General features: G+C 45.0%; 179 protein-coding genes, 4 tRNA genes and 2 pseudogenes (1 of these 185 cut by a window edge). 88 read left to right on the forward strand and 97 right to left on the reverse strand.

Features of this window, described 5'->3' with window-relative positions; all coding sequences use genetic code 11:
* The 4 genes in view from ONT18_RS11340 to ONT18_RS11355 are tightly spaced (at most 35 nt apart) and all read left to right on the forward strand, a layout consistent with a single transcriptional unit that may run on beyond the window.
* On the forward strand, positions 1-399 hold the 3' end of the coding sequence (locus ONT18_RS11340; RefSeq protein ID WP_217326224.1) for an acyltransferase family protein. The gene continues 747 nt to the left of window position 1, outside the view; 399 of the gene's 1146 nt are visible here — the last part of the coding sequence; its start codon lies beyond the left edge, outside the window; the stop codon is at positions 397-399.
* 9 nt (positions 400-408) lie between these two features.
* Positions 409-1413, forward strand: coding sequence for an acyltransferase family protein (locus ONT18_RS11345; RefSeq protein WP_119237660.1), 1005 nt, complete (start codon positions 409-411; stop codon positions 1411-1413).
* Between the two features lie 35 nt (positions 1414-1448).
* Entirely contained in the window at positions 1449-2354 is a 906-nt protein-coding gene (locus ONT18_RS11350) for a decaprenyl-phosphate phosphoribosyltransferase (protein WP_264905655.1), read from the forward strand.
* A 4-nt stretch (positions 2355-2358) separates the two neighbouring features.
* Complete coding sequence (locus tag ONT18_RS11355; protein ID WP_264905657.1) at positions 2359-3000, forward strand: HAD family hydrolase; 642 nt, start codon at positions 2359-2361, stop codon at positions 2998-3000.
* Between the two features lie 21 nt (positions 3001-3021).
* On the opposite strand, the gene ONT18_RS11360 is transcribed toward ONT18_RS11355, so the two are convergent.
* Positions 3022-4443 (reverse strand): ATP-binding protein, encoded by a 1422-nt coding sequence (locus ONT18_RS11360; RefSeq protein WP_264905659.1) that lies wholly within the window; start codon positions 4441-4443, stop codon positions 3022-3024.
* A 363-nt stretch (positions 4444-4806) separates the two neighbouring features.
* On the opposite strand from ONT18_RS11360, the gene ONT18_RS11365 reads away from it, so the two are divergent.
* The 3 genes from ONT18_RS11365 to ONT18_RS11375 are packed head-to-tail and all read left to right on the forward strand — an operon-like array spanning position 4807 to position 7748.
* Entirely contained in the window at positions 4807-5787 is a 981-nt protein-coding gene (locus ONT18_RS11365) for an acyltransferase family protein (protein WP_264905661.1), read from the forward strand.
* Positions 5788-5839: 52 nt separating this feature from the next.
* The gene (locus ONT18_RS11370) at positions 5840-6277 is read left to right on the forward strand and encodes a GtrA family protein (RefSeq protein ID WP_153080216.1); all 438 of its coding nucleotides are present in this window, start codon (positions 5840-5842) and stop codon (positions 6275-6277) included.
* Positions 6278-6308: 31 nt separating this feature from the next.
* Positions 6309-7748 (forward strand): DUF6080 domain-containing protein, encoded by a 1440-nt coding sequence (locus tag ONT18_RS11375; protein WP_264905663.1) that lies wholly within the window; start codon positions 6309-6311, stop codon positions 7746-7748.
* Between the two features lie 24 nt (positions 7749-7772).
* Here ONT18_RS11375 and ONT18_RS11380 read toward each other — a convergent pair whose 3' ends face one another.
* The gene (locus ONT18_RS11380; protein ID WP_264905665.1) at positions 7773-8645 is read right to left on the reverse strand and encodes a beta-1,6-N-acetylglucosaminyltransferase; all 873 of its coding nucleotides are present in this window, start codon (positions 8643-8645) and stop codon (positions 7773-7775) included.
* 229 nt (positions 8646-8874) lie between these two features.
* Here ONT18_RS11380 and ONT18_RS11385 point away from each other — a divergent pair, with 229 nt between their 5' ends.
* Both ONT18_RS11385 and ONT18_RS11390 read left to right on the forward strand, forming a co-directional pair.
* Positions 8875-10212 carry a DUF6080 domain-containing protein gene (locus tag ONT18_RS11385; protein ID WP_264905667.1) on the forward strand — a complete coding sequence of 446 codons (1338 nt, stop codon included), beginning with the start codon at positions 8875-8877 and terminating at the stop codon, positions 10210-10212.
* A gap of 56 nt (positions 10213-10268) precedes the next feature.
* The gene (locus ONT18_RS11390; RefSeq protein ID WP_264905669.1) at positions 10269-11243 is read left to right on the forward strand and encodes a glycosyltransferase family 2 protein; all 975 of its coding nucleotides are present in this window, start codon (positions 10269-10271) and stop codon (positions 11241-11243) included.
* Here ONT18_RS11390 and ONT18_RS11395 read toward each other — a convergent pair.
* Positions 11179-12615 (reverse strand): lipopolysaccharide biosynthesis protein, encoded by a 1437-nt coding sequence (locus tag ONT18_RS11395; protein ID WP_118139785.1) that lies wholly within the window; start codon positions 12613-12615, stop codon positions 11179-11181. The genes ONT18_RS11390 and ONT18_RS11395 overlap by 65 nt on opposite strands.
* Positions 12616-12737: 122 nt before the next feature.
* Between ONT18_RS11395 and ONT18_RS11400 the strand changes: the two genes are divergently transcribed.
* Positions 12738-13607: a LicD family protein gene (locus ONT18_RS11400; protein ID WP_264905671.1), complete on the forward strand. Its 870-nt coding sequence runs from the start codon at positions 12738-12740 to the stop codon at positions 13605-13607.
* Here the strand turns inward: ONT18_RS11400 and ONT18_RS11405 are convergent.
* Genes ONT18_RS11405 through ONT18_RS11415 form a run of 3 tightly spaced genes read right to left on the reverse strand, consistent with a single transcriptional unit; the run spans position 13604 to position 15973 of the window.
* A complete protein-coding gene (locus ONT18_RS11405) occupies positions 13604-14680 on the reverse strand; it encodes an NAD-dependent epimerase/dehydratase family protein (RefSeq protein ID WP_264905672.1) in 1077 nt (358 codons plus the stop codon). The genes ONT18_RS11400 and ONT18_RS11405 overlap by 4 nt on opposite strands.
* A gap of 7 nt (positions 14681-14687) precedes the next feature.
* Positions 14688-15404 (reverse strand): IspD/TarI family cytidylyltransferase, encoded by a 717-nt coding sequence (locus ONT18_RS11410; protein WP_022120364.1) that lies wholly within the window; start codon positions 15402-15404, stop codon positions 14688-14690.
* A 20-nt stretch (positions 15405-15424) separates the two neighbouring features.
* Entirely contained in the window at positions 15425-15973 is a 549-nt protein-coding gene (locus ONT18_RS11415) for a serine O-acetyltransferase (protein ID WP_264905673.1), read from the reverse strand.
* 237 nt (positions 15974-16210) lie between these two features.
* Between ONT18_RS11415 and ONT18_RS11420 the strand changes: the two genes are divergently transcribed.
* The 3 genes from ONT18_RS11420 to ONT18_RS11430 all read left to right on the forward strand — a co-directional run bounded on the left by ONT18_RS11420 (position 16211) and on the right by ONT18_RS11430 (position 20504).
* Positions 16211-17584, forward strand: a complete 1374-nt coding sequence (locus ONT18_RS11420) for a sigma-54-dependent transcriptional regulator (RefSeq protein ID WP_264905674.1) — start codon at positions 16211-16213, stop codon at positions 17582-17584.
* Positions 17585-17828: 244 nt separating this feature from the next.
* Complete coding sequence (locus ONT18_RS11425; RefSeq protein ID WP_264905675.1) at positions 17829-18014, forward strand: hypothetical protein; 186 nt, start codon at positions 17829-17831, stop codon at positions 18012-18014.
* 162 nt (positions 18015-18176) lie between these two features.
* Positions 18177-20504, forward strand: coding sequence for an ATP-binding protein (locus ONT18_RS11430; protein ID WP_264905676.1), 2328 nt, complete (start codon positions 18177-18179; stop codon positions 20502-20504).
* Here the strand turns inward: ONT18_RS11430 and ONT18_RS11435 are convergent.
* From ONT18_RS11435 to ONT18_RS11465, 7 genes are all read right to left on the reverse strand, one after another.
* Positions 20458-21423, reverse strand: a complete 966-nt coding sequence (locus ONT18_RS11435; protein WP_264905677.1) for a phage antirepressor — start codon at positions 21421-21423, stop codon at positions 20458-20460. The genes ONT18_RS11430 and ONT18_RS11435 overlap by 47 nt on opposite strands.
* A gap of 115 nt (positions 21424-21538) precedes the next feature.
* Positions 21539-22099, reverse strand: coding sequence for a DUF5675 family protein (locus tag ONT18_RS11440; RefSeq protein WP_264905678.1), 561 nt, complete (start codon positions 22097-22099; stop codon positions 21539-21541).
* A 13-nt stretch (positions 22100-22112) separates the two neighbouring features.
* Entirely contained in the window at positions 22113-24713 is a 2601-nt protein-coding gene (locus ONT18_RS11445; RefSeq protein WP_264905679.1) for a hypothetical protein, read from the reverse strand.
* 18 nt (positions 24714-24731) lie between these two features.
* A complete protein-coding gene (locus ONT18_RS11450; protein ID WP_264905680.1) occupies positions 24732-25244 on the reverse strand; it encodes a spore coat protein in 513 nt (170 codons plus the stop codon).
* A 165-nt stretch (positions 25245-25409) separates the two neighbouring features.
* Complete coding sequence (locus ONT18_RS11455) at positions 25410-25787, reverse strand: hypothetical protein (protein WP_264905681.1); 378 nt, start codon at positions 25785-25787, stop codon at positions 25410-25412.
* A gap of 618 nt (positions 25788-26405) precedes the next feature.
* Positions 26406-27080 (reverse strand): nuclease-related domain-containing protein, encoded by a 675-nt coding sequence (locus ONT18_RS11460; protein WP_118065795.1) that lies wholly within the window; start codon positions 27078-27080, stop codon positions 26406-26408.
* A gap of 297 nt (positions 27081-27377) precedes the next feature.
* The gene (locus ONT18_RS11465; RefSeq protein WP_118192117.1) at positions 27378-28361 is read right to left on the reverse strand and encodes an Rpn family recombination-promoting nuclease/putative transposase; all 984 of its coding nucleotides are present in this window, start codon (positions 28359-28361) and stop codon (positions 27378-27380) included.
* A gap of 748 nt (positions 28362-29109) precedes the next feature.
* Between ONT18_RS11465 and ONT18_RS11470 the strand changes: the two genes are divergently transcribed.
* From ONT18_RS11470 to ONT18_RS11490, 5 genes are all read left to right on the forward strand, one after another.
* Positions 29110-30342 (forward strand): site-specific integrase, encoded by a 1233-nt coding sequence (locus ONT18_RS11470; protein WP_153083897.1) that lies wholly within the window; start codon positions 29110-29112, stop codon positions 30340-30342.
* A gap of 64 nt (positions 30343-30406) precedes the next feature.
* Complete coding sequence (locus ONT18_RS11475) at positions 30407-31618, forward strand: site-specific integrase (RefSeq protein ID WP_118034277.1); 1212 nt, start codon at positions 30407-30409, stop codon at positions 31616-31618.
* The gene (locus ONT18_RS11480; RefSeq protein WP_264905686.1) at positions 31615-31977 is read left to right on the forward strand and encodes a hypothetical protein; all 363 of its coding nucleotides are present in this window, start codon (positions 31615-31617) and stop codon (positions 31975-31977) included. Before ONT18_RS11475 ends, ONT18_RS11480 begins: the two co-directional genes overlap by 4 nt.
* Positions 31978-32206: 229 nt before the next feature.
* Entirely contained in the window at positions 32207-33259 is a 1053-nt protein-coding gene (locus tag ONT18_RS11485) for an IS110 family transposase (RefSeq protein ID WP_007896891.1), read from the forward strand.
* A gap of 266 nt (positions 33260-33525) precedes the next feature.
* Positions 33526-34572, forward strand: coding sequence for an IS110 family transposase (locus ONT18_RS11490; RefSeq protein ID WP_007896893.1), 1047 nt, complete (start codon positions 33526-33528; stop codon positions 34570-34572).
* A gap of 394 nt (positions 34573-34966) precedes the next feature.
* Here the strand turns inward: ONT18_RS11490 and ONT18_RS11495 are convergent, their stop codons facing one another.
* Together ONT18_RS11495 and ONT18_RS11500 are read right to left on the reverse strand one after the other, a co-directional pair.
* Entirely contained in the window at positions 34967-35275 is a 309-nt protein-coding gene (locus ONT18_RS11495; protein WP_008145366.1) for a helix-turn-helix domain-containing protein, read from the reverse strand.
* Between the two features lie 82 nt (positions 35276-35357).
* The gene (locus ONT18_RS11500; RefSeq protein ID WP_008628599.1) at positions 35358-35669 is read right to left on the reverse strand and encodes a helix-turn-helix domain-containing protein; all 312 of its coding nucleotides are present in this window, start codon (positions 35667-35669) and stop codon (positions 35358-35360) included.
* Between the two features lie 397 nt (positions 35670-36066).
* Between ONT18_RS11500 and ONT18_RS11505 the strand changes: the two genes are divergently transcribed.
* The 10 genes and pseudogenes from ONT18_RS11505 to ONT18_RS11550 all read left to right on the forward strand — a co-directional run bounded on the left by ONT18_RS11505 (position 36067) and on the right by ONT18_RS11550 (position 47466).
* A complete protein-coding gene (locus tag ONT18_RS11505; RefSeq protein ID WP_153093595.1) occupies positions 36067-36546 on the forward strand; it encodes a DUF3408 domain-containing protein in 480 nt (159 codons plus the stop codon).
* 184 nt (positions 36547-36730) lie between these two features.
* The gene (locus ONT18_RS11510) at positions 36731-37144 is read left to right on the forward strand and encodes a MobC family plasmid mobilization relaxosome protein (protein WP_264905688.1); all 414 of its coding nucleotides are present in this window, start codon (positions 36731-36733) and stop codon (positions 37142-37144) included.
* On the forward strand, positions 37141-38091 hold the full coding sequence (locus tag ONT18_RS11515) for a relaxase/mobilization nuclease domain-containing protein (protein WP_264905690.1): 951 nt from the start codon (positions 37141-37143) through the stop codon (positions 38089-38091). Before ONT18_RS11510 ends, ONT18_RS11515 begins: the two co-directional genes overlap by 4 nt.
* A 32-nt stretch (positions 38092-38123) precedes the next feature.
* Positions 38124-38879, forward strand: a complete 756-nt coding sequence (locus ONT18_RS11520) for a hypothetical protein (RefSeq protein WP_264905691.1) — start codon at positions 38124-38126, stop codon at positions 38877-38879.
* Positions 38880-39059: 180 nt separating this feature from the next.
* The gene (locus ONT18_RS11525) at positions 39060-41153 is read left to right on the forward strand and encodes an outer membrane beta-barrel protein (RefSeq protein WP_264905692.1); all 2094 of its coding nucleotides are present in this window, start codon (positions 39060-39062) and stop codon (positions 41151-41153) included.
* Between the two features lie 267 nt (positions 41154-41420).
* Entirely contained in the window at positions 41421-43535 is a 2115-nt protein-coding gene (locus ONT18_RS11530) for a TonB-dependent receptor domain-containing protein (protein WP_264905694.1), read from the forward strand.
* 26 nt (positions 43536-43561) lie between these two features.
* A pseudogene (locus ONT18_RS11535) lies at positions 43562-45763 on the forward strand (peptidase domain-containing ABC transporter).
* Positions 45764-45775: 12 nt separating this feature from the next.
* On the forward strand, positions 45776-46246 hold the full coding sequence (locus tag ONT18_RS11540) for a hypothetical protein (protein WP_256624845.1): 471 nt from the start codon (positions 45776-45778) through the stop codon (positions 46244-46246).
* Between the two features lie 450 nt (positions 46247-46696).
* Positions 46697-47272, forward strand: coding sequence for an HU family DNA-binding protein (locus tag ONT18_RS11545; protein WP_264905697.1), 576 nt, complete (start codon positions 46697-46699; stop codon positions 47270-47272).
* A gap of 95 nt (positions 47273-47367) precedes the next feature.
* The gene (locus ONT18_RS11550) at positions 47368-47466 is read left to right on the forward strand and encodes a smalltalk protein (RefSeq protein ID WP_228112395.1); all 99 of its coding nucleotides are present in this window, start codon (positions 47368-47370) and stop codon (positions 47464-47466) included.
* A gap of 188 nt (positions 47467-47654) precedes the next feature.
* Here the strand turns inward: ONT18_RS11550 and ONT18_RS11555 are convergent, their stop codons facing one another.
* The 11 genes from ONT18_RS11555 to ONT18_RS11605 form a co-directional block, all read right to left on the reverse strand.
* Positions 47655-48431 (reverse strand): glycosyltransferase family 2 protein, encoded by a 777-nt coding sequence (locus ONT18_RS11555; RefSeq protein WP_264905699.1) that lies wholly within the window; start codon positions 48429-48431, stop codon positions 47655-47657.
* The gene (locus tag ONT18_RS11560; protein ID WP_264905701.1) at positions 48428-49696 is read right to left on the reverse strand and encodes a glycosyltransferase family 4 protein; all 1269 of its coding nucleotides are present in this window, start codon (positions 49694-49696) and stop codon (positions 48428-48430) included. The genes ONT18_RS11555 and ONT18_RS11560 overlap by 4 nt, the downstream gene beginning before the upstream one ends.
* Before the next feature lie 639 nt (positions 49697-50335).
* On the reverse strand, positions 50336-50815 hold the full coding sequence (ispF, locus tag ONT18_RS11565) for a 2-C-methyl-D-erythritol 2,4-cyclodiphosphate synthase (protein WP_118151411.1): 480 nt from the start codon (positions 50813-50815) through the stop codon (positions 50336-50338).
* A gap of 150 nt (positions 50816-50965) precedes the next feature.
* On the reverse strand, positions 50966-52144 hold the full coding sequence (gene porV, locus ONT18_RS11570) for a type IX secretion system outer membrane channel protein PorV (RefSeq protein WP_264906874.1): 1179 nt from the start codon (positions 52142-52144) through the stop codon (positions 50966-50968).
* Between the two features lie 20 nt (positions 52145-52164).
* On the reverse strand, positions 52165-55803 hold the full coding sequence (porU, locus tag ONT18_RS11575; protein ID WP_264905703.1) for a type IX secretion system sortase PorU: 3639 nt from the start codon (positions 55801-55803) through the stop codon (positions 52165-52167).
* Between the two features lie 25 nt (positions 55804-55828).
* Positions 55829-56446 (reverse strand): fumarylacetoacetate hydrolase family protein, encoded by a 618-nt coding sequence (locus ONT18_RS11580; protein ID WP_022120436.1) that lies wholly within the window; start codon positions 56444-56446, stop codon positions 55829-55831.
* 120 nt (positions 56447-56566) lie between these two features.
* Entirely contained in the window at positions 56567-57562 is a 996-nt protein-coding gene (tsf, locus tag ONT18_RS11585; RefSeq protein WP_006848004.1) for a translation elongation factor Ts, read from the reverse strand.
* Between the two features lie 108 nt (positions 57563-57670).
* On the reverse strand, positions 57671-58441 hold the full coding sequence (rpsB, locus tag ONT18_RS11590; RefSeq protein ID WP_022120437.1) for a 30S ribosomal protein S2: 771 nt from the start codon (positions 58439-58441) through the stop codon (positions 57671-57673).
* A gap of 158 nt (positions 58442-58599) precedes the next feature.
* Positions 58600-58986: a 30S ribosomal protein S9 gene (rpsI, locus tag ONT18_RS11595; protein ID WP_006848006.1), complete on the reverse strand. Its 387-nt coding sequence runs from the start codon at positions 58984-58986 to the stop codon at positions 58600-58602.
* Positions 58987-58996: 10 nt separating this feature from the next.
* A complete protein-coding gene (rplM, locus tag ONT18_RS11600; RefSeq protein ID WP_006848007.1) occupies positions 58997-59458 on the reverse strand; it encodes a 50S ribosomal protein L13 in 462 nt (153 codons plus the stop codon).
* 325 nt (positions 59459-59783) lie between these two features.
* Positions 59784-61973: a glutamine synthetase III family protein gene (locus ONT18_RS11605; RefSeq protein ID WP_117587885.1), complete on the reverse strand. Its 2190-nt coding sequence runs from the start codon at positions 61971-61973 to the stop codon at positions 59784-59786.
* A gap of 268 nt (positions 61974-62241) precedes the next feature.
* Here ONT18_RS11605 and ONT18_RS11610 point away from each other — a divergent pair, with 268 nt between their 5' ends.
* Complete coding sequence (locus ONT18_RS11610) at positions 62242-63615, forward strand: ATP-binding protein (protein WP_264905705.1); 1374 nt, start codon at positions 62242-62244, stop codon at positions 63613-63615.
* Positions 63616-63834: 219 nt separating this feature from the next.
* On the opposite strand, the gene ONT18_RS11615 is transcribed toward ONT18_RS11610, so the two are convergent.
* Together ONT18_RS11615 and ONT18_RS11620 are read right to left on the reverse strand one after the other, a co-directional pair.
* Positions 63835-65775: an alpha-L-arabinofuranosidase C-terminal domain-containing protein gene (locus ONT18_RS11615; RefSeq protein ID WP_264905707.1), complete on the reverse strand. Its 1941-nt coding sequence runs from the start codon at positions 65773-65775 to the stop codon at positions 63835-63837.
* A 140-nt stretch (positions 65776-65915) separates the two neighbouring features.
* Positions 65916-69185 (reverse strand): glycoside hydrolase family 2 TIM barrel-domain containing protein, encoded by a 3270-nt coding sequence (locus ONT18_RS11620; RefSeq protein ID WP_264905709.1) that lies wholly within the window; start codon positions 69183-69185, stop codon positions 65916-65918.
* 371 nt (positions 69186-69556) lie between these two features.
* On the opposite strand from ONT18_RS11620, the gene ONT18_RS11625 reads away from it, so the two are divergent.
* The 3 genes from ONT18_RS11625 (at position 69557) to ONT18_RS11635 (ending at position 72520) form a co-directional block, all read left to right on the forward strand.
* Positions 69557-69748, forward strand: coding sequence for a hypothetical protein (locus ONT18_RS11625; RefSeq protein WP_118065154.1), 192 nt, complete (start codon positions 69557-69559; stop codon positions 69746-69748).
* A 323-nt stretch (positions 69749-70071) separates the two neighbouring features.
* Positions 70072-71892 (forward strand): arginine--tRNA ligase, encoded by a 1821-nt coding sequence (gene argS, locus ONT18_RS11630; protein ID WP_117587889.1) that lies wholly within the window; start codon positions 70072-70074, stop codon positions 71890-71892.
* Between the two features lie 154 nt (positions 71893-72046).
* Entirely contained in the window at positions 72047-72520 is a 474-nt protein-coding gene (locus ONT18_RS11635; RefSeq protein ID WP_117691849.1) for an RNase H family protein, read from the forward strand.
* A gap of 345 nt (positions 72521-72865) precedes the next feature.
* On the opposite strand, the gene ONT18_RS11640 is transcribed toward ONT18_RS11635, so the two are convergent.
* Both ONT18_RS11640 and ONT18_RS11645 read right to left on the reverse strand, forming a co-directional pair.
* Positions 72866-73009, reverse strand: coding sequence for a hypothetical protein (locus ONT18_RS11640; RefSeq protein ID WP_217745473.1), 144 nt, complete (start codon positions 73007-73009; stop codon positions 72866-72868).
* 272 nt (positions 73010-73281) lie between these two features.
* Complete coding sequence (locus ONT18_RS11645; protein WP_367398932.1) at positions 73282-74817, reverse strand: AAA family ATPase; 1536 nt, start codon at positions 74815-74817, stop codon at positions 73282-73284.
* Between the two features lie 93 nt (positions 74818-74910).
* Here ONT18_RS11645 and ONT18_RS11650 point away from each other — a divergent pair, with 93 nt between their 5' ends.
* On the forward strand, positions 74911-76125 hold the full coding sequence (locus ONT18_RS11650) for an ATP-binding protein (protein WP_264905716.1): 1215 nt from the start codon (positions 74911-74913) through the stop codon (positions 76123-76125).
* A 113-nt stretch (positions 76126-76238) separates the two neighbouring features.
* Here the strand turns inward: ONT18_RS11650 and ONT18_RS11655 are convergent, their stop codons facing one another.
* From ONT18_RS11655 to ONT18_RS11700, 10 genes are all read right to left on the reverse strand, one after another.
* Complete coding sequence (locus ONT18_RS11655; RefSeq protein ID WP_264905718.1) at positions 76239-77480, reverse strand: peroxiredoxin family protein; 1242 nt, start codon at positions 77478-77480, stop codon at positions 76239-76241.
* The gene (locus ONT18_RS11660; RefSeq protein WP_264905720.1) at positions 77477-77974 is read right to left on the reverse strand and encodes a hypothetical protein; all 498 of its coding nucleotides are present in this window, start codon (positions 77972-77974) and stop codon (positions 77477-77479) included. Before ONT18_RS11660 ends, ONT18_RS11655 begins: the two co-directional genes overlap by 4 nt.
* A 12-nt stretch (positions 77975-77986) precedes the next feature.
* Complete coding sequence (locus tag ONT18_RS11665) at positions 77987-78238, reverse strand: hypothetical protein (RefSeq protein ID WP_264905722.1); 252 nt, start codon at positions 78236-78238, stop codon at positions 77987-77989.
* Between the two features lie 25 nt (positions 78239-78263).
* The gene (locus tag ONT18_RS11670) at positions 78264-80840 is read right to left on the reverse strand and encodes a C10 family peptidase (RefSeq protein WP_264905724.1); all 2577 of its coding nucleotides are present in this window, start codon (positions 80838-80840) and stop codon (positions 78264-78266) included.
* Positions 80841-80903: 63 nt separating this feature from the next.
* Complete coding sequence (locus tag ONT18_RS11675; protein ID WP_264905726.1) at positions 80904-81635, reverse strand: hypothetical protein; 732 nt, start codon at positions 81633-81635, stop codon at positions 80904-80906.
* 35 nt (positions 81636-81670) lie between these two features.
* Positions 81671-82891 (reverse strand): hypothetical protein, encoded by a 1221-nt coding sequence (locus tag ONT18_RS11680; protein ID WP_119229448.1) that lies wholly within the window; start codon positions 82889-82891, stop codon positions 81671-81673.
* 88 nt (positions 82892-82979) lie between these two features.
* Entirely contained in the window at positions 82980-83600 is a 621-nt protein-coding gene (locus tag ONT18_RS11685; RefSeq protein ID WP_264905729.1) for a hypothetical protein, read from the reverse strand.
* Positions 83601-83663: 63 nt separating this feature from the next.
* Positions 83664-86663, reverse strand: coding sequence for a C10 family peptidase (locus ONT18_RS11690; protein WP_264905731.1), 3000 nt, complete (start codon positions 86661-86663; stop codon positions 83664-83666).
* Positions 86664-86720: 57 nt separating this feature from the next.
* On the reverse strand, positions 86721-87455 hold the full coding sequence (locus ONT18_RS11695) for a UpxY family transcription antiterminator (protein WP_264905733.1): 735 nt from the start codon (positions 87453-87455) through the stop codon (positions 86721-86723).
* A 936-nt stretch (positions 87456-88391) separates the two neighbouring features.
* Positions 88392-90464, reverse strand: coding sequence for a glycoside hydrolase family 127 protein (locus tag ONT18_RS11700; protein WP_264905735.1), 2073 nt, complete (start codon positions 90462-90464; stop codon positions 88392-88394).
* Positions 90465-90678: 214 nt separating this feature from the next.
* Between ONT18_RS11700 and ONT18_RS11705 the strand changes: the two genes are divergently transcribed.
* Positions 90679-91503: a Cof-type HAD-IIB family hydrolase gene (locus ONT18_RS11705; protein ID WP_118200709.1), complete on the forward strand. Its 825-nt coding sequence runs from the start codon at positions 90679-90681 to the stop codon at positions 91501-91503.
* 90 nt (positions 91504-91593) lie between these two features.
* Here ONT18_RS11705 and ONT18_RS11710 read toward each other — a convergent pair whose 3' ends face one another.
* Positions 91594-93555, reverse strand: coding sequence for a glycoside hydrolase family 97 protein (locus tag ONT18_RS11710; protein ID WP_264905738.1), 1962 nt, complete (start codon positions 93553-93555; stop codon positions 91594-91596).
* A 156-nt stretch (positions 93556-93711) separates the two neighbouring features.
* Between ONT18_RS11710 and ilvA the strand changes: the two genes are divergently transcribed.
* On the forward strand, positions 93712-94911 hold the full coding sequence (gene ilvA, locus ONT18_RS11715) for a threonine ammonia-lyase (RefSeq protein ID WP_264905740.1): 1200 nt from the start codon (positions 93712-93714) through the stop codon (positions 94909-94911).
* A 139-nt stretch (positions 94912-95050) separates the two neighbouring features.
* Here the strand turns inward: ilvA and ONT18_RS11720 are convergent, their stop codons facing one another.
* The 6 genes and pseudogenes from ONT18_RS11720 to ONT18_RS11745 form a co-directional block, all read right to left on the reverse strand.
* Complete coding sequence (locus tag ONT18_RS11720; RefSeq protein ID WP_437183738.1) at positions 95051-97393, reverse strand: glycoside hydrolase family 3 C-terminal domain-containing protein; 2343 nt, start codon at positions 97391-97393, stop codon at positions 95051-95053.
* A 50-nt stretch (positions 97394-97443) separates the two neighbouring features.
* Positions 97444-98669, reverse strand: a pseudogene (locus tag ONT18_RS11725) (esterase).
* A 77-nt stretch (positions 98670-98746) separates the two neighbouring features.
* On the reverse strand, positions 98747-99946 hold the full coding sequence (locus ONT18_RS11730; protein ID WP_264905743.1) for an esterase: 1200 nt from the start codon (positions 99944-99946) through the stop codon (positions 98747-98749).
* 35 nt (positions 99947-99981) lie between these two features.
* Positions 99982-101616 carry an alpha/beta hydrolase gene (locus ONT18_RS11735; RefSeq protein WP_264905744.1) on the reverse strand — a complete coding sequence of 545 codons (1635 nt, stop codon included), beginning with the start codon at positions 101614-101616 and terminating at the stop codon, positions 99982-99984.
* Positions 101617-101639: 23 nt separating this feature from the next.
* A complete protein-coding gene (locus ONT18_RS11740; RefSeq protein WP_264905746.1) occupies positions 101640-103214 on the reverse strand; it encodes a RagB/SusD family nutrient uptake outer membrane protein in 1575 nt (524 codons plus the stop codon).
* Between the two features lie 39 nt (positions 103215-103253).
* Positions 103254-106319, reverse strand: coding sequence for a SusC/RagA family TonB-linked outer membrane protein (locus ONT18_RS11745; protein ID WP_264905747.1), 3066 nt, complete (start codon positions 106317-106319; stop codon positions 103254-103256).
* Between the two features lie 263 nt (positions 106320-106582).
* On the opposite strand from ONT18_RS11745, the gene ONT18_RS11750 reads away from it, so the two are divergent.
* The 4 genes from ONT18_RS11750 to ONT18_RS11765 all read left to right on the forward strand — a co-directional run bounded on the left by ONT18_RS11750 (position 106583) and on the right by ONT18_RS11765 (position 111906).
* Entirely contained in the window at positions 106583-107410 is an 828-nt protein-coding gene (locus ONT18_RS11750; RefSeq protein ID WP_264905748.1) for a ligand-binding sensor domain-containing protein, read from the forward strand.
* Positions 107361-110615 (forward strand): response regulator, encoded by a 3255-nt coding sequence (locus tag ONT18_RS11755; protein ID WP_264905750.1) that lies wholly within the window; start codon positions 107361-107363, stop codon positions 110613-110615. The genes ONT18_RS11750 and ONT18_RS11755 overlap by 50 nt, the downstream gene beginning before the upstream one ends.
* A gap of 86 nt (positions 110616-110701) precedes the next feature.
* A complete protein-coding gene (locus tag ONT18_RS11760) occupies positions 110702-111076 on the forward strand; it encodes a RidA family protein (protein ID WP_006848032.1) in 375 nt (124 codons plus the stop codon).
* 53 nt (positions 111077-111129) lie between these two features.
* On the forward strand, positions 111130-111906 hold the full coding sequence (locus ONT18_RS11765; protein WP_264905751.1) for an ABC transporter ATP-binding protein: 777 nt from the start codon (positions 111130-111132) through the stop codon (positions 111904-111906).
* A 461-nt stretch (positions 111907-112367) separates the two neighbouring features.
* Here the strand turns inward: ONT18_RS11765 and ONT18_RS11770 are convergent, their stop codons facing one another.
* Both ONT18_RS11770 and ONT18_RS11775 read right to left on the reverse strand, forming a co-directional pair.
* The gene (locus tag ONT18_RS11770) at positions 112368-114203 is read right to left on the reverse strand and encodes a VapE domain-containing protein (protein ID WP_264905752.1); all 1836 of its coding nucleotides are present in this window, start codon (positions 114201-114203) and stop codon (positions 112368-112370) included.
* Between the two features lie 152 nt (positions 114204-114355).
* The gene (locus tag ONT18_RS11775; protein WP_118081702.1) at positions 114356-114808 is read right to left on the reverse strand and encodes a DUF6078 family protein; all 453 of its coding nucleotides are present in this window, start codon (positions 114806-114808) and stop codon (positions 114356-114358) included.
* Between the two features lie 637 nt (positions 114809-115445).
* Here ONT18_RS11775 and ONT18_RS11780 point away from each other — a divergent pair.
* Entirely contained in the window at positions 115446-116795 is a 1350-nt protein-coding gene (locus ONT18_RS11780; protein ID WP_264905753.1) for an ATP-binding protein, read from the forward strand.
* A gap of 63 nt (positions 116796-116858) precedes the next feature.
* Here ONT18_RS11780 and ONT18_RS11785 read toward each other — a convergent pair whose 3' ends face one another.
* Together ONT18_RS11785 and ONT18_RS11790 are read right to left on the reverse strand one after the other, a co-directional pair.
* Entirely contained in the window at positions 116859-117698 is an 840-nt protein-coding gene (locus tag ONT18_RS11785) for a LytR/AlgR family response regulator transcription factor (protein ID WP_118065188.1), read from the reverse strand.
* A 33-nt stretch (positions 117699-117731) separates the two neighbouring features.
* Positions 117732-119795, reverse strand: coding sequence for a tetratricopeptide repeat protein (locus ONT18_RS11790; RefSeq protein ID WP_181992796.1), 2064 nt, complete (start codon positions 119793-119795; stop codon positions 117732-117734).
* A gap of 212 nt (positions 119796-120007) precedes the next feature.
* Here ONT18_RS11790 and ONT18_RS11795 point away from each other — a divergent pair, with 212 nt between their 5' ends.
* Positions 120008-121627 carry an RluA family pseudouridine synthase gene (locus tag ONT18_RS11795; RefSeq protein ID WP_264905755.1) on the forward strand — a complete coding sequence of 540 codons (1620 nt, stop codon included), beginning with the start codon at positions 120008-120010 and terminating at the stop codon, positions 121625-121627.
* A gap of 68 nt (positions 121628-121695) precedes the next feature.
* Here ONT18_RS11795 and ONT18_RS11800 read toward each other — a convergent pair whose 3' ends face one another.
* Positions 121696-123354, reverse strand: a complete 1659-nt coding sequence (locus ONT18_RS11800; RefSeq protein WP_264905757.1) for a putative transporter — start codon at positions 123352-123354, stop codon at positions 121696-121698.
* A gap of 154 nt (positions 123355-123508) precedes the next feature.
* On the opposite strand from ONT18_RS11800, the gene ONT18_RS11805 reads away from it, so the two are divergent.
* The 7 genes from ONT18_RS11805 (at position 123509) to ONT18_RS11835 (ending at position 132311) form a co-directional block, all read left to right on the forward strand.
* Complete coding sequence (locus ONT18_RS11805; RefSeq protein WP_264905759.1) at positions 123509-124378, forward strand: PfkB family carbohydrate kinase; 870 nt, start codon at positions 123509-123511, stop codon at positions 124376-124378.
* Positions 124379-124444: 66 nt separating this feature from the next.
* Positions 124445-126511 carry an AAA domain-containing protein gene (locus ONT18_RS11810; RefSeq protein ID WP_264905761.1) on the forward strand — a complete coding sequence of 689 codons (2067 nt, stop codon included), beginning with the start codon at positions 124445-124447 and terminating at the stop codon, positions 126509-126511.
* 15 nt (positions 126512-126526) lie between these two features.
* Positions 126527-126928, forward strand: coding sequence for a hypothetical protein (locus tag ONT18_RS11815; RefSeq protein ID WP_022121599.1), 402 nt, complete (start codon positions 126527-126529; stop codon positions 126926-126928).
* Positions 126929-126981: 53 nt separating this feature from the next.
* On the forward strand, positions 126982-128346 hold the full coding sequence (locus tag ONT18_RS11820; protein WP_264905764.1) for an MATE family efflux transporter: 1365 nt from the start codon (positions 126982-126984) through the stop codon (positions 128344-128346).
* 99 nt (positions 128347-128445) lie between these two features.
* On the forward strand, positions 128446-128997 hold the full coding sequence (locus ONT18_RS11825; protein ID WP_264905766.1) for a sigma-70 family RNA polymerase sigma factor: 552 nt from the start codon (positions 128446-128448) through the stop codon (positions 128995-128997).
* A gap of 10 nt (positions 128998-129007) precedes the next feature.
* Positions 129008-129658 carry a DUF4974 domain-containing protein gene (locus ONT18_RS11830; RefSeq protein ID WP_264905768.1) on the forward strand — a complete coding sequence of 217 codons (651 nt, stop codon included), beginning with the start codon at positions 129008-129010 and terminating at the stop codon, positions 129656-129658.
* Between the two features lie 82 nt (positions 129659-129740).
* Positions 129741-132311 carry a TonB-dependent receptor gene (locus ONT18_RS11835; protein ID WP_264905770.1) on the forward strand — a complete coding sequence of 857 codons (2571 nt, stop codon included), beginning with the start codon at positions 129741-129743 and terminating at the stop codon, positions 132309-132311.
* A gap of 82 nt (positions 132312-132393) precedes the next feature.
* Here ONT18_RS11835 and ONT18_RS11840 read toward each other — a convergent pair whose 3' ends face one another.
* Positions 132394-133266, reverse strand: coding sequence for a tetratricopeptide repeat protein (locus ONT18_RS11840; protein ID WP_264905771.1), 873 nt, complete (start codon positions 133264-133266; stop codon positions 132394-132396).
* Between the two features lie 946 nt (positions 133267-134212).
* Between ONT18_RS11840 and ONT18_RS11845 the strand changes: the two genes are divergently transcribed.
* The 5 genes from ONT18_RS11845 (at position 134213) to ONT18_RS11865 (ending at position 140531) form a co-directional block, all read left to right on the forward strand.
* Positions 134213-134578: a hypothetical protein gene (locus ONT18_RS11845; RefSeq protein WP_264905773.1), complete on the forward strand. Its 366-nt coding sequence runs from the start codon at positions 134213-134215 to the stop codon at positions 134576-134578.
* Positions 134579-134617: 39 nt separating this feature from the next.
* A complete protein-coding gene (locus ONT18_RS11850; protein WP_264905774.1) occupies positions 134618-136822 on the forward strand; it encodes a TonB-dependent receptor in 2205 nt (734 codons plus the stop codon).
* Between the two features lie 197 nt (positions 136823-137019).
* Entirely contained in the window at positions 137020-138384 is a 1365-nt protein-coding gene (locus ONT18_RS11855; RefSeq protein ID WP_264905775.1) for a sigma-54-dependent transcriptional regulator, read from the forward strand.
* A 79-nt stretch (positions 138385-138463) separates the two neighbouring features.
* On the forward strand, positions 138464-139660 hold the full coding sequence (locus ONT18_RS11860; protein WP_264905776.1) for a sensor histidine kinase: 1197 nt from the start codon (positions 138464-138466) through the stop codon (positions 139658-139660).
* A gap of 79 nt (positions 139661-139739) precedes the next feature.
* Entirely contained in the window at positions 139740-140531 is a 792-nt protein-coding gene (locus ONT18_RS11865) for a Fic family protein (RefSeq protein WP_118152689.1), read from the forward strand.
* Positions 140532-140569: 38 nt separating this feature from the next.
* On the opposite strand, the gene ONT18_RS11870 is transcribed toward ONT18_RS11865, so the two are convergent.
* From ONT18_RS11870 to ONT18_RS11895, 6 genes are all read right to left on the reverse strand, one after another.
* Entirely contained in the window at positions 140570-141247 is a 678-nt protein-coding gene (locus tag ONT18_RS11870) for an ABC transporter ATP-binding protein (protein WP_118117608.1), read from the reverse strand.
* Positions 141248-141287: 40 nt separating this feature from the next.
* Positions 141288-143672 (reverse strand): ABC transporter permease, encoded by a 2385-nt coding sequence (locus ONT18_RS11875; protein ID WP_264905777.1) that lies wholly within the window; start codon positions 143670-143672, stop codon positions 141288-141290.
* Between the two features lie 78 nt (positions 143673-143750).
* Entirely contained in the window at positions 143751-145004 is a 1254-nt protein-coding gene (locus ONT18_RS11880; protein ID WP_264905779.1) for an efflux RND transporter periplasmic adaptor subunit, read from the reverse strand.
* Between the two features lie 3 nt (positions 145005-145007).
* A complete protein-coding gene (locus tag ONT18_RS11885) occupies positions 145008-146408 on the reverse strand; it encodes a TolC family protein (protein WP_264905781.1) in 1401 nt (466 codons plus the stop codon).
* A 266-nt stretch (positions 146409-146674) separates the two neighbouring features.
* Entirely contained in the window at positions 146675-146818 is a 144-nt protein-coding gene (locus tag ONT18_RS11890) for a hypothetical protein (protein WP_264905782.1), read from the reverse strand.
* 356 nt (positions 146819-147174) lie between these two features.
* Positions 147175-148620: an AAA family ATPase gene (locus ONT18_RS11895; protein ID WP_264905784.1), complete on the reverse strand. Its 1446-nt coding sequence runs from the start codon at positions 148618-148620 to the stop codon at positions 147175-147177.
* A gap of 12 nt (positions 148621-148632) precedes the next feature.
* On the opposite strand from ONT18_RS11895, the gene ONT18_RS11900 reads away from it, so the two are divergent.
* Together ONT18_RS11900 and ONT18_RS11905 are read left to right on the forward strand one after the other, a co-directional pair.
* Positions 148633-149070: a transposase gene (locus tag ONT18_RS11900; protein WP_089543290.1), complete on the forward strand. Its 438-nt coding sequence runs from the start codon at positions 148633-148635 to the stop codon at positions 149068-149070.
* A 2-nt stretch (positions 149071-149072) separates the two neighbouring features.
* Positions 149073-149975 carry an IS3 family transposase gene (locus tag ONT18_RS11905; protein ID WP_264905033.1) on the forward strand — a complete coding sequence of 301 codons (903 nt, stop codon included), beginning with the start codon at positions 149073-149075 and terminating at the stop codon, positions 149973-149975.
* A 478-nt stretch (positions 149976-150453) separates the two neighbouring features.
* On the opposite strand, the gene ONT18_RS11910 is transcribed toward ONT18_RS11905, so the two are convergent.
* Both ONT18_RS11910 and ribD read right to left on the reverse strand, forming a co-directional pair.
* A complete protein-coding gene (locus tag ONT18_RS11910) occupies positions 150454-150612 on the reverse strand; it encodes a hypothetical protein (protein ID WP_022121547.1) in 159 nt (52 codons plus the stop codon).
* Between the two features lie 116 nt (positions 150613-150728).
* The gene (gene ribD, locus ONT18_RS11915; protein ID WP_264905785.1) at positions 150729-151766 is read right to left on the reverse strand and encodes a bifunctional diaminohydroxyphosphoribosylaminopyrimidine deaminase/5-amino-6-(5-phosphoribosylamino)uracil reductase RibD; all 1038 of its coding nucleotides are present in this window, start codon (positions 151764-151766) and stop codon (positions 150729-150731) included.
* Positions 151767-151854: 88 nt separating this feature from the next.
* Here ribD and prmC point away from each other — a divergent pair, with 88 nt between their 5' ends.
* The 12 genes from prmC (at position 151855) to metG (ending at position 163152) form a co-directional block, all read left to right on the forward strand.
* A complete protein-coding gene (gene prmC, locus ONT18_RS11920; protein WP_022121545.1) occupies positions 151855-152733 on the forward strand; it encodes a peptide chain release factor N(5)-glutamine methyltransferase in 879 nt (292 codons plus the stop codon).
* Positions 152734-152773: 40 nt separating this feature from the next.
* Positions 152774-153301 (forward strand): regulatory protein RecX, encoded by a 528-nt coding sequence (locus ONT18_RS11925; protein WP_264905788.1) that lies wholly within the window; start codon positions 152774-152776, stop codon positions 153299-153301.
* A gap of 138 nt (positions 153302-153439) precedes the next feature.
* Positions 153440-154081 (forward strand): ComF family protein, encoded by a 642-nt coding sequence (locus tag ONT18_RS11930; protein WP_264905789.1) that lies wholly within the window; start codon positions 153440-153442, stop codon positions 154079-154081.
* A 111-nt stretch (positions 154082-154192) separates the two neighbouring features.
* Complete coding sequence (gene pyrE, locus ONT18_RS11935) at positions 154193-154825, forward strand: orotate phosphoribosyltransferase (RefSeq protein WP_006848066.1); 633 nt, start codon at positions 154193-154195, stop codon at positions 154823-154825.
* A 19-nt stretch (positions 154826-154844) separates the two neighbouring features.
* Entirely contained in the window at positions 154845-155306 is a 462-nt protein-coding gene (locus ONT18_RS11940) for an SRPBCC family protein (RefSeq protein ID WP_117587246.1), read from the forward strand.
* A 14-nt stretch (positions 155307-155320) separates the two neighbouring features.
* A complete protein-coding gene (argH, locus tag ONT18_RS11945) occupies positions 155321-156658 on the forward strand; it encodes an argininosuccinate lyase (RefSeq protein WP_264905790.1) in 1338 nt (445 codons plus the stop codon).
* An 18-nt stretch (positions 156659-156676) separates the two neighbouring features.
* Positions 156677-157303, forward strand: coding sequence for a hypothetical protein (locus ONT18_RS11950; RefSeq protein WP_264905792.1), 627 nt, complete (start codon positions 156677-156679; stop codon positions 157301-157303).
* 103 nt (positions 157304-157406) lie between these two features.
* Positions 157407-157479 (forward strand) — tRNA-Gly (locus ONT18_RS11955).
* 20 nt (positions 157480-157499) lie between these two features.
* Positions 157500-157585 (forward strand) — tRNA-Leu (locus ONT18_RS11960).
* Between the two features lie 17 nt (positions 157586-157602).
* Positions 157603-158610, forward strand: a complete 1008-nt coding sequence (locus ONT18_RS11965; RefSeq protein WP_264905794.1) for a DUF4369 domain-containing protein — start codon at positions 157603-157605, stop codon at positions 158608-158610.
* 42 nt (positions 158611-158652) lie between these two features.
* Positions 158653-160203: a YifB family Mg chelatase-like AAA ATPase gene (locus ONT18_RS11970; protein ID WP_006848071.1), complete on the forward strand. Its 1551-nt coding sequence runs from the start codon at positions 158653-158655 to the stop codon at positions 160201-160203.
* A gap of 882 nt (positions 160204-161085) precedes the next feature.
* The gene (gene metG, locus ONT18_RS11975) at positions 161086-163152 is read left to right on the forward strand and encodes a methionine--tRNA ligase (RefSeq protein WP_006848073.1); all 2067 of its coding nucleotides are present in this window, start codon (positions 161086-161088) and stop codon (positions 163150-163152) included.
* Positions 163153-163244: 92 nt separating this feature from the next.
* Here metG and ONT18_RS11980 read toward each other — a convergent pair whose 3' ends face one another.
* Positions 163245-163949 carry a porin family protein gene (locus ONT18_RS11980; protein ID WP_264905796.1) on the reverse strand — a complete coding sequence of 235 codons (705 nt, stop codon included), beginning with the start codon at positions 163947-163949 and terminating at the stop codon, positions 163245-163247.
* Between the two features lie 480 nt (positions 163950-164429).
* Here ONT18_RS11980 and ONT18_RS11985 point away from each other — a divergent pair, with 480 nt between their 5' ends.
* Positions 164430-165767 (forward strand): ATP-binding protein, encoded by a 1338-nt coding sequence (locus ONT18_RS11985; protein WP_264905797.1) that lies wholly within the window; start codon positions 164430-164432, stop codon positions 165765-165767.
* Between the two features lie 161 nt (positions 165768-165928).
* On the opposite strand, the gene ONT18_RS11990 is transcribed toward ONT18_RS11985, so the two are convergent.
* Both ONT18_RS11990 and ONT18_RS11995 read right to left on the reverse strand, forming a co-directional pair.
* Positions 165929-167464, reverse strand: a complete 1536-nt coding sequence (locus ONT18_RS11990) for a RagB/SusD family nutrient uptake outer membrane protein (protein WP_264905798.1) — start codon at positions 167462-167464, stop codon at positions 165929-165931.
* A gap of 21 nt (positions 167465-167485) precedes the next feature.
* Positions 167486-170554 carry a SusC/RagA family TonB-linked outer membrane protein gene (locus ONT18_RS11995; RefSeq protein WP_264905799.1) on the reverse strand — a complete coding sequence of 1023 codons (3069 nt, stop codon included), beginning with the start codon at positions 170552-170554 and terminating at the stop codon, positions 167486-167488.
* 759 nt (positions 170555-171313) lie between these two features.
* Here ONT18_RS11995 and ONT18_RS12000 point away from each other — a divergent pair.
* Positions 171314-172171 carry an enoyl-ACP reductase FabI gene (locus tag ONT18_RS12000; RefSeq protein WP_006848080.1) on the forward strand — a complete coding sequence of 286 codons (858 nt, stop codon included), beginning with the start codon at positions 171314-171316 and terminating at the stop codon, positions 172169-172171.
* Positions 172172-172244: 73 nt separating this feature from the next.
* Here ONT18_RS12000 and ONT18_RS12005 read toward each other — a convergent pair whose 3' ends face one another.
* Positions 172245-173252 (reverse strand): endonuclease/exonuclease/phosphatase family protein, encoded by a 1008-nt coding sequence (locus tag ONT18_RS12005; protein ID WP_264905801.1) that lies wholly within the window; start codon positions 173250-173252, stop codon positions 172245-172247.
* A 56-nt stretch (positions 173253-173308) separates the two neighbouring features.
* Between ONT18_RS12005 and ONT18_RS12010 the strand changes: the two genes are divergently transcribed.
* Positions 173309-173380 (forward strand) — tRNA-Arg (locus ONT18_RS12010).
* Positions 173381-173526: 146 nt separating this feature from the next.
* Here the strand turns inward: ONT18_RS12010 and secDF are convergent.
* The 3 genes from secDF to ONT18_RS12025 form a co-directional block, all read right to left on the reverse strand.
* Positions 173527-176544: a protein translocase subunit SecDF gene (gene secDF, locus ONT18_RS12015; RefSeq protein WP_264905802.1), complete on the reverse strand. Its 3018-nt coding sequence runs from the start codon at positions 176542-176544 to the stop codon at positions 173527-173529.
* Between the two features lie 119 nt (positions 176545-176663).
* Positions 176664-177761, reverse strand: coding sequence for an endonuclease/exonuclease/phosphatase family protein (locus ONT18_RS12020; protein WP_006848083.1), 1098 nt, complete (start codon positions 177759-177761; stop codon positions 176664-176666).
* A gap of 6 nt (positions 177762-177767) precedes the next feature.
* Positions 177768-178706: a rhomboid family intramembrane serine protease gene (locus ONT18_RS12025; protein ID WP_264905804.1), complete on the reverse strand. Its 939-nt coding sequence runs from the start codon at positions 178704-178706 to the stop codon at positions 177768-177770.
* 228 nt (positions 178707-178934) lie between these two features.
* Between ONT18_RS12025 and ONT18_RS12030 the strand changes: the two genes are divergently transcribed.
* Entirely contained in the window at positions 178935-179210 is a 276-nt protein-coding gene (locus tag ONT18_RS12030) for an HU family DNA-binding protein (protein WP_006848085.1), read from the forward strand.
* A 107-nt stretch (positions 179211-179317) separates the two neighbouring features.
* On the opposite strand, the gene ONT18_RS12035 is transcribed toward ONT18_RS12030, so the two are convergent.
* From ONT18_RS12035 to xerA, 13 genes are all read right to left on the reverse strand, one after another.
* The gene (locus ONT18_RS12035; RefSeq protein ID WP_022121527.1) at positions 179318-180121 is read right to left on the reverse strand and encodes a gluconate 5-dehydrogenase; all 804 of its coding nucleotides are present in this window, start codon (positions 180119-180121) and stop codon (positions 179318-179320) included.
* 168 nt (positions 180122-180289) lie between these two features.
* Positions 180290-181105 (reverse strand): FecR family protein, encoded by an 816-nt coding sequence (locus tag ONT18_RS12040; protein ID WP_264905805.1) that lies wholly within the window; start codon positions 181103-181105, stop codon positions 180290-180292.
* Positions 181106-181216: 111 nt separating this feature from the next.
* Positions 181217-182434: a DUF4249 domain-containing protein gene (locus ONT18_RS12045; protein ID WP_264905807.1), complete on the reverse strand. Its 1218-nt coding sequence runs from the start codon at positions 182432-182434 to the stop codon at positions 181217-181219.
* Between the two features lie 22 nt (positions 182435-182456).
* Positions 182457-185216 carry a TonB-dependent receptor gene (locus ONT18_RS12050; RefSeq protein ID WP_264905808.1) on the reverse strand — a complete coding sequence of 920 codons (2760 nt, stop codon included), beginning with the start codon at positions 185214-185216 and terminating at the stop codon, positions 182457-182459.
* A gap of 24 nt (positions 185217-185240) precedes the next feature.
* A complete protein-coding gene (locus ONT18_RS12055) occupies positions 185241-185762 on the reverse strand; it encodes an RNA polymerase sigma-70 factor (RefSeq protein ID WP_264905810.1) in 522 nt (173 codons plus the stop codon).
* 84 nt (positions 185763-185846) lie between these two features.
* Positions 185847-185917: transfer RNA gene (locus ONT18_RS12060), tRNA-Gln, on the reverse strand.
* A gap of 66 nt (positions 185918-185983) precedes the next feature.
* Positions 185984-187285, reverse strand: coding sequence for a tyrosine--tRNA ligase (gene tyrS, locus ONT18_RS12065; protein WP_006848087.1), 1302 nt, complete (start codon positions 187283-187285; stop codon positions 185984-185986).
* A 63-nt stretch (positions 187286-187348) separates the two neighbouring features.
* Positions 187349-187600, reverse strand: a complete 252-nt coding sequence (yidD, locus tag ONT18_RS12070) for a membrane protein insertion efficiency factor YidD (RefSeq protein ID WP_040553354.1) — start codon at positions 187598-187600, stop codon at positions 187349-187351.
* Positions 187600-188043 (reverse strand): ribonuclease P protein component, encoded by a 444-nt coding sequence (rnpA, locus tag ONT18_RS12075; RefSeq protein ID WP_117693277.1) that lies wholly within the window; start codon positions 188041-188043, stop codon positions 187600-187602. Before rnpA ends, yidD begins: the two co-directional genes overlap by 1 nt.
* Positions 188044-188064: 21 nt before the next feature.
* Positions 188065-188814: a uroporphyrinogen-III synthase gene (locus ONT18_RS12080; RefSeq protein ID WP_117587228.1), complete on the reverse strand. Its 750-nt coding sequence runs from the start codon at positions 188812-188814 to the stop codon at positions 188065-188067.
* A gap of 6 nt (positions 188815-188820) precedes the next feature.
* On the reverse strand, positions 188821-189846 hold the full coding sequence (locus ONT18_RS12085; RefSeq protein WP_153114369.1) for a DUF4271 domain-containing protein: 1026 nt from the start codon (positions 189844-189846) through the stop codon (positions 188821-188823).
* A gap of 3 nt (positions 189847-189849) precedes the next feature.
* Positions 189850-191124: a methionine adenosyltransferase gene (gene metK, locus ONT18_RS12090; RefSeq protein ID WP_118079556.1), complete on the reverse strand. Its 1275-nt coding sequence runs from the start codon at positions 191122-191124 to the stop codon at positions 189850-189852.
* A 117-nt stretch (positions 191125-191241) separates the two neighbouring features.
* Entirely contained in the window at positions 191242-192198 is a 957-nt protein-coding gene (xerA, locus tag ONT18_RS12095; RefSeq protein WP_022121521.1) for a site-specific tyrosine recombinase/integron integrase, read from the reverse strand.
* A gap of 124 nt (positions 192199-192322) precedes the next feature.
* On the opposite strand from xerA, the gene aroQ reads away from it, so the two are divergent.
* Together aroQ and ONT18_RS12105 are read left to right on the forward strand one after the other, a co-directional pair.
* The gene (gene aroQ, locus ONT18_RS12100) at positions 192323-192757 is read left to right on the forward strand and encodes a type II 3-dehydroquinate dehydratase (protein ID WP_006848094.1); all 435 of its coding nucleotides are present in this window, start codon (positions 192323-192325) and stop codon (positions 192755-192757) included.
* Between the two features lie 29 nt (positions 192758-192786).
* Positions 192787-193425 (forward strand): O-methyltransferase, encoded by a 639-nt coding sequence (locus ONT18_RS12105; RefSeq protein WP_006848095.1) that lies wholly within the window; start codon positions 192787-192789, stop codon positions 193423-193425.
* A 97-nt stretch (positions 193426-193522) separates the two neighbouring features.
* On the opposite strand, the gene ONT18_RS12110 is transcribed toward ONT18_RS12105, so the two are convergent.
* From ONT18_RS12110 to pckA, 11 genes are all read right to left on the reverse strand, one after another.
* The gene (locus ONT18_RS12110) at positions 193523-194752 is read right to left on the reverse strand and encodes an FtsX-like permease family protein (RefSeq protein ID WP_006848096.1); all 1230 of its coding nucleotides are present in this window, start codon (positions 194750-194752) and stop codon (positions 193523-193525) included.
* Between the two features lie 86 nt (positions 194753-194838).
* Complete coding sequence (rbfA, locus tag ONT18_RS12115) at positions 194839-195174, reverse strand: 30S ribosome-binding factor RbfA (RefSeq protein WP_006848097.1); 336 nt, start codon at positions 195172-195174, stop codon at positions 194839-194841.
* 31 nt (positions 195175-195205) lie between these two features.
* Complete coding sequence (gene murI / locus ONT18_RS12120; protein WP_117693273.1) at positions 195206-196042, reverse strand: glutamate racemase; 837 nt, start codon at positions 196040-196042, stop codon at positions 195206-195208.
* Positions 196039-196593 carry an OmpH family outer membrane protein gene (locus ONT18_RS12125; protein ID WP_006848099.1) on the reverse strand — a complete coding sequence of 185 codons (555 nt, stop codon included), beginning with the start codon at positions 196591-196593 and terminating at the stop codon, positions 196039-196041. Before ONT18_RS12125 ends, murI begins: the two co-directional genes overlap by 4 nt.
* A 114-nt stretch (positions 196594-196707) precedes the next feature.
* The gene (locus tag ONT18_RS12130) at positions 196708-197193 is read right to left on the reverse strand and encodes an OmpH family outer membrane protein (protein ID WP_006848100.1); all 486 of its coding nucleotides are present in this window, start codon (positions 197191-197193) and stop codon (positions 196708-196710) included.
* A gap of 92 nt (positions 197194-197285) precedes the next feature.
* Positions 197286-197798 carry an OmpH family outer membrane protein gene (locus tag ONT18_RS12135; protein ID WP_022121518.1) on the reverse strand — a complete coding sequence of 171 codons (513 nt, stop codon included), beginning with the start codon at positions 197796-197798 and terminating at the stop codon, positions 197286-197288.
* Positions 197799-197809: 11 nt separating this feature from the next.
* Positions 197810-200446 (reverse strand): BamA/OMP85 family outer membrane protein, encoded by a 2637-nt coding sequence (locus ONT18_RS12140; protein ID WP_117693270.1) that lies wholly within the window; start codon positions 200444-200446, stop codon positions 197810-197812.
* Positions 200447-200497: 51 nt separating this feature from the next.
* On the reverse strand, positions 200498-201250 hold the full coding sequence (locus ONT18_RS12145) for an isoprenyl transferase (RefSeq protein WP_181976443.1): 753 nt from the start codon (positions 201248-201250) through the stop codon (positions 200498-200500).
* Positions 201247-201963, reverse strand: coding sequence for a DUF6089 family protein (locus ONT18_RS12150; protein ID WP_254949462.1), 717 nt, complete (start codon positions 201961-201963; stop codon positions 201247-201249). Before ONT18_RS12150 ends, ONT18_RS12145 begins: the two co-directional genes overlap by 4 nt.
* Positions 201918-203279 carry a DUF6242 domain-containing protein gene (locus ONT18_RS12155; RefSeq protein WP_264905816.1) on the reverse strand — a complete coding sequence of 454 codons (1362 nt, stop codon included), beginning with the start codon at positions 203277-203279 and terminating at the stop codon, positions 201918-201920. Before ONT18_RS12155 ends, ONT18_RS12150 begins: the two co-directional genes overlap by 46 nt.
* A 200-nt stretch (positions 203280-203479) precedes the next feature.
* Complete coding sequence (gene pckA / locus ONT18_RS12160) at positions 203480-205093, reverse strand: phosphoenolpyruvate carboxykinase (ATP) (RefSeq protein ID WP_022121513.1); 1614 nt, start codon at positions 205091-205093, stop codon at positions 203480-203482.
* Positions 205094-205488: 395 nt separating this feature from the next.
* Between pckA and upp the strand changes: the two genes are divergently transcribed.
* The 3 genes from upp to ONT18_RS12180 all read left to right on the forward strand — a co-directional run bounded on the left by upp (position 205489) and on the right by ONT18_RS12180 (position 209338).
* Positions 205489-206148 (forward strand): uracil phosphoribosyltransferase, encoded by a 660-nt coding sequence (upp, locus tag ONT18_RS12165; RefSeq protein WP_006848107.1) that lies wholly within the window; start codon positions 205489-205491, stop codon positions 206146-206148.
* 1128 nt (positions 206149-207276) lie between these two features.
* A complete protein-coding gene (locus ONT18_RS12175; RefSeq protein WP_022121297.1) occupies positions 207277-208866 on the forward strand; it encodes a S8 family peptidase in 1590 nt (529 codons plus the stop codon).
* 16 nt (positions 208867-208882) lie between these two features.
* A complete protein-coding gene (locus ONT18_RS12180) occupies positions 208883-209338 on the forward strand; it encodes a hypothetical protein (RefSeq protein WP_022121296.1) in 456 nt (151 codons plus the stop codon).
* 157 nt (positions 209339-209495) lie between these two features.
* Here ONT18_RS12180 and ONT18_RS12185 read toward each other — a convergent pair whose 3' ends face one another.
* Complete coding sequence (locus ONT18_RS12185; protein ID WP_119228984.1) at positions 209496-211157, reverse strand: nucleoside kinase; 1662 nt, start codon at positions 211155-211157, stop codon at positions 209496-209498.
* Positions 211158-211328: 171 nt separating this feature from the next.
* Between ONT18_RS12185 and ONT18_RS12190 the strand changes: the two genes are divergently transcribed.
* From ONT18_RS12190 to ONT18_RS12235, 10 genes are all read left to right on the forward strand, one after another.
* Positions 211329-213038, forward strand: coding sequence for a Na/Pi cotransporter family protein (locus tag ONT18_RS12190; RefSeq protein WP_022121509.1), 1710 nt, complete (start codon positions 211329-211331; stop codon positions 213036-213038).
* 258 nt (positions 213039-213296) lie between these two features.
* The gene (locus ONT18_RS12195) at positions 213297-214292 is read left to right on the forward strand and encodes an NAD-dependent epimerase/dehydratase family protein (protein WP_006848116.1); all 996 of its coding nucleotides are present in this window, start codon (positions 213297-213299) and stop codon (positions 214290-214292) included.
* Complete coding sequence (locus ONT18_RS12200) at positions 214283-215302, forward strand: phosphatase PAP2 family protein (protein ID WP_264905817.1); 1020 nt, start codon at positions 214283-214285, stop codon at positions 215300-215302. The genes ONT18_RS12195 and ONT18_RS12200 overlap by 10 nt, the downstream gene beginning before the upstream one ends.
* Positions 215303-215355: 53 nt before the next feature.
* Complete coding sequence (gene miaB / locus ONT18_RS12205; protein ID WP_006848118.1) at positions 215356-216690, forward strand: tRNA (N6-isopentenyl adenosine(37)-C2)-methylthiotransferase MiaB; 1335 nt, start codon at positions 215356-215358, stop codon at positions 216688-216690.
* Between the two features lie 124 nt (positions 216691-216814).
* Positions 216815-218668 carry an ABC transporter ATP-binding protein gene (locus tag ONT18_RS12210; RefSeq protein WP_264905818.1) on the forward strand — a complete coding sequence of 618 codons (1854 nt, stop codon included), beginning with the start codon at positions 216815-216817 and terminating at the stop codon, positions 218666-218668.
* A 41-nt stretch (positions 218669-218709) separates the two neighbouring features.
* On the forward strand, positions 218710-219636 hold the full coding sequence (locus tag ONT18_RS12215; RefSeq protein WP_264905819.1) for a lysophospholipid acyltransferase family protein: 927 nt from the start codon (positions 218710-218712) through the stop codon (positions 219634-219636).
* Positions 219633-220691: a CDP-glycerol glycerophosphotransferase family protein gene (locus ONT18_RS12220; RefSeq protein ID WP_264905820.1), complete on the forward strand. Its 1059-nt coding sequence runs from the start codon at positions 219633-219635 to the stop codon at positions 220689-220691. Before ONT18_RS12215 ends, ONT18_RS12220 begins: the two co-directional genes overlap by 4 nt.
* Before the next feature lie 4 nt (positions 220692-220695).
* Positions 220696-221769 (forward strand): pyridoxal-phosphate-dependent aminotransferase family protein, encoded by a 1074-nt coding sequence (locus ONT18_RS12225; protein WP_264905821.1) that lies wholly within the window; start codon positions 220696-220698, stop codon positions 221767-221769.
* A 57-nt stretch (positions 221770-221826) separates the two neighbouring features.
* Positions 221827-223173 (forward strand): Gfo/Idh/MocA family oxidoreductase, encoded by a 1347-nt coding sequence (locus ONT18_RS12230; RefSeq protein ID WP_154480427.1) that lies wholly within the window; start codon positions 221827-221829, stop codon positions 223171-223173.
* A gap of 147 nt (positions 223174-223320) precedes the next feature.
* Positions 223321-224886, forward strand: a complete 1566-nt coding sequence (locus tag ONT18_RS12235) for a DUF6056 family protein (protein WP_218459353.1) — start codon at positions 223321-223323, stop codon at positions 224884-224886.
* 53 nt (positions 224887-224939) lie between these two features.
* Here the strand turns inward: ONT18_RS12235 and ONT18_RS12240 are convergent, their stop codons facing one another.
* From ONT18_RS12240 to ONT18_RS12255, 4 genes are read right to left on the reverse strand one after another with little or no spacing between them, the layout of a single operon-like run.
* Positions 224940-225740: a glycosyltransferase family 2 protein gene (locus ONT18_RS12240; protein WP_117728781.1), complete on the reverse strand. Its 801-nt coding sequence runs from the start codon at positions 225738-225740 to the stop codon at positions 224940-224942.
* An 11-nt stretch (positions 225741-225751) separates the two neighbouring features.
* Entirely contained in the window at positions 225752-226540 is a 789-nt protein-coding gene (locus ONT18_RS12245) for a glycosyltransferase family 2 protein (protein WP_117728779.1), read from the reverse strand.
* Positions 226537-227310, reverse strand: coding sequence for a lipopolysaccharide kinase InaA family protein (locus ONT18_RS12250; RefSeq protein ID WP_264905822.1), 774 nt, complete (start codon positions 227308-227310; stop codon positions 226537-226539). Before ONT18_RS12250 ends, ONT18_RS12245 begins: the two co-directional genes overlap by 4 nt.
* Positions 227307-229211: an RNA-binding domain-containing protein gene (locus tag ONT18_RS12255; RefSeq protein WP_264905823.1), complete on the reverse strand. Its 1905-nt coding sequence runs from the start codon at positions 229209-229211 to the stop codon at positions 227307-227309. The genes ONT18_RS12250 and ONT18_RS12255 overlap by 4 nt, the downstream gene beginning before the upstream one ends.
* Positions 229212-229428: 217 nt before the next feature.
* On the opposite strand from ONT18_RS12255, the gene ONT18_RS12260 reads away from it, so the two are divergent.
* The gene (locus ONT18_RS12260; protein WP_153091956.1) at positions 229429-230415 is read left to right on the forward strand and encodes a glycosyl transferase family 90; all 987 of its coding nucleotides are present in this window, start codon (positions 229429-229431) and stop codon (positions 230413-230415) included.
* Positions 230416-230476: 61 nt separating this feature from the next.
* Positions 230477-230686, forward strand: coding sequence for a hypothetical protein (locus ONT18_RS12265; protein WP_147330147.1), 210 nt, complete (start codon positions 230477-230479; stop codon positions 230684-230686).

Below are 230686 nucleotides of genomic sequence, written 5' to 3' on the forward strand. Positions count from 1 at the left end.
ATTCTCTATGCCCGCTATGGCGAAAAGATTCTGATGACCTTCCATTCGCCTATCACCAATTTCTTTGGCTGCATCTTCTGCATCTCGCTGATTTACAGTTTGAGCGGCAGCATGGTTGGCTGGACCTTCGTGCCTTTCTTCTTCTGTCTGCTGAGCGTATTGGTAGCCGACCTGCTCCAGAACATCAGCTGGCTATCAGGTATTTATAAGGTATTAGAGTGGATGGGCAGCATCTCCGCCGCCCTCTTCGTATGCCACCCTATCACCCGCAAGATATTCATCCCTATCAGCCGTCAGGGCGACATCTATGCTGGCCTGCTCCTCTACATCATATCGAGCATCTGCCTGGCATGGCTCTTCACCCAACTGATGAAGAAGATTCCAAACCCGAAATATTAAAAGAAAATCATGAAGATAAAAGATATAGAACTGGCGAATATCAGCCGGTTTCGCGGCGAGTTGATGGGAGCAGCCATGCTGTTCATCATCCTCTTTCATGTGGCATTGCCTAGAGAAGATGCCTTTTTCGGGCTTCGCAGAATGGGCAATGTCGGTGTAGACATGTTCCTCTTTCTCAGCGGAATAGGTCTCTGGTTCTCGTGGATGAAGAATCCTTCTGCCAAGCATTTCTTCATCCGTCGTTATCTGCGCATCTACCCTACCTGGCTCATCATAGCCTGCCTCTTCTATATCCCTTCTTTCCAGGGCGGAAGCACCTGGAACTGGATCTATCTCTTTGGAGAGATAACCATCAACTGGGGGTTCTGGCTGCATGATGAACTCAACTTCTGGTACATCCCGGCTACGATGATGCTCTATCTCTTTGCCCCTGCCTACATGGAACTCATCAAGCGCCATCCTATCTACCGCTGGCTGCCGGTGGTGATGATCATGTGGTGCATCCTGGTACAATATGTTACCCCGATACATCAGGCTGTAGGACACCTGGAGATTTTCTGGAGCCGCGTGCCTATCTTCTTCATCGGCATCAACATGGGTGAGATGGTAAGACAGAAACAGACGCTCGACGGCGCTTCGATATGGATGATATGGCTCATGTTCCTAATGACGCTGCTGGCGAGCATCTTCCTGGAACAGGAGAAGCACGGCATGTTTCCGCTCTTCCTCGAACGCATGCTCTATATCCCGCTTACCATCACCAGCATCCTGCTGCTGAACCGCATCTTCCGCCGCACCCCGAGCTGGTTTAACAAGGGGTTCATGTTTGTGGGAGCGCTGAGTCTGGAGTGTTATCTGCTCCATATCCACTTCGTGCTGAAATACCTAGAACCGCATCACTTGGGCTATTGGCCTACCTTCTTCATCTGCATAGGCATCACCCTGCCTGCAGCATGGATTCTGAGCAAGATAGCCGGATGGATTTCTAAAGAGTTAGCTAAGTTTATCAAGTAAAAAGGAGTTTATTTATTAAGAAAAATAGGAGTTTTATGAACGAGAATAAATTGGAAGACAGTAAAGGGTTTGCAGCGCTGCTGCGACTGGTTCGCCCGAAGCAATGGATCAAGAATGGCTTTATCTTCTTACCGCTGTTCTTTGGCGGCGCCCTGTTGCATATAGATGCCCTACTGGCGGGTCTGATTACTTTCTTCGCCTACAGTTTTGCCGCATCGAGCATCTATTGTTTCAACGATATCTATGATGTGGAGGCCGACCGCCGCCACCCTGTCAAGTGCCATCGTCCGATAGCATCGGGAGCGGTCAGCATCAAACAGGCATACGGACTGATGTTCCTGATGTTTGCCCTCTCTATGGGTATATGCAGCCTGCTCGGATCATGGGAGACGATGGGAATCATCATCTTCTATTGGCTTCTGAATCTCGGCTACTGCGCCAAATTCAAGCAATATGCCATCATCGATGTGTGTATCGTGGCTTTCGGTTTCGTACTCCGTCTGCTGGCAGGTGGTGTAGCTACGGGCATCGTACTCAGTAAGTGGATTGTGCTGATGACCTTCCTCATCACCCTCTTCATGAGTTTTGCCAAGCGCCGCGATGATGTGCTGCGCATGGAGAAGACGGGCGAGGCTCCCCGCAAGAATACCATCCGCTACAACCTCACTTTCATCAACCAAGCTATCACGATTACGGCTTCCGTAACCCTGGTATGTTACATCATGTATACGGTGAGTCCGGAGGTTATCGAGAATTTCCATACCGAGAATCTCTATCTTACGAGTGTCTTTGTGCTGGTCGGTTTGCTGAGATACATCCAGATAGCCGTGGTAGACCAGAAGAGTGGTGACCCTACGAAGATTATCCTGCGCGACCGCATCACCCAGTTTATCGTGCTCGCCTGGTTGCTCTCCTTCCTGATCCTTATTTATATCGTATAAGAAAATGAAGAAAAAATTATATTGTTTCGATTTCGACGGAACGCTGACAACAAGCGATACCCTGCTGGAATTCATCAGATATGCCAAGGGTACCGGTCGGTTTCTGATGGTTTTCCTGATGTACAGTCCGCTCCTGGTACTGATGAAGCTGCATCTCTTTCCCAACTGGAAGGCGAAGCAACTCATCTTTGCCCATCTTTTTGCCGGCATGCGTATCGAGAAGTTTGATGCGCTCTGCCGCGATTTTGCCGAAGAATACCAACATCTGTTGCGCCCCAAAGGTGTTACGCTGGTACACGAAGCCCTGGTTGCAGGTGCTCAGGTTTTCATCGTGAGTGCCAGCATCGACAATTGGGTCCGCCCGTTCTTTAAAGTTCGCGGCCTGGATGGAGTCAAGGTTTTAGGCACCCAGATAGAAGTGATTGACGGCAGACTTACCGGCAAGTTCAAGAGCAACAACTGCTATGGCGAGGAAAAGGTGCATCGCATCTGCGAGGCACTGACCACCACTGCCGCCAATGCCTACGGTACCCCCTCATTATCTTTCGACCGCTCCCAATATGAGATAGAGGCATTTGGCGACAGCCGAGGCGACAAGGAGATGCTCGCCTATGCCGATAAAGGTCATTACAAGCCTTTTAGATAAAACGTGGTTATTAGCCCAAAATCAAGTGAACAGGTCGTCCATTGTAATTTGTACTTGAGCCAAGGCTGCATACTGTGTAAGGCGCACGCCAAAAGTAGTAATCATCGTTGGGATAATGCCACTTTTTATCCCTGTTTCTGCCACGAAATCAGCCATACGATTACGAATGCGCATATCCTCCTCCTTAGTGATCGTGTAAGGCATCTGCGAATACTTGATTTCACATAGATTCACGAGATTATCGGCACGTTCTATCAGTAAGTCGATTTGCGCAGCTGGCTTTGAAACCTTACTTCGCCAAGAATAATACTCGGTATGGATTTGGTCTATCCCCAAGAAATGCTTGATTTGAGGAATATGCAACATGCAAACTCGCTCAAAAGCCAAGCCATACCAAGTATTTTGACGAGGTTTTCCCATCAAGTGAGTCCAATATTCCGTGTCCGTCGTACCAGGATGGCAAAACGTCATATAAAATAATGTATAGAGGTCGGTGAGCTGAAAGATTTGATCTTTCTGCTTTATCTTCTTATCCCTGGTATTATACCCTCTTACAAAATCGCAATTTATCAATTCACTAAGAACCTTTGTCAAAGTTCCACCCGATTTCAACTTCAATTTCTCCATGATTTCCTTTCGGGTCATACCTTGTCTGCATGAGGCAAGTACCTCTATGACACGCATATAGGACTCAGAATTTCTAAACAAGGACGAATATAGTCTTCCATATTCTCGCTTCAGTTCAGCGTGGGATGAGAAAAACAATCTGTCGACATTCCCTTCCACACCTTGCTTTTTATCCAACAAACTGAGATAATAAGGCACCCCACCAAGGATGCTATATATCTGAAGGATAGAAATGCGAGTCCATGAGAATCCATAAGCTTGCAGCATCAGTTCCGTCTCACGAAGAGTAAAAGGAGCAAGATACATCTCGTGCGTTATCCTATTATGAAGCCCACCATGACTATCTATCAGATTGGCAATCATCCACGACGTGGCACTGCCACAAACGATAAGCATGATTTCACTTTGGTAAGCTGCCCATCCGTTCCAAAAGTGCTCAAAAGCCTGTTGGAAACCAGATTTCGGCGTATCCAAGCATGGTAGTTCATCGATAAAAACAACGAGTCGTTCTCCTTTCATTTTTGCCTTTAACAACTGTTTCAATGCCTCAAAAGCCTCTGTCCAATTCGTAGGAATAGGCTGTTTGGAATCTCCATATTCCCTCAGCGCAAACCCGAAATTAGAGAGTTGCGCCTCTGCTGGTGCCTCTATAGACCCAGACATATCAAAGGCAAACTTATCACGGAAGAGATTTCTCACAAGATAAGTCTTGCCGATACGACGCCTGCCATATACAGCCACAAACTCAGCTTTGCCAGAATGATAATATTCTGTCAACAGCTCGATTTCTTTCTTTCGGCCGATAATTTGCTCCATACCTTTTAAATCTAACTTTAATGATGGTGCAAATATAAGATAATTATCCGAGAAAAACAAGGATTCTATAGCCAAATCGATAAATTTTAACTCGATTTGGCTAAAGAATAGGTTATACTATAGCCAAATCGAGCAATTCTCCTTCGATTTGGCTATAGAATGCCTTGTAGATTGCTATTATCCCCCTGGGCTAAGAGCTTTTGAACTTTCAGCCCGTGCCGTACAGTTCTTTAAGACTTACACAGGCAAGATTTTGAGAATCTGGGGGAATTTTAGGCAAAAAGATTTTGAGGAAAAGAATATTTTATGTATATTTGCCCCCAATTGTAACATCAACAAGTAAAGATTTTGAATATATTCATTATGAAACAAAGGAATACAGACATCGACTGGATAAGAGCCATACTCATTATTCTCATGATATTGATTCATATCGTGAGTGTTGGCAACGCATACCCCCATCTCAAGGCAGGCATTCTCTCGTTCATGATGCCTACCTTCCTCATCATTACTGGCTATCTCGTGAATATTGAGAAAAACCCAAAGGAGATGGGAAGATACCTGATGTGTCTCGCTTTGCCTTACGTCATCATGGTAACCGGTTTCTCTGTCCTCTCCTATTTCATGCCGGTGAGAGATGGCATCACGGAACTGTCACTCTCTCAGATTTGTGAGAAGATATTCGTTACTTCCATCGGTCCCTATTGGTTCATTCAGACCATGATTATCTGCGGCATTCTCTATTACGTCAGTTTCAAGGGAGCAACCTGGGGAACCCTCAGACAGGGAAAAACGACGATGAGCACCACCACAAGCCTCTTTATCTTCGCCACCCTACTTCTGCTCCTGTCCAAGACACCCGCTCTTTCGCCCAGTGCCGCCACCTATTATTTCATCGGAGCGGTACTCAGACAATGCCATATCGGCTTTGACAGAATTTTCCGTCCTTCACCGGTTGCCCTGCTGCTCTGGATTAACTTGCTGGGCTTGGAAGAATGGTACGACTGGGGCACGCTCGCCATCGTCTTCTCCTGCTGGTGCTGCATTTCATCCCTGATGTGGATACACAGCCTCATCAAACGCCTACAGGATAATGCCTGCGTCCGAAAGACAGAAGACACCTTATTATATATAGGCCGCAACACGCTTCCTATCTATCTCTTCCACCCCATCTTTACGATGGCAGCCAAGTTTTATCATCCCCTCTTTAGTTGGGACAGGAGCGAAATCTGTTTCGCCCTCGTTACCATATTCATCGCTATAGCCGGAAGCATCGGCATCGCCAAGATGATGGAGAAGACCCATCTGGCTTATCTCTTCGGAAAAGGAAAGATGCTGAGATAAATAATACCAGGATATATTTGGTAATTTGGAGATTTTGAAGTACTTTTGCAACATGAATATCAAGAACAAGATAAATAATATGGATGATGCCAAGCGAGAGAAGCTGGGCGAAGTCATCAGATTCGGAATCGTAGGCGGACTGGCTACGGTGCTGCAATACGTCATCTACCTGGCTATGATGCCGGCGCTGACCCATTTCATCCCCAACATGGGCGACCACAGTCTGGCTACCACAGCCAATACCATCGCCTACATCGTAAGTTTCATCTTCAATTTCATCGCCAGCACCCGCTATACCTTCAAGGTAAAGGCGAATGCCAAGCGCGGAGCAGGATTCACCCTCTCCCACATCGTCAACTACTCGATGCAGACCCTCTGCCTCAACCTCTTTGTAGGCTTGGGTCTAGCCAAACAGCTGGCTATGATACCTACCCTCTGCATCTGCATCCCGGTAAACTTCCTCCTGGTAAGGTTCTTCCTGAAGAAATAAGGGGATTCCCAAAACACGATAAAAGAAAGATATGAAAAAGATATTCGATATTTTTAAAATCAAGAAAGAAGAAAGAGTTTCAGCACTCGTCGCACTCATCATAGCATGTGCCCTCAATGCCCTGACTGTCATCAAATACCACAGCCAGTTCTCGCAGATTACAGATAATTATCACAAACTCTTTGTCAAGACCTTCCATGTGGCAGGTTTCGACCCGCTTACCTATAGCATCGTATCTCACTGGGACACAGAATATAACGTATACCGCCACCCGCTGCTGGCGTTCTTCATGTATATCCCGAATCAGATAAATCAAGGATTGATGATGCTTACCGGCATCAACTGCGTTCAGTTTGTCGTGGGAGCTATCCTGGTGTTCTGCGCCTTCTATTCCTTCATTTTCCTTTACCGTATATTCAGAGAAGTGATTGGTACAGAGCGCTTTGATGCAAATCTGCTCTCTGCCTTCTATTTTTCTTTCGCCTATGTGATGGTTTCAGCGATGGTACCCGACCATTTCATCATGTCGATGATCATACTCCTCTGTACCCTGTATATCACAGGCGTATGCATGAAGAAAGGCAGACAGCTTACCATCTGGCAGACTATCCTGCTCTTTGTATTTACAGCGGGCGTATCGCTCAACAATGGTCTGAAGACCTATCTTGCCGCCCTTTTCACCAATGGCAGAAAGTTCTTCAGTATCAAATACTTCCTGATAGGAGTCATCCTTCCTGCCGCACTCATGTGGGCTTTCGCCAGATGGGAATACCGCACCTTCGTATGGCCTAAGGAAATGGCAAGACACGAGGCTAAGATGAAGAAAAACAAGGAAGCCACAGCCAAGATTTACCAGCAATACCGCGACAGCACTGGCGTGAAAGACTCGGCAAAGGTAGAAGCTGCCGTCAAGAAAATCATCAAGGATAAAGCGCATGCCAAATATGTTCGTGACCATAAACAGATATGGAACAAGAACACGGGCAAGCCTATCGCCAAGGGCGAATTCATGAACTGGACCGACAAGACGACCTCCCGCTCGCAAACTCTGGTCGAGAATTTCTTCGGTGAAAGCATCATGCTGCACCAGCAGAACCTTCTGGGCGATGTATTGCGCAACCGTCCGGTTATCGTGAAATACCAGTCTGCGGTCAATTATGTGGTAGAGGCATTCATCGTTGTGCTTTTCTTACTTGGCATCCTTGCCGGAAGAAAATCAAAGTTCCTCTGGCTCACCCTGACATTCTTCCTGATGGATGCTGCCCTCCATATCGGTTTGGGCTTCGGTATCAACGAGGTATATATCATGACTGCCCACTATATGTATGCCCTTCCTATCGCCATCGCCTTCCTGGCGCTCAAGGCAAAAGGAAAGAGCCTGAAATGGGGCTTCAGAGGATTGATGCTCGCCATCACCCTCTATCTGTGGATAAGCAACGGATATCTGCTGGCAGGCTACATGCTAGGATAAGAAGCCTTGAACCACAACAAGTTGCTAGCCAAAAGCTGCCTTGATCCAGCGGATGATATCCTCATGCTCCATATCAAACTTACGGGCAAAGAGGCGGTTGCTTTGTTCCAGCTCCTCTTTGTCTGCCAAAGTCCAGACGTATGGATTGCCCCGTTTCCAGTCAATGAGTCGCATGCAGCCCTCATATTCATCTTTTTCAGAATACAGGGCTGCCCGGAAATCGGGATGATTCCATACCAGGGTCTGCAGGAAGAACTCATCAGGGCAGAAGGTATAATTGAATCTTTTCAATACAAACGGCTTCTGGCTCACCACATACTCCACACATGCCTGCGTGATGCTCACCCAGTTGGCACCCTTGGCAAAATCCATCTTCTGGCGATGCAGGAACGGCATGAGCAGCATCGAAAGATATTTATTCAGTCGCCTGGTAATGGCATTCAAAACCCCATACTTCGAGCGGGTAAGACTGGTAAATAGCCAATAACGCATCATCTTCCGGCGGCAATCCCATTCAAATTCCTCACCATGATTGATGCCCACAAACTCCTTACCCTGATGCTCCTCAAAGAACTGATGGATGTAATCCTGCGATTTGATAGGTAAATCCTGACCACTCAGCAGATGGTAGTAGGCATAAGGTCCATGCTTCAAAGCCTCCTCGAAAAGCACATACTCCGCCTTAATCTGGCTCAGATTTCCCCAACGCACATCCACCCTCTGTTCCAATAAAAAGAGGCGTGCCTTGGAAAGAACCAGCGGTTCAGCACCATCCAGCATATCCGATTTCCGGTCGATATGCAGAAATATATCATTGCGCTCATCATCGAGCATCGACAGCAATACCCTGAGAAGCGGTAAACTGCCATGAGCCATTATCAAAAAAGCATGTTTCATTGTCATTATTTATCTTTATTATCCAACTGTCCGTCCTGATGACTTTTTCATAATCATTGCGACAAAGATACACCAAATAAAAGAGAATACAAAATAAAACTCCGTTTTTATCAGAAAAAAGACACAAAATAGAGCCTTTCTTTTTGAATATTCAGAAAAAACAATTACTTTTGCAGCGCTAAGAAGGAGATGCGGCATGCATCAGCCCAGCAAAAAAAATAATCAGAGAATGAACAATATATTTAGAATTAAAAAAGAAGAAAGGCTCTTTGCCTTGATTACACTCATCGTTATCATCGCCTTTAATGTGCTGATGATAACCTATCATTTTGATGATTTCGGCAAACCGAAAGCAGGATTCTGGACGCTCTTCACCAAGAACTTTCAGATTTCAGGTTTCGACCCCTACACCTACCTTACCCTCTCGAAGTGGAAGGTGTATTACACGGAGTATCGCCATCCCATGCTCCCTTTCTTCCTCTATCCTTTCTCGCTACCGAACGGCTGGCTGATAGAACTCACCTCCCGCAACTGGGCAACTACCATCGTGGCGGTGATGATGACATTCTTCTCCACCTACTCCATCCTCTTCTTCAGAAGAATCTTCAGAGAGGTGATGCAGCTGAAGGCTATAGACAGCAATGTGCTCACAGCGATGCTTTTTTCCTTTGCCTACGTGCTGCTCGTCACCTTTGTAGATGACCATTTCGGCATGTCGCTTTTCTTCCTGTCGATGACACTTTATCTGGCAGGCAAACAGCAGCAGGAACACCGCAGCATGCCTTGGTGGCAAACAGCCCTGCTCTTTTTCTTCACGGCAGGCATCACGCTGAGCAATGGCGCCAAGACCTTCCTTGCCGCCCTCTTTACCAATGGCAAAAAACTCTTCCGTCCGAAATATCTGGCATTGGGCATCATCTTGCCTACCCTCCTGATAGGTGCTGCAGGCATCTACCAGAACAAGGCATTCATTATTCCGAACCGCCTGGAAGGAGAACGGCTCGTGGCTCAGAAAGCTGCTAAAGACAGTACTTTTAGGGCAAAGATGGAACAGAAGCAAAAACACGATAAGGCCATTGCTGGCAAGAATATCCAGAAACGAGGCATGCTTTCATGGGCAGATATGTCTATCTCCCGTTCAGAATCATTGGTAGAAAACGTTTTTGGCGAATCGCTTATCCTGCACAGAGAACATCTGCTGGAAGATATCCACAGCCACCGCCCGATATTCGTGAAATACCAGACACCCGTTCCTTATATCATAGAGGGTATCATCGTGATTCTGCTGTGTATGGGCTTTTGGATGGGAAGAAGATCGGCCTTTCTCTGGCTCACTGCCTCATGGGTGGCATGCGATGCCTTCATTCATCTGGTCATGGGATTCGGACTGAACGAGGTTTATATCATGGCTGCCCATTGGGCGTTCATCATTCCGATCTGTATCGGATATATCATCAGAAACTGTAAGGAGAAATATCTGCCTTATCTTCGTGGTGGACTCGCCATCATCACCATCTTCCTGTTCTTCTATAACAGCACGCTGATATTCCAGTATCTGACAAGATAAAAACGAATATCCGGCAAGGTAATAGGTAATAACAAGTATCTTAGATTAAAACCATCATGCTGAAAATAAGTATCTTAACCCCTATCTATGGAGTAGAAAAATATATCGAACAGTGCGCCCGTTCACTGTTCGAGCAGTCGTATGCGTCTATCGAATACATCTTTGTAGATGACTGTACCCCCGATAAAAGCATCGGCATTCTGCAATCGCTCCTGAAAGAATATCCTGAAAGAGCACAACAGGTACGCATCATCCACCACGACAGAAACCGAGGCGTGGGAGCTGCAAGACAGACGGCACTGATGGCGGCTACAGGCGATTATCTTTTATTTGCCGATAGCGATGACATGCTGCCGAAAGATGCAGTTGAGAAGCTGGCAGGAAAAGCAGATAGTAGCCATGCCGACCTGATTGATGGCGGCTACCGGGAGTGGTGCGATGAAAAGGCAGGCAGACTCCAGAAACCTTTTGATGTTTCTGATGAGAAACTGCTCAAACTGCTTGTCTGCCAGAACATCATCACCAATCGTCTGTGGGGAAGAATCTACAAGCGTTCGCTCATCATAGAACACAGGATATTCTTTGAAGAGGGCATCAACTATGCGGAAGATCTTTTCTGGAATGCCCAGTTCATGTTCTACGGCAAAAAGGTGAACATTGATGATGCAGTATATTACTACCGCACCGACAATGAGAATTCCTACAATCACAACATCTCTGAAAAGAATCTTCTGTCATACTTCAAATCAACCCGCCGACTCATCGATTTCTTCGAGCAGAACGATAAGAAGCATCAGTACCTCAGAGCCACAGAGATAGGCATCGTCAATGCCTACCGCTGGGCGGCAAACGCTCATGTAGCCTTCGAAAAGGTGGATCAGACGCTCGACTACAAGCCTAAGAGCTGCCTCATCCGACTCATCATCAAACTCATCAAAAAGGGGGTACCTGTCAAGAGGGTGAATCTTATCTACCTCGCTTACAGAAGGCTATACACTCTTCTAATATCTGCACCTTCAGCAGTTTCATGATACAGAAGTAGATGGTGGCTGAAACCAGCAGACGAACCAGCAGCAGGAGATAGATGTTCTGCAGGCTGCGGGTCATGAAATAGGTAACTACCATCGTAGCTGCCGCACAGAGCATGAATGGCAGTATATCCTTTGCCACATCCAGGAACCGCAATCCGGCAACACGCTTCATCATCCACTGCCAGACCAGAAGCCAGGCGATGATAAACACGGTATAGGCTATCACCATGGTCTGGATGCCATATTGATGACAGAACAATACCAAGGCGAGCAAACCCACTACCTGACCGATGTTGCACCACATATACACATCAGAACGCCCCTTGCTGATGGCAAGGTTCTGATAGAGCGTATAAATCGGCATAAAGGCACCGCTCACACAGAGAATCTGCAACAGCGGCACACTGGCAATCCATTTCTCATGAATCGTAATCAGGATGAATTCGCGTGATACCAAAGTCAAGCCGAACATCAAAGGGAAAGAAAGGAATGCCGTAAAACGGAGCATTTTTCTAAACACCAGCAACTCGCGGTTCTTATCGTCCTGGATAGAAGCCAAGACGGGCTGAGCTATCTGTCCCACCGTATTGGCAACAAACGAATTAGCCTTGGTGTCCCAGTTGTATGCCTGACTATAGTTACCCACATCATTAATCGGATAGAACCTGCCGAAGACAAAGGTCAACACATTGTTGCTCACCGTATTGATAATGTTGGTAACCAGAAGTTTCACGCTGAATCCGAACATCTTCCTCACCGGTCCGAAATCGATATGAAAGTTCGGGCGCCATCCCGTATAATAATATCTTCCTATATTCAGCACGAGGATAAAGATAACCTGCTGCCAGGCAAGACTCCAGTAAGCCATGCCGTTGAATGCCAGTACCAGTCCCACGACATTCGAACTGATCAGAGCCATGAAATTAACGATGGTAATCTCCTTGTTCATCATGTTCTTCATCATATATCCGTTTTGGGCGATGCCAAACGAAGAGATGAAGAAACTCAGGAACACGAAGCGCGACAGGGAGGTGAGACAAGGCTGATGGAAGAAATCAGCTATCAGCGGCGCACAGAAAAAGAGCACCACATACATGGTAAGACTCACCAGGACATTAAACCAGAACACCGAGTTATAATCGTTGTCGGTGGGTTTCCTAATATTCACCAGTGCCTGGGTAAACCCGCTACTCTGCAGATTGCCCGCTATCAGGGTGAATATGGTGAGGATGCCGATGATACCATAATCGGCTGGCGACAACAAGCGCGCCAAGAAGATGCCAAAGAGGATATTGAGTACCTGGGTAGAGCCACTGTTCATCGCTCCCCAGAACAATCCCTTGGCGGTTTTTTCCTTTAATGATTCTGCCATCGTTTCTATCTGATAAATATGGAATATTACTTGTTTTTACTTTTTAGAATGCAAAAGTAGCATAAATAGTTTGAAGTTCAAAACTTTTTGCTTACTTTTGCAGCCGTAAAACAGAAAAAAGTATGGATATTAAGAACATCAAGAAGGAATGGAACGCCACAATACTCGATATATTGAAGGCTTTCATCGAAATCTGCAACAAGTATCACCTCAGATATTACTGTTGTGCCGGCACCGCCATCGGAGCCGCCCGTCACCACGGAATGATTCCCTGGGACGATGACATCGACGTACTGATGCCACGCCCCGACTACGACCGTCTGCTCGAAATCGCCAAGCATGAAGACTTTGGCAAATACGAGGTAATAACTCCCTACAACAACGAGTCATACCCTCTGTATTTCTCCAAACTCGTGAATCGCGAAACCACCCTTATCGAGGAGAAGGAGCGTCCCTGCATCATCGGTCTTTACGTAGATATCTTCCCTCTTGATGCCACCGACGATGACCTGGAAACGGCAAAGGCGCTGTATCGCAAATACTCGAAGACCATCAACCGTCTGAATGCCGTAACCACCCACAATACTTTCTTTGAGTACATCTCCCTGCTCCTGCACAAGGAAACCTGGGGCCGCTTTGCCATCAAGACGCTCGCCTTCTTCTGCCGCAGCAAGATGCGCCACCGCCTCATCCAGCAGATGGACGAGATGAGTCACCGGTATGACTTCGATAAGGCGAAGAACGTATTGGTGAATACGGGTTCCTACCACTATAAGGAGATTTTCCCGAAGGAATGGCTCGGCAAGGGCAAGGAATTCCCGTTCGAGGATACCACCGTCTTGCTGCCGGAGCAGGCTGATACCTATCTGCGCCACTTCTTTGGCGACTATATGAAGTTTCCACCCGTAGAACAGAGAGTAGAGAAACACCTTCGCTACTATCTGAACATGGAAAAGCGGGAAACATGGGATGAGATTAAAAGAAAGCTTTAGCCTTCCCTCACTTCCTGCAAGGAATGTTCGAAACCTTCTTCTACATCAAAGAGCGGTTTCCAGCCTAAAGCCTTGAGCTTATCCGTACTGAAGGTTGCCTTGGTGATAGGCGTGGTATTGCCCTGCTGCGCATCCGCCTCAGGAATATCAAACACCACCTTTCTATCCGCTTTCCTGGCTATCAGCTCTGCCAGTTGGCGGATGGAGATATTCGATTCTGAATGAGCCACATTATAGGCATTTGCCCTCTCGCCATCCAGCAGGAGGCGCAAGATGGCATGGGCGGCATCTACCACATAAAGCCAGGAGCGGAAAGCCTCACCCTTACTCTTCAGGACGATATCCTCACCCTTCAGAACATTGCGGATAAACTGGGCATACACCCTATTGTCACTCTCCGTAAAGCCCGGACCGTAGGTATGACTCAGCCTGGCTATCACCACATCGGCATCATACTCTGCTCCGTATGCCATGCAGAGCGTTTCGGCAGCACGTTTGGAAGATGGATAGCAGGCACGCACCGATGCACAATCCACATAGCCGCTGCTCTTCTCGGTAAATTCAGAGCTATCGCCCTCGCCATAGATTTCACCCGAAGAGATATAAACCATGCGCTGCATGCGGTGACTCAATCCATATTCCAGCAGGTTGGATACGCCGTTGATGTTCGCCTTCATCACCTCTACAGGGTTCTGCTTAAAGAAGTTAGGACTCGCATTGCTGGCTGCATCGATGATGTAATCAGCGCCCTCAGCCAACTCATTATAGACTGGTTCCCCTATCATCCTGTCCATGCTCTTGATGACAGGCTGGGTAACGTCTATCTCTGCAAAGAAGAAAGATTCATCCTCCCAATAGGCAGCAAACTTCTGTCGGGCACGTTCCTTGTTTCTTCCGGCTGCTATCACCTTGTAGCACCGGGCAGGATTCTGCATCAGCACATCAACCACACAGCCTCCTACCAATCCTGTAGCACCAGCCACAAGAATGGTTTTGCCATGCAGACGCCCCAATTCCAAACCTTCCCGGAAAAGGCGCGCAATATCTTCCTTATATGGTGAATTTCCTATCATAACATGTTTATTTTAACCAAGCCTCAGGCTGAACCTTCATCAGTGCCTTCAGTATCTCCAGATCCTCAACGGTGGTTATCTTGATGTTCTTCTCTGAACCAGGCACGATATGCATCTGTCTGCCTCCCAGTTCTGCCATCAGGGTACAGGATGCCACCGAATTGGCGATGCCCTTCTCCTTAGCCTCTTCGTGGGCTGCTATCAGATTGCCCAAACGGAAGGTCTGGGGTGTCTGGGTACGAATCAGCTTGTCGCGCGGAATACTGGTGTTGGTCGTGAAACCATCTTCGCTCTCCAGGATAGCCTCTCTACATTTGATACCCGTAATGGCATAGCCATACTTCTGGCAGATGGCAATATTGGATGAGATGATGTCTTGCGACAAGAGTGGGCGCACGGCATCATGCACCAGCACCAGGTCGTCATCACCGCACCCCGCCTCTTTCAAGCCATAGATACCATTGTGAATCGACTCCTGACCATTGCTTCCGCCAGGGAATATCCATTTCAGCTTGGTAATGCAGAACTGGTTGGCATACGACTGCAGTACCGTTTCCCAACCTGCCAGACATACCACAGCAATACCCTGAATATCAGGATGCTTCTGAAAAGCCATCATCGTATGGATGATGATAGGACAGTTGTCTACATGCATAAACTGCTTTGGGATGTCCTGTCCCATTCTATTGCCAGAACCTCCGGCTATGATCAATGCATAGTTCATATTCTCTATCTTTAAATTGATTATTTCTGAATGATTCTCCCCGGATTCCCTACCACGGTAGCCCCGTCGGGAATATCCTGGAATACCACGGCACCGGCGCCTATCGTCACGTGGTTGCCGATATGGATGCCGCCGAAGACCGTGGCGCCGGTATAAATCTTCACGTCATTTCCGATGGTAGGTCTGCCGCCCTTGCCGTTGCCCAGCGTCACCATCTGCAGACAGTAGAAGTCATCACCTATGCTTTCTGCGTTGAGATAGGTGGCATAGCTGTGCTCCAGATGCGCACCCTTCCCGATATGCGGACACCAGATGGTCATCGTACGCTCGGGAGGCAACAGCCAGCTGATGAAAACCGAACGGTATTCGCCCAGGCGGTAATAAAACAGATTGCGGAAACTCCTTTCGCGGGTGCATGCCTTAATCAGGTTGAGCACCGTAGGCTTCCTGTCCTGCACCTTCAGCAGGTCGGCATCTATCTCCTTCTTATGGAGCAGATACAGAGCGATATGCGGCAACATGCGCACCGCCGAAGCTGACAATATGATGGTTTGTACTATCGGATTCATGACTCTAAATCTTATTTTTATCTTTGCAAAGATACAAAAAATAAAGCAACTAGCATGCTTTTATCCGAAAACAATTGTTCTTTTCACTAAAAATAAGATAATAGAACAGGGTTTGTAGAATTTTAGTCGGTTTTATTGCTAAATAATGTGAATTAAATAGCTTTCCATACAACTTTTCCGTACCTTTGCACAAAGTTATATATAACGATATTTTAGAAGAGGATAAAACAGAACATTATGAAGAGGATATTGATTGTTGAAGACGATTTGGCATTCGGAACCATGATACAGACTTGGCTCAAAAAGAAAGGATTCAATGTAGAAAGGGTAACATCTGTAGGCGCTGCCATCAAAGCGATGGGAGCCGGCGATGCATTCCATCTGGTTCTTTCCGACTTGCGCCTGCCCGACCATGACGGACTGGTATTGCTCCAGCATATCAGAAAGTCCGATGCCCACCTGCCTTTTATCGTAATGACTAGCTATGCAGAGGTTCAGAATGCTGTATGTGCCATGAAATCGGGTGCTACCGATTACGTGGCTAAACCTTTCCATCCCGAAATCCTCTTAGAGAAAATCCGTGAGGCTATCCAGTCGGCTGCTTCTGCGGTTTCAGCCCCTCAGCGTGCAGAATCTGCCGCCAGGCAGGATGCGCCCCAAGAAGAACAGCAGGGCGCTACGGAGGTGCCTAGATATATAAAAGGTGAAAGCGAGGCTTCCAAGCAGCTCTACGAGTTCGTTTCGCTCGTTGCCCCAACCCCGATGTCAGTGCTCATTCTCGGAGCCAGCGGCACCGGAAAGGAATATGTGGCGCGCAGCATCCACGAACAGAGTCTGCGCAAGGACAAGCCTTTCTATGCCATCGACTGCGGCGCTATTCCTAAGGAGGTGGCAGCATCTGAATTCTTCGGATATAAGAAGGGTGCCTTTACCGGAGCCGAACAGGATAAGAAGGGCGCCTTCGAGATAGCTAACGGCGGAACGGTTTTCCTCGATGAAATGGGAAACCTCAACTACGAAGTACAGGTACAGCTTCTCAGAGCCTTGCAGGAGAGGAAAATCCGTCCGCTGGGCAGCACGCAGGAGATTGATGTGGATATCCGACTCATCTGTGCCACCAACGAGAATCTGGCGCAGGCAGTAGCCGAAGGCAAGTTCAGAGAGGACCTCTATCACCGCATCAACGAGTTTACCATCTACATGCCTGCCCTCAAGGACAGAGGTGCCGACATCTTCCTCTTTGCCAACCTCTTTATCAAGCACGCCAACCAGGAACTGGGCAAGAATGTGCTCGGACTGGATGCCAAAGCCTCCGAAATCATCGCCTCATACAACTGGCCGGGCAACCTGCGCGAACTGAACAATGTGATGAAGCGCGCCACCCTGCTCGCCCGTGGCAAGTATATCGGTGCCCAGGAACTGGAGAAGACGATGGCACAGACCTCCCCAGCCCGACCTATCAATATGCAGCTGCACAGCGAACAGTCGGAACAGGAAAGCATCGCCGCTGCCCTGAGAGCCACCCACGGCAACAAGAGCAAGGCTGCCCAACTGCTTGCCATCGACCGCAAGACACTCTACAACAAAATGAAGAAATACGGCATGGAGTAAACATGCCACACCCCGATTCCCCAATATATTCCACACTATATTGGGGAATTTTTCTACACCTTTTCCCCACTTTCCCCACATCCCGTTTCTGGCACAAAATATCATCCACACTGATTATCAGATACTTAACTAAATTCATCATTTTTTGGCACGCCTATTGTGATATTATTTAGCGAACTCGCAAATGAGTTTCAGCAAGAGAATTAATAAACAATAATATTCACAATTAAAAAACAAAAGAATTATGAAAAAGTTAGTATTTGCAGTTATCGCAGCAGTAGCAATGGTATCAGTTAGCAATGTATTTGCAGGTAACAGAATGGTAAACGTTGCAGGTTCAGAACCAGTAGACACAGTAGCTCCAGCCGACACAACAGCAACACCTGCTGAGGCACCAGCTGCAACAGTGGATTCAACCGTAGCAGAGTAAATCCACCTTCAGAAAATAGTAATTACGCGTCGCTTTCAATGAAACAGGAGATAGATGACCAGATTTTGGCATTTATCTCCTGTTTTCGTTGGTTTATATCGCATTTTTGATTAACTTTGCACGCAAATAGCAAAAAGACTCAAAACATTAAAAGATAAGAAGATGCAGCAAACAAACGTTCCTTTCAAGGTAGCCCTGGGTTACATCATCGTCGCCATCGTACTGATTCTGGCGATAGGGTTGGTATATCGCAACACCACATCCGTGCTCGCTATCAACCAGGCAACCCGCGACTATATCGAAAAGCGACAGGCAGCCGACAGCACCATGTCCAACCTGCTCAAGGAGGAACAAAACAATCTGCAGCAGCTTACCCGCGCCATGCAGGGCAAGTCATCCCACAACTATCTGCACGAGAAGATGAACAGCCTCAACAGTGGCGAAGATTCCGTTGTCGTGCATTCCAAGGCACCCAAGACTCATGTGGCAAAGAACACCACCGTAGAGGTGATGAAAACCCGCAAGGGCTTCTTCCGCCGCCTTGCCGATGCCTTCAAGAAGGAGCATGCCGAAACGCTCAGCATCAGACGCGACAGTAACCAGGCTGTCACCGATACCCTCTCTACCCCGGTCAACTTAGCCGGAAACGTAGCCAATATTCTGGAACAGATTGACCGCAAGGAGAAGCAGTCTACGCACGATAACCACGAGGCCATCAACCGCGAGGTGAGAGACTTGCAGATAACCAATGCCCGCCTCGCCCTGCGCTCCTCCCAGCAGCTCAACGATATCCACCAGCGCGAACGTCAGGCGATGCAGCAGGCTATCAACCAGGCGATGCAGGCGCGCCAGAATCTGCTCTGGCAGATAGGTCTGCTTGCCATCGTAGCCATCACAGCCGCCGTCATCCTCGTCTATTACATCTACCGCGATACGCAGAAGGAACGCATCTACCGCGAGAATCTCGAAGAGGCTAACGAGGAAATCAGGCGCATCATGAACCAGCGCGAACGCCTGCTCCTCACCATCACCCACGACATCAAGGCTCCGGCTGCCAGCATCTCGGGCTTCATCGACCTGATGAAGGATTATGTCGACAACCCGCAGGGCATCTCCTGTCTCAACAGCATCAAGGGTTCTGCCACCCATCTCTCCCGGCTCGTTGCCGCCCTGCTCGATTATCACCAGTTGGAAAACGGACTGATGAAGCTGAACCCTGTAGATTTCTCGCCTGCCGACATGTTCCGCCAGTGTGCCGGAGAGATGCAGATCCTGAGTCAGGAGAAGGGATTGGAACTGCATCTGGAGCTCGATGGCATCAGCAGTCAGCAGACCTACTACCGTGCCGATGCCTTCCGTATCCGTCAGATACTCAACAACCTGGTGAGCAATGCCATCAAGTATACCGATAAGGGCAGCGTCACCATCCAGGCATCCATCAGTCCCCAGCACCTCCTCACCTTCTCGGTAAGGGATACCGGCAAGGGCATGACCACCGAAGAGCAACAGAAGGTGTTCCAGGCGTTTACCCGTCTGAAGAGTGCCCAGGGCATCGAGGGCACCGGTCTCGGACTGAACATCACCCAGGAACTGGTCAATCTGCTTCAGGGCACCCTGCGTCTGGAATCCGTCAAGGACAAAGGCAGCACCTTCACCGTCACCATTCCGCTTGCCTTAGGTACCGCTCCTGCAGCAGAAGAGGCAGAAGAGCAGAAGCCGCTCACCCCAGCCAAGCCCCATTTCGAAAATCACAAGATACTGCTGCTCGATGACGACCCGTTGCAGCTCCGTCTGCTTCAGGAGATGCTGAAGAAGCTGGTAGGCGACAGTTGGCAAGTCTTTGCCTGTCTGCATGTAGCCGAGGCGCTCACCGTGCTCCACAACGAGCATCCTGCGCTGATGATGATGGATATCGAAATGCCCGAGATGAACGGCATCAGGATGATTCAGCACATCAACCACAGTCACATGAAGGTAGTAGCGATGACCGCCCACGATGCCAGCATCATCAGAGAGTTGAAAGAAGCCGGTTTCGACGATTGCCTCTTCAAGCCGTTCAGCACAGAGAAGCTGAAAGAAATCCTCGGTTTGGAGGATGCAGCATCAGAAGCGGAGGATATGGCAGAGGAAACCAATAAGAATTCCCGCTTTGCAGCCCTCCTGACCTTTGCAGAAGGCGATCCGGAGGCAGAAGCCGAGATACTCAGCACCGTCAAGCAGGAGTTGTCATCCCATCTCCAGAACCTCCAGCAGGCAACAGAAGGCGAGTTATCGATAGAAGCCATCGGCAAGACAGCCCACAAGCTTCTCCCTATCGCCACGATGATAGAGATGGAGAGCCGCCAGCACATCGCCGCCCTCGCTCCCGAGCATATCAGCGATCTGTCAGAATCTCAGATAAGAGCCTACACCCAGGTCATCATCGCCGACCTGAAGGGGCTTTTTACTTTTCACACAGTTCCCAGTATCGCTGAGCAAGGTCGTGGATGAACTTTCGTCCTCGTTCGGTCCATACGAGATAGGTATGGGTGTAGGCTCTGCCCATCTTCTCCTGTCTGCCATCGCTCTTCGGGTCGAGGAAGGCGCTGTAGCGGGTACGGCTCTTTGCTAAACCCATGTGAGCATAATCAGCATAGAGAAGATACTGACCGCTCTGGTAATACTGAATATGCAGGGCGCAGAGCGAGCGGTTCAGCTCCTGGGCTGTGATACCGAGTTCCTTCGCAATCTGCGTAGTAGTGAAGCACGAAACGGAATCAAGCACGTTATCGCTATACAATGCTTTAGGCAGAAGATTACCCACCTGATTCTCCAACTGTATGATGTTATCACCATTCTTAGCGATGCGAACTACCTGCTCATCAACCACATCATTCAAGCGTCGGATTTCCGTATCCTGTTCGCCGATAAGTTTCTTCTGCTGTTCAATCTGCAGGTGCTGCTTCTTCAGCAGATTCTCCTTCTCCTTGAGCGTAGCACGGAGAATTTCTTCAGCATGTCGGATTGTCTCCTCATCGCTCTCTCCCTGCTGCACCGGGATATAACCACCCGTCTTGCGAATCTGTGGCAGCACATCAGCCGTAACCCAGTTCTTGAACTTCACGGCAGTAGAAAGCTTAGAGCCGAGAACCAAAGCATAGAAACCACTCTCGTTGACGAAGAGCATCTGCTGAGTTCGTACTGTTCGGCTTCCATCTTTTCGAAGGCTGCCCGGAACCTTGTTACGGCGTTTCGCCGTATCAAGGTCGTTAACTAGTTGACTTACAGCATCATTTGCTCTCTTATACCCCAGTATATTACAGACATCCTTTGCACAGAACAAAGGCTCCCCATTTTCATCGGTCAAGGTACGGATCTTGCCGAATTCAGGGTTTTCAAATACGACAGCAGCTGCTGCCTTCTTATCCATTTCTACTTTATTTGTATTAACTGACTTTACCATAATAATTTGTTTTTAAAAATTAATCACTAAAAATTCAACATTCAACATTCAAAAATCAACATTCAACATTCAACATTCAACATTAAATGATCGTAATCCAAACGCTCTCCTCCCGTTCTCTCGCTGCGGTAATGGCATTCATGAGCCTGTGCAGCCAGATGCGGGAATTAAAGACGGCACCCTGTATTTTATTTTCACCTACCAGAATGCAGCCCTGCGTATCATCGGGATAATTACCGGCATGGATGCGGATGCCCTCAAAATCAGGAACACCCTGCACCAGTGGAAGCCACTTCTTAAACCTTGGCGATTTCGAGATAACAACAGGATACGAACCTTCCGGTATCGCCGTATGACCCGGTATCTTGCGGGCCTTCTTGCCCGATACCCTGCTATATCTACCATCCTCCTCTTCCGGCTTCAGTTCGACACCCAGGAGATTTCTCCACGTAGGCTCCAGGGTATCACAGAAGTAATGTTCCTTGTCCAACTTCGCCTTATCGAAGCTGTGCTCAAAGATACGCTTGTCGCCTATTTTTACCCCCGAACGCCAGGTACGTTTCACATCCTTATCGCTCAGGATATAAAGATGACCTATCGTATAAGTCTTCTTCTTTGCTATTCTTTTTACTACTATTTCCATAATTCAAACTCCATTAAGATTCTAATATTTTTACCTCTTTACCATCCTTGCGGTTACGTAGCTTTTCAAAACTGAATAACTGAATACTGATTACGTCACCCGTTACACCCTTAGGCGGAATCTTCCGGATATAGTTTCGGTTCACCCAATTACGCAACATCGAAGGAGTGCCCTTCTTGTCCATGCCCAACTGCGAGCGGAGATATTCTGCCTGCTGGAAATTAAAGACATCAGGCAACTGCTGCAACAGATTTGCCGGTCCACGCTTACTCGATTTCTCGTTCGAAAAGTTCGCCCTCTTGATGGCATCACCAAAGAAACGCATCTTGCAGTAGAGGTCGTAACGCTCGCTCCAGCGGATGAACTCATCTATCTCCGGCTCCCATTTGCAACCGTTCGCCACATACAGCACACACGCCTTCAGGTAGGCGATGACGTTGGCACGGAAGGAAAGATTCTCATAAACCCTATCCTGCGACAGACGTGAAAACTCAGCATTCTCATCCTTCAGCCGGAGGGCAAGTTGGAATGCCTCAGGACAGTCAATCAGTCCCCTGGCGTTGTTCAGATTCTCAATATAAGGCTTCAGCGCCTCACGGTAAGCATCATTGTAATCGCCGTAAACAGGCATTTCATCACCGATTTCACGCTCCGGAATGGTACAGAAATTGATACGGCTTATCGGACCGTCTGTCAAAACTTTTGAAAAGTAGCGCTGCCCCTTTTGGATGGTGGTAGATGCATTCCAGTTGAACCTTATCGTTACCCTTTCTGTCACAGATTGAACGCCCACGCGCTGTTGGCCAAAGAGGTTGAATGGATCAAAGGCGAGGCACATGATGCGGAACTGCTGGTTACCGCTACCCCGGAGTGCATCAAACTGATCCAGCTCATTGAGCGAAGTATAGAGGAACCGCCCCTGCGCCTCAGCAGTTCTCATCACGAATGCCGGATTGGTCATATCAGCATCAATCTCCTGTATAACGAGGTTGTCCGGTCGCTTACGCTTGTCCTTGTTGGCGCCCTTGCGCGTCATCTCCTCCTTCCATTCCTTCTCACGTTTCAGATTCTCCGCATCCCGTTTCCGGATATCCTCCATAATATAGCTAATCGGCTTGTTTACAGAAGATTTACCAGCGCCCGTACCAGCCAGCAAGCACGTAGACAATGTAGCCTCATGCACTACATTATCAATATATCGGAAGCTCGTCTGCCAGAGGTGCGTAGCGAGCGGTGGGAAGATAGCGTGCGCCACTGCCGGTTTATAAACCTCCGGTGTCCGAGATATCAGCAGTTCCACCAGTTTCGGCAGTTTCTCCGGCATCGCTGGCGGTTCCGGATAATCCTCCTCGCTACTTTGAACTTGGAGCATAGAACTTTGAACTGTATGATTTGCGTTAGGGCTATTAACTGTTAACTGTAAACTATTAACTTGTTGGCTGGCCTGTTTTTCCGCCAGCGCATTCACCCTTATCACATCCCTCGACATCGGCTTGCAGCTGTCAGCATATTTCGCATAGAAATCATGTATCAGCTGATGGCAGTCATCCTCCTGATAGTAGCTCGGCATTTTCGTCCTCACCACCTTCATCAGTTCCTCCTCGCTCATCACCCTCGAAGCGCCTGCGCTCATGATGGCGAGGAGCGAAGAGTGCCGAGACCCAACGGTATCAATCGCCATCCCCTCAAGCCCAGCCGACTGCACGAACAGATCAAAGGCTATCAGATTCTTCTCACTGGCCTCTCCCAGTTCACCAGTGCCATAATTACCTCCAGGATTCCCGAGATGAGGATCATCAACATAATTGCTATTACCAGATTGGGCAGGCTGAACAGCAGTGCCAGCAGGAGCAGCATAATCGCCACGATTGCCCGAAAGTCTATTGTTTTCATTATTTTTACTATTGCTATTAACTGTAAACTGTAAACTATTAACTTTTGCATCCCCTCTTCCGTCCACGGTCAGTCCACGGTCGAGAAACGCCTGCCTGCGCTTCATAATCTCTTCATTACTCAGCACTGCGCACCACATTTTAGACCGGTAGATTTCCGAGTCCTTATCCGTCAGGAAAATCATCCTCTCAGGTGTGATGCAGCTTTCATCATAAGGCACGCCCAGTGCCTCACAATACGCCTTCTGCGTCTCCTCGATGGTCATCCCAATCGGCATTCTAATCCCGATATGCAGTTTTTTGCGAGCGCTATAACAGAGATGCAGCAAACTCCCATTCCAGATACCCGAAGAGCAGTTCAGCTCGCGCGCCTTCTCAATCGCCTTTTCCACATACTCCTTATCATCCACATCGATAATCGTCTGGAAGAGAAAGCTTTCCGGCATCGCATTCTCCTGTCTGCGCACATTATTTTTGAACATGCCGTAGTGCGGACAGAAGAAAGGCAGCTCGCTCTTGAGCCTCTCCTGCGCCTTCTTCACCGCCTGCGCATCGTTCAAATCCACTCCGTCAATCGGCAATTCACCCCGAATCTGCTGAATCATCTTCTTAACGGCAGCCGATTCAATCACCTTATCATAAGTATCAATATTGTAAGAAAAAACTTTCCCTTTATTTCCCTTACGATAAGGATTAATTGCCACTACATGTACTATCTCCATTTTACCTCCATATTTTTATTAATCGAACACTTCGCTGTTAATCATGATATACCCTGAGCCATAACTTACATTGATAGGCAGAATCAGCGAGTTATCAGAAATCTCGTCGACCCCGTTCGCCTCGAAGAGCGAAGCATTCTCGGCATCATTCAGTCTGCTCTTGACGAACCCTATTACCCATTTTGCCGCAATCTTCTCGGCAGCAACACGCCTGTCAACAAGGTCCTTCACCAGCTGTTCATCGCAGAAGTTGATATCCGCATTCACGTTCTCAGCCTCCGCTTCTTCCTTCCCCATTTCCTGGTTCTCGAAGAAGAGGTTATACTTGATTTTCATATTCTTCATCATTACGATGTTCAGATTTTTCAGTTCCCCCTCCGAGTCAGCAATCGTTTCATAGAGTTTCTGTACCGACTTCTTGAAGATGTTCTTCACGTCCATCAGGCAGTAATAGATTTTCCCGTCAATCACCACCACCCTCAGTTTTCCGTACTGCGGATGAGCAAAATAAAAAGGTTTCATTACTTTCATTTTCAATTTTCCTTTTAAAACAGTTGGGCGCTCCCACAACGGTTGATGTGCTTATACACAAAAGCCCCCGAAACTCAGACCATATCGGTTCTGAATTCCGGGGGCAAAGGTAGAAAGAATGTTTGGTTCCTACTTGGTAGTCGGTTGGTAGGCTACCAACTGGTATTACCCTACAATTCGCTCTAATTTCTTATAATAAAGCATAGCAGCTTTAGTATCACAATGCTTCTGATAGGCACTCTGCAAAGCACCTTTATCACAATGCCACAACTCAGCAAAAGATTTCCACATGCACATTCTCTGCACCTTCCCCGACAGGAATGCGACAATCACGCTACGCTGAGTCCACGACTGGTTCTTCAAGGCATAGGATGCCCCTAGGATACCAGCTTCTGAAAGCCTATCCAGCAAGTTTCTCATCTCTGGAAAGTCCAGAGACATAGGCAACAACGGCTCATTCCCACAAGCCCTATCATTGTCAACACCATTAAGAGAAGATTCCATCTCTCTTATCATCACCTCCAAGGTACTAGCCTCGGTCATTACTTTTTTCAACTGCGCTTTCAGGTTATTAATTTCTGTTAAAATTATTTTTTCAGTCTTCATAGAGTATTTATTAAATAAATACCGATTTTGACGTGTTCGTTCCGCATAAGGCCTTACACCAAAATTGCCCATGCAAGATCGGTTTTTGGTTGATAAATAGACAAAAAAATGCCCGTCTCCAACAAGTGAAAACTCGTCAGAGGCGGGACATTCATTTATCTTTCAAATACAAAGGTATAACAATTTTCTCGAATTACAAAGAATTTCTGAAATAATACTAAGAAAAACTCATTTTTTCTTTCGTTTTAAAACTAAATCACATAAAAAGTGAATTTCTTAGATATATTTGTTCTTGAACCACATGCGAAAGTTCAGTAAAGAGTCCACTTGAAAAAGTCATTTTTACGAAAACGTGCCATTGATTGTCAATAAGTTACAAAGACAAAAAATATGATTCGGGACTTTTTCAAGTGGACTCAGTAAATTTACGGTAGGTGCATCGCTCTGCACAATCCTTATTTCATTGCAATCTTGATAGAATCCTTACCCACCTTGGCGATAACCAAAGACTCGGATACAGCATAAGAGGGTGTAATTTTATATACTACCCACTCATTAATTTAGTGTAAACTTGCATTTAGGAAAGTTCGAACACCCATAAAAAGAGCCATATCTTCCATTGCGTAAAACTAACTGGCCACCACATTGTGGGCAAACACCTTGCCTTATTAAGTTCTTTGCTCTATATTGCCTATCTTTAACATTCTGCTTGTGCTGTCTTATTTCTTCCTTATTTGCTATTGTGTAATACCGTTGAATAGAATTGATAATCCAATCAATTTGTGTAGCATTTAGAATAATGTCTTGATATTGAGATATTGCCCAATTCAAGTTGCATCTGTTTACAACTATATGGTTACTGACATGAACTTTCAACTCTGCAGAATTATTAAATACAACAATCGGAATAAAAGGGAAATCAACAGGACATTTAAACAAATGGCGAAGAAATCTTACATGCCCCTCATTCTGCTTTATCGGATTATAAAATTGGTGTTTACTTTTGTAGATGACCTGAGTCCAATATTCTGAATTCTCTCCACCTAATATCCAACCTTTATAACCCTTTGTCTCAATGACGAATACCCCATAAGGTGACACTACAATATGGTCAATTTGAGTTGAGCGTCCATTACTCTCAAACAATAAATTGTTGAATATTGTGTATTCGTCTGACAGCTGCAACATTTTCTTATGCACCAACCTTTCGGAATATTTACCTTTCCACATTGGCATCTTCAATTTTAAGAAGATTACCAACGCAAGAAATACTACCAAACAAACTATACCCATATTTTACCAAACCTAACATATTTGTTTAATCCATTTTATGTACTTAAGAGAAGCTTCGCATAAGTTCTGTAAACTAAAGCTACATACTACCCATACGCCCTGTTTTAGGATGTATGGGTAAGTGCAAATGATGCGGCATTCCGGATAATGCTGGTATCCAATCCTACCTGTCCAAGGAAACTTCATCTGCAACAGATGCAGCCACGGAGATCATTCGTTTCTCCAGGCAGTTCCTTATCCTTTCAGCTGCTGTAACTGACTCTCCGACAATCCTGTTATTTCCATCACCGTGGCAGCATCCATACCATTCGCCAGCATCTTTCTGGCAATCTCAAGGCTTCGCTTGTTCATGCCCTTTTCCACTCCTTCTGCCAAGCCCTTTTCCACTCCTTCTGCCAAGCCCTTTTTCATTCCTTCAGCCAGGCCCTTCTCCATGCCTTCAGCCAGGCCCTTCTCCCTGCCTTCAGCCAGGCCTTCTTCTTTCCCTTCTCGCTTAGCGGTATCAATCGAATTCTTGATATCACGATATGCCATCTTGCTGGCTTCATACTCCCGCTGCTCCTGTGGAGTGAATTTTGCAATCTCGGCTTCTTCGAATAGGCGGTCGAAGACCTTGTCGCATAACGCCTTAGGGCGCTGAGTAAGCTTGTAGAGGTTCTTTAGCGCATAGAGCCACTTGTCGTAGAGCGTTTCCAACTCGTCCAGCGACTTGTTGAACTTGGCGATTTCCACGTAGATAAATTCCAGCTTATCGTAGAAAATCTTGTGCGTGGCAGTATCACACAACTGCACATGATGGCGGATTTCTTCCTTATTGAAGGCTTCCTCGTTCATATTGAAGTTGAGCAGGGCAATGGTGTAGATATGGTTGAGCTTGAAATCCCATTCATTACCCTTGGGAGCCTGCTCACGGATAGGGAAGGTGGAATAGAACAGGGCACGGTCCTTGAAGTATGTCTGGTAGGCATTCTGCATTTCCACGATAAACTTCTCGCCGTTTTCTCCTTCGCAATATACATCGAAGATGGCCTTGCGGTCGGTATATACATCTCCCACGTGCTCCGGGTTCAGATACTTCACGTCCTTAACAACCTGTCTTCCGTTGAACAAGCTGTTGAGGAAACAAATCAGCAAATCCTTGTTGGGAGCTGATCCGAAAATTCGCTTGAAACCGAAATCGGTCAACAAACTGATATATCTTTCTTCTACCTGCTTCATAATCCCAATGTTATTAATATTTCTATTGCATCAGCAAAGTTACGATTTTATTTTCATACCTGCAAGAGTTTTCTGATAAAAATTGAGAAAATGTTTATAAGTGCGCGAAAAATATAAGAACAATCCTTTCTGCAATTGCCTTGTTCCGTATTCAGTATTCAGTTATTCAGTTTTTTTTAAACCCTTACATGGATAAAGGGTTTGAAAACCCGGAAGAAAGGGATTGGTTATTTTGTAATGTATTTTTTATTATTATATTATATTATATATATTTATATATATAGATATATAGATAGTATATAAACTTTACTTTTTAAGGGGGTAAAAAGTAACCCCTTTAAAAAAAACTGAATAACTGAATACTGAATACGGTGCTGTGTTTTCTTCTTTTTAACTCTATGTTTTCTCTTCTGAAAAAGTATGAGTTGCGGGGCGCAAAACGGCGAGTTAGATTGTTTAACATAAAGCTCTAAAGCAGCCAAAGGAGAATAAAAGAGGTTGGAACGTAAACAGTTGGGAATGAGTAGATTTGCACAAAGTTGCCAAATCGGCATAAAGCAAGCGAGTGAGGAATATTGAAGTAGTTCAGTTACTAAATCGTGAGCCACAGTTACCTATGCAAAGCAGGTAACAATGCGGAAAGGCAACTTTGTGCATCAACGGATTTTATTGCACTGATTCTCAATGATTTGCGCATCAAGGAACGCTTACAAAATGATTATATTTGCACACTCAAAATGTAAGCGTTATGAAAATAGAAAAATTCAAGGTGTTGCTCTACCTAAAAAAGAGCGGAATGGACAAGAATGGAAAAGCTCCCATCATGGGACGCATCACGGTGAACAGGACTATGGCGCAGTTCTCCTGCAAGTTGTCTTGCACTCCATCGCTTTGGAATCCTCGTGCCAGCCGATTGGAGGGCAAGAGCAAGGAAGCCGTGGAAACCAACAAGGACATCGAGCAGTTGTTGCTTTCCATCCAAAAGGCTTTCGATGTGCTTGTGGAAAAGAGAACGGACTTCGAGGCTAAGGATGTCAAGGAGGCTTTGCAGGGCAGCGTCAAGACACAGACCACCCTTCTCTCCTTCGTGGACGAGCATATCAGTGAACTCAGCACCCATGAGGGCATCGATATGTCGAAGAGCAGTGTCTGGACTTACAGAAAGATTCGCAAGAATCTCGCTGAGTTCATCGGGGAGAAGTATAGGTTGACTGATTTGGCTTTCGGACAGCTGACCGAGCCTTTCATCAGTGACTTTCACCATTACTTGCTTGACGAGAAAGGCTTTTCATCAGGAACCATCACCATCTATGTGTCGCTCTTCAAGAAGATGTGCCGCATTGCCTTTGAGCGAGGCTTGTGCAAGAACCTGCTGTTCGCCCATTATCGGGTTGGCACTCCAAGGGTTACGACACCCAAGGCTCTCAGCATGTCTGATTTCATAAAAATCCGTGATGTGGAACTGCCCGAAGACAAGCCGAGACTATCCGTTAGCCGTGACCTGTTTCTTTTCGCCTGCTATGCAGGAACAGCCTTCATAGACACCGTTTCCATCACGAAAGCCAATGTCAAGGTGTTGGAGGATGGTGACAAATGGCTCATCTATAACCGCAAGAAGACCGGAACACTTGCCAGGGTGAAACTCCTGCCCGAGGCGTTGGAGCTGATGGCGAAATACGAGGACGGGGCAAGAGATACCCTTTTCCCATTGCTGAGCACGAATCGTGTTCGTATCGACCTCATCACCATCTGCAAGTTGGCGGAAACGAGCAAGACCTATTCCTACCATTCGGGACGACACTCGTTCGCCAGCCTCATTACGCTGGAGGCTGGTGTGCCGATGGAGACCATCTGCAAGATGCTCGGTCACAAGGATGTGAAGATGACGCAGCGGTATGCGAGAGTAACCCAAAAGAAGCTGTTTGAGGACATGGACAAGTTCATCGCTGCAACCGAGAAGGACTTTATTCTCGCATTATGAACAAGGCTTTCAACTTTTCTTTTTACAGTTTCAACTACATTATTATATTATAAGGACAACAACTATGAGCAGAAGTACATTTTCAATTTTGCCTTACATCAACAGACAGAAGGTGAAGGCAGACGGAACAGCCAACATACTTTGCCGCATCACCGTTGACGGCAAAAGTGCAGCCATTTCCACAGGCATATCCTGTACCCCACAGGAGTGGAACGCCAAGAAGGGAGAGGTACGGAACGCAAGGGACAACGGACGATTGGCAAGTTTCCTTGCTGAGGTCAAGGATAAATACAACTCACTTCTTACCACCAACGGCATCATCACCGTGGAAATGCTGAAGGCTGTGTTGAAGGACAAGGACACGACAGGAAGGTTCTTGCTGAACTTTGGTGATACCATCGTGGAATGGTATCGAACCTCAAAAGCCAGACAAACCTTTCTGCACAAGCGGACATGGCAGAAGAACCTGAGAGCCTTTGTCCATTCGTTGGATAAGGACGACATCGCCTTTGAGGACATAGACGAGAATTTCGGGGAGGAATACAAGCTATTCCTGAAACGAGACCAGGGACGTATCGACAGCTACGTGAACCATTGCCTTCTCTGGCTGAACATGTTGATGTACAAGGCAGTGGACAGGAGCATTATCCGCTTCAATCCCATAGCCAAGATAGGGTATGAGAAGAAGGCAGCCCCGAAGATGACCCATATCAGCAAGGCAGACTTCATCAAGATGCTCTCTACCCCGATGGCTGACGAGCGAACGGAGCTTGCACGCAGATGTTTCATTTTTGCCTCGCTCACCTCCTTATCCTATATAGATGTAAAGAAACTGTACCCTCACCATATCAGTGAGAACTCCGATGGCAGGAAGTTCATCCGCAAGGAAAGAGAGAAGACAGGCGTGGAGTTCTTCGTGCCGCTCCATCCGATAGCCGAGAAGATTCTTTCGCTCTACAATACCACGGACGACAGCAAGCCTGTTTTTCCACTGGGTGAGAAGAAAGACATCTATCTTGATGTGCATACCCTTGGAATGGTGCTTGGCATAAGTAATAAGTTGGGATTCCACGCCAGCCGCCATACATTCGGAGTCTTGATGCTCAACGAGGACATTCCCATCGGCAGCATAGCCAAGATGATGGGACACGCAGACATTACAAGCACACAGGTCTATGCGCAGGTGACGGAGCAGAAGATTTCAAATGACATGGATAAGCTTATTGCCAAGCGAGAAAGGAACAGATTATCGAACGAAAAAACTATTGGAAAATGAACAGAGGAGTTATAACTATCAGCGAGAGCGGAACGGTATCCATGCCGACCGATACTGTATGGATGACCATGCAGGAGATTGCCGACATGTATAATATATTCGGCTGTTATGTGCGCAAGGCTGTCAAGGCTGTATTCAAGGACGGCATTCTGAAAGAGCAGGGTGTACGCCGTCATGTCAGGAAGAACGACCGCATCAGCTATGATGTGTATAGCCTTGAACTCGTCATTGCGGTAGCCTTCCGTATTGACAGCATTGAGAGCAGAGCCTTTCGGGAGTTCATCATGCAGTCCGTCATCGGCAGGAAGACAAGCCACACTAAACTGGTCTGTATCTTTACAGAGAACACAATGGCATAGACCTGCCATAAAGCAACGTTCCTTGGAGGCTTTGCGCCTCCAGCCACTTGGGCGAACCACCGCAGTGTTTTAGCTTTTACCTTTGCACCCAGGAATCAAGTTAGGATATTTGGTTAATGGGTGTTAAGGTGAACTATCTTTCTTTCAAGGTATGCCCTTTCTCATGTCATAGTCCTTATATAATCCAGCCAACTTTCTTGATTCCATTTAACTATTAAATGTCAAAATTATGGATAAAGAACTTTACATAGGCGTGGATGTCTCAAAGCAGACTCTCGACCTTGCTTATTATGACGGAGAAAGCATTGATTGGAAGAAAGCCCATATAAAGGTGAGCAACAACAATGCAGGTTTCAAGAAAATTGGTTCATGGGTGGCAAAGGTAAGCAAGGGGTTTGATATAGTCTTGTTCTGTATGGAATATACAGGACTTTACACCCAAAACTTTAGACTGTGGTTGGAAGAGAAACATTATATTTATAGGATGGTGGAACCTCGCAAGATGCATCGCTTTGAGCCAGACTTGGATGATGGACTGCGTTCGCTCGACCGCATCAAGACTGACGAGCTTGATTCTTTCCGCATAGCCATTTACTGTGAGCAGAACCACAGAAAGATTCTTCGCAACCCATCAAAACTTCCTTCTCCTGTATATTTTAAGTTGAAGAGGCTTTTGGCGGAACGCAAGCAGACAGTCAAGCAGTCAGTCCTTTACAAGCAGCAGCTTCATGATATATGTGCGTATGACACAGATTTGTCTGTGGAACGTAAGAATGGGCAACTTAAAACGCTCAATGATGCACTTAAAGGCATAGACAATGAAATTGACATGTACATAAAAGAAGATGCGGACATCAGCAAGAACTTTTCCCTGCTGACATCAATACCTGGTATTGGGCGTGTTGTCGCACTTGAAACCATTGTCTTGACCGAAAACTTCATGGCAATAGATAACCCACGTAAATACGCTTGCTATATTGGTGTCGCTCCTTTCAAGAAAGAATCTGGTACATCTGTGAGAAAAGGCTCGTCAGTCTCTAAGAAAGGTTTTAAACAGGCAAAGGCAGATTTGTCCATTGCCTGTTTGGTTTGCATGCAGCACATTCCGAACATCAGAGATTACTGGGAACGCAAGAGAAAGGAGAAATGCAGTGGAATAGTGTTTAATGCAATCAAGTTTAAGATGATACTCCGTATGTTTGCCGTTATAAAACGAGGTACTCCGTATGTGGAGACGGACAATTATCGAAATGGGAAAAACAAGCAACCAGGAGTGAACTAACAGTGTTTTAAGACCATCACTATACCATGATAGAGTCTCTTGGTTGCTTTTGGCACTACCTTTGCGAGGAATCCTCAAAAGGAAGGAACTCCAGACAGAGGTAGTGAACTTTTTAATCTTAGGCAAAGCCCTTTCCCTTGATATAGTCTCCTCTGCCCGAAATGTCAGACTCAGTGCCTTTTAGGGAATTAGCTGTCCGTCCCAGCTTTTAAAAGATTTGGCTTATCCTGACATAGAGAGTTCCTTTCGTAAAGCGGTGCAAAGATATGAAAAATAAATCATTTGTAGGCATTGACATCTCTAAAAATGTCATAGATGTATCTATATTTCGTGAGGACACCAACATCAAAATGTTCCCTCATGAGGTGTTCAACAACACTCGCAAGGGATTTGGCGATATGTGCTCATGGCTCAAAAAGAGCCGTGTGGTACTTTCCCAAGCCCTGTTTGGCATGGAATTTACAGGTTGCTACTCCTTGGACTTGGAAAAATTCCTCACGTCCAAGAATTACTCTTTCTGTATGCTTAGTACACGTATAGTAAAACATCATCCTATGGGGACAATAGATAAGCGAGACAAGAATGACTCTGCAAAGATAGCTGACTTCCTCTATCGTTATGATGGCACGGAATGTGCCAAGCCATACAAGTTGCCAAGCAAGGCTATGCAACAATTGAAGCAACTTGTCAATGAGCGTAAGTTCCTTGTGGAGCAACGGACAAACTTTATGAACCGAATGCAGATGTTTGAAACGAAAGAGGATTCTGCCATGTATGAGAGCTACATTAAAAAGCTCAATCATGACATTGAGAAGATAGATCAGGAAGAGTGTGAATTAATGTCCAAGGAGGAAGATGTCTTTGACACTTTTCAGAATCTGTTGACGATACCAGGAATTGGTTTTGTCAATGCAACAAACATAATTGCCATCACACGAAACTTTACCGCTTTTGACACAGCTCGGCAATATGCGAGATATGTTGGCGTAGCTCCATGCAGTCACACTTCTGGTACCAGTGTGAAATGGCGTGCCCGACCTTCCGCACACTGTAACGGTCAAGTGAAAGCTGACCTGTCTATGGCGGCATTGAGAGCTGTTGAGTACGATGTGGAAATGCAAATGTTTTATAATCGAAAGTTAGGAGGCAGAAAAGATTCTGATACTAAGCGTAAGGCATTGAATGCCGTCAAGTTTAAGCTCATTTGCAGAATGTTTGCCATAGGCAAGCAAAAGAGAAAATGGGAAGTGTTGAACACCTCTGACGACAGAAAGAACTTACATATTGAAAAGTCCAAAGCAAGTGAACTATGACAATGTACCATTGTCTCTTATAGTCTTGTGAGGACAGATACGGATAACTAATTAGGAATCGAGCAAAAAGCTATTAAAAGAAAGAGTTCCGTATCGTTTTTTTTGTAACAGAAAAGTCAAAAAATGTCTTCTTCTGCTACAGGGGTAGGTATGACTATATGCTTTCTGGGGGCTATTTTGCTTATTTTAACACAAAAAAGCTCTCAAAAATTTGGTGATGTCTTAGGAATCATAGTATTAGATTTTATACAGACCATACGGAGAACACCCGGCAAACACGACCAACTCGGTATAGCCAATAAAACGAGGCGACAACCTATAACAACCACGCTCGGTAAGTTATACGTTGTCGCCTTGTTCATTTCACCCCACTCATCAAGGACATGTATTTCTCCTACAAGCCCTTCATTCTGTACGCCTCACGATAGTTAGCCATCAGAATCTTCTGAATGTCGGACTCGCGGTAGAGTATCTTTCCGCCAAGCTGGATATACGGGATGACACCGTTGTTTCGGTAGTCCTGCAGGGTTCTTCGGCTCAGTTGCAGCCTGGCACAAAGCTCCTTGTCCGTCATGAAGCGCTCACCGCCAAGCATGGGGCGGTAGTTCATCACGGCACGTTCAAAATTGTCAACCATTCGGTTGAGGTGGTTCACGATGTGGTTCATCCACTCGCTGTTTCTTGTCATTACTTCATTGCTCATAGTTGTCTCGTTTTATTGTTGATACTTACGTTACTCGGTTTACTTGCTGCATTGGATAAAGTGGCTGTTGTATATTGACAGCCTAACCTGTGCGCTTGCGAAAGCGCATGTCCTTTTTCCTGTCCTCCACTACTGCTACGATAGCCATCACGTCCTCCGGCTTGTAGTAGGTCTTGTGGCTGATTTGCGTATAAGCCAAAGTTCCGTTGTCCCGAAGCGTCTGCACTGTCCGTGGGCAGATGTTGAGCGTCTGACACACGTCCTGCGTGTCGAGCCACTTGTTCATGGTCTTGTCCTCACTGCGCTCACGGATTCTGTCCATGCGCTTCACGAAGTTCTCCAACTGGGCATCAAGATAGTTGAATGCCTCTTCCTCGAATACGATGAATCCCATACTTTTCTTTTTTCTAAGTTAATACTATGTTATATGTCGCAAAGCTCCACGCATATGCTGTGCTCCACGTTTGTGAGTGCAAAGATAAGGCACGGCAATCTAAAAACAAGCGTTTTCAATTTCTGTGGCAGTATGTTGCCGGGGTTTGCCGACTTCAACGCCAAAAACAACAAGAAAAACTTGCACGACTGCAACGAATACATGAACAATGATGAGTTGAGAAATACGTTGAAGTTCTCACAACTATCTCGGTATGCAAATAAGCAAGCCACAACTAAATTGCCACGTTACACCCAATCAGTTGCATGGCTGCACTCAGTACACTTACTTTGCACCCGACAATCGGTCAATGGTGCAAACCGTGACCACTATACTAACAAATAAAACAGCATAAGCTATGGCAAGAACAAAAGAAACGAAAATGTCTCCTGAACAGCAGGAGAAAATGACACAGGAGGTGATGGCTTCGCTTCACCCATCCACTTATGGTAAAGACTATGCCCAAAAACATAGCTCTTTCTTTGAAGAGGTGGAGAACTCCGATTTAGAAGTTGTGACAGAGAATGTGGCTGCAACAACCTCCAACATGGAGGACGAGCTTACGAACGAGGTTCAATCGCCACCGAATCCGCAGAAGCGCATCAGTGGCAAGCAGCGCAAGGCGACATTAGAGGAGTATCAGCAGACCTTCCTCCAAGTTCCAAGGATTGACGACCGCAAGCCAGTCTTCGTCAGTTCCGATGTACGAGACCGTCTTGATCGTGTCGTCCGCATCCTCGGAGGAAGGCGCATGAGCGTATCGGGCATCATCGAGAACATCGTGCGCCACCACCTAAGCCTTTATGAAGAGGACTTCGAGGCTTGGCGCAAATTGTGAGAATTAAGGTCTGCGACCTTGGACGTGGATAGCTGAAAGGCAGTAGTTCCAACTAACGTGTTATGAGAGGGAGCGAGGTTATGTTTTGGGAACCCCAAAACGCCTCGCTCCACCATGAGGGTGGAGGAATTTAGCTCCCAACGGTCGCAGAAAGTGAGTGTACCAACTGTAAACAGTGTATCGAATGACAAACGTACAGGAACAAGACAAGAGAAAGGGCGGAAGACCGCCCACGGGCAGGGTTCGCAAGCTGTCGAAGTCTGTCACGGTGAAGTTCTCGAAGCCAAGCTACGAGGCATTGAGACTGAGGGCGAGAAAAGCCAACCGCAAGTTGGCGGAGTACATCCGTGAGTCCGCCTTGAACGGCGAGGTGGTGAGCGGACACAACACAGAGACGGTTGCCATTGCCAAGAACCTCATCGGTATGGCTAACAATCTCAACCAACTTACCAAGCTGTCGCATCAGAGAGGTTTCCATGAAACCCATGTATATGTGGTGGACTTGTTGAGAAGATTAAAAGAAATCCTTGGCGAGTATCGCCAAGCAAGTCCAAAATCGAAGCCATGCGGAATAGGCAGAAAGGAGGATGCCACATGATAGGCAAGCTAAAGAAGGGCAGCTCATTTGCTGGTTGCATCCGCTATGTTACAGGCAAGGACGAGGCGAAAATCCTTGCCTCTGATGGTGTGTTACTCGGCACGAATACCGAGATGAAGCAAAGTTTCGAGCTACAAAGGCAACTAAATCCAAGGATTAAGAAGCCTGTGGGGCACATAGCTTTGAGCTTCAAGCCCGAGGACAAGCCACGTTTGACGAATGAATTCATGGCTAAGATAGCCCTTGAATACATGCAGATGATGGGGATAAAAGATACTCAATTCATCATCGTAAGGCATCACAACACCGACAATCCACATTGTCATATCGTGTATAACCGCATCAATAACGAGGGCAAGCTCATATCAGACAGGAATGATTACAGGCGTAATGAGCAAGTGACCAAGGCTCTTAAATCCAAGTATGGATTTACCTACGGAACGGACAAGAGCAAGACTAACACTCGCAAATTGCGCAATGCGGAGCGTGCCAAATACGAGATTCACAATGCTGTAAAGAGCGCATTGAGAATGGCAGATAGCTGGGACGAGTTCAAAAGTGAACTTGCAAAACGAGGTGTTCACTTAGAGTTTGTCTATAAGGATAAGGAGCAAACCAAGGTTCAAGGCATCCGTTTCTGCAAGGATGGATATAGCTTCAAGGGTACGCAGATTAGCCGAGAATACAGCTTTGTCAGGTTGGATGCAAGACTTGGCACAGAGTATAATCGTGTATCGCCAAGAGCCGAATCTATGCAGGGAGGACAACTAAGTTGTCACCAAGTAGAACAGACTCAACCAACGGCAGAACATACCCAAGACCCTTGGAGTGGTATTTCTTCCATCGGCTTGTTCGCTCCGTCTAATGCCCAAACTTATGAGCCATTCCCAGAGGATGAATCCGCCAAGAAGAAAAAGAGAAAACGCAGAAAGGGCTTCAGCCTTTGATGCAAGTTACAAACTTAAAATTAGAATCGAACATGAAAGAAGAACTATTGGAAGCCATCTATGGCACAGTTGAGAGATTGGAGCAGAAAGTCGATGAACTTTCTGCCTCCACAAAGAACGCAGGAGCGGAAACCGTTCCTGCAAGTAATGACATAACCAAGTTGGAGAAATCAATCATTGCTATGTTTGGCAAGGAAGAGGAAGTCAGAGGTAAAATATCCAAATTAAGAGATGCCATTGTTGTTTTTGTTGACCTTATCAAGGCTGAACTCGGCAAAAATGAGCAGCGAAGCAAGCTCTTGGTTGATGCTGTCAAGCAGATGAGACAAGAGAATGATGTTTTCTCGAAGGCATTGCAAGACAAACTTGAAGTGATGAACAAATCACCTCAAAAGAAGGTTGTAACCCATCGCTTCGAGCCAATCTCAAAGAATATTCTTCTTTTCATAGGTGGCTTGGCTCTATCTCTTGTCATTTCCATTTGGGGCAATCTCACCCAATGGCGAGAGCACCAAGATTGGGAGGAGGCAGATTTGAAGTATAGGGCATTGAAAATGGTTCTTCCATCTGATGACCCGAATATTCGCTACATCGAAAAGCATTTCAATGTGCAACGAGATGAAGATGTGATATACAAGCTCAGAACCAGAGTTGATGTTTATGAAGATTCTGTCTATCAACACCATAAAATGGTTGAGGTAGCATCATATAAAGATAGTATAGCAAGACAACTTATTGATGAATCAAATAGGATAAAAATGCAGATAAACAGTAAGAAAAGTAAATGAAAGCGTTATTTTTGTATTATTATGCAAAGTGTAAGCACGTATAACATTGTTTAATGTGATTTAAATATCCTCCTAAAATTATGTTGTTTCAAAAAGTGTTTATACCTTTGCAATCGGAATACAAAATGAGGCAAATAATTGCAGTTTGCTTTCGTTTTGGTGCAATTAAAAAGATAAAATATGGTCAACAAGATATTTCTTTTAGGATTATTTCTGCTTTCTGTTGCCAACGTGAAAGCTCAAACTCTGACGCATACAGATTCGCTCACAATGGAGAATATGATGCACAACCTCCCAGAAGTAATGGTAAAAGGTTCTCGCCCTATTGTCAAGGCAGAGCGGGGTAAGCTATCGTACAATATGCCGTTGCTATTGAAGCAGTTGCCTGCCGACAACGCTTACGAGGCATTGACACGCATACCAGGCATCAGCGATGCTACTGGCAGCATATCTTTTTCGGGCAATGAGGTGACGCTGATTGTCAACGGACAAGCCACCACATTGTCGCAGGAACAACTGACAGAGCGTCTGAAGGCAATGCCAGCCGCACAGTTGGCAAAAGCCGAGGTGATGCTGTCTGCCCCTGCCCGCTATCATGTGCGTGGCATGGCTATCAACATCGTTACGAAAGACTACGCCGGAACCAATCAGCTTTCGGGGCAGGTCATTGGCGGCATGAAGCAAAGCAAATACGCCAAAGGTTTTGGCGATTTATATCTTTCCTTGCAAAGAGGCAAGTTTGGACTTGACGCACAATATAAATATGTAAACGGCAATTCATACGGTGAATCTTCACGCATAGCCAATCATCCACTTGGCAACAATCGTGTTTATTATAATGACGAAACAGGACAGAAGTCGTTTGGCATTACACACAACTACCGACTGGGGATGAATTATGCTTTCAGTAAGAACCATCGTCTCGACGTTGCCTATACAGGACACTGGGACAAGAGGTGCTCAAACAGCAACACCACAGGATCGAGCATTAGCGGAATGCATCATGACAGTCATGAGTATCTGCACAATGTAGATGTTAACTATTCGCTTCCTTTCGGACTCACCCTTAACGGTTCGTACACCTACTATCGCACGCCTCAGCAACAAGCCCTCGACGGCACGATGCATACGGATGAAAGCATGCTGGAAACAGAACGCAACCTGACAAGCGGCAGTGAGCAGACCATCAACAAATGGATGTTCACGGCCGACCAAACCCATTCGTTGGCACACGGCTGGGGATTGTCGTATGGTGTGAAAGGGCAATTCACAAGCAACAAAAGTTATCAGACCACAATAGATAAGGATGGAACCATCCAGCCCAATGGGACAAGTAGCGTGGACAACAATGAGCGGATATGGAACATATATGCTGGTTTCAGCAAGCAGATAAACAAGGCAATTAGTGTAGAGGCATCTGTTGCTGCCGAGCAATACCACTCTCCGATATGGGATAAATGGCGCGTGTATCCTACGCTCAATGCTTTGTGGAACGTCAACGACAACCATTTGCTCAATCTATCATTCAGCTCCAATTCGGAGTTCCCGAGTTATTGGTCGACCATGAGTAACGTTTTCTATTCTTCAACATACTCAGAGATACATGGCAATCCCGACTTGAAACCCTTCTCTTATTATAACGTCAACCTGATGTGGCAGATAAAGCGACGTTATATGCTGATGGCTTTTGCAAGTCTGAAGCCCGACTATTTCGTACAGTTGCCATATCAGACCACAGAACGCATGGCTGTGATAATGAAGGAAACCAACTTCGACTATTCCAATAGTTATGGATTGCAGGCGTCAGTCATATTCAATGCAGGCAAATGGCTCAATGGCAATGTGTTTGCTGTAGGAACCTACAAGCACGACAAGAGCAGTAATTTCTTCGACTTGCCATTCAATCGCAAGAAACTCTCTGTTATACTTGGAGGTACAGCATCTGTAAAACTATGCAACACTCAAGACTTGCGCCTCATACTCAACCCTTTCTTTCAGTCGAAAGCCATACAAGGAGTCTACGACATAAGTCCTGTCTTCAGGATGAATGCCAAACTGCAATGGTCGTCGCATGATGGTAAATGGGGATTGCGCCTTAATGGCAGCAACATCTTCAACAACCTATACGACACACGTTCCGTGCAAGGCAACCAAGACTACCGAATGAAGATAAACTATAACTGGGCGTCTGTCACCTTTGCAGTTATCTATAAGTTTGGTGGCTACAAGGAGAAGAACGTAAAGGCTGTAGATACATCAAGAATGGGACATTAAGACGCAAAGGCAGATAAAATACTGATAAAAACAAAAAGGTAGTATTCTTTGTCTTAATGTAGCATTTCAACAGAGAATAGTCTTGTTCCTGTATGTTTGTCATTTAACTGAAGTTTCGCATGTGGGGAAGTTAGGGAAGTTAAGGGACAAATGTCCTATGTTTAAGCTAGAAGACTATTGATAGAGATATAATACGAAAATATGGCTCACAAAAATGGTATTACCCAGATGTAAAATGTCCTTATAATAACCAAAAGTAAGGACGAAATGATTTATTTAGAGATGAGAAGACTTTTATTTTTTTTATTTCATTTGGCTTGGGCACAAATCGTTCTAGCTCAGACTGGTATCGCTGACCAACATTTCGGAAAGGATACTTTGCAATTAAGGGAGGTTGTTGTTAGAGCAACCCGCCCTTTAGCAAAGTTGAACAGCGAAGGCTTTGTGACAGAAGTTAAAGGTACCGTTTTGGAAAATCTTGGTTTTGCAAAAGATGTTATGGGTATGTTGCCTGGGGTACTAAATAATAATGGTTCCATTGAAGTTTTTGGCAAGGGAAAACCAGTTTTCTATATCAATGGACATATTGTCCGCAATAATATAGAAGTTGAGCAATTGAAGGCTAACCAAATAGATAAGATAACAGTTATAACGAATCCAAGTTCACGTTATGCTTCAACCGTAGGTTCCATCATAAAGATAACAACCATTAAAAAGGTTGGGGATGGTTTCTCCTTTGATAACATTGCTACTTTTGGTTGTCGTAATTATATGTATGGCAAAGACAATTTGGACTTGAACTATAGAATTGACAATTTGGATGTTTTTGGAACGTTGGGATTTGAGAAAGGCAAGAATACGAACTCTAGCAAAAATGTTCAGAATTCATGGCTCTCGTCACATCATCAGCAGAATACGACTATGAAATCGACACAGCACTCAAAGTTGATTGATGGTAAATGGGGATTTGATTTTTCCTCGTCTCCAAAACTCTCATTTGGCGCATTTTACCAAGTGTCTTATGCTCCAATAAAGACCAATTCGAGCATTATGTCATCATTATATTCTGATGATGTAATTGAAAGTGAGACTTCTGCATACAAGGATATCAAATTAAGAGATTTGGAACATTTGTTAGATGGATATTGCCATGGGGTTTGGGGAAAATGGAATTTGGAAATGACTTTTGATTTAATGTGGAAAAAAACACATGAAAATCAAAACGTTATAGAGCAAACCGGCATCAATCAGGATTTCGGAATAAAAGATGTTGGGCATGCTAGGTTTATGGCAACGGAATTATATGTGTCACACCCATTTCTTAAAGGTAATTTTAGCTTTGGAGTAGATTTCACCAATAGTAGCCGTGAGGAAAATTCAGAAAGTGAAAATAGCATTATGGCAGGCGAGAACAATAAAATACAGGAGCTTAACATGGCATATTACGTTGAAACTATGCAGCATCTAGGCAATGTAACATTCCGTATCGGTGGCAGGTATGAGCATGTGAACAGTGAATATTTTATAGGTGGCAGAAAAAATCACGAACAGTCACATGTTTATGATAAGTTTTTTCCGACTGCTTCATTGTCTCTGCCCATTGGAAAAACTATGGTGCAGCTGAGCTATTCTAAGCAATGCTATCGTCCATTGTACTCTCAGTTGAGCAACACGGTTCACTATGTTAACAAATATCTCTATCAAAGTGGAAATCCGTATTTGCAACCATCCTATAGCGACAACATCTCTTTGAATTTGAGGTATCGCTGGCTGGCATTAACTGCTAATTATAAAAAGGTGCAAAACCAAATAATAACATCATATACATATTATGATGATGCGAAGACTATTGCTTTGCTTAAAAAGGAAAATTCTAGAAACAGTCTGTCTAACTTACAGATAATGGCTTCTTTTATGCCCGGATTCCTTTGGAGATGCTATTATCCCGTATTGGCATGTGGTGTTGTCTCGCAATTTTACAAGATTGATTACAGAGGAAATATAAAGCACGTGGACAATCCTTTGGTTGTAGTTAAGTTCAATAATATTTTCAAATTCCATAACAACTATATGGCGACAGTAAATTACAGTTGGCGTAGTGAGGGAAATAGTGAGAATATTAAGATGGGGAGTGTTGGACAGATAAATCTTTCTTTGGCTAAGGACTTATCTAAAAAATGGAATGTCAAGTTGTCTGCAAATGACATCTTTAATACTGCCCGCAAAAATACTTTTACCATTTTCAGCGGAATGAATGATGTCTATCTTGAAAAGGCTGCGTCTGTAAGGGCAGTGGAATGTATCGTAAGATATAAGTTTAATACAGTTAAAACAAAATATAAAGGTAAAGGGGCAGGGAAAAAGGAAATGGATAGATTGTAACTGTTTAAAAGTAAGTCATACGAAGAATGGAACGTTTTCCTATAATTTACCAGCATGATTCTATGCAATGCGGAATAGCCTGCTTGCAAATGGTATGCAAATATTTCGGCAGAGAATACTCTTTGGATTCTCTATCGAAACTTTGTTTTGCTACTACGGAAGGAGTCTCTCTGTTAGGTATCAATGAGGCAGCAAACACACTTGGCTTGCGTACTACATGCGCTAGAGCTACAACTATGGTGCTAGGTGAAGTCCCTTTGCCTTGTATCCTTCATTGGAACCAAAATCACTTTGTTGTCTTGTATAAAGTCAAGAAAGAAAAGAACTTCTATGTAGCAGACCCAGGGAAGGGATTGGTTGTTTATACGTTAGAGGAGTTCAAGCAACATTGGATAAGCACGAACTTCAATGGTGAAGACAAGGGCATTGCTATGTTCTTGGAAACCACTCCTGTTTTCTTTACTTATAAGATGCAAGGTGAAGAGAACATCAAAGAGAAGCGGTCTTTCCGCTTTCTCTTTGGATATGTGAAGAAATACCGCAAGTATTTCGGACAAATCATCTTGGGCTTGTTAGTTGGAAGTCTCTTGCAACTAGTTCTGCCATTACTTACCCAATCAATCGTGGATGTCGGCATCAAGAACCAAGACATCGGCTTTGTCTGGCTTATATTGTTGGGACAGTTGATGCTTACAATCAGCAGAACGGCAATCGACTTTATCCGCAGATGGCTTTTGCTTCACATTTCTCTGCGTATTAACATTTCATTGGTTAGTGACTTCTTTATCAAGCTCTTGAAGCTACCGATGTCTTTCTTTGACACGAAGCTCATGGGCGACTTGATGCAGAGGATGAACGATCATAGCCGTGTGAATAATTTCCTAACACAGCAGACGCTCAACATCACCTTTGCCATGCTTACTTTCGTGGTATTCTCGGTGGTGCTGTTCTTCTACAATAAGTTGGTGTTTGCCATCTTCTTGTTGGGAAGCATCCTCTATGGCGCATGGATGACCTTGTTTTTGAAGCGAAGAAAGGTACTCGACTATGAATTGTTTGAGCAGCAAGCTATTAACAACAACAAGACCTACGAGTTCATCACTTCCATGCAGGAAATCAAGTTGCAGGATTGTGAGCAGCGCAGAAGATAGGAATGGGAGGACACGCAAGCAGACTTGTTTGGAGTGCAGATGAAATCACTCAAACTCCAACAGACACAGGAGGCAGGAAGTATCTTTATCAACGAGGTGAAGAACATCATCATCACGGTAGTGGCTGCAACCGCCGTGATTCATGGGCAAATGACACTTGGTATGATGCTCGCTGTGCAATACATCATCGGTCAACTCAACTCGCCTGTGGAGCAACTGATGAATTTCTTCTATTCCCTGCAAGATGTGAAGATTAGCTTGGAGCGAATCAACGAGATTCACCAGATGGATGATGAGAATGGAAAGGAAGGCTTGCTAACTTCTATTGAAGATAAGAATGAGGGCATTGACATCAAGAACATCATGTTCAAGTACGACCCACATGCTTTGCGCAAAACCATAGACGATGTGAGCATTCACATTCCGCAAGGTAAGGTAACAGCCATCGTTGGCGCATCTGGCAGTGGAAAGACCACCCTCATCCGTTTGATGCTTGGTTATTATCCTGTCTTGGAGGGAACAATCAACATTGGAAATACTGACATCAACAAACTCAACAAAAAGTGGTGGCGCAGACAATGTGGTGTTGTCATGCAGGATGGTGTTATCTTCTCGGAGAGTATCGCAAGAAACATTGCTGTTGATGATGGCGATATAGATAAGGAAAGGTTGTTGAAAGCTGCCGAGATAACTTGCATCAAGGATTACGTGATGGCTTTGCCTCTGAAGTTCAACACCAAGATTGGGCGTGATGGCGTGGGACTGAGCCAAGGACAGAAACAGCGTATCTTGATAGCAAGGGCGGTGTATAAGAATCCCGACTACATCTTCCTTGACGAGGCGACCAACTCGCTCGATGCCAACAATGAGAGAAGCATCGTAGAGAACTTGGATAAGTTCTACAAAGGAAAGACGGTTGTGATTGTGGCTCATCGCCTAAGCACTGTGAAGAATGCCGACCAAATCGTGGTCATCGACCAAGGAAAGGTGGTTGAGATAGGCAACCATGAGTCTTTGACCGCCAAGCGAGGGGCATACTATAATCTTGTGAAGAATCAGTTGGAATTGGGAAACTAAAAAGCGTTTGATATGGAACAAAAAGAATCAGATAATATCGAATTGAGAAGCGAGAAGGTGAGGAACGTGATAGGCAAGGTTCCTCCTCGCCTCGTCAGCTTGGGAACGGTTGTCATTACGATAATAGTCCTCGCCCTCGCAGTTGCTTTCTACAAGATACCTTATCCTATATCCATAGAGGCTAATGGTGAGGTCGTCAATCAAAGAACGATGCAGGTGTTTGTACCATACAAGTATTTGTATCTTTTCGATGAGCCAAGGACGGCTCATGTTTCTTTTGAGGGCAACGACAATACATCTTATAACTGCAACATTGTAAGCCATAAAGTCAAGCTCATACATAGGGAAGATGGCAACTATTTTATGGCAATAGCCACAATGAGCACACAGGGGCAAAATACTCCTATACTGCAAAAGTATATGAAAGCTGATGTGAGAATCATCGTCAGCAACAGAACGTTATGGCAGCAGGTTTTCGGATAAGCTATGTCCGAATACAGCTGTTTGTTTTTGGATGCATATTGTGTTGCTAAGCATCAGATTTTACAAAAAAAGTTCTAAATTCCATAAATTTCTCCTAGCGAATTATGGCATATTTAGAAAATTGTCGTATCTTTGTCCCCGAATTAAGGCGTTCTTTGCATATTGCAAAATACAGAAACGAGCAGAAGTCCGCTCGTTTCCATATTGTTACCTATATAATATAGGCAAACGACCAACTTCTTGATTTTCAATCAAAGTCCAATTTAGAGCGAGTTAGGTTTTTTAACAGGTTTCAGATTGAAAGCGTGCTGAAAATCGCGCCTTATCACACGCTGAAATTTGGTGGTATCGGGAAATTGGCGTATCTTTGCATCGTGATTCAAGAAGGCTTGTGCACCCCGCCAAGTCAACATTCAACATTCAACATTCAACACTAAAAAATTTAAGATTATGGAAGTAAAAGGAACATTGAAATATCGTAAAGTACAGCGCACACCTCAGACTGGTGAAAACGCAGGCAAGAAGAAGTGGTATGCTACTTCGGTAACCGACCGCGAAGTGGACTTCGAGGGATTCGTATCGCATATCTCCGACCACGGCTCGCCTTACTCTCGTGGTACTATCCACGGTGTGCTGATGGATGCACTCGACCATCTGCAGGAGCTGATTCTCGACGGCAAGAGCGTGCGTCTCTCTGACCTCGGACTGTTCTCCATCGGTATGAGCTCCAAGGCGGAGGATACCAAGGAGAAGGTGACAGCTGCCAGCGTAGAAGGCGTGCACCTGATTGTGAGAAACACGAAGAGCTGGAGCAATGCCGAGCTGCGCAAGAAGTGCAAGATTCAGGAGTACGGCGGCTATATCGGCACCGACGAGGAGGGCACCACAGGCGGTGGTACTACCGGTGATGGCACTGAACAGGGCGGCGGCTCTGACACCAGCCAGGGCGGCTCAGGTACTACCGGTGGCGGAACCCAAGAAGGCGGCGGAGGCGGCTCTCAGGATAACGGCGACGGGCTTGAATAAAGCCCTCGCCTGAGGGCGGCAAGTAGAAAGCTAGCGTATCCCCTCACCAAGTTAATATTAACATTTAACACTTAACATTAAAAATAATAATAAAGATGATGAAAGCAAATACCTGGAAAACGATTTTGCAGATTGCAATCTCCTTCCTCACAGCCATCGCTACTACGCTCGGAGTTACCAGCTGTAGCGTGTAAAAAAAAAGATGTTTTTTAGATTTTGATTCGACATAGCAAAGCCCCCGGTGCATCACGCATCGGGGGCTTTTTTTTTAACCCTTTAACCAGTCGGCTACCCATGTACGGCGTTTCGCCGTACATGGTATATTAACTAGTTAATAGTCAAGACTTTGCAAACAAATATTATAAAACAATTTAAAAAAATTCTATCTCTTTACAGCCCCTCTTATCACGAACCAAGCATGAACTGCAAGGGTGGGAAGAAGGCCGTAATGGGTGCGCATCACCTGGAAACGCTCCTTCAGGGAAGCTTTGTGGTTCTGCGTGGTCATGCCGCCATCCAGAAAATGGGTGAGGACGGCATGGACGTTGCGCAACGGCAACTTGCGGCGAGATGACTCCCGCATGATGCGGATACACCAGTCTACATCTGCCGAATAACGGTAGTGCAGATCGTAATGAATCTCACGGGCTATGTCTGTGCGGGCATAGAATGACTGGTGGCATACCAGCATGCCCCAGATGAACGAACGCCACGTGAGCTTATTAGGTGGGGCTAGACGGCGATGACGCAGGAAATGACCCATCTCGTCCACGATATCGGTATCGCCGTAAAGTATGCCGGGCAGTACTTCGCCTTCGCCTACACAGCCCTCTACGTACTCCAACGTATCGGCTGTAGGAAAGGTGTCGCCGGCATTCATGAACACCAGGTAATCGCCCGTAGCTCGGTCGATGCTCTTGTTCATGGCATCATAAAGTCCCTTGTCGGGTTCTGATATGACCACGATTTCGTGCGAGCTCTCGCCTACTGCATTGCGATGCTGATATGCCTTCACCAGCTGGAGGGTACGGTCGCGGGAACCGCCATCCATGATGATGTGCTCGATGTTGCAGTAGGTCTGGCGCTGCACGCTGTCGAGGGTACGCTGCAACTCCTTCTCGGCATTGTACGTACAGGTTACGACGGTGAACTTAATCATAACTTATAGTTTTTGTAGGCCATCGCCTCGTTATAAACTTCAATATATTTCAATGCTACGGCATGCTGCGAATAGTTCTGTGCTACCTTTTGCAGACATGCCTGCTTCAGAGCCGCCCTGTTGGCCTCTTCGAGTACCCAGTGGATGCCACTCGCCAGGTCTTCGGTATCGCGGTAGTTGGCCACGTAGCCGTTCTGCTGATGGTCTATCATCTCCGGTATTCCTCCTACCCTGAAACCGATGCTCGGCACGCCGCACGCCATCGACTCCATGATGGTGTTAGGGAGGTTATCTTCGAGCGATGGCAGCACGAAGGCATCGGCAGAATTGTAGATTGCCACTATCTGCTTCTCATCGTTGACATAGCCGAGCGAATAGGACGGCAGGGTGAGGTTTACTTCCTCGGAATGGCCGCCCAGGATGGCGATGGCGGTATTCTCCTTCATCTCGGGATAGCGCGCTACCAGCCGGTCGATGGCTTCGATGAAATAACGCATGCCCTTGCGCTCGTCGGTTACGCGCTGGGATACGAAGAGGATGATATGCTTGTCGGCTGGCAGACCGGCACGCAGACGCGCCTCTGCTTGATCCTGAGGACAGAACACGTGGGTATCTATCGGATTCGGGATGTTGGTGATGCGCTGACCTACGAAGAGACCGCTGCCCTTTGCCTGCCGTTCGAGCCAACGGCTACAGGTGACGAAGGAGATGGCGCCGCGATGGTAGAGTTCCTTCTTGCGGCGGAATATCTTTGCTGAGAGGTCGTTCTTGCTGCCTTTATTGGGGAGAAGCGGACAGTTACCGCAGGCGGAGGCATAGCGGTTGCAGCCACGGGCATAATGGCAGATGCCGGTAGCTGGCCAGAGATCGTGCATGGTCCATACCACCGGTTTGCCGCTGCGGATTATCTTGCGGATGTTCTTGAGTGAGAGCATGCCCTGATTGATCCAGGAGAGATGGATGACATCTGCCTCCTGAAACTCGCGGAGCCTGGTGATATCGGTACCCGATGTTGCCATGTCTACCTCCCAAAGGCGCTGACGGGAGAAATGGAGATGCCAGAACACGCACCAGCGCTCCCACAGGAAGTTCCACTGCAACCTGAGCGAACGGGGCAGACTGACCACGGTGATGTCTTCTGTCTCCTTGTCGCGTACCAACATCTTTGCCTTAACGCCATTGTTGTTAAGGGCATCCATCAGGCGGTTGGCTGCTACTGCCGCTCCGCCTGTCTTTTCACTTGTATTTACTATGAGTACTCTCATCTGCGTATATTTTTGATACCGCAAAAAGCTGCGTATATTGATTGATACTGCAAAGATAGCACAAATCGGAGACAAAACAAAATAAAAAGGCATGTTTTTTTCGAGGAAGTCGGAAAAGGAGGAAACGGAAGGGGGAGAAAGGGGCATAAAAAAACATACCACAACTCTCAACGAGCTGTGGCATGCAATATGTTTAACTTAAAAAATCTAATCAAAATAGTCTCACGACTTTCTCAATTATCGGTTAAACAATCTACCTTAAAACCTAATAACTAAAAACCTAAATCTATTACTACTAACCTAAACAATCTATTAACCTTTTGACACTGCAAAATTACTACTATTTCGGCTATTCACCAAATATTCAGCCAAGAAAGTGTGACGTTTTTGCATTTTTTTGATATATATCAAGCAAAAATGAACAAAAGAAACGGAAATTAACAACTTTCTGACACTTTTCCTACATTTTGCAGAATATAAAGCTTTTGCCCTTTCAGGGCGCCTTGCTGATTGCCATTATACCCAGGGCGATGCCCTGGGCTAGGAGCTTCTGCCCTTTCAGGGCGTGCTGATTGCGTGCTTCCCGATTAAGGGCATGCTGATTGCGTGCTGCTCTTTAAAGGGCGCCTTGCTTGCGTTCTATCCTTTCTGAATAAGAACGGTGGCATAGGCGGAGATGCCCTCCATTCTGCCTGTGAATCCGAGTTTCTCGGTAGTTGTTGCCTTGATGGATATCTGGTCTTCGTCTACCCCCATTACCTCTGCCAGACAGGCTTTCATGGCTGGCACATGCGGGTTGAGTTTAGGGCGTTCGGCACAGACTGTGGCATCGATATTGCCCAGTGTATAGCCCTTGGTAGCTATCAGTTCCATCGTTTTGCGGAGCAGTATCTTAGAATCCACATTCAGTGTTTCTGCTGCCGTATCGGGGAAATGATATCCGATATCACGCATGTTGGCGGCGCCCAACAGGGCATCGCAAATGGCATGTATCAGCACATCGGCATCGCTGTGGCCCAGCAATCCCAGTTCATAATCTATCTTGATTCCTCCCAGCCACAAGTCGCGGTCAGCCACCAGCTTGTGGACATCATATCCAAATCCTACACGTATATTCATAACTTTAAATTAATTGAATGTTGAATGTTGAATGTTGAATGTTGAATTTTTGCCTAACGGACTCAAGGGCGCTAGCCTAATTCAACATTCAACATTCAACATTCAACACTATTCATTCAACACTCAACACTCAACACTCAACACTCAACATTACCTTTTAAAGAGGTCCTTCAGTCCATCCATATCAAACGACAGGGTGAAGCGGAGGGTCTGGTCGAGCGGGTTGCTCTTGGCGGTAGCCACCACATAGGCAGCATCGAGCGAGAAGACATTCATCTTGAAACCGGCACCCACGGTGAAGTACTTGCGGTTACCCTTGCTCTGACTCTCGTGATGATAACCGGCACGGAGCGCAAACTTATCATTATATACATACTCGGCACCCAGACCATAGTTGATTTCCTCCAGCTCTTCCTTGAAACCGCCAGGGGCATCGCTGAAACTCTTGAAGATACCGCTGATGCCCGAAATATCATCATACTCACGATGCACACGGTCTTCATATTCTGAATTGTCCTCACCCTCTTCCTGCTTCGGAACGGTAGGCACCAGATACTTGTTGGCATCGGCTGCCAGGGTAACGCGGTTGTATTCGTCGATAGGAATCATCAGCGAAGCACCCAGACGCATGTTGGCTGGCAGGAACTCGCCATACTCCTTGCCGCTGAAGGTAATCTTACTACCGATGTTAGAAATATTCAAGCCCAAACCCAACTGGCATTCGCGCTGGCCGATGACCACATAGTTCTGGTAATAGGCGGCGATATCGGCTGCGAAAGCGGAGGCAGGCGAATTATCTTCGGTATAATCGAAGCGCATATCGGAATAGATCCAGCGGATGGCGGCAGCAAGAGAGAACTTCTCGCTGAGCATCAGAGAATAAGCCACATCGACCGACATCTCGTAAGGATTGATGGTCATACCCGTGCCACTCTCGGCACCTTCCTGACTGGTAAACACTTCGCCCATATTGAAATAACGGAGCGATGCCGATACGGCGCTATAATCGCCAATGCGGTAATAGCCAGAGAGATAGGCGAGGTTCATATCATTGACCAGCGAGCGCAGCCAAGGAGTGAAACTGAGAGACACTCCGGCACGCGAAATGGTGAAAGGATATTTTGCCGGATTCCAGTACTGGGAATTGACATCAGGGTCAGTAGCCGCACCGATGTCTCCCAAACCGCCACCACGGGCATCAGGAGCTATGGTCTGTGAAATGACTGCATAGTTCACAGGATTGAAGAGGTCTTTCTTATCCTGCGCCTTCACTTCTGATGCCATCAGAGTGAGACATCCCAAAATGAATATCTTATAGATTCTTTTCATTGCCATTGTAAATATATTTTTTATTTGATAATGATGAGTTTCTTGACTTTAGAGGTGTAGCTGCTGCCATCGCTCGCCACCTTGACGCGATAGAGATATACGCCGGTGCCCAGAGGGGTGCCGCTATCGGAGGTGAGGTCCCAGCTTACGGTATAGCTGCCCGAGGTAGGTACACCGCTTTCGGAATGGCGCCAGTGCTGTCTGCCCGATGAATCGAACACTTCTACCACCACGTCCATATCGCTCTCTGTGCGGTCGTGACTGATGATGAAGGTGGTAGAGGTCTTAGCCGGATTGGCGGTTACGCCCACATCGAAGAGCGCCGGACTCAGTGCCTTCACCACATTGAAACGGAGCTGCACCGTAGAACTGTTGTTCTGGATATCCCAGGCTCGGAAGGTGAGTTCGTGCTTGCCCGGTTCCAGTTGCGGTATGCTGTAATAGGTAGAACCGCTGGTATAGGTTCCGAAATCGTAGGTGAAATTGCTGTTCAGCACGTAGGTCTTCGACATATCGCCATCTATCACCAGCTGCAGGTCGTGGCCGATACCGCTTCCGGCAGCATTGATTCCGTCCTTATCGGTTATCTTTGCCACAAAGAACGGGGTGGTGTTGACATTGCCGCCATCTACGAAGGAAGGCGAATTGAGATAGCAATAGATGGAAGGACCGATGGAATCGTTCTTCTGCTCCTCGCTCTCGCCTACCGTAAACTGCTCGCAGGAGCCGTGGGCAGAGAGGGTCTTGGCGGTATTCACCGCATAGAGGTTGACCAAACCGCTCTGGTTGGAATAATTGATATCCAGCGGAACGGCAAAGGAGAAGGCAAACTTGCCGCCTCTTACGCTATCGGTGCCCTGATACAGGGTCTTGGTTCTGTCTTTGTATTCGAAAGCCTTCTCAGCGCCATCCTTGCCGGTATCGTTCAGGCGACAGGTAATCGTCTCCTTGGAATCTCTTACGGTAGCGGTAATCACGCCCCGGAAGTCGTCTGCTCCCTCAATATGACCTGCCATGCGGGCGATAGAGCCTGCCTTGAGCATCGGCAGGGTTGCGGCTCCGGCAACAGGTATGCCATTGATGGAATCTACCACAATCTGATGCATAGGCAGATTGAGCGCAAGCGCCGGGTCGCCCAGAAGGGAATAGTGAAGATAGTTTACCGTGACATCAGAGCCGGAATTAGGTACGTTGCCGCTCACCAGGTCGTTCTGCGCCAGTCGGTGCGCCTCGCCTATCGTGACAGGCTTGCCGTCTACCAGACTGAGCACTCTGTGGATGAAGGCACGGTTGATATGTCTGTTATACTGGGCGTAAACGGTACGGGTGGTGCCATAGAAGGCTACTGCGCCGCCTTTTTCGTTGAGCAGCGCATATTCGCCGATGTTGGCATCGAGTCCGTCGAACGGCATGATATCGCAGGAGGCAGTTACCCAGAGCGGCAGGTTGGTATTGCGGAAATCGGCAAAATCGTTGAGTTTCAGAACTGATTCGTGCGACATCTGTGTAGGATCGCCATGTCCAGCATAATCCATGATGAGGGCTCCCGCAGCCTGCTGCTGCTTGATGATTCTCGTTGCCTCGGGATAGGTATTGCCCGAAGAGGAGGTTTCGCGGGTATAGGCATCCCACATCACCTTCTTGACGAGATAGGCGGGATAGGTGGTGAGCACATCATTTGCCACCTCATCGGCATCCTGCATGTGGAGGTTTCCGTTTCCGTCATCGCCCATAAACATCAGGGTGTTCTGCCAGGCGCCTGCATTGGCATTCTGAGCATAACTGATGGTCTTGTCTACCAGCACCTGGGCTTCTTCTGCATAAGTTACCGGAAAACGACCTACGGCTACATCCTGCAGCTCACGGTTAGGATACAGTCCGGCTCCCTCGCCGAGCATACCGAACCAGCTGTCGCTGACGAAGCAGGATACGGCGCTGAAGGAGTTTTCACTCTCAAAGCACAGCAGATAATCGTCTGGATTCAGGGTTCTGCAACCGGAGGTAAGCATGCGGTTATCCCATACGCAGTCGCCGAAAAGCAGGAGGTATTTCGGCATGTCAGCCTCGCTCTGCGCCTTATCGGAAAGCATGCGCAGGTAGCGGCGGTAGGCGTTGGCATCGGGGGTACCGCTAGAAAATTCGTTATAGAGTTCATCGGCAGGCACAATGGTAACGCGCAGTCCGTCGTGCTGTTCATGAAATTCTTTCAGTCGCTGAGCCTGTTTCAGCAGTTTCTGTGAGGCGGGTATGATGATGACCATATCGGCAGTTCCATCGGCATGATGATCCTGGTTGGTGATGCCGTAGACATACTGGGCAGCCGGAATCTTTCCACCGGCAGCAAGGTTGGCAGCGGTAAAGGCACAGCTTCCAGGCTCTGCCCACGTTACGGAGATATAATCGAGGCGGATGGAAGCGCCTGACAAGACCTTGATAGAGATGGTATCCTTATCCTGGAAATCGGAAATGGGATAAGTGGCAACCTTCTCTGTAGCCTTGAGGTAAGATATATCCTCCGTCGGATTGTCATCCTTGAGAGAAAGGGTGATTTCGCCCAAAGCCTTGCCATTCTTCAGTATCTGAGCCACGCTGTTTGTGGTGGTAGTCAGGGCTACGGAGAGTTTGCCTGCCGCAGAACCGGTGGTATTCGTGATTACCACTTTCTTCTCATCGCCCACCTTCAGCTCTTCTGCATCGAAGAGGTTTCTGCCGCCATGATAGTAGCTGTAACCATCTGGCTCATAGAGGGAATGGTAATCGTAAGGCTGCGGATAATGGGAAGAGACAAAGGTGGCTGAATCCTGCACCAGAGGCTCTCCATCGGTCTGGGTAATAAAATAGTAGCCGTAATCGGAATAAGGATTACGGACGCGCTGGAGGGCGGTTTCTGACTTCCAGGAAACCGACCCCCGGGCATAGAAATAATGCTTGCCGCCAACGATGCACTGAGGAACTTCCTGCAAATCGTCGGTAGCCTGCAGTTCGCTCGCCAGAAGGGCTTCGTTCTGCAGATTGCCGCCATAGCCGTAAATCTTCACCTTGCTGATATCGGAGAAGCCTGCCTGGCGCACTACCTGTTCGGTAAGCTGATGGAAACCGGTTTCGCTGACTCTGATCTTCGCCCATCTGCCTGAGGCAAGGACGGAATGGGAGGCATAGAGGGAGGTAGCTGAGCGCAAAGCATCAGAAGAAGCAAAGGCTGATACTTTGCCCTTAGCCAACAGAGAACCTCGACTGGAACGCTCGGAGCGCTTCAGAGGACGGGCATCTACCTGGAGCATGAAGCTGACCAGCAGCTGATGGCGGTTATTGCGGAATACGACAGGACTGAAATCTATCTGGAGTACGCCCTGCTTACGACATTCGGTAACCCGCTGCTGTGGAAATACCTGCTCAGGAGGAACTGCACCCGACAGGCGGTTGTAATTGGCGATGTCGGAGGCAGTCATGTCGATATACTCGCCATATTTCAGACTGACGGTATATACAGAATCACGATATGCACCGGTCAAAGGAATGGAATACACGAAACGGGGCAACACGGAATCTACTCTGACTTCTGAAGAGGTCAGATTGAAGAATCGCTGTGCCTGAGCAGGAGCCACCAGCATGAGCAGGCATGCCAGCAGCATGTATTTCCAAACCTTCGTTGTGTTCATATCGATATATTACTTGCAATATTGTTTATTTACAGTGAAAATCGAGCACCTTCCTGTCTTCGAGATAGCCTACGAGATGGTCGTCGATGTTGACAGGACCGCAGCCTGTAGGACATCCGGTATAGAGCAGGTCGCCCGTCTTGAGCGTGAAGTACTGGCTGATATAGGAGATGATTTCATCTACCTTGTAGAGCATATCGCTCGTGCAGCCTTCCTGTACGGTCTTGTCATTGAGATCGAGGCGGAAGTGCAGTGCCTGGATATCACGGAACTTCTGGATGTCGACCCATTCGCCGATAACGGCAGAACCGTCGAATCCCTTGGCGAGTTCCCAAGGCTGGCCAGCCTCGCGCAGCTTCTTCTGCATCTCGCGTGCCGTAAAGTCGATACCTACGGTTACTGCATCGTAATAGCGGTGGGCGAAACGCTGCGGAATGGTCTTTCCCAACTTGGATATTCTGACCACTACTTCGGTTTCATACTCTATTCTTCCCAGATGATCAGGAATGAAGAAAGGCTTGCCGTTATTGAGCAAAGCAGAATCAGCCTTGGTAAAGATGACAGGACGCTCTGGTTTAGATAACGTACCATGCAGCGATTTATTGTGTTCGGTATAGTTCATACCGATAGCAAATATCTTCATAACATCAAATTTTTATATAAAAAAGAAATGGGAGTTAGAAGCAAAGCGAGGCTTAACTTCATAACTCCCGGTATTCTAATTTAACTATAAGTCAAATTAACGCTTGCTTTTGAGTAATGATTACTCAGCAGCAAGAGTAAAGCGCTGGTAAGCAACGATCTTGAGATCCTTGCTCTGAGAAGCGAGGTACTGAGCAACAGTCTGCTTGTCACCGTCACCGAACTGGAACTCCTGGTCAACGAGGCAGTTCTCCTTGAAGAACTTAGCCAGACGACCATTAGCAATGTTCTGGATCATAGTAGGGTTCAAAGTAGCAGCCTTCTCCTCACCAACAGTCTTCTTGATGTTGCGAGCCTCTTCAGCCTGCTCAGGTGTCAACCAACCCTTCTTGGTGTTGCTCTCGATGTGCTCCTCAGAGTCAACGTGAGCTGGGTTGATGCCAGCCTTCTTCAAAGCAGCGTTAACAGCCTTCTCTACGAGCTCTTCCTTAGTCTTGGCTACAGCAACCTCGAGCTCAGTCTTCTTAGTCTCCTCAGAAACAGAAGACTCGTCGAGAGCTACAGGGCGCATAGCAGCAACCTGCATAGCTACCTTGTGACCAGCCTCCTCGTTGTTCTCGTTGAGCTGAACCATAGTACACAAAGTGTGCTTGTTCATGTGGTCGTAAACCTCGATGTTGTCACCCTCGAGAACACAGTAGCCGTCGAGCTCCATCTTCTCGCCAGTGATACCAGAGCGCTGTGTAACAGCAGCCTGAGCATCAGCATCACCAACCTTCAAAGTCTTCACCTCGTCGAGAGTGTGAGCCTTGGCAGCGATAGCAGCGTCGAGGATGTCAGATGTCAACTTGATGAAGTCAGCACCGTTAGCTACGAAGTCAGTCTCGCACTTGAGAGCGATGATAGCAGCGAAATCGTTAACCTTCTTAACGAGAACGCAACCGTTAGAAGTCTCACGGTCAGAACGCTTAGCAGCGATAGCGAGACCACGCTCACGGAGCAACTCCTTTGCCTTATCGAAATCACCTTCAGCCTCTGTGAGTGCCTTCTTAACGTCAGCAAGACCAGCACCAGTCATAGCGCGAAGTTTCTTGATATCTTCAATTGAAACAGCCATAATAATATTTTTATATTAAAAAGTTAATAATAATCTTTGCTTAAAAGCTACTAAAGCCATCGAATCATAAACAGAATCAATGGCTTCAGTATATATTTCTTTGCCTAATTACTCAGCCTCGTCCTTGCGGGCAGCCTTCTTCTTAGGCTGGTCCTTCTGCTCAGCAGCAGCCTTGTCGTCAGCCTTCTCAGCCTTGCGCTCCTCGAGAGCCTCAGCGATAGCACCGCAAACTGCAGTAAGGATAGCATCTACAGAATCCTTAGCATCGTCGTTAGCTGGGATAACGTAATCAACATTCTTAGGATCAGAGTTGGTATCTACGATACCGAACACTGGAATACCAAGACGGTTAGCCTCCTTAACAGCGATGTGCTCCTTCATTACGTCAACAACGAAGAGGGCTACTGGGAGACGGGCCATATCTGCGATAGAACCGAGGTTCTTCTCCAACTTAGCACGCTGGCGGCTTACCTGAAGCAACTCACGCTTAGAGAGGTTAGAGAATGTACCATCGTTCAACAGACGATCGATGTTTGTCATTTTCTTAACTGCCTTACGGATTGTAGGGAAGTTGGTGAGCATACCACCAGCCCAACGCTCGTTTACGTATGGCATATTGATAGAAGCTGCCTTCTCAGCAACTACGTCCTTAGCTTGTTTTTTAGTAGCGACAAACAGGATCTTTCTACCTGTCTTGGCAATTGTCTTGAGAGCCTCAGCAGCCTCGTCGATCTTAGCGACAGTCTTGTTGAGGTCGATAATATGAATACCGTTACGCTCCATAAAGATGTAAGGAGCCATTGCTGGATTCCACTTGCGACGGAGGTGTCCGAAGTGGCAACCTGCCTGAAGTAACTGGTCAAAATTTGTTCTTGACATTGTTTTTTCTTTTTTAATTGTGTTTACTTTCTTTTTGAATCTAATGTTAGATCAGTCGATGAGTAGTCCCCGATTAATGGAATCTCACCGATTTAGATACTAAACTTTTTAGCTCAGCTATATATAATCTGTATATATATAATAAAATATGTATAAGATTAACGCTTGCTGAACTGGAAGCGACGACGAGCCTTTGGCTGACCTGGCTTCTTACGCTCAACAGCACGTGAGTCACGTGTCATGAAGCCCGCATCCTTCAAAGCCTTCTTATCGTTAGCGTCGATCTTAACGAGTGCGCGAGCGATAGCGAGGCGGAGAGCCTGGCTCTGACCGGTGAAACCACCACCGTCGAGGTTTGCCTTAATATCATACTTACCCTCAGCTTCGAGCAACTGCAATGGCTGCTTTACTACATAGCGAAGGATTGCTGATGGGAAATATGTCTCAATATCTTTCTTGTTGATTGTGATCTTACCGGTACCCTCTGTGAGGTATACACGAGCTACAGCGCTCTTACGGCGACCAATTGCATTAATTACTTCCATTCTACCTTAATTATTTATACTGGTTAATATCAATAGCCTTTGGCTGCTGTGCCTCGTGCTTGTGCTCTGTGCCATCGTAAATGAAGAGGTTGTCCATCAAAGAACGACCGAGAGGGCCCTTTGGCAACATACCCTTGATAGCGTGACGGAGGATTTTGTCCATTCCATCAGGACGCTTGCGCAACTCTGCTGGAGTGTTGAAGCGCTGACCACCTGGATAACCAGTGTAACGAGTGTAAACCTTATCTGTTTCCTTCTTACCAGTGAAAACTACCTTAGCGGCATTGATAATGATTACGTTGTCACCACAATCTACGTGTGGAGTGAAAGTTGGCTTGTACTTTCCGCGGAGCAATTTAGCAACCTTAGAGCAGAGGCGACCTACAACCTGGTCGGTAGCGTCGATTACGACCCACTCTTTCTTAGCTGTTTCCTTGTTTACGGAAATAGTCTTGTAACTTAATGTGTCCATTTTAAAATTTAAATTTACTACTAAAAAACGTTTTTAATCTTTTTTACTCACTATTCAGACAGGTGATTCACTAACCACATACCCCGGCCACAGGGCATGCTATTAACACACCATATCTTGGGGACTCTAAGCGTATCCCCGAAATAATCGGACTGCAAAATTACACATTTTTATTTGATTATGTGTAGGTTACGAGTTTTAACCCCGAACTTTTATAAATATTTAACTTAGTTTGTGCTTTTCTGCTCAGGATAAGCAAAAAAAGAGTGCATTGTTAACGGCAATGCACTCTTTTTTATTATATCAATTCCTTATCCAGAAAATATTATCTGATGAACAACAGTTCACGATACTTTGGCAATGTCCAAAGTTCATCGGCTACGAGAAGCTCGAGCTTGTCTATCTGATAACGGATTTCCTCCATCTTTGGAGCTACCGTGTCGTGATATGCTACTGCCTTCTCGCGCTCACTCTCTATCTTGTTGGCTACCTTGCGGGCATCTACCAATGCCTCTACACCACGCTCTATTGCCTCGGTGCGCTCGGCTATCTCACGGATAATCTTCACGTTGCGGGCAGTCAGCTTCTTGCCTTCCTCGCCACCGAAGATGTGAATCATGCCCTCTACGTTCTTTGCCAGACGGCTCTGATAGTGGGTAGCCACAGGGATGATGTGGTTCATGCTCAGGTCGCCCATCACACGAGCCTCAATCTGAATCTTCTTGGTATAAGTCTCCCACTTCACCTCGTTGCGCGCCTTCAACTCGCTCTCGCTCATCACGTTGGTCTTGGCAAACATCTCGATGCTCTCCTTGTCCAGATAACGGTCGAAGACTACCGGGCAGGATGCCTCGCAGTCCAAGCCTCGCTTCTGAGCCTCTTCCTTCCACTCATCAGAATAGCCGTTGCCATCGAAGCGGATAGGCTTGCAGGTCTTGATATCCTCGCGTACAATATCTATAATAGCCGATGTCTGGTCCTCGCCCTTTGCTATCAAGGCATCTACACGAGCCTTGAAATTTTCGAGAGCCTCAGCTACGGCAGCATTCAGTACGATGAGAGATGACGCACAGTTGGCCTCTGAACCTACGGCACGGAACTCGAAACGGTTTCCGGTGAAGGCGAATGGAGAGGTACGGTTGCGGTCGGTGTTATCGATCATCAGCTCCGGAATCTCAGGGATATCCAGCTCCATACCCTTCTTGCCAGCCAGGGCGAAGAGTTCTTCCTTGTCTGCCTTCTCGATATGGTCGAGCAGGTCGGTGAGCTGCTTGCCGAGGAATGAAGAGATGATGGCTGGTGGTGCCTCGTTGGCTCCCAGACGGTGCGCATTGGTAGCGCTCATGATAGATGCCTTCAGCAGTCCGTTGTGCTTGTATACACCCATCAGGGTCTCTACGATGAAGACTACGAAGCGGAGGTTGTCCTCCGGTGTCTTGCCTGCTGCATGGAGCAGTACGCCGGTATCGGTGCAGAGACTCCAGTTGTTGTGCTTGCCCGAACCATTCACACCAGCGAATGGCTTCTCGTGAAGGAGCACACGGAAACCGTGCTTGTGAGCCACACGCTTCATCAGACTCATCAGGAGCATATTATGGTCTACGGCAAGATTGCACTCCTCATAGATAGGTGCCAGCTCAAACTGGTTTGGTGCCACCTCGTTATGACGGGTCTTGCAAGGGATGCCGAGTTCGAGCGCCTGGATTTCAAGATCCTTCATGAAAGCCTGCACGCGCTCAGGGATTGTTCCGAAATAGTGGTCGTCCATCTGCTGGTTCTTCGCAGAGTCGTGTCCCATCAGGGTACGGCCTGTGAGCATCAGGTCAGGGCGAGCCGAATAGAGACTCTCATCTACCAGAAAGTACTCCTGCTCCCATCCGAGATTGGTCTGCACCTTCTTCACCTGAGGGTAAAAATAGTGGCACACCTCGGTAGCCGCCTCACTCAGCGTATGGAGCGAGCGGAGCAATGGAGCCTTGTAGTCCAAAGCCTCACCGGTATAAGAAATAAAGATGGTAGGGATACAGAGGGTATCGTCGATGATGAACACAGGCGATGTTGGATCCCATGCAGAATAGCCACGAGCCTCGAAGGTGTTGCGGATACCGCCGTTAGGGAATGAGCTGGCATCAGGTTCCTGCTGGACAAGCAATTTGCCAGAGAATTCCTCAATCATACCACCCTTTCCGTCATGCTCCACGAAGGCATCATGCTTCTCGGCAGTACCTTCTGTCAATGGCTGGAACCAGTGAGTATAATGTGTTACCCCGTTTTCCTCAGCCCAGAGCTTCATGCCGGCAGCCACGGCATCAGCGATGGAACGGTCCAGACGAGTACCGTTATCTATCACATCGATGAGTTTCTCATACACATCAGATGGCAGATACTTGTACATCTTCTGGCGGTTGAATACATACTTGGCGAAGTACTCCGAAGGGCGCACCTTGGGAGCCTCTACCTCTACAGGTCTTTTCTTAAAGGCCTCGGCTACAACCTCAAATCTCAAATTAGCCATTCTTTCTTTTATTATTAATTATAAGTTTGCGGGTGCAAAGTTACGAAAAAATGAGCAAATTGCTAGCGTTTGAGCGTATTTTTTATGCAAAATTCAAACTTTTCTTATTCTTAGCCTGCAAAAGATAAGACAATTCACGCATATTATTTCTCGGATTTGAGTATTTTATCGCCGATTATTTCTCGGATTTGAGTATTTTAACGCGATTTATTTCTCGGATTTGAGTATTTTCGCTATATTTGCACCTGTTATTCAAACAGTTACGATTATGGCAGAATATATACATAGAAACATAGACTCAGAACTCATCGCCTGGAAGGAAGATTCCATGCGGAAACCCTTGCTGCTTCGTGGTGCCCGTCAGGTTGGGAAGTCATCAGCAGTTAAAAACTTGGGAAAGCAATTCGAGTATTTCGCCGAGGTAAACTTCGAACGTAACAAGGCTATCAAAACCTTCTTTCAGGGGGATATTGACGTACGATTGATTGCTAAAAAAATCAGTAGCTATATCAATGTCCCTATAGAAGCAGGTAAGACGCTCCTCTTTCTCGACGAAATCCAGGAATGCCCAGAAGCCATCATGGCACTACGCTTCTTCAAGGAAGATTATCCTGAACTGCATGTCATAGCCGCAGGATCACTTCTGGAATTTACGCTTCAGGAGCTCCCTACTTTTGGAGTAGGAAGGATTCACTCGCTCTTCATGTATCCGATGACTTTCGATGAATTCCTGTATGCCAATCACGAAGAAGGACTCATCCTTCTCCGTAATGAAGCATACGGAAACCAGTCTTTAGATCAAGCCTTCCATGATAAACTCGTGGAATACTTCCGCACCTACCTGCTTGTTGGAGGCATGCCGGAATCTGTTCTGGCATGGACCAAGACACACGATTTCAACCGATGCAGAAACATCCAGGAAGACATCATTCTGACATACGAAGATGATTTCAGCAAGTATAAAAAGAGAGTCAACCCGGATTTGCTGCGCACAACGATGCGTGGCATCTGTCATCAGGCAGGAGAGAAGTTGACATACAAGCAAATATCAGCAGATTATCAGAGTTCACAAATCAGAGAAGCCCTCCGCCTGTTGACACTTGCAGGAATCGTTACTCCTGTGGTCGCTACCTCGGGCAATGGTATTCCGCTGGATGCGGAAGCTGACGAGAAAAACATGAAGGTCCTCTTTCTGGACCCAGGATTACTGTTAGCCGTGCTTCAACTGGAAGGCGACCTGTCTCAGCAGCTCATAGAACTTATTTTAGCCGGCACTCCTCAGGAACTTGTCAATAAGGGAGGCGTAACAGAAATGGTTGCCGGACTCGAGATGATGCGTTACAAACCATGCATCCAGCGCCAGAAGATGTTTTATTGGGAGCAGAAGGGGAAGAGTGTTGCCGAGATAGACTATCTGGAAATCCACAACATGAAGATTACCCCTATCGAAATCAAATCGGGCACTCAGGGCGGCATGAAGAGTCTCTGGCTATTCATGAGAGAGAAAAAGCTCACCGAAGCATTCCGTTGTTCCTTAGAGAATTTTGGATCATTTGATTACATTGACAAGCAGGACGATAATGCCATAAGGCATGTCACCATACTGCCTCTCTATGCATTATCCCTATTGAGAAGCCGTTAATAGTCTGCTAACAAGCAGGATTAGGAATAAAAGTGCCTTTTTCCTACATGGCGACGTAATCTTTCCTACGTCCTGACACAAAAACTCCTGCGTCGCCATGTAATTTCAAGGGCATTAGAAGAGAAAAAATCCCTTGCAACCACTAGAGTCGCAAGGGATTCACATTATCCACTTATCTATTTGTACCTTAAGGGTTTATTGAAGATTGGAGGTCGGCAATTAGAAACGGTATACAACAAAGCTGTTTGGCTTCATCTTCACGTTCAATACATTGCCCTGAACCTGTGCATCTGATACTACAGGAACAACCACATTTTTATTGTCTATCTTGTTTTCTGCCTGAATATCGTCGGCATGGAGAACGGTTACCTTACCTGAGTTCAACTTCTTGATACCATTAAAGGTGACGTTGATTTCCTTTGCCTCGTTAGAGGTGTTGGCAATCTTTACGATGTAGCTCTTGGTAGCCTTGTCGAAGCAAGCGGTGGCATAGAGACCATTCTCACCTGCTACAGCCTTGCCGTTCTCGGTAAGTTTCAACACATTGGTACCCTTGTTCTCGCCGTAGAGCTGCTGAACATAGTAGTTGGCAGAACGGACAGAGCTGAGGTTATCGAACCAGATGAGGTCCGGACGCCACTGCCATCCCTCTACATGAGCGAAGAGAGGTGCATAGGTAGCCTGATAAACCACATCGGCATTACGCTCCAAACCGGTCATGAAAGCTGCCTCAGAAAGGGCTGCCTCCCAAGAGTTTGGATCATTCTCGGCATGAGCAGCATACTCACCGGCAAAGACCTTAGGACCCTTGCGGTCGTACTTGTCGTAACGGCTGGCATTGCTGCGGAACCATTCTGGACTCTTGTAGTAGTGCTCATCCACCATGTCTACGCCCAACTTGCGCATCTGCTCCCAACCGTAGTCGAAGTCCTTTCCATCAGCAGATGGACCTGATGAACCGCAGATCTTGATCTTTGGATACTTGGCATGAATCTGCTCCATGAACTTCTGCAGACGCTCAGGGTACATAGGTCCCCACTGCTCGTTACCGATACCAATCTGCTTCAGATTGAATGGTGCTGGATGACCCATATCGGCACGGAGCTTACCCCACTTAGAGGTGACAGGACCATTGGCAAACTCGATGAGGTCGAGTGCATCGTCGATATAACTCTGGAGATCCTTGACTGCTACATGTGCATTAGGATCCTTATCATCGTTCTGATACTGGCAAGCCAGACCTACAGAGAGAATAGGCAATGGCTCAGCACCAATCTTCTCTGAAAGGAGGAAATACTCATAGAAGCCCAAGCCCAATGACTGATAGTAGTTAGGGAAAAGGCGATGTGGGAAAGTATCTCTCCAGCGGTTCTCGTTCAGAGGACGGTTCTCAGGAGCACCCACAGAGTTCTTCCACTCATAACGGGTATCGAGGTCGGTTCCCTCTACGATACATCCGCCAGGGAAACGGAAGATGCCTGGCTTCAGGTCAGCCAAATCCTGTACGAGGTCGGCACGGAGACCATTCCAGTTGTCCTCAGGGAAGAGAGAGATATGGTCGAGATCTACGCTCTCAGAACCCTTCTCCAGATATACTCGCATCAAACCCTTGGCATCGGTCTGAGGAGAAGTAAGGGTAGCAGTAAGCTTCTGCCATTTATTATTGGTGATGTTGATGACCTGCTTGGCAATGACATCATTCTTTGAATTGACGAGTTCTACGCGAATCTTGCCCTGCTTGCCATCGATGAGATGAAGACGGCCATATACGGTGAAATCGTACTTCATATCCTTCTTCAAGCCCATGCCGAAGAAGCCACGGTTCTCAAGACCAGTCTGCTTCTCACGTGCACCTGCGCTCTCAAGTGTTACATAATGAGGGTTGCGGTCGAAGGCAGGTTTTACGTCGCTGAGGGTTACATTTCCGAATGTATTCCATCCCATCAGGCGCTGTGGGAATTCGAAGGAACGGTTCTCTACCATCTCTGCATAAAGACCACCATCGGCACCGAAGTTGATATCCTCGAAGAAGATACCATACATGGTAGGCTGGATTTCTGCTCCAGGCTTGTTAGCCTGAACAGTAAACTGATGCTGTGCGAAAGCTCCGAGTGAAGACATCGCCAGCAATGCTGCTGCGAAAAATTTTGCTTTTCTCATATTGTTCGTTATTGTTTTATTTTTAGGCTGTACCTACACTTTTCCGTGATAGGTGGTGCAAAGATAAAAAAATCCACCCCGAATGAGGTGGATTTTCTGTTTAAATATATTGGATTTTCGTACAAATCCCTGCTTTTCTACTATTTATCTAATGGAATGAGCACGAAAGTGAAGTTCTTATCGCCATAATGGAGGCGATATTTCTCCAAAGGCCATGCACCCCAAGAGTTCTCACCAGCTACACCAGAATGCTCTGCATCGAGGAAGAGATTGGTGAATTTTGACTTCTTCAGGTTGAAACTGTGGCGCTGATCCTTGTCATCACCATCATCCAATTCTTCTGTGTCAAAGTGGATAGCGGAAGCATAGAATGGCTTGCAGCTCTTCACCTTGAATCCGAAACCGGAAGCATCGGTCTGGTTCCACCAGCGCATATCGCCCTTGGTTCCACTCTCCTGTGGACGGATGTATGGGAAGTACTGGTTGTCGGCATCATCGCTGTAGATTCCGATGCGCATGCAGTCCTCACGGTCAGAATAGTTCTCGATAGGACCACGGCCGTAATACTGGCTCTTGTCCATATCGTATGGCAACTGCATCAGCATACCGAAACGGAACAGATCGCTGACCTTGGCATCATCAGAAGCATCAAACTCCTGGCTTACCTTCATCGCACCGGTGTTAGGCATGATGAGATAATCGATTTCCAGTTCACCCTTCACCTCTGGCATCTCATAGGTTGCACAGATGCTGATGGTGTTTGCCTTCTTGTCCTTTTCAACAGCTACACCCTTCAGGTTCATGACAGGGTTCTTCCAAACCTGGAACTTCTTCTGCAGGCCGGCACCAAAATCATTATCGGTAGGAGCACGCCAGAAGTTTGGCTTCAGGGTACCGCCCTCGCCGAGGAGCGACTTGCCACGATAGGTATATTCAGAGATGAGACCGGTGGTACGGTTCACCTTCACGGTCAGATCAGGAGTAGTAACGGTGATATCCTGCTCGCCCTTCTTGTCGATGAGCTTAGCCTTCACCTTCTTGCCGTCCTGAGCCTTAGCCATGTTTTCTGCACAATGACCGCAGCACTTCTTCTCCTTCACTGCCAGCTGGGCATAAGCCACAATCTGACCAGCCTCCATCAGAGGTTCAGCCTTCTTCAGACGGAAATCGATGTTGAGGAACACCTCCTTGCCCTTTACCTTAGAAAGGTCGTAAGGGATGGTGAAGTTCTTGGTCTGCTGGGCAGCCACTTCGATATCAGCGATGGTACCGTTCTGAGTCTCCACGCCATCCTCAATGAGGCTCCATGCCAAGGCATAGTTGCTCAAATTGCGGAAGAAGTTCTCATTGTATACACTTACTTCGCCCTTCCCTGCATTCACCATCTTTGCCCAGATGTTCTGATACTGGTAGGCTACCTCGTAGGCATGAGGATTGAGCTGACGGTCAGGGCCGATGATACCATTGCAGTTGAAGTTGTTGTCGCTAGGGTCGTAATTGTTGTAATCGCCACCGTAGCAATATTCTATCTTGCGGAGCTCTTCATTGCTCATCTTCTCAGGATTCTTGATGGTCATCGGCTTCAATACCTTGCGGTGCAAGCCCTGGTCAACGAAATCCCAGTCGAAACCACCCTGGAAGATAGGATACTTGCGTACCAGATCCCAGTATTCCTTCAGGTTACCACCCGAATTACCCATAGTATGGTTGTACTCGCACTGGATGAGCGGCATCGGACTGTTAGGGTCCTTCGCATACTTTTCACAAGCACTTACCGGATAATACATAGGGCAGAAGATATCGGTACCCTCGCCTCTGCGAGCCTGCTCATACTGAACCGGACGGCTCTGGTCCTGGCTCTTGATCCACTTGTAAGCCTGCAGGAAGTTATCGCCCATCACAGTCTCATTACCCATACTCCAGGTTACGACACTAGGATGATTGAAGTACATGGAAACATTGTGCTGGTTGCGCTCCATAATCTGCTTGGCAAACATCGGCTTCTTGGCAGCAGCATCATCGCCATACTGGAAACCATGACTCTCCTGGTTAGCCTCAGCTACCACATAGATACCATACTCATCGCAGAGCTCGTACCAGCGTGGATCATCAGGATAGTGGCAGGTACGGACAGCGTTGATATTCAGGCGCTTCATAATCTTGATGTCCTGAATCATGCGCTCCATGCTCAATACATAACCTCCATCAGGGTCAATCTCATGACGGTTGGCACCCTTGATGAGCACAGGCTGACCGTTGACAAGGAACTGCTTGTTCTTGATTTCCACCTTGCGGAAACCTACCTTGACAGGAGTCATGCTTGCTGATTTCATGTTGCCATTCTTCAGCGCACTTGAGAGGGAAACCTGAAGGGTATATAAATAAGGTGTCTCTGCATTCCACTTGTGTGGATTCTCTACGTTCATCGTAATGTTGGCTGTTCCATTCTTTGCCAATCCTGTAGCTGTAGCCACCTGCTTGCCCTCTTTGTCGAAGAGGATGAAGTTCAGCTTGCCTGTTCCCTTTACCTTGGCAGAGATATTGAGCACACCATCCTTGTAGTTGTTTACAAGGTCAGGAGTAACACGGATATCCTCCAAATGCAACTTGGCATCGCGGGCAAAGAGATAGCTCTCACGAGCCACACCACTCAAGCGCCAGAAGTCCTGATCCTCATCCCAGGAACCATCGCACCAGCGGAAGGTCTGGAAGGCAATCAGATTCTTGCCCTTCTTCAGATAAGGAGTGATGTCAAACTCGGCAGCTACCTTGCTATCCTCAGCATAACCGGCAAACTTGCCGTTTACATAGAGATAGATGTTAGAAGTAACGCTACCGAAATGAGCTACAACCTGCTTGCCATCCCAGTTGGCAGGGATGTCGATGATACGGCGGTAAGAACCTACATGGTTATCCTTGGTAGGAACTGCTGGTGGCTGCTCATTGAAATGTTCACGCCATGCAAAACCATTATTTACATACTCCGGATCACCGAATCCATTCATCTCCCAGTTGCCTGGAACATTCATGGTCTTCCAGTTGGAATCATCAAGATCTTCCTTGTAGAAGTCGGTAGGACGCTGGTCGGCATTAGCCACCCAGTTGAACTTCCAGGTTCCGTCGAGCGAAAGGAAATACTTGCTCTCCGTCTTGTTCATGTGCAGGATATCCTTGCTCACGATCTTACCGTCTTTCTCAGAAACCCAGTCATCTGCCGGATAGGTGAAGAAATTGGTGTGCAACGGAAAACGATTGATGGCATTCACCTGAAGGTCGTGCCATTCTGTGTAAGTTGGCTGTTGGATGGTCGTCTTATTCAACGACTTAATGGCAGTCTTCGGTTTGGTTGCACCAAAGGTTGCCATTGCTAATCCTGCCAAACTCAATGTTACGAACAGTCTCTGTTTCATGTTTGTTAGTTATTTATACATTAGATTGAAATTACACCTTATTATATATAGGCTATTCTATACCTTATTATATATAGGCATATCCTTGAGCATCTTATATGCCTCCATGTTGCCGGTAGCCTCAGCTAAGCAACTGCAAATATATGAAAATTAAGTTAGAAACAAGCAGATCGCCCGTTTTTTTATTGTTTTTTCAACACCGGAGCACCATTTTTCCAAGAAATAGGTACCCATACCATCATAGAAAGGCATATAAATATATAAAACTTTTTCAATATCCGCTAAAAGAAAATGACAAAAAAGTTTGGTGTTTCCAAAAAAATGCATTACCTTTGCCATCATAAAATAAACAACGAAACGACATAAAAATTATGATGACAATCGAAGAATACAGAGCAGCCATTTTGCAGGCTTTGCTCGATACTAAGAACGAGGACGGCACTCCAGCCATTACTCCAAGGGAAGCACAGGAAGCACTCAACGGATTTACCGACGACGAGTTGCAAGACGGACTCCTATGGAATTCGCCCGAAGACGTGGCGTCAATTATCCTTGAGGGATAAATCACGGAAGTTATATTCAGCTACCAACAGATAAGAATAGGAGCAAAGACCCTTTTTGCGGGGTTTTTGCTCCTATTCCCATTTATACTTTCTGTTCTTTCCTTTAAAGACAGTCTTCAACAGCCCCGCAATACTTCATTTCTGTTGCAAAAGCAATAAAAAACTAAAGAATGCGACAAAAAACAAAAGAATGTGCAATTTTTCTTTCACAATTCAATTATTATTTGTAAATTTGCAGCCGCATAAACGGAAAGGGAACTTGCAAATCCCTCTTCAATCAGTTTAAAAAGATAATTTTACCGGTAAAAAAGATATATTAAATAATGAAGATAGAAAACGAAATCATCAGCTCGGTCATCGCTGCGGTGAAGGAGCTTTATGGTCAGGACGTACCTGAGAAGATGGTAGCCCTGCAGAAGACCAAGAGTAATTTCGAAGGTAACCTTACCCTCGTCGTATTCCCATTCCTCAAAATGTCGAAGAAAAAGCCTGAGGATACAGCACAGGAAATCGGCGAATACCTGAAGAAAAACTGCGCTAATGTTATCGCAGACTTCAACGTGGTTAAGGGTTTCCTCAACCTTTCTATCGCTCCTGCCGCTTGGGTAGGACTCTTGAACACCATCAACGCTGACCCTAAGTTTGGTGAGAAGCCAGTTACTGAGAACAGTCCGCTCGTCATGATCGAGTACTCTTCTCCTAACACCAACAAGCCTCTCCACCTCGGTCACGTTCGCAACAACCTCCTCGGCTGGTCTCTGGCCCAGATTATGGAGGCTAACGGCAACAAGGTAATCAAGACAAACATCGTTAACGACCGTGGTATCCACATCTGTAAGTCTATGCTCGCCTGGCTCAAGTGGGGCAATGGCGAAACTCCTGAAACTTCCGGCAAGAAGGGCGACCACCTCATCGGCGACTACTATGTAGCCTTCGACAAGCACTATCGTGAGGAAATCGCAGAACTCAAGGCTCAGTACATGAAGGAGGGCATGGACGAAGAAGCTGCCACAGAGAAAGCTAAAGTAGAGGCTCCGCTGATTAAGGAGGCTCACGAGATGCTCGTAAAGTGGGAGAACAACGACCCTGAGGTTCGTGCACTCTGGCAGAAGATGAACAACTGGGTTTACGCTGGCTTCGATGAGACTTACAAGATGATGGGTGTAAGTTTCGACAAGATATATTATGAGTCAAATACTTACCTCGAGGGTAAGAAGAAGGTAGAAGAAGGATTGGAGAAGGGTCTCTTCTTCCGCAAGGACGATAACTCTGTTTGGGCAGACCTCACCAACGAGGGCCTCGACCAGAAGCTCCTGCTCCGTTCAGACGGCACCTCTGTTTATATGACTCAGGACATCGGTACTGCCGACCTCCGTTTCAAGGACTTCCCTATCGACAAGATGATCTACGTAGTAGGTAACGAGCAGAACTACCACTTCCAGGTGCTCTCTATCCTGCTCGACCGTCTCGGTTTCAAGTGGGGTAAGGACTTGGTTCACTTCTCTTACGGTATGGTAGAGTTGCCTAACGGTAAGATGAAGAGCCGCGAGGGAACCGTAGTAGATGCTGATGACCTGATGGCAGAGATGATCAAGGATGCTCGCCAGACAAGCGATGAGCTTGGCAAGTTCAAGGACATGAGCGAGGAAGAGCGCCAGGAGATTTCACGCATCGTGGGTCTCGGAGCGTTGAAGTACTTCATCCTCAAGGTAGATGCCCGCAAGAACATGCTCTTCAACCCAGAAGAGAGTATCGACTTCAACGGTAATACAGGTCCTTTCATCCAGTATACCTACGCTCGTATCCGCAGCATCATGCGCAAGGCAGCAGCTGAGGGCATCGAGATTCCTGCAGAGTTGGGTGCAGATGCTCCTATCAACGAGAAGGAGATTGACCTCATCCAAAAGATGAACGACTTTGCTGCAGCTGTAGCCGATGCAGGCAACAACTACAACCCTGGCGGTATCGCTAACTACTGCTATGAGTTGACCAAGGAGTTCAACCAGTTCTATCACGACTACAGCATCCTGAATGCTGAGAGCGAGGCTGAGAAGATTACCCGTCTGGTTCTTGCAGCCAACGTGGCTAAGATCCTGAAGAACGGTATGTCTCTGCTCGGCATCGAGGTTCCAGAAAGAATGTAATATATACATAAGATATAATAACCTACAATTTAAAAATAAAAAAAATATTGACTATTTGACATAATGAGCATGGCCCTGGAGCTCGACTCCAAGGCACATGCTCATTTCAGTTTTAGCCAATCCTTTTTGTTTTCCAACCCCAAAAAGAATAAAGATGAATAAAATGCCCGTAAATCCTCCTTCATGGAGAAACGATACCGTTTTGCCTCTGCCCAACGAGGTAAGAGCCAACGCCTGGGCTGTGGATGCCGCCTGTTCCGGCAATCCCGGTCCGATGGAATACCAATGCATCGACCTTCAGACCGGTGCCCAGGTTTTCCATTATGGTCCTATCCACGGCACCAACAACATCGGCGAGTTTCTCGCCATCGTCCACGCCCTCGCCCTGATGCAGCAGAAGGGCATTACCGACAAGGTAATTTATAGCGACAGCGTGAATGCCCAGCTCTGGGTAAGCAAGAAACAATGCAAGACCAAACTGGAGCGCACTCCCCAGACCGAACAGCTCTACCAGGTCATCGCCCGAGCCGAGAACTGGCTCCGCACCCACCCCATCAACATACCTATTATAAAATGGGAGACGAAGAAATGGGGCGAGATTCCAGCCGATTTCGGAAGAAAGGGATAAGTTTTTTCAGCCTTAGCGCTTCGGATTCTTTTCGTAATTTTACAGTAGTATTAATCTTGTTTTTAAAAAGAAATAATATGAGATTTTATACAGAAGAAGATATATTAGATAAGCATATAGGCAAGATAGGAAGTCCTCATCGTAATCAATTTGAGAATGAAATCAACAGATTCTTAACCAAAGAGGCCACCAAACTCCCAGATTGTTCTTGCTGATTCAGTAAGCATCACCTTTAGATAGACAGTTTAAGAAATAAACGAAGCTATCATCAAAATACTCTTCACTCTTCACCTTTCGGCCGGCCCCCCTGTGTTTATCGGCATTCCGAGGGGTGAAGAGTTGTTTTTATCTCTTCACCCACTCTTCACCACTCTTCACCTTCAGAAACGGGAACAGAGGAGAAAGACTGATAGGTGGATTGCAAATCTGCCAGAACTGAAGGGTGAAGAGTGGTGAAGAGTAGGTGAAGAGTGCCCGAATACTCTTCACCCCTCGAAATGCCGATAAACACAGGGGATTCGGGGCTTTTGGTGAAGAGTGAAGAGTATTTGGCAGGAAGCCTATACGAAAACAAAATAAAGGAGGTTTCGATAACTGTTCCAGTAAAACAGCCGACTAGCCACTCATGCGCTAGTCGGCTGTTTGCGTTTTGCCAGTTGGCTGTTTATATTTTGCCAGTTGGCTATTTCCGGTTCTCGCATCAATCATCGCAAGTACTTACATCGACTATCGTAAGTACTTGCGTTAAAGAACGATATCAGTTATTTAAACAAATCATCCATTGTAACGACACTTTGTACCCGACCGGCATATTCGTTGAACTTAAGCCCATAAGTAGTAACCAATGTAAGATGCAAGGAACTCCTGCATTTCGTTTCTTCAGCAAACGTACTCAGTTTATGGCGCAGATTCTTGTCATAAGCAGCATTAATGGAGAAATCATCCTCACAGAATTTCATTTCACAAACATTGATGATACGGTCGGCTCTGTCAATAATCATATCTATCTGCGCACCATCTTTCTCTTTTCTGCTTTTCCAGGGACTCGCCTCTGTCTGCACTCCACTAATACCGAGTGCCTGCTTGATTTGTGGCAGATGATAATAGCAAAGAGATTCAAAGGTAAAACCTCGCCATGCTGTCAGCTCAGGTGTCAGCAGGTTGTCTTGCCAGAAATGCGGATTTGTCGTCTTTCTGCCATCTATGAATGACAAATAGAATTTGCTGTAGAAATCTGTCAGACGGAAATATACCTCACGCTTGGGATAACCATACTTAACATACGATGTTATGAAATCACTCACTTCGAGTGATTTTAATGTAGCTGAAAGTCCACCACCATTAGGTATTTTTGTAAGCGAAACGATTTCTTTTCGCGTATATCCCTGTCTTTTTTGAGCCAGAAGGCGCACGATAGTCATGCAATCCTCCGCATTAGTAAAGAGAGAAGAATAGAGGCGGTCGAACTCTAAACCGAGTTTGGCTGCAGGTTCGAAGAAAAGCCTGTCCATATTCTGAGCCAGACTTTTGCCTTTCTGCAGCATGGAAATATAATAAGGAATGCCACCTGTAGCCATATAACATTGTATCTGGTCGAACTTAGACATCACGATGTTGTTAGCCTGATAGTATTCTTCGCATTCGCCCAACGTAAACGGGCGCAACTTGATTTCATCAGTTGTGCGATCAAACAAACCGCCTTTATTGTTTAATAGCTTGTCTGAAATCCATGACGTGGCAGAGCCGCAGACGATAAGCATGATATTCTGCTTTCCTGCAGCCCATCCATTCCAAAAATGCTCTAATGCTGTAACAAATCCCGAGCGGGGAGTGTCAAGCCATGGCAATTCATCTATGAATATCACCTGACGCTTGTCTGCATCTTGCTCTTCCAAGAGATTGATGAGTGCATCAAAAGCTTCGAGCCAAGAGGATGGCACCTTCTTACCCTTGCTGCCATAGCGAACAAGACTGGAGTAAAAGCTAGTCAACTGTTGCTCCATTATTTTTTGACCACTTAACTCATAAGGAGATAAACCCGTATGGTAAAAGCTCATTTTATCCTGAAACAATTCTCTTACGAGAAAGGTTTTTCCGACCCTTCTTCTACCATATATTACTGCAAAAACAGGTTTATTTTCCTTGTAAAGATCCAGAAGTTCCTTAATCTCCTGCTTTCTTCCGATAATTTTCTGTGCCATAATCCTTTCGTTTATTTTGCTGCAAATATACAAAAAATATCGTTTCGAGCAAAATAAACGCACGCTATTTTGCTCGAAATGGGGTAAAAATACCATTTCGAGCAGAATTTACTTAGCATTTACGAACCGATACTTCACTTTCGCCATGGGATAAATATAGCTAAGAAATTGATATTAGAGAACCAACAAATGGTAAAAGAATTGAGTTTCATTAGACGCAATGTCGAATTTGAACCTCATTCATGCTACGTATTGGTAGGTCTTCGCCGGGCAGGTAAGTCATATATGCTATATCAACGCATACATGACCTATTACAGCAAGGCCATTCCATTGAAGAAATTCTCTACTTCAACTTTGAAGATGACCGTTTAGCAGACATCCAACTCAGCGACCTCGACCTCATCAAACAAGCATACGAAGAATTATTTGCCCATAAGCCAATCTTCATGCTTGACGAGATTCAATTAGTGGATGGTTGGGAAAAATTTGCACGCCGACTTGCAGACCATAAATACCTTGTTTATATTACTGGAAGCAATGCAAAGATGTTGAGCAAAGAAATTTCCACAACTCTTGACGGACGTTATATAGTTCAAAATGTATTTCCATTTTCCTTCATGGAATTCCTCCAATCCAAGAACATCCAATTAGAAAAGCAGTGGGAATACCTTGACAACGCTCCTATCAAACGAACTTTCAATGAATATTTCCACTTTGGAGGATTACCAGAGTTAGTCATCCGAGAAGAATCATTCAAGCGTCAATGGTTAGGCAATCTATACTATAAGATATATTTTGGCGACTTAATCAGTAGATACAATATACGTAACACTACAGGATTAAAAGTATTAGTCAGGAAATTAGCTGAGAGCATCAAACAGCCACAAAGCTACAATCGTCTTGCAAATATCGTATCTACAGTAGCAGGAAAGGTCAAGCAAGAAACTATCGTAGATTACCTTGAATACATCAAGGAAACTTGCATGATTTTTTCTATAGAAAACATTGAAGCAAAATTGCAAGACAAGATTTCTAACAAGAAATACTATTTCATCGATAATGGAATTCTGAACCTCTTCCTGCTTGATCCAGAAACATCCCTATTGGAAAATATGGTTGCCATTTATCTCTATGAGACGTATGGTGAAGACCTATATTATTACAATGACAATATAGAAGTTGACTTTTGTCTATTTGAGCATGGTAAAGCCATCCAAGTATCCTATAGCATACAGGATGATAAGACTTATGAGCGAGAAACAAAAGCCCTCATAGTTTATGCCAAACGCTTCGATTGCAAGGAGTTATTCATCATCACGATGGATGAAGAAAAAGAGATTAACCTCGACGGCAATATCATCCAAATTATACCACTTTGGAAAATGCTATTGAAAGGGATATAAATAGTTGAAGGGCTGCAAAGAACCCTTCAACTATCTAATATTATAGATTATCTTTCCAAGAGCCTTTCTTTAGCACAGGTTTTTAGTCACACAATTAATTTTCTATTATAACTTTATTCAGAAAAAAACTCCTCTATAAATGGAATCAGTTCAGAATATCCGTTTGTAATTGATTGAAAAACAATATTTCCACTATTATCAACAGCATAAACCTTAGGAGGATTCATATCATAACCATTAAAATTTATTATACAATTTTCTCTGGTTTGCGAACAATTCTTCCATGGTATTCCAACTTCTTTTATATATTCAAAATGTGCCTCCTCATCAACACAAGGAATAGCACCTCCTGAGCAAAGGGTAGAATATCCCAATATTTCAAGTCCTTTACCATGCAAGCGTTCATAAACAGGAATAAGTTTTTGTACTAAGTCTTTAGAATACATACACCATGATTCCCAATGCATCAATAAGGTCAACTTATTTTTAGAAAAATCACTATTGTTATGAACATTTCCATCAAAATCAATTATTTGAAATTCTGTCATAGGAATTTTTAGATTTTTCCAATAAGTTTTATAGTTATCAGTTTTTGTAACAGAAAGAAGTGCAAAGTTATGCCAAAAGTCGCAAAAGCGTTCATGATTTTCTGCCCACTTGGGAACATCTGCGTTATTAGATATACAAGAAAAATCAAGTTGTCTTCCATCACAAACATAAGACATAAGTTCCGACCATGGATGTTCAGGGAGGTGACTAGATAAATTTACATTATTTGCTATTGAAAATCCATACAATTTAGTTAAACATTCAGGAACATCACCTCTAATATCATTATTCGACAAAAAAAGATACTTTAAATTTTTTAATTTTTCAAAAGCCGCAATAGGTAATTTTCCTACTAAATTATTTTTCTCTAGAGAAATCCACTCTACGGTACCCTGTTTTCCCTGAATTTCAGGAGCAGAAATTCCATACCATTCAGAAACCGGCTTATCAGTTCCCCAATTATCTTTTTTTCTCCAATTATCACCACCTAATTCCCTGTATATCTCCATTAAAGCTTCTCGTTCTTCTTCAACAGAATAAGAATATCTTGTAGTAAATAATCCACTTGGATTAGAAGAAGTAAAAGAGCGCAAAATAGATTGGTTTTTTGAATCTACCAATTTAACTGTAACATTACCAACTTCATCTAAACTATATTTTACTATATTAGTCGATGGGGACACTACTTCTATGCTCCATTGTTCACTTCCGTCATTTGCATCAAACATCACATATTGAATATCAATCTGAGCATTCGATGTAAACAAAAGACTAACAAAAATCAATAATAAACAAACTCTTTTCATATTTTCTGTATTTTTAAAGAACGATGAAATGACATTGTTAGGATATAGACACCCTTTGAATACTTAGATGTATTTATTACAACACGACCATATCTATCCGCATTTACCTTATCCAGAATTCGACCATCAATTGTCATAATCCTAACTGTTTCTCCTTCAGATAGTCCACTAACGAGAAATCCATAGTTAATTATGCTCTTAACAAAAATATCCTGTTTGTGCAATAAAATTGGAATAATAGTTGTTTTATCAATATCCACCTCCTTAACAAAATGATAACTTATATCTGAAAATTTTAGTTTAAGCTTATTTCTCCCATCTGCAGATATACACATTTCATCTACATTTTCAAAGCTACAAGTCACTTCTTGTTTAAGGCTTACATACACTGTCCCATTTATAGTACGAAAGCATAATGCCTTCACACGCTCTTGAGCTGATATTGTCAAAAGACTCACACATGACAAGAATAAACAAAATAAAAATCTAATCATTTACTATAATATTTAAGATTTTAAAGCCCAAGTCAAGCACATGGACTCCATATTTCTGTTTTTAATATCGTCCTTGCCACCAAGTGCAAGATTTTCCTTCTCCTCATTTTGCTCTGCATTCTGAACCACTCTATCAGCAAAAAGGGTATCTGCCACTTGCACACTGTCATTTGTAGCCAGTCCATCCACCTTATTACCAGTTTCCTTGCAAGCTACAACTGACATGGATGCAACAAAAATTATCAAACAATATAACTTTCTCATAATTACAAATTATTAATTTAAACTATTACCATACTACGATTTTCTTTCCTAAGATAATATACAAACCTGGGGCAATTGGAACTTTCTGCTCACCAGCATCCACCAAAACCTCTTTCATCTTTTGACCACCAAAATTATAAATGGTCATTTTTCTTTCTCGCTCAGAAATAATTTTCAAACATCCTTTTCCTCCTAACACTTGAAAGTTTTCACTATGTGGCATCGAAATCATCGTAGAAGTTCCACCTACATACACAGGCAATTCATTACCAGACAGACGATAAGCTAAAGAACTCCCCACAACATAAAGCTTATATTTCTCAACATCAGAACTTAATTTAACCCCTGCCACAGAACTAATGGTGATAGCTCCTATTATAAAACGACTGCCAACTTCATCAGGACTAACCTCTACTGTACAATTTTCTGTAGAATTAGCCTCCATCCATATTGTCTTTTCTACCTGTTTGCAACGATTATTTGGCTTACCCGTCATTGACACAACATATTTAAAACGAGCCTTAGAACCCTTATTTTTGAGAACAAAGTTAAACACAGCCTTATTATCTTGTGCTAAAGGAGCCTTAACTAACCCTTTACCTTCAACATAGCAAGCATGCTCTACATCATAAGCTCCCGGGGTCGCATTACTATAAGCATCTATTAAAACAATCGAAGGATTTTCATAAGCAACTGTTGGGATACATTTACCACACACAAGTTCTTCTCCTTCCTCATCTACCAACCAAAAATATACATTTTCAGAATTTGTCCTCAATTTAAACGCTCTCGTAATATCCCCTAACGCTGGCACAGACAGATTAAAATGTTCCTTTGGTGAATCAGGTTTTACATCGTTATCACTAACATACATATCAATCTTACCCATGTATTCCTCAAACATTTTGTTATGAAGTGAGAATTGAAAAACATTCTCATCTCCTTGGATAACTTCATCATTGGCAACAATATCTGCTGTCAAATCAAGACATTTCGAAACTCGAATATTCTGCTCTGTGGCTTTTACGTAAACTACTCCTCTACGCCACAAATCACTCATATGAAACACACCCTCATTCCATTTTCGACCATCATAACTATAAAAAACTGACAATTTAGAAACGCCAACAGGGAAAGCATACTCAAATGGAAGTTCAAAATCCCAACTTGAATAGCTAGAAGGCTTCCTTTTATTCAAATGAAGTTTCTTTTTATCCGAAACAATTATAACATTCCCATTACCTTGAGTAACTCCGACTGCCACATATCCATCAAAGTCTTTGTCTGATAAGTTACCAAATTCAAATGTCATCGTACCTTTGAAATTATCAGAACTACTCGTGCGAGTATCTTTTTGCCAAATTACTTTTGATGTTATCATTAAATTAATATGAGAAGTTGCATGTTCAAAAAGAGGACTATCTTTTACACCATTGTCAGGAGCAATTCCAATCAATATTCCTAAATCTTTTGTATAACCATCTTTTGAAGATACAGAGGCTGCGCCTTCATAATCTGGATTTAAGACCATCAGGTCAAAATAGCCGTTACGAGAACCATTCCATCCCCAATTTATATGATACAAACCAGATTCATCGACACCATCACAGACAAATTCATGCCCACCTGTTGAATCAAATCCACTAAAAATAATAGGACGTTCTGCTTGTAATTCTCTATTAATAAGCTCTACCCATTGAGATAATGTTACTTCACTACGATATACTTTATTCAGTAAGTCTGCATCATAACCAAAAAACTTAGCCAACTGGGATGGTTCTAAATTACCACCTGACAAAGGACCATATTGAACCTGAATAGCTGCCCCACAATGAAATAATAATTTTGCCACGGCATCTGCATTTGTATCCGTATAAGACACGTTATAATAAGTAGGCAGAATGTTAGCCCAATCATAAGCCTCTCCCTTTGATATAGAAGAAGTCATCTGACCCTTTCTGTAATCATAGCCAGGAATATCTGCCTGAAGTGTTTTTGGATACCTATAATACGCCATCACTTGCGCCATTGCCACAGGAACACATCCAGTAACAGCATGTAAAGAACCTCCATCATAAAGGGGGCACATCTTATTATAAGGATTATCCTGACCAAAAGCTATGTTTCCTAAAAGTGGTTCCACCTTTATCGCATTCAAACTTGAACGAATATTTTTTTCTACCTCCAAATTACGAATAGTCGTTTCATCATTCCCTAACACTTTATCTACAGTCGCTTGGTATGATTTCATAAAATACGTGAGGCCATCAGGAAGTTCATTTTCATTAAAAGTTCCCTCATCAGAATATCCTATAATTTCTGGAAATCTGTCATCTCCAGAAACGATAACAAATCCTTTATCTTCACTATTGGCAAAAACATAGCAACTAACCGTCTGTGAATTTGTCTCGCCCCCAAAACTCTTAGCCTTGCAGGCTGGAGAACTATTTTCATCAATTTGTATTCCCAACTTAGCCGCTTGCTTTTCCGCAATAGCCTTTGCTTGAGCATAACTTCTTGGCCCTGCCAAGGAACTTATACACACAAAAGAGGAAAGCAATATAAGCAATATACTTTTGTTAATTCGAGTATAATTCTTCATAATTACATTTTTAATAATAAGAAATTATCCTATTTAAAACATTTATTAAACCAACATTACCAATTACCTTTCAGTTTTCAGGAATTTTGGCGCATCTAATGCCTTTACGATTTTAATTCTTGTAACCTTATCCATCTTTTTACAAAACTCTATATTCTTTTGAGTAGCACCATCTGGGTCTTTTAGTACACTTATTGGGGTTTTATAAGGGACAGCTATTTCCACATAACAAGACTGAAATCCAAAATTAGGCAACAAAACACATTCTTTACCATACAGACATTTACCATTTGCATCAAAAAACAAAATCCAAGGCATAAATTCTTTCTCATTTGCTCGCCCAAGATGAATAGTAAATTTAAAAGTTATATTAAAGAAAACATCAGCACCTATTATTGACACACGCTGGTTTTCTATGGGAAGTCCCAAGTCATTAATAATATGAAATCTCTTAATATCTGACATTTTCTGGATTTCCTTTACCCAACTTTCAAGATTATCCTTACCATAAGTTTCAACAATTTCCTCTGAAATAGAGTTAAGATAATCATTAAACTCTTGTCCTTTCACCACCTCTTTCTTATCTTTCGGATCATCAGAAGCCAACTTTGGATATTTCTCATTCATTTTATCCATTGCAGGTTTTACAATACTGGACATTCGCGCGGACATTTGAGGCAAAGCACCAAACACTCCTTCTCCATTAAAATCTGTCTCAGAATAAGTTGTACCCTTCTCTCCACATGAACAGAATGTCAACACAAACATCACCAACAAAAATATATACTTTCTCATGAATCAAAATTTTATTATACAACAACATTTGAAAGTTACTCATGCAAGCAAAGGATAACACTCTCCAGCACAGCATTTGGTAGCACATCTTTAGGACTCAAATCAAGATATTCAAAACAACCATAAAGTTCTTCTATACGCTCTAAAGCTTCTCGTTTCAAGGTTTCTTCATCTGCAGGATATCCACCATATAGACCAAAATGAATAAATGGACCTATTTCTTCTGGAGTCCACGAAGCCTTAAAATCATCGCCAAATGTCTGAGCAACTTCGACTAACTTCATACCAGCCCTCAATGTCTTACCATTATCAAATTTCACATTTATCTTTGGAGAGCAAACAAATATTTTATAAATTTCCGCAGAACTTAAATCTGACTCAACATGCACAACAGTATCGGTTCCATTAAAGAATGTAAAATTCTTCGTATGAGAGAGTTTATCTATATTCCATCTATAATGAGTATAGAACCCCTTACATTTCGAAGGAAATTGATTTACCTTTTTCCCTAATACAATAGGTTCGCAACCTTTTTCAGAGAATTCTACTTTGGACAAATCATTGTCTTTCGCCTCCTCGTTTAAAGCCTTTTCTTCAGCCTCTCGCATTTTCGCTTGTGTTTTTTCAAAAGTCTCTTCATCCATTGCTACAATCTTAACAAAACGGTCTAAGATATTATTTCTTTGGAGCATTTCTTTGTAATTCTTATCATATTTTAAAGGATAAGAATAAGCACCAACAATACTCCCAAGATGCAACCAAAAACGACCAAGCGACTCATGGAAATTAAGAATATTACCATCCTTATCTACAGGCACACAAGCTTCTATACCTTTTTCACTCCATCCTGCATCATATCCAGCTGGTCCTTCAATACGTATTTTCATACAAGGCAGATAACCTCCCACAGATTTAACAACCTTGAATTTAAATCCTTTAATTTCTTCTGTCTTACCACCTGTACTAATCTCAAAAGGCACTTCCTTACCATCAAGTTCTTCTGCGATTTTTTCAATATCAAATTCATTTTCTTTCGCAAAGTTCCTCTTTTCTAACACCCCCGCACCATTCAGATTTCGTTCTAAATTAGCTCGCTCCGAATCATAGCGAGCCATCATATAAGGAAAATTGCCCAAAAGACCATTACCAGTAAACTCTACTCCATCTATTTCTTGTGGAGTAGTTTGGGAATTGCCGCAAGATACCAACAACATTGTCACTGCTGCCAATATCACAAAAAAATAGTTTTTAATCATATAGAATTAAGTTTAATGATTGTTTATAGCGCAATAACTTTTAAAGGGCAATTGCATCTGAAAGATGTAAATCTATTGCCCTGAATTATTACTTTGCAGGATAATAAGTAATGGTTCTTGTCTCTACCCAAGAAGAACCATTAGTTCTTCTGGCAAGTCTTTTTGTCCAATTACCTTTAGCATCCTTAGCTTGAACAGTATATGAAACCTTTATCGTAGAAGTCTTCTCCGTATTATAGTCCTCTATCTTAGAGATTGTCGAACTTACATTACCATCAGTCCCATAAGCAAACGTAGTCACTATCGACATTCCTGCATCCTCATAAGTATGTTTTGCCAACTTACCTTTAGCGTTGTAAGTAAATGTATCTTCACCACTACCAGGATTATAATAAGCCGTGTAAAGTTCGCCACTTGTAATACGTCCCTTAGCATCCCTTGAACATTCGGAATAAAGAGCATCACCACCCATTTTGACAAAGGTTCCTCCATTCCACTTCAAACAACGACCGTTCTGAGCAAAAAGAAGCACTTCTTTATTGGCTTCTTTCGAAAATCCTTGATAAATACAACCAGCCTTGTGGTTCACCCAAGTACACTGCTTTACTTTTCCTTTCAAATCAAAGGCAGCCAAATCTCCTTGCGCCTTCACCAAACTTGGCATCAACATAAAAATCAATGCCAACATTACATAAACAATAGGTTTCATAAAACTAACTATTTAAAATGTTTATCAGAAAGCCCCCACGCCAATAGACGTAGGGGAACTTTATTATTTTCTAAATTTAATTGTCTGAGACGAAGACTTCAGCACAAAGACACCAGAAGGCAATGTAGATAACAAATTACTCCATAAATCTGGCGAAGCTGCTAAAGTCCTAACAAGAATACCATTCATATCATATACCCTTACAGTCTCACCTTGTTTGAAGATGGAGTTGAAAGTTGAGATTTTGGCTATGCTTGTCGTACCATCATTAACCAATTCAAATTCAGCTATAGACTTATCTGAATTCAAAACATAAGAATATTCATTCCTACTCCAACCCCAATTATGATCAGCATAAAGGACACAAACACTATACTTGGAATTATCCGTAAGTTGAGGAGTTAGAGTATATGAGCATATCAATTTATTTGCAATAATCACATTAGTAACAGAATCCACAACAACTTCCTTAGATTTCTTATCAAAAAACAAAGCTTTGACAACAGCATATTTTGTTATAACAGCTCCCTTATCATAACTATCTAAAGAAATTCTTAAACCCAATTGTACCGAGGTGGTAAATTGACCAGTTCCTGCCATACGTTCTGACGCGGTACTAGTCTTTTTACTCCAAGAAACCAATTCGCAAGGATAAGAAACACCTTCTACATTATTTTCTATGTTATAATTATGATAAGGCTTCCGCTCATAATTTTCCGTTGGCATGAGGCTTGCACGTTCACCATCAGGAGTCAAATATTTGCACTTAAATTCGTAATTACCACTTAAAGGATAAGGCATTAATCCCAAAGGTCTTGTTTGTCCAGGAGTCCAATCCTTTAGAGAAGCCACTAAACGTTCCGCTCCATTATCCCTATTAATCATATAAACATTCACCGTTACAGGTTCCTTTACTTTATTAGCATACTGGAACTCCGGACGGACAGTTTCCAAGCATTCTGTATTCTCTAATGGGCTATAACCTAACGAGTACGTTTCGTCAGGATTATATCCAAAAAAATGACACCATGCCAAATCTATTCCATCCAAAATCGGATAACTTGGTTTTTCCTTCACGTCAATGTAGAAATCTTTGGCAAGAGAAATTCTTGTTTCTTCTTCAGGCAACATAACCAAATATCTACCTGCTGGCATCGTAAAACTATTCTCCACATTGATAGGAGAAAGCCCAACAGCTTTAACTGATGTATAATTATCATAGAGATGTTTAAATGAGAAAGAGCTCGTATTTGAAGTGCCATACACCTTACCTGTTTCTACATTTTTAAACTGCAAATACGAGTTGTTAGTAGATCCTTTAGCCTTGAGATAAAGATAGAACTTCGTACCAGCAAAAATCTCACTTGCAGGTTGAATATCCTCAATTGTCAGAGTTTTCACCAAGTCTTCACCTTCCAAACCATGAATAATCATACCAGTTCCTTTATTGACAATTTCCATGGTAGGAATAATCTGTTTTGGAGCAGGACATAATTGAATTCTGCCGTCAGCATCTTTGTAAGCCGTACGTATCTCATACACTCCATCCGCCACCTCTGTTGGTACTTTATTAAATCCTTGCGACAAGTTCCAACGATTGATACTTGGCCATCCGTTAAGCGTCTCGTTATAGTAACCACCAGGCAAATTCTTGACGATTTTACCATCCTTAGCTAAAACCGTCGTAAATTCAAACTTTTTATTTTCGTATGTACTACTAATCAACTGGAAAATCATTTTTTCCTTAGATGTAACAATACTCGAAACAGACCGTGTAGAAATACTTGATTTTTGCTTACTCTTTACAGCATCACCCCTTCCTGTCTGCCAGTCACATACAACAAAAGGTTGGCAAACTTCATCCGAATAGTAAGCGGTAGCACGAGGTTTGATGCCAATAATCATACTATGGTCACAACGATAACCTTGCTCATAATTAAAATTACCGCCTGGATTAAGAACTGCTACATCATAATAACCGTCAGCAATGCCCGTCCATCCCCAATTGACATGAACATAATTTTGAGAATCAATGCCATCTATCACAAAACAATGATTTGCAGCAGGCTTAACATACATACCAGAGCCACCAGGTAAATCGCTAGCGGAATAGATAATAGGACGACCTGCAGTCAACTCCTCCTGAATCATACTCATCCACTTATCCGTAGAAATATGGTAATCGCTTGAATATCCCCAACCTATAGAATAATGGCTTTCACGAGCTACATACATACACTCGTAGTTATAATATTTATTGAGGGCAACAAACGGCATATTGGCACTAGTTGAGGTATAGTCAAAATCAGCTTTACATGCAATACCACACTCCAACATCAATTTTCCTACTGCATCTTTCTGAGTCTGTGTAATATCAGGTTTGATATATGAATTAAGCATATTCTTCCAATCATAAGTAGTAGAAGAATAATCTATCTCATATTCTGTTTCAGAATCTACATGCGCATACTTTAGGCTACCTCCTCCTTTTTGATTTTGATGATAGTAGTTCAATACTTGTGCCAAAGCTACTGGTACACAACCAACTATAGCCGTTTGCTTTCCATCAGAAGGACATTTACAGTTATAAGGAGCACTCTGGCCCCATTGCGTTTTTATCAATGGAGCTACAGGAGTTACCGACGGTCCTTCCCAACCAGGCTCTTTTGTTGCCAAAGAACTTGAAGCCATGACTGCCTGATAACCAGTTAGCCAAGTTTTCATTGCCTCAGGCACATTGTCCACATCAAGACTCCCCGAGTCTGAATATCCTGCAACGGCAGTGTTTCCATTTCCTGTGCAAACCAAGGCAAAACCACCACCTTGCACATTAAAGGCGTAGACCTCACCAGTACTTTTCGTACTAGAACTTCCAACACTTTTTGCATTCGCTGAAGTTGTCCCTACATCAAGTTTCGATGAAGACAATTCCAACTTGGCATTTCCTTTCTTCTGCTTTAAGAAATCTAAAGCCGCATTTTTAGCATCTTCTTCCGTTTGCGCTATCGCTGGAAGAGAAGCAAGGAACATTCCCAACAAAAAAGTTAATTTAATTTTTCTCATAAGATTACAATTTATTTTGATTGTCATTAATATTCCAAACAAGAGCAAAACTGTCATTTATACTTTTTTCAACATACACTTAGGAATATAGGCTGTAAAGATGGTACCCACCCCATTTATAACTATGCCAATTCTTGACTGTCCTTTGATTCGGCATACATAACCTTCTAAGCCTGCAAACTTACCATCCACGATCTTTACGACATCGTTCTTGGCAAACTTTATTTTATCATCGGCAACAAAAAGTTTATTATCATCACTAATCTCATTCCACCTGATAAAACTTTCCATCTGACACGTTGGAATAACCAAGGGTTTTATGCCGTTCTTGCCTAAAGGCCGCCCTCTGTCATCCTTATGTGGAACATAATAATGATGGAAGAAATCAAGTTCTCCTTTCCCGATATACTGCTTCATCTCTTCCTCACTACTCTTCACAAACAAGAAATTGGGAATCAATGACACTTGGCGATGTTTCTTCTTACCTTTATATATATAGGTTTGTGTCTGCAAAGGCAAGAATGTTTTAATCCCTTTAGCCTCCAAAAAGTCTTTCGCTTTCTTTTCTTTCCCATAAGCAGCACGCATTAAAAACCAAACCGCCTCTTCCACATTTGCTGTAGAAGAGGCGGTTGGATTATTTTTATTAAGAATAGAATCTGTAGAGTTATCAGCACATGACTTAGATACATAGTCGGGGGACACTCCATTTTGTACACTACGGAGAGACATAATGTTTTTCAAAACACTACTGGAAGGAGAAGATTCTCCTGGACTTTGTCCTTTACTCAAAGAGACAGATTCGTTTTTATTAAGCATGAAGCACTCATGTTGTTAGACTATAAAAAAGAAAAAGCGGGGATCATGCCCGTCACCCGTTCCACAAACTGAGGCCCTGAGATTGCCCTTCCCCGTTGAACGAGCAACCACAGACCCCACGCCGATATGATTAATATACTAAATGATATTATCATACAACGTGGCATCTACCAGTTGCCATGTTCTTGACAGGGAATTGAAATTTCTCAGGTTTCAGTTTGTCATGAACAAGCGCTTAGCAAACGCCATTCCCAATTTACAGAATGTCCCACTTCCCTACTCGCCACAATCAGCACATTAGAATGCCTCTTACAGCCATCGGCATGGGATACATTTGCAAAAATATAATAAATTATCGGAACCACAAAATTTTTCATGATATTTTTCTAAAAAACTTCATAATTCTCCTTATTATCAAGAAAAAGTACTAACTTTGCAAGCAGCTATATATAATAAGGAGAAAAAGTCAACAACATATTGCCCAAATTGTAGCTATCCGTTTGGGCACTCGTTGACCATCACGTGAGCAACGGTTGCCCGTCTCTTGTTCACCAGTTCCCCATCACGTGATCCCCGAGGGACCGCTTGAAGAGCATGGCTGGTATTGTAGTTTTCCTATATTTAGTTGACTACATACTGATTTCAGTAGACACTTTTTTACTTTATAAACTAAAAAGGTAGACACTATCAATTTCATAAAACTGAAATAGTAGACACTCTGACTTTTCCTGACAATTGATTGGAGCGAAGTAGAATAAACATAATATTTCCCTTATAAAGGAAAGATTTTATATAAAAGTTTCCTTTATAGAGGAAACTTTTTGGTATTTTTTTCCCCTTATAAAGGAAATTTTGTATATTTGCACCCATATTTCAGACAGCAGATGAATATCAATTTCTAATCATAAATTATTTATCCAACACACTTAAATTCTGATAGAACCAGACGTTCATCTGATTAGCTCCACGATGATTCCAAGCATAGTAAGGAATCAGAGTCAACACATCGTTCTTGACAGATACACCATTGGCACCCTCTTCCAGAATCTGGGCATCAGCCTTGATGGCCTTGACAGAGAAGGCAGGAGCACCCTTGGTCTCGGTGTTCTGAATGCTGTAGTTATCTACCAGCGAGAAGGCAGGCTTCTTGGCCATGACGGCACGGAGCACTGGCTCGTTCTGATTATCCACAGCCTCAGCACAATATACCAATGGTCCACGCTCTACGGCAACCTTACCCTTATCATCTGCCACCTTGCCGTTAGCTACAACTGTACGGATAGGCATATCAAAATGGATACGGATTACATCGCCCTTCTTGATGTTCTTGACAGGCAGATAACCCTTGTTGGCATCGAGATCAGCCTCTACAGCCTTGCCGTTTACGGTTACTGTGTAAGCAGGCTTCTCTGCATCGCTATACTTGTAAAGATCGCTAGGCACCACCTGGTTGCGAACCCATCCAGGAATACGGACCAGGAGGTTGGCATTCTTCACACCGCTCTTCTTCACAGCAATCTTGATGTCGCCGTTCCAAGGATACTCGGTAGTCTCCTCCAGAACCACATCCTTGCCATTCACCTTGATGGTAGATGTATTGCCGGCAAAGAGGTTTACATAGATGTTGTTGTCCTTCACGCCATAGAGATAACCCGGAACGGAAGGGATGAAACGGCACAAGTTACTCGGGCAGCAGGCACATCCGAACCAAGGCTGGCGGGTAGTATTGCCATCGGCATTGAACTTGTACTTGCCATCGCTAGACAATGGGTTTGGATAGAAGAATCTACCACCGTCCATGCTCATACCAGATATGACACCATTATATAAGGTACGCTCCATGCAGTCGATATACTTGCTCTCGCCGTGAAGCAGGAACATACGTTCGAAGAGGTAAACCATAGAGATGGCTGCACAAGTCTCGTTATAGGCAGTCATGTTTGGCAACTCATAGTTCTCGCCGAAAGCTTCACCTGCATGACGGGCACCTACACCACCTGTAAGATAGTATTTCTTGCCAACGATGTTCTCGAAAATACGGTCAATCACCTTCATATAGGCAGAATCCTTGGTCAGGGCAGCCACATCGGCAATACCGGCATACATATATCCGGCACGAACTGCATGACCAACAGCCTCTTTCTGCTCCAAGATAGGAGCCTGGCTCTGAGAATATGGGTTGCGGATATGAGTCTTGCCACGATAATCGAGCAGATACTTAGCCTCATCCAGATACTTCTTCTCACCGGTCAAGGTATAGAGACGAGCCAAAGCCATCTCGGCAATCTGATGACCAGGAACGATGGTAGCCTGTCCTGCCTTAGGACCTACTTCCCTTACCACACAATCGGCATAGCGCTTGGCGATGTTCAGGAACTTGGTGCTACCCGTAGCCTGATAGTGGGCGCAGGCTGCATCTACCATGTGACCGAGGTTGTAAAGCTCGTGACTCGCCTCCTCGTCCTTGACCCAACGCTTATTTCCCGACCACTGATGTGGATGCTTTGGGTTGATGGTACGGGCGGTATAGAGATAGCCATCTGGCTCCTGTGCCGCAGCTACTACATCGAGCACGCTGTCGATGTAAGCCTTCAACTTCTTGTTCGGATAAGTCTGGAGGATGTAGCTGGCACCTTCGATGGTCTTATAAACATCGGTATCATCGAAAGAGAAGCCCATGAACTTGCTCACATCCCACTCCTTGGTATCCAAACCCGGGTGGTTAGGATGCTGCAAGGTATAAGCAGCCATCTCGAAGTTCTTGTAACGGTGCTCGCTTTCGCACTTGCTGAAAGCCAATGGCACGGTTACCTCTCGGGCTGCCTTCAGTCGGGCACCCCAGAAAGTATTCTGTGAAATCTTCACACTGGTGAAAGGAACCTGAGTAAATGGATAACCATTGCCCAATGTCTTTGCATTCTTCGCTATGGTTGGCACAACTACGGCTGCCGAAAGCAATACTGCAGAAATTAATCTCTTCATTTTCAAATAGGTTTTATTAATTTAATATTATTGTTTGTTATTTCGGTTGCAAAGATAAGAAAACTTTCCGACTATAGTGTATAATAAACAACAAAAAGCAGGTAATTATCAGTCAAACACCTATATTTATATCATATTTAACGCTTTTTTTTGTTACAATCGTTTTTTTATCTTACCTTTGCAGTCAAATTAGAAATACAATAATATATCAAATATGAATCATCTTCCATACCGTGCCATCGCCCTTGATCTGGATGGCACCCTGACCAACCACGACAAGGTGGTTACCCCGAAAACCCGCGAAGCGCTGCTCCAGGCAGAAGCCGAGGGTGTTGTTATCATCCTTGCTTCAGGCAGACCGACCTACGGCATCGAACCGGTGGCGGAATGTCTGGAACTGGATAAGCGAGGCGGATACATCCTATCTTATAATGGCGGCAACATCGTGAATGCCAAGACTGGCGAAAAACTCTTCGCCCAGTTCCTGCCTGATGAGGTGATACCTATATTATATAGGTACGCGAAGGAGAAGAACCATGCCCTGCTGGGATATGCCGGCAACGAGATTATCACCGAGATGCCCGACGACCAGTATGTGAAGGAAGAATCGCGTATCAACAAGATGAACATCCGAAAGGTAGAAAACCTGTTCGAAGCCCTGGAGCCTCACCCTACCAAGCTCCTCATGACAGGCGACCCGGCAGATATGCTCAAGGCAGAAAACGAGCTTTCAGAGATTCTGGGCGACAGGATGGACATCTTCCGCTCAGCCCCATTCTTCCTGGAACTGGTTCCTAAAGGCATCGACAAGGCAAAGTCCCTGCTCCGCCTTCTGTCGAAAATCAATCTCACCCCAGCCGATATGATTGCTTTCGGAGATGGCTACAACGACCTGAGCATGCTGAAACTGGCAGGTATGGGTGTAGCCATGCAGAATGCAGCACCAGAGGTTAGAGCCGAAGCCGACTACATCACGCTTTCCAATGAAGAAGATGGCATAGCTGCTGCTTTGGAACATTTCTGTAAAAAGGATTTTTAAAAGTAAAAAGGTAAAAAAGTAAAAAGGTAAAAAAGCCTAGCGGGGTATAATCTCCCTAGTTTCTTTTTACCTTTTTACTTTTTTACCTTTTTACTTTTCAACAATCAGTCCACCCTTAGGCTGCATGACTACCTTCAGGTTTCCCTTCTTATCCACCTTTACGGTCTTCATCTGCGATACTGGCCAGAGAGCCTTCTTGTCCTTGCTGGCTGTTTCATGATAATAGGTAACGCTCTTGCCGGCAAGCATTGGCAGATTCAGGGTGAGCTTCATCACCTGGTCGGTGCCGTTCAAACCGGCAACATACCATTTATCACCATGGCGACGGGCAACAACGGCATATTTTCCAGGATAACCGGCGATGAACTTAGTCTCATCCCAGGTTGTAGGAACGCTCTTCAGGAAATCAATCTCGTGCTGAGGAAGCTCAGAGAGATTGTTCGGATAGATGGCGATACATTGGATAGCAGCCTGGTTAATGATAGCCGAAGCCATCTCGAAAACATCGGTGGTATAACGGCGATGACGACTCTTGTTATCCTTAGAGAGATACTTGTTCATGATGGTACCACCCCAATCCATCGCAGCCACGGCGTTGCGGCAGAATGGATGCATGGTCAGTTCAAAAGCCTCCTGCTTGGCATGATAATCAGAGAAGAATACATTCTCCGAAGCCAGTACAGCCTCGCTCGATACATAGTTAGGATACATGCGCTCCCAACCTCTTGGCAGGGTGCAGCCATGGAAGATAACCTGAATGCCATAATCGTTGGCATCGCTCAGGATGTCTTCATACTGCTGCATGGTATGCTGCTTGTCGCCACCAAAGAAATCTACCTTGATGCCCTTGATGCCGATACTCTTCATCCAGGCCATCTCCTTCTTGCGAGCTACGATGTTATCCATGATGCCACGAGGACCCTGAGGTGCATCGTTGGCCACACCATTGGAATTATACCAGAGCATCAGACTCACATTCTTGCTCTGCGCATACTTGCTCAACTCTGCTATCTTGTCTCTACCAATCTGGGTATCCCAGAGCGCATCAACCAGCACATATTCATATCCCATGGTAGCAGCCAGGTCGATGAACTGCTTCTGGTCGTTATAGTTGCAGGATTCATCCTGCCAGATGAGCCAGCTCCAGGCATACTTGCCTGTTCCGTATTTCTGGGAAGCCTCGAATCTTGGCTCTACCACATCGTATGGAATGGTGGTCTCTACCAGAGGCTTCAGATCAGAACCCACGGTAATGGTACGCCAAGGAGTGGAACCCGGAAGAATGAAAGCTGCCGATGTAGAACCGATGCCATCAGCCTCCTTCTCCATAGGGAAGGCTACCTGATAACCCTTTGCAGCATCATAATCGCTGATGTGACAACCCGGATAGTTGCCATGAGTACCCGTCTCGCTGACCAAAACCCAGCCATCGCCGCCTACCTTGAAGAGGCAAGGGAAAGTATAGCCATGACCATAACCCGACTTGGCTGTAAGAGGCTGATCCACCTTATAATCTTCTTCATAACTTGGTTTGGTACGGGCAAAACCGATGAGCGGATCCGACTGTGGACAGAGGTAAGTGGTGGTTACCTTAGGAAGATTGAAAGCAGTCTTCTCCTCATTCACGATGAGATGCTGAGCCTTCAGTTGATCAAAAGTATAACGGAATGCCACATCATTGTTGCTTACATTGAAGGTAACCGTCATCGGCTGCTTCTTACCGTTGATGTATGTCACGTTGAGCTGGTTGGCATGATAATCTACATGCGAAACCTTGGCGGTGCGGAGGTCATAGCTCTTCTCCACCTTTATCTCATTCTTGCCCTGATAGGTCAAGCCCTGACTGAAATCGCCTACATTGGCAAGGAGTCCGAGCTGTGATTCCTCCATCATTCGCTTGCCTGCATAGTCGATGGAATAATAGAGTTTGCCATCGCGGTCTTCTACCACGACATTCAACTTACCATCAGGAGAACTGACAGTATTCTTCTCTGCGTATGCACCGATGCTTGCCATCAATGCCAGCGCTACTGCTAAAACGTTTTTCTTCATTTCCAGATAAAAGTAATTAGTTTATTTGTTACTATGTTTTTATGCCGCAAAGTTAAGCAATATTATCGAATAAACAAAAATTAAACCGAATTATTTTGTATTTTCTTCAAATAATAGTAACTTTGCACGAAATAAACTATACACATATCAGCAGTTATGTTACAACTTGACAATTTCTATAAGGCTCGCTTCGTGCTGAGCAAGGTAATAAGAAAGACTGAGCTGGTTCACACGCCAAGAATCAACCCAGAGAGTGATGTTTATTTGAAGCCAGAGTGCCTGCAGAAGACCGGTTCGTTCAAGATTCGTGGTGCTTACTATAAGATTTCACAACTCACCGATGAAGAAAAGAAGAAGGGTGTAATAGCCTGTTCTGCGGGCAACCATGCACAGGGTGTAGCTCTCGGTGCCACCGCCATGGGAGTGAAGAGTCTTATCTGTCTGCCTGAAGGCGCTCCTATCTCTAAGGTAGAAGCAACCAAGCGACTGGGTGCTGAAGTCTGTCTGGTACCTGGCGTTTACGATGATGCCTACCAGAAGGCGCTGGAACTGAAAGATGAGCATGGCTACACCTTCGTTCATCCTTTCGATGATGAGAACGTCATTGCAGGTCAGGGCACCATCGGTCTGGAGATTCTCGACCAGTTGCCAGATGTAGAAGCTGTCGTCGTTCCTGTAGGTGGCGGCGGACTTATCTCTGGTGTAGCCTTTGCCATCAAGTCGCTGAATCCTAACGTCAAGGTATATGGTGTTCAGGCAGAAGGAGCAGCAAGTATGGTACAGAGTCTGCACGATCATAAACAGGAGAAGTTGCCTTCTGTAGCGACCGTTGCTGATGGTATTGCCGTAAAGGAACCGGGCAAGATTACTTTTGAAACCTGCTCCAACTATGTTGACGAAATCGTAACCGTGAGCGAGGATGAGATTTGTGCAGCCATCCTGAAACTCATAGAGAGTGAGAAGATGGTAGCCGAAGGCGCCGGTGCGGCCAGTGTGGCAGCCGTGATGTACAACAAGGTTCCGGTGAAGGGCAAGAAAACCATCTGCGTGGTAAGCGGCGGTAATATCGACGTAACCATCCTGAACCGCGTCATCACCCGTGGTCTTGCCAAGAGCGGCCGTCTCTGCACCATCGAGATGGAGCTGGATGACAAACCGGGCGAATTGGTAGAGGTCTGCTCTGTCATCGCCGGATTGGGCGGTAATATCACCGGTGTTCACCACGACCGTTCAGCCAACCGCAACAAGGTGAATGCCTGCGTGCTCCGCCTCACCATGGAGACTCGCGACGAGGAACACGTAAAAGAAATCAAGGAGGCTTTGGAATCAAAGGGATTCCATCTCTGGATAGTATAACCGTGCAGAGACTTACAAAAATCCATAAAATATAAAAAGAGGGTGCGCCGTCAGTTGATAGCGCATCCTCTTTTTATATATCATTAAAAGCTTTATTACCATCAAGCTCTTTTGTTATTGAGCTTTATCTTTAATAGAGCTACTTTACTTCCTTGAGCAAGCAAGGGCGAACCTTCTCGGTTACACCAGCTTCCTCAGTAATCACGGTAGTGAGAGGCTTGAGATCGGCAGCATTCTTTGCCACCATCACCTTGTAATCACCAGCCTCAACCTGCCACTGACTATCAACCTCATTGAAAGAAGCCAGGTTCTTGTATGGGATGTCGATAGTAACTGTCTCCGACTCACCAGGCTGCAAATTCTTAGTCTTGGCGAAACCACGGAGTTCCCTGGTTGGTTTATCCATATCCTTGCCAGGAGCAGCCACATATACCTGAACCACTTCCTTACCAGCTACCTTACCAGCATTCTTCACTGTCACCAGGACCTTGATATTGCCCTGTGCATCCTTCGTTACCACAGGTTTGCCATACTTAAAGGTGGTATAGCTCATACCATAACCAAAAGGATAAGATACAGGTACATTCTTAGTCTGGTAATAACGATAACCTACATAAACGCCATCATTATACTCGGTGTAATCCACATTCTTCACGTCACCCTTGCTACCGATGCCCTTGCCCATAAACATGCCAATCACATCGTCAACCTTGACAGTCTCAGGGTTAGGGAAATCAGCCTTAGAAGGAACATCATTATAACTTACAGGCCATGTCATAGGAAGACGACCAGAAGGATTCTCCTTACCCGACAAGATGTCGGCAACACAGTTACCACCCTCCTGACCAGGCAACCAAGACAACAATACAGCATCAGGACCACCAATCCAACTCTTGGTCTCAATAACGCCACAAACATTCAAGATGACAACCACCTTCTTACCGGCCTTATGGAAAGCGTTGCAAACGCCAGAAATCATATCCTTCTCCTCCTTGGTGAGATTGAAGCTATCAGAAATCTTTCGATCCAAGAACTCACCAGACGACTTACCAATAGTGATGATTGCCATATCGTTGTTCTTGACGGCAGCAGACATATTCAATTCAGCAAGGCTCATCTCTGGGATGAAGTGACCAGGCAAGAAAGCCTCCAAAGGATTCTTTGGCTTTGGCAAGTTTGCCTTTGCCTTTGGAGCATACTCTATGTATGCCTTCTGGATGTCGCCATCCACCTGATAGCCAGCATTCTTCAAACCATCCAACAAGCTTACCACATAAGCATGGTTTACATTGCCAGAACCAGTACCACCAGCTATGAAATCATAAGAAGTATTGCCGAAGAGGGCTATGTTCTTAATCTTCTGAACGAGTGGCAATACATTCTTGTTATTCTTCAACAACACCATTCCCTCGGTAGCGGCATTGCGAGCCACCAAAGCATGTCCCTTCAAATCAGGGTTATTGTCGGCAACATACTGCTTGAAACGAGGAGTCTGCATGATATACTCCAAGATATGGCGTACATTGCGGTCGAGGATTTCCATCGACAGGCGACCATTGAGCACAGCCTTGCGAATCTCCTTCACCTGGTCTGCCTTACCTGGCATCAACAGGTCGTTACCCGCTTCCATCTGGGCAGCTGCGCTAAGACCACCAAACCAGTCGGTCATCACCATGCCCTTGAATCCCCACTCATGGCGAAGGATCTCTGTTATCAAGTCACAACGCTCACTAGACATCGTACCATTGATGAGATTGTAAGAAGTCATCACTGTCCAAGGCTGAGCCTCCTTGATAACGATTTCGAAAGGTTTCAAGTAAATCTCACGGAAAGTACGTGGATTACCGATAACATTGTTACGAGTACGATTGGTCTCCTGGTTGTTCAGTGCGAAGTGCTTCAACGAAGTACCGACATCGTTGCTCTCGATACCATTCACCATAGCAGCACAAATGGTACCAGCCAACAATGGATCTTCTGAATAATACTCAAAGTTACGACCACAAAGAGGATTACGCATAATATTGGTAGCAGGTGCCAACAAGACATCTACGCCATAATGCTTCACCTCGTCTCCCATAGAGGTACCTACGGAATACACCAAGTCTTTGTTCCAGGTAGAGCTCATCACAGTAGCCACAGGGAAGTGGGTACAGTAGAACGTCTTGTCGGTATTCTTGCGCTTAGGGTCGATGCGGAGACCAGCAGGGCCATCGGCAACAACCGTAGCAGGAATGCCCAAACGCTCGATACCATTCACCTGACCTGCGGCACCCTGTACCAACTGACCCTGGTTACCAATGGTAGCCTCCATCTGGCTCTCATACTTACCCGTAGAACCTACCACCAACTGAATCTTCTCATCAAGAGTCATCGCATTGATGACATCCTGGATAGGAGACACACCCAACTTTGGGTTCTGTGCTTGGACTACGAAAGTCGCAGAAAAAAGCACACATGAAGAAACTAAAATCTGTTTTATCATTGTCTATACCTTATTTTATTAAACTATTACTTGAAAAACTTATTTTATCATTTGAAAATCTTCTGTGCAAACTCGGTAAGATACACACGCCAGTTGCGCCAGATGTGTCCGCCCTCCGTCTCCAAATAGGTATATTTATAACCCTTCTCATCGAAGTAGCGACGCAAGTCTGCACTGCTCTTGTAGAGGAAATCGGTCTTACCCATACCAATCCAATACAACTTTGGCTTGTTCTTAAACAGAGTAGCCAACTGTGTCTTAGCCTCCTCGTTACCCTGCAACTGCTTGTAGAAGTCACTACGGAAATCGCCAGTAGTACCCACATGCAAACCTGCAGAGAAGAGTCCGATGTAATCAAACTTGGTAGGGAAACGACGAGAGATATCGAAAGAATGACCACCGCCCATAGAGAGTCCACAGATGGCACGATGAGCCTTGTCTTTAGCAACCTTGTAGTGGCTCTCCACATAATTCATCACATCAGGGAAACTCTCATCCATGGTGGCAGCTGGCTTGGCACCTTGATAGCCATAGAAAGAAGGAATGTATTGACCTGCTGACCACTCACCTGGAGCAGCCTGACAATTAGGATTGCCATTGGTCATCACTACGACCATAGGCTTAGCCTTACCTGTGGCAATCAAATTATCAAGAATATGCTGTGCACGTCCTAAAGTAGTCCAGGCATCCTCATCGCCACCAGCGCCATGGAGCAGATAGAGAACAGGATAATCCTTGCCCTTGTCATAACCTGCTGGAGTATAGACCGTCATACGGCGCTGCATCTTGAGCGTAGGACTATCATACCATACCTTAGACCGTTTCCGTGAGGCACTTCGTTAACGGTATAGAGGTCACCACAATCACCTTTCTTGTCTGAAAGAATGAATATATTGGTTTCAGAGGTAATATCACGAGTGATATACACACTTCCTGGGTCAACAATCTTCACTCCATCCAAAAGGAGATTGTAAGAATACAACTCAGGAGAAAGCATCTGGCTGGTAAAAGTCCAAACACCCTTTTCATCTTTTGTCATATCAGCTACTCCAGGAGCATCATACTTTCCCATTGGTGTATCAATGGTTTTCGGTGCCAAGAAATCACCAGTAACCTGCACCTTCTGGGCATTAGGAGCCTTCAAGCGGAAAGTTACGGTATGATTGGCGTTCACCTCTGGTGAGATAACAGGAACATTGTCAAACAATGCCTGTTGGGCAAAACTGCCAAGACTCATCAGCAAGGCAGTTGCCAAGAATGTAATTTTCTTCATTGTTGTCTAATTTTGATAATTGTTAGTCTCATTCTATAGAAGGTCTCCTAAGATTTAGAAGACCTTCCTGGTAATTATTAGAATATTTTTTGTACAAATTCAGCGAGATAGATTCTCCAATTTCGCCAAATATGTCCCCCATCTGTTTCCATATAGGTATATTTGTAGCCCTTGCTATCCAGTTTCTTTCGCAAAGCGGTGTTGTCCTTGTAGAGGAAATCGGAATTACCTATGCCAATCCAGAAGAGCTTTGGCTTGGCAGCAAAGAGGTTAGCCAACTTATCATCCACATTGTCGTAGATATACTCATTGGCACCACCGCTCCTCTGCTCCTTGCCGATGGCTGCGGAGAACAAACCTACATAACCAAAGGTCTTAGGATTGTTGATAGAAATATAGAACGAGTGGAAACCACCCATCGAAAGACCTGCTATGGCACGACCTTGAGTATTGGCGATGGTACGATAGCGACTATCCATGAACTTCACTACCTCAGGGAAAGATGCCTCGAAAGATCCCTCCATGGTCTTAGGCAATCCCAATGTAGGGACTATCAGATTATCCGATGTCTGTCCTGGAGCTGCCTCCTGAGAGATATTGCCATTAGTCATGACAACGATCATTGGCTTCGCCTTGCCTTGCGCAATGAGGTTATCGAGAATTTGCGAAGCACGTCCCAAATCCATCCACGCTTCCTCGTCGCCACCGATGCCATGCAAGAGATAAAGCACAGGATATTTCTGCTTGCTGGTCTCGTAACCAGCAGGAGTATATACTGTCATACGACGAGTAAGGCCAGCTTTGGCATCATCATACCAGACCTTTGATACGGTTCCATGCGCTACCTTGTTGACCTTGTAGAGATCTGCCTTTCCCCCACCTATCAAGAAATAGTTGGAAACGTTGGCGATGTCACGCACGGTATAGACGTTGAGATGGTCGGTAACACTGGCGCCATCTACCATCATTGTATAGCTATAAAGCTCTGGTGCCAAAGGAGCAGTGGTTGTAAAAGACCACACACCCTTCTCATCCTTCTTCAAATCGGCTACTCCAGGCATATCATACTTACCCATCGGGGTATCTATTTTCTTGGTTGGCAAGAAGTCACCTGTTATCTGTACTTTTTGAGCCCCTGGTGCCATGCAGCGGAAAGTAACGGTCTTGTCTGCATGAATCTCAGGCGAGAGCACAGGAACCTGATTAAACAAGGCTTGCTGTGCGAAACAGCCCAAATGTAAGAGCAGCGCTGCTGCAAGAATTTGTAGTTTCTTCATATCTGTTTTTAATTAATGTTTTTAATTTCACTTTATTATTGCCACACCTCACCCAACTTTTTCATAATTTTAGGCGTGCATGCAACCCAGAAGGGCCAGTCGTGTGTACCAGCGCGAGTGATGTATTCGTTAGGCACCTTATTGGCATCAAGGGCCTGTTTGAAAGAGCCAGCCGACTGAAAGAGAAAATCTTCAGTACCTATCTCGATAGTGATGCCCGGCAGTTTCGATACATCGGCCTTGCTCAACAGATCATATAGGTTAGGAGCGCCATCAATGTAGGTGGCGGGGCTGCAAGCATATACATACGAGAACATTTCGGGATGCAGCAAACCATAATAAAGCGATCCAAAGCCACCCATCGACAGGCCACCAATGGCACGCGAGGCACGGTCTTTCTTTACAGCATAGAGGTTCTCAACCGTAGGCAAGAACTCAGTGAAGAAGTAGGTCATATATTTTATATCATTGCCATTATAGTTGTCGCAATAAAAATTATCGCCACCACAGTCGGGGCAAATCACAATCATCTCAGGAGCTGTGCCATCGCTGGCCGCAGTCGAGGCATTAACGTTTATCTTTCCACCATTCAGCCAATCGTTATTGCTACCATTAGCGCCATGCAGCATATACAGCACTGGATATTCTTTGCTTTTATCATAGCCTTTCGGCAAATACACCGAATATTTCATAGTGCGACCTAGCACCGTGCTCTTAATGGTTTGGTCGCGCAGCTCGGTGCCCGTAGCCTGCATTAACGAAGCAAACTTAACTGAGAAGCTGCCCGTGGTGCTGGTGGTTTTTCCATCGGCAGTAGTGGTACCCAGGTCCTTAGCCACAAGGTTGAACAGAGCGGCACCCTCACTGCTCATGGCAGTAGAGACCTCTATCTGTCCTGAGGTGATATATTGCTTCACGCCACTGGCATCTACATAATAGCTACCGCCAGCCACGTTATAGGCGGGATTCACCCAACCGTTGTCGCACAGCCAAGCATCATGGGCATTGCCTTGCACAGTATAGGTACCAACTATACCTGTAGCCGTATTGCCCGAAGCATTAATAAGATCGAGGTAAAGGGTGGTAGCCCCCTCGGGCGATGTTACGCTAACCGAATATTTTGTTACACCAGGGAACACGGTGGTCTGACCCGTAGCCCAATCGTACGATGTAACTGGCTGCTCGTCTATCATCATCATATAGCCCGATGCCTCTGGGTCATCTACTCCCACCTCGAATGTCAAATTGCCATGGTAATCGAGTTTCACACGCTTGCCAGCTTGGTTGGTGAACAAACCACTGAAATAATATACACCTCCATAGATGGTGACATCGAGGCCGCCACTCTGCATAGCCTCACCATTCACCTTTACCACACAAGTCTTATTGGCAACTTTGTTAGATACTTCATAAGTAGCAGAAGGCAAAATCCACTCGCTACTTCCGAAATTGACAGTCACATCATTGCCTTGCGCATCCTTGATATCCACGTTGAGCGACTTGATACCTTTTCCCAACTTTGTGGTGGGCTGTACGGTAGCTTCATTAGAATGACAAATCAGCATATCGCCATACACACCTTGCAAATCATCAATCGCATCATTGTTGCAGGCGGAAAAGAACAAACCTGTTACAATTAGCCCAAATATAAAGCCTAAATATTTTTTCATAATTTCGTTTCTTTAATAATGAGTTATTGAGAAATGGCCCATCCATCATTTTGTTTGATGTTAGGGTTCAGTTCTATTTCCTTGAGAGGAATAGGCAGCAACTTGTGCTTGTTCTGGAAACCATAAGAAGAGTTGGTGTAATCCCAAGTCACCCCCTTGGAGCTGAAGTTAGGAATTTGCTTGCCCTGTGTGCCAAGAGCAGCCTCAGCATCACCCCAGCGCACCAAGTCTTGATAGCGGACAGATTCCAAGCAAAGTTCCAAGCGCTTCTCTGTCTTGATGTCATCCAAGGTTACGCTCTGCAAAGGAGTCTCCTTGGCACGTTCACGAATCTGGTTGATGTCATCGAGAGCCTTGTCTGGCTGACCAGCCTGTAAGTTAGCCTCGGCAGCCAACAGCAACACCTCTGCATAACGCATGATGCGACGGTCGGTATACTGAAATCCCTGAAAATAAGATGCATCCATGATACAGTCAGATTTCAACTGGCGATTCTTGAACATAAGATATCCCTCACATCCATAGACAGCCATACCTGGCGAAACTTTTGCGCCATATTCTGCCATTTGGCTTTCATTCAGCATCGTATGCTTGAGGCGATAACCATCAGGACCTTCAGCCTTAACAAAAGCATCGTACAAGGACTTACGAGGATTCAAGAATCCGTATGTACCCTGGGCAATTTCGTTGGCAGCAGTACCGCTCATACTGAAATAGGCTGTACGCCATCCCTGCATCAAGAAGGTCATGTCAAATTGGCTCCAAGTTTGCTCTTGGTCGTTGCGCCACTGGAGTTCGAGCATAGACTCACAGTTGTTGTTGTTGACGGCATGAAACTGCATGTCATAGTCGCCACGGAAGAGGTCGTACTTCTTGGAATCCACCACCTCATTGAGTACGGATGCAGCCTCCTGATACTTTTTCTGGAAGAGATAAGCCTTGCCCAAATAAGCCTTTGCCACTTCCTGGGTAACACGCATACCCGTCTCCTGATCGTCCTTGTTCTTCTTGGAAGGAAGTGCATTCATGCTGATGGCATCATTTAGGTCTGACTCTACAGCTGTCCAAAGAGCCTCAGGTGTGCTGTTGCCTTGGCGATATTCACCTGGTTCCAACAAATGATCTACGAGAGGAGCTGTACCCCACAAAGTGACAAGTTCGAAGTTTGCCCAAGCACGGAAGAACTTTGCCTCTGCGATGGCACGTTTCTTGACAGGAGTGTCGTTTGCCACCTTCTCAATGACCAAGTTAGACTGGTAAATCAATCCATACAAGCCAGAGAACACACCTTGTATCATGCCATTGTCTGTGCCATAGGTATATTCGTTCAACTGCTCTAAGGAGGTGTTGTCGCCACGCTGACCACCACCGCACCATACATCGTCAGAAAGGAGATTCTTGGTAAAGAACCAGTTGTAATACAATCCTTTCAGGCTGGAATACATGGAAGCCACAGCTTGCTCTGTCTGTTCATCAGTCTGGTAGAAATCATCCTGGCCGCCCATGTTTCCATGTTTCGCTATGTCGAGTCTGCTCTCACAACCGGCAAACAAAGCTGCCACTACGAGGAGCAAGCTATATATGATATTCTTTCTCATAATACGCTAAATCATTAATAGATGAATAATTTGTATTGTCTAAAATTCCAAGTTGAAACCCATGACGACTTTCTTTGCCATAGGATAAGCACCCTTGTCGATGCCCATACCACTGGTGGCATTGGCTGAAGCCTCTGGGTCGAAGCCTGGATACTTGGTGATGGTGAAGAAATCATCAAGTGATACATAAAGGCGAAGGCTGTTGATAGCCACCTTCTTTAAGAGATGCTTTGGCAAGTTGTAACCCAACTGGATTTGCTTGATTTTGAAATAAGAGCCATCATATACCATGGCACTTGAGCAAGCGTACTTATCCATGTTGTCAGCACCTGCACGTGGCTTGGTTCCATTAGGATTCTCTGGAGTCCAACGGTTGTCATAGAATACCTTTTTCAACTTGTTGACCATCTGATAGTCAGGGCGGTTGATACAGTTGAAAATCTTATTGCCAGAAGCTCCACTACCGAAGAGGGTAAAGTCGAAGCCCTTATAGGCCGCTGTCAAGGTGATACCATAGGTGAAGTTAGGAATGGCATTGCCGATGTCGGTCAAGTCACCATCTGAGATGTCACCACTGTTGTCCAAGTCGGCAAATTGAGGATTACCAGTCTCTGGATCAACGCCAGTGAACTTATAGCCACGGAAGTAATAAACAGGATAGCCCTGCTCAAAATAGGTGATGGTGTAAGTATGGAAGTTAGAACCTGGCAAACGAGTGATGGAAGGGTCGATGTAAGTTACCTCGTTCTTCAAGGTAGCGAGGTTGCCACGGATGCCATAGCTGAAGTCGCCGATATTGTCACGCCAACCCAACTCAAACTCGAAACCCTTGTTGCTTACATTACCTGCATTCATTGGAGAGGTGGTACCACCGATAACCAATGATGGGGTTGTGCCGTTTACCAACAAGTCCTTGGTTTTCTTGGTGAAGTAGTCGATGCTGAAGTTCATGCGTCCCTTAAACAAGAGACCGTCGATACCGAAGTTGGTCTGCTCAGAAGTCTCCCACTTCAGTTTATCGTTACCCATACTAGATGGACTAACAGACGTTGTATAATTATTACCAGGAACTAACGGATAAAAGCTACCCTGCGCCATATCGGTGCTGTAACGATAACCGCCCAAGGCAGCTAAACTACCATTCTGACCCCAGCTGGCTCTCAACTTCAAGCTCGTAACCACGTCACGCAAAGGAGCAAAGAATTTCTCCTCGGAGATAGTCCAACCAGCAGATACAGCAGGGAAATATCCCCAACGATTGGTAGATGGCAACTTAGATAAGTCGGCAGCATCTGCACGGAGAGAAGCCTGCAAATAATAGCGGTTCATGTAATCATAACTCAAACGTCCGAAGTAAGAGTACTTGGCAGAGCGAGTTTTTTCACCAGCGACACCCTTGGTGGCAGAGGCAGAAGCATAGTTGAGGAAGAAGAACAACGGATTATTTTTCTTGACTGCGTCCTCTTTGTTTGCAGCCAACTGACCACTTACATAATCGTAGGTAGATTCTTGGAAAGAGATACCTGCCATGGCATTGATGGTATGCTCGCCAAACTTCTTCATGTAGTTGGCAAAGTTCTCCCATTGATAATAGATGGAAGTATTGGATTGGGCACTATAGTCCACGAAATCGCGAGACTGTGTAACGTTGCCATAGAAAGGAAGTGAAGCCGAAGAACTGCGAGCACCAGAGAGACGATAGCCCAAACGAGAGGTGAACACAAAGCCCTTGAATGGCTTGAAGTCGGCATAGATAGAACCATTGACATTGAATCCACTGTTGCGAGATATGCCATTGTCACGCATGATGAATGGGTTGTATTGCTCACCTGCATAGAAAGCAGACACACCATAGTAGTTACCATTGGCGTCTGTCAAGAGGTGCTTGCCATTGGCCAAAGCTTTTGCCATGTGGGCTGGGAGATTATCTGGAGCATAGGTGACAGGAGTCAAAGGATCCATCTGAAGCACAGCTGTCAACATGCCACCATACTCATTGCTCTCAGAAACAGAGCGAACATTATATTTTTCAATCTGATTGGTTGTACCCACCTTGAGCCAAGGCTTGATCTGATATTCCGCATTGATGGTAGCGGTCATACGGCGATAAACGTCATTATCGCCTTTTACCATACCATTATTATCAAGATAGGTGAGAGAAAGGTAATAGTTGCCGTTCTGGTTACCACCATTGAAACCTATGTTATGCTTCTGCATGTGTCCCTTGCCATAGATGGCATCTACCCAAGAGGTATTGGTCTTGCCATCCCAGTTCTTGAAGAGGTAATCCTCTGTGAAAGTCTTGCCTTCCTTCATATATTGGATATACTCCTCTGCATTCATGAGCTTGGGCACCTTGGCTAAGCTTTCTGTGGTGTACTGAAAATCATAGGTGATTCTGCCTGAGCCCACTGCACCTTTCTTGGTGGTGATGAGTACAACACCATTACCAGCCTCCGCACCATAGATGGCAGCTGAGGCTGCATCCTTCAACACTTCCATGGAAGCAATATCGTTAGGGTCAAGACCACTGATATCACCCAAGCGTACACCATCTACTACGTAGAGTGGGTCGGAAGAAACGTTGGAAGAGTAACCGCGAATACGAATGGTTGGAGAGGAACCTGGGGCAGATGATGATGAGATGACCTGTACACCTGCTGTTTTACCTTGCAAGGCAGCCTTGGCATTAGTGATGGTACGATTCTCGATATCTTCTTTCTTCACCTGAGAGATGGCACCTGTTACAGAACTCTTCTTCTGAACGCCATAGCCCACAACTACCACATCGTCGAGCACCTTGTTGTCTTCATGTAATGTAATCTTAAGCTTGGAAGAGTTGGCTAAGACCTCTTTATTCTTATAGCCAAGATAAGAGAAGATAAGGGTCTTACCTTTTTGCACCTGGATCGTAAAGTTACCATCCATATCAGTTACAGCGCCACCCTTGTTGTCTCCCTGCACACGCACGGTAACACCAATCAAAGGGTCGGCATTTTGGTCAACTACGAGACCAGCGACTTTCATCAGTTCCTGCGCCAAGGCAGCAGAACCGGAAATCATCAATAAGAACACGAAGGTTAGAAACCTTCTGTAATCATTCATTTTCCTCATAGGTTTTTCTCATTTAAGATAATACTTTATTTATTAAGCTTATATTCTTGTAAATCTGTTAATTGTTTACGGTTGCAAAGGTAGTACTTTTTATCATACACCTTTTTCTAACTTGTTTTCTTGTGTTACGTTTTTGTTCAAAATGGGGTTTTCTATATGTTCAAAAACTTGCTTATTTGTTTAAAAAGCCTTATAATCTTTGTATATATCAGGGTTTTATAGTACTTTTGCAGCTACAATCAAAACCATCGATTATGAAACGAACAAAGGTATTTTATAACGCACTCATTCTCTTGGCAACCCTTCTTCTTACTGCTTGCCAGGACCAAAAAGACAGCCCCGTAGTTTCTTCACCTGAGAAGAACCTCGTCCTGTCTGAACATATCTCCAACCAAAAGGTGAAGAGCATCTGCGAAGACAGATACGGACAAATCTGGATAGGTACCTTCCGTGGTCTCAACAAGTATGATGGCAACCAGTATCACCAATACTACTGCGTGGACGATTCACTGGGATTGCCCGACAACAATATTACCCACATTTACCGTGACTCCCACAACCGACTCTGGGTAGCCACCGTCAATGGTGTATGCCTATACCAGGCCAATGGCAATTTCAAGCGAGTAAGTATCAATGGCACTAACAAGAACATCGAAAAAATCCTAGAAGACAAGGAGGGAAGAATCTTCTTCTTCACGATGACAGACCTATATCAATATGACGAAAATACCAACACTGCCATCATCAAGCTCTCCAAAATGCTGGAGAAGAACAGCTATCATATCTCTTGCCATATAGACCGAAAAGATGTGATGTGGATTGTTACCCCTTACTCTGTCAAGGGGTATCGCACCCAAGATCTCAAACTTATCGCCCAAAGCCCAGTACAGAGTTATCCCATCGCCTCTTTTCTCCTCGATGGGCATCAGCTCTACATCTCTGGCTACAATGGAATGCAGCTCTTTGATACGGATACCAGGAAATGGGGGGGGTCTCCCTGCAGCATTGCAAGGCTTGCAAATCCCCAACGACATGGTCAACTACATCCATCCGTATGGCGCAAAAGGCAACCTTCTGCTTAGCACCACCAAGCACGGATTATTCTATTTCAATGCCCAGGAGGGAACCATCCTGCCACAAAGCGACAAGAAATTCCCATTCGAAGTGCCTGATATGCAAGTCAACAAGATATTAACCGACTCCAAGGGCAACCTTTGGCTCGGGTCTGAAGACGATGGCGTAAAAACCATCTATAGATACAAGGATATGTTTAACAGCATGCCTGCCCTTCAACGTGCCATCGGCAAACAGTCCGTACTCTCCGTAGCTGCCGACAGGAATCATCACCTTTGGATTTCTACCAAGAAGAACGGACTCTATATGTATGACTTGCAAACCCAGCAACTCAAGAACATACCGATGATTTCCTATAGCAACGGCAACAGGAAGAATACCACCACCAACATCTTTGTGGATAGCAGCAATCATCTATGGCTAGCCAATGGCGACCATGTGGCAAAGTGCCAATACGATGGCACCCATCTCAACAAGGTAGCCTCCTACCCTTGCTTCATGCCTATGGACATCAGCCAAGATGCAAAGGGTAACATCTGGGTATCCACGGCATCCGTCAACATCTACTGCATTTCAGCACAAAGTGGAGAGATGACCAAAAAACAACTCTTCCCTACCACTTTCTGCTTCATTCCTAGCATCATGCGCTTGCAGAATGGCAACATGCTCATATCTGCCTTCTACAAACCTATCCTGGAAATGAATGGAAACAACTTCGATGTCCAAGAGTTTAAAGTGAATCCGGATGACTGGAAGAAGTGCATCAAGCGAAGTGCGTATATCCCTACCAAGAACTATCAAGACCGCAAGGGCAACATCTGGTTGGGTACAGTTACCAACGGACTCTTGAAGTATGACGCAAAGAGCCGCAGGCTGACCACCATAGCAGGAATTTCCTGCTCCGACATTTCCAGCATCGAGGAAGATAGAGATGGAAACATTTGGGTCAGTACGCTGTATGGACTCAACAAGATAGATGGAAAAACAGAAAAGGTAACCACCTACAACGAGGCTGACGGTGTGAAAGGCTTCCAATTCTACGATAGGGCATCGTGTAAGCTATCAGATGGAACACTCATCTTCGGCGGTACCCAAGGACTCACCATCTTCAATCCGCAAAACGTAAACACGAACCAACAGATAAGTCTGCTTTTCGAAACACTCAAGGTACATAATGAGATTATGCTTCCTGGCAAAAATGGATGCATCGAGGAGAGCATGGAAGAATCACCCCATATCCACCTAAGCTACAAACAAAACAGCTTCAGCATCGCCTTTTCTGCCATCGACTACAGCGACTACAAGCACATCCATTACTTCTACCAAATGGCAGGATTCGACAATACATGGATTGATGCAGGCAATAACAACGAGGCGTACTACTCTAATCTGCCAGCTGGCAACTATACCTTCAAGGTCAAGATGGTAGGCAACGACTCCAACAATATCATCGCCGAAAAAAGCATACAGGTAAGCATCGCCCCTGAGCCTTGGAACTCTTGGTGGGCATGGTGCCTATACCTTATTATAATGGGATGCGTCGGCTTCGTGATCTATCGGCAGAAGATGCGCATCAGCATCGAGAAGAACATGGTTCAAAAGGCTAAGGATGAGAAGGAGCAGGAACTGCGCATCAACAAGATGAACATGAGTTTCTTCGCTAATATCTCGCATGAGTTCCGGACACCACTCACCATGATTTCGGGACCAGTGGAACAACTCTGCGAAAGTGAAAGCATCAACAAGCACGACAAGTTGCTATTGAACATCATCAACCGAAGCGTGGATAGAATGCTGAGACTCGTCAACCAGTTGCTCGACTTCAACAAGTTGGAGAACGACACACTCCGCTTGCACGTCAAGCAAACCGATATTATCACCGAGATGAAACGCATCATGGACCTCTTCATCGTGAATACAGAGGAGAAAGGTATCACCTTGAACTGTCACGGCCTGGAAGGTTCCTACCTGATGCTTCTGGATTCCGACAAACTGGAAAAGATTATCAACAACCTGATGTCCAACGCCATGAAGTTTACCCCTCGTGGCGGTAAGATAGATGTATCTTTCGACACCGGTACCACTAACAAGGGAGAACAGATTATCACCATCACGGTGGCTGATACAGGCAAGGGAATCCCACAGAATGAGGTGGAGAATATCTTCAAGCGATATTATCAGTTGAACAACCAGTCCACAGGCACCATCAACTGGGGTACTGGCATCGGACTCTACTATGCCCGCAGCCTAGCCGTCCTTCACCATGGCGATTTAAAGGCGGGCAATCGCAAGGACTGCCAGGGAGCCATCTTCACCGTTACCCTGCCTACCGATGAGAGCCTCTATGCCGCCAACGAGAAAGCCCTTTTGGAGCAAGACCAGAAGATGGCTTTTCCACTGCACGACAGTCAGAAAGTGGCAGACAAGGTAAGTCAAGATAACAGTACAGACAACCGTCCGAAAATACTCATCGTAGATGACGACACCGAAGTGGTGCATTATCTTCGTACCCTCCTGGCATCATCCTATCGCATCATCTATCGTTTCGATGCCGAGAGTGCCCTGAAGGCGACAAGGGAGGAAGAACCTAGCCTCATCCTCAGCGATGTGGTGATGCCGGGAATGAGCGGCTATAATCTCTGCAAGGAAATCAAGCAAGACATCCAACTCTGCCATATCCCAGTCATCCTGGTAACGGCAAAGACCACCACCGAAAACCAAGTGGAGGGACTGAACAGCGGAGCAGATGCCTACGTTACCAAACCGTTCACCCCAAAGGTCCTCCTGGCAATGATCAACTCGCAACTCACCAACCGCGAGAAGACCAAGACCATCCTGACCAACGCCACGGAGACCGACAAGAACGTGGAGGAAGTACTGTCGCCACAAGACAAACTCTTTATGGATGAACTCTATCATATGATGGAGCAGGAACTGGCCAACTCGGAACTGGATGTCAACAAGGTAACGAAACTGATGCACATCTCCCGCACAAAGCTCTACTACAAGGTCAAGGGACTCACAGGAGAGAATCCAAGCGTCTTCTTCAAGACCTATAAGCTCAATCGTGCCGCCACCCTCATCGTGGAAGGCAAGTACAACATCTCGGAGATTGCCTACATGACGGGATTCAACACCCTCTCCCACTTCTCAACCAGCTTCAAGAAGCAATTTGGATGTACACCGAGCGAATATAGTAAGAAAACTTATTAAATTTTGATGCGAAACAGGCCTATTATGGGAAAAAATGCTTATCTTTGCATCTAGATTGATTTAATAATAGAAAAATAAAATAAATTATGAACGCAATTCACACAGACAATGCGCCTGCAGCTATCGGTCCATATAGCCAGGCTATCGAAGTAAATGGTTTTGTTTTTGCATCGGGTCAGATTCCTATCGACCCTGCAACAGGCAATTTCGTAGAAGGCGGCATCAAGGAGCAGACTCGCCAGAGCCTCACCAACGCCCAGAACATCCTGAAGGCAGCAGGTACCGACCTTTCTCATGTGGTTAAGACTACAGTTTATCTGAACAGCATGGACGATTTCGCAGCCATGAACGAGGTTTATGCCGAGTTCTTCAGCCAGCCATATCCAGCCCGTTCTGCCGTAGCTGTAGAGAAGTTGCCAAAGGGCGCCCTCGTAGAGGTTGAGGTTTTGGCAGCCAAGTAATTCTTCCTCTTTTCTATCAGGAAGTAAACATTCAAGGTGAAAATATTCTTTAGATGGTATCAAGCATTACATTAAAGAATCTGATTATAGGCTATCGTTCGAAGCACCAGCTCCGGGCGATAGCCTCACCTGTTCATGCCTCGCTCCAAGCCGGTGAACTGACCTGTCTCATCGGAGCCAACGGAGTGGGCAAATCTACCTTACTCAGAACTTTAGCCGGATTTCAGCCCGCACTTGATGGCGAAATTCTGATTCAAGACAAATCTCTTTCCGATTTCTCTGCCCAGGAACTCGCCAGAGAAATCAGCATCGTTCTCACATCGAAGACAGACCATGCCCAGCTCTCAGCAGAAGAGATTGTTGGCATAGGCCGTTCTCCCTATACCGGTTTCTGGGGCACATTATCTGCTGCCGACAAGCAGATTGTTGCTTCTGCTCTTCAGGAAACGGGCATTCAGAATCTAGCCCAGAGAAACATCAGCGAACTGAGCGATGGTGAGCGTCAGAAGGTAATGATAGCCAAAGCCTTGGCGCAGCAAACCCGCATCATCATCCTGGACGAGCCTACCGCCTTCCTCGATTTCCCCAGCAAGATAGAAACCCTACAGATGCTCAGCCGTCTGGCGCACGAACAGCATAAATCCATATTACTGTCAACCCATGACGTAGAGTTGGCGCTCCAGCTCTCCGACCGTCTCTGGCTGATGGAAGAAAGCCGTTTCTCTATCGGCACTCCTAAAGAACTGGCTGCCGATGGTTCCTTATCCAGATTCATCAATCGTGACGGCATCCGATTCAACAAGGATTCCCTCCGCATCGAAATCAAATGAGTTTTCGTAATTGATTTTTTCTATGGTTGCACGCAAGCACATGAAGAAAAAATCTCAAGTGGCTCAGTTTGCTAACTCAAGTGGCTCAATCTGCTAACTCAAGTAGTTCAGTCAGCGAGTTCAGACGTCTCAGTTAGTTAATGCAGACGTCTCGGTAAGCCTACGGATACGGCTCCGTTAGCCTACGCAGCCATATCTGTAACCCGATGCAGTCATATTCGTAACCCAGCGCAGCCATATTCGTAACCCAACGCAGCCATATTCGTAGCCCAACGCAGCCATATTCGTAACCCAACGCAGCCATATTCGTGAATAAGTTTTAGATAATTATCTATCATCCATCACGATTTACATACACCACGCACATTAATACACTAATATACAGATACTTAAATAGCGTGATAGATACTCCGAAAACGGGAATATCCATCACGCTATCCATCACGATTTGGGGTTATCCATCACGATTTTCTCACTACCAGATACCGCATTCCGTCGTTGAAACGCTTGCGATGGATGGTTGGCATCTGAGAAAGCTTGCGGCCGAAGGCTATGAGACTGTTCAACTTCAACGATGAACCGATGTGACTCTTCAGCTCCTGGAAAATCTCGGCTGCCGTAAGATACTCGCCCTGTTCGGCATTATCGGTCAGGTCGAAATAGAGATCGAAATACTGGTCTACCGGCGAAACTACCTCAAACTTCCTGTTGTTTGCCATGATCAACCGGGTTTGTTCCGCATCAAAATAAGTCTTCTCGCCTGCCCGTAATGCAGAAAGCGCCTGAGCATAGAGCTGTTCATAATTCGGACGCTGACTCACATCGATAGGCCCCGTGAGCTCTACACCCAGAAACCGGCGATTACCGGAAGGATCGGAGAGGATATCCTCCATATTGCTCGTGGCGATAAAAGATGCCATTCTCGGAAACTCCTGAACATGACTGCCATACGGAGGCTTTATCTTGACACTCGGCAACTGGATGATATTCTTCAGGAATCCCTGCTGCACCTGAGGAGAAATCTGGTTGAACTCATCCAGATTGATGACCAGCGACTGGCACATCGCCTGAAGCACCTGCCGTTTCTCTGACAATACGAGATTATCATTATACCCCCATTGCAACTCCGGCGGAACCAGAGACCGGCAGAAAGTACTCTTGTTGTAGCCCTGCTTGGAAATGAGAAGTGGTGCCACAGAGTTGCCGTATTTGCGATGACTGTAAGCACGCCACTGGTCAACCATCGCCAGGAACCAGGTATAGAACCAATCCTCCCAATAAGGATTATCAGTAGGCACCGTGCGCGCCAAGGCACGGATATGATCCTTACCGTCCCACTTCCCCTCACACTTGAACAGGAAGTTTTCTACAGGATTATAGGTAGAAAGAAGATCCGACTCCAGATAATTGCGCACATCCTTGATACTCACACGGATGTTGGCGAGCTGTACCTCCAGCGTCATACGCTTCTGCACACGAGCATCCACAGGCTGATAGCCCCAATAATCCTTTTCCTTCGGTCTATACTCTGTGCATTTCATTACCGAATTATAACGGAAATCATATTTCTTACACAGAAATCCGATCATACTCATGATATTGTCACTCAACTCCTTACGGTCGTTATCCACACCTCCGGAAGAGTGGTCAGCCTCCTTCTCATCAACGATCTCCACAGGTTTTTCTGCGCCATGAAAGACTTCATTCAACGTCAGGGGCAAGGCATCTTCACGATAATAAGGAAAAGAATCTCTTGTCATCAGAAAATCGGAAAAGATAGAAGGCTCGGGCATCTGCATCTTTGCCTTTACTAGCGTCTGATAAAGCGGAGCAAAGGTCAGGAAGGCCTGCTTGTAAATCCTGTCGGCTGCAACCTCCTCATCAGGTAACGTCCCCTTTGCCAGCGCATATTTCGCCAGAACATGCAGACTGATGCCATCGGCTCCCACAAAGGCTGCAAGAGTAGAAGGCAGACTGGCTACTTTCTGCTTGATGGCATCTGCGCCTCCATCCTCATTTATATCAACAAACGTAAGCAGCAGAACGCCGTTGTTTTTCTTCATCTTCAGGAGTCCATTCTCCGATTTCTGAAATTCTGCCGCAGGGTGAACATGCATCCAGGTTGGCATATCCTTATACCCATCATAACCATTCATGAGATAAGGTACATATTCACGGAAGTTCTCCACGGTATTCCTGGCGTCATCGTTTACGATGCGCCCCAGAAAACGTTCCAGACTCTTGGTACTTACCAGGAGCTGGTTCTTTTTATTTCTATGTGTTATGGTAAATTTCATTGTCTGTCATTTTAAAAAGTTTATCGATACGAAACAGTTTGGTTCATACCATGAAACAGTTTGGTTCAAGCGGAGAAACACTCTGTTTCACCCTGTGGAACAAACCGATACGTCGCATTCCCGCTGTGGATACATCGGCAGGGGATTGTGCTTTATTCGTAAACGAATCCGATTTCTTCTGCATAATGATCATAGGCAGGTTCCCCATAACCATATTCAGCAAAGACCTTCTTCACCTGCTCCTGCATTTCCGGCGTAAGATGTTTCTCCCCCCGATGTACACGATAATAGGTAGTACGGTTGCCCAGAACATCCATGATGCGGTACTTGATAGTCTGCATTTCGACATGTTTTACCTGGTCGTAGAGATGGGAAAATCCCCATGCTGCCTTGAACTGGTACACACGCATGAAATGAGAACAAGATGCATGGAGGTTAGCATCGGGATAAACAGCATTTCCGGCAGTAACATCATCGGGTTTGAACTTTGCCGAGATGAATCGGATGCATTCTGCTGCCCGAGGACAATCGGCATTGAAGCAGTACATCCAATGATAATCTACCAGACTTTTGATAAACGCTGGATCATTAAGATTTAATTCCATAAAAAAAATATTTAAATTAAACATTAGGTTTCGCAGTGGTTATTGCCATTGTGGAATCTGTGTTGTCAACACTCCGCAAAGATACAAAATTTTAAAGCCAGATGCAAGCTTTGTCCCGAAAACTTTCATCTTTGTCCCGAATCACGTGCATAAAAAAAGCACTTTCAGCAAGAAGATAAGCTGAAAGACGTGATGGATAAAGTCAATAAGTGATGGATAGCGTGATGGATTTTGTAAACATTTCGTCCATCTATCACGCTACACAAAAGAGGCAACCACCTCATTATCAAACGATTAAAGATTAAAAAAGAGAAAACGTGAGGGATGTGATGGATAAAATGAGAAAAAAACTTAGCGCAAGCAGAAAAAATGATTTTGCACTCAAGTTTTGCTTATTCAGAATGAGCCGATAAATGAGCCTCCATCCAATCGACAAACAGCCGAGATTAACGTAAAAAACATTAAAAACGACAAGATTCTCTGAGAAAAGCATTGCCTTATCCTAGGAAATGTGTATTTTTGCACCTACGGAAACCTAGGAAACGTGTAAAATATAAGATTACAAAACCTAGGAAACGTGTAAAATCCAACACTCTCAAAGCTAGGATACGTGCAACAACAAGAATACCAAGAAGTTATGAAACGTAAAATCTATAGTCAATTATTAGAATGGAAATCAGACGACAATGGGCAGAATGCATTGCTCATTGATGGGGCACGACGTGTCGGTAAAAGCTATATCGTAGAGGAATTTGCCAAGAACGAATACGAATCGTATATCTTGATAGACTTCAACAATACGATGCAGCAAGTATTAGATCTGTTTAGGGACTACCTATATGATCTTGATACTTTCTTTATGTACTTGCAACTCTACTTCAATGTAAAATTAACAGCGCGCAAGTCGCTCATCATCTTCGATGAAGTACAGGCTTTTCCTGAAGCGAGAGCCGCCATCAAGTATCTTGTCAAAGATGGACGATACGACTATATTGAAACAGGTTCACTTGTTTCCATCAACAAGAATGTAAAAAACATCATGATTCCATCCGAAGAGATTAGAATCAACATGTATCCGATGGATTTTGAAGAATTTCTTTGGGCAATGGACGAAGAGGCAATCATGCAACTCATCAAAAACCAATTTGCCAAGCTTAAGCCTCTTGGCCTCGACATGCATCGCAAGGCTATGACCTTATTCCGTCAATATATGATAGTAGGAGGCATGCCTAAGGCTGTAGATACCTATGTAAAGACTCGCGATTTTACAAAAGTTGATACAATAAAACGTGCGATAATAAGCCTGTATCGAAATGATATTCAGAAATACGCAGAAGGCAACGAGGTAAGAGTGACGAGCATCTTTGATCTGATTCCAAGCCAACTTCAGAAACACGAGAAGAAATTCCGCCTGTCTGAAATAAAGGCTGGTGCCAGAATGCGTGAATACGAGGGTGCTTTCTTTTGGCTGAACGAAGCTATGGTTGCAAATATCTGCTACGGAGCAACAGAGCCAAACATCGGGCTTAATCTCAAGTTGGAAAACTCGAGCTTGAAATGTTACATGGCAGATACAGGTTTGCTAATCAGTATGGCTTTTGACGAGAATCGAATCATGCAGGAATCACTTTACAAGAAACTGATGATGGACAAGCTGGAAGTAAACGAAGGGATGCTTGTAGAGAATATCGTAGCACAGATGTTGAAGGCAAAGGGGCACAAGCTGTTTTTCTATTCCAACTATTCACGTGAGGCAGAAGACAGAATGGAAATCGACTTTCTGATAGCGAAGCCTTCGATTACGAGCAAGCACAACATCTCGCCAATAGAGGTAAAGTCTACCAATCGTTATACCATTTCATCTTTGGAAAAGTGTGTCAGAAAGTACAAGAATTACCTATCGACTCCTTACGTCATTCACACCTCAGACTTAGCGGAAAAAGATGGGATAGTATATCTGCCACTCTATATGACACCCCTGCTATAAACAAGAACTAGAAGAGGGCGTGCAAAGACTATATCTTGCACGCTCTTTTCTTTTTTCCGATTCCTACAATATCTCCAACTGATCCTTTACCGCCTTATAGCAGCGGCGGGAAACCGTGATTTCCTCATGGTCGAAGGGAGGAGAAAAAATGCAGCGGAGCGTATAGTTCTCAATGCAGAGAAGATAATCGAGATTGATGATGCAATCCTGACGAACCTGAGCCAGAGAAGGCGACATGGAAAGGATGGTCTTTGCCGTGACCTGCCTCTTCAATTTATAAACCTGCCCATTCGACAACTTCAACTGCCAAAGATGAGTAGCCTCATCAAAAGTGCAACTGAACACATCATCGGGCTTCAACATCAATAAACCCGAAATGGTCTGAATGGCAAGACGCTTGGCTGCTGTTCCCAGCATCCCATTCATTCCCGAAAAATCCTGAGCCTTCTGAGAAGCCAAGACTGATTCAGAAGAACAGGAAGAGGACTCTGGAACGGAAGAAGCATCTTCATCCACATCATCTCCATCTTTCATTTTCTGCCGGATTCGGTCTACCACCAGTTCAAACTCATCCTGCTGATAAGGTTTCAACAGGAAATCGAAGGCAGAGGCTCTGAGCGCATCAATCATATACTTATCGAAGGCGCTGTAAAATACTACGATAAGTTCCATCGGAATTTCATCTCTCAGAGATTGCAACACCTCAAAACCCGTCTGTCCAGGCATTTCAACATCGATGAACAGCACATCGGGCTGTATGCTCATCACCAGATTCTTTGCCGATACCGCCGAAGAGGATGTGGCAATCACCTCAAAATCTTCCAGAGTTGCCAAATCATCCTGTAACCTGTGGATGCTCTGTGGTTCATCGTCCACAATCACAACCTTAATTCTATCTTGCATGTTATTTCGTTTTAAATTCTTATGAAAAGTTTCTTACTTAAAGACATTATAATCGTAATTACATGGAACTCCGATACTTACACATATTCCTCTATTCCTGGTACCACCCTCCTCTTCTGATGCTCCTCTGTTGCTCTGCATCTTGAAAAACATCTTGCGTTCGTTGCTTGCATTAAGCATTTCGATGGTACTGTTCAGAATTCTCAATCCGGTTCCCGTACTGGCAGCACAATTTTTCTTTTTCTTGCCAACGGTACCCGAAACTCCACATCCGTTGTCTGTAACATCTATGCGGAGCATATCGTCCTCAACCCAGATGTTTACATCCAGCAAAGGCTTATCTTCCGTCTCTTTCATTCCCACAAAAGCATGTTTCAAAGCATTCTCTACAGGAATCTGGATAATCATAGACGGCAGCATGAGCTTCATATCCACATCCTTGGCAACATGGAACTGAGGCATCGGAAGGAACGGATTGGTTTCATGGCGAAGAGTAGAATAGCTCGTCACCATCTGCAGTTCCTCTTCCAAACTTACCGCCATCTTATCGCAAGAAAGCAAGTAGGCACGCAGTACCTGTATCAGGAGCTGAAGCGGTTTGACATTAACCCCCTTCGGAAGATTAGATACGAAGATATTGAGCACATTAAATACAAAATGAGGCGAGAAACGATTGCGCACATTCTCCATCTTCAGAGCCATCATCCGGTTCATCTCCTCATGATGCTGATGCTTGCTGCGCAACCATTTGTAACGGAGGAAAGCGATGAGAGCCAACACGCTCATTACCAGCAAGCCGATAATCAGGAGCAGGATGACTCTAAAGGATCTTACCTCTGCTTGCGTGGTGCTAAGGGATAAATCACGGCGAACGATGGCCGTATCCTGCTTGAATCTCAATTCATTCTCCTGAACATTCGAAACCATCGTAGCGTTACGGAGCGAATCGTCGTACTGATTCATCAGTTTCTGATATTGCAGAGCCTTGGCATATTGTCCCTTGCGCTCACAAAGAGCCGCCAGTCCCTTATGATAAAGGTAAAGATAATTAGGCGACATCTTGGAGAGATCGTATGGCTTGTTCAAAATCTCGGTAGCCTTCGCCAGACTATCCTGCTTCAGAGCCAGAGATGCATTCAACCCATCCACATAGAATTGCACATCGCTCTGCATGGAGGGCTGGGCAAAGAAGAATTTCGTGGTAAGAGTCAGATATTTCTGTGCAGAATCCAACCGGTTGAGTTCCAGATAAGTCTGTCCGAGATTAGCATCAACAATAGCCGTCGCCAGGGGCTGTTCCATCTGCCGTGTAGCCTTTTGAGCTTTCAGGAAGCATTTCAGAGCCTCAGCCGGTTTTTCCTGACTGCTGTACACATTTCCCCAACTGTTGTAAAAGAAATGAACATCTTTCGGATTCTTTGGCGGATACAGGCGTTCAGCCTTCTGGAAATAATGATGCGCCAGCTGATAGTTCTGCAAATCATTATAAACCTGTCCCAGTCCTGAGAGAATACTGTTCTGGGCTTCATGCTGATTCAGAGAATCTGCCAGGAAATAGGCACGGCGATACCAGGAAGAAGCATCCGCCAGCTTACCCATCTGTCTGGACGCATCGGCAATATTGATACATACATCAATCGCCTCGCCGCAACTGTCAAGGTTCATGATTTCATGATAAGCTTTCTCATAATAATTCAAAGCCTCCTTCCTCTTGCCGGAAACCAGCAAAAGTATGCCTTGCAGATTATCAGCACAAGAAAGAATTCTGTTGTCAGGAGTTTGTTTGCAATAAGCGTTAACCGAATCTATCAACGACTGGCATTGGGCATCAGCCCCCTTCATATAATAACATTTAGCTATTAATAATTTTTTCCATTGATCGCTTTTATCGGGATTACCTTCACATTTGAAATTTCTTATCAGCATGATCATCGAATCAGGATGACTCTGCATGAGAGATTGGTGACCGGACACAAATTCATCGATATCTTTATGCCACGACTCATCACCCTTCTGCCGATGAGAACAAGCGGCAAACAGCAGCATCAGAACGAATAACCACAGAAGGCACAGTCCGTTCTTAATCTGCATCGTCATTATCTTTCTATATACACTTACCATGATAGACTATTTAAATGAATTTATGTTTCAGTTGCGAAAGTACAACAAAAAATCCAAATAGACAAAAAAATAACTGAAAAACTCATTTTTTATATAAAATATGAACTAAAACGCGTTTAAATGTGTATCTTTGTAGCATGGAAATGCATTTATTCAAAAATATAGAACTAAATAATATACCTGAAAGGATGAACAATCCATTCAGCTACGAACCTCATCCGCTCTGCATCGAAGCATGCAAGGAGCTGCAAGCTGAACTCTCACAGCGAAACGACTGGCGGGAGGAAATAGACCGTGGAAAGATGTTCGGCATACTTATCGTAGAAGCCGACAATGGTAAGATTGGCTATCTGAGAGCTTATAGCGGACAGATTGGCGGCAGAAGCGACTGGGAAGGTTTTGTGCCAGCCGTTTTCGATTATCTTCAACCCGACGGATATTTCAAGGTACATGAGGCTGAGATTTCGGAAATGAACCAGCAAATCAGACAGTTTGAAGCCAACGAAACCCTGATAAAGGCGAAAAACCTGATTGATGATTTGCAGCAAAAGCGCCAGGAAGTTATCGCAAACTATCAGACAAAGATAAAAGAAGCAAAGGAAATGCGAGATGCAAGGCGCCAGGAAGCCCTTTCGGCAGGAACGCCCCTGAGCGAAGAAGAGGAGAAAGCGATGATAAAAGAGAGCCAGTTTATGAAGGCAGAACTGAAGAGGCTGAAAAAGTCGATAAACGAAAAGACGGCGTACGAAACGCTATATGAAAACTACGAAAAGGATTTGAAAAGTGCGAAACAGCTCCGCAAACAGTTATCTGAAGAACTTCAGCAATGGCTGTTTTCGAAATTCCAGATGCTGAATGCGGAAGGAGAAACCAAGGACCTGCTGGAGATTTTCAAGGACGAGGCGATTAAGATTCCACCTGCCGGAAGTGGAGAATGCTGCGAGCCGAAACTCCTGCAATACGCTTACCAGCATGGCTACAAGCCTCTGCAGATGGCTATGTTCTGGTGGGGAGAGAGTCCGAAAGAAGAAATCAGACATCATCTTCTGTTTTATCCTGCCTGCAACGGAAAATGCAAACCGATACTACATTGGATGCTGCCTAAAACAGTCTTTGAAACCCAACAGACCGAAACTACTATATATAATAAGGTGGAAACGCTCTACGAAGACCGTGAACTGGCAGTCATCTATAAGCCCGAAGGTTTACTCTCGGTTCCCGGGAAAGATGCAGCCCAGCCTTCCGTCTACGCTCTGATGCGCAGGAAATATCAGGAAGCTACTGGTCCGCTCATCGTCCACCGTCTGGACATGGCAACAAGCGGACTGATGATTATTGCCAAGACCGAGTTTGCCTATCATCGCCTGCAGAAGGAGTTTCTGAATCATCGGGTTCAGAAGAAGTACGTAGCCATCGTTTGCGGAAAAGACAAGGAATCGTGCAACCGGATTCTGAAAGAAGCTGAAGGCGGAAGAGGTTACATCTCGCTCCCCCTGATAGCAGATTTCCTAGACCGTCCACGCCAGATGGTAAACCGCGAACAGGGCAAGGAAGCCATTACAGAATACGAGGTTCTAGAGCGTATTGACGATACCCATCTTCGCCTGGCGCTTTATCCTAAAACGGGCAGGACGCACCAGCTGAGAGTGCATTGTGCTCATCAGGAAGGTCTGAATGCCCCTATCATCGGCGATCCGCTCTACGGCAACGAGCCGGCAACAAGACTGCATCTTCATGCAGAGGAAATCACATTTGAGCACCCGATGACGGGAAAGAAGATGACTATAACAAGAAAGGCTGATTTCTAACCGAAACCAGCCTTTCTTCATATCTGCGGATGACAGAATCCGCAGAAACAGATGAAAACATCGTAACATCAGACAAAGAACATCACGATAACCTGAGCTATCACCACTCTGATAAACATGCCGAGCGGATAAACCGTAGCATAACTGATACTTGGCGTATCGCCATCCAGCGTCTCGTTGGCGTAAGTCAAAGCCATCGGATTCGCCATACTTCCACAGAGGATTCCGCAGATACTGCCGAAGTCATACTTCTTGGTCTTCAGGATGATGAGACCTACGATAACCACAGGCACAACCGTGATAAGGAAACCGATGCCTACCCACATCAAACCTTCCGGACGGACTACCGTCTCGAAGAACTGTCCACCAGCCGCCAATCCCAGGCAACCGAGATAGAGGGCAAGACCCAGTTCTCGCAGCATCAGCCCCGCACTTCGCGTCATATAAGAGATGAAATGCACACGAGGCCCCAGCGCACCAATCAGAATACCCATCACGATAGGACCACCGGCAATACCCAGACGTACAGGAGCCGTCATTCCAGGAATATCCAGAGGAACGGTTCCTACGGCTAGACCGAGAATGATTCCGAGGAAGATAGCGCCGAGGTTCGGCTCGTTCAGGGTCTTTACGGCATTACCCAGAAACTGCTCTACATGGTCGATACTCGTAGGGTCGCCAACTACCGTCAGTCGGTCGCCGTACTGCAGACGGAGGTCATCTGTAGCAAGCAGACGGATATCACCACGAAGCACTCGGCTCACATTCACGCCATAGGAATTTCGCATCTGCAGACTGCCCAGGCGCTTGCCGTTCAGTCCCGGACGGGTAACAACGATAATGCGGCTTTCTACCTTCGCATCAATCGCATTCCAGTCTACCTTATCATTATTCCACTCCTTATCCACCTTCTTTCCGAAGAGAATCTGCATCGCCGAGACCTCTTCCTTATTGGTAACCACGAGCACATTATCATTCGTATGAAGTACCGTATCAGCCTGAGGAACAATTACCTGTTCGCCTCTCCACACACGGGAGATGATGAACTTGCGATGCGTCATCATCGTAATCTCTGCGATGGTATTGCCGTTCAGGGCAGGATTCACGATTACATATTGTCCGATAGACGTATGGTCGTCATCATCATTATTGCGAATCTCCAGATCTTCCGGTTTCACAAAGAGTTTGCGCAAGAGCATCATCGCCAGGATAACGCCCACAACACCCAACGGATAAGTAACAGCGCAGCCCAGAGCCGCACCTTCGCTAGGCAAGCCCAACTGCTGCAACGCCTGCTGGGCAGCACCAAGGGCAGGCGTATTGGTTGTGGCGCCACACAGAATGCCCATCATATCAGGCAGACTGATTGGCAAAATCCAGCACAAGCCGAGCGAGAACAAGGTTCCCACCAGGATGACAGCCAGACTCCAGAGATTAAGTGAAATGCCTTCGTGACGCATCGAACCGAAGAAGTTAGGACCCACATAAAGACCCAGCACATACACAAACATGGTAAGGCCGAAGCTTTCTGCAAACTCCAGCATGTTCTGGTCAATAGAGAGTCCGAGATGACCCGCTATAATACCCACGAAGAATACGAAGGCTATGCCAAGGGAGATTCCTTTGACATGAATCTTGCCGAGGGCAAGACCCAAAGTACAAATCAAAGACAGGATGACGATGCCTTGCACCGCCGAATGCACGTTGATTAAATTATCAAACCACATAATGTTTCTTTATATCTATTCTAGATAAAACTTTAAAAGTTGCTTTTTCTCGATGCAAAGGTACATTAAAATGCGAACAAAACAAAATAATTCCCATTTTTTTTTGTATTATTCTCGATTTGCAGTACCTTTGCATCCGCAAAATGTAATAAAAATGAAAGATATTTGTTGTATTGGGCACGTAACAAAGGATAAAATCGTGACCCCGAGCAGTACGGTTTACATGGCTGGCGGCACCTCTTTTTATTTTGCCTACGCCATCAACCAATTGCCAAAGGATGTAAGTTTTTCGCTCATTACGGCGATGGATCCTACCGAGAAGGAACCGGTTGAAAAGATGCTCAAGGCTGGAATAGACGTCACCTTGAACCCATCGCGCAATACGGTTTTCTTCGAGAATATTTATGGCGATAATCCCAACGACCGTAAGCAGCGTGTGCTTGCCAAGGCAGATCCTTTCACCATCCAGCAGCTGGAGCATGTAGAGGCCAAGGTCTTCCACCTGGGCAGTCTGCTGAGCGATGATTTCTCGCCAGAAGTGGTTGCCTTTCTTGCCAAGAAGGGAAATGTTTCCATCGATGTGCAGGGATATCTGCGCGAGGTGAGAGACGAGAAAGTTTACGCCATCGACTGGAAGGACAAGCTCGATGTGCTCAAGAACACCTATTATCTGAAGGTGAATGAGACAGAAATGGAGACCATTACCGGACTGAAGGACCCGAAGGAAGCCGCCAAGCTGATTCATGCCTGGGGCGTAGCCGAGGTTATCATCACCCTGGGTAGCGAGGGCTCTCTGGTTTATGTAGATGATACGTTCTACGACATTCCAGCCTATCCTCCTCATGAAGTAGTAGATGCTACCGGATGCGGCGATACCTATTCGGCAGGCTATCTCTACAAGCGCCTGCAGGGAGCCAATCCGGTAGAAGCCGGCAAGTTTGCGGCAGCCATGTGTACCATCAAACTGGAGCACAACGGACCATTCAACCGCACCATCCAGGACGTAGAACGCATCATGAAATAAATTTTAGATAATTTATCCTATTATCTTCTTATTTTTGCCTGAATTGGTGTAACTTTGCATCCAATTATGGAACAGATTTCACCAATTCAGGCATTATTGCAGCAACGCACCCTGCTCCAGCTGGAGTATTATACCGAGAAAGAAGCCTTCCGCAAGCTTACCGAACAGATGGGCATGCAGCGGAAGGTGAAACGAGGTGATGCCTGGTTCCCGCTACAGGTGGGAAAGAGCTTTTATAATTCGCTGAACCAGACAGCCATAGAGGTTTTCCGAACCTCTGACCAGGATATCGAGCACAATTTTGAGTTCGGTCGCCCCGTCATGTTCTTTATGGTCAAGAAGATGGGCAAGAATGAGAACCAGGGCAACACAGCCCTTCAGCAGCCAGAAAACGCTTCAGACGCTAATCATAAAGTTCAAAATTCAAATCTCAAAGGTCAAAGTATAAAATATTTCTCCTTCACCGGAACCGTGAGTTATGTGGATGGCGACAGAATGGTGGTTACCGTACCCGATTCTGCCCCTCTGCTCGAACTTCAGCAGTCAACCGATCCTATCGGCGTACAGCTATCCTTTGACGAAACCAGCTACAAACTGATGTTCGAGGCCTTGGACCGCGTGATGAAGGCGAAGAACAACCGTCTGGCTTATCTCCGCGATTTATTCTATTCCCATCAGAAGGCAGGAAGATTCTCCTTCGAACCGATGAAGTTCCCTTGGCTCAATCCTACCCAGGAAAGGGCTGTGAACGAGGTGCTTTGGGCGAAGGATGTGGCCATCGTTCACGGACCTCCGGGAACCGGAAAGACTACAACCCTGGTGGAAGCCATCAACGAAACCCTGATGCGTGAGAGCCAGGTTCTGGTGTGTGCACAGAGCAATATGGCGGTAGACTGGATTTCAGAAAAACTGGTGGATAGAGGCATCAACGTGCTCCGTATCGGAAACCCGACCCGCGTGAACGACAAGATGCTGGGCTTCACCTACGAGCGCCGCTTTGAGAGCCATGCTGATTACCCTCAGCTTTGGGCAATCCGCAAGGCAATCAGGGAATTAAGAAAGAACAGAAAGAAGGGTAGCGAAAACTATCATCAGAAGATGGACAGGCTGAAGAGCCGTGCTGCTGAAATAGAACTCCGCATCAACGCAGAACTCTTTGGCGAGGCGCGTGTCATCGCCTGTACCCTCGTAGGCTCAGCCCATCATCTGCTGGAAGGCATGAAGTTCGGTACCCTCTTTATCGACGAGGCTGCGCAGGCTTTGGAAGCTGCCTGCTGGATTCCGATGAAGAGAGCCAGCCGGGTGATTCTGGCGGGCGACCATTGTCAGCTGCCGCCTACCGTAAAGAGTATTGCGGCATTAAGAGCCGGACTGGGCAAGACCCTGATGGAGCGCATCGCCGAAAACAAGCCGGAGGTGGTAACCCTGCTGAAAATCCAATACCGCATGAACGACGAAATCATGCGATTCTCCAGCGACTGGTTCTACGGGGGCAAGGTGGAGAGTGCGCCTCAAATCAAATACCGGAGCGTATTGGATTACGACCATCCGATAACGTGGATTGATACATCAAACGAGGAGAATCAGATAACGATAGAAGGAGAAGATGCTCCCGAGGATTCTGCTTCCACATCATCTTCTGTATCTGCAGCCAATCAGAATTCTGATTTGAACTTCAAGGAGCAGTTTGTGGGCGAGAGTTTCGGGCGCATCAACAAGGCAGAAGCCGAGCTAACCCTGCTGACCCTGGCGGAATACTTCACCAAGATAAGCAAACGGCGCGTTTTGGAGGAAAGAATCGATGTAGGCATCATTTCGCCTTATCGTGCCCAGGTACAATATCTCAAGAAACTCATCAAGAAGTATGAATTCTTCAAGCCTTACCGCCGTCTGATCAGCGTAAACACGGTAGATGGTTTCCAGGGGCAGGAAAGAGACGTGATCCTCATCTCCCTGGTACGTTCCAACGACGAGGGCCAGATTGGATTCCTGAAAGACCTCCGTCGCATGAACGTGGCGATGACGAGAGCCAGAATGAAGCTCATCATCCTGGGCAACAAGGACACAATGACGAAACATCCTTTCTACAAGAAACTGTGGGAGTATGTGGAAGCTATCAACAACAACGAATAAAATAAAGACTATTTTATGCTACAACGAGACTACATACAGCGGTTGATTCGCGAGTTTATGGCGGCACTCGAAAGAATGCTCGAAAAGAAAGAGGTGGAGGTGAGACGTGAGAAGATTAAGGAGCTCTACAATCAATACGTAGGTCCTTACGCCTTCTACAGCATCGCCACCATTGAGGACGTGATGAAGGCGATGGCAGGAATAGAGGACGAGGAGAAGCGACTCTCCAAGATGGACATGCTTGCCGAGCTCTATTATCACGAGGCAGATATGGTGGGACAGCCCACAAGAGACGAACTCCTGAACAAGGCGTTCATGCTCTTCGATTATGTGGAAACCCACGGAGATACCTTCTCCATCGAACGCCGCAACAAAATGGCACAAATCAAACAGAAGATTGGAGATGCACTCAAATAAAGAGTGCATCCTCCTTATATTTTTAGGATAACAAAAACTAATCATAAAATTCAATGGTCAAAACTCAAAGTTCAAAGTCTACTAATGACATGACAGTAGGCTCGCCTTTGCGAGCCATCATCAAATTTGCGATTCCGCTGATTCTAGGCTACATCCTTCAACAGATGTATCTCATTATCGATGCCGCCATCGTGGGAAGATGGATTGGCGTGGGGGCACTTGCGGCAGTAGGCGCATCCAGCTCCATCATGTTTCTCATCATGGGTTTCTGCAACGGCTCCTGTGCCGGTTTTGCCATCCCTGTCGCCCAGGCTTTCGGTGCCAGGGATTATGCCAAGATGCGGGCTTATGTAAGCAACAGCATCCGCATCGCCGTGGTGTTTGCCGTGGTCATCACCTTTCTTTCCTGCATCTTCTGCGGAAAGATTCTGCACCTGGTGAATACGCCGAAGGAGGTGTTCGATGACGCCTACATCTTCCTGATGCTGCAGTTTGCGGCGATTCCTTTCACTATCGCCTACAATCTGCTCTCCGGTCAGATCCGTGCTCTGGGCAACTCGAAACAGCCTTTCTATTTCCTCATCACAGCTTCCGTTATCAACATTATTCTAGATGGCATTCTGATTCTCGGTATGGGGTTAGGTATAGAGGGAGCAGGTATTGCCACTTGGCTTTCACAGGGAATCTCCGTGCTGCTCTGTATCTGGTTTATCAAGAAGAAAATGCAGATTCTGATTCCGAAGGGAGAAGAAAGGAATTTCGATAATAAGAAGATAAGCATTCTGCTGAACAACGGCGTTCCGATGGGATTGCAGTTCTCGATTACCGCCATTGGTCTCATCATGCTCCAGAGTGCCAACAACGCTCTGGGAACGGTTTATGTGGCTGCATTTACTGCCTCTATGCGCATCAAATATCTCTTTACCTGCGTTTTTGAGAACATCGGCGTGGCGATGGCTACCTATTGCGGTCAGAACCTGGGAGCCCGGAAGTTGGATAGAATCGGTCAAGGCGTAAGGGCTTCCATCAGGATGATGCTGGTTTATTTCGTTTTCACCTTCCTGCTCATCTATCCGTTTGCCAACGAGATGATGATGCTCTTCGTGGATAAGGGCGAGGCTGAGGTGGTAACTTATGCTGCCCAGTTTATGCGCATCGCCAACTATTTCTATCCTTGTCTGGGCTTGCTCACCATCCTGCGCTACAGCATCCAGGGCTTGGGTTACAGCAATCTCTCGATGCTGAGTGGCGTAATGGAAATGATAGCGAGATGCGGTGTGAGTCTCTGGCTGGTGCCAGCCCTGGCGTGGACGGGAGTCTGCTTCGGCGACCCTGTAGCGTGGGTCATGGCAGATCTCTTCCTCATTCCCGCCTTCCTGTGGCTTTATAAGCATCTGAAGAAGGAGCAAGTCCGATAGGGTATTTTTGACGTTTTAAAAATTTGCATAAAAAAATATTCTGCTAAGGGTTAGGAAAATGAAAATTCGATTGTAATATAGGCAAAAGAAAATAAAGTAATGCAAATAAACAAAGAAACGATAGAACAGCTCTTCCGGCAGCATTATCTGAGGATGTACCAATTGGCCAGGGTACTTCTGAAGGACGATGCAGCCAGCAAGGATGTGGTGAGCGAAGTCTTTGCCGATGTGCTCGACGGAAAGACCCAACTGGGTCTTGATAACGAGACAATAGCCAGCGATTCGCCCCTGCCTTCCACTAACGCCGGGAGCTATCTTCTGGTGTGTGTGCGCCATAAATGCCTCAACCTGTTGAGCCGACAGAAGATGAAAGACCGGGTTCATCATCTTCTGAAAGCCGATACTTCGCCTTCGATAGCTCCCCTGGAAGCGACGATTGCCGAAATAGACAAGGAGACCGAAAAGTACGAGGCAATTCAGGCTTATATGGATACTGAACTCACGCCACAAACCCGCAAGGTACTCAATCTCCGTTTTCGGCAGAAACTGAAATATCGGGAGATTGCTACGGAATTGGGCATCAGCGAAGTGGCAGTTTATAAGCATCTGGCGCAAGGCATCAGAAAATTAAAGCAAAAGTTTAACCCTTAGCAGATTTATTATGGACAAGTTTGAAAAAATACTGGATATCATCGACCATCAGGAGAAGTATTCTGATGAGGAGATTCGTGAAATATTGCAGGATGAGGAATGCCGAAAACTCTATCAGACGATGGTGGAAGTGGATTCTGCACTTGAAAGCCCCTCTCCTATTATTAATGTAGATGAGGAATGGGAGAAATTCAGCCAGGAACATCAACTTCAGGAAAAAGCATCCCATCCTATAACTTCCTGGCGTAAACTGGCAGCATCCATCGCCGGCTTTGTCTTGATTTCGGGTATTGCCTTTGCCGCAATCCATACTTACATCAAGCGCAGTCAGGAACCTACCCAGGTAACGGCTGATACTCATCCGGAAGTCATAAAATCAGATTCCGCAAAGCAGGTAGCAGGAAAGGATTCCCTGACTCATCCGAAACCAGAAAAGCCAGCCATTCACAAGACTTTCGAGAATGTGGCTTTCGAGAAGATGCTTTCTGAAATTGCTTCTTATTATGATTTACAAGTGAAGTTTGAGAATAACGAGGACAAGACCCTCCGCCTCTATTACGAATGGAACAGTCATTCGAACATCGAGAACATCGTAAAAGAACTGAACCAATTCGAGAATGTAAACATCGAATTGCAACAAAACGAGCTGATTGTAAAATAACAAGCTTATCAAAAGTAAGCATAATATTATCGACTCTCAAAGTAATCATAAAGTTCAAAGCTCAAAGTTAAAAAGTATCATTATGAGAAGATTTTCAGCCATCATATTCCTGCTGTGCACTTTCGCCCTGGCGATGAGCGCACAGCACATCCAGCGCAACTATCACAACCGCAGCATGTCAGACGTTCTCATCGACCTCGACAAGGCTTCCAAGCGCTATAAAATCAGCTTCATCTACAACGAACTGGAGGATTTCACAGTTACCCAGAACGTGAAGACAGCCAATATTCCCGATGCCATCCGCAAGGTAATCGGCTTCTATCCGATGCAGATGACCGTAGGTGACAGCCTCATCACGGTAGAATGCATACGCAAGAGCGAGCGCAAGCTGATAGGCAGACTGATAGACAATCACAATCTTCCTGTAGAATTCGCCAATATCCAGCTGCTCAACCCGAAGGATTCCTCCTTTCTCTGTGGAGGCGTGAGCAACGCCAATGGCGATTTCGTCATCCCCTGCCAGCAGAAGCAGGTCCTCATGAAGGTTTCGTTCGTAGGCTACAAGACGATTTGCAAGCTGGTACCTATTGCCCGTATCGGAAATGTGAAGATGCAGGCGAATTCATACCTGTTGAAAGGGGTGACCGTTGAAGCCGCAAGGGTTGTAGAAAAAGTAGATAGACAAATCATCTTCCCTACAAAAGAGCAGGTGAAAACGGCTTCCAATGGTTATGATCTGTTGGACAACTTGTCTTTGCCTACCATTATCGTAAATCGAGCAGAACGCAAAGTTCTGTCATTAAAGGGCGGAGATGTGCAAATACGCATCAACGATGTCAAGGCTAGCATGCAAGATGTATTGGCTTTGCAGCCGGATGAAGTTACAAAGGTGGAATTCATCAATGTTCCAGGACTCAAATATGGAGACAGCAATCTGGATGCAGTCATCAACTACCAGGTCCGCCGACGTTATGCCGGTTATGTGGGTGGAGTTTCTACGATGCAAGGCACCAAGGCAGGTTTCAATAATAGCGACGGTTATTTCAAATACAATGTGAAGAAATCGGAATTCAGCATCAACTACAGTTTCTCCTATCGCTCGGTAGAGGAACGAAGCTATGAGAGTCTCGGTACTTATCATCTGCCCACAGGAGAAACTCTACATCGCAATTATTTAGGTTATGATTCTCCGTTCCTATACACCACCAATAATGTACAGTTGGGTTATAATCTTAGTGAGCCAGACAAATATACATTGAATGTACGGTTGAATTTCTACAATCACAACAGTCCTGTGAGAGGCATGAACCAGCTTTATCAGGAAAGCGGCAAGGCGGACCAGTATCTGCTGAACAACAGAAAAATGCTGGAGCAGATTCCATCTCTGGACATTTATTATTCGCTCAACATGCCCCATGACCAGAACCTGGCTCTGAACCTGGTGGGTACTTACATCGGAACAGATTACCAATATCGTATGAGGGAATATACGTTCAACAAATCGCCGGATGAATCTGTAAAGAACGCTCCGCTGACCGATTACAGTTATGATGCAACTGGTAGAAAGCGCTCTCTTATTGGTGAAGGAACATACAGCAAGAACTGGAAACAGATGGCTTTATCGGTAGGTGGGCAATATAATATCAGCCACACAGATAACATCTATGTGGGAAGCAGTAATGCTGATACGGAATTGAAGTACAGCAATCTCTATCTTTTCACCCAGCTACAGGGACAGCAGAAGTGGTTCAGTTATCAGGTGGGAGTTGGTGCAACCAGGTCTTCCATCCATCAGGGGGAGAACGGATACAGCAAATGGCTGTTTCGACCACAGGTAACTTTACAGGCAAAGGCTAGCGACCGTCTGAGTTTTAAATGGAGCAGCAAAATCACGTCAGACATCCCAAGCCTTTCCGACTTGAGCGAGTTGCGCCAATATTCCAACAGCTTTGAGGCGCGTGACGGCAATAGCGGTCTGAAGCCATTTACCGGCTACAACAATACCTTGTCGGCTTCCTGGAACATTCCGCTGATGTCTGTGTACCTGGAGGGAAACTGGACGTATTACGACAAGCCTATAGCTACTTCTATCTTGCCCGAAAAGCGGGAGGATGGCTCTTATCTCTTTGTGAGCAAACCGGAGAATCAGAAGAGTCATGATTACAAGCACCTGCTGTTGACTCCTGAAGTTCACCTCATCAAGGATCATCTGGATTTGAACCTTATGTGCGAGTATCAGAATGTCAAGACAAAGGGTTTGGATTATTCCCACGAGTTCAATTACTTCAGTTATGGAGCAGAAATTCGGTACATGAAGGGCAATTGGAACATTGGCTATGGTGCCTATAAGGTGGAAAAGAGTTTTTGGGGAGAAAAGACAAACGGCGGAGAGCCAACCTCCAATTTTGCCGTAACCTACAGTTATAAGAACTGGCAGTTTGGCGTTCTCGGATTATTCGTATTCTATCCTCATGGCTGCGTGTATAAGGATGAACTTTTCAACAAGTATGTGCAGCAGAAGAACAAGGTACGCCTTGCTGACCAGGGCAACATGCTTGTCTTTACTGCCAGCTTCAACTTCAGCCATGGCCGCAAATACCATACAGGCAGCCGTAAGCTGAACAATAGCGATAGAGATAATGGTATCAGATAGAGCGACGACTTGTAGTTATAAAAAATAATCTTTCTAACTGGGAAAATTTTTTTTTCCAGTTAGAAAGATGAAATTCTATTATTCAGTATTCGTTATAGAAAACCTTATAGGGGTCCATCTGCTGCATTTTTTCCTTGATTTTCTGCTCTATTCCCTCTGATGGTTCCGGAATTTCGGCACCCATTTCCTTGGCAGCAGCCTCATCCTCGGCAGCACCGGCACTATCACCCAGACTTCTGCGAACCTCGCTGCGCTCGCGATACGCATCAATAGAGAAAGGATTTACCTCCATCACCTTACCGTAGGTCTGTTCAGCCTCCTCCATCTTTCCCTGCGCCTTCTCTACACGAGCCTTCAGTAACAGCACATCCTCGTTGCCCGGAATATGCTCATAGAGGAAAGTTGCATCGAGTTCTGCCTCGGAAAGCTGAGCCTGATCCAACAGGATGCTGCCACGAAGCAATCGGGCGGCATAGAAATCCTCACGCTTGCCTATCGCCTCTGTCAGCATCGCCACGGCACGGGGTGCATCACCCAGCCCTCTGCAGGCTCTGGCATAGAAGAAATACGTCTCAACATTCTCAGCATCCAGCTGCAGAGCCTTGTCGCATACCTCCAACATGGCAGTATAGTTCTCCATCATATACGCCACATCCGCCATACGCAGCAACACCGCCACGTTGTCGGTCTGGGCTTCCGAGAGAATCTGCAACTGCTCATAGGCTTTCTGCAGATCACCCATAGAGATGTAAGCCTGCGAGAGATAGTCGCGGCATTCCAAATCTTCGGCATTCAGCTGCAGAGCGTGTTCCAGAAACTTGGCTGCAAGGTCAAATTGGTGCATGCGGAGAGCACGAACACCATCGTATTTCACCTTGTCGAAGCCCTTTTCCTTCTCCTGTTTCACTTCCTCAGTAGTCTTTTGGCCACCAAATAGCTTTTTAAATATGTTCATAATCCAACTATTTTTTTAGGTTTTGAATTGTTTGTTGTTGAAATCGTATCAAACGACAGGGCAAAAATACGAATAAAATCCCGAAAAACGCCCCTTTTTTGGAAGAAATATTTTCTTTTTTCTGATTACGAGAAGAAAAACATAAACAGAGACGGGCAGGCGGCAATCTTATAAGCATCTGCCTTTTAGAGAGTTAGAATTGTTCCTTAATTCTGCTAAAGGCTTCAAAAATCTCAGTCTCAGTTGTCTCAGTTATTTTTCAAGTACCCCCTCTTTTTCTTTTATTCTTATATATATATTATATATTTATATATAATTAATTAATAATCAACAAGTTACAAAAACAGCAAAAAGGAAAGAAAGAGAAAAATGGGAAAATGATACCCCCTTATTTTTTTACTGAGACAACTGAGACTGAGATTTTTCAAATCAATTGGAACGCTATATTTTGCATTAACTATCTGATAATAAGCCTTCTAGAAGAAAAGAAAGCGTTCCCGTCCCAGTTATTCCAGTTGTTCCAATTAATTTTTCAGCATATCCCACCTACCCCTATTTTTATATATATTATATATATAATTAATTAATAATTAATAAGTTATATAATATAAAGAAGCAAAGAAAAAGGACAAGCAAAAGATATAAACCCACTCAAAATTAATTGGAACAACTGGAACAACCGGAACGCAGCCAACCGGAGCAAGCTAATAGGAACGCAGCCCCCAGGGAAATCCCCTTTTCTCTAGAAGGCAAGCTCAATCCATTTGCTTTTCACCTTAGTAACAGAAAATCATAGGAAAAACATTAATTTTCCTTAAACAAGCCGTTTTCCTGGATTATTTCGAAGTATAGTTAGAAATATTTTCGTATTTTTGCAAAGTATACTTTAAAATATTTCTGTATAGACAAGCAAATTATTAGAAATATCATCATCGACTGTAGATAAATGCAGAGGATAACGCATAAGAGAATCAGATGTTCCTGGCTGCTGCTATTGGTTTACCTGCCGATGCTGCTGGCCGTTACGTTTCACCATCATGGTGAAGCGCAGGGAACTCATGCCGATTTCTATTGTGCCGATTGTGCCCATCATGTTCATCACGACGGGCATCTGATAGCCCTGCAGAATACCATGCACGACTGTGTGCTTTGCCAATTGCAAAGCACTCCTTATCTGGCTCCATCCCTCATGGTTTGGGTTGCCATCGCCGTGCTCCATCTCTCCCCTCGCCGTGCCTTCTGCTCTCCTTGCTTGTGCAGGGCGAAGGGGGTAAAATCTACCCGTGCCCCACCTTATTCTCTGTTTTTATAAATAACTGAATATTAACAGAATAAGGTAACAAATAACATAATGAGAACAATATTGAAAGCAATATTGCTGATGAGTCTGTGCTCATCGGCAACAGCCCCTGCTATGGCTATAAACAGAGCAAATTATGATAAGAAGGACGCAAACATTCATGAAGAAGAGGCAAACGATTCTACCAAACACCAGCCGCTGACGGAATCGAGCGTGAAACTGAACGATGTGGTGGTTACGGGATTGACTGGCAGCCAGAAACTCAAGCAGTCGCCCGCACCCATTTCCTTCGTTTCTGCCCGCCAGCTCGAAATGCAACCTTCTACCAACATCATCGACGCCATCGCCCACCAGCCAGGCGTTTCGCAGATTACCACGGGAAGCGGAATTTCAAAGCCCGTGATCCGTGGTCTGGGCTATAACCGCGTGGTAGTGGTAAACGATGGAATCAGACAGGAAGGACAGCAATGGGGCGATGAACACGGAATAGAAATCGACCCCGCTTCGGTTCATTCCGTAGAGATTCTGAAAGGTCCGGCAAGTCTCATGTATGGATCGGATGCGATGGCAGGCGTCCTCATCTTCCACTCCGCTCCTACCCTTGCCAAGGGCGACATGAGAGCAAATTTCTCAACGGGTTATCAAACCAACAACGGACTTTTTGATTATTCGCTCAACTTTGCCGGCAACCAGGGCGGCTTTGTCTGGAATACCCGCTACAGCGGAAAGATGGCGCATGCCTACAAGAATAAATACGATGGTTATGTATTCGGTTCATCACTCAGAGAGCAGGCATTCTCGCAACTTCTCGGTTGGAACTACCGCCAGGGGCATTCGCATCTCACACTCGATTATTATCATCTCACTCCAGGCATCGTAGAGGGAGAAAGAGATGAGAAAACGGGCGAACTGGAAATTCCGGAAGGCTACGATGCCAAGAGTTACGGCAAGCCGATGCCTTATCAGCAAATTCATCATTACAAGGCGGTGCTCGACAATTCCTGGTTCCTGGGCGACGGCAATCTGAAACTCCTCTTGGGTTATCAGCAGAACCGCCGTCAGGAGTTTGAGGAGGAAGAGAATCCGAAGGAATGCGGACTCGATTTCATGCTCCATACCATGAATTACGACCTACATTATCTCTCGCCGGAAATGAATGACTGGAAATTCTCAACAGGTGTCAACGGCATGTGGCAACAATCAATTAACAAGGGAACAGAGTTTCTGATTCCAGCCTATCATCTCTTCGATTATGGCGTGTTTGCCACGGTGAGCAAAGAGATAGACAAACTGAACCTGAGCGGCGGCATCAGATACGATCATCGCCATCTGCACAGCGAGGCTTTGAGAGAAGAGGATGATGCTGAATCGAATGATTCTTTCCGCTTCCAGGCCTTTAAGCGCAGCTTTGAAGGAGTAACCGGAAGCATCGGATTGGCTTATGAAATCCTGCCTGATTTCAATCTGAAGCTGAACCTGGCAAGAGGATTCCGTGCTCCAAACATCAGCGAATTATCATCGAATGGTGTGCACGAGGGAACCCAGCGATACGAATTGGGAAATACCAGTCTGAAGCCAGAAAACAGCTGGCAATTCGACCTTGGTCTGGATTATTCTTCGCCTATCATTTCGGCAGAGCTCTCGCTGTTTGCCAATCGCATCAACCATTACATCTATAGCGAGAAGTTGGCAGATGAGAACAATCAGCCTGTCCTCATCGACGACACGCCAGCCTATCAGTTTACTTCGGGCGACGCCCGCATTCTGGGTGGTGAGGCAAGCATCGACATCCACCCTGTGGAGCATCTGCATATCGGCAACACCTTCTCGTATGTCAACTCGGTTCAGTTGCATCAGCCATCCGAATCAAAGTATCTGCCATTCACCCCAGCCCCTCGCTGGGTTTCGGATGTAAGGTATGAGTTTGTCTGCGACGGCAAGACTTTCGACCATCTTTTCGTAAAGCTACAGATGGATTGCAATCTCCGCCAGAACCATTATTTCGCAGCCAACGATACGGAGACCGCTACGCCATCGTACACCTTATTAAATATGTATGCCGGTACCGACGTGAAGCTCCATGGCAAGCGCCTTCTCTCGCTCTATCTTTCGGGCGAGAACCTTACCAACCGTGCTTACCAGAACCACCTGAGCCGTCTGAAGTATCTTGACGTAAACCAGGTTACAGGCAGAAGAGGCGTTTACAATATGGGCCGCAACTTCAGCATAAAGATAGTGGTTCCGATAGAGCTGTAACTCCTCTTTTAGAATAAGTAATTCCCCTTTTAGGATAAGCAATTCCTCATCAGGAATCAGAATTTTGAATAAACAAGTGCCGATAAGGATGCCAAAAGCTGCCGGAAAAGCAACTTTTGGCGCCATTATCGGCATTTTTTCGTCTAATTATTAGACAATCATTACCACTTTTCTATGATATTTCGTAACTTTGCACCATGATTAAGAAACAAGGAACGATATTGATTGTTGATGACAACCGCAACATTCTTACTACGGTAAGGATGCTGCTGGAACCCATATTCGATGGCATCATCACCATCGCCAACCCTAACTCCATCCCAGCCAAGCTGAGAGAGAAGCATCCCGACGTGGTGCTGCTCGACATGAACTTCTCCAGCGGAATCAATTCGGGAAACGAGGGATTGTACTGGCTCAGGGAAATCAAGAGCCTCAGCCCGAAAACCGAAGTGGTGCTCTTTACCGCCTACGCCGACATCCAACTTGCCGTAACAGGCATCAAGGAAGGTGCCGCCGACTTCATCGTGAAGCCTTTTGAAAACGAGAAGATGATACGTACGCTGGTAGAGGCTAGGGATAAGAATAGGGCTGTGGATAACGTTATCAACAGGAAAGGTGGAAAACCTGGTGGAAAAGATGCGCAAAGCGCTATGTATTGGGGAGATAGCGAAGTTATGAACAATTTGAGAAGTATTGTGGAAAAGGTTGCCGTAACCGATGCGAATATCCTCATTACGGGCGAAAACGGAACGGGTAAAGAGGTATTAGCCAACGAGATACACCGTTTATCCACAAGATGTGGGAAAAAGATGCTGCCTGTGGATATGGGAGCCATTACGGAAACCCTTTTCGAGAGCGAACTCTTCGGTCATGTGAAGGGTGCTTTTACCGATGCCAAGGTGGATAAACCGGGCAAGTTTGAGCTTGCCGACGGCAGTACCATCTTCCTGGATGAGATAGGAAACTTATCCTACAGTCTTCAGGCAAAACTCCTTACCGCCCTGCAACGCAGAAGCATCGTAAGAGTGGGCGGAAGTAAGCAGATTCCCATCAACGTACGACTGGTTTGCGCCACCAACCGCAACCTGCAGCAGATGGTAAACGATGGCGAATTCAGAGAGGATCTGCTCTATCGCATCAATACCATCCATCTGGAATTGCCTGCCCTGAGACAGAGAAAATCAGACATCGTTCCATTGGCAGAAAGATTCCTCCATCAATATGGCGATTTATATAATAAGGTGAATCTCCGTCTTTCGGAAGAAGCTGAGAAAAAACTTACCAGTTTGCCTTGGTACGGCAACATCCGTGAACTTCAGCACGCCATCGAGAAAGCCGTGATTCTGTCTGATGGCGGAATGATTTCTGCCGAAGATATTGACGGCGGAAACCAGCAGAAAAGAGAGAAACCCCTGGAAGAGGTTCAGACGCTCGACGAGATGGAGAGCCGAATGATAGAGAAAACCATCAGGGAATGTGAAGGAAATCTGTCGGTGGTAGCCGCAAGACTGGGCATTTCCCGCCAAACGCTTTATAATAAGATTAAGCGATACGGGTTGTAGAAGGAGTTAAAGGAGTTAAGACAATAGCTTTAGTAATCATAAAGTTCAAAGCTCAAATCTCAAAGTTCAAAGTTTCTAGATGAATAATCAGTTAGCAATCATCGTTTTATTGGTGATTTTGGTAGTTCTAGTAGCAGTCAACATCTGGCTCTACCGCCACTATCGCCGGAACATCAAGAAGGTAACCTTCCTTTTTGATGCGATAGATAATGGGGATTTCTCCTTCAATTTTCCTACGGAGAAGAGGTTTAAGGAAGATAAGATTCTGCATCAATCCCTCAACCGCATCAAGCTTTTCCTGCAGCATACGAGAGAGGAGCAGATGGATCGGGAGAAATATTACGAGCAGATTCTGAATGCTGTGGATACGGGCATCCTGGTGGTGGATAGTCACGACAACATCCTGCAGCATAACCAGGCTGCCCTCCGGTTGCTCGATACGGATGTGCTTACCCACATGAACCAGGTAAAAGAGAAACTGAAGGATGAACACCTGGCAAAGCATGAGACGCAAGCCATGCTGAAAGACAAGCACGTGCGCATCATCGCCCTGAGCGACGTGAGCCACGAACTGAGCAATCAGGAGGTGGATTCTTGGATCAAGCTGATTCGTGTGCTGACCCATGAAATCATGAATACCATCACGCCGGTTACTTCGCTGAGCGAGACTCTGCTTACCCGGGTTACAGAGGATAAAGACCTGAAGCAAGGCTTGGAAACCATCCACAAAACAGGAACCGAACTGTTGGCTTTCGTCAACAACTATCGCCGTTTCACCCATGTTCCCCAGCCTCAGCCTGCTCTTTTCTATGTGGAACCATTCCTGGAAAGAATGGCGTTGCTCTGCAACCACGAAGTAGAGATAGAAGTTTCTCCCAAGGATTTGCTAGTTTACGCCGATGAGAGCCTCCTCTCTCACGTAGTAACAAATCTTCTGAAGAATGCCGTAGAAGCTTTCAGGGGAAAGGAAAGAGAAGACAAGCAGGAATGCCGCTCCGCAGATTTGCAATCCGCGGCAAGCAAGAAGGCATTTATCCGTCTCAAAGCCTATGCCAACGCCCAGGAATCCATCATCATCGACGTGAGCAACAACGCCGGTCTCATCCCCGAAGATGTAGCCTCCCACATTTTCATCCCGTTCTTCACCACGAAGCCGGAAGGAAGCGGAATCGGTCTCTCCCTCTCCCGCCAAATCATGCGAGTAAGCGGCGGCAGCCTCTCGCTCCATCAGGACAAGGCACAGGGAATCACCACCTTCCGCATCATCATTCCATAACACAAGCACATTTTTTGAGAGAAAAGTTTGGTGCTTATCCATAAAAATCGTATCTTTGTCCCCACAAATACAGAAGATTATGGCATTCGAAAAGGAAATCAAGGAATACGAGGATTTGAGACGCAAATATCAAACCCTTATCATCAATAAAATGGATAGAGAAGAGTACATCAAATATAACGAAGTACTCTTCTCTACCCATTCGTGCGCCATTGAAGGCAACTCATTCTCCGTAGATGATACCCGGGAACTGAAGGAGAAAGGCCTGGGGATGATTCCTGCCGGAAAGACTCTCTTCGAGGCTTTCGAAATGCTTGACCACTTCGAAGCCTTTGAGTACATGATGCAAAACACGCAGCATCCACTCGACGAGAATTTTCTGAAAGAAATCAACAGGCGGGTTACCAGCCATACGCTTTCCTATCGTTCTCCAGAAGCTATTCCGGGCGAATACACCACCACAGACATGGCAGCAGGCGATACGGTATTTGGCGACCACGAAGAACTCATCGCCAGAGTTCCCAAGCTGTTGGAATCTACCGAAAAAGCCATCGTTTCAGCAGCCGTTCATCCCATGATTCTTGCCGCCCGCTTCCATGGCTTCTACGAATATCTTCATCCCTTCCGTGATGGGAATGGAAGAACAGGACGACTCGTCAGCAACTACATTCTCTTAAGATTGAATCATCCTCTCCTTATCATCCCATCCGAAGCCCGACAGGAATACATTTCTGCCCTCCGTATGATTCGTACGGAAGCAACCGACGAGCACCTCATCCGCTTCTTCTTCAAGATGGCAATACAAAGAATGGAAGAAGAGCTGAAGCAGAAAGAGGCCAACACCAAGCGATTTATGACATTCCTCTTCTAATGAAGCATAGCGTCATACGCTCAGAAGTGCCAGAAGCACTAAAGCTGATTGCCCTCCTCCACAATCTGTCCATCAAACAGGCGGATGGTGCGATGGGCTATCTTGGCATCATGCTCATTATGCGTTACCATGACGATGGTGGTGCCCTCGTGGTTCAGCTCGGTAAGCAGATGCATCACCTCGGCTCCATTCTTGGAATCGAGGTTACCCGTAGGCTCATCGGCTAGGATGAGCTTCGGACCGAAGACCACGGCACGGGCGATGGCTACTCGCTGCTGCTGACCACCTGATAGCTGGTGAGGGAAGTGCTTGGCACGATGGCTGATGGCCATTCGCTTCATAATCGCCTGCACCTTTGCCTTGCGCTCCGCCTTCGGAATGTTGAGGTAAGTAAGAGGAAGCTCGATGTTCTCCTCTACATTCAATTCATCTATCAGGTTGAAGCTCTGGAACACAAAACCGATTTCTCCCTTTCTCACATCCGTACGCTCCTTTTCCTTCAGGTTTGCCACCTCGTGATTACCCAGGAAATATTTTCCCGAAGTTGGGTTGTCGAGCAAACCGAGGATGTTGAGTAAAGTGGATTTGCCACAACCTGATGGTCCCATAATGGCGACAAACTCGCCGTCTTCTACTGTGAAAGATACGTTATTTAAAGCAATCGTCTCCACATCTTCTGTGCGGAATGACTTGCAAAGATTCTCTATTTTAAGCATTTTCTTATCTTTTTACTTTTTTACCTTTTTACTTTTAATTTTATTCATCCTTGAGATATTTCACAGGATTACTGTTCGCCACCTTGTAGCAGTTGATGACGACGGAAAGCCCGATGATGACGAGCAAGATGATGGTAACGCCGATAAACAGCAAAGGCGTCATCGTTATCTTCTCGCTAAACGACATGAGCCATTGTCTGGCTATCAGCCAAGCCCCCAAGTCGCCCACGATGATGCAAGGCAAGGCAATCTTCATGATGTCCTTCAGGAAGATGCGAAGAATATCCTTCACCTTGGCTCCGTTCACCTTTCTTATTGCAATCTCCTTGCGGCGGCGGTTTACCTCATCACTCGTATAACCCACCAATCCGAAGAGGGCGATAATCATCGTTACGATGCCGGCTACCAGAATTCCGTTGCGGAAATTGAGCTGGGAAGCATACTGGTTAGCCAATTCTGAAGCATAACTTTTCACGATGACCTTATTGTTCGGATACATCGCCTGCACCTTCGATTGCAACTCCGACAACGATTCATCCCTTAGTTCATTAAACTTAACCAACATATAGTAAGCCGTCTTGGCTGAATAGAAATACAAATCTGGAAATTCATTCATACCATCACCCCCGGTTTCCACAGCACCCCAGCGAATATTCTTGCACACGCCACAAATGGTAAAGATATTATTATCATGTCCCGTACAGGTAATTTGCTTGCCAACTACGCCATCCTTCCAATGCCACGTTTTGATGAGTTTCTCAGCACCTCGTTCATCAATAATAACCTGTCGGCAACTGTCATTTCTTTCCGTAAAGAAAGAACCCTGAACGATAGGAATATTCAGCATCTTGAAGAAATTGTCGTCCACTCCCGACATCTCCATGATATTAAAGGTATTCTTCTCGTCGCCAGGTACTCCAACCATATTTCCACTACGATCATACCCATCGAGCGGAACATTAAAAGTCGAACTGCAATCCTTGACATTCGGCATCCGTCTGATTTCTGCCAGACATTGGTTGCGCTGGTCTCTATTGCTGGCATCTATCGAAACAATCGCCACATGATCATAATCATACCCAGGATTGAGCCCCAACATCAGCTGGTATTGACCATTCACGATGTAAAGCAAACTGAACAGCAAACCAGAAATAACGAACTGGACACCCAACAAACCAAGCTTCCATCGGTTGCGATTCTCATTATAACCACGGAAAGCGATGGCTACAGGAATCTTGTTGTAAAGCCAACCTGGCAGCAAGCCGCCAACCAGCAGTACCAGAATACAGATAGCCACCAATATCCAACTGCCACGATTAAGCACCAACGTGCTTACCGGAGCAGAAAGGAAGTTTTCGATGGTTCCCTTGCAAAGGAACACAAGAACAGCCGCAAGAACAACCGCCAGTCCCACATGCACCAAAGCCTCTGAGAAAATGATGGCATGAATGTTCTTCGATTCGGCACCATAACACTTACGGACAGCCATTTCGCGAGAACGACCCACAAGATTTCCCACGATGATAAGCAGATAGTTCATCACAGAAGTGAAGAGGAGGACAAAAGCGATAATTCCCATAATCCATCCCATCTTCTTGACATAAGGATCTTGGGTGTAAACATCGCTCAATACCGTGAAATCATAGTTCAGTTCTATTCCCATATTCTTCATCTCCTTCAAAGGGAAATGATCCTCTCGCATCTTATTCACGTAAGGCTTGAGTTCTTTTGCCTCATGCCCCTTTGCTAACCGGATGTAGGACCTATAGGAATCATTTCCCACCCATTGGCCTCTGCCATCGTAGGAATATACGTATGGCACACTACACCTCGACAGAATCATCTGCGTACCATGAAAGGAAGAACCCCAGGGAAACGCTTCGAAAACACCATAGATGGTAAAAGTGGTTCCCGGATAATTGGAAAGCGTGAAATGCTTACCTACAACATTACCGCCAATCTTTGCTGCCGTTTCTGAATCGATGAGACAGGATAAGGGTTGGGATAGAATCTGTTTAGCCTTGCCTATCAATATCTTCTGTGGAAAGACATCAAAGAAACAACTGTCTGCCATCCTGATATTGGCAGAAATGATGTTCTGGTCTTCCATCTTGCATTGGGCATCATCATAAAAATAGTGAGTACTGGTAGCAGCTTCCACCATAGGCGCATATTGCTTTACACCTTGGGCAGTGGCTCCTGAAGTATTGGTAAACTCCATGGTTTCGCCATGGTTAGTACCCACTTCCGAAATCATATACGTCCTCTCCCAACTAGGGAAATACGTATCGTAAGTCTGCTCGAAATAAATCTCGGCAATAATTACCGAACTGATTGCCAATCCGAGCGCCAGACACAAGATCTTCACGAAATTGTGCTGGCCCCTTCGAGGCAGATTCTTGAATGCGTTAATAATATGATTCATATCAAATATCCTGTTTCAAGGGCGTTAGCCCAATTTATCACTAATCACTACTAGTTAATCATTATTAACTAATCACTACTAATTAAAAACCAATACATCATTATCCTTATAGGCTTCGTAGCCGCTAACGATAACCTGCTCGCCCGGCTCCAAGCCCTCAATCACCTCATAATACTGAGGATTCTGGCGACCGATGGTAATCTTGCGGCGATAAGCCTTCTTGCCACTCTTGTCTAATACAAAGATCCATTGACCACCCGTTACACTATAAAACGTGCCTTTAGGGATAATTATTGCCTGCTTCGACTGACCGAGCTGCAAATCTACATAATAGGTCTGACCGGTTCGGATGTTGCCAGGACGAACGCCCTTGAAGATGAAGTCGATGCGGAACCTGCCGTCTCTTACCTCGGGATAAACCTTGCGGACCTGCAGGAGATAATGCTTGCCGTTCTGGTCGAAGGTAGCAGTAAGTTCCGGTTTTACCCGGTCGATGTAATGCTCATCTACCTGCGCCTGCACCTTGAAATCGCTGAGGTCGTTGATGACTCCAATCTTCTGTCCAGCCTGGATGCTCTGTCCCAGTTCCACATCGAGCAAGCCGATTTCGCCCGAAATGGTGCTGCGGATGTTCAGCTTCTCCTTGCGCTGGCGAACCAGCTGCACATTCTTCTGCATGGCTTCCAGATTATCACCCATCTGATCCATCTGCGAACGGCGTAACTGGGCATCCTTCTTCAATCGCTTGCTAATGAGCGCATGCTTCTTGACAGCAAGGTCGTAATCTTCCTTAGCCTTCAGATACTCCTCGCGCGAATTGAGTTCTTCCTTGTGCAACGCCTCCTGATGCTGATAGGAGCGGCGCTTGGTAATGACATCCTGCGAAAGCGACAGTTCCTCGTTGCTATTGTTCAGACGGTCCTGCTCCATCGAAATCTGGGTATTGCGAAGCATGTCCTGCTTTTCGGCAAGTTCGCTTTCGGCATTCAGAATCTCCAGGTCGAGATTCGAATTGCTCAGTTTCACGATTACATCGCCCTTGTTCACGTGGGCACCTTCATCCACCACTTTCTCCAGAACGATACCACCTTCCTCAGAACTGATCTGCACCACGGAGATAGGAACCACCTGTCCATCCACCGAAACATAATCGTTGAACTGTGCCTTCTCCACGGTTCCGATGCTCAATCCCTTTCTGTCCACCTTCAGGGTGGAAGAGAAATTGCTCAATCCCAACCAAATGAGGACTGCGATCAAAACCGCTCCTCCGCCAATCCATGCCCAGTACTTGCGAGGCACGAGATATTTTTTCTTTTCTATCTTTATATCCATAATTTATCTTATTAAATTTTCTCCCTGATAATAAGCAACCAATCTCTGTTTGATAATGAGCAGCATCTGCATCTGGAGTTCCTTGATTCTGCTTTCCAGAAGCGTCTGGGCTGCGGTATGAAGGTCGAAGGTGGAAAGCATTCCTTCCTCAAACTTGCGGCTCGACATGTGATAGGCGAGCGAATCAGAGGCCACCTTCTTCTGCATCTGATGCAACTCCTTGGCGTAACCCTCTGCATCCATTACCGCCTGGGCTATCTGGTCGTGAAGTTTGCGACGGGTTTCCTCCAGGTTCACCTGTGCCAGTTGCCAGTCGTTACGCGCCTTCTTCACGCAGTGCCAGCGGTCGCTATTATAAATAGGTATGGAAAGGGTCAACGCGAGGTATTCGCCCTGGTTGTTGTGAAACTGCGAGGCAAACCCATCGTATTGCCCTTTCTGAGAGAGATTCTTATAATAGTTGGTAGAAATGCCGCCACCGAGAGAGAGTGATGGCAGCAATCTGCCTTTTGCTATTTTATAATCATACCGTGCCCGCTCCACTTCGTATTCTGCCGACTTTAAATCGGGAGAAATATGCAGGAAACCCTGGTAAACGGTTTCGTAGTTTACTCCAGATTCAGGAACCTCTTTATTATCAGACGTTAGCTTCAGATTCCGCTCTTCAGCTATCTGGATTTTCAGCTCTTCATCCACAGGAAAATTCATTGCGGATTTCAAGGCGAGCAGACTCTGTTTTGCCACATTCTCCTGATGCGTAAGATTGTATTCATCTTCCGCCACCTGCGATTCCATCTGCACCACATCCGGGCGCCCCTTCTCGCCCAGTTCATACAGGCGCTTCATCTTAGCCAGCATCCGCTTGCTTTCGTTCAGTTTCTCGCTTGCTATCCGAATGCTTGCCTCAGCATAGGCAGCATCCACATATTTCTGCATCACGTCGATGGCTCTATCGTCCTGAATCTTCTGCATCGCCGTGGCTGAATAATCCCGGCTCAACTTAGCCTGCTTCAAGGCGTTGATGGTGGCGAAACCATCGAAGACATTCAGTTCGGCATAAAGCTGATAGTAGTTGTTGAATGTCGTTACATTATTATAAGTATTGGTTTCCGGGTCGATGTTTCGTCCCCAGGCATACTGTCCCTGTACGCCGCCCGAAACGGTAGGCAGGAATCCTGCCACAGCATGCTGGTAATCCTGCTTGCGCTGGCGGGCGTTTACCACCTCCCGCTTCACCTCTGTAGCGTGCTCCACGGCGTAAGCCATACAGGAGTCAAGCCCCCATATCTTAGCATGGGTTTGCTCTACAGCCTCAACAGCCGTATGAGTTGCCGTCGCCACCTGCGCTGCGACCTCCAAGCTTCCCAAAGCCATCAATCCGATGTATAATCCTATTCTTTTCATTGTCATTCATTATTTTCCTATATAATGGCAATCGCCATGCCAAAACAAGTTTTTCTTGATTATCAAATAGTTAACTAAAATACCACAAAAAGAGAACTGTCCAATAATTAGACACCGCTGCCTAATTATTGGACAATCCAAATGTAAAATGGTAAAATAGATGTTTAGGAAATAAAACGAAGCTATCATCAAAATACTCTTCACTCTTCACCTTTCGGCCGGAAACCCCTGTGTTTATCGGCATTCCGAGGGGTGAAGAGTTGTTTTTATCTCTTCACCCACTCTTCACCACTCTTCACCTTCAGAAACGGAAACTGAGGCGAAAGACTGATAGGTGGATTGCAAATCAGCCAGAACTGAAGGGTGAAGAGTGGTGAAGAGTAGGTGAAGTGTGCCCGAATACTCTTCACCCTTTGGAATGCCGATAAACACAGGGGATTCGGGGCTTTTGGTGAAGAGTGAAGAGTATTTGGCAGGATGCCTATACGAAAACAAAATAAAGGAGTTTTCGATAACTGTTCCAGTAAAACAGCCGACTAGCCACTCATGCGCTAGTCGGCTGTTTGCGTTTTGCCAGTTGACTGTTTGCGTTTTGCCAGTTGACTGTTTAAATTTTGCCAGTTGGCTATTTTCGGTTCTCCCATCGGCTGTTCCCGACAAACAGCTAACCTAATAATCGGGCATAATAAAACGAATATAGCTGCGCTAACTATCGTAAGTACTTTCATCGGCCCTCGAAGCTACTTGCACTAAAGAACTGTATCTGTCATTTAAACAAATCATCCATTGTAACGACACTTTGTACCCGACCGGCATATTCATTGAACTTAAGCCCATAAGTAGTAACCAATGTAAGATGCAAGGAACTCCTGCATTTCGTTTCTTCAGCAAACGTACTCAGTTTATGGCGCAGATTCTTATCATAAGCAGCATTGATGGAGAAATCATCCTCGCAGAATTTCATTTCACAAACATTGATGACGCGGTCGGCTCTGTCAATAATCATATCTATCTGCGCACCATCTTTCTCTTTTCTGCTTTTCCAGGGACTCACCTCTGTCTGCACTCCACTAATACCGAGCGCCTGCTTGATTTGTGGCAGATGATAATAGCAAAGCGATTCAAAGGTAAAACCTCGCCATGCTGTCAGCTCAGGTGTCAGCAGGTTGTCTTTCCAGAAATGCGGATTGGTCGTCTTTCTGCCATCAATAAATGACAAATAGAATTTGCTGTAGAAATCTGTCAGACGGAAATATACCTCACGCTTGGGATAATCATACTTAACATACGATGTTATGAAATCACTCACTTCGAGTGATTTTAATGTAGCAGAAAGCCCCCCGCCATTAGGTATTTTTGTAAGCGAAACAATTTCTTTTCGCGTATATCCCTGTCTTTTTTGAGCCAGAAGGCGCACGATAGTCATGCAATCCTCCGCATTAGTAAAGAGAGAAGAATAGAGACGGTCGAACTCTAAGCCGAGTTTGGCTGCAGGCTCGAAGAAAAGCCTGTCCATATTCTGAGCCAGACTTTTGCCTTTCTGAAGCATGGAAATATAATAAGGAATGCCACCTGTAGCCATATAACATTGTATCTGGTCGAACTTAGACATCACGATGTTGTTAGCCTGATAGTATTCTTCACATTCGCCTAATGTAAACGGGCGCAACTTGATTTCATCAGTTGTGCGATCAAACAAACCGCCTTTGTTGTTTAACAGCTTGTCTGAAATCCATGACGTGGCAGAGCCGCAGACGATAAGCATGATATTCTGCTTTCCTGCAGCCCATCCATTCCAAAAATGCTCTAATGCTGTAACAAATCCCGAGCGGGGAGTGTCAAGCCATGGCAATTCATCTATGAATATCACCTGACGTTTGTCTGCATCTTGCTCTTCCAAGAGATTGATGAGTGCATCAAAAGCTTCGAGCCAAGAGGATGGTACCTTCTTACTCTTGCTGCCATAGCGAACAAGACTGGAGTAAAAACTAGCCAACTGTTGCTCCATTATTTTTTGACCACTTAACTCGTAAGGAGATAAGCCCGTATGGTAAAAGCTCATTTTATCCTGAAACAATTCTCTTACGAGAAAGGTTTTACCGACCCTTCTTCTACCATATATTACTGCAAAAACAGGTTTATTTTCCTTGTAAAGATCCAGGAGTTCCTTACTCTCTGTACTTCCCTGAAAAAGGTTGTCACTTAGGAACAAACAGAAGTGACAATGAAACGTAAGACAAGAATTGAACGTGTGTATAATGAGGACACTGGTTGGTTTGAGACCCGTGAGGTAGAGTTGAATAGCTACTCTTTTACAGATGATGATCGTATCATGATAGTTCGAGAGTATATGGAGAGTGGGCTCCCAGCAGAAGAAATCATCAAGAAATACTATATAAGCAGTCGTACAGTGCTATTTTCTTGGATGGATAAGTTCTTAAATGAAAAAGATTTGTTATCTTTGCCGCCAGAAGACCAAAACCGTGACGATATGGCAAAGACAACAAATGAACAGTTGAAAGAGAAAGATGCAGAGATTAAGCGTCTCCGCAAGGCTTTGGAGTTAGAGAAGCTTCGCTCTAAGGCATTCTCCACCATGATTGACCTCGCAGAAGAAACCTTCAATATTCCTGTGAGAAAAAAATCTGGTACCAAACAGTAAGCTTGCTCCGCACAGAGTGCCAGAGCCAAGGTTTAGGCACTCTATGTGGGCTGTTTGGTTTCACCCGGCAAGCATATAATAAGCGCAATGTCTCTGACGGCTTTGCTGAAGATGTCATTGAGTCTATCATCATTGAAAAGGCACGTGAGTATCGTAAGTCAAATCCTGGCTTAGGAGCTGTAAAGTTGCATGCCATATTGAAACAGATGTTTGAGGATACAGGCTGTTTCCCTGGTCGTGACGCATTTATTGAGATGCTGCGTAAGCATGGGCTCATGGTGCGTATAAAGCGCCGTAGGCGCTATAAGACAACAGATTCCGACCATAATTACCGCAAATATCCAAACTTGATTAAGGGAGTAGTTCCTACCCGTCCGAACCAGATTTGGGCAAGTGACATCACCTATGTTGAAACCAATGAAGGTGTGTGCTACCTCTCGCTTATAACAGACCTGTATTCCCATAAAATCGTTGGATGGGCTGTTGGTCCAACATTAGAAACTGTATATCCATTAGAAGCGCTTAAAATGGCATATAAAAGCATTGATGAAGAAACTGCAAAAGGACTCATCCATCACTCTGACAGAGGAAGCCAGTATTGCAGTCAGAATTATGTGTCTATCCTAAAAAGTCATGGCTCACAAATAAGTATGACTCAAACAGGAGATCCTTTGGAGAATGCCATAGCAGAACGTGCAAACGGCATTTTAAAAACGGAATGGCTTTATAGGATGACAATTCCTACTCGTAAAGTATGTAAGAAGGAACTGACCAGGATTATTGCGTTTTATAACGACGAAAGACCGCATATGAGTATCGGTAATCAAACACCATCTGTTGCACATACTCAAGCGGGGCCACAGCAGAAAATGTGGAAAAATCCTTGGGAAAATTCTTCTAATTAGTTGAAAATGTGTATCTTTGCATTTGAAAGAATATCATCACCGTAACCTTTCTAGGGATAGCTCCTTAAAAAGAGTAACCTAGTTAGGTATAATGGGGATTCGCTGACAACCCATATAGTGATAAAATTAAAAATGCGTAACTCATTTAGTGATAAGAAAAATAGATAGTAACATATTTAGTTTAACCATCCTAAAGGTGACAACTTTTTCACGTATAAGACACTCCTGCTTTCTTCCGATAATTTTCTGTGCCATAATCTTTGCGTTTATTTTGCTGCAAATATACAAAAAATATCGTTTCGAGCAAAATAAACGCACGCTATTTTGCTCGAAATGGGGTAAAAATATCGTTTCGAGCAAAATAAAGAGTGGCTATTCTGCGCAAAATACATCAAAAGACCCGTTTCGAGCAAAATAGCGATACATAAGAAGGGATGGAAAAGGCATCCTAAACGCAAGGACTATAATGGGGGATTTTCTAATAATCCTCCATATAACCCTTGGTAAACATATCGTAGGACAGGGCTTCCAGTTCTGAGAGCGTCATCTGCTCTACCGAATGCTCTATCTTACGTATCAGTTCGTCTCGCTTGAAATCGTCGTCATCGCTCAGGCGCGATGTAAATCTGTTACTCATTTTCTTGAATGTTAAGTGTTGAATGTTGAATGTTGAATTGGGCATACGCCACTAAATCTGTGGCATCTGTGAATTGAAAATCGCTGGCCGAAGGGAAAAGCAAATCTATGAGAAGATTACATCCGCTCATAGGTATTGATAACATTTCCATCATACGCCTCGTGGCTGATTAACCGGACGTTATGAGGAAGCATAGGCGCTGGCGTTCCAGAAGTTACGGAGTTTTCCACCGATGTGGATAACAACGTTTCTACCCTGATTTCATCCCAAAGTCCAGCATCGAGGAATGCCTGATGGGTGATGGCGCCTCCCTCTACTATCAGCGACTGCACCTTATTATTATATAAGTGCTGCATGATTTGCTGCAACACTTCCGTCTTGCCCCGTGAGAAATCCAGACCTTCGAAACAAGGATGATGGCGGTCGATGACCAGGCGCATCGGGTCCTTGCCACTCCAATCTCTAACGTTGAGCAGACTGTGGTCGCGCTCATCGGTTACGCGGCCTATGAGGATGGCATCGTTCTCAGCACGCAGCTTGTGGGAGAGCATCTTGGTGAAAGGCGAGGAAATAGCCATACCCCTACCCCCGTTGTCAAGAAAGCCATTCGCGGTCTGCGCCCATTTCAGGATGATGTAAGGACGCTGATGGGTGTTGAAGGTGATGAAGCGCTTGTTGAGTTCGAGACATTCCGCCTCCAGAACGCCTACTGTTACTTCGATGCCTGCCTCGCGAATCTTGCGGATACCGCGGCCCTGAACCTTGGCAAAGGGATCTACGCAGCCACAGACGCATCGCTTTACTCCTTTTCTTACTATCAAATCGGCGCAAGGCGGCGTCTTGCCGTAATGAGAGCAGGGTTCGAGACTCACATAGATGGTAGCTTGGCTTAACAGATGCTCATCCTCGGGCTTAACAGATGCAAAGGCGTTGACTTCAGCATGCCCTTCTCCGCATCTTACATGATAGCCTTCGCCGATGATTCTGCCATCCCCACTCACGATAACGGCTCCCACCATCGGATTGGGTTTGGCATTCTCTCTTCCGTTTTTCGCCAACTGCAGACAGCGGCGCATAAACATTTCGTCTATTTCCTTTTGCGACAACGGTTCGCCCGTCTTCACATTCTGAAAAGAAACATTATTTTGTTCCATATCTAAAACTTTTCTTCGTTTTTTACTTACTTTTCGATAAAATGTCGTACCTTTGCTCTCAAATCAAATCATAATATACGATTTAGAGATGAAAACGTATCAACAACTTTGGCAATCCATTACCCCTCTATATGAGGCGGGCGAAGCACAGGCTATCGTCCGCACCGTGCTCGATGTGAAGTACGGAATGACGCTGACCGACATAATCTGCGGCAAAGTTAATGAATTATCTGCAGATGAAGAAAGAAAACTGGAAGAAATTATCAGAAGATTGCAAAAAGGCGAACCTGTACAGTATGTTCTGGGAGAAGCTGACTTTGCAGGAAGAACCTTCCATGTAGAGCCGGGCGTGCTGATTCCGAGACCCGAAACGGCGGAACTCTGCGAGTGGATAGAAAAAGATGCAACTGAAAACAAAGGGATTACGGAAGGAGAGAAGGAAGAAAACACCATCCGCATCCTGGACATCTGTACGGGTTCGGGCTGCATCGCCATTACGCTGGGACTGGACATCGGCGGCTCGGAGGTTACGGGTTGGGATATTTCGGAAGATGCCTTGAAGATAGCACAGGGAAATGTTGCGCTACTGGATGCCGGTAACGTAAAAATAGAATATCAGGATGCCCTGAAGTTGGCGGAAACATCGGATGCCGGAAGATGGAACATCATCGTGAGCAATCCCCCATATATCTGCGAAAAGGAGAAAGCGGATATGGAGAAGAATGTGTTGGAACACGAACCCGGAATCGCCCTCTTCGTGCCCGATGAAGAGCCTCTGAAGTTCTACAGAGCCATCGCCGAATATGCCTCTTCTGCCCTCAAATCCGGAGGTGCATTATACTTCGAAATCAATCCTATCTACGAAAAAGAAACAAGGGAAATGCTGGAAGGATTGGGGTTTAAAGCTATTGATACAAAGGAAGATGCCTTCGGAAAGCAGAGAATGATGCGAGCCGGCAAATCATAAAGTTCAATGTTCAAATCTCAAAGTTCAAAGTAAAATCATCATGTTCAAATCTCAAAGTTCAAAGTATAAAAAGCCGATGACCGAGCAGCAGGCGCTCCTGAAGCTCACCACCCTCTGCACCCAAGCCGAACATTGCTCGCAAGAGATGATCGACAAGATGAAGAAGTGGGAACTGCCCGAAGATGCCATCACCAGAAACATGGAATTCCTGACCGAGAAGAAATTCATCGACGACGAACGTTTCGCACGCTTCTTTATCAACGACAAGATAAAATACAACAAGTGGGGACGCCGGAAGGTGGAACAGGCGCTGTGGATGAAACATATTCCGAAGGACATCTCCGACCCTATCTTCGAAGAGATAGAAGACGACCTGTATATGGAAACCCTCCTGCCCCTGATGAAAAACAAATATAAAACCATCAAGGCAAAGAACGACTATGAACGCTCGATGAAACTCATCCGCTTTGCCCTGGGAAGAGGATACAGCATGGAGGTTATCCACAAATGCATCGACCGGATGAAGGAAGAAGATCTGGGAGACATCGATTTCGAAGAGGAATTCTAAAGCAAAGCATCAAGTTCAATATCCAAACTCAAAATTAAGAGTAAAGCCATGCGTACCAGCCTGTTAAGAGACATATTAGATTTATTCTTCCCCCGAACCTGCGCCATCTGCGGAAATGTGCTCGCTGGCGGGGAGGAGATGATATGCATAAAATGTCTGTTCCGCATGCCGGGAACCGATACTTGGGAACAGCCCTACGACAACGAGATGGCAAAACTCTTCTGGCATCTGATTCCCATCGAACGCTGCTGCGCTCTCTTCCATCACATCAGCCATGCCACATCGGCTAAAGCCGTCTACCAGCTGAAATACATGCATCATCCTGAAATGGGAATCTATCTGGGCAGAATGCTGGCAAAGAAGGGGTTAGGCATTCAGTTTTTCGACGGAATAGACGTCATCATCCCCATCCCGCTCACCCGAAAACGAGAAAAAGAACGCGGCTATAACCAGAGCCTTCTCATCGCCAAAGGCATCCAGCAACTCACCCATCTGACCATCATCAAGGATGCCGTAAGAAGGAAAAAGTTTAGCGAAAGCCAAACCCACAAGAACCGGCAGGAAAGACTGGAAAACGTGAGCCAGGTTTTTGAAGCCGCAGCAACCTATCATGACGGGCAGGGCGAGCACCCCATCACGCAGCTCGAAGGCAAACATATCCTCATCATCGACGACGTATGCACCACCGGAGCCACCATCATCTCCTGTGCGGGAACCCTGATAAAAGCAGCCGGAAAGATGAAGATAAGCGTGCTGACTGTAGGTTTCGCACACGACTAAAGGCCCTTTTTGCCGAGAGTTAAAACATTTTAACCCTAAATATAGCCGCCGTGTGCAAAAATCATTGTACCTTTGCAAAATAATTAATAATAATTTAATCCTTTAAAGATTATGGACAAACTGAAGAAAGAATTCGCATCTAAGTTATTGAAAGTAAAGGCTATCAAGTTGCAGCCTAATGATCCATTCACATGGGCTTCTGGCTGGAAGTCACCATTCTATTGCGATAACCGCAAGACTCTCTCATTCCCAGAACTCCGCAATTATGTAAAGCTTGAGCTCGTTCACGCTATCCTGGAGCAGTTCCCAGAGGCTGATGCTGTAGCCGGAGTAGCTACTGGTGCCATCGCGCAGGGTGCTTTGGTTGCTGACGAACTGAACATGCCTTTCGTATACGTTCGTTCTAAACCAAAGGATCACGGTATGCAGAACCTCATCGAAGGTCAGCTCGACCCTAAGGCTAAGGTTGTGGTAGTAGAAGACTTGATTTCTACCGGCGGCAGCTCTCTCAAGGCAGTAGAAGCTCTCCGCAAGAACGGCAACGAGATTGTGGGCATGGTAGCTAGCTATACCTATGGTTTCCCTATCGCCGAGAAGGCTTTTGCTGATGCTAACGTAAAGCTGGTTACTTTGACCGACTATGAGCACGTAGTGGCAGAGGCTCTGGAGACTGGCTATATCAAGCAGGAAGACGTAGAGCTGCTCCACGAGTGGCGCAAGGACCCAGCTAACTGGAAGAAGTAATCAAGCTGACCCATCAATAATGAGTACAAGTACATTCGAAAGTAATATCAAACAGATTCCTCACAAGCAGGAATCTGTTTACCGTACATTGAGCGATCTGAATAACCTGCAGATGCTCAAAGACCGCTTCGAGCAGGTGAAAGACCAGATTCCTGAGGACAAGAGAAAGGAAATGGAAAAGCTGAAGGACCTCAAGTTTGATAGCGACAGCATCTCTATCACAGCACCAATGGTGGGTGAAATCAAGATGCGCATCATCGACCGCGAGGAGCCTAAGACCATCAAGTTTGAAACAGAAAACAGCCCTGTTCCTTTCAACTTCTGGATTCAGCTGCTCCCTACAGGCGAGTTCTCATGCAAAATGAAACTCACCATCAAGGCAGAACTTAACATGTTTATCAAGGGTATGGTGAAGAAGCCATTGCAGGAAGGCATCGAAAAAATTGCTGATGCGCTTGCGATGATTCCTTACCAGGATTAATAAATAAAGAAATTATGGCACATAAACTTTGGGAAAAGAACTTCGAAGTAAACAAGGAAATTGAAAGATTCACCGTAGGAAGAGACCGCGAACTCGACCTCTATCTCGCCAAGTATGACGTGCTGGGCAGTATGGCACACATCACCATGCTCGAAAGCATCGGACTCCTGGAGAAAGATGAACTCACCCAGCTCCTTGCCGAACTGAAAAACATCTACGCCATCGCCGACAAGGGCGAATTCGTAATAGAAGACGGCGTGGAAGACGTTCATTCCCAGGTAGAACTGATGCTCACCCAGAAACTGGGCGACATGGGTAAGAAGATTCATTCGGGTAGATCACGCAACGACCAGGTTCTCGTAGACCTCAAACTCTTCACCCGTCATGAGTTGAAGGAGATTGTGGACGCCGTGAAGATTCTCTTCGACGAGCTGATTCAGAAGAGCAACCAGTATAAGGACGTACTGATGCCGGGCTACACCCATCTGCAGGTGGCTATGCCTTCATCATTCGGTCTCTGGTTTGGCGCTTATGCTGAAGGACTTGCCGATGACATGCTCTTCCTTCAGGCTGCTTACCGCATGACCAACCGCAACCCATTGGGTAGCGCTGCCGGCTATGGAAGTTCATTCCCATTGAACCGCACCATGACCACCGAACTTCTCGGTTTCGACAGCATGGACTATAATGTGGTTTATGCACAAATGGGCAGAGGAAAGATGGAGCGCAACGTGGCTTTCGCCATGGCTACCGTGGCAGGAACTTTGGCAAAGATGGCTTTCGACGCCTGTATGTTCAACTGTCAGAACTTCGGTTTCGTGAAATTGCCTAAGGAGTGCACCACCGGTTCGAGCATCATGCCACACAAGAAGAATCCAGACGTATTCGAGTTGATTCGCGCCAAGAGCAACAAGCTCCAGAGCCTTCCACAGCAGGTAATGCTCATCATGAACAACCTGCCAGTAGGCTATTTCCGCGATCTCCAGATTATCAAGGAAGTGTTCCTCCCTGCCTTCGGCGAGTTGAAGGACTGTCTGCAGATGGCTGCCTACATCATCAACAAGATGGAGGTGAACGAGCATATTCTTGACGATCCTCGCTACGACCCTATGTTCTCAGTAGAAGAAGTGAACCAGCTTGCAGCCAACGGAATGCCATTCCGCGATGCTTACAAGAAGGTAGGACTGGAAATCGAGGCTGGCGAATTCAAGCCAAACAAGGATATTCATCATACTCACGAAGGCAGCATCGGCAATCTCTGCAACGATAAGATTCAGGCGCTGATGGAGCAGACCCTCTCTGAGTTCCACTTCGAGCGCATGGAGAATGCTGAGAAGAATCTTCTGAAATAAAGACAGAAAGGTTTCTGCATGAAGAATAGCATATATAATAAGGTATATATATATAATAAGGTGAAGAGCATGGCTGGAATAGCTATGCTCTTACTTTGTTCATGCGATGCAGAAAACAGCATCAGCACCAAATATCCCTGCCAGTTCTATTTCAAGTCGCAATACCATCCGGGCACAAGTCTGGAAACAGCCCTCAACGGAACGGGCATCTACACGATGGTTAGCGCCAAAAAGGTGAATGGAGCCTGGAATATCTATTCTACATTAAACGATGGGAAAAACAAGACGGAAACTATCGTTCTCTCTACACAGAAGGAGAATTATGCCAACTATACTTATCTGGGAGCGGGCAACGACCCTAAAGATGCCAAAAAGAACGGCTTCATCATGGGATTATCCAACTTCAGCGGACCTGTAGCCTGGGACCGCCAATGCCCCAACTGTCTGGAACAATATGGCGGCACCAACTATCCGCTGGAATGGACCGGCAACCGCCAATCGGTAATTTGCGACAAATGTAAACGCATCTACAGCCTGGAAAACGGAACCATCACAAGCGGCGGAAAGAGCAAAAACGACAAGGCGCTGATGAAATATCAAGTAACCTACAACGGCAAAGGAACCGATATATACGTGGGAAACTAAGCAGAAACGGAGGGCAAACGAAAAAAATGGCGCTTTCTTGTCTTAAAAAATGTAAATCGTTTGGAGATTTAAAGAAATAGCATTACCTTTGCACCCACATAACGCGGAAATAGCTCAGTTGGTAGAGCACAACCTTGCCAAGGTTGGGGTCGCGGGTCCGAGTCCCGTTTTCCGCTCAACTCTTAACGTTTACCATGCCGCAATGGTGGAATTGGTAGACACGAGGGACTTAAAATCCCTTGGCCAGTAATGGCTGTGCGGGTTCGAGTCCCGCTCGCGGCACCTTAAAGTTTTTCCTTATGAAAAAATTTGCTTACATCCTCATTTTATTCATTACGCTGGTCTTAACATCATGTGGTGTTAGCAGTGGGCATTTCAAGTTTGAAGGCAAATTTCTCAACATGAATCAAGGCGAGTTTTATGTATACAGTCCTGACGGGGGCTTCGAAGGCGTTGACACCATCAAGGTAGAAGGCGGCCGTTTCACTTTCGAAACCGAATGTAAGGAAGATTTTACCATTATGCTTGTTTTCCCTAATTTCTCTGAGCAGCCTATCTTCGCAAAATCGGGCAAATCAGTAGAAATCAAGGCAGATGCTTCGCACCTTAAGGAAATGGAGGTAAGCGGAACCGAGGATAACGAACTGATGACAAAATTCCGCAAGAACATCCTGAAAGATACGCCACCTGAGGCTAAAAAGCATGCTGAAGACTTCGTCAGAGAACATCCGAATTCTGTGTGCAGCATCTATCTGATCAGAAAATACTTCATCACTTCTACACAACCTGATTACCGCAAGGCGCTCTCACTCATCAATATCGTAGAGAAGGAACAGCCTAAAAACGGACAGTTGGCTAAGATGAAGCAGTTGGCAGAAACCATGAAGAATGTAGGCACCGGTGCAACCCTGCCTTCATTTACAGCATACGATATCAACGGAAAACTCGTTTCTAGTACAGAAATGAGCAGCGCTCCGGTTGCCGTAATCTACACCTGGGCTACCTATAACTATGACAGCCAGGACATGCAACGCGAACTGAAGAGCCGGCAGAAGGAATCGAACGGCAAGCTTAAGCTGATGGCTTTCTGTCTGGATGCCAGCAAGAGCGAATGCAAGAACAACATCAAGCGCGACTCTATCGCATGCCCTATCATCTGCAACGGCGAAATGCTGGAAGACAAGACCTTGAAGAAGTTGGGATTGGGAAACCTTCCTGACAACATCATACTTCAAAATGGTAAAATCATCGCCCGAGGCATGAAAAAGCAAGAGCTTTACAATAAGCTCGACCAACTGCTAAAATAAATACTTTCGAGCTAGTCAAGAACCCATAAAAAGCACGCCTATATGTTAGTAAAGACATATTGTGCAGCAGTTAACGGACTAGAAGTAACTACTGTAACCGTAGAAGTAAGCCTCAACAGAGGCGTCATGTACCACCTCACAGGCTTAGGCGACGAGGCGGTCAAAGAGAGCCGTAACCGAATTTCAGCAGCTCTCCAGTATAGCGGCTTCAAATTTCCGATAGCCGACATCACCATCAATCTGGCTCCAGCTGACCTCCGGAAAGAGGGCAGCAGTTTCGACTTGCCGCTTGCAATCGGACTTCTAGGCGCCAACAACAACATTCCCGAAGATCATCTGAAAGAGTACATGATGGTAGGCGAGCTGAGCCTTGACGGTACGCTCCAACCTATCAAAGGTGCCCTGCCGATAGCTATCAGAGCCAGAGCAGAGCACTTTAAGGGACTGATTGTGCCGGAACAGAACGCTCGGGAAGCGGCTGTCGTAAACAATCTTGAGGTTTACGGCATGAAAACGCTTTTCGAAGTCATACAATTCATGAGTGACAGAAGCAATCCTTCTCCTACAATCGTTGACACCCGCAAGGAATTTTACGAAAACCAGACACATTGTGAATACGATTATGCCGATGTTCGCGGTCAGGAGAACGTGAAAAGAGCGCTCGAAGTGGCTGCGGCTGGCGGACACAACCTGATTATGGTAGGTCCTCCAGGTTCCGGAAAGTCGATGATGGCAAAACGTTTGCCGTCCATTCTTCCTCCCCTCACGCTATCTGAGAGTCTGGAAACAACACAGATTCACTCCATTGCAGGCAAACTGGGCAAGAATGTATCACTCATTTCCCAACGCCCGTTCCGGTCTCCTCACCATACCATCTCTCAAGTGGCTCTGGTAGGCGGTGGAACTTCACCACAACCGGGAGAAATATCGCTCGCCCATAATGGCGTTCTGTTCTGCGATGAACTTCCGGAGTTCAATAAAACCACTCTGGAAGTACTCCGCCAGCCATTGGAAGACCGCCACATCAACATCAGCAGAGCGAAATATTCTACAGATTACCCATGTTCATTCATGTTTGTGGCAAGTATGAACCCTTGTCCATGCGGATATTATGGTGATCCGACACATCGTTGTGTCTGCACGCCAGGCCAGATTCAAAGATACATGAACAAGATTTCGGGTCCGTTACTCGACCGCATCGACATCCAATGTGAGATTAGTCCTGTTCCTTTTCAGGATATTTCGAAGGCAGCACCAGGTGAGCCAAGTGCCAAGATCAGAGAAAGAGTCATCAAGGCAAGAGAAGTTCAAGCCGAAAGATTCAAAGATTATAAAGGCATCCATTGCAATGCCCAGATGACCGAAAGAATGATTCATCAGTTTGCCGAACCCGACGAACAAGGCATAGAACTGCTCCGAATGGCTATGGAGAAGCTTTCGTTGTCAGCAAGAGCTTACAACAGAATCCTGAAAGTGGCACGAACCATTGCAGATTTGGCAGGAAGTGAACAGATTAAGCCTGACCATATAGCAGAAGCCGTGGGATACAGAACCCTCGACAGAGGCGATTGGGCAGAAAGAGGACATTTATAATCATAAAGAAGATATATGTAAAAGGATAAAAATCCGTTTTTTCCTATCATTCGCTCTAAAAAGTTGGATTTATAAAGGAAAAAAGGGAGAAAAATAGAAGAATAGCCATTTTAAAATAGTTACAAGCCTGTTTTAGAATGGCTATTTTCTTTTGTCATTACGAAAATATTACCCCATAAAGACAAAAATACCACAAAAAACAGACAAAAACGAATAGCAAAATCGTCCAAGACGGGGTAATTTCTATTCTCTAAGGAGTAATAATTGATTTTAATTAGCTTTTAAATTTACGAAAATCACTAATTCTAATAAAAATTACCCCATATAGGATAAAAAAATGCATTACCTTTGCAAACGTAAAAAGAACGCTAGCACAACGCTAGTTTAATTATTAACAACAAAACTATTAAGATTATGGATTGCATTTTTAAAATTACAAACGCAGTAAAGAAGATTGGTTTCGTAATTCTTCTTGCAGAGTTGGCCGTTATCGCCTATATGAACGTAATGTAAGAAATCTCTCTATAGATATAAATATATAAGGAGGAAGTTTTCTACATACTAAGGTAATTAGATTGTAAAAGGTCAACAACATAAGTTGTCAGAACGAATAAGCTCTTAGAAAAAGTAAATGATAATAATTAGGTACAATCCTATCAGGGAGGAGTCTGATGGAAATGTACAAGATGGGAGGCTCTTGCAGAGATGCGAAGGGCCTTTTTTCGTATCCTGCCCTACGCTATCCTTACTATAAAAACACTAAAGAACCCAGCTTTTTACACCTTATTATATATATAAGTAAGAAAAAGCGTCGATAATTCTTTCTTATCTCCAACATTTTTTGTAATTTTGCAGCCAAATAACAAAAATATATTAGCTAATATGGAACAAAAGAACTTTAAACGTACTACCGTGACTGCGGCTTTGCCTTATGCCAACGGTGGTGTGCACATCGGTCACCTGGCAGGTGTATACGTGCCAGCCGATATCTATGTTCGCTATCTCCGCCTCAAGAAGCAAGATGTTGTCTTCATCGGCGGTAGCGATGAGCATGGTGTACCTGTTACTATCCGTGCCAAGAAAGAGGGAATTACCGTACAGGAGGTGGTTGACCGCTATCATAACCTCATCAAGAAGAGTTTCGAGGACTTCGGTATCTCTTTTGATATTTACAGCCGTACCACTTCGCCAACTCACAATAAGTTTGCTTCAGACTTCTTCCGCACACTCTATGACAAGGGCGTATTGGAAGAAAAGGTAGAGGAGCAGTTCTGCGACGAGGTAACAGGCGAATTTCTTACCGACCGTAATATCGTAGGTACTTGCCCTCGCTGTGGTGCAGAGGGTGCTTATGGCGACCAATGCGAGAAATGTGGTGCTACCCTATCTCCTGAGGAGCTCATCAACCCTACCAACAAGAACAACCCTGGTCATGGTCTCGTAAAGAAGCCTACCAAGAACTGGTATCTTCCATTGAACAAGTATCAGGATTGGTTGAAGAAGTGGATTCTGGAAGGTCACAAAGAGTGGCGTACCAATGTTTACGGTCAATGCAAGAGTTGGTTGGATATGGATCTTCAGCCACGTGCGATGACACGCGACTTGGATTGGGGTATTCCTGTTCCAGTAGAGGGTGCAGATGGAAAGGTACTCTACGTTTGGTTCGATGCACCTATCGGTTACATCTCAAATACCAAAGAACTCTGCGATGCTCATCCAGAAAAGTGGGGAACATGGCAGAAGTGGTGGCAGGATCCTGAAACTCGTCTCGTTCACTTCATCGGTAAGGACAATATCGTGTTCCACTGCATCATCTTCCCTACTATGCTGAAGGCTCACGGCGACTATATCTTGCCAGACAACGTACCAGCCAACGAGTTCCTGAACCTGGAGGATGATAAGATTTCAACATCCCGCAACTGGGCTGTATGGTTGCACGAGTATCTCGTAGATTTGCCAGGCAAGCAGGATGTATTGCGCTATGTATTGACAGCCAATGCGCCTGAGACCAAGGACAACAACTTTACCTGGAAGGATTTCCAGGAGCGCAACAACTCTGAGTTGGTTGCCGTTTACGGTAACTTCGTAAACCGTGCCCTCCAGCTCACCAAGAAGTATTGGGGCGGCGTAGTTCCTGCCTGTGGTGAATTGCAGGAGGTAGATGAGAAGGCTATCGCTGAGTTCAAGGACGTAAAGGAGAAGGTAGAGCAATATCTCAACGTATTCAAGTTCCGCGAGGCTCAGAAAGAGGCTATGAACCTGGCTCGTATCGGTAACCGATACATCACAGAGTGTGAGCCTTGGAAGGTTTGGAAGACCGATCCTAAGCGTGTGGAGACCATCCTGAACATCTCCCTGCAGTTGGTTGCCAACCTCGCCATCGCCTTCGAGCCATTCTTGCCATTCTCTTCTGAGAAACTCCGCAAGATGATCAATATGCCTAACTTCGAGTGGACTCAGCTCGGCAGCACAGATTTGCTCAAGGCTGGTACCCAGCTCGGTGAGCCTGAATTGCTCTTCGAGAAGATTGAGGATGAGGTTATCGAAAGACAGCTCCAGAAGCTCGCTGACACCAAGAAGGCTAACGAGGAGGCTTCTTATCAGGCTGCTCCTATCAAGCCAGAGGTTAGCTTCGATGATTTCGAGAAACTCGATATCCGCGTAGGTCACATTCTGAACTGCGAGAAGGTAAAGAAGTCTAAGAAACTCCTGAAGTTCACCATCGACGATGGTTCTGGCGTAGAGCGCACCATCTGCTCAGGTATCGCAGCCTACTATGAGCCAGAGCAGCTGATCGGCAAGGACGTATTGTTCGTAGCCAACTTTGCTCCTCGCAAGATGATGGGCATCGAGAGTCAGGGTATGATTCTGAGTGCTGTCAACTTCGACGGCTCATTGAACGTAACTTCTCTCCTTGGCAAGGTTAAGCCAGGAAGCCAGGTTGGATAAAGAATCATAGAATCATCTGATTATCAGATAAGGTAAAAGCCTCAAATCTTTTGCGGATTTGAGGCTTTTCTTATTTCTATCCAAATATTCTTTTATAATGTAAAACGATAACCCACGGTAAAGGTCAGAGCCTTGTTCTTACAGTTATCCCAATCACCCTTGCTAGCCTTCGTCAGGCTCACGTTGTAACGGGCATCCAGAATCACGTTCATATATTCATAGCTCAAGCCCAAAGGAATGGCTACATCCACCTTCTTGGCAGGCCAAGGAGCTTCGGTCTCGTGCATTTCCTTGTATGTAATAGACCCGTTCTTGTCCTTCTGAAGGTCGGTTTCCTCTCTTTTCACCTTGCCGTCGCCACAAAGGAATCCCATCTGAACGCCTGCATTCACCGACAAACCCTCTACAAGATAGGCTTTCAGCATGAGCGGTACCTGGATATAATCGAGGTTCACATGATGATTCTTAATACCTGTATATTCCCCTTTTTCAGCATTCTCAGTCAACTCGCAGTCAGGGAAGCGCATACCCTGTCGGGCATAATAAGCACCCAGCGTAATACCCAGGCTCTTATTTATGCAATATTCCACATCTACGCCACCCATGAATCCTGCCTGATACTTAGACTCTAGTGAGGTTCCATCCAAAGTTTCCAGAGTCAACCCGCTCCAGTTAGCCAGAGATACACCAATACGAGGAATTACCGAGAATCTGCCTACCGGATTCTCCACTTCTTGTGCCTTTGCTCCCACAACAGCAAGCAGCAGCACCATCATTATAACTATTTTCTTTTTCATTTCCACAACAGTTTGTATATCATAATAACAAGAAACAAGGGATAATATTGCATCCTACAGCCATTTTTCTCCATGAAAGACCTGTTCTCGCAAAGTGTTAACAAATACAACTCATAGTTTTCTTCCCTCCAACTCACCGTTTTCTGGAGCATAAGTCATAGTTTACGCCATGCCAAACCTGCATTTATGACCTAAAAATATAACACGGACAAATTGAATTTGTCCGGTTGTTTGTCCGGCATCTTTATAATCTTCTCATAGTCAGCGATTTATATCATGCCGGACAAATTTGTCCGGACAAATTCAATTTGTCCGTGTTTTTTTTCTTGGAAAGTTTTCCTCATCCCGATTAAAAGATAAACATTTGGGGGATTTGGAACATTTCAAGCAAAAACATTTGGGGGATTTGGAACATTTTAACAAAAAACATTTGGGGGATTTGGAACTTATATGTATCTTTGCGCTCAAAATCAGCAAGTTATGAGAAAAAGAACATTTAAAAGAAAAGTGTACGACAAAATGCTCGAATGGAAGCGAGAGAGAAATGGTAGCACAGCCCTCTTGCTCAAAGGAGCACGCCGTGTAGGAAAGTCAACAGTAGCCAAAGCTTTCGCAGAAAATGAATACAAAAGCTATATCCTTATAGATTTCGCACAAGCATCTAAGGAAGTGAAACAGCTGTTTGACAACCTCATGGACTTGAACTACATATTTTTACGCCTCCAATCAATCTACCAAGTAATCTTGGAGCCACGCAAATCAGCCATCATTTTCGATGAAGTACAAATGTGCCCACAAGCCCGGCAAGCCATCAAATACCTAGTAGCAGACGGAAGATACGACTACATAGAGACAGGCTCTCTTATCAGTATCAAAAAGAATGTAGAAAACATTTTGATTCCAAGCGAAGAAACACGTTTGGATCTCTATCCGATGGATTACGAGGAATTTCGATGGGCAATGGGCGATACTGCTACATTTCCCCTTCTCAAGCAGTTTCTCGATGCAAAAGTTCCATTGGGAGCAGCGCATCGAGAAGCTATGCGCAACCTTCGTCTATATATGCTTGTAGGTGGAATGCCACAAGCCGTAAACGAGTACTTAGATACCAACAATCTGAGCAAAACAGATGCCGTAAAGCGAGAAATCATAGAACTTTATCTTGACGACTTCAGAAAGATTGACAAAACAGGAAGAGCTGCCAAGTTATTCGAGAGTATTCCTTCCGAATTAAACAAAAATTCAGCCAGATACCAGGTAGCAAGCGTATTGGATGATGCAGGCAGAAAGAATCTCATGGGAGTCTTGGCAGACATGAAAGACAGCATGGTGGTCAATTTCGCCTATCACGCAAATGATCCCAATGTTGGTTTTTCATTACATAGTGACGAAGACTACTATAAAATGTTTGTTGGAGACACAGGGCTATTCGTCACACTTGCTTTTTGGGATAAAGACTACACAGAGAACAACATTTACGAAAAGTTGTTGAGCGACAAACTGAGTAGCGATATGGGGTATGCCTATGAGAATCTCGTTGCCCAAATGCTTACCGCATCAGGAAACAAACTGTTCTATTACACATTTCCCCATGCAACAAGTCACAAGAACTATGAGATAGATTTCTTGCTATCTCGTGGCAAGAAGATTTATCCGATAGAAGTGAAATCATCAGGATATAACAGTCACAAGTCGCTAGATGAATTTTGCCAGAAGTTCTCTGATAGAATCGACAAAAGATACCTATTATATACGAAAGATTTCAAAAAAGATGGACAGACCTTATTGGTGCCAATATATATGACACCTTTGCTATAAATAAAATATAACACGGACACATTCAATATCGCTATAAATCGAAAAAGAGAGGCGAGCTTCACAGCCAGCCTCTCCCGAGAGATTTATAGAAAATGCCACTCATGGCATTCCTATATCTTGATTAAAAATATTATCTTATTAAAATATTCCATTAACAGCGATTACTCACCGTAACCCGTATTCTGCTTGATGTTAGGGTTGGCGTTGATCTCTGCCTGCGGAATGGCAGCAATAGCCTTGAAGTAATCACGATTGAAAGACTGAGCTTCCTTGCTCAATATCTTGTGCCAACCCTTATCAGCTTCACTTGTATAACGGGTGATAGTCTCGTTATTACGCAAAGCATCAAAGTAACGCTGTCCCTCGCCAATCAACTCCTTACGACGTTCAATCAAGATACGCTCAAGTGTGATGTTATCCACTGTAGCCAAAGAAGCCTCTGTTGTGGTACGATTCTTTACCAAATCATTCAGATACTCTACAGCCTTAGTCTTGTCATTATTTCTAAATGCACACTCTGCAGCTGTCAAGTAAACCTCAGAAAGACGGATAATTGGAACGATAGTAACATTACGAAGATTATCACCTTGACCACGCAACTTGTTCAGATATACCTTGTTGGTACCATAAGTTGCCACCTCTTTGGCTGCAGTTGCAGGCAAGAACATATCGTTACGAACATCTTTTGGGTCTGAAGTAAGCATGTCAACAAACTTCTTAGTAGCAACCATTTCCTTGTAGCCTTCACGCTGCTGGAGGTTACCGATACCATTCAAGTCATTGTTGTCTGTAGAACCTGCCACATTGAGACGGAACAAGAACTCACTCTCATTAGGAGTTGAAGCATCCCATGCTTTGAAGTATTGGTCACGAGTCCACAACGCTGCGCCAGAATTCTTGATAATATCCTCAGCAACAGACAAGGCGTTAGCATAATCACCCATATTCAAATAAACACGAGAAAGGATTGCCTTTGCTCCCCAAACGCTTACATAACCTGGTTCTGTCTCTGTAGCAAGAGCATTAGAGCTGATAGCCTCAGTCAAATCCTTCACTACTTGGGTGTAAACCTCAGCAACAGTGCTACGAGCAGGTTTTGCATTAGACTCCAGCACTCCTGTTACCAATGGTACACCAAGAGATGCACCCTGATCCTCTGTATATGGCTTACCATAGATACGAACAAGGTCAAAATGAGCAAGGGCACGGAGTACCTTTGCCTCTGCCGCATACTGGTCAATAGTAGCCTTAGCCTCTGCTGCATCGCTCAAAGCACCACCTTCTGCAGCAGCGATGATACGATTAGCACGGCCAATAACAATATATGGTGATTTCCAAGCTACGTTACTGGAAGAAGTACTTGAGCTAAACTCAGATGCTGTCTGATAGTTCATGTCATAGTAGAAACTTGCACGGTTAGAACCACCAATATTATTATACTGATAATCATCACCTGCATGAACATCACCATAAACGAAGAATTGCTGACCATAGTAATCTACCAAGCTGCTGTTTCCTTTCAAAGCCTTGTACATACCCGTTCTCGCAGCAGCCAAGTCTGAACTGCTGGTCAAGGCTGCATCTGCATCTGTACCATCAGAAGGAGTTACGTCCAACCAATCATTGACGCAAGATGACAGGCTGGCTGCCAAAATAGCGCAGCCCATTACCTTATATATTGATTTTAATACTTTCATTGTATTTCGTTCTTTTATAAATTAGAAACTAAGTTCGATACCAAATGTATAAGTTCTCAAAGCTGGCATTTCGAATGTACACAAGCCATCCGCTGGTGTCTCTGGATCAACATAAAGATCCTTAGACTTCCAGGTCAACAAGTTGTTGGCAGAGAAATATACACGAGCCTTGCTCAAGCCAAGGTTGCTGATCCACTCCTTTGGTGCTGAGAATCCTAAGGTAAGGTTCTTCAAGCGAAGATAATCGTTAGGCATCAACCAACGAGAAGACAACACACCCTTACCATAACCAGCCTGGAACTTAGGCAACTTAGCATTATCGCCTGGCTTCTGCCACATATCCTCCAACTTATAGTAAGAAGGGATTGCTCCATTGAGGGCGAATGTACCACCATTATCGTGCAACCAAGTAGCATAATCGTAAGAGTCACCGCCCAACTTATAGGTCAAAGTAAAGTTGAAGTCGATAAACTTCCACTTGATGAAGTTAGACAAACCGCCCTCAAGTGCTGGCTCATGATGACCAACAATAGTTTTGTTTGCCTCAGCTACATTAGTAGTGGTCTTGCGAGCATTCTCAGTTCCATCATTGATGTAATAGCTCTCCTTACCTGTCTCAGGGTCAACACCTGCATACTCATACATATAGTAAGAATAGTAAGGCTTGCCTACCTGATGAATCATGGCACCGCTGATAATCTTGTCATCATCACCTGTCAACTCTGTTACCTTGTTGGAGTTATGACCAAAGTTCAAAGAAGTAGTCCAAAGGAAGTCCTTCTTCTGAATGTTGGTAGAAGAAATGGTCACCTCAATACCTTGGTTACGCATAGAACCTACATTCTGAGCCATGGTAGCATACAGAGAAGATTCATCATAGTAACCTGGAATCATAGAGATAGGACGGTTCATAATCAAATTGGATGTATTACGTACGTAGTAATCCAATGTTACAGAAATACGGTTGAGGAATGTCAAGTCAAGACCAAAGTTCCAAGCCTTGTTCTGCTCCCACTTCAAGTCCTTGTTGGCTACACCAATGATACCCATACCATTGCTACCATTGTAGTACTCACCATACTTATAAAGGTTCATGTAACTATACAAGCCAGATGGAAGAGTTCCGTTCACACCATAAGATACACGAATCTTACCATCGCTCAATATATCCTTGATAGAATCCATGAACTTTTCTGCACCAAAGCGCCAAGCACCAGATACAGACCAGAACGAACCCCAACGATTCTCACGTGCCATACGAGAACTACCATCACGACGATAGCTTACACCAGCATAATACAAATCGTTATAGTTGTAGTTGACACGACCCAAGAAAGAAGTCATCTTTGAGTCATACTTGTAACTCTGCATAGAGGTATCGCCAGAGTTAGCGAACTCATACAAGTTGCCAGGGTAGTCTGTACCGGAAGCGTATGAGTTGTTGTTATGCCATGCCTCTGTCTCGAAACCAAGCAAAGCATCCACATTGTGGGCACCAAAAGACTTATTGTATGTCAACTGTGTCTGAGTGTTCATGGTTGTCCACTCATTGTAAGTACGCTGCATCACACCATTTGAGCCAGAACCATTACCACAGAATTTGTCCCAAAGCACATCCTCGGTAGAGTTGATGTAGTCGTAAGCTACCTTCTCACGCAACTTCAAGTTGTCCCAAATGTTCCATTCGAGAGCCAAAGTGCTGTAAGAACGTGTCGTGTTGGTTCTATCAGACATGTGCTGGTTCTCATAAATAGGGTTATAACCCTTGTTATAAGCGCCATCTGTCTTTGTCAGCAAATTACCATTCTTGTCATAGATAGCATTAGAAGGGCCAAGGAACCATGCTGCACTTGAGATGGCACCAGCAAAAGAAGCGCCACCATCCATGGCAGAGTTCTGATGCATAGATGAAATCATTGTGCTAGCATCCAACTTGAACTTACCAAAACGATGGGAAACGTTTACATTACCTGTCATACGTTCCAAGCCTGAACGGTCAACAATACCATTCTGATTTGCATATGACAAAGATGCATAGAACTTGGTCTTATCATTACCACCAGTTACACTTGCCTGATAGTTCTGATTTGAACCATTTTTGAAAAGCGCATCACGCCAGTTTGCCCAACCATTCTCTGGTTTTGCTGCATAATCATCAATATTTTGATCGGCAAAAGCTGCAGCAGAGGCATCAGTAGTACCATCAATATTATCAAAAGCATAGTTCTTCAAGCCTTGATAAATCAAGGCACGACGAGAATCACCATCCAACGTTGGACGATAGTTGATAGCCATGTTAGAGAATCCCCAGTCGCTACGGAAATCAACCTGGGTCTTACCTGCACTACCACTCTTGGTTGTAATGACAAGCACACCATTGGCTGCACGAGAACCATACAAAGAGGCTGCGGCAGCATCCTTGATAACAGTGATAGATTCGATATCGTTGCTGTTCAATGTAGAAAGTGCATTGGTACCAGAACCATTGTAACCAACTTGTGTGGAACCATCATTGAAACCACTCAAGTTACCAGAGTTCACAGGAGTACCATCAATCACAATCAATGGATCGTTACCTGCATTGATAGAACCCATACCACGAATACGGATATAGTTCATTGCACCTGGCTGGCCAGAGAAAGAAGAAATAGAAACTCCTGGGATATTACCAGAAAGCTTATCTTCAACAGAAAGTGAAGGAACATCACTCAACTTAGCTGTTGACATGGAAGCAGCAGCACCTGTAAATGAAGATTTCTTGAAGTTACCATAACCTGTAACAATCACCTCATCCAAGGATTTGTTGTCAGAAGTCAAAGCAATCTTCATGTTAGAACTTGCTTTAACAGTTTGTGGATTCATACCTATATAGGTAATCTCCAACTTGGAGCCGGCTGGAACATTCAAACTGAAGTTTCCATCGACATCCGTAACAGTACCCGTATTAGTACCAGCTACTTTGATTGATGCGCCAATAACAGGCTCACCATCCTCTGAAGCTACTACCTTACCGGTAACAGATGTTTGGGCAAAGGCTACTCCACAACTGAGAATTGCCCCCCCCACAAATAAAGCGATTCTTTTAAACATAATCTCTCTCTTTATTAGATAATAATTAATAAATTTATAATAATCGGCTGCAAAATTAGATTTTTTTTCGGATATTTGCAAATATTTTGAAAGAAAAATTTAATAACGTACATAAAAAAGTCTGTTTTTAACACTTCTACCTTGTCATATTGCAACAAAAAGGATATTTTTGCTGCAATAAGGCTATAATTTGTAAGAACAGAAATAAGAAGGTTCTTAAGTTATCTATACAGGCATCTGCCGGGTTAGACGTATTGCTTAAATACGTAGAACAAATAGATTAAATAGTCACAGTTCTACGATTCATCGGTTCTAACAATTAGTTCCGTTCGGTTGCCGGCAGTTGCCAACAAGGTTGCTGACATATGTCAATAACTCTGTTGGCATATGTCAGGAACCTTAGTGGCATATGTCAGGAACCTTGTTGGCATATGTCAGGAACCCTACAAATCTAATTCCGCAGACCAACAGATACGTTATCAATAAGCATAAGATATATCTGTTTCAGACTTATTATCTGCAAAGAATAAATAGAATAACATACTGACTGCAGGGAGCGAAATACTTGACATACCACAAAAAAGAAAACGTTTACGGCACTTTTTAGTTAAAAAATTTGGGTATATTGCACATTTTTCGTAATTTTGCGCACGATTTCAACGACTAGAACAAAACAAAGTGGTTTTACACCTTATTATATATAGAGAATGATATATGTAGGGGATTGTCGTTAGTATAAACAAAAGTATTAAGATAACAATGACTCACAATTTGTTAAAAGGCAAGCGTGGCATCATCTTCGGTGCACTCAATGAGGAATCAATCGCTTGGAAAGTAGCTGTAAAGGCTGCTGAAGAGGGTGCTACTATCGCACTTAGTAATACAGCTATGGCTTTGCGTATGGGTACGCTGGATAAGCTCGCTGAACAGATCAACGCTCCTATCATCGCAGCTGATGCGACTAGCGTAGAAGACTTGGAAAAGGTATTCACAGAGGCTCAGGAGAAACTCGGTGGCAAAATCGACTTCGTGCTCCACTCTGTAGCTATGAGCCCTAACGTTCGCAAGCATCGTACATACGATGACCTCGACTACAACTTCCTGAACAAGACATTGGACATCTCTGCTATCTCTTTCCACAAGATGTTGCAGGTAGCCAAGAAGTTGGATGCTATCAACGAGTGGGGTTCTGTAGTAGCTCTCACATACGTAGCTTCTCAGCGTACATTCTTCGGTTACAACGATATGGCTGATGCCAAGAGCATGCTCGAAAGTATCGCCCGCAGCTTCGGTTACATTTACGGTCGTGAGAAGCACGTGCGTATCAATACCATCTCTCAGAGCCCTACAGCTACAACAGCAGGTAAGGGTATCAAGGATATCGAGAACATGATGGACTTCGCCGACAAGATGTCTCCACTCGGAAACGCCGTAGCAGAGGATTGCGCTAACTACTGCGTGATGATGTTCTCTGACTTCACCCGCAAGGTAACCATGCAGAACCTCTTCCACGATGGTGGTTTCTCATCAATGGGTATGAGCCTCCGTGCCATGAACCAGTATGCTAAGGATATGGCTCCTTATGAGGATGAGAACGGTAATGTTATCTACGGATAATCAGGCAGAAGAGAAAAATCTCACTAATATACAGACAGGTATGTTCAGTAAAAATCTGAGCATACCTGTTTTTTTATTCATATCCACCCACTATCTTAAACTTGGCAACAAGCGGAAGATGATCGCTGTATCCACCCAAATATCGTGGACCGAGATAGGTGCGGAAAGGTTTCTTTCCGCCATATTTCTCATCATCTTCTAAGAGAAATGGCAAATCTCCTATCTGACAACTCATCTTAAGCCGGGAAAGCGAAGGACTGAAGAGTATCTGGTCAAGGCTTCGCCAATCTCCATGCCAGCGATAAGTAGCCTTGGCACCATGAGAGCCTTTGACGCCAACAGATATATTAATAAGGTGATGCTGATAAAGATAACGAAGAGCCGGAGAATCGGAATAATCGTTGAAATCGCCGGCTACGATAATCCTTGCACTATCATTGAGCGCATAGATAGAATCTACAGCAGAAGCCAACTGGCTGGCTACCTGCAGGCGGTAGGGACGCGAAACCTGTTCGCCGCCACGCCGGCTAGGCGCATGCAATACAAAGACATGAAGCGTATCATCATTCATAATCCGCCCCGAAGCGTAGAGAATATCTCTCGTAGGGCGAGTATCAGGCAGCGGCTTGATGCGGATGGACCGGAACTGTATAAGCGCAAAAGAAGATGGCTGATAAAGCAAAGCCACATCTATGCCTCGTTCATCAGGCGAATCGGTCATCACATAATCATAATTCACACCGCGAAGAGCTGAACGCCGGGTTAAATCAAACAGCACACTATCGTTCTCCACTTCGCAAAGCGCCACAAAATCGGGAACATGCCAGGACTTCTCCGAGGGTCTTGAAGGATTATCTGGGGAGGCGGTACCAACAAGCGACAAATCTTCATAACCCAAAGCTACTATAGTCTTGGAAAGATTTGCCAGCTTGCGCCAATAGCGATAAGGCGTCCACTTGTAACTGCTCTGTGGCAGGAATTCATAGTCATTCTTCAGCGAATCATGCTTCGTATCGAAGAGGTTTTCGCAGTTCAACTCCACAAAAGTGAGGAAACTTGATAAGATGAGAGTGAAAAACATAACATTTTATTTTGTATTGTCAACGATTTGATGTATCTTTGCAGTCGGTTTACAATGGTCCTATAGTTTAACGGATAGAACGGAGGTTTCCTAAACCTTTGATCCGAGTTCGATTCTCGGTGGGACCACGTACTTTCCTTATCATTCCAGAGATGATAAAACAATAAAGGTCGCTCCTGACAATCAGGAAGCGACCTTTATTATTTTTATATTCTTTCCAGTATCTTTCTCTATCCGACATACATCGGACAGAGAAAGAATGAAGAGTTTCTGATTACTTAACTTCAGCAACCTCCTCAGCTGGCTCTTCCTTAATCTTACGACCAAGAACGATGTAAGCCATTGGAGATGCAATGAAGATAGATGACAATGTACCGAATACAACACCCAGGATCATTGCGAATGAGAAGCTGCGGATGCTGTCACCACCGAGGATGAAGATACAGAGCAACACGAGCAATGTAGATGTAGATGTATTGATGGTACGAGCCAATGTCTCATTGATAGATGCATTGAAGAGCTGCTGACGGTCGCCCTTAGGATGCAACTTCAAGTTCTCACGGATACGGTCGAATACAACCACCTTATCGTTGATAGAGTAACCTACCACGGTCAGGATAGCACCGATGAAGGTCTGGTCAATCTCCAGTGAGAATGGAACGAGACCCCACAGGAGTGAGTAGAAACCGATTACTGTCAAGGCATCAAATGCCAAAGCTACAGTAGAACCTACAGAGAAGGCCACGTTGCGGAAACGTATCAGGATGTAGAGGAAGATAGCAATCAATGCGAAGAGCACACTATAGATAGCACCCATAGTGATATCCTTAGCTACAGAAGGACCTACCTTTGTACTACTGATGATAGAACCACCCTGACGAACATCTGGGTTCTTGAATGCCTCAACACTCTTCTGAGAAACCAGGTTAGCCTTCTTCAAGGCATTGTAAAGGATAGTCTCAGCCTCATCGTCAACAGTTGGACTGTTGCTCTCAATCATATAGTTGGTAGATACACGGATAGTCTTACCGTCTGTACCGATAGCGATAGCGCCAGTAGTTGCCTTAGAACCATCTGCATTAACGAATGCATCACCAAGAACAGTACGGATCTGCTCAGGCTCTACAGGGTTCTCGAACTGTACTACATAGTTACGACCACCAGTAAAGTCGATACTCTTGCTCAAGCCACGAACAAAGAAGCTACCTATGAATACCACAGCTGCTACGATGGCAACGGTGAAGGTAGTCTTGTACATAGACATGAACTTATACTTCTTGCCCTGCATGAGGTTGTGAGAAACTGGAGTATCAAACTTGCAGTGCATCCACTTATCGTGGTTCAACTTATAATCGTAAACCAGACGAGTCAGGAACACAGCAGTGAAGAATGAAACTACGATACCGATGATCCATGTAGTAGCGAAACCACGGATAGGACCTGTACCGGTAGTCAACAGGATAACACCAGTAATCAAAGATGTCAAGTTAGAGTCGAAGATAGCAGAGAAAGCGTTGCCATAACCGGCAGCTACAGCCTGCTTCATACCCTTACCGGAGCGGAGCTCCTCCTTGATACGTTCATATATAAGCACGTTGGCATCCACGGCAGTACCCAGAGACAAGACCATACCGGCAAGACCTGGTAACGTCAGAGCCGCCTGGAAGGACGTCAGAATACCCAGCGTGAAGAATACATTGACGAGCAATGCCAAGTTAGCCATCATACCAGGAATGATGTTGTACATCATCACCATGTAAACCATCAGGAGTACGAAAGCTACAACGAATGATACAATACCCATCTGGATAGACTGTGCACCGAGTGTAGGGCCTACAACCTCCTCCTGAACGATACGTGCAGGAGCTGGCATACGACCAGACTTCAATGTGTTAGCCAAGTCCTTGGTATCCTCGATAGTGAAGTTACCGGAAATCTGAGAGCTACCACCATCAATCTCGCCGTTTACACGAGGAGCAGAGTAAACTACGCCATCCAAAACGATAGCAATAGCCTTACCTACGTTAGCCTTGGTCATCTGAGCCCACTTACGTGCGCCCTCAGTATTCATCTTCATGCTAACAACAGGTGAACCCATCTGGTCGAACTCGTCCTTAGCATCGGTAATTACATCACCCTCCAAAGGAGCACGACCTGTAGTGGTAGTCACCTTCAAGGCGTGAAGCTCGAAGATATTCTTAGCCTTCAGGTTATCAGCTGGCTTAGCACTCCAAAGCAGACGCAAGTCTGATGGCAAAACGCGCTTAGCCACAGCAGAGTAGATAATCTTGTTGATGGCAGCAGTATCGCGAACGCTAGCATAACCAACAGTACTCAAACCACCACCGAGCTGCAAACGAGCCAACAATGGGTGAGCCTTGATAGCAGCAGCATTCTGAGCATCCTCGCCTACCTTGCTTGCAGCATCGTCCTTCTTCTTGATAGAGAACTTAGCCTCAGCCTTCTTAGGTTCAGCCTTAGCAACTTCCTTTTTAGCGGCAGCAGAATCTGCAGCTACAGAGTCTTTCTCCTCCTGACCATTATCACCATTTGCAATACGAGTATCAAGCTGCTGGAGATAAGGAGCGATTTCCTCTGAGTTGTATGTCTCCCAGAACTCAAGGTTTGCACTACCCTGGAGCATCTTACGCATACGCTCTGGCTGGCTGATACCTGGCATTTCTACCATGATACGGCCCTGCTGACCTTCCAACTTCTGGATGTTAGGCTGTACAACACCAAACTTATCGATACGGGTGCGGACAACGTTGAAAGAGTTGTCGATAGCATCCTGTACAGAAGCGCGGATAGCCTTCTCTACCTCTGCGTCGCTGCTCTGAGGAGAAACCTTGCCCTGCAACTGCTGGGTAGCGAACACTTCTGCGAGTTTATGACCTGGTGCGCTCTTATGATAAGCGTTAATGAAAAGTGACACGAAGTCACCACCGTTAGCTTCTTCCTGAGCTCTAGCTTCCTTCATGGCATTGGTAAAACCAGCGTCGGTCTTATGATCGGCAAGGTTTTCAAGTACATCAGGTACAGAAATCTCAAGAATTACATTCATACCGCCCTTAAGGTCAAGTCCAAGACCAATCTGAGTCTCCAAGCAGTTCTGGTAAGAATAAACACCTAAGTACTTAACAGAATCCTTATAATCCTGCTGAGCAATAGGATCTTTAATCTTTGCAGCCTCGCTGTCATAGTAACGTGTGGCAAACGAGAATGACAAATAGAAGATACTTGCGAGTGTCAGTAAGACGGCTACACAAATTACAATTCCTTTGTTTTGCATTTCTATTTATTGTTATTAATTATTTGTTTCTTTTCAATTGCTTTTAGGGATTCTTTCAAAAACCTCCATAAAGTTGTGCAAAAATAAGCATTTTTTTTCTTATATAAGAATAATTTGCTCTATTTTTGCTTTTTAGGGCGCATTTTTAGCTTACAAATGATAGGATAGTGGTCTGAAACGGCGATTTTATCATCAACTTTACATTCATAAGGCTCCCAATCGTCTGAACACATGATATTGTCAATGCGAACAAAAAAGCCTCCATGATGATAGCTGATACCCGGTCCGTTACCACTTGCAATGTAGCAATCCGTCAAATCTTTAGCTATCGTTCGATGAGCATAAGAGATAGGACCATCATTAAAGTCACCGCACAAAATAATACTCTGTTCTTTATGCTGCTGAATGTATTTTGCTACAGCCTCAGCCTCCGGAGCCCGTTTCTTTGTTGCCTCGGCAAGTTTTACAACGAGCAGTTTGGACGTTTCTTCTGCAGTATCAACCTGCAATTTTCCGATAACCAGATTCTTGAACTGGCGTCTGTCCTCTAAACTTAAGCCGGTTGTTTCCAAATGATTATTGATGAGAAGGACCTCTCTATCTTTCACTTTCAGACGATACGCTACACTCATATTTCCTTTCGATTCATAAGGAATTCGCTCTTTTGAAAGAATAGGGTATTTACTGAGCAACATAAGACAATTTCCACCATTCACGTGCATCGTTGTATCCTGATAAGCATACATGGGCTTGAGCATGCTATCTATCTGTTCAATATTCCGGGAAGTAGGACATGCTTCCTGCAGACAAACAATATCAGCATCCTGCTCCTGCAGATAAGCAATACAGATATTAGTTCCTTCGGCATCCTCTGTCTGTGCACCAAAATTCCAGGTATTATATGATAGAACTTTGATACAACCTTTTGGAGTTTCGCCAGAAAAGTTGATTGGCATATACTTGCGGACAGGAACAAAACAGATCAAGAAGCCTAAGAATGGAATAATGGCATACTTAGACCGGAAGAGCAACCAGAAAAGCAAAAAGCCTAAGTTAACTATAAGAAAAACCGGGAAAAGTAAGCCAAGATTAGCCAATGCGGCGAACTTTTCCGGCTGAAAGAAGTCAGAAAAGCCCACCAGCAACATGATGATGATAGTTGCCACATTAGCACCAGCTACCATCTTATATGTAAATTCCTTAAATCCTTTAAACATAGTTTCCTACTTATTACTCTGATCAAAGAGCATCTGCTTTTCACTCTGAGTCAAGCTATCATAACCGCTTTTCCTTATCTTATCCAAGATCCTATCTATCTCTTCCTGAGATACGACCTTTTCATTGGTCTTACATTCAGCATCCTGTTCATAAGTCGGATTATAAGATTCATTCTTGGTATAAGTAAAATGCGTTCTACCTGCCCGACGCTTTCCGCCGAACATACCTTTCAACTTATCGAATGCATCAGCAGAATTAGACTGATAGTAACCATTACCAATCTGCTTACGCCAATAACGGATCAGGAAGAATCCAAAGACCATACCTCCTAAATGGGCAATATGAGCCACACCGTCATCAGAGAGAGAGAATGTTGAAACCAATTCTATGACAGCATAGCCTATCACGAAGAATTTAGCTTTAATAGGAACTGGCAACGGGAAAATGAAGAGACGCTCGTTTGGATAAATCATACCAAAGGCAAGCAATATGGCATAAATAGCTCCTGAAGCACCCACGGTAGTCCATAGGTTCAGATATTGCTCCATTGTTATTCTGGCTCCATTAACACTAACATAATCATAAGCTGCCATATCCTTTGCCACATAGGTAATATACTGTGCAGCTTCCTGGAACAAACCTGCTCCCACTCCACACACTATGTAATAAAAAAGGAATTTCTTTGGTCCCCAAACTCTTTCAACCACACAGCCAAACATCCATAAGGCAAACATATTAAAGAGAATATGCTGGAAACCACCATGCATAAACATGTAGGTAACTAACTGATAAATATGGAAATCGGATGCCAGGAAGAAATGAAGCCCAAACATATCTGTCAGTTCAGAACCGCCACCCATACTCTTGTCCATCAGCATGCATGCCAGGAATGCTACTACATTCACTATCAGCAAATTCTTTGTTACAATTGGAATATTGCGCATAACTTTATTTCTATAAACAGTTTAATAATCTGAATAATATTTGTATTTTGGCGACAAAATTACGAAAAATATCCGTGAAAACACCAAAAAATAGACTTATTACACTTAAATTTCAATAATTTCAGCACTTTTCTGCTTTTTTTATTTGAACTTTCATAAGAAAAAGCTATATTTGTAAACGAATTCAACTAAGAAACAACAATATTATTCATTTAATAACGAAAAATTATGAACAAGACAGAATTGATTGACAAGATTGCAGCAGGTGCTGAGATTACAAAGGCACAGGCTAAGGCCGCTCTTGAAGCTACAACAAACGCATTGAAGGAAGCCCTCATTGCAGGTGACAAGATCCAGTTGGTAGGTTTCGGTACATTCAGCATTAACGAGCGTCCTGCTCGTGAGGGTATCAATCCAGCTACTAAGGAGAAGATCCAGATTGCAGCTAAAAAGGTTGCTAAGTTCAAGGCTGGTGCTGAGCTTGCAGATGCAATCAACAAATAATTGTAAAGATTATTTTAATTATAAATATAGGGCAGTCCTTTATGGCTGCCCTATATTTTTTTATTCTATTCAAGTTTATTCAAACTTAAATCTTCATGTTTGATCCTTTATTTTGGCTGTTTTCCGATATATGCCAAGATACCACCATCTACGTAGAGAATGTGACCATTCACTGCATTAGAAGCATCTGAAGCCAAGAAAACAGCAGGACCAGCCAACTCTTCTGGTTCCAACCAGCGACCTGCAGGAGTCTTTGCACAGATGAAGCTGTCGAATGGATGACGGCTACCATCAGCCTGACGCTCACGGAGAGGTGCTGTCTGAGGAGTTGCAATGTAACCAGGGCCCAAGCCATTGCACTGGATGTTGTACTCACCATACTCTGAGCAGATGTTACGCGTCAACATCTTCAAGCCACCCTTGGCTGCTGCGTATGCAGAAACAGTCTCACGACCCAGCTCGCTCATCATAGAGCAGATGTTGATAATCTTACCATGACCCTTCTTGATCATACCAGGGATAACTGCCTTTGATACGATGAAAGGTGCAGTGAGGTCAATGTCAATAACCTGCTTGAAGTCATCTACAGACATCTCTGTCATAGGAATACGCTTGATAATACCTGCGTTGTTTACCAAAATATCAATAACACCAAGTTCCTTCTCGATGTCAGCTACCATGTTTTTCACCTGTTCCTCATCTGTTACATCACAGATATAACCCTTTGCCTCAATACCCTTTGCTTTGTAATCTGCAAGAGCCTGATCCATGTGGTGTTGGCTACGGCAATTGAAAGCAATCTTAGCACCAGCTTTGGCATAAGCCTCAGCAATAGCGAAACCGATACCGTATGCGGCACCTGTTACGAGGGCAACCTTACCCTCCAATGAGAATAGTTTATTAAAGTCCATAATTTTATTTTTTATAAATTGTTTGATTTGTTACGAGGGCAAAGATACAAAATAATTTTGAATATCACCCTAAATCAATACGAAAGATGCACCCTTTTTACTTATTTTCTCATTTTATTGACTGCTTTTCCTAAGTTTGTCCCTTTTTACTATGTTTTATTCACACACTTATCTTATCTGAACACCCAATGTTTCTTCTATTACTTGGATGACCTGTGGGATGGAATTCGTATCAAAATCACCCGTTAGACGCTTGCTCTCATCAGAAGCCGTATAGCTTATACCAGATAATTTAGAAAGTTCCTCCAATACTTCGGATAATGGAGTGTTGTCAAAATGCAGGCGATGGGTAGCCCATGCCACATCATTGATATCATAATCTGCCAACAACTTAGGCTGGGCAGCCCCTTTCAATAGACGTGCCCGCTTGCCTTTAATCAGGAAGACACCCTCTTCAGAGTTACGAGCTGTGAAAAGCACCTTTCCGCTGGTTACCATCACTTCGGGAGCATCTGTTCTTTCATCCACCATAAACTGGGTACCGAGCACTCTTACGTGTCCATGCTCTCCCATCACATCGAAAGGATGCTGTTCATCATGCTTCACCTGATAATAGATGCAGCCCTTCATCTCCACCTTTCTGCAATCATCTTCCTGATAGGAAAGAGAAGAATGAGGCATCAACGAAACCTTCGTTCCATCAGGCAGATGATACGCCACTACTTCCGATTCGGCAGAAAGCGTCACCGTCTTTGGCTGCAAAAGCGTATAGGCTCCTATGGTGAAGAGCACCAGAATAGATGCAGCCACAGCTATCCAGCGGATGCGACGCATGCGTAAAGATACAGTTGCTGCATGCGAAACCTCTTCATCAGCAATGCCTGCCCGAGCCTTCACCTTATACAAAGCCTTCCTGGTATCCAGCTTGCCCGGCTGAAAATACTTCAGCACAAAATCCTGTTCATTCTTGTTGATCTTCATCATAGAATCCCTTTCTTCCTTTAAAATTGTCCTGTAATCTGTGCCTTGCCGGCAATGGCAAAGCACAAGGTACCTAAAATGATAAAAAGACTTCTTTTCATACTCCTCACTTTTTTATTTGGTATATATTCCGCCTTGATTATCCGATGGTGCCGATGGCAATGGGGCGATATACTTCGAAGCTTCACAGACATTAAATCCTGCCACTACACCGAAACCACCTTTTACGTTCGAATAAGTAGGTGTCACCTGCATCAATCCAGCGTCCGCCCAACTATTGCTCTGCGCATCGTTAATGCTCTTCAAGAAGCGATAGTACTCTGGAGTAACCTTGCAAAGTTGTACATTATAAGTAAAGCCAAACAAACGGTCCCAACCCTTATACGTGTGCCAATAAGAATCATTACTGTTCACTTCCAAATGCATCGTATAGGTCTGTCCATTTATCGTCCGGTCATTGAAGATATAAACATCATCAAAGTATTTGTATTCGTCAAAGCCGAAATCATAATCCAACTCTGACTTCTTGTTAATCAATGGCTCACTGGTGGTCACCATCTCAGGCCAATCGATATTTGATGCCAAACTATCAAAACACCATTCATATTCATCCTCCCTACCCAAATAATCAAGATAAGCTTGGTAATTATTAACATAAACATCATGTTGCCATCTATTGCCTTCTTTGGGAACACCTTTCAAGTTTCCATATTTCTGCTTGCGAGTTACCTTCACAGAATAATAATCCGTGGTTGAAGCAGGGTCACTAAAAGTCGCTTCCAACTTATCTACCGAGAAATAAACATCATGATCCGACGATTTCTCTTGCAAGTGGATGTCACCTATATTTACATCAACCTTCTCAGGAATGGAAGTCGAAGCAGAAACCTCGGAGAGACCATCTGCCGACACCTGGACCTCAATCTTATCTCCTGCCTTCTGCTTTCCTACGGCATAATACTGTCCTATTAGGGTAGAAAGAAGCCAACTATAGGAAACTTGAGAAAAGGACTGCGCTTCCTTTATGTTTTCAATACGTTTCACCTCCTGTGGCATTCCATTTACCTTATATACGACACTTGCATCCACGGGCAAGCGTGATTGGGTATCTATATCTCCTTTGAACGAAGAAACGGGCAAGCTTTTCGTTACAACGATAAGTGTGGTGTCTCCCTCCGTAGGAAAACAATAAAGTACCAATCGGGGAGTATCTTGCAGCTTCTTCACATCAAAATCATCTATGCAAGAAGAAAAGACCACGCTCATCAAACAGAAGAACAGTCCCCATCTCCAACTTACATTGATTTTTATTCTTCTATGATTTGTATTCATATCCAATGAAATTTCTTTTGTTTTAAAACTTGATAGTATAGCTAAATGAAGGTATTATTGGAATAAATCCCTTGTTTTTCGCCTCAAACTGCTGCGTAACCCCATTATAGTCCACCTTGACGTACATCGAGTTGAGATGGCAATAAGCATTATAGATGCTCAAATTCCAAATGCGCTCATGTCCATGCTTGGTGACATGACGGAAATCGAATCCCAAGTCCAAGCGATGATAAGCTGGAAGCGTCAAATTATTGGGGATGGCATAGACATAAGAGGCGGAATTCGACCAATTCCACCAATTCCCGTAATACTTGCCTTTTTGATCTGGCAAGATTGGCAATGCCGCCAACTGGGTTGGCACCGTGGCACGATTGCCCGTGTGATAGTTCCAGACCGCAAAGCAACTCACCTTCTTGTTAAACGCATACCGCAAGGACAGATTCAACTTATGGCGGTTGTCATACTTGTCGTAATACCAATCCTGATAGAAGTCATCATACTTTCGCTTGTTCCAAGAGAGCGTATAAGAACCACTCAAAGTCAGATGATTGGTGCGATAAGTGACATCAGCCTCAACGCCATAGAAAAGTCCCTTGCCATCCATCACTTGCGAATCCCAATGCTCAGCAGGCGGCTCTATGCCTACCCAACTGCTGTATTGAAGCAGATGCTTGGACAACTTGTAATAGCCTTCGAGCGACAGAAGCCAATGGCGGTTGGGTTGGGCATAGATTCCTGCCGCAAACTGATAAGAACGCATTGGCTTCAGATTTCGGGTAGTCGGTACCCAATAATCCGTAGGCAAGGACAAGTAGCTGTTAGAGACCTTATGCACATACTGGGTCATCTGAGTAAAGGAAGCCTTCAGCGACACCTCATTGCTCAGTTGATATTTCAGGGCAAAACGTGGGTCGATATTCAAGAAGTTCTTATTACTGATATGAAAAAGGCCCATATTGAAGCCAACATTCATACTCCAGTTGCGGTTGATATTGATTTCATCCTCTGCGTATGCCGTCCACTCATGCGCCACATGACGATTACCACTATTCATTCGGATGGTATCAACTTGGGCTGATGCATTTCCCTCATATCCAGTATAATCCAATTGCATAGCTGTCTGGGGGCGAAAGAGATGCATCGTATAGTCGCTTCCAAAACGGAAATGATGACGAGGGTTCGGACGGTAATCGAATGCCAGACGATAGCCCGCATCATAAATCGTTGAGGTATAACCATGCTCAAAGTGAGTGACAGAAGTGGCATTCTCTCCCGAAGGATTGATGTAACGATAATCATCAAAGGAATACAACTTGGAACGATTATGGGAATACACCGCTGTAATGTTTGAAAAGAGCTTCGGAGAGAACAGGTAGTTCCAATTGAGTGCAACATTAAAGTTTCCCCAATCCAGCTGCGACTTCGACAAGTCCTTGTCATAGCTTTGGTTGGGTTGATACCCATCCACCTTACTTTCATCATAATCATCCTTCACGTCCCAACTGTCTTTTCCGTGATAGAGACTCAAGTCTATCTTCGAACGGTCGTTGAAACGGTGGGTTACCTTGGCATTCAGGTCCATGAAGTAATAACCTATCGAAAGTTTGTCGTCTGGCTCAGAGAAAGCCTTGGTCAAGGGACGGGACAGCAAATCCATCCAGGAACGGCGCATACCTATATTATAAGAGGTCTTGCCTTTCCGGATAGGTCCCTCAAACTGCACACTGGCATCGAGCAGTCCGATGCGATAGGCGCCATGAAACTGATTCATGTTTCCATCGGCTGTACGCACATCCACCACCGACGACAATCTTCCACCATATCGTGCAGGAAAGCCGCTCTTGTAGAAATCCACATTCTTCACCACATCGGCATTGAAACTGGAGAAAAGCCCCAGCGCATGATTCGTATCATAAAGTGGAGTACCATCTATCAGATAAAGGTTCTCATCACCATTGCCGCCATGCACATAGAGTCCGCTTGCCAACTCCTGTCCTTCTGCCACTCCACTCACACGCTGCAGGGTCTTCACCACATCCGGCGAAGACATCAGGGCAAACTCTGTCTTGATATCCTTGTTCGAAAAGGAGCGCTTGCCGGTTTGCGTAGTAAGAAGCGGAGAGTTCAAATCGCCATCCACCACCACCTCAGGCAGTTTACCATCTACCCGGAGCGCCATATTATGATGCATATCTTTCGAAAGATTCAATTTTTCCACTTTGTCGGCATAGCCCACATACGAAAAGCGGAGCTGGTGTTCGCCCTCGGGCAGGGTAAGCGAAAAGAAACCATATTCATTGGTGGTTGTACCGATGCCATCCGTCAGATCATAGATGGTGGCATTAATCAGCGATTCGCCACTCTCGTCACGGACGTATCCGCTGAGAGTGTGGCGACGCTGAACCTGCTGAACTTTGTGATTGATATTCGTGTAAGATGTTGATATTTGTTGTACGGGTTTTCGCTTCAATATCACATAGTTCGCATTGATATTATATAGAATATGAGTTTGCTCGAAAAGCGCCTTCAGTGCTTTCTTCACCGGAAGATGCTGGATATCTGGTCCATGATACTTGATGTTCAATTCCCCATCAAGCGATGAATCATAGACGAAGTTGATTTTCCTGATGCGGTGCAGCCAATCCATCTGCTGACGGATGGTGGTAGAAGTCTGAGCCTCCACCATCATCTTCGGCGTGCCTGCCAACGTTGGAGCCGGCAAGGCTAGAATTGAGAGCGCAAAAATAATCTCTTTACCTTTCATAACTGTACTTTTATTCATTCTTTTATTGCTATAACGCAAGAATTACAGAATACCCCCATGGATGAAAGGTAAAATATAGAAAAAATCTGCAAGAAAATCATCTTTCTTGCCTCGTAAGGTCTTTAAAGCCTTGGAAATCTGATGCTCCACGGTCTTTTCCGACAGGTTCAGTTCTTCAGCTATCTCCCGATAAGTCATTCCGTCACGCTTGCTCATCAGGAAGATTTCCCTGCATCGTTCGGGCAATAGTTCGATAGCCGTCCACAGTTCTGCCTCCCGGGATGAACTTTCCTGGGCCTGGTCATCAGAAATCACGCCACATAAATCGGTAGGAGTAATCTCCGTATCTATCGGAGACTGGCGGCGCAACAGGTCGATGCAGGCATTGCGCACAGAGATATATAAGAAAGCCTTGATGTTTTCCGGCATGATGCTTCTACTTATCAATTTCACAAAACAATCCTGCACCACGTCTTCAGCCTCATCGATATCATGCAGATAATGAGTGGCATAAAGACATAGCGGACGATAATACTGCTGAAATATCAAGTCTATCTCTTGCATAAACCTTCTCTACCTAAACTAAACTCTTATATAACAAAATAACCCTCCAAATCCGCAAAGACTTGAAGGGTTATTCATGACTTGTTGTCCCAGGCGGATTCGAACCACCACTGACAGAACCAAAAACTGTAGTGCTACCATTACACCATAGGACAAGCAAATCGGCTACAAAGGTAGTGGATTTTTTCTCCACTACCAAATATTTTCAATACTTTTAACGATTACTTAACAGTAATCAAGAAGTAGTTCTTCTTACCTTTCTGAACCAAAAGATACTTGCCGTCAATCAGATCATCAGCTGTTACAACCTGATCGAAAGCAGCGAGTTTCTCCTTGTTGAGTGAAACGCCACCACCCTTAACGAGCTTACGCATCTCGCTCTTGCTTGGGAAAATCTGCATACCTTCCTGGTTGAAGAGGTCAACAGCTGTACCACCGAGCAAGTTCTTGTCGAGGTCGTAGTGAGGTACATTGGCAAATACATCATTCAATGTAGCCTCATCGAGCTGTGCCAAGTTCTCCTTGGTAGCCTTACCGAAGAGGATGTTGCTGGCTGCGATAGCCATATCCAAATCCTCCTGAGAATGAACCATTATGGTAACCTCCTCAGCCAAACGCTTCTGAAGTACACGGCGGCCTGGGTCCTGCTTGTGCTCCTCTACGAGAGCATCGATAGTCTCCTTGTCAAGGTCAGTGAAGATCTTGATGTATTTCTCAGCATCATCATCGCTTACGTTCAACCAGAACTGGTAGAAAGCGTAAGGAGTAGTGCGGTTACGGTCCAACCAGATGTTACCGCTCTCTGTCTTACCGAACTTCTTGCCGTCTGCCTTGGTAATCAAAGGACAAGTGAGGCAGAAGCACTCTGCGTCGTTACCCAATGTGCGGTGAATCAGCTCAGTACCGGTAGTCATGTTACCCCACTGGTCGTTACCACCCAACTGGAGACGAACACCATACTTCTCATACTGATAGAGGAAGTCGTAGCCCTGGAGCAACTGATAGGTGAACTCAGTGAAAGACAAGCCGTCGCGAGCCTCACCGTTCAAGCGCTTCTGCACGCTATCCTTCGCCATCATGTAGTTTACAGTGATATGCTTACCAACCACACGAGCGAAATCGAGGAAGGTGAAGTCCTTCATCCAGTCGTAGTTGTTCACCAACTCCGCCTTGTTAGGCTCATTGCCATCGAAGTCGAGGAACTTAGATACCTGCTTCTTGATAGCTTCCTGGTTATGATAGAGAGTCTCTGAATCGAGAAGATTGCGCTCCTGGCTCTTGCCAGAAGGGTCGCCAATCATACCCGTGGCACCGCCGACGAGGAGATAAGGCTTATGGCCACAACGCTGCAAGTGGCGCAACATCATGATACCACAAAGGTGACCGATGTGCAGAGAGTCTGCAGTAGGGTCGGTTCCGAGATAGGCAGACACCATGTGGGTGTTGAGATATTCCTCAGTACCTGGCATTATCTGCGCCAGCATACCACGCCATTTCAATTCTTCAACAAAATTTTTTGCCATAGAATATGATTTTTTATTATATTATATAATATGTATAAGGGGCCCAACAATACAGTCGGAAACTTACGGTACGGGATCATAACCCGAACCACCCCAAGGATTGCATCTTAAGATGCGCCAAACAGCCAAAGCCAGTCCCTTAAAGGGACCATGCTTCAGGATGGCTTGTCTCGCATACTCTGAGCAAGTGGGCTGAAAGCGACAAGAAGGTGGCGTATAAGGAGTAATACACTTCTGATAAAACAATATCGGCAGTATAAGAATCCATACCAACACCTTTCTCATGCCATGTGCTATCATAAAGAGAATCTTCATCATAAACTGCTCTCTTTCATGACTGTTTCAGATTGCATCTCCTTGATATTATCAACCAATCTATCCAAAAGTTTAGTCATTTTGGTTGAAACCAGCTTTGAAGGCTGCAATTGTTCTGTTTGCCAAACAAAAGCCACAAGCAATTGTTTTCCAACATAATTCTGCATACAAGTCTCCAGCTCTTGTTTTTGATAACGAAAAGCTTCACGTATCTGTCGCTTTACCCGATTGCGTTTTACTGCGTGCTTAAAATAACGCTTAGATACACTGATAAGAACTTGAACAGAAGGGGCTTGCTCATCTTTCTTGTCAACAAGAAGAAACACCATTCTCATAGGCCATGCCGTCATTGCTTTAGCACCACCACCAAAGAGCTGTTCTATAAGTGTCAGTTTACATAGATGCTCTTTCTTTCCGAATGTTTTATTTCTGTCTGTTGACATATCTATTCTATTAAATATTTCCTATTTATTATGACGTTTCAGATAATCTGCCAAGGCACCTGTCATAGATGGAAAAGCTTTATTAGGAGCCTCCAGATCAAGGCGTAAGCCCTCATCTTCAACCGTTTTTGCTGTAGCAGGACCAAAAGCGCCAACAGCGATATTCCCTTGTTCAAAATTAGGGAAATTCTTCTTCAGAGCCTTTACACCTGTTGGGCTAAAGAAAAGCATCATATCATAATCGAAGTTCTTGATTTCCTCTTCTGAGAAATCATTGCTTACAGTACGATACATGACACATTCTGTATGATTGAGTTTTTTCTCATCAAGCAAGTTGGCAATATCATCATTATGAACACTGCTTAATGGTACCAGATATTTCTCGGTTTTATGACGAGCCATCTGTCCCATCAACCCATCAATTTTACCTGTATCACCAAAGAACACCTTACGCTTGCGATACTGAACATACTTTTGGATGTAGAGAGCGATAGTCTCTATCACACAGAAATATTTCATATCTTCAGGAATTGTGATACGCATCTCCTTAGCTAATTTAAAGTAGTTGTCTACTGCATGACGAGATGTAAATACGACAGCAGTATAGTCAAGCAAATTTATTTTCTGCTGACGGAATTCTTTAGAAGAGAGCCCCTCTACCTTAAAGAATGGACGGAACACGCATTCTACTCCATATTGAGCCTGGATATCGAAGTAAGGAGACTTCTCACTTGCAGGTTTTGGCTGAGAAACTAAAATTTTCTTTATCATTTTGTCTTAAAAGTTTATTTTCAAATAATGACTGATTAACACAAGTCCACCCCAAAGAGCGAACAAGGGTATCACTTCAAGGGCACAAAAGTACAAAAATATTTGCAGAAACACGCCATTTCTTCTAAAAAAGATAATGTAAGCCTTCAAAAAAGCCAACAATTTAACTAATCCAAGGATAGTCAACGTGTATATCACTGCAATTTGCAATGGGAAATCGAAATACGACAAAAGCATCACCATTGGGAACAAGGCCACTCCTTGACATGATATAAGGAACAAGTATGCCTTGAGCCATTGTACATTTTTTTTCTTTTCAAAGAATACCCAACCAGAAATCACATAGAGGAACGCCTTCAACAAGAAATAGCCCCCCATACAACCAGCATATATACTGATTACCTGATATTGGTCTACGATAAACGTATCGCTGATAGATGCTTTCGAATAAATGAAATACCCGATTGCCAACAAAAGACAGGTCTGCAACACGAAGAAGAACTGGTATCTTACTTCAGAACTGGTCTCCGTCACCTCTGTTGTACCGATGCGTGGAGTACGGAAGAAGGTTTTTGCCTGGCGTATAACAAAATGCTTAGATTTAGAGAATGCTATACAAGCCAAGAGAAAACAGACCAACAGCAATGAAGTAATAAAGCTATCACCAGCTACCGTATAGGGAACAGGATCACCTGCCACCCCTAAGCGTCCACCCTTTAATTCCGGATGAAACAGAGAATCTTTTGAAAAGAATGACTCACGATAATATTGTGGCAAACTTACATCCCTAAAACTCTTACCTGCCTTATGTCCTGGCAAGTGTAATGTATCCGGCATCTTGCTCCAATGAATCTCACTGGGCTTGATATGTGCCCTAATCATGGAGTCCTGCTGAGCTGGCGTTGCATTCTTAGGCAGCCAGCTCAACACCTCTTTGGGTGTGAGCTGGCTGCTATGTTGCCTGAGCACTTGCTGTTGCGATTCAGTCTCAAGTGCGGCATCTGTCTGTATCGAATCTGCCTGTTGCACCATTCCTTAAAGTCCGAAAACTTTCTTGATTTCGTCTACCTTATCTAATTTTTCCCATGTAAAGAGTTCTACCTTCACAGTTTTAGCCTCATGATATCGGCTGGTGAAGGTTTTCTCTACTATCTCATTCTTACGTCCCATGTGTCCATATGCCGCAGTTTCCTGGAACATTGGCTGGCGCAACTTCAACTGGCGCTCGATTGCTTTAGGACGAAGATCAAACATTTCTGCAATTTTCTTTGCAATCTCGCCGTCAGTCATATTCACATGGCTTCTGCCGTAAGTATTTACATAGATACTAACCGGTTCTGCCACGCCGATAGCATAACTTACCTGAACCAACATTTCATCTGCAACGCCGGCAGCAACCATATTCTTTGCAATATAACGGGCAGCATAAGCAGCCGAACGGTCAACCTTACTGCTATCCTTACCTGAGAAGGCACCACCACCATGAGCACCCTTACCTCCATAAGTATCTACAATGATCTTACGACCGGTAAGACCTGTATCTCCATGAGGACCACCAATCACAAACTTACCTGTAGGGTTTACGAAGTACTTGATGTCATCATTGAAGAGAGCCAACACCTTATCACTCAGGTGAGTCTTTACTCTTGGAATCAGGATATTGATTACATCCTCACGAATCTTTGCCAGCATAGCATCATCATCGTCCTCACCATTTGCCTTCTTGATAAAATCATCATGCTGGGTAGAAACTACGATGGTATCGATGCGCTGTGGGATATTATCGTCTGAGTATTCGATAGTTACCTGGCTCTTAGAGTCCGGACGGAGATAAGTCATCACCTTGCCCTCCTTGCGGATATCTGCAAGTACACGCATGATGAGCTGAGCCAAGTCGAGTGATACCGGCATATAATTTTCGGTTTCCGTTGTTGCATAACCGAACATCATACCCTGGTCGCCTGCACCCTGATTCTCATCCTCCTCACGACTTACACCGCGGTTAATATCATCGCTCTGTTCATGGATAGCAGTAAGCACACCACAAGAGTCGCCGTCAAACTGATATTCGCTCTTGGTATAACCGATTTTCTTGATAGTCTTGCGGGCAATGTTCTGCAAATCAACATAAACGTTAGAGCGAACCTCACCCATGATTACTACCTGACCAGTAGTACAAAAGGTTTCGATGGCGCAATGAGCGTGGTCATCGTAAGCCAAAAACTGGTCAAGCAATGCATCTGAAATCTGATCAGCCACTTTATCTGGATGTCCTTCAGAAACTGATTCTGATGAAAACAAATATGCCATATTTTCTTACTTTATTTCTATTAATTATTGATATTCATTATTTTGCGGCTGCAAAGTTACTCATATTTTTTCAGATTTTGTCATATTCCTATATAAAAAACGTCAATTCCTTGTGCTTTATCTGTTATTCGGGCATCTTTTGTCTGTTTTATCAGAATCAAGCACTTGGTTTTCTTCACTATATTTGATATTTCGAGGATGATGTTCCAAGATAGCTCTGCGCAAATCTGAAGTTTCAAGATGAGTATAAATCTCTGTGGTTCCAATATCTTCATGCCCCAACAAGGCCTGAATTACTCTCAGATCGGCTCCACCTTTCAACAAGGCTGTAGCAAAACTATGGCGTAAAGTATGAGGAGAAATGGTTTTCTTGATTCCTGCATCATAAGCCGCATTTTTTATCATGATAAGTATCATATTGCGTGTGAGATGAGCACCTCTACGATTCAAGAAGACGTAGTCTTCCTCACCTGGCTTGATTGTCATCAGATTCCGGTCTATATACCAAAGATTGATTTCTTTCAGAGCCTTACCAGAAATAGGAACGATGCGTTCCTTGTTACCTTTACCTATGACCCTAATAAACTTTTCTTCTTCAAACACATCGCTTTTCTTTAGATTCACAAGTTCCGAAACGCGAAGGCCACAGGAGAACAGGGTTTCTATAATCGCCTTATTACGCTGTCCCTCCCATTTTTCCAAATCGATAGCCGCTTCAAGCATGTCAACCTCTTCTACAGATAAATACTCCGGCAAATGCTTTCCTATTTGGGGAGAAACCAGTAATTCGGTCGGATCGTCTTTTATATAATCATCAAGCACCAGATACCGGTAGAAAGAACGGATTCCGCTCAAAATCCGAGCTTGTGAACGAGCAGAAACACCACGATCATGCAAACTTGCAGAAAAATTCTCCAAGTCTTCCAATTTCATTTCTGTCAGCACCAAATTGTTCTTATCAGCATACTCCAAGAGAAAATTCAAGTCATGATAATAGGCATCCAACGTATTTTTGGAGAAATTACGCCCCAACTTGAGGTATCTCATATAGTTCTTTATAATTTCATTCCTCATTTTTTGTCAGTTTCCTTAATTTATTGTATCTTTGCATCGTCTTTGCATAAGACAGGAGAGTACAAAAGATCTCTGCCGCAAAGATACGAAAAAAATATGGATTACGATTAAAAATCAAGTAAATATGAAGATACAAATTATTAATGGTCCAAACTTGAACCTTCTTGGTGTAAGAGAACCGGGTATTTATGGTAGCAATTCTTTCGAGAGTTATCTGCCTAAGCTGAAAGCGAAATTCCCTGATATTGAGATAGAGTACTTTCAGAGCAACATTGAAGGCGAGTTAATCAACAAGCTGCAGGAAGTAGGTTTTTCCTATGATGGTGTAGTACTCAATGCTGGCGCCTATACTCATACCAGCATCGCCTTGCAGGATTGTATTCGCAGTTTGAAATGCCCTTGCGTTGAAGTACACATCTCTAATGTGCATAAACGTGAAGAGTTCCGCCATCATTCATATATTTCCTGTGCTTGCCTGGGCGTAATCTGCGGTTTCGGTCTGGCTTCTTACGAACTTGCCATTTCAGGAATCTTAGCACAGAAAGAAACAGAAGAGTAAGATTTCCGTTACTCTAAATCCATCAGATTATGACAGAGACTGAACTCATAGACAAATATATCTGCCAGCATATAGAGCCTGAAGGCGATTATCTGTATCGTCTTTACCGCGCCACCAATATACATACTATCCATGGACGTATGGCTAGCGGCCATATTCAGGGCAGACTTCTCAAGATGCTTGTAGAGATGATTCGCCCGAAGAATATTCTGGAAGTAGGCACATTTAGTGGCTATAGTGCTATCTGCCTGGCACAGGGATTGCAGGAAGGTGGAAAACTCTACACTTTCGAAATCAATGATGAGATGGAAGATTTTACCCGTCCCTGGATAGAAGGTTCGAATGTTGCCGATAAGATTGACTTCCGCATCGGTGATGCCAACATAGAAGCGCCCCAACTAGGCGTAAAATTCGATATGGCTTTTGTTGATGGCGATAAGCGTACCTATATAGAAACGTATGAAATGGTTATGAGCATCCTGAACCCTGGAGGCTACATCCTTGCAGACAATACTCTTTGGGATGGTCACGTCATCGATCCTGCCTACGACCGAGACCACCAGACTCAAGGCATTCGGGCTTTCAATGATTTAATAGCAAAAGATCCTAGGGTAGAGGTTGTTATCTTGCCACTACGCGATGGTCTTACACTCATCAGGAAAAAATAAAAAATCAATTAGAACAAGAAATGGCATGAATCCCCCATGAAAGATTCATGCCATTTCTTTTAGTATATGCACCCAAGTATAAGAAATTCTGTAGATTTTAACTCAACAGCCTTTTACTCAGCGCTCTTACAGGATACCATACAGCAAGCCAACCTACAGCAATTACAGTAACGAAGATAATGGCAACATCTGAGTAATGGACACTTACCGGATACGCATCAACAATAAAGGAGCCTTCAGAATCTCCCAGACGTACAAATCCATATTGCTGCTGCAAAAAGCAGAGGAGCAAGCCCAATCCAATACCGATAACAGCACCTATCACAGCTATCATTCTACCTTCAAAAAGAAATACTCTGGTAATCTGCTTATCGTTAGCTCCAAGATTACGAAGAGTCACTACATCATTTTTCTTATCAATAATAAGCATAGAAAGCGACCCGATGATATTGAAACATGCAACAACTAAGATAAAGGTCAGGAAGATATAAGCAATCATCTTCTCTATCGACATAATTTTAAAGGTATCTTCCTGTTGTTCAAATCTGTCAAGCACTTTATATTTATTACCGGCTATCTGCTGCATCTCAGCCTTTACTGCATCCAGATTGCTACCCGGTTTCAAGCGTAATTCCAAATCAGAGAGCATACCTTGCTGACCAAAGAGATTACGGGCAAATGAAATAGAAGTGATGATGTAGTTTTTATCATACTTAGCCTGTTTGACGGCAAAAAGTACGCCAGGAGAGTTGAGCGAGTCAACAACAAAGCCATCACCAGGGTTAGTCATATCCAGCTGTCCTTCCTTTTTAGGAGCATAGATTTTCAGGAAACCATCCCATTGTGCTCCTATGCCTAAATTCTGGGCGAGACGGATACCTACTGTTCCATATTCCAGATTGGCAGCATGCAAGGAGAAAGAGCCATCACCATATAAAATATCTGTAATATGAGAAAGTTCTGCAAAATTATCATCTACACCCTTGATTTTCACCATAGCCTGATGATCATTATAGATTGCAAGAGCTTGATCTTCCACGGTTTCTGTTGCAACATCTACCTGCGGCAAAAGACGAATCTTAGTAAGAATAGGATCATCTGCAGGTGCAGTTTTTCCCTCAACAGGCACAACCTTGAGTTGTGGGTCAAAACTCGTAAAGAGTGAAGCTACCAGGTCATGGAAGCCGTTAAAGACACTCAGAACGATGACCAGAGCCATCGTAGCTACCGCCACTCCTATTACAGAAATAGAACTGATGACGTTGATGACGTGCGTACTCTTCTTTGAGAAAAGATACCTGCGAGCTATAAAGAATGGGAAATTCATAATTCTATCTTACCTTATTTATATAACAGTATAGGGAGTCAAGAATTGCCGTCTTAACTCCCTTGTCTTTTTACTTCCTTACTCTTTTACTTTTTCAAGAGTTCATCAATGTGCTCCAAATAATCGAGACTATCATCAAGGAAGAAACGGAGTTCTGGAATAATACGTAACTGGTTTCTCACTTTTTTACCCAAGTCGAAACGGATCGTCTTCTCATTTGCATTGATATTCTTCAAAATCTCCTCTCCTTTTTCAGAAGGGAACACACTCAAGTAAGCAGTACAGATACTGAGATCTGGGCTTACTCTAACCTTAGTAACACTTACCATCACACCATGCATCATGCGAGTTTGTGACTGGAAGATAAGACTCAACTCCTTCTGGAGAAGTCTTGATATACGGTTTTGTCTTGTTTCTTGCATAACTATTAACTATAAATTATTAACTATAATACTATTCAAGATCTACATGTGTAACCTCCACCTGTTCATGAAGGAAAATCTGTGCAGATTCCTTGAATTTATCCTCACTCTCTGTTGTGAGATATCGGCAAGAGCCTGTTTTGGTTATCATCTGTTCCATCTGCGGATGGCGCTTCAGATAATCTTTCAGACTGTTTGCTACATATTGTCCTTGCGGAACCACTCTTACGCCATCAGGAAGATTCTTCACAATGCTGCTCATAAGAAGTGGATAATGCGTGCAACCCAAAATAATGGTATCAATATCAGCGTCCTTCAGCATCAGCTGGTCGATGCGTTTCTTTACAAAATAATCAGCTCCCGGACTATCTGCTTCATTGGCTTCCACGATGGCAGCCCAAAGCGGACAAGCCACGCCACTCACCTGAATCTCTGGCCAAAGTTTCGAAATTTCCATATTATAACTTTGGCTTTTAATAGTACCTTCTGTAGCCAGAAGTCCCACGTGATTACTCTTGGTAATAGTACCAATTACTTCGGCAGTAGGGCGGATAATACCCAGAACTCTTCTGCTGGGATCCAACTCAGGAATATCGCGCTGCTGCAAAGAACGTAGTGCCTTAGCCGAAGCCGTATTACATCCCAGGATAACGAGATGACACCCCATAGAGAAAAGTTTAAGCACAGCCTGGCGTGTGAACTTATAAACCACCTCAAACGAACGCGAGCCATAAGGAGCACGAGCGTTATCACCCAAGTACATATAATCATACTGAGGCATCATCTGGCGCAACCCATGCAGGATGGTCAGTCCGCCATAACCAGAATCAAAGACACCGATTGGTCCAGGATTAGAAGGCAACATCATTTCAAAGTCTCCTCCAGCAAAGCTGTAATATCCTCCCCCATCTCTTCGTTGAGATAAGGAGCTGCATTATTGTCTGTATTGATGATAAAGGCAAAGCCTTTCTGCTTGCCAATCTTTTTAGCTTCCTCGTTTATTTTTGCTTTGAGCGGAGCATAAGCATCATTCTCTGCTTGCTGCAACAGGCGGGTAGCCTCAGCCTTGAAGGCAATATTTTTCTCCATCAATTCACGCAATTCAGCCTGACGTTTCTCCAGAATTGTCTTGGCATAAGTGCGCTGTCCATCAAGAAATTCCTCATACTTAGCATTAAACTCAGTTTCTACACGTTTCGTTTCTGCATCGTATTTCTCACGGAGTTCATCCATATTATGCTTGGCTATAGCGTAACCAGGCATAGTATGAAAAACCTTATCAAAACTAAAGTAGCCAAAATGCAAAGGAGCAGATACAGCAATCTGTTGTTGCTGAACCTTTGCTGCAGGCGTTGTATGCTGGGCTGAAACAGTCAAAGAGATGAGAGCAAAAGCCAGAAATAAGAGATTCTTTTTCATGATGAGTGATACCGTTTATGATGAATACCTTATAAATACCTCGTTATTGAAAATGAGAAATAAGGGCAAGCACTTCTGCCTGCCCTCAATCTATATTCTTTTTACTTGCCTTGATTACTTAATCTTAGCCTGTACTTCCTTAGTAACGTCTACTACGTTAGTACCTGTATATACAGCTGCACCATCCTCGAAGATGAAGGTGTAGTTGCCAGCCTTGCCTACAGCCTCGATAGCTGTACGTACCTTTGCTACGATAGGCTGCATGAGTTCGCTGCTCTTCTTCTGCAACTCCTGCTGACCATCCTGGTAAGCCTGCTGAATTTTCTGCTGGAGAGTCTGCAACTCAGTTTCCTTCTGCTGCTTTGCTGTAGCGTTCATTGTGCTGGAACCCTTCTGATACTCGTCAGCCTTACGCTGGAACTCATCCTGCATAGACTTCAAGTCATTCTCCTTCTGCTTCTGGAGAGCTTCCATCTCGCCATTAGCCTTAGCTACATCTGGCAAAGACTGCATAATCTGCTGAGTATTTACTTTACCAAACTTCTGAGCCATCATTGTCATTGGTGCACAGAGCATCAACATTAAAATAAGCTTTTTCATTGTTCTATTCTTTTTAATTATTAATTTCTAAATGAAGTTTTCATGCTGCCAACCATTGGCAGATATACTTACCGGCTGCAAATATACAATTATTATTTGGAATAACCTAATTTTTGGAGCACTTCGTTGCTAATATCTATCTTAGGAGAGCCAAAGATGATGCCGCTGTTGCTAGCTCTATCGAGAACAAGCGAATATCCGCGCAGGTCTGAAATCTCTTTTACGGCTGTATAAATCTCTTCCTGAATAGGTCCCATCAATGCCTCACGCATCTTATAAAGATCGCCTTCTGCACCAAAATATTTTTTCTTCAAATCGCTAGCCTCCTTCTCTTTCTGCATGATGGCATCCTGCTTAGCCTTCTTCTGCTCCTGGGAAAGGAACACTACCTCGTTCTGATAGTTCTTATACATGGTGCTTGCCTCTGTGTTAAGAGCTTCTACCTCAGCCTGCCATTTGCGGCTTACTTGATTCAGCTGCTCGTTGGCACGCTCATAAGCGGGTACATTCTTCAGGATGTACTCCATATCTATCAATGCATATTTCTGTGCATGTGCTGAGATGGCTGCTACAGCCATCATCAGCATCAATACTATTTTCTTCATAAAACCCATTTTTAGAATTCCTGACCTAAGATGAAGTGGAACTGGCTTCCACCCTTCTTATATGAGCTACCATTCCATACGGTATCGAAACCGTAAGCCCAGTCAATACCCATCAGACCAACCATAGGCAAGAAGATACGTACACCGACACCGGCACTACGTTTCATGCTGAATGGGTTGAACTTCTTGGTTTCATACCAGGCGTTACCAGCCTCTACGAAGGTCAAACCGTAAATGGTTGTGTTACCTAAGAGGAATGGATAGCGAAGCTCCAATGAGAAACGGTCGTATGCATAAGCATAGTAACCGGTTGTAGGACTGTAAGATACAGAACCATTCTCATAACCGCGGAGTCCGATTGTTTCCTCACCATAATATGATGAGTATCCACTCATACCGTCACCACCCACATAGTAGGTCTCGAACGGACTCTTCTTATACTTGTTATAAGAACCGAGCAAACCGAGTTCTACACGGGTCATCAATACGAAGCACTTCTGACCCTCTGTGAGTGCAGTATAAGTCTTTGCCTTGAACTTCCACTTATGGTATTCAATCCATCTGTACTTCTCCTGCTGCTCTGCAGAATAGGTTGGCGACTTAGAATCGTTGGCAAGATTCTTGTAGTCCTTGTTGTCGAACGCACTCCATGGTGGAGTAAGGTTGACACTTGCCTCAACCTCAGAACCACGACGTGGGAAGAGTTGGTTATCGGTTGATGTTCGGTTCAATGCGATGGTCAAGTTCAAGTTGTTCGCATTACCGTTGGTCATCAACATATAGCTCCAGTTCTTCATCATGTAGCGCTGGTAAGCCAACTGTACAGACAAGGTGAAGTAATCATCCGGCCAACGGAGGCGCTTACCCCAACCGAGGCTTACACCCACCATCTGGATATACTTGTCTGGATCGTAATAATTCTCGTAGTTGTTATAGTAACTAGAACCATAGCCATATAAGTAACTCTGATAGTTGTACATGGCTGCACTATTGTAATAGTTGCTTGACACGTCGGTACTCTTACTGTAGTATGCACCTACGCTGAACTGGATAGGGCGCTTGCCGCCAAACCAGTTGGTAGAGTAGCTTACGTTATAGCTCTGATAGTAGGTACCATTGGTCTGTGCACCGATACTCAGCACCTCACCATCACCGATAGGCATGATACCACGATGCTCCTTGTTTTTGTTGAAGAGGTTTGCCATAGAGAAGTTGTTGAGCTTCAAGCCCACACGTCCGATGACACCCGTCTGACCCCAACCGAGCGAGAACTCAATCTGGTCGTTACTCTTCTGCTCCAGGTTCCAGTTTACATCAACCGTACCATCTTCAGGATTAGGCTTTACATCCGGGCTAACCTTCTCAGGATCAAAGTGTCCCATAGAAGCAAGTTCACGAGCCGAACGCATCAGAGCATCCTTAGAGAAAAGGTCGCCTGGCTTGGTACGAAGTTCACGACGCACTACGTTTTCGTAAAGACGGGTATTACCATTGATACGTACATGGCTCAGATAAGCCTGAGGTCCCTCTGTTACGCGCATCTCCAAATCGATAGAATCGCCATCAATATTGATTTCAGTCGGTTCGATACGAGAGAACACATAACCATTATTATAGTAGAGGTTAGAAACAGCGTCATCATCTTCATTCAGGCGCTTACCCAATATCTTCTGGTTATATACATCACCCTTCTTCATGCCGAGCAATGCTTCGAGATAAGCTGAAGAGTAAACGGTATTACCTGCCCAGGAGATGTTACGGATATAGTATTTCTTACCTTCATCTACCTTGATGTAGATATTAACGTGCTTCTCATCGAAGTTGCTCACGCTATCTTCCAGAATCTGAGCATCACGGAAACCATACTCATTATATTTGTCGATGAGTTTCTGCTTATCTTCCTTCCAGCGCTCAGGGGTAAACTTCTTCGACTTGAAGAAAGAAGCGAACTTACCAGCCTCATGCGTCTTGGCAAAAGCACCCTTCGAGAAGAGTCCACCCTTAATCTTGCGGTCAGAAAGCTGTTCGTTTCCATCGATTGTTATCTGATGTACCTTGATTTTTTCTTTCTTGTCAACAACAACATCCAGGATTACCTGTCCCTTGTTGGCAACATCATCGCGCTGGTTAATCTGGATATCAGCGTTCTTGAAACCCTTATCATCGAAATACTTCTTGGCGAGAATCTTGGCACGGTCGAGCATATTCGGAGTTACCTGAGTGCCCTTTACCATACCCAACTTCTGCTCCATATCTTCACGCTCGCTCTTCTTCAAACCAACATAGTTGATATTAGAGATACGTGGACGAACCGCAAGATAGATATGGAGATAAAGCTTCTCACCTACGATAGAGTCGGCAGCGATAGCCACCTTCGAGAAGAGTCCATGTTTCCAGTAGCGCTTTACGGCATTGGTAATCTCGTCGCCAGGCACAGTAATCTCATCGCCCACACTGAGTCCTGAGATACCTGTGAGAACATAGTCTTCGTAGCCCTCAACACCCGAAACATTGATACCACCAATCTTAAGGGTACGAGGTGTACCAGCATACGAGATGTCAGGATTTACGATTTTATCTTGTGCCTGAATCTGCATGCATGCCATTACGCCGAACAGCAGGATGAAAATCTTTTTAAATCTATTCATTTATACCTTATTATATATAATATGATTTTTCTATGCTTGTATGAGGTTTGCCTATTTCTCCTCCTCTTCCACCTGTGCCTCGGTTTTTCCAAATCGACGTTGGCGGTTCTGATAACTTGCTATTGCCTTGTGCAGATCTTCTTCATTGAAGTCTGGCCAGAAGGTATCACAGAAATACAACTCTGAATAAGCTATCTGCCAAAGAAGATAGTTGCTGATACGGAGTTCACCTCCTGTACGTATCAGAAGTTCAGGATCTGGCATGAAACTGGTCTCAAGATGCTTCTCGAAGTTCTCCTCTGTCAGTTTATCCTCTATCTGCTCATAGGTTGAACCAGACTCGAGCGCTTCTTTTACCATTTTCTTTGTAGCATTCAGAATTTCCCAACGTGAAGAATAGCTCAATGCCACAACCATAGTCATAGCATCGTTCTTCGCAGTATGGTCCATGGTCTCCTGAAGCTTGTCCTGTACCTGTTGTGGCAGGCGTTTCAAATCGCCTATCACACGGAAGCGGACATTATTCTTCATGAAGATTTCATCTTCGAGCGAAGTCAGTACCAGTCCCATCAAGGCAGCAACCTCATCGGCCGGACGGTTCCAATTCTCTGTAGAGAAAGTATAGAGGGTGAGATATTTTACCCCCAACCTGGTACACTCCGATGTAATTCGGCGCACGGTATCTACTCCAGCCTGATGGCCGTAGCTACGCTCCTTGCCCCGTTCTGTTGCCCAGCGACCATTGCCATCCATAATGATAGCGATGTGCTCAGGAATCCTGTTCATATCTAAGTTGTCCATCATTCTTCTTTATTACAAGTTTTACATTTTGCACTAAAACTATAGGTCACCGAAACGGCTATGGTAGAATAGCAGTCGGAATTCTTGAAAATGCCACTGCTCTTTACCCGGTAAGGGTCTTTCACACCATCCAGTTCATCGCTGAGCGAGAAATGGAAAGTCCAGGCCAATCCCAAGTTCAACCTTTCGTTTACTTTATATTTTGCGCCGATGCCTAAAGGCACGTTGGCTGTAAATACATTTTTTTCGTTACCTTTTACATAGGTTGCTCCCAGGCCACCCAGTATATAAGGAACCAGGCGCTGGGCTCCGCGATAGTCTCTGCCTGTTCCGTAAGGCCAGAAGTTGTACTCAAACACCAGATTCATATCCACCAGCGTATGATTGAAGGAATAGGGATTCTCCGCATAATCAGGATAGAAAGTATCCACATTTGCCGAAGAACCTTTTATTTTTCCAAAGCCCACGCTCAGTTTCAAGTCTTTGTAGGGGTCGAAATTGTATCTTCCCACCAGGAAACCGGCAGGTTGCATGTCGCCAAGCACATTTCCGTTAAAGTCGCCTTCATAGGTCATTACTCCCACACCGGCGCCTATCTCCATGCGATATTGCGGATCGTCCTGTGCACGAACCGCCATACAGCCCAGAGTTAAGAAGGCAAGCAGGATGATTAATCTTCCTTGCTCCAGCCATCTATATTGAAACGTCCTCTCCATACGTATCCGTTTCTGATAATCCAATAATAATGTTGCTTGTCACGGCAGAAAGCGAAACGACCGTCAGTAGCAAACTTAGCAGGCAGAACAACCATCGCATCCTGCTTCCAAGTCAATCCGGCATCCTGGCTCTTATACCATTTGCCGTTACTGCCTAAAGCAACGAAGCCTGTATCGGCAGCACAGGTAATTACCTGATCCAGCCAAGGCATCTTTCCACTTTTATTGTTTTCGATTTCCAGATAGTTCCACTGTCCATCTTCATTTGCATCATAGTCAACCGTGCGCAACCATGTGGTGGCAACCGTATCATTCAAAGCCTTGTCGCGAGTACCCATCAGCATCACGTTCTCCACATTTTTTGCAGAGAGCACGCCAGCCACATTCATTGAGACATTCTGTGTTGGCAAAGAGTCTGCATCAGTATCAAGTTTCTCTGCCTTCCAGCTGGCACCCTTATCTTCTGAAACAGAGATACCTGCAGCAGTATAAGCATAGAGATTCTTGCTGCTTGCACCAATGAGCTGCTTGATATCTGCGTTTTCAGAAACCTTTGTCCATGTTGCAGCATCGGCAGAAGCATAAACCTTGCCGCCATCTGAGATATAGAGTTCGCCATCCAGCGCTACTGCACTTTGGTAAGCGTCACTACTTAAGCCTACGCTCATCATAATAGATGACCAGGCGCTGCCATTATTGATGGCTGACTTCAGCACCTTAGTACCCTCGGCAGTCTTGCCGAATACATAGATGTAATCACCACAAGCTACAGCCTTCAGATCAGAGAACGCAGCCAACTGACTGTTGTTCTGAGCCAGCTCATGCCACTTAAACTCATAAGGCAACTCCTTATGTACGTTTACGGTAACCTGATACTCGGCATAGGCAGAGTAGTCGCTGCTGTAAACTCTAATAAGGCGAGGCACTGAGAAGTTGATGGAATCAGAGCTTGAATAGTATGCTGCGACAGAATCAGTCTTGTTGATATCCATCAGGAGAATAGGGCTGCTATTCTTGCTGCTGATAGTAGCCAATATGGCAGTATCCCTCACCCCACAAGGCAAGGAATCTACATTATAAATCCAGCGTCGTGCCTGATCTATGGAAAATTTATAGTCAGAGCCCGTCACATTAGCCTTGAGCAAGGTATCTTTACCTGCCTTCGTTTTGGTATATCTGTCAAGACTACCCAACGAGAAAGCCGTGATGGCTGTATCATGTGTATATTCTACTGTTGTTTCATCGCTGCTCAAGCAAGAAGAGAGCGAGAGCGTAGCTGTAATCAGCGCTATGAAAGCAAAAAACTTCCTTTTCATTCTATCCTATTTTATTTTTAGCTGCAAATTTACTGAGAATTCTTTAAAAACTCGACCTTTTCTCCTTATTATTATGCAAATTATTCATTTTAGGCGCATTTTTTAAGTTTTTTAGTGATTTCGAGGCGTAAAAACGAAGAAATCCCGCTTCTCTTGCGAGAAACGGGATTCCATATTTAGTATAAATTCGAAGTGTCGAATTAGAGCTGTGGACCAGCAGCAACGAGAGCCTTACCAGCCTCGTTTGTCTCATACTTCTTGAAGTTCTTGATGAAACGAGCAGCCAAATCCTTAGCCTTCTCCTCCCACTGAGAAGCCTCAGCGTATGTATCACGTGGATCGAGGATCTTAGGATCTACGCCTTCCAACTGTGTAGGAACTACGAAGTTGAAGAATGGGATAGTCTTTGTAGGAGCAGCGTCGATTGAGTGGTCGAGGATAGCGTCGATGATACCACGTGTATCGCGGATAGAGATACGCTTGCCTGTACCGTTCCAACCTGTGTTAACCAAGTATGCCTTAGCACCAGACTTCTGCATCTTCTTTACCAACTCCTCAGCGTACTTAGTTGGGTGCAACTCCAAGAATGCCTGACCGAAGCAAGCAGAGAATGTTGGAGTAGGCTCGGTGATACCGCGCTCTGTACCAGCCAACTTAGCTGTGAAGCCAGAGAGGAAGTAGTACTTAGTCTGCTCAGCGTTCAAGATAGATACTGGTGGCAATACACCGAATGCATCTGCTGAGAGGAAGATAACCTGCTTAGCAGCTGGACCCTGAGAGAATGGACGCTGGATGTTCTTGATGTGGTAGATAGGATAAGATACACGAGTATTCTCGGTAACAGTCTTATCTGCGAAGTCAATCTTACCATCCTTAGCTACAGTTACGTTCTCGAGGAGAGCGTCACGTGTGATAGCACCGTAGATGTCTGGCTCAGACTCCTTGTCGAGGTTGATAACCTTAGCGTAGCAACCACCTTCGAAGTTGAACACACCCTCGTCGTCCCATCCGTGCTCATCGTCACCGATCAACTTACGCTTAGGGTCTGTTGACAATGTAGTCTTACCTGTACCAGAAAGACCGAAGAAGATAGCAGTGTTCTCACCGTTCATATCTGTGTTGGCAGAGCAGTGCATAGAAGCCATACCCTTCAATGGCAAGAAGTAGTTCATCATAGAGAACATACCCTTCTTCATCTCACCACCATACCATGTGTTGATGATAACCTGCTCCTTAGAAGTTACGTTGAATACAACGGCTGTCTCTGAGTGGAGACCCAACTCCTTCCAGTTCTCAACCTTTGCCTTAGAAGCATTGTAAACGATGAAGTCTGGCTCCTGATCGAACTCAGCCTCGTTCTGAGGACGGATGAACATATTTGTTACGAAGTGTGCCTGCCATGCTACCTCAACGATGAAACGTACCTTCATACGTGTATCCTTGTGTGTACCGCAGAAACCATCTACTACGAACAACTTCTTATTAGAAAGCTCCTTCTTAGCGATCTCCTTAACGGCGTTCCATGCCTCTGGAGTTGCCTTGTGGTTATCGTTGTGATACTCCTCAGAATCCCACCATACAGTGTCGTGAGATGTAGCATCGTCAACGATGAACTTGTCTTTAGGAGAACGACCAGTGTAAATACCAGTCATTACGTTAACTGCACCGAGCTCAGTCTCCTGACCAACCTCAAAACCCTCGAGACCTTCCTTAGTCTCCTCATTGAACAATACCTCATAAGAAGGATTGTAGAGAACCTCAGTTGTACCTGTGATTCCGTACTTTGCTAAAACTGACTTATCAAACTTTGCCATTTTATTTTAAATGTATTTAAGTTGTGAATAATTTCTCTTTACCTTTTTACCTTGGTTGGCAGAAGAAATCATCATTCTCCCAAAACCGCCGCAAAGTTACGAAAAATATGTTTTATAGCAAAGATTCTTAGGTATTATTCTTTCTTTTTAAAAGCTTTTTAGGTTAAAGAACTTAAAAAAAGCCGATTCGACCGACATTTGCCACGTTGACTTTGCAAAAAATCTCTGCTTAGAGAAAAACAAGCAGAGATTTACACCTATTTTATATATAAGAGGATATTTGAAGGAAAAATAAGATAGCAACAGTTCTTTCATTCCTCCAGAGAGAAAATAATTGCCCAAACATTTTGCCGTTTCCGAGATTTATTATATCTTTGCAGAAAAACTACAGCTATATGAAGATAAATAATCTGAGCGAGCACAATTGCATCATCAACCGCTATCTGGCAGAGATGCGTGACTGCGATTATCAAAAGAACCGATTGCTCTTCCGCAACAACATTATGAGAATCGGTGAGTATGAAGCCTTTGAAATATCAAAGACTCTTAATTACGAAAAGACTGAGGTGACTACACCACTCGGTGTGGCCCAGGTCAATCTTCCTACCGAAAAGATTGTCATCGGTACTATATTCCGTGCCGGACTTCCTTTCCACGAAGGTTTCCTCAATATTTTCGACCACTCTGGCAATGCCTTTGTGAGTGCTTATCGCGAGTATACCAACAAGGAGCATACTGAGGTGGGCGTACATATCGAATACCTCGCTACACCTGATCTTACGGATAAGGTGCTCATCATTGCCGACCCTATGCTTGCCACAGGTATCAGCATGGAGATGGGCATGAAGGCTTTCCTCACCAAGGGCAATCCTAAACATATCCACATTGCCTGTGTTCTCGCTGCACCTGAGGGCATTGAGCACGTCAAGAAGACCTTCCCTGAGGACAAGACTACCATCTGGTGTGCCTCTATTGATGAGGGGTTGAACGAGCATAAGTATATCGTGCCAGGCTTCGGCGACGCCGGCGACTTGTGCTATGGCAGCAAGCTCTAAGCCGCAGGCTTTATAAATTCGTACGCTTTATATAAAGTATAGCAACTCTACTCTGAAATACTCTTCACTCTTCACCTTTCGGCCCGAAACCCCTGTGTTTATCGGCATTCCGAGGGGTGAAGAGTTATTTTTATCTCTTCACCTACTCTTCACCACTCTTCACCAACAGACATTAAAAAAACTGAACTTTCGCATGCGGTTCAAGTACGGGCTGAAGACCCAAAAGCTCCTAGCCCAGGGCGTGTGGGGCAAAACTTACGAAAGTTCAATTAAAAAGAGGTACAAGACCGCTTCAACAGAAGGTGAAGAGTGGTGAAGAGTGGGTGAAGAGTGCCCGAACACTCTTCACCCCTCGGAATGCCGATAAACACAGGGGGTTCGGAGCATTTGGTGAAGAGTGAAGAGTTTTTCGTCTATCGCATAAAAAAGAAAATCAGACGTCTAAAAGGTTATCAGATAAACCCAGTTCCGAGGACTGTTAAAGACAGACAGCCGACTAGCGGATAAGGTGCTAGTCGGCTGTCCGGCTTCTGCCAGTTGGCTGTCCTACGCAAACAGCCAACTTATCTCCGAAAGATAAAACCTTTAATAATGGAACGAGCTGCCCCCCAGGAACTCTCGCAGAAGCGAAGTAGGCGGCAGATTATTATAAGGTATACCCTTGAAATATTTCAGGAACTTAAGCAACCGGTAAGCTTCAGCATATTCCTCGCAGTTTTCCGGAACCTGCTGCAGCAATGGTTCTGCCTACGTCTCGATGTAATCTTTACTACGTCGGGACGCATTTTCTGCCCCATCGCCCCCTTACGATAGGTAATGATACCTTTTCCGACGAGTAGCGATGTTTATTTCCCTACTGTCCACAGCCTTGACAATCGACTGCAAGACTCTCGCCAGTCAACTGTTTGACTTTCGCCAATCAGCTGTTCTTCGCAAACAGCCATGCCTTTGATGGCTGCTTTTCCACCCTAAAAACCTCTGCTACCTCCGTCCATACTACGTAACATTCTAGAAAAACACACCTACTATAAAATTGAAAAAGTTTTTGTAACATAAGACAAAGTCTATTCCAAAATTAACTTGTAACTTTGCAGCCACAATTTAATTATTAACAAAAAGATCAAGCGTATGAAAAAGTTTACGAATTTATGCTTTGCAATTCTTTCAATATTTTGTAGCTGTCAAGGCAATATTGAAGATGTCCAAAACTCTACCCAATTTCAAACAACCCATGAAGCGACCAATGAATGCAATTATTATTGGTACAATGGCAAGAAGATAGAGCTCATTGTTGACTCGACAAAAAATTTCATTGTTTACAACTCGGAAAAGCCTATACTTAAAAAGATTAAAGGAGGTGAATTTCAAAAAGGCATTTCTACAACGAGAAGCGGTGGACAATCAAAAGCATCATGGGCTATTGTAGAAAAAGAGAATTGCACAAGAAGTACCCTCAACAATATTGATACTTCCTACAAATCACCTATGTACATTTCTAAAGAGACAGGCAAAAGCATCGGTATTAGCAACCTAATTCATATAAAACTGAAAGATAGTAAAGATAAGAAAATACTGGAGGAACTAGAGAGCAGTTTACATATTTCAATTTATTCCCAAAATGAATACCTACCTCTATGGTATACGGTTTTCTGTCAAGACAATTCACATGGCAATAGCTTGGAATTATGCAACAAGTTGCAAGAAAGCAATAAATTTGCATATGTCGAGCCAGACATTATGATAGATTTAGCACAAGGAGTAACATCTTTTGTTGCTCCAAACGACCCATTATATTCCGACCAATGGAATCTTCACGGAAAATATTCTATCAATTGGGAAGAAGCGAGTCTATTAGCCAATGGTAAAGGTGTCAAGATTGGTTTAATCGACACTGGAGTAGATGCAACTCACCCTGACTACGACTCACAAAAAGTATATCATGCATACGATGCATATATAGGGGATTGGTTCGCAAATGGACTTTACAGCTCTCACGGTATGGCATGCGCTGGAACCATTGTCACGATTCCAAACAACAAAAAAGGATTAGTCGGAATAGCTTCAAATTCTGAACTTCAAAGCTATAGCGACCCTCTTACTGCTAGACCAAACATTTCTCAAAATCTAGCTTCTGATTTATGTATTGCTTTCAACAGCACCGATGTTGTAAGTTGTTCTTGGGGAGGTAATGATTTAAATAGTTCTGAAATCAAGGAAGCCATAACCTATTATGCATCATGGGGAAGAAACAACAAAGGGGTTATTATCGTATTTGCTTCTGGAAACGACTCTGGTCCCGTAACCTTCCCAGCAAACTATGATGAAAAGATTCTAGTTGTAGGTGCCTCTAACAAATTTGGAAATAAAGCAAATTTCAGCAACTATGGAAAAGAGATTGATGTTGTAGCTCCTGGCGTAGATATTCCAACAACAGGATGGACAGAATCAGATACTAGCACCTATAATTATATAAAATTTTCAGGCACTTCTGCAGCTTGCCCACAAGTTGCTGCCGTAGCAGCATTAGTTTTGTCCATCAATCCAAACTTAACAAGCAAAGAAGTATGCGACATCATTGAAAAGACGGCACAGAAAGTAGGAAGCAAGCCTTACTCTACATACAGCAACAGACCTAATGGCACATGGAATGAATATATGGGTTATGGGCTTGTTGATGCAGCTGCTGCAGTAAAAGCCGCAAAATCTACATTAAAATAATTAAAATAAAAAGAATATGAGACGTACTATAATAACAGCAGTGTTAATCTGCATTTTTACCTTAGTGGTCAGTTGCTCTAATAGCGACGAAAATATCACGTCATATAGTAAGTATGAGGTTCCTACCGATATAATGATAGAGACTCCAGACAATCAGATTCTTGTCATAAACTCAAAAGATGACTTTGAAAAGTATTTCAAGAATTGTGCAAGTAGCGCAAGACCTAATACAAAATTAGAGCTACCTGTAGTGAACTTCCAAAAATATACGCTAATCTACATACAAGGAGAATCACCACATGGGATTGCCAAACTAGAGAGTTCCTTGGAGCCTATAGAAAACTGCAAAATTCTATCTATCCATATAGAACAGAATTATACAAATGTGATGCAAAGATGGAATGTGGCATATCTTATCGATAAAGAAGATAAGCCAAACATCAAATTACAATACCACATAATAGCCCCATAGTCTAAAGGGAAAGAGTGGTATTTATCCCAAAAAGTGGCGATAGGTGTGCTAAATCTCATAAAAAAACATAGATTTAGCGCACCTATCGCCACTTTTTGACGTAATAGCTCTGTAATAGCTCTAAACAAGCCTTGCCTACATCACATGCCAGAAACCTTTAATAATGAAACGAGCTGCCCCCCAGGAACTCTCGCAGAAGCGAAGTAGGCGGCAGATTATTATAAGGTATACCCTTGAAGTATTTCAGGAACTTAAGCAACCGGTAAGCCTCAGCATATTCCTCGCAATTCTCCGGAACCTGCTGCAGCAGCGGCTCTGCCTGCGTCTTAATCACAGCCAGTTCATAAAGCATTGCCGTATTGAGCATCGCATCGGCATTCTCCTGGAACGGGAATATCCACTTGTTCTCACCCGCCCTTACCGAAGGCCAGCGATGAATGGTTTCCTGGGCAGAGACACCTCGATACTTGTAATCGCGGATGATGCGGCGAAGCAAACGGTTGTCTGTTGTCGGGATATAATTGTGATTATCCAGAAGAATCGTGGTCAGCGCCGAAGCATATACTCTGAATATCTGCTCCTGCGGGATGTGGGCCGTCAGCTCTGGGTTCAATGCATGAATGCCCTCTACCACCAGCACATTATTATCGTTCATCTTCAGCTTGTTGCCGCTCTTTTTACTCTTTCCGCTCTGGAAATCATACTTCGGCAATTCTACCTCCTCACCACGGAACAAGGCGTTGAACTGCTCGTTGATCAAATCGAGATCCAGGGCATAGATGCTCTCATAATCATATTCGCCCGAAGCATCCTTCGGCGTTTTCTCCCTATCTACGAAATAATCATCGAGCGAAATCTGGAGCGGTTTCAATCCGTTTACGGCAAGCTGTATGCTCAGGCGCTTGCACGAAGTGGTCTTGCCCGAAGAAGAAGGGCCTGCCAGCAGCACCAGTTTCACGCCCTTGCGGCTGGCAATCTCCTCAGCAATATTGGCAATCTTCTTCTCCTGCAGCGCCTCGCTGATATTGATGATGTCGGTAGAATGATTGGCATCTATCGCCTGGTTAAAATCGCCTACAGTCCTGATGCCCAGGATACTCTGCCAGCGATGATGCTCCTTGAATATCTCAAACATCTTGTCCTGTCGGGTCATTTCGCCCAGCACATCCGGGTTCTTGAGCGAAGGAATGCGCAGGAGCATGCCATCATAATATTTCTCCAGCCCGAAGAGATAGAGCTGCGAGGTATTGGTGAGCAGCGTGCCGTAGTAATAATCTACATAATCACCTATTTTATAATAGGTAGTATAGATTGATCCCGATGTCTTGAGCAGTTTCACCTTCTCAACATCCCCTTTCTCCTGGAACAGCGCAACTGCCTCTTCGGTAGGCACGGTGAAGCGGCGTATCGGCATCCTGGCATCGATAATCTCCTGCATGCGACGGCGGATAATGTTCACATCTTCATCTACAACAGGTCTGCCCAGGCGGATATCTACGTAGAAACCATTCGATACGGGGATATCAATCACCACATCTGTAGCAGGATAAATGTCCTGTACCGCCTTGCAGAGAACAAAGAAGAGGGTACGGGTATATGCACGCGAACCGGATGAAGAAGTCATATCAAGAAATTCTACATCTTTAGAATTATAAACACGATAATGCATGCCTTCAACCTTATTATTTACCCTTGCAGACACCGGTCCGTGGGTCATTTTGAGGTCAAATGCTGAAAAAATATCAAAAAGTGTGCTTCCGATTTCTACTTTCTGAGATTTTTTATTATTTTTGCAACGGATTTGAATTACTTGTTTCATTTGTATTAAAACTATGTTACAAAATTAAACTAATCTACCCGCTCTCGAAGCCCCCGAAGGTGCTTTTTGAGCATCGGCTTACTCTTTTTAGAAGAGAGACGCCTACAGAGTGTAAAGTTACGAAGAAATTCGGAAACTTGATGTATTTGACAACATTAATTAAGTTATTATATGTCGATTTGGATATTTTTTAAGCTTATTGGAGCACTCGCCCTACTGATGTTCGGTATGAAGTCCATGAGCGACAGTTTGCAGAAGATGGCAGGACCACAGCTCCGCCATGTGTTAGGAACCATGACCACCAATCGTTTGACGGGCATCCTCTCGGGTACGCTCATCACCGCAGCGGTGCAGTCTTCTACAGCCACAACGGTGATGACCGTATCATTCGTTAATGCTGGTCTCCTTACTCTAGCCCAGGCTATCTCCGTTATCATGGGCGCCAACATCGGAACCACGCTCACCGCATGGATCATGAGTGCCGGTTTCTCGTTTAACATCACAGATTTTGTATGGCCGGCGTTCTTCATCGCCATCATCCTGATTTACAGCAAGAAGCGCAAGATTATCGGCGACTTCATCTTCGGTATATCCTTTATGTTTCTCGGTTTGGGAACTTTACGCCAAACCGGTATCGACATGGATCTGGCTCATAATCAGCCGGTTCTTGAATTCTTTGCAAGTTTCGATCCTCACAGTTTCCAGACTACCATCACCTTCCTTATTATTGGTAGTATACTCACTATGTGCGTGCAGAGTTCGGCAGCCGTCATGGCGATTACGATGATTCTCTGCTCTACCGGCGTATTGCCTATCTATCAGGGTATTGCGCTTGTGATGGGTGAGAATATCGGAACAACCGTAACCTCCAATGTGGCAGCGCTCACCGCCAACACCCAGGCCCGGAGAGCGGCGATGGCGCACATGGTATTCAACATCTTCGGTGTGCTTTGGATACTCTGCATATTCCACCCGTTCATCCATCTGGTTTGCGGCTGGGTAGGTTTCGACGATGCCATGGAGAAGACTGATCCTCATTTCGTAGCCAATGCAACCAAGCTATCCTTTGTGCTTGCCGCCTTCCATACCACCTTCAACCTCGCCAATACCTTTATCCTGGTATGGTTCATTCCACAGATAGAGAAGCTGGTATGCAAGATTATCCGTCCTAAGAAGAATACCGATGAGGACGACTTCCGTCTGCGCTTTATCCAGAGCGGTATCATGAAGACACCGGAAATCTCTGTCTTGGAGGCACAGAAGGAAATCCATTGTTTTGCCGAGCGCATCCAGCGCATGTTCGGCATGGTGAAGACGCTTCTTGGCGAGACCAATGAAGAAAAGTTTGTAAAACTCTATAGCCGCATCGAGAAATACGAGGGCATCTCTGACAACATGGAGATAGAGATTGCCAAATATCTCGACCAGGTGAGCGATTCTCATCTTTCTGACGAGACCAAGGCAAAAATCCGCGCCATGCTCCGTGAGATTTCTGAGATAGAGAGTATCGGTGACAGCTGCTTCAACATCGCCCGCACGCTGAACCGCCGTTTCAAGGGCAAGGAAGACTTCATCACTTCACAGTATGAGCACATGCATCAGATGATGGAGCTTACCGACAATGCCCTTACCCAGATGAACATCACACTCGTAGGTCATAAGGGAGACAACGATGCCAACCTCTCTTTCAACATCGAGAACGAAATCAACAACTACCGCAATCAGTTGAAGAGCCAGAACATCAACGATGTAAACAACCATCTTTATACCTACGCCATCGGTACCATGTATATGGATATCATCCAGGAATGCGAGAAGCTCGGCGACTACGTAGTAAACGTAGTAGAGGCCCGCATGGGTGTAAGACAGCATGAAGCTTAGAGAGAGTTTACAGTTAACAGTTTATAGTTTATAGGGCATGAAGTTCATTAGTGGGCTTCATGCCCTATCTTTATTTTCTACCTATATTAAATAGGACAAACAGATATGTTTTTAAGCAAGATACTTGATTCACAACAGCAAAGTTGCCATAAAGAAGTGATTTCACAAAGAAAAAGAAAGAATTTTGGCATAACATAGAGGATAAGTCGATTTTTTGTTGTAATTTTGCAGCCGAAATTGCAATTTTATAAATAATTAATGAAGATTCTAGTAACGGGTGCGTCGGGCTTTATCGGCAGCTACATCGTGGAAGAGGCCTTGAGACAGGGCATGGAAACCTGGGCGGCAGTACGCCCTACCAGTTCCAGAAAGTATCTGCAAGACGAGCGCATCCATTTTATCAATCTCAATCTTTCTTCAGAGGAAGAGTTGGAGAAAGAACTCGCCCCGCACGAGTTCGACTATATAGTGCATGCAGCCGGCGCAACGAAGTGCCTGCATGCAGAGGACTTTTATAAAGTAAACACAGAGGGAACCAAGCATCTGGTGAACGTCCTTCTGCGCCTCCAGATGCCTATCAGGCGATTTGTCTTTGTCAGTTCGCTCAGCATCTTTGGAGCCATCCGCGAAGAGCAGCCTTATCAGGAAATCTCAGAACATGATACTCCTAAGCCAAATACTGCATACGGAAAGAGTAAGCTGGAGGCAGAACGCTATCTGGACAGCATCGGTAATAACTTCCCTTATATCATCCTCCGCCCTACAGGAGTTTACGGTCCTAGGGAGAAAGATTATTTCCTCATGGCACAGAGCATCAAGCAGCATGTTGACTTTGCAGTAGGATTCAAGCGCCAGGACATCACCTTTGTTTATGTACAGGACGTAGTACAGGCTGTATTCCTGGCTTTGGATCATGGAATGAACGGCAGGAAATACTTCCTCAGCGATGGAGAAGTATATCAGTCGGCTGCCTTCAGCGACCTGATAAAAAAGGAGTTAGGCAATCCTTGGATACTACGCATCAAGGCACCTGTCTGGGTGTTGCGCATCGTAACCTTCTTCGGAGAGTATCTCGGAAGGATGACGGGCAAGATGTCGGCTCTGAACAATGATAAGTACAACATTCTGAAACAGCGCAACTGGCGATGTGATATTGAGCCAGCCATGGATGAACTGGGCTATCATCCTCATTATCCACTGGAAAGAGGTGTGAAGCTCGCCATCAAGTGGTACAAGGATAACGGATGGCTGTAAATTATAAACTAATAAGAAGCGTGATAAAAGATTATTTCAAGATAGACAAGAACCCGAAGAAGGGACTGATGACACTGGAATGGGTCATGCTGGGATATATGGCAATCACCATTATCACCATGCTCTTTACCTACACCAAACTCGTAAACCCGGAAGCTATGCTCTGGGGACGACTGAGAGTGCTCGTCATGACCATCGCTCTTTGGGCAGTATACCGCATGATACCTTGCCGCATCACCAAGATGGTGCGCATCATCGCCCAGATGGCTTTGCTTGCCTGGTGGTATCCCGACACCTACGAAATCAACCGCATGTTCCCCAACCTCGACCATATCTTTGCAGGTTGGGAGCAGGATCTTTTCGGATGTCAACCCGCCCTGCTCTTTGCCAAAGCCCTGCCTTGGGCTGTAGTAAGCGAACTGATGTCGATGGGCTACTTTATGTATTATCCGATGATTGCATTGGTTTCATTCTATTATTTCTTCTGCAGATATTATGAGGCTGAAAGAGCTGCATTCGTCATGCTCACCAGTTTCTTTATCTACTATCTCATCTACATCTATGTACCGGTAGCGGGTCCGACCTTCTACTTTGATGCAGTAGGGATATCAGAAATAACCAAAGGTATCTTCCCGGCTTTGGGCGATTACTTCAACACCCATACCAACTGCCTGCCAACACCGGGTTACACTGATGGAATCTTCTACCAGCTTGTAGAGGATGCCAAGAACGCCGGCGAGCGTCCTACAGCAGCTTTCCCAAGTTCGCATGTGGGCGTGAGCACCATCTGCATGCTCCTGGTCTGGCATACCGGCAACCGAAAACTGCTATACGTGATGCTGCCATTCTACATCTTCCTGTGTCTGGCAACCGTATATATTCAGGCGCATTATCTCATCGATGCCATCGCCGGCCTCATCTCTGCCGTCGTCATCTATTTTGCATTGATGGCAGTATCGAAGAGAATGATAGAGCATCATACTCCTTCTTCGCGACTGAGATTCAGATAGTTACATATTTTAATTACAATAACATTATAAACGAATAGAATTCATCTAGAACAATGAAGAAACTATTTATTGAGACTTATGGCTGCCAGATGAACGTGGCAGACAGTGAGGTAGTTGCCTCTGTGATGCAGATGGCTGGCTACGAAATTTGTGAGAAAGAAGAAGAGGCTGATGCCATCTTCCTGAACACCTGCAGTATCCGCGAGAATGCAGAGAACAAGATTTATCATCGCCTCGACACCCTGCATGCAGAGCAGAAGAAGGGAAGAAAGGTGATTCTCGGCGTTTTGGGCTGTATGGCAGAGCGCGTGAAGGATGACCTCATCCAGAACCACTATGCCAACCTGGTTTGCGGACCAGACAGCTATCTCAACCTGCCGGATATGATTGCGCAGTGCGAGATGGGAACCAACGCCATCAACATCGAACTTTCTAAGACCGAGACTTACCGCGACATCGTACCTCAGCGCATCGGTGGCAACAGAGTGAGCGGTTTCGTAAGCATCATGCGTGGTTGCAACAATTTCTGTCACTACTGCATCGTACCTTATACCCGTGGACGTGAGCGCAGCCGCGATGCTGAGAGCATCCTGCGTGAGGTTCGCGATTTGCAGCAGCGTGGCTTCAAGGAAGTTACCCTGCTGGGACAGAATGTAAACAGTTATGGTCTCTCGCCATCGGGCAAGCGCGAGGAAGGCAGTCTTTCCTTTGCCGAGCTCCTCCACATGGTAGCCCAGGCTGTACCGGATATGCGAGTACGCTTTACCACCTCTAACCCAGAGGATATGACAGAGGACATCCTCCACGCCATCGCCGAAGAGCCAAACCTCTGCAAGCACATCCACTTCCCGGCACAGAGCGGAAGCAACAAGATTTTGAAGCTGATGAACCGCAAATACACCCGTGAGGAGTATCTGCAGCGCATCGCCGACATCAAGCGCATCATCCCGGGCTGCGGCATCACCACCGACATCTTCGTGGGTTATCACGACGAGACCGAGGAAGACCATCAGGAAACCCTCTCGCTGGTAAAGGAAGTAGGCTTCGACAGCGCCTTCATGTTCAAGTATTCAGAGCGCCCGGGCACCTATGCCGCCAAGCATCTGCCAGACAACGTTTCTGAGGAAACCAAGATAGCCCGCCTCAACGAACTTATCAAGTTGCAGACCGAGGTGAGTGCCGAGCAGAACAAGAAGGATGAGGGCAAGGTATTCACCATCCTCATCGAGAACTTCAGCAAGCGTAGCCGCGAGCAGATGATGGGCCGAACAGAACAGAACAAGGCGGTTGTCATCGATAAGGGCAACCACCACATCGGAGAGTTCGTGAAGGTTCGCATCACCGGTTCTACCTCTGCTACTCTCTTCGGAGAAGAAGTAAAGGAGTAAACCCAAACTCATCAGAACAGCTTTTTCTGAATAAAAAGACTCTTCTGAAAGAAAAAACAGAATATAAACAAGAAAAACCGCCAAAAGTTTGGCGGTTTTCTTAAAAAGCACTATATTTGCACCTATGAAGGAATTCTTGCAAATTTTACGCCGATTCGTCCCTCCATACAAGAAGTATCTGGGACTGTCTATCCTGTTCAATATCCTGTCTGCGGTATTGAACATCTTTTCGTTTGCAGCCTTGATACCAATCCTGCAAATCCTGTTCCAAGTAGACGGTGGTATCCGTGTCAACGAGTATATGCACTGGAATGGAGATTGGGGTAGCATCAAGGAGGTTGCAACCAATAACCTGTATTATTATATTCAGGAGTTTATTGTTGTCCATAGTGCATCAACAGCCCTTTTGGTCATCGGCCTATTCCTAGCCTTCATGACATTCCTCAAGACGGGAGCCTATTTCCTCTCGTCAGCCACCATCATACCTATCCGTACAGGTATCGTAAGAGACATCCGCAACCAGATTTACCAGAAGATAAACAGTCTCTCGCTCGGTTTCTTCAGCGAGGAGCGCAAGGGAGATATCATTGCCCGCATGAGCGGTGATGTGCAGGAAGTGGAGAACAGCATCATGTCGTCGCTCGACATGCTCTTCAAGAACCCTATTCTGATCCTCTTCTATTTCATCACACTCATCTGCATCAGCTGGCAGCTCACCCTCTTCACCATCCTCTTTGTGCCACCTTTCGGCTGGTTCATGGGAGTAGTGGGCAAGAAACTGAAGGCACACAGTATCGAGGCGCAGGCACTTTGGAGCGACACGATGAGTATGGTAGAAGAAACCCTGGGGGGCTTGCGCATCATCAAGGCTTTCTGTGCAGAAGAAAAGATGAACAAGCGTTTCAATCAGGTTAACAGCAGCTACCGCGACAACATCATGCGTGTAAATATCCGCCAGCAGATGGCACACCCGATGAGTGAGTTCCTGGGAACCATCCTCATCGTAGTGGTATTGTGGTTTGGCGGTATCCTGGTTCTGGATTACGGCAGAATCGACGGTCCTACCATCATCTTCTATCTCGTGATGCTCTACAGCATCATCAACCCACTGAAGGAATTCTCCAAGGCGAGCTACAATATTCCAAAGGGATTGGCAAGTATGGAGCGTATCGACAAGATTCTGCAGGCTGAGGTGGAAATTAAGGACAAGGAGAACCCTGAGCATATCAGCAGCTTCGAACATCAGATAGAGTTCCGCCACGTTTCCTTCGCCTATACCGACCGAAAGAGCGCCGAACTGGTTTATGTATTAAAGGATATCAATCTCGTGATACCAAAAGGCAAGACTGTTGCACTTGTTGGTCAGAGCGGTAGCGGTAAGAGTACGATGGTAGATTTGATTCCTCGTTACTATGATGTACAGGAAGGCGAGGTGCTCATCGACGGTATTAATGTGAAAGACCTTGCCGTACATGACCTTCGCATGCTGATAGGAAATGTAAACCAGGAGGCCATCCTCTTCAATGCAAGTTTCAAGGACAATATCCGATTCGGCAAGACCGATGCTACAGATGAGGAAATAGCCAATGCAGCTAAGATAGCCAATGCTTACGAGTTCATCACCAAGTCGGAGAAAGGTTTCGATACAAATATCGGTGACCGAGGCGGCAGACTTTCCGGTGGCCAGCGCCAGCGTGTCAGCATCGCCCGTGCCATCCTCAAGAATCCTCCTATCCTCATCCTCGATGAGGCAACATCAGCCCTCGATACCGAGAGCGAGCGCCTGGTTCAGGATGCCTTGGAGAAACTGATGAAAACCCGTACCACCGTGGCTGTGGCTCACCGATTGAGTACCATCAAGCATGCCGATGAAATCTGCGTATTGCACGAGGGTAAGATTGTGGAGCGCGGTACCCACGATGAACTGATTGGAAAAGACGGATATTACAAGAAGTTGCATGATATGCAGCAGGTGTAATTGAGTAAAGAGTTAATAGTTAAGAATTTATAGTTTTACAGATGGTTAAGATTGTTTATGCATTCTTTTATGCAATATCGCTGCTGCCTTTCAGGCTGCTCTATTGCATTGCCGACTTCGAGTACTTCATGATGTATTACGTCATCAAGTACCGCAGAGGCATTGTGCGTAAGAATCTCACCACCTCCTTCCCTGAGAAATCAGAAGAAGAGATTGTTGACATCGAGAAGAAATTCTACCGCTGGTTCAGCGATTACTTCTTCGAGGCGGTTAAACTTCTGAGCATCAGCGACAAGGAGTTGCGCCGTCGATTCAAGGTATATAACAGCGAAGAAGTGGAACAATGTTTCCAGGAAGGTCAGGATGTGGCAGCCATCCTCGGTCATTACTGCAACTGGGAGTGGCTCTCATGTGTAGGCATCGAACTGCCCAAGTCACGCAAGATGGGCCTCATCTATCATCCTCTGCGCAACCAAGCCTTCGACGAACTCTTCAAGCGCATCCGTTCTCACGAAGAAAACGGAGTGCCTGTCCCAAAGAAGGACATCCTCCGCTATCTCGTAGACTACAAACGCAAGAACATCCGCAGCATCTTCGGCTACATCAGCGACCAGGGGCCCAAGTGGGAGAACATCCATCTGTGGCTTCCTTTCCTCTATCATCCCGAAACCCCAGTGTTTACGGGTGGTGAAAGAATCATGAGAAAGATGAACGATGCCGTGTTCTATGTAGAGATGTCCCGCCCTAAGCGCGGCTACTACACGGCAACATACAAACTCATCACCCGCAATCCGAACTCCCTGCCGGAGCACGAGATTACCCGTCGCTTCTTCCAAATGCTGGAAGAAACCATCCGCAAGAATCCACCTTATTATTTATGGACGCATAACAGATGGAAGCGAACCAGGGAGGAGTTTGATAAGCGATATGAAATTAAAAACGGCAAAGTAATTCCTATAGAATCATGAGAATAGTTCTTTTCTGTGAAAACAAGTATGCCATAGACATACTTAATCCAATACAAGAACATGTGACAAAGCAACATTTGCCACACGAGATATTGTGGTATATCCACAAACCAAAGATAGACAGTTTTCCATATGCCGACCAGGTGAAATGGACCAACTCTATTCAAGAAGTCTATGACTTCCAGCCAGAGGCTATCTATGTGCCAGGCAACATTGTGCCTTACTATCTGCCAGGCGTCAAGATACAGGTATTCCACGGCTATGCCGCAGAGAAGAAAGACCACTGGATTATCCGCCGTTACTTTGACACCTATTTCACCCAAGGTCCTTACTTCACTTCCCACTTCGAGACTCTGGCCAAGAGATATGGAGATTTCGAGGTGTTGGAAACGGGATGGCCTAAGCAGGATTGGATCAAGGAAAACCTGCATAAATATGATGCCGACCGAGAGAAACTGCTCAGGGAAAGCGGCAAGGAGACCTTGATCCTTTACGCTCCTACCTTCTCGCCAAAACTCACTTCGCTTCCTTACATCAAGGAAGAGCTGGGCAAGCTGGCTAAGGAGCGCAATGCCCTGATAGTAATGAAGTTCCATCCGCTTACCCGTCAGGAATGGGTAGATGAATACCGTGAATGGGCTGCAACCAAGAAGGATGTTCTCTTCATCGACAAAGGAGAGAACGTAACCAAATATCAGCTGATGGCAGATACGCTCATCAGCGATACCTCTTCTACCATCTATGAGTTCCTGCTGCTCTCTCGCCCAGTAATCACCCTCGGCACCATATCCAAGGATATCTACTGGGAAAACATCACGGAACCTGATCAACTGATTGCCGCCTACGACCATGCCCTCACAGACCCTGAGGCGATAGCCAAGAGACAGTGGATAGTAGACAACTACGATCCATATTTGGACGGCAACGTATGCCAGCGCATGCTCGACGGAGCCGAAGACTACATCCGCCGTCATGGTGTGCCGAAGAAGAGAAAGCTGAATCTCTGGCGTAAATATACCAGCATCAAGACATTTGGAAGAATCAAAAAAGAATAAAGATATGCTTAATTTTACAGTAGGACCTGTGATGGCAAGCGATGAGGTTAGAGCCATCGGCGCTGAGCAGGTGCCTTATTTCAGAACAGCAGAGTTCTCCGCCATCATGAAGGAGAACGAACAATTGATGAAGCAGTTTGCCAAGGCATCAGACGATGCCCGCACTGTTTTTATCACAGGTTCGGGCACAGCCTCTATGGAAGCCGTGGTTATGAATGTATTCACTCCTGCCGACAAAGTACTGGTAGTGAATGGCGGTAGCTTTGGTCACCGATTCGTACAACTCTGTGAAATTCATGAGATTCCACATACAGAAATCAAGCTTGAGATGGGGACTCCACTCACGGCAGAAGACCTCAAGCCATACGAGGGACAAGGCTACACCGGCTTCCTCGTCAATCTACATGAGACTTCTACCGGCGTACTCTACGACATCCAGATGATCAGCGACTTCTGTCATCGCAACCATATTTTCCTGGCCGTAGATTCCATCAGTTCTTTCCTCGCGGACCCATTCAACATGAAGGAACTCGGCGTGAACGTAATGATTACGGGTTCACAGAAAGCACTGGCATGTCCTCCAGGCATCTCTGTCATCATTCTCGATACAGAGGCAATCAAGCGAGTAGAGGCAAACAATGTTAAGTCGATGTATTTCGACCTGAAGGATGCCTTGAAGAATGGTGAGCGTGGACAGACTCCTTTCACCCCAGCCGTAGGAACCTTACTGCAGATTCATGCCCGCCTGAAGGAGATAGAGCGCAATGGCGGTGTGGAGAGCGAGAACCAGCGCATGAAAATGCTTGCAGAAGATTTTAGAAGCAAGATCAAGGACCTGCCATTCACCATCGTTTCCCAATCGATGTCAAATGCCGTTACTCCTCTGCATCCACAGAACGCCTCAGCCTACGACATCTTCCTGAAGCTGAAAGACGAATATGGCATCTGGGTATGTCCTAATGGTGGCGACATGGCAGAAAAGATATTCCGTGTAGGTCATCTCGGCAACCTAAGTCCGGAAGACAATACTACGCTCGTTGATGCACTGAAGGATATGCAGGCTAAGGGACTGCTATAAAGGGACTGCTATAATATATATAATAAGGTATAGAGAACTTTCAAGATAGAGAAACTTATGGTTAAAGTCATCACATACGGTACTTACGACCTGCTTCATTATGGTCACATCCGTCTCCTGGAGCGCGCCAAGGCTTTGGGCGACTACCTCATCGTGGGCGTAACCTCGGATACCTTCGACCGTGAGCGTGGCAAAATCAATGTACAACAATCCCTCATGGAACGAGTGGAAGCCGTGCGTGCCACTGGCATTGCTGATGAAATCATCATCGAGGAATACGAGGGACAGAAGATTGACGACATCAAGCGACTGGACGTAGATATCTTTACCGTAGGTTCTGACTGGAGAGGCAAGTTTGACTATCTCAACGCCTATTGCAAGGTGGTTTATCTAGACCGCACTCAGGGCGTATCGAGCACGGAGATCAGAAGCGAGCAGCAGGTGGTTAGCCTCGGACTGGTTGGCGAATCGCCTATCCTCAACAAGATAGAGCGGGAAAGCCAATATGTCAATGGATTGGAGGCAGGAAAGGTTTTCTCCCTCAACGACCAATATCTCTCAGAGAATCTGCAGGCAGCGGAAAAGCAGGCAGCCAGTTTTCAGGAACTCCTGGATGAAAGCGATGCGCTCTATGTCATCTCTGCCCCAAGCAAGCACTATGCTCAAATAAAGGAGGCATTAGAAGCTGGCAAACACGTATTGTGCGAATCGCCTATCACTCTTCAGCCTCAGCAATGGAAAGAACTCAAGGAAATAGCAAAAGATAAGAAGGTAGTCTTGATGGATTCTATCAAGACCGCCTATTCCGTAGCCTATTACCGACTCTTACTCTTGGCTAAGGGCGGTATCATCGGTGATATCATGTCGGTGGATGCAACCTGCACCAGTCTCGTAGACTTTGACCCAACCCAGGATTCACAGAAGAGTCTTTACGAATGGAACAGTATCTGCGCCTGGGGACCGACGGCACTCCTGCCTATCTTCCAGCTTCTGGGCACAGAATACAGCAGCAAACAGATAGCCACTCACTTCTTGGACGAAGCAAAGCGCTATGATGCCTTTACCAAGATATCCTTCCTCTATCCTCATGCCGTAGCTTCGCTGAAGGTTGGTCAAGGCGTGAAGTCGGAAGGCGAATTGATTATCTCGGGCACCAAGGGATACATCTACGTACCAGCCCCATGGTGGAAGACCGATTACTTCGAGGTGAGATACGAGAATCCGCAGAACAACAAGCGCTACTTCTACCAGCTGGATGGAGAAGGGTTGCGCTATATGCTCCTCTCCTTCCTCAAAGCCATCCGCACCGGCAAGGACTTCTCGTATGTATCCGATGACATATCAGAAGAAATCGTCAAGACTATCGCCAATTTCGAGGCAAGAAAAGACATGGTCATCATATAGGTTCGTCTACATGATGTCCATTTCCTTTCTTGAAAGCTTTTTCCTTTTAGTCTTAACGGCATTTATATAATTTAACAACTATTAGTGCAAGAAAGCACAAGTTTCTCTGTTATTATACATATAAAAATAAGCAAAAACAATAATACGATGAATCAGAAATTGTTAAAAAGCCATACGATATTGGCGATTTGTATTCTAATCTTATCCGTCATCCCTGTTGTGGCAATAGGTCCCTATCTCCATCAGTTTGCAGATGACTATGTATTCGGAGCTCCTGTCTACAAGGCTTGGACTGCCACCCATTCATTTGGGGCATGTATTCAGGCGGCCTGGGCTGAATCCATGCATATCTACCAGACATGGCAGGGTACCTATTCGGCATGTTTCCTGATGGCATTACAACCTGGAATTTTTGGCAAATACTGGCTTGTACCGATTATTCTATTGGGAAGCCTAATTCTTTCCACCTATACACTGGGATACACAATATTACGCAGATTGTTACATATCAGCAAATTGGAATACACTTTCATTTCTACTCTATTTGTATTAATGACCGTACAGTTCGTATGGTCGTTCTACGATGCATTCTGCTGGTATAACGGAGCGATGTACTATACCTTATATTATAGTATTTCTTTGTTCCTTGCCTCCCTACTCATCGAATTCCATCTTACAAAATCCATCATAGCGAAAATCATCATCACGCTGGTTTCCGCAGCACTCGCCATATTCATTGCCGGCGGCAACTTTGTTACCGGTCTGGGGATGCCAGCCATTCTCTTTATGGCAATCGTATGGATGTGGGTGGAAAGGAAGAAGACTCCTTTCTTCTTGCTTTCTATCCTTATCATTTATGCCTGCGCTTTTGCTTTCAGTGTATTTGCACCAGGCAATACTGTCCGCCAATCCACAGTCACCAGTCAACCGAATGTGGTTTCAGCCTTCTTTATTGCGATAGCAAAGGGCATAGAATTTCTCGCTGATGCCATTAAAATCACAGAAATACTCATGTTTACCATTCTCATACCTTTTCTTGCAAGATTAGCCAAGGCATCCCACTTTAGGTTTTCTCATCCATGGCTTTATCTGCTCATCTCTTTCCTACTCTATTGCACCTTCTTTTTTCCAAACAGCTATGCCATGGGAACCAAAGGAGCAGACAGAACACAGAATGTATACTTCTATGTGCATCTGTGGATGATTTGCTTCAATATCTACTATCTTTCTGGTGCTCTTCAGCGCAGAGCGGCTGATCTGGAACCAATAAGCGTTGCTATTGTAAACTTGACAGAGGCAATCAGACTGAAATATAATAAATACTTCAGATGGCTACCGGTATATTACTGGCTTGTGTTGGTACTTTCTATCACAGCAAAGCCAACTACTACCAACAGAACACTCTCCTTGCTGCGTAGAGGAACAGCACAGAAGTTTGACCAAGAAATGCAGCAGCGCGAAATTGCCGTAAAGCAAAGCAAGGCAGATCATCTGGTATTAAATCCGCTTACCGTAAAGATGCCATCCGATGCCTTCCATGATATCACTATTTATCCAGGTTATTGGATTAACCGAGGTATGGCAAACTATTATGGCAAGAAAACGGTAGTAGCATTACCTTTCGATGATGGCGAAGAAACGCCAGCCAAGTTGTTAAAACGCTGCCGTGATGAAGTAGGTCCAGGCGGAATGACCTTTATCGAAGGAAAATAAATCAGAAATAACAATACCATTCATTAAACAAAAAAGGTAAGTAGCCAAAACTGCTACTTACCTTTTTTATGTTTCAAGCGATCTTCTATAATCTTGCTGACAGCAACAAACTGATAGATGCCTTCATAGCAGGCACATACAAATCCTTCCTTACCATCACGGAAGCCACCCTTCTGAATATAAGCACGGAAGAAACGCACCAACGGACGATAGAACAAAGCTGCCATTCCATAATTGCGATCTTTCTTCTTTTCTATCTCGTTAGCTGTATACTGGTTGATTTTCCCCATTCTGCTGGCAATGCTGTCGTCTGCCAGATGAACAAGCGCCATATCAGCATGAGCCGCCGGTATCTTTTCTATTCTGCCCTTGATAACAGGATCGGCATGAATGATGGCTGGCCATACGGTATCCTTCCTGATAAAGAAACGCAACTGGTAGTCGGGATAGAAACAATGCATGAATCGTCCCATAAAGCGACTCTTGCGTGGAACATACAAACCCTGTGGAGCATTCTCCTTCTCTATCAGGGAATAAAGATATTCCTTCAGTTCTGGAGTTACCAGTTCATCAGCATCAACCACCAATACCCACTTGCAGGAAGCAGCATCTATGGCAGTCTGACGTGCCGGTTCACAAATCTGATAGTTTCCTCTAGGAAAGACAACTATCTTGCAACCATTACGCTTTGCTATATCCAAGGTGTCGTCAGTACTTTCCATGTCGCAGACAACCACCTCGTCAAAGCCCTTCACTGTATCCAGCACCTGCTGAAGATGGCAGGAGGCATTATAGGTATTAATAACCACCGAGATGCCATTTCCCTGCTCTTGTTCTACACTTGTCTTATCCATATATCTATGCTCTATAAATATTGATCGATACCATTTGTGCAACGAACCAAACGCTCCTTCTTCACCTGGTTCAAAACATCTTTATGCATGTTCTCTTGGGCTTTAGACGCCTCCTTGTGATAAAGATGGTACATGATTCCTCCCATCTTCAGCGCCTTCTTCCGAACGCCAGCAAAATGCAGGCGATAGGCAAACTCGGCATCCTCATGTCCCCATTCCAACAGATCCTCATTGTAACCATTTACCTTGATGGCATCCTCTTTCCAATAAGCCATGTTGCAACCTCTGAGATGGTCGATTCTACGGGCATAGCGAAAAGCCAGCAATCTGCGGAACACATGAGAACGGAAGCTGTTGCTTACATAACTGAAAGGCATGTTCCAAAGATTCACATTGACTACCTTTGTATCCAAAATCTTTTTGGAAATCTGGGCAGACAGCAGCACTCTACTTCCACAGACGAAACATCCTTTCTGAGCCATTTCTATATGGTCTTCTACAAAATGAGAACTCAAAACAACATCTCCATCAACTTGGATGATATAATCACCCGTAGCCTTTGCTATTGCCTTATTCAAAATGGAAGTTCTTCTGAATCCCTTATCTTCCTGCCAAACCCAAATTACCGGTACTGGCATTTTATCAGCATAACGGTCTATCAGTTTTTTAGTCTCTTCGGTAGAACCATCGTCAGCAATAACAACTTCATCAGGCATAACATGCTGATGCAACACGCTATACAACACGAGTTCTAAGGCTTTAGGCCAATTGTAAGTCGTAATCAATAATGTTGTTTTCATAAACCTAACTTTTTGTGTTTAAAATAATGCAAGATACCTTTGCGATGTGCCCATCGCCAATCGTGTATCTTCTTTGCTCCTATTATTTTTTGTAATATTTTCTCATCCATTCCCCGCAGTTTCACATACTCTCGTGCCACACACTCGAAGACATCCATTCTTCCGGTAAACCTCGTCAGGTTTTCCACACATTCCTTCATCGGCGGATAGCCTGAGTAAAACCTCATACGATTGATATCGATAAGCGAGAACGTATAATGACCATCAGCCTGAAGCTGATACAGCACATTGCCGGCATTCAAGTCAATATCGATGATGCCTTTCTGGTGCAATCGATTCACAAAGTGCGCATAATCTGCCGCCATCACCCTGTTGAATTCCTCTGGGGAGTTCAACTGATCGTTGATAGGCATACTGTTATCAATATCAGAGATAAAGTAGCAATAGTCAATAAGTCCCTTTACCCTCGTTTCAATATATCCAAAGCCTTCGGGAGTGGCAAAGCCATCTGCCATCAGCCTAAGGGCATTCTCATAGGCACGGAAAGCCTTGGTAGAGCGGAAGAAGCTATATCCTATCTTCTGAATGAAATTAGGCTGCTTGTATCTCTTCACCACAACTTCTTTCTCTTTTCCATCAAACTTTACATGAAAAGCCTTGATAACATTTCGTCCTTCAAAGATACAACGTCCCTCCTGCTCGAACACATCCGGGATGCGTTCGATGAAACTTCTCATCTCTTCGTATTTTGGGTTTATCTTTATCTTCATTTGTTTACAGTACTTTTATATTTTTGCCTAGGATGGTTAGGAACGCCAGGGAATAGCATTTCCAGACTATTATCTTCTAACATCTTAGGAATTATAAAATTTCTCAAATAAATTTTGTCTCGCCTTACAATTGCCGATAATTCATCTAAAGATAGCCACTCAGAACAAACAGAACAAATCAAAGTCTTTAAATTTTGATAAGACATTCTTTGTTTTATACGAGCACTTGCAATATTAGCCCCAGAGCTTGCAATATTAGCCCCAGAGCTTGCAATATTAGCCCCAGAACTTGCAATATTAGACTCGGAACTTGCAATATTAGCCCCAGAACTTGCAATATTAGACTCGGAACTTGCAACCTTAGAGCCGGAACTTGCCACCTTAGCATTCATAGGCAACCGATACTTGGTTCCTCTACCATATCCCTCTTGAACCAGCAATTTATGCGTACACATATCTTTCAACAAATCGGCGACTTCTGCTTTATGCTGGTTAAGAACAACCCTTAGGCTCTCATTTGTAATATATCCATCTGTACAAGCTGCATTAAGAGTCAATAGGCGTTCATGTCCCAAAGAAAACACTTCTGTTCCAAATATCCGAACCAATCTTTCCTTTGTTCCTTCATCCATCATCGACTCCATCATCATTGTGAGTTCCACTAAGTCGGGCTGACTTAATGTTCTCAACATAGGTGCTCTCCAATTTGCAAATTGCCAACCAGCCAATATCTTATCGACTCCACTTCCTGCTTTTTCAGCAGAGCCAATCAGCATAAACATCTTTTGAAGAGTCTTGTTACGACATACGCTAGCACTTTCTCCATAATATTGCATTTTAGAAACCAACAGTGTTCCTGGGTTAGTAAAAACAATTTTATTGCTATACAATCGCACTACCATTGTTGCATTTTCCGAATAATCGGTATGAATACAAAAATTCACCAGAGCTTCGCGAACAGCCACATGCGCAGGAGTTTCATCACGACGAATATTGCCCTCCAAGATGAAAGGTTTTGGCAAGACCGCTGATAATCTTGGAAGAACACGAAGATAGAATTGGAATAAATTTGCCTCCCAAGTTCCATCAGGACAAATACGATTGGTCCATCGTATCTCAGGATTATCTGATAGTTTTTCTTGGTAATCAGGAAAGAAGTCGGGACAACATTCGTTATCAGTAATGGCATCTTCTTTACCAAACATCAGCACACCTGCAAGCGTAAAGCCCTCTTCCTTCGTACTACGTTCTATACGATAAGCTCCTATCTTTTTAAGAAATTCAAAATCAGACAAAACAGACCAAGGATGGTCTGGCTTTGCCAACTTAAATAATTGTCGATATTGAGCAACAGACTCCATATCTAAATCATTTAATGAATAATTTCTCAAAATGCGGCTATCAGCGGGATTAGAAACATTCGCATCTGAAAACATACGCTGCACTTCTCGCTCCGTACATTTATAATCACCTTCATGATTGCGCTTAAAAGTACCATTATAGGGTTGAGACGTTCTATAAACAGGACGCTGTTCTCTAGATGCACGAGGAATAAAGAATAACATAAGTTTGTGACCATTGTAATCTTCTACCACGACATCTTCTGTTTTTAACAAATTGCAACTAACCGTAGCTCGATTATTCACATTATTCCAAAAGTCCTTGGTATATTTCTCTATCTGTTCATCAGATAGATTATCTATATAGAACTTACCTTTTTTTTCTATTACTCCAAGCACGATAACTCCTCCTTCGCTATTGGCGAAGGCTGAATAGGTATCCCAAAAGCTGCCAGGAAATCCACCGGCAGCACTTTTAAACTCCAAGTCATCACTCTCTATACTATTCAAGAGTGAATCCAGATAATCCTCGAAGTTTAATCTATCACGTACTTCTAACATACTATTCTTTTATATTCTTAAACTAGATACCATCCAGATATCTCATAGGTTGCAAAGATACGAAAAACTATCAGAAAAGCAAAATTTTAGGGAAATTATCTTTCTTCCTTTATTGATACTTGCTTTTTTTTATCTATTTTCTTGCAAGTTTAAAGTATATTTCATAATTTTGTAGCCAAAAACATCATTATAGTTTTCATAAAAAATAAGAAATCCAATGAATATTCAAAAACTGAAATATAAATTCCATAGCGGAAAAAACAGCAAACCCTGGTATTACATCAAGGAATACGCCCGTCTTTATACTCCTGCCTGCATCCTAATATGGAGGGGACAGCGTTTACTAGCCAAAGCCAAGAAACGCAAAGATTATGACTATATTCTAAGCCGAGTAAACTACTACAACAAGCTTACAGAAAACTATCTTCATCTCAACAAAGATTTGTGGGAAAAGAAAGCTGTAAAAGTTGCAGAACAGCCGATGACCCGCCAGAAGGTATATTATCTGGATACCTTGGAGTATGCCCGCTGTTTTAACGGCAACAACAAATGGAATCTCCTGCCTGGTGACATCACGTATGTGGAAGATATTCCTACCATTGTAAAAAGCCGCCCAATTCATGGAGAAAACCAGAACTCCGTATTGCTCAAGATGGACAAGGTACGCCATTTTATCTTCGTGAAGGATAAGCTTTCGTTTGCAGAAAAAAAAGACCAGGCTATCTTCAGAGGGAAAATAGCCTGCAAGGACATCCGTGTGCAATTTGTAGAGAAGTTTTTCGGAAATCCTCGCTTCGATATCGGAACCATAGATCTGATTAAGCCAGAATGGAAGAGCGACAAGATTTCCATCTACGACCATCTGAAATACAAATACGTGATAGCACTGGAGGGAAATGACGTGGCAAGCAATCTGAAATGGATTATGTCTTCCAATTCCATCGCCGTGATGCCTAAGCCATATTATGAAACTTGGTTTATGGAAGGAACTCTGAAGCCAGACTATCATTATATAGAAGTAAAGCCTGATTTCTCTGATCTTGAGGAAAAGATGGACTATTATACTGCTCATCCAGATGAAGCGCAAGCTATCATCAACCACGCTCACGAATATGTAGAGCAATTCAAGGATAAGCAGCGTGAGGATATCATCTCGCTGATGGTTCTGGATAAGTATTTTTCTCTGTTAAAATCTAAGGATTAATGTCTAGAAAGGATTCTTTCAATTATGAAAGAACAATCCTACCGATTATTCGATGGGCAGAATGATGACAGATAAGACGCCTAGACTGTGGCATGTAGTAGGCAGCAATCTGAACTATGCCTTCATCATCAACAACGACACCATTCTGGAGAAGACTGCCGATGGTGCCCTGGATGTTTATGATGCCCACATGAATCCTGTAAAGAACTACCGTCTGCCAGCTAAGCAGTTTGACAAAGCCATCAAACAGCTTAACAGGTTCTTTAAATAA

The organism is Segatella copri, assembly GCF_026015295.1.
GTDB lineage: Bacteria > Bacteroidota > Bacteroidia > Bacteroidales > Bacteroidaceae > Prevotella > Prevotella copri_C.

What these genes read in the sequence shown, in the direction of transcription:
- ONT18_RS11345 (WP_119237660.1), top strand. Translation starts at nt 409, where the DNA reads ATGAAGATAAAAGATATAGAACTGGCGAATATCAGCCGGTTTCGCGGC.
- ONT18_RS11350 (WP_264905655.1), top strand. Translation starts at nt 1,449, where the DNA reads ATGAACGAGAATAAATTGGAAGACAGTAAAGGGTTTGCAGCGCTGCTG.
- ONT18_RS11355 (WP_264905657.1), top strand. Translation starts at nt 2,359, where the DNA reads ATGAAGAAAAAATTATATTGTTTCGATTTCGACGGAACGCTGACAACA.
- ONT18_RS11360 (WP_264905659.1), bottom strand. Translation starts at nt 4,443, where the DNA reads ATGGAGCAAATTATCGGCCGAAAGAAAGAAATCGAGCTGTTGACAGAA.
- ONT18_RS11365 (WP_264905661.1), top strand. Translation starts at nt 4,807, where the DNA reads ATGAAACAAAGGAATACAGACATCGACTGGATAAGAGCCATACTCATT.
- ONT18_RS11370 (WP_153080216.1), top strand. Translation starts at nt 5,840, where the DNA reads ATGAATATCAAGAACAAGATAAATAATATGGATGATGCCAAGCGAGAG.
- ONT18_RS11375 (WP_264905663.1), top strand. Translation starts at nt 6,309, where the DNA reads ATGAAAAAGATATTCGATATTTTTAAAATCAAGAAAGAAGAAAGAGTT.
- ONT18_RS11380 (WP_264905665.1), bottom strand. Translation starts at nt 8,645, where the DNA reads ATGAAACATGCTTTTTTGATAATGGCTCATGGCAGTTTACCGCTTCTC.
- ONT18_RS11385 (WP_264905667.1), top strand. Translation starts at nt 8,875, where the DNA reads ATGAACAATATATTTAGAATTAAAAAAGAAGAAAGGCTCTTTGCCTTG.
- ONT18_RS11390 (WP_264905669.1), top strand. Translation starts at nt 10,269, where the DNA reads ATGCTGAAAATAAGTATCTTAACCCCTATCTATGGAGTAGAAAAATAT.
- ONT18_RS11395 (WP_118139785.1), bottom strand. Translation starts at nt 12,615, where the DNA reads ATGGCAGAATCATTAAAGGAAAAAACCGCCAAGGGATTGTTCTGGGGA.
- ONT18_RS11400 (WP_264905671.1), top strand. Translation starts at nt 12,738, where the DNA reads ATGGATATTAAGAACATCAAGAAGGAATGGAACGCCACAATACTCGAT.
- ONT18_RS11405 (WP_264905672.1), bottom strand. Translation starts at nt 14,680, where the DNA reads ATGATAGGAAATTCACCATATAAGGAAGATATTGCGCGCCTTTTCCGG.
- ONT18_RS11410 (WP_022120364.1), bottom strand. Translation starts at nt 15,404, where the DNA reads ATGAACTATGCATTGATCATAGCCGGAGGTTCTGGCAATAGAATGGGA.
- ONT18_RS11415 (WP_264905673.1), bottom strand. Translation starts at nt 15,973, where the DNA reads ATGAATCCGATAGTACAAACCATCATATTGTCAGCTTCGGCGGTGCGC.
- ONT18_RS11420 (WP_264905674.1), top strand. Translation starts at nt 16,211, where the DNA reads ATGAAGAGGATATTGATTGTTGAAGACGATTTGGCATTCGGAACCATG.
- ONT18_RS11425 (WP_264905675.1), top strand. Translation starts at nt 17,829, where the DNA reads ATGAAAAAGTTAGTATTTGCAGTTATCGCAGCAGTAGCAATGGTATCA.
- ONT18_RS11430 (WP_264905676.1), top strand. Translation starts at nt 18,177, where the DNA reads ATGCAGCAAACAAACGTTCCTTTCAAGGTAGCCCTGGGTTACATCATC.
- ONT18_RS11435 (WP_264905677.1), bottom strand. Translation starts at nt 21,423, where the DNA reads ATGGATAAGAAGGCAGCAGCTGCTGTCGTATTTGAAAACCCTGAATTC.
- ONT18_RS11440 (WP_264905678.1), bottom strand. Translation starts at nt 22,099, where the DNA reads ATGGAAATAGTAGTAAAAAGAATAGCAAAGAAGAAGACTTATACGATA.
- ONT18_RS11445 (WP_264905679.1), bottom strand. Translation starts at nt 24,713, where the DNA reads ATGGAGATAGTACATGTAGTGGCAATTAATCCTTATCGTAAGGGAAAT.
- ONT18_RS11450 (WP_264905680.1), bottom strand. Translation starts at nt 25,244, where the DNA reads ATGAAAGTAATGAAACCTTTTTATTTTGCTCATCCGCAGTACGGAAAA.
- ONT18_RS11455 (WP_264905681.1), bottom strand. Translation starts at nt 25,787, where the DNA reads ATGACCGAGGCTAGTACCTTGGAGGTGATGATAAGAGAGATGGAATCT.
- ONT18_RS11460 (WP_118065795.1), bottom strand. Translation starts at nt 27,080, where the DNA reads ATGTGGAAAGGTAAATATTCCGAAAGGTTGGTGCATAAGAAAATGTTG.
- ONT18_RS11465 (WP_118192117.1), bottom strand. Translation starts at nt 28,361, where the DNA reads ATGAAGCAGGTAGAAGAAAGATATATCAGTTTGTTGACCGATTTCGGT.
- ONT18_RS11470 (WP_153083897.1), top strand. Translation starts at nt 29,110, where the DNA reads ATGAAAATAGAAAAATTCAAGGTGTTGCTCTACCTAAAAAAGAGCGGA.
- ONT18_RS11475 (WP_118034277.1), top strand. Translation starts at nt 30,407, where the DNA reads ATGAGCAGAAGTACATTTTCAATTTTGCCTTACATCAACAGACAGAAG.
- ONT18_RS11480 (WP_264905686.1), top strand. Translation starts at nt 31,615, where the DNA reads ATGAACAGAGGAGTTATAACTATCAGCGAGAGCGGAACGGTATCCATG.
- ONT18_RS11485 (WP_007896891.1), top strand. Translation starts at nt 32,207, where the DNA reads ATGGATAAAGAACTTTACATAGGCGTGGATGTCTCAAAGCAGACTCTC.
- ONT18_RS11490 (WP_007896893.1), top strand. Translation starts at nt 33,526, where the DNA reads ATGAAAAATAAATCATTTGTAGGCATTGACATCTCTAAAAATGTCATA.
- ONT18_RS11495 (WP_008145366.1), bottom strand. Translation starts at nt 35,275, where the DNA reads ATGAGCAATGAAGTAATGACAAGAAACAGCGAGTGGATGAACCACATC.
- ONT18_RS11500 (WP_008628599.1), bottom strand. Translation starts at nt 35,669, where the DNA reads ATGGGATTCATCGTATTCGAGGAAGAGGCATTCAACTATCTTGATGCC.
- ONT18_RS11505 (WP_153093595.1), top strand. Translation starts at nt 36,067, where the DNA reads ATGGCAAGAACAAAAGAAACGAAAATGTCTCCTGAACAGCAGGAGAAA.
- ONT18_RS11510 (WP_264905688.1), top strand. Translation starts at nt 36,731, where the DNA reads ATGACAAACGTACAGGAACAAGACAAGAGAAAGGGCGGAAGACCGCCC.
- ONT18_RS11515 (WP_264905690.1), top strand. Translation starts at nt 37,141, where the DNA reads ATGATAGGCAAGCTAAAGAAGGGCAGCTCATTTGCTGGTTGCATCCGC.
- ONT18_RS11520 (WP_264905691.1), top strand. Translation starts at nt 38,124, where the DNA reads ATGAAAGAAGAACTATTGGAAGCCATCTATGGCACAGTTGAGAGATTG.
- ONT18_RS11525 (WP_264905692.1), top strand. Translation starts at nt 39,060, where the DNA reads ATGGTCAACAAGATATTTCTTTTAGGATTATTTCTGCTTTCTGTTGCC.
- ONT18_RS11530 (WP_264905694.1), top strand. Translation starts at nt 41,421, where the DNA reads ATGATTTATTTAGAGATGAGAAGACTTTTATTTTTTTTATTTCATTTG.
- ONT18_RS11540 (WP_256624845.1), top strand. Translation starts at nt 45,776, where the DNA reads ATGGAACAAAAAGAATCAGATAATATCGAATTGAGAAGCGAGAAGGTG.
- ONT18_RS11545 (WP_264905697.1), top strand. Translation starts at nt 46,697, where the DNA reads ATGGAAGTAAAAGGAACATTGAAATATCGTAAAGTACAGCGCACACCT.
- ONT18_RS11550 (WP_228112395.1), top strand. Translation starts at nt 47,368, where the DNA reads ATGATGAAAGCAAATACCTGGAAAACGATTTTGCAGATTGCAATCTCC.
- ONT18_RS11555 (WP_264905699.1), bottom strand. Translation starts at nt 48,431, where the DNA reads ATGATTAAGTTCACCGTCGTAACCTGTACGTACAATGCCGAGAAGGAG.
- ONT18_RS11560 (WP_264905701.1), bottom strand. Translation starts at nt 49,696, where the DNA reads ATGAGAGTACTCATAGTAAATACAAGTGAAAAGACAGGCGGAGCGGCA.
- ispF (WP_118151411.1), bottom strand. Translation starts at nt 50,815, where the DNA reads ATGAATATACGTGTAGGATTTGGATATGATGTCCACAAGCTGGTGGCT.
- porV (WP_264906874.1), bottom strand. Translation starts at nt 52,144, where the DNA reads ATGAAAAGAATCTATAAGATATTCATTTTGGGATGTCTCACTCTGATG.
- porU (WP_264905703.1), bottom strand. Translation starts at nt 55,803, where the DNA reads ATGAACACAACGAAGGTTTGGAAATACATGCTGCTGGCATGCCTGCTC.
- ONT18_RS11580 (WP_022120436.1), bottom strand. Translation starts at nt 56,446, where the DNA reads ATGAAGATATTTGCTATCGGTATGAACTATACCGAACACAATAAATCG.
- tsf (WP_006848004.1), bottom strand. Translation starts at nt 57,562, where the DNA reads ATGGCTGTTTCAATTGAAGATATCAAGAAACTTCGCGCTATGACTGGT.
- rpsB (WP_022120437.1), bottom strand. Translation starts at nt 58,441, where the DNA reads ATGTCAAGAACAAATTTTGACCAGTTACTTCAGGCAGGTTGCCACTTC.
- rpsI (WP_006848006.1), bottom strand. Translation starts at nt 58,986, where the DNA reads ATGGAAGTAATTAATGCAATTGGTCGCCGTAAGAGCGCTGTAGCTCGT.
- rplM (WP_006848007.1), bottom strand. Translation starts at nt 59,458, where the DNA reads ATGGACACATTAAGTTACAAGACTATTTCCGTAAACAAGGAAACAGCT.
- ONT18_RS11605 (WP_117587885.1), bottom strand. Translation starts at nt 61,973, where the DNA reads ATGGCTAATTTGAGATTTGAGGTTGTAGCCGAGGCCTTTAAGAAAAGA.
- ONT18_RS11610 (WP_264905705.1), top strand. Translation starts at nt 62,242, where the DNA reads ATGGCAGAATATATACATAGAAACATAGACTCAGAACTCATCGCCTGG.
- ONT18_RS11615 (WP_264905707.1), bottom strand. Translation starts at nt 65,775, where the DNA reads ATGAGAAAAGCAAAATTTTTCGCAGCAGCATTGCTGGCGATGTCTTCA.
- ONT18_RS11620 (WP_264905709.1), bottom strand. Translation starts at nt 69,185, where the DNA reads ATGAAACAGAGACTGTTCGTAACATTGAGTTTGGCAGGATTAGCAATG.
- ONT18_RS11625 (WP_118065154.1), top strand. Translation starts at nt 69,557, where the DNA reads ATGATGACAATCGAAGAATACAGAGCAGCCATTTTGCAGGCTTTGCTC.
- argS (WP_117587889.1), top strand. Translation starts at nt 70,072, where the DNA reads ATGAAGATAGAAAACGAAATCATCAGCTCGGTCATCGCTGCGGTGAAG.
- ONT18_RS11635 (WP_117691849.1), top strand. Translation starts at nt 72,047, where the DNA reads ATGAATAAAATGCCCGTAAATCCTCCTTCATGGAGAAACGATACCGTT.
- ONT18_RS11645 (WP_367398932.1), bottom strand. Translation starts at nt 74,817, where the DNA reads ATGGTATTTTTACCCCATTTCGAGCAAAATAGCGTGCGTTTATTTTGC.
- ONT18_RS11650 (WP_264905716.1), top strand. Translation starts at nt 74,911, where the DNA reads ATGGTAAAAGAATTGAGTTTCATTAGACGCAATGTCGAATTTGAACCT.
- ONT18_RS11655 (WP_264905718.1), bottom strand. Translation starts at nt 77,480, where the DNA reads ATGAAAAGAGTTTGTTTATTATTGATTTTTGTTAGTCTTTTGTTTACA.
- ONT18_RS11660 (WP_264905720.1), bottom strand. Translation starts at nt 77,974, where the DNA reads ATGATTAGATTTTTATTTTGTTTATTCTTGTCATGTGTGAGTCTTTTG.
- ONT18_RS11665 (WP_264905722.1), bottom strand. Translation starts at nt 78,238, where the DNA reads ATGAGAAAGTTATATTGTTTGATAATTTTTGTTGCATCCATGTCAGTT.
- ONT18_RS11670 (WP_264905724.1), bottom strand. Translation starts at nt 80,840, where the DNA reads ATGAAGAATTATACTCGAATTAACAAAAGTATATTGCTTATATTGCTT.
- ONT18_RS11675 (WP_264905726.1), bottom strand. Translation starts at nt 81,635, where the DNA reads ATGAGAAAGTATATATTTTTGTTGGTGATGTTTGTGTTGACATTCTGT.
- ONT18_RS11680 (WP_119229448.1), bottom strand. Translation starts at nt 82,891, where the DNA reads ATGATTAAAAACTATTTTTTTGTGATATTGGCAGCAGTGACAATGTTG.
- ONT18_RS11685 (WP_264905729.1), bottom strand. Translation starts at nt 83,600, where the DNA reads ATGAAACCTATTGTTTATGTAATGTTGGCATTGATTTTTATGTTGATG.
- ONT18_RS11690 (WP_264905731.1), bottom strand. Translation starts at nt 86,663, where the DNA reads ATGAGAAAAATTAAATTAACTTTTTTGTTGGGAATGTTCCTTGCTTCT.
- ONT18_RS11700 (WP_264905735.1), bottom strand. Translation starts at nt 90,464, where the DNA reads ATGAAGAGATTAATTTCTGCAGTATTGCTTTCGGCAGCCGTAGTTGTG.
- ONT18_RS11705 (WP_118200709.1), top strand. Translation starts at nt 90,679, where the DNA reads ATGAATCATCTTCCATACCGTGCCATCGCCCTTGATCTGGATGGCACC.
- ONT18_RS11710 (WP_264905738.1), bottom strand. Translation starts at nt 93,555, where the DNA reads ATGAAGAAAAACGTTTTAGCAGTAGCGCTGGCATTGATGGCAAGCATC.
- ilvA (WP_264905740.1), top strand. Translation starts at nt 93,712, where the DNA reads ATGTTACAACTTGACAATTTCTATAAGGCTCGCTTCGTGCTGAGCAAG.
- ONT18_RS11730 (WP_264905743.1), bottom strand. Translation starts at nt 99,946, where the DNA reads ATGAAGAAACTACAAATTCTTGCAGCAGCGCTGCTCTTACATTTGGGC.
- ONT18_RS11735 (WP_264905744.1), bottom strand. Translation starts at nt 101,616, where the DNA reads ATGAAAAAATATTTAGGCTTTATATTTGGGCTAATTGTAACAGGTTTG.
- ONT18_RS11740 (WP_264905746.1), bottom strand. Translation starts at nt 103,214, where the DNA reads ATGAGAAAGAATATCATATATAGCTTGCTCCTCGTAGTGGCAGCTTTG.
- ONT18_RS11745 (WP_264905747.1), bottom strand. Translation starts at nt 106,319, where the DNA reads ATGAATGATTACAGAAGGTTTCTAACCTTCGTGTTCTTATTGATGATT.
- ONT18_RS11750 (WP_264905748.1), top strand. Translation starts at nt 106,583, where the DNA reads ATGAAACGAACAAAGGTATTTTATAACGCACTCATTCTCTTGGCAACC.
- ONT18_RS11755 (WP_264905750.1), top strand. Translation starts at nt 107,361, where the DNA reads ATGGTCAACTACATCCATCCGTATGGCGCAAAAGGCAACCTTCTGCTT.
- ONT18_RS11760 (WP_006848032.1), top strand. Translation starts at nt 110,702, where the DNA reads ATGAACGCAATTCACACAGACAATGCGCCTGCAGCTATCGGTCCATAT.
- ONT18_RS11765 (WP_264905751.1), top strand. Translation starts at nt 111,130, where the DNA reads ATGGTATCAAGCATTACATTAAAGAATCTGATTATAGGCTATCGTTCG.
- ONT18_RS11770 (WP_264905752.1), bottom strand. Translation starts at nt 114,203, where the DNA reads ATGAAATTTACCATAACACATAGAAATAAAAAGAACCAGCTCCTGGTA.
- ONT18_RS11775 (WP_118081702.1), bottom strand. Translation starts at nt 114,808, where the DNA reads ATGGAATTAAATCTTAATGATCCAGCGTTTATCAAAAGTCTGGTAGAT.
- ONT18_RS11780 (WP_264905753.1), top strand. Translation starts at nt 115,446, where the DNA reads ATGAAACGTAAAATCTATAGTCAATTATTAGAATGGAAATCAGACGAC.
- ONT18_RS11785 (WP_118065188.1), bottom strand. Translation starts at nt 117,698, where the DNA reads ATGCAAGATAGAATTAAGGTTGTGATTGTGGACGATGAACCACAGAGC.
- ONT18_RS11790 (WP_181992796.1), bottom strand. Translation starts at nt 119,795, where the DNA reads ATGACGATGCAGATTAAGAACGGACTGTGCCTTCTGTGGTTATTCGTT.
- ONT18_RS11795 (WP_264905755.1), top strand. Translation starts at nt 120,008, where the DNA reads ATGAACAATCCATTCAGCTACGAACCTCATCCGCTCTGCATCGAAGCA.
- ONT18_RS11800 (WP_264905757.1), bottom strand. Translation starts at nt 123,354, where the DNA reads ATGTGGTTTGATAATTTAATCAACGTGCATTCGGCGGTGCAAGGCATC.
- ONT18_RS11805 (WP_264905759.1), top strand. Translation starts at nt 123,509, where the DNA reads ATGAAAGATATTTGTTGTATTGGGCACGTAACAAAGGATAAAATCGTG.
- ONT18_RS11810 (WP_264905761.1), top strand. Translation starts at nt 124,445, where the DNA reads ATGGAACAGATTTCACCAATTCAGGCATTATTGCAGCAACGCACCCTG.
- ONT18_RS11815 (WP_022121599.1), top strand. Translation starts at nt 126,527, where the DNA reads ATGCTACAACGAGACTACATACAGCGGTTGATTCGCGAGTTTATGGCG.
- ONT18_RS11820 (WP_264905764.1), top strand. Translation starts at nt 126,982, where the DNA reads ATGGTCAAAACTCAAAGTTCAAAGTCTACTAATGACATGACAGTAGGC.
- ONT18_RS11825 (WP_264905766.1), top strand. Translation starts at nt 128,446, where the DNA reads ATGCAAATAAACAAAGAAACGATAGAACAGCTCTTCCGGCAGCATTAT.
- ONT18_RS11830 (WP_264905768.1), top strand. Translation starts at nt 129,008, where the DNA reads ATGGACAAGTTTGAAAAAATACTGGATATCATCGACCATCAGGAGAAG.
- ONT18_RS11835 (WP_264905770.1), top strand. Translation starts at nt 129,741, where the DNA reads ATGAGAAGATTTTCAGCCATCATATTCCTGCTGTGCACTTTCGCCCTG.
- ONT18_RS11840 (WP_264905771.1), bottom strand. Translation starts at nt 133,266, where the DNA reads ATGAACATATTTAAAAAGCTATTTGGTGGCCAAAAGACTACTGAGGAA.
- ONT18_RS11845 (WP_264905773.1), top strand. Translation starts at nt 134,213, where the DNA reads ATGCAGAGGATAACGCATAAGAGAATCAGATGTTCCTGGCTGCTGCTA.
- ONT18_RS11850 (WP_264905774.1), top strand. Translation starts at nt 134,618, where the DNA reads ATGAGAACAATATTGAAAGCAATATTGCTGATGAGTCTGTGCTCATCG.
- ONT18_RS11855 (WP_264905775.1), top strand. Translation starts at nt 137,020, where the DNA reads ATGATTAAGAAACAAGGAACGATATTGATTGTTGATGACAACCGCAAC.
- ONT18_RS11860 (WP_264905776.1), top strand. Translation starts at nt 138,464, where the DNA reads ATGAATAATCAGTTAGCAATCATCGTTTTATTGGTGATTTTGGTAGTT.
- ONT18_RS11865 (WP_118152689.1), top strand. Translation starts at nt 139,740, where the DNA reads ATGGCATTCGAAAAGGAAATCAAGGAATACGAGGATTTGAGACGCAAA.
- ONT18_RS11870 (WP_118117608.1), bottom strand. Translation starts at nt 141,247, where the DNA reads ATGCTTAAAATAGAGAATCTTTGCAAGTCATTCCGCACAGAAGATGTG.
- ONT18_RS11875 (WP_264905777.1), bottom strand. Translation starts at nt 143,672, where the DNA reads ATGAATCATATTATTAACGCATTCAAGAATCTGCCTCGAAGGGGCCAG.
- ONT18_RS11880 (WP_264905779.1), bottom strand. Translation starts at nt 145,004, where the DNA reads ATGGATATAAAGATAGAAAAGAAAAAATATCTCGTGCCTCGCAAGTAC.
- ONT18_RS11885 (WP_264905781.1), bottom strand. Translation starts at nt 146,408, where the DNA reads ATGAAAAGAATAGGATTATACATCGGATTGATGGCTTTGGGAAGCTTG.
- ONT18_RS11900 (WP_089543290.1), top strand. Translation starts at nt 148,633, where the DNA reads ATGAAACGTAAGACAAGAATTGAACGTGTGTATAATGAGGACACTGGT.
- ONT18_RS11910 (WP_022121547.1), bottom strand. Translation starts at nt 150,612, where the DNA reads ATGAGTAACAGATTTACATCGCGCCTGAGCGATGACGACGATTTCAAG.
- ribD (WP_264905785.1), bottom strand. Translation starts at nt 151,766, where the DNA reads ATGGAACAAAATAATGTTTCTTTTCAGAATGTGAAGACGGGCGAACCG.
- prmC (WP_022121545.1), top strand. Translation starts at nt 151,855, where the DNA reads ATGAAAACGTATCAACAACTTTGGCAATCCATTACCCCTCTATATGAG.
- ONT18_RS11925 (WP_264905788.1), top strand. Translation starts at nt 152,774, where the DNA reads ATGTTCAAATCTCAAAGTTCAAAGTATAAAAAGCCGATGACCGAGCAG.
- ONT18_RS11930 (WP_264905789.1), top strand. Translation starts at nt 153,440, where the DNA reads ATGATATGCATAAAATGTCTGTTCCGCATGCCGGGAACCGATACTTGG.
- pyrE (WP_006848066.1), top strand. Translation starts at nt 154,193, where the DNA reads ATGGACAAACTGAAGAAAGAATTCGCATCTAAGTTATTGAAAGTAAAG.
- ONT18_RS11940 (WP_117587246.1), top strand. Translation starts at nt 154,845, where the DNA reads ATGAGTACAAGTACATTCGAAAGTAATATCAAACAGATTCCTCACAAG.
- argH (WP_264905790.1), top strand. Translation starts at nt 155,321, where the DNA reads ATGGCACATAAACTTTGGGAAAAGAACTTCGAAGTAAACAAGGAAATT.
- ONT18_RS11950 (WP_264905792.1), top strand. Translation starts at nt 156,677, where the DNA reads ATGAAGAATAGCATATATAATAAGGTATATATATATAATAAGGTGAAG.
- ONT18_RS11965 (WP_264905794.1), top strand. Translation starts at nt 157,603, where the DNA reads ATGAAAAAATTTGCTTACATCCTCATTTTATTCATTACGCTGGTCTTA.
- ONT18_RS11970 (WP_006848071.1), top strand. Translation starts at nt 158,653, where the DNA reads ATGTTAGTAAAGACATATTGTGCAGCAGTTAACGGACTAGAAGTAACT.
- metG (WP_006848073.1), top strand. Translation starts at nt 161,086, where the DNA reads ATGGAACAAAAGAACTTTAAACGTACTACCGTGACTGCGGCTTTGCCT.
- ONT18_RS11980 (WP_264905796.1), bottom strand. Translation starts at nt 163,949, where the DNA reads ATGAAAAAGAAAATAGTTATAATGATGGTGCTGCTGCTTGCTGTTGTG.
- ONT18_RS11985 (WP_264905797.1), top strand. Translation starts at nt 164,430, where the DNA reads ATGAGAAAAAGAACATTTAAAAGAAAAGTGTACGACAAAATGCTCGAA.
- ONT18_RS11990 (WP_264905798.1), bottom strand. Translation starts at nt 167,464, where the DNA reads ATGAAAGTATTAAAATCAATATATAAGGTAATGGGCTGCGCTATTTTG.
- ONT18_RS11995 (WP_264905799.1), bottom strand. Translation starts at nt 170,554, where the DNA reads ATGTTTAAAAGAATCGCTTTATTTGTGGGGGGGGCAATTCTCAGTTGT.
- ONT18_RS12000 (WP_006848080.1), top strand. Translation starts at nt 171,314, where the DNA reads ATGACTCACAATTTGTTAAAAGGCAAGCGTGGCATCATCTTCGGTGCA.
- ONT18_RS12005 (WP_264905801.1), bottom strand. Translation starts at nt 173,252, where the DNA reads ATGTTTTTCACTCTCATCTTATCAAGTTTCCTCACTTTTGTGGAGTTG.
- secDF (WP_264905802.1), bottom strand. Translation starts at nt 176,544, where the DNA reads ATGCAAAACAAAGGAATTGTAATTTGTGTAGCCGTCTTACTGACACTC.
- ONT18_RS12020 (WP_006848083.1), bottom strand. Translation starts at nt 177,761, where the DNA reads ATGTTTAAAGGATTTAAGGAATTTACATATAAGATGGTAGCTGGTGCT.
- ONT18_RS12025 (WP_264905804.1), bottom strand. Translation starts at nt 178,706, where the DNA reads ATGCGCAATATTCCAATTGTAACAAAGAATTTGCTGATAGTGAATGTA.
- ONT18_RS12030 (WP_006848085.1), top strand. Translation starts at nt 178,935, where the DNA reads ATGAACAAGACAGAATTGATTGACAAGATTGCAGCAGGTGCTGAGATT.
- ONT18_RS12035 (WP_022121527.1), bottom strand. Translation starts at nt 180,121, where the DNA reads ATGGACTTTAATAAACTATTCTCATTGGAGGGTAAGGTTGCCCTCGTA.
- ONT18_RS12040 (WP_264905805.1), bottom strand. Translation starts at nt 181,105, where the DNA reads ATGATGAAGATCAACAAGAATGAACAGGATTTTGTGCTGAAGTATTTT.
- ONT18_RS12045 (WP_264905807.1), bottom strand. Translation starts at nt 182,434, where the DNA reads ATGAATACAAATCATAGAAGAATAAAAATCAATGTAAGTTGGAGATGG.
- ONT18_RS12050 (WP_264905808.1), bottom strand. Translation starts at nt 185,216, where the DNA reads ATGAATAAAAGTACAGTTATGAAAGGTAAAGAGATTATTTTTGCGCTC.
- ONT18_RS12055 (WP_264905810.1), bottom strand. Translation starts at nt 185,762, where the DNA reads ATGCAAGAGATAGACTTGATATTTCAGCAGTATTATCGTCCGCTATGT.
- tyrS (WP_006848087.1), bottom strand. Translation starts at nt 187,285, where the DNA reads ATGGCAAAAAATTTTGTTGAAGAATTGAAATGGCGTGGTATGCTGGCG.
- yidD (WP_040553354.1), bottom strand. Translation starts at nt 187,600, where the DNA reads ATGAAGATTCTCTTTATGATAGCACATGGCATGAGAAAGGTGTTGGTA.
- rnpA (WP_117693277.1), bottom strand. Translation starts at nt 188,043, where the DNA reads ATGTCAACAGACAGAAATAAAACATTCGGAAAGAAAGAGCATCTATGT.
- ONT18_RS12080 (WP_117587228.1), bottom strand. Translation starts at nt 188,814, where the DNA reads ATGATAAAGAAAATTTTAGTTTCTCAGCCAAAACCTGCAAGTGAGAAG.
- ONT18_RS12085 (WP_153114369.1), bottom strand. Translation starts at nt 189,846, where the DNA reads ATGGTGCAACAGGCAGATTCGATACAGACAGATGCCGCACTTGAGACT.
- metK (WP_118079556.1), bottom strand. Translation starts at nt 191,124, where the DNA reads ATGGCATATTTGTTTTCATCAGAATCAGTTTCTGAAGGACATCCAGAT.
- xerA (WP_022121521.1), bottom strand. Translation starts at nt 192,198, where the DNA reads ATGAGGAATGAAATTATAAAGAACTATATGAGATACCTCAAGTTGGGG.
- aroQ (WP_006848094.1), top strand. Translation starts at nt 192,323, where the DNA reads ATGAAGATACAAATTATTAATGGTCCAAACTTGAACCTTCTTGGTGTA.
- ONT18_RS12105 (WP_006848095.1), top strand. Translation starts at nt 192,787, where the DNA reads ATGACAGAGACTGAACTCATAGACAAATATATCTGCCAGCATATAGAG.
- ONT18_RS12110 (WP_006848096.1), bottom strand. Translation starts at nt 194,752, where the DNA reads ATGAATTTCCCATTCTTTATAGCTCGCAGGTATCTTTTCTCAAAGAAG.
- rbfA (WP_006848097.1), bottom strand. Translation starts at nt 195,174, where the DNA reads ATGCAAGAAACAAGACAAAACCGTATATCAAGACTTCTCCAGAAGGAG.
- murI (WP_117693273.1), bottom strand. Translation starts at nt 196,042, where the DNA reads ATGATGTTGCCTTCTAATCCTGGACCAATCGGTGTCTTTGATTCTGGT.
- ONT18_RS12125 (WP_006848099.1), bottom strand. Translation starts at nt 196,593, where the DNA reads ATGAAAAAGAATCTCTTATTTCTGGCTTTTGCTCTCATCTCTTTGACT.
- ONT18_RS12130 (WP_006848100.1), bottom strand. Translation starts at nt 197,193, where the DNA reads ATGAAAAAGCTTATTTTAATGTTGATGCTCTGTGCACCAATGACAATG.
- ONT18_RS12135 (WP_022121518.1), bottom strand. Translation starts at nt 197,798, where the DNA reads ATGAAGAAAATAGTATTGATGCTGATGATGGCTGTAGCAGCCATCTCA.
- ONT18_RS12140 (WP_117693270.1), bottom strand. Translation starts at nt 200,446, where the DNA reads ATGAATAGATTTAAAAAGATTTTCATCCTGCTGTTCGGCGTAATGGCA.
- ONT18_RS12145 (WP_181976443.1), bottom strand. Translation starts at nt 201,250, where the DNA reads ATGATGGACAACTTAGATATGAACAGGATTCCTGAGCACATCGCTATC.
- ONT18_RS12150 (WP_254949462.1), bottom strand. Translation starts at nt 201,963, where the DNA reads ATGGAGAGGACGTTTCAATATAGATGGCTGGAGCAAGGAAGATTAATC.
- ONT18_RS12155 (WP_264905816.1), bottom strand. Translation starts at nt 203,279, where the DNA reads ATGAAAAGGAAGTTTTTTGCTTTCATAGCGCTGATTACAGCTACGCTC.
- pckA (WP_022121513.1), bottom strand. Translation starts at nt 205,093, where the DNA reads ATGGCAAAGTTTGATAAGTCAGTTTTAGCAAAGTACGGAATCACAGGT.
- upp (WP_006848107.1), top strand. Translation starts at nt 205,489, where the DNA reads ATGAAGATAAATAATCTGAGCGAGCACAATTGCATCATCAACCGCTAT.
- ONT18_RS12175 (WP_022121297.1), top strand. Translation starts at nt 207,277, where the DNA reads ATGAAAAAGTTTACGAATTTATGCTTTGCAATTCTTTCAATATTTTGT.
- ONT18_RS12180 (WP_022121296.1), top strand. Translation starts at nt 208,883, where the DNA reads ATGAGACGTACTATAATAACAGCAGTGTTAATCTGCATTTTTACCTTA.
- ONT18_RS12185 (WP_119228984.1), bottom strand. Translation starts at nt 211,157, where the DNA reads ATGAAACAAGTAATTCAAATCCGTTGCAAAAATAATAAAAAATCTCAG.
- ONT18_RS12190 (WP_022121509.1), top strand. Translation starts at nt 211,329, where the DNA reads ATGTCGATTTGGATATTTTTTAAGCTTATTGGAGCACTCGCCCTACTG.
- ONT18_RS12195 (WP_006848116.1), top strand. Translation starts at nt 213,297, where the DNA reads ATGAAGATTCTAGTAACGGGTGCGTCGGGCTTTATCGGCAGCTACATC.
- ONT18_RS12200 (WP_264905817.1), top strand. Translation starts at nt 214,283, where the DNA reads ATGGCTGTAAATTATAAACTAATAAGAAGCGTGATAAAAGATTATTTC.
- miaB (WP_006848118.1), top strand. Translation starts at nt 215,356, where the DNA reads ATGAAGAAACTATTTATTGAGACTTATGGCTGCCAGATGAACGTGGCA.
- ONT18_RS12210 (WP_264905818.1), top strand. Translation starts at nt 216,815, where the DNA reads ATGAAGGAATTCTTGCAAATTTTACGCCGATTCGTCCCTCCATACAAG.
- ONT18_RS12215 (WP_264905819.1), top strand. Translation starts at nt 218,710, where the DNA reads ATGGTTAAGATTGTTTATGCATTCTTTTATGCAATATCGCTGCTGCCT.
- ONT18_RS12220 (WP_264905820.1), top strand. Translation starts at nt 219,633, where the DNA reads ATGAGAATAGTTCTTTTCTGTGAAAACAAGTATGCCATAGACATACTT.
- ONT18_RS12225 (WP_264905821.1), top strand. Translation starts at nt 220,696, where the DNA reads ATGCTTAATTTTACAGTAGGACCTGTGATGGCAAGCGATGAGGTTAGA.
- ONT18_RS12230 (WP_154480427.1), top strand. Translation starts at nt 221,827, where the DNA reads ATGGTTAAAGTCATCACATACGGTACTTACGACCTGCTTCATTATGGT.
- ONT18_RS12235 (WP_218459353.1), top strand. Translation starts at nt 223,321, where the DNA reads ATGAATCAGAAATTGTTAAAAAGCCATACGATATTGGCGATTTGTATT.
- ONT18_RS12240 (WP_117728781.1), bottom strand. Translation starts at nt 225,740, where the DNA reads ATGGATAAGACAAGTGTAGAACAAGAGCAGGGAAATGGCATCTCGGTG.
- ONT18_RS12245 (WP_117728779.1), bottom strand. Translation starts at nt 226,540, where the DNA reads ATGAAAACAACATTATTGATTACGACTTACAATTGGCCTAAAGCCTTA.
- ONT18_RS12250 (WP_264905822.1), bottom strand. Translation starts at nt 227,310, where the DNA reads ATGAAGATAAAGATAAACCCAAAATACGAAGAGATGAGAAGTTTCATC.
- ONT18_RS12255 (WP_264905823.1), bottom strand. Translation starts at nt 229,211, where the DNA reads ATGTTAGAAGTACGTGATAGATTAAACTTCGAGGATTATCTGGATTCA.
- ONT18_RS12260 (WP_153091956.1), top strand. Translation starts at nt 229,429, where the DNA reads ATGAATATTCAAAAACTGAAATATAAATTCCATAGCGGAAAAAACAGC.
- ONT18_RS12265 (WP_147330147.1), top strand. Translation starts at nt 230,477, where the DNA reads ATGATGACAGATAAGACGCCTAGACTGTGGCATGTAGTAGGCAGCAAT.